This window comes from Providencia sp. Je.9.19, assembly GCF_051129765.1.
GTDB lineage: Bacteria > Pseudomonadota > Gammaproteobacteria > Enterobacterales > Enterobacteriaceae > Providencia.
Window position 1 is genome coordinate 1 of record NZ_JBCPSS010000005.1, and the last position, 230686, is coordinate 230686.

The following is a 230686-nucleotide window of genomic DNA, read 5'->3' on the forward strand; positions in this document are numbered from 1 at the left end:
TTTCCTCATGGAGAGTCAAGCTTTTTTTTCGCTTATCTTTTCAGATTCTCTCGCTGCCGTTTCAGTGTTCATCGCGCTTTGCGTTGTCTTGTTCCCGGTCAGTGGATGCGCATTATAGGGAGTCAGAAAATTCTGGCAACCCTTTTTTTAAACTTTTTATTTGTTTGCTCAGCTTTCCATCAGATTTAACTTAGATAGCTAGTTTTTTCAGCGAAATAAAGCCTTCAGCCTCAAGAACAGGTCGCAATCCCTGTACGCTTTCATTCATTAGCATGCAATATGCAAAATCCTCTTCATCAGATTCAATAATTTCGGCTTGATTATTAATCAGCCAAACTGTTCTTCTGGCAATCGCTGAGCCCGAATCAATAAACCTTGTGCCATCTGGCAGCACTTTTTCTAGCTCTTCTATTAAGAGTGGAAAATGAGTGCAACCTAAAATAACCGTATCTGGCGGTTCTGACATTCTTAGCCATGGCCTGACAGTTTGTGCAACTTCGTCTAATGGTAAGGTTTCACCATGTAGTTTTCTTTCTGCTAATTGCACTAATTCAGCCGAACCTAAAGAAACCACTTTGCAATCTGTGGCAAATCGTTCGATAAGCTCTTTGGTGTATTCACGATTTACCGTGCCTTTTGTTGCCAATAATCCAACCACTCCATTGCGGGTGAGTTTGGTCGCAGGCTTTATTGCAGGGACAACACCAACTACAGGAAATTTAAAATTGGCTCTAAGATTGGGAAGGCTGACGGTACTTGCCGTATTACAAGCAATAATTGTGATGGTTAAAGGGTGCTTTGCTGCAATAGCTTTAACGATTTGATAAACCCTATCAATAATGAAAGCTTCACTTTTTTCACCATAGGGGAAAGCTTCGTTATCGAATGCATATATATAGTGCGCATTGGGGATCAATTTTTTGACTTCACGATAGACAGATAACCCGCCCACTCCAGAGTCAAATACTAGAATGGTCGGGCGAACAGATTGGTTGTTATCAGAAGTTGTAGCTTCCGGTAAGGAAATATTCTCTTCCTGCGGTGCGGTAACCATACGCGGTCTCATAGTCTTTATCGAACATATTAGCTATTTTACCACGAATTGTGAGATGTGAAGTGATTGGATATGCGGCAGTGATATCCCAAATACTTACGCCACCAACTTTAGTACGTTGATAAGTTTCATTGATATCATAACGTTGGCCTATGTATTGGTATGTCAGCCCCATATCAACTTTATCTATATTCCAATCCAGCTGATACTTAACTTGTTGTTTTGCGCGACGATTAAGCACTTTATTAGTTTTTTCATTTCTTGGATCTAGATACTGTAAAGTGAGTTGATGACTAAAAATACCCGTCTGAAATTCACCATTCCACTCAACACCTTTAATTTTTGCCTTACCAATATTGTTATAAGAACTTGCATACGTTACTGAATCGGTAGTGAAATCAATAAGATTTGTTATATCATTTTGATAACCCGTTAGTTGCCAAAACAATAATCCTGTTTCACCTTCTAGGCCAATTTCCCACTGCTTACTTTCTTCAGGTTTTAAATTTGGGTTTCCTTTTATATTCCACATAGCATTATCTGTATATAGCTGCCCTAAATTAGGTGCTTTATATGCTGTAGCATAAGAACCAATTAATTTATAACCGTCATAGAATTCCCAGCTTAATCCAGATTGCCATGTTGTATGCCAATCGAACTCTGAATAATGATCGGAACGAATTGCACCTTCACCAATAACAGAATCAACTATTGCGTATTGTCCTGTAAGATAAATACCCGTGCTATTTACTGTTTCTTTTTTACTCGTCATCGTATAGCCGCCAGGCTCTATACTTTGGCGTTGATAATCAATTCCTGTGCTGATATTCCCTTTTTCTAATCTATAATTATTACCCCATTGAAGGTTATACTGATCTGATTCATCAAGTGCAGAACCGTTGCCATAACGCCCATTGTGATAGTTATAGTTGTAATCTTTCACATGACCATAACTTCCTAACAAGCTTGAAGAGTATTTACCATTGACATACTTCAACCCAGACTCATACGTTCTACTATATAACTTACGAGTATCAGCTGGTGTGCCATCATAGCTAGTCCGATTATCATAGCCATAACTACGTACATAAGCTGAAGTGTTAGTCGTAAATTGGTGCTCAACACCTAACCATAACGTCTTATTAAGGAAACCGTCTTTATCAGGCTGTGGATGCCCCCCTGTATTTCCTCTTGCCTCTACATCAAAGCCAGTCGTATGCGTATAAGCCGCAGCAGCAGTTACTGTTGTATTTTCACCAATTTTTTGCTGCGTTGAACCGTTATAATTTTGGTATCCATGTGAGCCAATGCCCGCATTCAAGGTTGTACCATCATTATCACGGCGCGTAATAATATTGACCACACCACCTACTGCATCCGAACCGTATACTGCCGATCTTGCCCCACGAATGTATTCAATTTTTTGAACCAAAGAGATAGGAATTTGGCTCATATCAGAAGAACCAGAAATACCGGCTTGGTTTAGACGAACACCATCAATTAATACAAGCACATGACGTGATTCAGTACCGCGAATAAAAAGAGAGCTTTGTTGCCCCATTCCACCATTTTGAGCAACATCCACACCCGGTAAACGTCTCAGAACATCAATAACGGTATTGGACTGCCAGCGATCTATTTCTTCACGAGTCACAACAGTGACAGGTGCTAATATAGAAGAAATGGGTTGTTCAAAACGATTTGCAGACACAACGAGCTCGTCAGACTTATTGTTTGCACTTGCGCTTGCCAAAGAAGAAATCCCACACAACACTGCTATAGCAGCGACCGATAAAGGCAGCAACTTATTATTATTCATTATGATTACACTCGGAAAATCAATTTAATTAAAATTTCCGCGAGGTCGAATATAAGGTTCGCGCTAATATTCAACGAAGCGATTAAAGCCGTGGTAGGTATCGGACTAAAAGAGTTATAAATTAAATGCTCATGCAAAACACAACCATGTTTTATATCTGCATTTATTCCCTAAATAACTCAAATTGCATGTAAGCGACAAACGAAATCCCAATAAGCATATATAAGTATACAGTTTGGGTAGCTTTGCGAAGTCAACAACCATGCGGCTTGAAGTATGACGGGTATAATCTTAATTACCGTTGCGCGTCAGTTCTGGATTCCCACCAGATTCCCTATTCATTCATAAAACCACAGCGCTATTATCCTAAGTCGATTCGCGACTAGAGTCTATGGATGCATAATGAAAACTGGACATCTTCGCTGCTTTCCCTACAATTTCGCCCCTGATAAGAATTTTGACTGTTTTATGGAGCCATATGATGCAAAACACGTTGCACACCGAACATTATGAACTGCAACTTGCAGAAAAAGTGAACCGATTGAAGGGGATAATGGCTCCTTATGCAGCACCCGAACCTGAAATTTTTTCATCTCCAAAATCCCATTATCGGATGCGTGCGGAGTTCAGACTCTGGCATGAAGGTGATGACCTGTTCCATATTATGTTTGATAAAGAGACAAAGGAACGCATTCACATTGAACAATTTCCTGTCGCTAGCCAATTAATTAATCAATTAATGGCTGAGTTATTGCCATTAATTAAGCAGAGTGAATTACTTCGCCACAAGCTATTTCAAGTCGATTACCTTTCAACACTGAGCAATAAGTTAATTGTTTCTTTGCTTTACCATAAAAAGCTAGGTGATGAGTGGACTTGTGAAGCAAAAAAACTAAAAGCGGCATTAGTTGCGAAAGGTTTTGATGTTCAAGTTATTGGCCGTGCATCAAAAACAAAAATCATGCTAGATAATGATTATGTTGATGAAGTCTTGCCTGTTAATGGCAGAGAAATGATTTATCGCCAAGTTGAAAATAGCTTCACTCAGCCAAATGCACAGGTCAATATTAAGATGTTAGAGTGGGCCATTGCCGCAACAAAAGGCGCTACTGGTGACTTATTAGAATTGTATTGCGGGAATGGTAATTTTTCGTTAGCGCTAGCGCAAAATTTCAACCGTGTATTAGCGACTGAGATTGCGAAGCCGTCAGTTTCTGCTGCTCAATATAATATAGAAGCCAATAACATTAAAAATGTGCAGATTATCCGAATGTCTGCTGAAGATTTTACACAAGCAATGAATGGAGCTCGTGAATTTCGTCGCTTAGAAGGGATCAACCTTGCAGATTATCAATGCAACACCATTTTTGTTGATCCGCCTCGTAGTGGCTTAGATGATAAAACAGTGCAGTTAGTCCAAGAGTACGACAATATTCTTTATATCTCCTGTAATCCTGAGACGCTCAGCGATAATTTATCAGTACTAAATAAAACACATAAAATAGAAAAACTTGCCCTATTTGATCAGTTCCCTTATACCCATCATATGGAAAGCGGTGTGCTATTGACTCGCCGTTAGTCTTTATAACGAAAAACGCCGTTATTTGAATAATCAATAACGGCGCTTTAATCTTATTCGTCCAAGCAATACTAAACTTCAGCTTCTTCGCGTTCCGCGGCTAATTCTAATTGTTCTTGTTTGCGCGTTTTCCAGCTTTTATATAGCCACAAAGCGAGAATCACAATAATGGTTGCTGGAATAAAGTTAGAGCCAATTTCAGGATGTTGAACACGTAAAATAGCGGCATAACCAAAAACACCAATAAAGAAATTACCAACTACGAACTTGGGTAACCCTATAGGCATCGCATGATGTAAATAACGCTGGTGTAAACAATAAACAGCAAGTACTAAGGTAATGACTGGGAAGATAGAAAACTCAACTAAAGAGTTAAACATCGCAGAGAAAGTCCCATGCGTTGACAAACCAATCACTAAGGCCAATAGCAATGTGCTTCTTTCATAACTTTTGTGATCCTTCATTGATTCTCCTTAATTATTTCGTTAGGTCCGGGGCAGTTTGATTTTGTTTTTCTTGTTCACGGCGATACCAGTAATACGCACCTTTGGCGATCATTCGTAACTGTAGTACCAACCGTTCTTCGAGGTACTGTCGCTTTTCTTCATCAACATCAAGCGCTTCAGCACCTGCACTGAATACAATCGTAACCATTGCTTCTGCTTGCATCTCAGTAAAATGACGAGGCATATGGTTTTCTAACTCAAGGTAATCTGCTAGTTCGGCAATAAAGTGCTGAATTTCTCTGGCGACTGCGGCACGAAATTCTGCGGAGGTTCCTGAACGTTCACGCAATAGTAACCTAAAGGCATTGGGGTTATTACCAATAAATTCCATAAAGGTCGAGATTGATGTACGGATCACACTCCCGCCTTTAGCAATGCGCTGGCGAGCTTGTCTCATCAGTTGACGCAACATAAGACCGCTTTCATCAACCATTGTTAGCCCAAGTTCATCAACATCTTTAAAATGTCGATAAAATGAGGTCGGTGCGATACCTGCTTCACGGGCAACTTCACGCAAGCTAAGGCTTGTAAAACTCCGTTCGGCGCTTAATTGGCTAAATGCAGCTTCGACGAGTGAACGACGAGTTTTTTCTTTTTGTTTTGCTCTAACGCCAATAGTGTTGCTCACGGTGATCCTAATCTCTATTTCATTAAACGCGATTCATATATCAAAGATATAAATCGTAAATGTAGCTTAACATCTAGCATACCTGAAAATAATTAAACTGTTTTGGAGAAAAATTGATTCTTACTATAAATTCGTTATTTTCAGAATTTCGCCTAACCAGTTTCCTGATTTATTTTTTATACAACCGCCACCCTATTCCTTGTAACCATAGCCTCAAAAAATACATTTGGTATTTTTACTTTCTCACTTTTTCACTAAAAGTTATTTCCTCTAAGAATTTCGAATTAAAAAACCCTAACAAATCTTTTTCTCTTGAATTTCGTTTCGTCGCGAGGCGGCAAAAGAGTGAATCTCTGGGAACGTAGATAACTACGTGACTAGAGTGAACGAATGTAACCAACAAAGTGACGGAGCGAAAGGCAATAAGAAAAAAGGGATATTAGGTTAAATATGCGACTAATGATAACATATTGTTGTCATTTTGTTTTTAGAGCAGGTCTTATCTCATGCAACACACCCATTTTGATGCAATTGTCATTGGCTCTGGTCCTGGTGGTGAAGGCGCCGCCATGGGGCTCGTGAAACAAGGAAAAAACGTTGCTGTTATAGAACGTTACAATAATGTCGGCGGCGGCTGCACCCACTGGGGAACTATCCCCTCGAAATCACTCCGTCACGCCGTTAGTCGAATTATCGAATTTAATCAAAACCCGCTTTATAGCGATAACTCTCGTAGCTTGCGCTCTTCTTTTGCTGAAATTCTAAAACATGCTGAAACGGTCATTAGCCAACAAACACGCATGCGCCAAGGGTTTTATGAACGCAATGGTTGCCATATGTTCTCTGGTGAAGCGACTTTCATTGATGATCAACATGTTAGTGTTCGCTATACCGATGGCAGTTGTGATGTCCTAAATGCAGATAAAATTATTATTGCGACTGGATCTCGCCCTTATTGCCCTTCAGATGTCGATTTCAACCATTCCCGAATCTATAATAGCGATACTATTCTCAACCTGACACATGAGCCACGCCACGTCATTATTTATGGTGCAGGCGTCATTGGTTGTGAGTATGCATCTATTTTTCGTGGATTAGGCGTTAAAGTTGACTTAATTAATACTCGCGATAATTTGCTGGCATTCCTTGATCAAGAAATGTCAGACGCCTTGTCTTATCATTTTTGGAATAGTGGCGTTGTTATACGCCATAATGAAGAATATGAAAAAATTGAAGGCGTAGAAGATGGCGTTATTGTGCATCTGAAGTCAGGTAAAAAAGTAAAAGCGGATTGTTTACTTTATGCCAACGGACGCACTGGTAATACTGATGGTTTAGGCCTAGCGAATGTTGGAATTGATGCAGATAGTCGCGGTTTAGTCAAAGTAGATCACGCTTATCGCACGACTAATGAACATATCTATGCTGTTGGCGATGTTATTGGTTATCCAAGTTTAGCATCCGCAGCTTACGATCAAGGCAGAATTGCAGCCCGAGCGATTACTTGTGGTTTAGGTAATGCGCATTTGGTTGAAGATATTCCAACCGGTATTTACACCATTCCTGAAATTAGCTCCGTAGGTAAAACAGAGCAGCAACTGACTGCAATGAAAATACCTTATGAAGTTGGCCGCGCTCAATTTAAACATTTAGCACGTGCTCAAATTGCAGGTATGAATGTTGGCAGCTTAAAAATTCTATTTCATAGAGAAACATTGCAGATTCTAGGTATTCATTGCTTTGGTGAACGGGCGGCTGAGATTATTCATATCGGCCAAGCGATTATGGAACAAAAAGGTGAAGGAAATACCATCGAATACTTTGTGAATACTACATTCAACTATCCAACTATGGCTGAAGCTTTTCGTGTTGCAGCGCTTAATGGTTTGAATCGATTATTCTAGGCTTTGCTGATTAATGTAAATAACACCATAAATTTAGCCGGATATTCTCCGGCTATAATTGTTATTACGCTGATATTTATCATTTTCCATTTATTTTATAAATAGATTTTATTTTTATAGTATTCATCCATTGATTTATAAATAGTTTCAGCGAGTTGATCATAACGTCCACGCAATGGTGAACCTGGTCGATAAACTAAAACGATAGTGCGTTTAGGTTCTGGCTCAACACAATTTAAATAGCAAACACCATCACGACAAGCTTCATTAGGTACGGCTAAATCAGGTAATAGTGTTATACCACTGCCTGCTGCAACCATATTCCTTAAAGTTTCTAAACTCGTTGCTCTGAAATGAGTATCTTCCTTTGCCCCTGCCTGAAAACAAAAACCCATCGCTTGATCACGCAGACAATGGCCATCTTCTAACATAAGTAATTTTTCACCCGCGAGCTCGCTCATTTCAATCGTATTGCGATCATGCCATGGATGGCTTTCATATATAGCGAGTTTCATTGGTTCCTCAAATAAAGGAACGACAATAAAAGGATCTGTTTCTTTCACTTGAGCTAAAATCACACAATCTAATTTACCACTATCAAGCTGAGCAAGCAGTTGCTGCGTCTGTGCTTCATGTAAATAAATTTCAAGTTTTGGATGAGCTTGGTGTAATTGCGGAATAATATGAGGTAAAAGGTAAGGAGCAACGGTTGGAATCAAACCTATATGCAGAGGACCAGACATACTTTCCCCCTGCAATGCAGCCATTTCCTGCAAAACTTTTATCTCTCGCAAAATCGTTCTAGCTTGTTCGACAAGAAGTAATCCTTGCTGGGTGAAAAGAACTTTACGACTGGTTCTTTCTAAGAGCATCACACCAAGCTCATCTTCTAGCTTACGGATTTGGCCACTTAATGTAGGTTGGCTTACATGGCAAGAGTCCGCGGCACGTCTAAAATGTTTGTGTTCGGCGAGTGCTACTAAGTATTCCAAATCTCGAATATTCATATCTTTTTTCTTCTCGTCCTTTCGTTTATTCTTAGGCAAATCTAAATAAAGATAGATAGATAATACCAATCACTATAACGATATTGTTTTGTTTTATCTATTAATATATCGATGAATATACCTAAATTACCTCTTTAAACACAATTAAACACCTTATTAAGAAACAATTTGTAATAATTGGAAACAAAATGCGTCATCTAACTTTCATACGTTCGTTTAACATCTCACCTCAAATCATAAAGACTACTTAACATATATCAGCAGGTATAAAAGACCTAAATATGATCTTTTAAAGACTGAATTCAGATTAAAAAACCAACGCTATATATTTCAATAGAATGCGAACTAGTCTGATAGTACATCAAGTTATTCATTTAATGATATATAAGACTAGCATTGAAATCATCAAGGCTAACTAAATATTACACACTGGTTAATATAACTATCAAAGCTAATTTTTAAGAATTTTATACACATTTTTAAACTATTTTACAGTTGAATAAGTTTAAAATAACGTAAATAATAAATATAATATAACAAGAGCAGAAATGAGATAACCATCAGTTTTAATACTTATAAATACCATTTAACAACTTCTTTAAGAGCTTATTCATCAGTAATAATACAGCTAAGGAGAAAATGTTATGACAACCGCTAAAAAATCATCAATCCTCTCTTCATCACTATTATCAATAAGTATATTACAGAATATTCAAATTCGACTTGTGAAAAATACAGCAACATTGAATTTCGTTACTTAGATAATCAGCCATATGTGACACCTCAACGTAGTATAACAACAAAAATGCGTAATAAATTTGAACTATGACCACATTGTAATATTGAGTAACTCAAATATTCGTCTAAAAATCTAACTTGAAATGAACTCGGAGAAATGGGGATAAGATAATCACACTAAAAATACAATGGACAATTAATAAATCATAAAAAATGAAAAAATAAATAGTTATTTGCAATGATACTGACACACTTTCCTTTAATTCTTATTATAGAAGATAATATTATTATCTTGTGAGGACAGATATATCTATCAATATAACCAATATACGTTTAAATACTAGAACACCAGAAACATCTTGTTATATTTGCTTTCATTCTTGATTAAACTTTGTAAGTTTTTATATAAAAATAAATTAAAAATCTTAACTTAACCTAAAGGCTTCACATTTTGACAGTCATTAAATGGCCATAGCCAAAAAAAATCAGTCAGCAGATTAAACCAACAAAAACCAGATTAAAATAGAGATACAAGAATATTTAATACCAAAAAGGCCAGTTATTTAGGGTTTCATAAAATTTACATCATAATTACGATCTATGGAAATAGTAGATTAATAATAGATTATGATTATATTTACACACATTTTACCTTTACAGCTTACACCTTTAGAGGGTTTTTTAATTTATAATTCATCCCATACACGACATTATGAGAACTTAATTAAAAACAGTATTTATTAATAGAATATTTCGTTTCATTCATTCAAACATACAGCAAGTTGATTATCTATAAATCAGCCAAAGGATACTATTATGAAAAATTTACTATCAATGACTAAAAAAACATTTGTTGGTGCATTAGCAGCCCTATTGTTAGTACCTACATTTATGTCTATTAATGCACACGCATCTAATGATGAGCACACTGGCGTTATTCATTTCAGTGGTGCTATTGTTCAACCGCCGTGCCTTAATGAAATTAATAACAAACAAATTACACTTAATTGCCTTGATGATAATGCAGATATGACTAGCAACCATTTAGATATTAAAAAAGTGACACAAACTAAAGGCTGGCAAGTAATCAATAGTGGCAGAGGTGAATATTCTTATAACTGGATAAATGAACAAAAACAATTAGGTATGTTAACCATTAAATATATTTAATAACAACCACGTTATGGGAATTGGGGTAGCCATGCTACCCCCCATTTTTTACTCAATAATACGCGCTACAAACCCAAGCGAATTTTCGCATCTGCAATTGCATTCGCAACTTGTTTCTGAGATACCCCACCTTTAGCAAGCCTTTTATCTAAACACGATTGTAGCGATAGAACTTCATACACATCTAACTGAATTGTATCACTGAATTTTTGCAAATCACTCAGCGCCATCTCTTCTAGAGCCTTCCCTTGGGTTATTGCGGTTACCACTGCTTCACCTACAATATGGTGCGCTTCACGAAATGGAATCCCCTTCGCAACTAAGTAATCAGCAAGCTCTGTTGCATTCGCATAACCTTGTTTTGCCGCATCTTCACAGCGTCCACGACGAATTTGAATACCGTCTAAAACTAATGCCGCCATGTGCATGCAATCTAACCAGGTATCAAGGGCATCAAATAGCCCTTCTTTGTCTTCTTGCATGTCTTTATTATAAGCCAGCGGTAAACCTTTCAAGGTCATCATCATACCGGTAAGCGCACCTTGTACACGGCCACATTTACCACGAATAAGCTCTAATGCATCTGGATTTTTCTTTTGAGGCATTAGTGATGAACCAGAGGTCACTTTATCCGAAAGCTCGACAAACCCAGCTTCACCACTATTAAAGAAGATTAGATCTTCAGCGAAACGCGATAAGTGGACCATACCAATGCTGGCATCTGATAATAATTCAAGTACATGGTCTCTATCAGAGACCGTATCAAGGCTATTACGTGTTGCAGATGAAAAGCCTAACCACTGTGCAAGTTGTTCACGGTCAATATCATAAGCCGTTCCTGCTAAAGCACCACAACCGAGAGGACTTACATCTAAACGTTTTAGTGTATCTTGCAAGCGGCTTTCATCACGTGCCAACATTTCACTATAGGCCATGCACCAATGCGCAAATGTCACCGGTTGTGCGCGCTGTAAATGTGTGTACCCAGGCATAACGGCATCTTGATTATTTTCAGCAGTGATCACCAATGCTTGCTGTAACTCATTCACAGCTTCGAGGAGTAACACCACTTGATCTTTACACCACAATTTTAAATCAGTGGCAACTTGGTCATTACGGCTACGACCCGTATGTAATTTTTTACCTAAATCGCCAACTTTATCAATCAGTTTGCCTTCTACCCAACTGTGGATATCTTCTGCATCACTTTGCAGCACAATTTCAGGATTATCTTGAACTTCTTTCAATAATGCATTGAGCGCTTGCTCTAAAGATTGTTGTTCACTATTAGACAGAACACCTACTGTGACTAACGCTTTTGACCATGCCACTGAGCCGATAATGTCTTGTTGCGCTAAGCGATAATCAAAACGCAATGAATCATTAAATTGTTTAAACCGCTGATCGGCTTCCTGACTAAAACGCCCACCCCAAAGTGCCATAACTAATCCCTACCTGATTGATAAAATAAGTTTTGCCCCCGACCGCAAAACCGCAGTCGGGGTATTACATTAACGCGATTTTTTATGCTTTGTTTTGTTCTTTCAATGCACGGATACGTGACGATAATGAATATAAACGAATAAAACCGCCAGCATGGCTGTGATCGTAAACATCATCCTCACCAAAAGTTGCAAACTCTTCAGAATATAAGCTTTTATCTGCTTTCTTCTGGATTGCAGTCACTTGACCTTTGTACAATTTCAGAACAACTTCACCTGTCACATCTTGCGCTAATGATTCTGCAGCAGCTTGTAATGAATGACGCAATGGTGCGAACCAACGTCCATCATAAACAACATATGACATTTCAAGACCTAACTGTTCACGCCATTTGAAGCTATCACGGTCTAAAACAAGTTGCTCAATACCACGTAATGCCGCCATCATGATAGTGCCACCAGGGGTTTCATAACACCCACGTGATTTCATCCCCACTAAACGGTTTTCAACGATATCAATACGGCCAACACCATGTTTCGCACCTAAGCTATTTAGTGTTTCTAAACAACCTAATGGAGAAAGCGTTTTACCATTAACTGAAACCACTTCACCTTGTTTAACACCAACAGTCACTAATTCAGCTTCATCTGGTGCATCTTCTGGGGATACGGTCCATACCCAACAATCTTGGTTCGCGGCATTCCAAGTACTTTCTAATACACCGCCTTCTGTTGAAATATGCCATGCATTTTCATCACGGCTATAAATTTTTTCAAGGCTCGCCGTGGTTGGAATATTACGCACTTTTAAATAATCCAGCAGTGCTTCACGGGAACGTAAATCCCACTCACGCCATGGTGCAACTACCTGTAGCTGTGGCGCTAATGCAGTATACGTACTTTCAAAACGGACTTGGTCATTACCTTTACCTGTGGCGCCATGAGCAACGGCATCCGCACCGACTTTTAATGCAATTTCAACCTGTGCTTTAGCAATGATAGGACGAGCCATTGAAGTACCGAGTAGGTAGCTGCCTTCATACAGCGCACCTGTTTTCAGCACTGGATAAATGTACCCTTTAATAAATTCTTCACGTAAATCAACGATATAGCACTCAGATGCGCCTGACTGCAATGCTTTTTGCTCTACGCCGACTAACTCTTCTCTGTCTTGGCCAACATCTGCAACAAAAGCAATAACTTCACATTCATCATAATTTTCTTTCAACCATGGAATGATTGCTGATGTATCGAGTCCACCGGAGTATGCCAAAACGATTTTTTTAATGCCCTTTTTCATAACTTACCTATCCCAATTCCGCTTAATTAATTATTTAATTCATCAGTTAACGTACTAATACGTCAATTTATGATGCCAAAATTCGTGTTCCGATCGCTGTTCCATTAAACAACGCAGGAAGTTGCTCCGCATGACGCCAGCTTGCAATATCGACAGGACGCTGCAATGTTGCCGCAGCATCAAGTGCAGCATTCACTTTTACGATCATTCCATCAGTAATAATGCCTTGGTCAATTAACTTCTGCGCTTTACTCGTCGTCATTTCATCAATTTTTTGACCTTTACCATCAAGAATGCCACTAACATCCGAGAGTAAAACAAGATCCGCATTCAAGACTTGTGCAATCGCGGTTGCAGCTTGATCCGCATTAACATTCATCAATAAACCTTCTTTGGTCACGCCGATAGAGCTAATGATCGGCATATACCCTGCAGAAAGAAGCAGTTTTAATAATGTTGCATCGCCAGGTTTTGCGCTACCTACATGGCCTAACTCATCATTTATTTGGGTAACCACGGCACTTTGGCCATCACCTAACGATAAGCCCACGGCTTGTAACTGATACTTTATCGCCCATGCCAATAGTGTTTTATTAGCGGTACCCGCAAGTGCACCCGTAATAATGTCAATTTGGTCAGCAGGCGTCACACGTAACCCTTGCTTTTTCATCACAGGTAATTGCAGTTTTTGCATTAACTCGTCAACTAGGCAGCCACCACCATGCACAATCACCAGTTCCCGCTGATGAGCCTGACGATAGGTTTGAATAGCAGTAAATAATCTTTCAAGCGCTTCCTCACTATCGAGTAGCACACCGCCCAATTTAATCACTAATGGTTGCATGGGGTTTTATCCTTAATTAATTCTTGCCCATAAGAGCATTAAAGTAATGACTGAGTTTCATTAAAACCGAAACGAATATTCATGCACTGAACAGCTTGCGCAGCAGCACCTTTTAATAGGTTATCTTCTGTTCCAACTAAGATTAGATGTTCACCTTTCAAAGCAAAGCCAATATCACAAAATGGTGTCCCAACAACCGATTTTAGGGCTGGAACACCCTTATCATATAAACGCACAAGAGGTTTATCTTGATAAGCAGTTTTAAACGTTTGGCTAATTTGCTCAGCAGTTACACCGGGCTTCACTTTACAAGTAATCGTTGCCAGTATGCCACGGGCAAAATTACCTAAATGTGGCGTAAAAATAACCTCTCTGCCCAAATGTGTCGCAATTTCAGGTTGATGACGATGCGTGAAAATACCATAAGGCTGTAAGCTAACTTCACAAAAGCTATTCGCCATCGATGCTTTACGCCCTGCGCCCGATACACCGCTTGTCGCATTAATAACTGGCCACATATCGTCATCAAGCAAATTAGCCTCAATCAGCGGTTTAAGCGCTAATTGAGACACTGTTGGGTAGCATCCAGGTACAGCAATAAGCTGTGCTTGGCTGATTTTTTCAGCTTGCCACTCAGCTAAACCGTAAACTGCTTGCATTAGCCACTCAGTATTTGTATGTTCAAAACCGTAATACTCAGGATAGAAAGCGGCATCTTGCACACGATAAGCACCCGAGAGGTCGAATACAACACAACCCGCCTCAAGAAATTGAGGGGCAATGTCATGGCTAACTTCATGAGCTGTTGCGAGGAAAACAACATCAATGCCCTGTGCCGCTGCGGCGACGTCTGTTAATGGCTGTACTGGAAGCTCAATAATGCCTTTATATTGAGGATATAACTCAGAAAAGCATTTACCTGCATCTGTACTTTGTGCGGAAACCATCAATCCTTGAAGATTAATTTCAGGATGACGTTGCAAATAAGCGGCTAATTCTGCGCCAGTATAGCCACTAGCCCCGATAATGAGTGCGTTCAACATAAGTATTCTACCTTGTACTCGTGACCCAAACAGTTTAATGTGTATTTTTATTCAAATAAAGTGCATGAATATTGATACTATTATGGATAAAGGCTGTCAACAGTGAATATTAAATTACCTGCATTTATTGAGATTTATCGTCAATTAATTGCCATTCCGTCGATTAGTGCGACTGATTCTCATCTTGATCAGAGCAATAAAGCCCTTATTGAGTTACTCGGCGGTTGGTTCGAAACACTCGGATTTTCTGTAAATATCCAATCCGTTCCCGATACACGAGATAAATATAATCTTCTCGCCTCAATTGGTGAGGGAAATGGTGGGCTAATGTTATGTGGCCATACCGATACCGTTCCATTTGATGATGGGCGTTGGACAAGAAATCCATTTGAGTTAACTGAATACGATGGCAAGCTATATGGTTTAGGGACTGCGGATATGAAAGGCTTTTTTGCCTTTATTCTTGATGCATTACGTGATGTTGATTTAACTCAACTCAAACGCCCTCTTCATATATTAGCGACCGCAGATGAAGAAACCTCTATGGCTGGCGCTCGCTATTTTGCGGCAAGCACTGCGCTGCGCCCAGACTTTGCTATTATTGGTGAACCCACATCGCTACAACCAATACGTGCACATAAAGGCCATCTTTCCAATGCTATCCGTATTACGGGGCAATCGGGTCACTCAAGTGATCCTGACCGTGGTGTGAATGCTATCGACTTAATGCATGAATCTATTTCGCATCTCATGACACTGAGAACAACGTTAAGAGAGCGTTTTAATAATCCAGCGTTTGTCATTCCTTATCCTACGATGAACTTTGGTCATATTCATGGCGGTGATGCGGCAAACCGAATTTGTGGTTGCTGTGAATTACATATGGATATCCGCCCACTACCAGGTTTAACACTCCAAGATATTGATGACCTGCTAAATGAGACATTAGAACCCGTTAAAGCTAGATGGCCAGGGCGTTTAGCGATTGAACCTATGCATCCGCCAATCCCCGGCTATGAATGTCCAACAGATCACAAAATGGTTGTGGTGATTGAGCAGTTGCTGGGGCAAAGAGCCGATACCGTTAATTACTGTACCGAAGCACCTTTTATTCAAGAATTGTGCCCAACGCTCGTTTTGGGGCCAGGCTCAATAGAGCAAGCCCATCAGCCAGATGAATTTATCGATATGCAATTTATCGAGCCCACTCGCCAATTGATAAGTCAGATGGTCGAACACTTTTGTTTAACAGAACTACAAGCTGATTCATCTAAATAACAACAACTTACTCTATTTATTTTTTCCAAGCGTAGTCCTTTATCAAGGGTTACGCTTTTTTATCATGAATTTTTTTCGTGTTGTGACTGAAAAAACATCAGTTATGTATTTAATTTAAGTGTTGACTCTCGATTAATATTCGGTAATCTCTATTTAGACGTCTAAACGTATAGATGCATAAATGGATTTAGTCATAAATAAATATAAAGTCACGAGGGTCAGGGTATGAGTTTCTTTCACGCAAATCAGCGCGAAGCGTTGAATCAAAATTTAGCTGAATTAGATGGACAAATTAATGTCTCTTTTGAGTTCTTCCCCCCTCGTTCTGAAGAGATGGAACAGACTTTATGGAAATCTATCGACAGGCTAAAAAATCTTAAACCAAAATTTGTCTCTGTCACTTACGGTGCGAACTCAGGTGAACGTGATCGAACCCATAGCATCATTAAAGATATTAAAGATAAAACAGGACTCATTGCCGCACCTCACCTCACTTGTATTGATGCCAGCCGTGATGAGTTAAGAGGAATTGCTCGCGATTATTGGAATAGCGGTATCCGCCATATTGTCGCATTGCGGGGTGATCTACCCGACAACAGCCGTAAACCTGACATGTATGCCACAGATTTAGTCGAATTACTCAAAGCTGAAGCTGATTTTGATATCTCAGTTGCCGCTTACCCAGAAGTCCATCCTGAAGCGAAAAGTGCTCAGGCTGACTTAATTAGCTTAAAAAAGAAAATTGAAGCCGGTGCTAACCGTGCAATTACCCAATTTTTCTTCGATGTAGAAAGCTATCTGCGTTTTCGTGACCGCTGTGTTTCAACCGGTATTGATGTTGAGATTGTCCCAGGCATTTTACCTGTATCCAATTTCCGTCAACTGGATCGATTTGCCAAAATGACTAACGTGCGTATTCCATCATGGATGAGCAGAATGTATGAAGGGTTAGATGACGACCCAGAAAGTCGTAACTTAGTCGGTGCTTCCATCGCAATGGACATGGTGAAAATTTTAAGTCGCGAAGGAGTGAAAGATTTCCACTTCTATACGCTGAATCGTTCAGAACTCACTTATGCGATTTGCCATACTTTAGGTGTAAGACCTTAATCGTTTTAAGAGGCTGCTATAGCGCAGCCTCTACGCTTCCACTTTCAACGACCTATCTATATCCCATTCGTATTAGGAAGGTTAACTTGAATAAAAACAGGTTCTTTTTCATTTTTAAATTCTTCAAGTGTAAATTTTTGATAATTAAGATTGTTGTATCCTCTAAAATACAAAAGACCTCTTTGCAGATCCGTCAGTACTGTCCATACCGAGTATTCAGTAAGATATAATTTAAAAATGTCATCTTCCCCTAACATCGGATCAACTGAAGCATTTTTAGGTCGATCAAATTTATTCATGACATGCGCTAGTTCAACAATCTGAACGTCAGGATCTACAACCTGATGATAATAAGTAGAATAATAAACTGCTCGGACAAACCGCCCCACTGAAGTATCCGCATTTGGCACTGCGGCAAGTGCAATTCCACTATCCGGTTGACTGACTTTGATATTACCGAGGGTACTTGAAGAAACATCGATATTTGATAATTGTGTATAATTATTTAAGTTGGTTAAATGCCATGGAAATTCAGGGCCATTCGTCATACAACGTGTTGGATTATCGTAAACCTTTAATTTGCCCTCAGAGACCTCGACCACAATACAGTCACCTGTTTTATCATAAAAAGCATAATGAAACGGACTTGGCATATTTCGCAGTAAGAGTAATTTCTGTGACCAAAAAGCCGTTTTGGGAATAACTAATTTCAGTTCCGCAACCGTCGCATACAAAGATAATGCCCATTCACCAATTGACGCGATAGGTACTGCTTTTGCATATTTTGTCGGACTCAAAGGAGCGAGCTCAGAGTCAGTGATCATATTTAGACTGAATGAAAGCCCAGCCGAATTAACCCCTTGCAATACATCTTTAGCCCCTGTAAAGCTAACTGCTGCCGTGATTGCTAAAAAGGGGTATTTAACTTTATATTTTAATCCCTGCGTACCATTAGGTGCTTGCCGCTGGAAAGTATGATTTTTGGGATAATAGGATAAGAGTGAGGCAGGTTCGTCAGATGAAAACTCAAGAGTTCTGCCGTGATAGATATTATTTCCTTTATCGGTGATAGCTAAAGTTGTGCAGGCAAAAGCATGATTACCCATGTTATTTTCCATTATGTAATTCAAAAGATATAATAATATAAATTCATCATTACTACCGAATAGTAACAATACCCTTAGATATTTAAAGAATAGTAATCTAATAACTATATTCCTATTTATAATACATAATTTAAATCAAATCCAACGTCTATATAAATGAATTAAAATTTATCATCATAAAACGAACTAAAACATATATGAAACCACCCGAAAATGATAAATTAAATTCTGTAACAATTAGGAAAAATATTGTTTGCAAATAAGCACGAAACCAAACAGTTAAGACTTAATAAATGACTTATTTTGATTTATCAATCACAATAAGTCATTAGCATAACCATATGAATAACATGGAAAATTAAAATTAATAATATAGCAGTTATTTAATGCAATGATTTATAAATAAAAAATAACATCAATATTCGACTAATAGTACATTACTATATTAGAATTATAGCGTTAAAGACCACAGTCAAATTAAGACATTAAAAATAAAATTTAATATTTACTTTGTTAATATAAGATTTCTGTCTTATATTAATTATGGAACTTAATATTCAAACGCAGTAATTAACATTTAGTTATTAAGGAAATTACAGATATGAGTAAAAAGTCATTAACACCGACCTATAGTGAGCTCGATGATGTATATTCATCATTTGACCTATCTCAATCATTACCCAAAACTCAATTTCCAGCGAAAGAAAGAGATCCACGCAATGTATTTAGCGCTGTACGCGATGAGCTAATGCTTGATGGAAATTCAAGACAAAATTTAGCGACATTTTGTCAAACTTGGGTTGATGATGAAATTCGCGAATTAATGGACTTATCTATCGATAAAAACATGATCGATAAAGATGAGTATCCGCAAACAGCCGAAATCGAAAATCGCTGTGTCCACATGTTAGCTGACCTTTGGCATTCACCAGATGCAGAAAATACTCTCGGTTGCTCAACCATAGGGTCATCAGAAGCTGCAATGTTAGGTGGGTTAGCCCTAAAATGGCAATGGCGTAAAAAACGCGCGGCACAAGGAAAACCTACCGATAAACCGAACTTAATTTGTGGACCCGTTCAGGTTTGTTGGCATAAATTTGCTCGCTATTTTGATGTCGAGCTCAGAGAGATCCCTCTTGAAGGCGAACGTCTCATCATGAACCCGGAAGAAGTTCTAAAGCGTGTTGATGAGAACACCATTGGCGTCGTACCCACTTTAGGTGTGACATTCACTTGCCAATATGAACCCGTTAAAGCCGTTCATGATGCCTTAGATAAACTGCAAAAAGACACTGGATTAGATATCCCTATCCACGTAGATGGTGCAAGTGGTGGTTTTCTTGCCCCGTTCTGTGCCCCTGACCTTGAATGGGATTTCCGCTTACCACGCGTCAAATCAATTAACTCTTCAGGCCACAAATTCGGTTTAGCTCCTCTTGGTGCGGGTTGGGTCATTTGGCGTGAAGCAACGGATTTACCCGAAGAACTGATATTCAATGTGAACTATTTAGGCGGTAACATGCCGACATTTGCCTTGAACTTCTCTCGCCCGGGTGGCCAAATTATCGCGCAATACTATAACTTCTTGCGTCTTGGCCGTGAAGGCTATGCAAAAATTCATAATGCGTGTTACGCAACTGCACAATATCTTGCACGTGAAATCGAAAAATTAGGTCCTTTTGAAATGATTTTCGATGGCGATAGCCAAAAAGGTATCCCTGCTATTGCATGGAAACTCAAAAAAGGCGCCAAAGCCACAAACTATTCTTTATATGATATCGCAGATAAACTGCGCAGCCGTGGTTGGCAAGTGCCGGCCTATTCTATGCCTGCCAACCGTGAAGATCTCGTAGTTCAACGTATTTTAGTCCGTCACGGTGTCAGTTTAGATCTTGCCGCTTTGTTAATCGAAGATTTCAAACGTACTCTAGATTATTTCGATAAACACCCTGTTAGTAAACCGCTCTCTGAACAAGAAGGCGGCGGCTTCAATCATAGCTAATCAAATTGTCGATAATTAGGCCAAAGAGTCTTCATTGTTCTTTGGTCTAATTAAGTCTTAGTGTTGTACCGATTGATTTTGCTAAATACATTACAGGAGAACGTCTATGACGACGGCAACCACAGCTCCAGCAGCAAAACAGCTGAGTTTACTGGGCTTTTTTGCGATCACGGCCTCCATGGTTATGGCAGTGTATGAGTACCCAACATTTGCCACATCCGGTTTCAGTTTAGTTTTTTTCTTATTATTAGGTGGTTTGTTGTGGTTTATTCCAGTAGCGCTATGTGCTGCCGAAATGGCAACCGTAGAAGGCTGGGAAGAAGGGGGGATTTTCGCTTGGGTTTCCAATACATTAGGTGAACGATGGGGATTTGCAGCCATTTCTTTTGGCTATCTGCAAATCGCGGTCGGTTTTATTCCTATGCTTTATTTCGTACTCGGTGCACTCTCTTATATTCTTAATTGGCCCGAGCTCAACACTGATCCCATCATTAAAACTATTGCTGCTTTAGTGATTTTATGGGCTTTAGCCTTTACCCAATTTGGTGGTACTAAATACACCGCGACGATCGCCAAAGTTGGCTTCTTTGCTGGTATCCTTTTACCTGCTCTCATTTTAGTTGGCTTAGCGATTAGCTATTTAGTTAGTGGTGCCCCACTTGCGATTGAAATAAGTGCAGCGACATTTATTCCTGACTTTACACAAATTGGGACATTAGTCGTTTTTGTTGCTTTTATCTTAAGTTATATGGGTGTAGAAGCCTCAGCAACACACGTTAATGAGATGAAAAATCCAGGTAGAGATTATCCTGCGGCGATGTTCTTGTTAATGATTGCAGCAATATGCCTTAGCTCGATTGGTGGTCTATCGGTTGCAGCGGTCATCCCTAATAGCGAAATAAATCTTTCTGCGGGTGTAGTCCAAACCTTTAATGTGCTCGTAACCCACTTCAATTCAACGCTTGAGTGGGCTGTTCGCATTATCGCAGCATTATTACTTTTAGGTGTGTTAGCCGAAATTGCATCATGGATTGTCGGTCCATCTCGCGGAATGTATGTCGCTGCACAAAAAGGTATTTTGCCGCAAAGTTTTGCGAAGGTGAATAAAAATGGCGTGCCTGTTACATTGGTAGTTTCTCAACTACTGATTACTACAATAGCTATTATTGTGCTGACCAATACTGGCGGCGGCGGTAATATGTCGTTCCTAATTGCCTTAGCCCTAACAGTAGTCATTTATCTTTGTAGCTACTTCATGTTATTCATCGGATATATGCATTTAGTTTGCAAACAATCTGAGAAAAAACGTGCGTTCAATATTCCTGGAGGTAAAGGCGTTAAGTTAGCGCTTGCATCTGCCGGTTTAATTATCTCGATTCTTGCATTTGTGGTTTCCTTCTTCCCACCAAGCTCTTTACCCGGTGCAGGAAGCGATAATACCTATGTCACATTACTCGCTGTCAGTTTTGTTATTATTTTCTTAGTTCCGTTTATCATCTATGCATTCCATGATAAACGCGGTAAAAAAACAGGCGTCTCAATGGTACATATCAAAACACATAATGCACCAGCCAATCATTTCTTTATTCACCCACGGGCGCGCTCTACCTATCATTTAGTTCATGATGATAAGCCAGCAGACGAGCCATCGAATAAAAAATAATTCGAGTCATAATGTGAAAAAGGCTGCCAATTGGCAGCCTTTTTTTAGACTCGTCATCTCATTAATAACTAACCTGTATTACGCATACCTGCGGCAACACCAGCAATCGTCACCATAAGCGCTTGCTCAACTCGTGGATCGGCGTGCTCTTGCTGACGAGAACGATGCAATAGCTCGGCTTGTAATACGTTAAGTGGATCAGTATAGACATTACGTAGTGCAATAGACTCGGCAATCCAAGGTAAATCAGCCATCAAAGCTTCATCTTTAGAAACCGCCAGCACACTTTTAATATCTTCAGAAAGCTGATTACGCAACTTCAATCCTAAAGGCCACAAACGCTCATCAACCAAACGGTGATCATAATATTCCGCTAGCCATAAATCCGCTTTAGCGTATACCATTTCTAGCATTGCAATACGGGTATTAAAGAATGGCCACTGTTTCCACATTTCATCCAGAACCGCTTGTTTGCCTTCTTTTTCAATAACATGCTTCAACGCAGCTCCTGCGCCTAGCCATGCAGGTAACATAAGACGGTTTTGTGTCCATGCAAAAATCCATGGAATAGCACGTAACGTTTCAACACCACCGGTTGGGCGACGTTTTGCGGGCCTCGAACCCAATGGTAATTTCGCGAGTTCCAATTCAGGCGTTGCAGAACGGAAATAGGGAACAAAATCAGGTTGCTCACGAACATAGTCACGATACATATCACAAGATACATCAGACAAGGAATCCATCACCGATTTCCACTCATTCTTAGGCTCTGGTGGTGGTAATAAATTCGCTTCTAAAATCGCACTCGCATACATAGCAAGACTACTGATGGTAACTTGCGGTAGACCAAACTTAAAGCGGATCATCTCGCCCTGCTCAGTCACGCGTAAACCACCTTTGAGGCTTCCTGGCGGTTGAGATAGTAACGCTGAATGCGCAGGAGCACCACCACGACCAATGGTGCCACCACGTCCGTGGAATAAGGTTAATGTAACCCCTTCTTTTTCGCATAATTTAATCAATGCATCTTGTGCACGATACTGCGCCCAAGAAGCGGCCATCACGCCTGCATCTTTTGCAGAATCTGAATAACCAATCATCACCATTTGGCGATCGTCAATTAAGTCACGATACCAGTCGATGCTCAGCAATTTTTTCATCACACTTTCAGCATTATTTAAGTCATCCAGTGTTTCAAATAATGGCGCAACCGGTAATCTCACTGACGCGCCATTTTCTTTCAATAATAATTTTACGGCTAATACATCTGACGGGACTTTTGCCATTGAAATAACATAAGCGGCGACAGAGTCATTTTTTGATTTTGCAATAACACGACAGGTATCGAATACTTCTTGCGTTTCTTGGCTTGGCTGCCAATCTTGCGGTATTAATGGGCGAAGAGACTGTAGCTCAGCCAGTAGGAATTGTTGTTTTTCCTCTTCTGACCATTGTGCGTAATCGCCAAGTTCCAAATATTGTGTCAACTCTGAAAGTGCATCGGTGTGACGAGTGCTTTCTTGGCGTACATCAATGCGGACTAACTGTAACCCAAAGCTACGAATACGACGTAAGGTATCCAGCAATTGACCATTAGCAATGATCTTCATATTGCAGGCAATCAATGATTGATAGCATGCATATAGTGGGTCCCATAACTGTGCGTTATCCGTCAGTAAATCTACCGGTGGAAGTACTTGCTCGCCTTTGACTCGACGTTCTAAATATTCCAATGTTGAGAATAATTGACTACGCAAATTTTTGGCAATTTGACGATAAGGTTCATCGACATCATCGCCGCCAGCTAACGCACGCAGTTCTGGTGTGGCCTCTATCATCGATAGCTCAGAAACCAAAACTTGAATATCTTTCAAGAATAAATCAGCAGCTTTCCAGCGACTTAATAACAGAACTTCGCGGGTAACATCTGCCGTAACGTTTGGGTTACCATCACGGTCACCGCCCATCCACGAAGTAAAACGAATTGGGTTAGCTTCTACAGGTAAAACACGGCCAACGGATTCTTCTAGCTGTTCATTGAATTCACGTAAAAAGGCAGGAACGCCTTCCCACAATGAATTTTCGACCACAGCAAAACCCCATTTTGCTTCATCAATCGGGGTTGGACGAATTTTACGAATTTCATCGGTATGCCATGACTGGGCCACCAGTTGGCGCAAACGTCGCATAATGTTGTTGCGTTCATAATCGGCAATATCATCGTGATCGAGCTGAGCTAAGCAAGTATTTACTTCAACCAGTTTATGGATCAAGGTACGACGTGCAATTTCAGTTGGATGCGCCGTCAGCACTAATTCGATGGACAGCTGTTCAACCGCTTTATGAATATCGGCATCAGTAAAGTTTTTATCTTTTAATCGACTAAACAGTTTTTTTAGCGCCACAGGGTTACTTGCTGCTTCACCATGAGGTGAAATGCTATGATATTGCTCAGCAACGTTAGTCAAATTTAAAAACTGATTAAATGCCCTTGCGACTGGTAATAATTCATCGTTAGAGAGATTCTGCAAGGTGATAAGTAGTTGTTCTCGTTGAGCTTCATTACCTGCACGAGATGACTTAGACAGTTTACGAATAGATTCGACTTTATCGAGTATATCCTCACCTAAGGCTTCTTTAATTGTTTCGCCGAGTAGCTTACCCAGCATACTGACATTACTGCGCATTGCGGAATATTGCTGATTCATGGGACTCCTGACTTTGTGCTTCTGGCAGAATGCGATACCGAGTTATGTCACGGCTAACAAACTGCAACCAATTTCCTGTAACAAAATTTCAGCCGGCAGTGCTGGAGTTGTAGTTTTGTGATGCATGCCGCTAAATTTACCCTTAACACTATATTCATATCAGAAAAAAAACATTTTGGGGGATTTTTATGAAATTTAATTACAGTCTTATTTTTATTAATTTTTCTTATCTAAGTATTGTTTCAGCGCAATATATTGTCGATTCAGCACTTTTAAGACATGAATGTGGCTTAAGAATTAAATCATCAGAATAAAAAAATGGAAAAAAGAAAAATTCACTAAGAAATATAATCAGCATATTAATGCTGATGCAATGAATAAATATTAAATTACGCCTAAAATAATTCAAGATGCAAGTTAGTGGCAAATACTTGCTACAACCTGACATCTTGAAATATGTTAAATTTAATTTATAGCAATTGAGAAAGACGGTTTAGATCAGATTGAATAGCCCCTGCCGTAACGTCACGCCCTGCTCCTGGTCCGCGAATAACGAGTGGATTATCACGATACCAACGACTTTCAATCGCAAAAACATTATCGCCCGGTAATAAAGAAGCTAATGGATGCTCAGGTCTAACCGCTTCCACACCAACTTTAGCTTTACCTTTGACTGCATCAAAACGAGCGACATAACGCAATACCAGCCCCATTTCTTGAGCCGCTTCTAAGCGTTGCAACATCTGCTCGTTAATCACTGCGCTGTTTTCAAAAAAAGCATCTAACGAACCCGTGGCGGCTTGAGTAGGTACTAATGATTCAACACGAACTTCATCAGGTTCAATATCATAACCCGCTTCTCGCGCTAAAATAATCAGTTTACGCATGACATCTTGCCCAGATAAATCAATACGAGGATCTGGTTCTGTCAGCCCTTGCTGCCATGCTTGTTCGACGAGTTCACTAAAGGGTACCGAACCATCAAACTGTAAAAATAACCATGAAAGCGTACCTGAAAAAATACCGCTAATGGACAGTATCGCGTCACCACTTTCTTTTAGATCTCGCACAGCATAGTTTATAGGTAGACCAGCACCAACGGTGGCATTGTATAACCAATGGCTCGATGTTTTGGTAAAGGCATCACGAATTTGACGATACTGCTGAGTAGGCGCCGCCCCAGCAATTTTATTTGCGCTAATAACATGAAAACCATAGCTTGCAAAATCAACATAGCTATCAGCTAACGCATTGCTTGCCGTGACATCTAATACAATTAAATCGTCGTAAGGATGTGCACGCATCCATAAAAAAAGATTGTCATCTTCATGTTCAATGGCTTCATCATCAAAAAATGCGAGCGCTCGGCTTGGATCAATACCTTGATAATTCAATAAACTACGACGGCTATCAACGACACCCGCTAAAACAAAATCAAAATCACTACGAGCCGAAATATTGTGTTGCTCAGTCGTAAAGAGTTCTAACCAGCGAGCACCAATATTTCCTTTACCAAACAAAACTAACCCAATACGCTTTTCTGCACGAAATAAGCTTTGATGCATTCCTTGAATAAGATGCTCAGTCTGATTAGTACGCAAAACGGCAACTAAGCTAATACCTTCTTCCGAGTGCCAGATAAATTCAACTGGCTGACCTTTTAATTCTTCATAGAAACGATGACTATGTAGCGGTTTTTTACAGACACCAGCACCGACTAACGCCACTAATGAAAAACCTTCACGTAAAGAAAGTGTACCCGGTAATGCGGCTTCTTCGAGTACATTCAAGGCGCTTTCGACAATTTCAGAGGTATAGCACAATTGCAGAATTGATCTATCATGGTGAATACCCCGTGCAAGAGGACGCAATTGTACACGTTTTAATAATAAGTCGATGTCCTTACAAATTTGATTAAAATCGCGCCCAGTTGCAATACGTAATTCAATTAAACAGACATCATCATGGCTAGTCACAATTTTAGCACCAGCCCCTGAGGCTAAAACACGCTCAATCTTAGTTGAGCCCTGTTCTGGCTGATAGCTGCATCTAAGTTGTAAATCAATTTGACTCACAGAGACAGGTTGCAACGTGCGAGTGTGAAGCACTGGCGCTGCAAGGCGTGCTAGCTCGCTCGCTTCATCAAGGCGTAACAGCGGTAATAGACACGCATCCTTAACTTTTCGCGGATCTGCACTGTAAACCCCTGCCACATCACTCCAAATAGTGACTTTAGCAACATCAGCCAAAGCACCCACCTGAGTTGCAGAGTAATCACTTCCGTTACGCCCAAGCAATACCGTTTCACCTTTCTGGTTACGTGAAATAAAGCCCGTTACGACGATACGATGATTAGGATATTGCACTAATTGCTGCTGCAATAGGGGTCTTGATTGTAATTCATCAACTTGAGGTTGAGCAGCTCTCTCTGCACGTAAAAATGTACGTGCATCCAACCATGAGCTTGCTATATCTTGATGTTCTAACACGGCTGACATTAAGCGTGCAGACCAAATTTCACCATGCCCAACCACCTCTGCATAGGATGCGTCATTAATGGGTTTATCGAGCAAGGCACTTAAATGTTCTAAATCTTCAATGAATAATTTATTCAGCTGGGTCGCTTTTATCTCAGGTAATAATTCACTAATCAAATCTTGTTGATAACGACGCAACGATTGTTGAACCTGATGAGCCGATATGCGGTCACTTTGACTTAATTTCAGCCAGTTAATCAGCTGATTTGTTGTACTTCCTGCAGCGGAGACAACCATTAAATCACCGGGCTGACTATAGTTAGCCATAATAGCGGCAACTCGCTGATAACACTTAGCATCAGCTAAACTACTTCCCCCAAATTTATGTAACTGCCGGTGACAAGGTGTCACCTCAACCGCTGTTAGTACACTCATCAAAAAAACTCCGCTAACGTTGTGCTGCAACCTTAAATGCATGATTTAAATCTGCAATTAAATCCTGAGGATCTTCTAAGCCGACAGAAATACGCAGTAAACTATCAGTAATACCTGCGGCAAAGCGCGCTTCAGGTGACATGCCGGCATGTGTCATGGTTGCCGTATGCGATATCAATGTTTCGACACCACCTAATGATTCAGCCAATGTGAACAAGGTTAATGCACCAAGAAAACGGCGCAATTGTGGTTCATCGCCATCAAATTCAAAACTTAGCATTGCACCAAAACCTTTTTGCTGTTTAACCGCAATATCATGGCCTGCGTGATCTTCTAATTCAGGATAATACAATTTACGCACTAAAGGCTGAGCTTTAAGATATTTTACGATTTCATGGGCATTTTGTTGCTGTTGTAAAATACGAGGAGAAAGGGTACGAATTCCTCTTAACAACAAGTAACTATCAAATGCGCCACCCGTTACACCAATATTATTAGCCCACCACGCTAATTCTATTGCCCATTTCTCTTCTTTTGCAATCACTGCACCTGCAATAATATCTGAATGACCATTGAGATATTTTGTACAAGAATGCACAACAAAATCAGCCCCTAGCGCAATAGGTTGTTGTAAAATCGGACTAAGAAAGGTGTTATCCACGACCACTAACGCACCAGCCTCATGCGCTAACTGTGCAATATGTTGTATATCAAAAATACGCAATAATGGATTACTTGGCGTTTCGATGAGCACTAATTTAGGTTTTTTATCCAGTGCAGCCTGTAGTTCAACATCATTACTCTGATCCACAAATTGAACTTGATAAGCACCTTTTTGACTTTGGCTATTAAACAAACGATAGCTACCGCCATAGCAATCGTGGGGCGCGACAAGCAGATCCCCCGGCTGTAAAAAGACAGTACATAAAAGATGAATAGCAGACATTCCACTGTTCGTCATTACCGCTCCACTACCACCTTCCAGCTGCGCTAATGTTTTTTGTACAATATCACGTCCCGGATTACCTCTTCGTGAGTAATCATGAGCTCTCGGTTCATTAAAATCAGTAAAATTATAGGTACTGGATAAATAAATTGGCGGGACAACGCAGCCAAATTGCTGATCTTCATTTAATCCATTATGAATTGCGATAGTCGACGGTTGGTGTGCCATAAACGCTTCTCCTGATTGACGATAGCTCAAATCATACCCACTAGATGTTTGGACGTCAATATATCTAGACGTCTAAACCTCTTTACGTTTATATCAACTAATGAAATAATCAGCCCTAATTATTATGTGTAAATTGATTATCAATCACACAAAAAAACCTAGCTCATTCATTTCACAAATAAAATTGTGTTAAACTGAGTAAAGTGAATTCTAGCTTATGTGCTGAATTTGTACTGATTAGAGACTTATAACAAGTTTATCTGAAAAGTAATGCGCATATTATTTTTTATTATTAATGAATATATCCAAGGTAACTCATGGCTGAATGGAACGGTGAATATGTCAGTCCGTATGCTGAACATGGCAAAAAGAGTGAGCAGGTAAAAAAAATTACAGTATCAATCCCTTTAAAGGTACTGAAAATTTTAACCGATGAGCGCACTCGCCGTCAGATTAATAATCTACGTCATGCCACTAACAGTGAATTACTGTGTGAGGCGTTTTTGCATGCGTTCACCGGACAACCACTGCCAAATGATGAAGATTTACGCAAAGAGCGTAGTGATGAGATCCCAGAAGCGGCGAAAGATATCATGCGTGAGCTCGGTATTGACCCAGATACTTGGGAATACTAATCAGCTTCGTTATTTCGGTTGATCCCACTGATTTCGTGCCATCCCTTTATTTGCAAAGTCTTAAAACTGCGCGATTAAAGAGGTGGCATTAATCTTTAATACCCACGTATAGATTACTCCTATTTATTCCTCTTTCAGAATTCCCCTCAGGTTTTATCGCTTGTATTTATCTACACTCTGCGACATCAGTTGATAACCTCTGTTAGCAACAAAAACAATGAAGGATTATGCAATGAATAAATACAATGTGGCTTTTGTAAGCTTACTTGGTGGTGCTTTACTGATAACAGCAGGATGCGCATCCTCTCCTCGATATAGTCAGATCCAAGATCAAGATGTAGCCCAAGAATTATCAGAACCCGCGTCATCAGCAAAAAAACTAGGCACTAAATGGGGTGAAGATGTTGATTCGGCGGTCGTTACCGTTGCCGCAAGCCGCCTAACTGATAAACCTTATGACACTGCGGCCATTTACTATCGCGGTGAACGAGTACCAAGCAATGTCAGCACGTTATCCAAAGTTTCGTTATCGCCCGTCAATGTAAAAGTCGTAAATGAAAATGGAAGAACAATGCCTATGTATCGTAATAAACAAGGGCAATATATTCTGCCAGCTCAAGAAGGCCAACGTTATCAACTGATTATTGCGAATGCAGATAAAAATCGTACTTACGAAGTGGTTACAACAGTAGATGGTATTGATGTACTCAATGGCCGCGCAGGGTCTTATCAAAATAGTGGCTACTTAGTTCGCCCAAATAGTGAACTAACTATTGAAGGCTTTCGCAAAAATAGCGATCAAGTTGCCGCCTTCCGTTTTGCAGCGCCAGAAGAGTCTTATGTGAATCAAAATGTACAAGGTGATGAACGCAACATTGGTGTTATTGGTGTGGCAATCTTTGAAGTCCGTGAAGAGTTACCTGATTGTGAAGCTAACCCATTCCCTGCGGATAACGGCTATGCACCAGCCCCTTGTCGTAAACGCTAACTAAAATAATCGGTTACCGTATCAAAATCTAAACAAATTGAAATAAAAAAAACCTGCTCAACATTAAATTGAACAGGTTTTCTTAACCGCATTATTTGAACTTTATTGAGGAACATATTTATTACTAAGTGCAATATGTTGTTCGCGCAATACCGTTCAATGCATCAAAAAAGGGAAACCAAGTTCCCCTTTTTTTACAGGCTAAATTACTTCTTAGCGCCTGGGATGCTGAAACGCTGGTTGAAGCGATCAACACGACCACCTGAAGCTACATCACGTTGCTTACCAGTATAGAACGGGTGGCAGTTACCACAAACGTCTAGGTTCAGCGAGTGACCTGCTGTTGAATTAACTTTCATAACGTTACCGCAAGAACAAGTTGCAGTAATTTCTTCGTATTTAGGGTGAATACCTTTTTTCATGGGAAAACCTCTTTAAGGCCGTGCCGCCATTCCAGCCCTAACGCCGGACACCACACGTCGTGTTGATTGAATTTAATGTATTGGTAAGTTTAATATGCTTAAACAAATAAATCATACCAAAGGCGGCGGATCATACAGAAAATCTGTTTACCGCGCAATGAAAAACAAATACTTTTTGTGTTATTCTAATCAACTAATTGATATATCATCGTATAAAAAACAGACGGAAATCCAGTTATGATCGTCGTTCAGGTGGCTTTACCTGTTCCTTTGAATCGCACATTTGATTATCGCTTGCCCGATAATATGCCACTTCCTGTTATTGGAAGCCGCGTAATGGTGCCCTTTGGCAAACGCCAAGCACTGGGCATTGTTGTAAATCACAATGACAAAAGTGAATTTTCTGAGGATCAATTAAAAACCATCGACTCTACACTCGATTCACAAACACTGTTTCCCGATGACCTATGGCAACTGTTATTATGGTCTTCCCAATATTATCATTACCCTATTGGAGAAGTGCTCTTTCACGCATTACCAACACTCTTACGCCAAGGTAAAGCGGCCGAATTCACACCGATTTGGCAATGGCAAGTTACCCCGCAGGGTCTATCCGTTGATCTCAATGAGCTCAAACGATCGCCCAAACAACAGCAAGCACTCGCCATATTGCGTCGTCACCCTGTGTATCGCCACCAAATTAGCGAACTCGATATCAGTGACAGTGCCTTGCCGGCATTAAAGAAAAAAGAGTATGTCGAACTTCATCCCGTACAGCCAGTCACAGAAAGATGGCAACCGCAATTTGCGGTTTGCGGTGAACGACTTCGTTTGAATAGTGAACAAGCTACCGCCGTGGGAGCAATTCGTTCACAAGATAATGAATTTTCCCCTTGGCTATTAGCGGGTATTACGGGGTCAGGTAAAACAGAAATTTATCTGAGCGTATTAGAAAATGTGTTAGCTCAGGGCAAACAAGCCCTTGTCCTTGTGCCTGAAATTGGATTAACGCCACAAACCATTAGCCGTTTTCGTGAACGCTTTAATGCACCAGTTGATGTCTTACACTCGGCGCTAAATGACAGTGAACGTTTAGCCGTTTGGCTACGGGCTAAGCAAGGAACAAATGCCATTATTATCGGAACGCGTTCTGCATTGTTCACACCATTTGCTGATTTGGGCATTATTATTATCGATGAAGAGCACGATAGCTCTTATAAACAACAAGATGGCTGGCGCTACCATGCACGAGATCTGGCTGTTTTTCGTGCCAAAAAAGACAATATCCCCATTATTATGGGCACAGCAACACCCTCTTTAGAAACCTTATGTAATGTGCAACAAAACAAATATCGCCAATTAGACTTAACTATCCGAGCCGGAAATGCACGCCCTGCAACACAACATTTAATTGATTTAAAAGGACAACCCCTTAAACACGGTCTATCACATCTGCTAATTCAGCACATCAAAGCGCATTTAGCGAATAATAACCAAGTTATTTTATTTTTAAATCGACGAGGTTATTCTCCCGCCTTGATTTGTCACGAATGTGGATGGATAGCCGAATGTCAGCGTTGCGATCACTATTATACGCTCCATCAAAACTTTCATCAGTTGCGTTGCCACCATTGCGATAGCCAACGACCTGTTCCTCGACAGTGTCCAGAGTGCGGTTCCACGCACCTTGTGCCTGTGGGTATGGGAACAGAGCAACTTGAAGAGGGTATTTCAGAGCTGTTCCCTGATACGCCAGTAACCCGTATCGACCGTGACACCACCAGCCGTAAAGGTGAGCTCGAGCAGCATTTAAATGAAGTCCATGCAGGTGGCGCTCGAATTTTAATTGGCACCCAGATGCTTGCTAAAGGCCACCACTTTCCCGATGTGACATTAGTTGCATTATTAGATGTTGATGGTGCACTCTTTTCCAGTGACTTCAGAGCTGCGGAACGGTTTGCTCAATTATATGTGCAAGTTTCAGGTCGTGCTGGACGAGCAGGCAAACAAGGTGAAGTTTTTCTACAAACTCATCACCCTGAGCACCCATTATTGCTGACTTTACTTGAAAATGGCTATAACGCGTTTACGCATGAAGCCATGGAAGAGCGCCGCATTGCGATGTTGCCACCTTATACCAGTCATATATTAATCCGTTCAGAAGATCATAATAATCAGGATTCACGTAACTTTTTACAAAATGTTAGGCAATATATTTCTCAGCATCCACAAAGTGACTCGCGACTATGGATTTTAGGTCCTACGCCTTCGATTCAAGCCAAACGAGGGGGACGTTTTCGTTGGCAGCTATTATTACAGCACCCATCACGCGGATACCTTCAACAATTTATGGCTCAGCTTTTACCTGAATTACTCAAACAGCCTGAAAGTCGTAAAGTAAAATGGAATATTGATGTGGACCCAACTGATGGTTAATCATAATGTATTTAATATCAGTAATGTATAAAGTACTTAAGTGGTATCGACATATTGAGCGGGTATTATTGATAAATTAACGTATTTAGTTATTTTTTAAATTTGCTAAATTGATTAAATTTCACCCCACATAAATTTACCTTAAGTTTTTTCGCGTCAATTATTTTCAAAATTTGCGAAGCAGCTCTAAAAAATGACGTAAGTCACAAAATTTATGTAAACTAGGTAACAGATATTGTTGTGAAACCGATTAGAATGACCTCTAATCAGAAATAATGACGTGTTCGCGCCATTCATAAAAGCAATCGATTAAATAACCCTAAGGAAGGCGTTGTGGAAAATCAAACACACAATAACACAGCAACGATGAAAGATGTTGCAAGTGCAGCGGGTGTATCAACAGCAACAGTATCCAGAACATTAATGAACCCTGAAAAAGTTTCTCTGCAAACGCGTCAAAAAGTTGAGCAAGCTGTTATTGATGTTGGTTATTATCCACATAATCTGACCCGAAGCTTCAAACGCAATGAATCCAAAACAATTCTCGTGATCGTCCCCAATATTCGCGATCCTTTCTTTAGCGATGTGATCTGTGGGATTGAAGAGCTTGCGGCACAAGAAGGTTACTTTGTCTTAATTGGTGATTGCAAACATCAACAAAAACAAGAAAATGCTTTCATCAACTTGATTATCACTAAGCAAATCGATGGCATGATATTGTTAGGCTCTAATTTGCCATTTGATGTATCAACTGAAGAACAAAAAAATCTACCCCCTATCATTATGGCCAATGAGTTTGCGCCTGAGCTAAAACTTCCAACTGTACATATTGATAATTTAACAGCGGCATTTAATGCCACTCATTACCTTCAAAAACAAGGTCATAAACTCATTGCCTGTATTGCTGGGCCAGAAAATATGCCGCTGAGTCAATATCGTCTAGAAGGTTATAAAAAAGCCATGCTACGGACAGGTGAAAGACTGAGAGAGAATTATATTCTCAGAGCTGATTTCACCCACGAAGGTGGCGCTGAAGCGGTGAAAACGTTACTCTCACTTCCTCAACCACCAACGGCTATTTTTTGTCATAGTGACATCATGGCGATAGGGGCAATGTGGCAAGCAAAAAAAATGGGTTTAACCTTGCCAGATGACCTCTCCTTTGTAGGTTTCGATAATTTAGATCAAGCTAAATATACATTGCCTGCACTCACAACCATTAATCAGCCACGTACTGAAATTGGTCTTCAAGCAATGCAATTACTGCTTGAACAGATAAAAGGAAACGCTGTAATCGCAGGTTCACGCCTCCTAGATTCTGATTTAATCATCAGAGAGAGTACAAAAGCGCCTAAAAGCTAGGCAAAATCGTTCAGGTTAAGTAACATGTGAATCTAAATGACGACTAACGATTGATAAACTAGCGAATTAATAGCGTGGCACAAAAAGATTATGTAGCGCGAGGCCGAACATCTGCCCGCAAAAAAAGCAAAGGTAAATCGAAAAAAGCACAAGGACTGCCAATCACCACGTTGGTTGTTGCTGTTGCTATTGTCGGGCTATTTGTCGGCGGTTTATTTTATATCACCCACAATAAAAAAGACGCACCACAAACTAACAGTGCTGTGACTCCGCCACCAGCAGGTAGCACGCTACCACCAAAACCAGAAGAACGCTGGCGCTATATTAAAGAATTAGAGCGTCGTGGCGTTGATTCACCTAATATAGAACAGCCTAATACAAGTGGTGCGGGCAATATCATTCGCCAATCTGATTTAACACCAGAACAGCGCCAATTGCTTGAGCAGATAGATTCAGATAGACGTCAGCCGGTCACTAATCTGCAAGAGGTTCCATTTAATGGCAAGCCTGTACCGCGTTCTCAGGTCATTATCAATGAGCCGACTAAGCCTATTGAACCACCCGTTCAAAGAAAACCCCTGATTCCGAGTGAACCAAAACCAGAAACACGACCCGTTGCCCCTATTTCGCAAGCTGAACCTGAAAAAAAATCAGAACCAAAACCAATTAATAATATGCAAAATATGATGGTGCAATGTGGTTCATTCCGCACCGCTGATCAGGCTGAGTCTGTTCGGGCGACACTCGCTTTTGCAGGTATTGAAAGCCGTGTAGCCGCTGGTGGCGGTTGGCATCGTATCGTACTGGGCCCGTATTCTAAGTCAACCGCAGAAAAAATGCGTGACCGTGCAGCCGGTGTCGGTGTTTCTGGTTGTATTCTTCGCGCGTCAGGGGGTTGAAAAACTTCCTCCCCCACCCCATCTAATGATCTAACGTACTCATGTGTGGGTGTTTTTGTTCTCAATAAATTTCAAGTGATAGTTAATCAACAACTATCACTTGAAATCTCTCTCTTGAAAATCAAAACCAACCGTACTCTTTTGTCATAAAATCAGGGGCTAACTCATGACAACAATCGTAAGTGTTCGCCGTAATGGCCAGGTCGTTATTGGTGGTGATGGACAGGCGACGATGGGTAATACCGTCATGAAAGGCAATGTCCGCAAAGTCCGTCGCTTGTATAATGATAAAGTTATTGCAGGATTTGCCGGCGGCACCGCAGACGCATTTACGCTTTTTGAGCTATTCGAACGTAAACTCGAATTGCATCAAGGGCATTTAACAAAAGCAGCCGTTGAATTAGCCAAAGATTGGCGTACAGACCGTATGTTACGCAAACTTGAAGCGCTACTCGCTGTTGCTGATGAACATACATCGCTCATCATCACAGGTAATGGGGATGTCGTTCAGCCAGAGAATGACTTAATTGCCATAGGCTCGGGTGGTCCATATGCACAATCCGCAGCTCGTGCACTATTAGAAAATACAGATTTAAGTGCCAAAGAAATCGCTGAAAAAGCACTCGCCATTGCGGGTGATATCTGTATTTACACCAACCATAATGTCAACTTTGAAGAAATCACTTCAAAATCATAAGGATTGCTAGCATGTCCGAAATGACTCCACGCGAAATTGTCAGCGAACTCGACAATTATATTATTGGTCAAAACAAGGCCAAACGTTCTGTTGCTATCGCGCTACGTAACCGCTGGCGCCGTATGCAGTTGAATGAAGCATTACGCCATGAAGTGACACCAAAAAATATTTTGATGATTGGTCCTACTGGTGTAGGTAAAACAGAAATTGCACGTCGCCTTGCAAAACTTGCCAATGCACCGTTCATCAAAGTTGAAGCCACTAAATTTACTGAAGTAGGCTATGTCGGTAAAGAAGTTGATTCTATCATTCGTGATTTGACCGATTCCGCGATAAAAATGGTACGTCATCAATCTATCGAAAAAAATCGCTACCGTGCTGAAGAAATGGCAGAAGAGCGCATTCTTGATGTACTGATCCCGCCTGCAAAAAATAACTGGGGACAATCTGAGTCTGTTGATGAGCAATCACCAACTCGCCAAACTTTCCGTAAAAAATTACGTGAAGGTCAGTTAGACGACAAAGAAATTGAAATCGAAGTTTCAGCAAGCCCAATGGGTGTTGAAATCATGGCGCCTCCAGGCATGGAAGAGATGACCAACCAACTTCAATCAATGTTCCAAAATCTTGCAGGGCAAAAACAAAAACCACGCAAGATGAAAATCAAAGAAGCCTTCAAATTACTGATTGAAGAAGAAGCAGCGAAATTAGTCAATCCAGAAGAGCTAAAAGAGCAAGCCATCGAAGCGGTTGAGCAAAATGGTATCGTGTTTATCGATGAATTCGATAAAATCTGTAAACGTGGTGGTCAAAGCTCAGGACCTGATGTGTCTCGTGAAGGCGTACAACGTGACTTACTACCATTAATTGAAGGCTGCACAGTTTCAACGAAACATGGCATGGTAAAAACTGACCATATCCTGTTTATTGCGTCTGGCGCTTTCCAAGTTTCTAGCCCATCAGATTTGATCCCTGAATTACAAGGTCGTTTACCGATTCGTGTTGAGCTACAAGCACTCACGACTGAAGACTTTGTTCGCATTCTAACTGAACCGAGCGCTTCTTTGACCGAGCAATATAAAGCGCTGATGGCTACTGAAGGTGTGAATATTGAGTTCACTGAAGATGGAATTCGTAAAATTGCAGAATCCGCATGGCAAGTAAATGAATCCACTGAAAACATTGGTGCTCGCCGTCTTCACACTGTGTTAGAACGTTTAATGGAAGATATCTCTTTCGATGCAAGTGAAAGTAGTGGCCAGTCAATTCAAATTGACGCTAACTATGTGAAACAACACTTAGACGAATTAGTTGCAGACGAAGATCTGAGTAGATTTATTTTATAATCTTATTAATTATCCGGTTTTCATGTATCCTTAATAGACGTCATATAAAGTGCAGCAATAATTGCTGCACTTTTAACACTCTATATTCAATCCATCACACGAAAAACACCGATGTATTTCTCAGATGATGGGTTATTAAAATTATTAAGAACATTACCCTGAATAATTTAAGTTATCGCTAGACTGCAAATTAACGCAGCCAACAAAGCTGTAACTTGAACGATAAAGGGCATAAACCTGTGAAATGATTAAATGAGCTCATCACCAATTCCTATTAGCCGTAAACAGGCCTGGCTAGAAAGCTTGCGTCCCAAGACCCTTCCTCTCGGGGTTATTGCTATCATTACTGGCTCTGCACTGACCTATTTAACTGGCAACTTCAAATGGCCAGTCGCCCTTCTATCGATTATTACTGCTGGTTTGCTTCAAATTTTATCTAACCTTGCAAACGATTATGGGGATGCCATTAAAGGTTCCGATACGGCCGAACGCATCGGTCCTCTACGGGGTATGCAAAAAGGGGTAATTACCCAAGCAGATATGAAAAAAGCGCTAAAAATTAATATTATTGCCGCTTGTATCTCTGGCTTATTATTGATTTTTGTCGCTTGTGAAAAACCTGAAGATGCTATTGGCTTTTTAACGCTCGGTCTCATCGCTATCCTGGCAGCAATTACCTATACCGTTGGTAAAAAACCTTATGGTTATCTAGGTCTTGGAGACATCTCAGTCTTGGTTTTCTTTGGCTGGCTGAGTGTTATCGGCACTTTTTATCTGCAAGCTAATAGCTTCAATGTGATTACTATTTTACCCGCTACTGCTTGTGGACTACTTTCTGTCGCTGTTTTGAATATTAATAATATGCGCGATATCGAAAATGATATCAAAGCAGGAAAGAACACATTAGCGGTTCGCTTGGGTCCTCAAGGCGCAAGAATTTATCATACCATCATCATCCTTGCGGCCATTCTGTGCTTAGCCTTCTTCAATTTATTATATTTACAAGGTTGGAGTGGCTGGCTGTTTTTACTTGCCGTCCCGATGCTGATGAATCATATACGCCGAGTCCTGATGGACCCAACGCCTGAAGGTATGCGTCCAATGTTGGTCAATATGGTCAAAGCGGCATTATTGACTAACGTGCTTTTTTCTATTGGCGTTGTAATGAGTAAATAGTGATTCACAGATAGTCGTGAGCAAGTTGTACAATTATTTGCTGTTTTTTTGACTTTCCCACCTGTTTAGGGTGGGGAACTTTGCCAATCACTATTAAAAAGGGATATACTTAATTTCTCTTGCAGCAAAAAAAGATCTGAATCCTATGAAATATGATACTTCCGAACTCTGCGACATCTACCAAGAAAGCGTTAACGTGGTAGAACCTCTTTTTTCCAACTTTGGTGGACGTACTTCATTTGGCGGTCAAATTATTACAGTTAAATGCTTTGAAGATAATGGCATTCTGTATGATTTGCTGGAAGAAGACGGTAATGGTCGCATATTACTGGTTGATGGTGGCGGATCAGTCCGTAAGGCACTGATTGATGCTGAACTTGCAGAACTAGCGTTTAATAATAACTGGGAAGGTATTGTCGTCTACGGTGCAGTGCGTCAAGTCGATGCATTGATGGAACTAGACCTTGGTATCCAAGCTGTTGCTGCTGTCCCTGCTGGCTGCCCTGACGAAGGCGTCGGCGAAAGTGATATTCGTGTCAATTTTGGTAGTGTGACTTTCTTCTCTGGCGATTATCTGTACGCAGATAACACCGGTATGATTTTATCCGAAGAGCCACTTACTGCTCCCAACAGTGAAATTGACGAATTCGAAGATCCTATCAACGCATAATACGCATAGTCTCCTCAATAAATTCAATAAATAAGGGCAGATAGAATTCACTATCTGCCCTTATTTTTACAATTCAAAATACAAGCAGCCGGTAAACAAAGATAGCGAGCGGAACAGACAAAAGTCTGTAACTCAGGTTGCTGAACGCAGCCAACACTCCTGTAAATCAAAGTATGACGAGTAAATTAAACTTCTTCCATCTTACCTAACAAAGTGCGCAGGCGTTCTTGCCACACTTGTTGTTCTTGTTTGTACTGCTCATTTTCACGCACCAGTAACTCAGTACCTGATTTTGCATTCTCTAATTCTTGGTTCAATGAACCATTTTTACTTTTCAATTCATCGATTTCCATCTGCAATAGTGTGATGGTGTCGATCGCTTGTTGAACTTTTGACTCTAGTTTTTCAAATACTTCAAATGACATATTTTTAATCTCCCATATAAGCTTTTAACAGATTGTAAGTAGCATGATCCCCTGTGTCCAGTTCCTTACGTCTGATTCTATAGATTAGTGATTTAAAAACACTGGTCGGATCACATTGCAAAGGTCGATTACATCACTATTTATGGTTGTTTTCTTTCGCTTTAGTGATGTAACACACATTTTTCAATTTCGATATTTCTCGTTTATGTTCATTAACGATAAATTTACAGTATGGGTTTTCAATTAGAAAATCTTAACTCAGAAAAACATTACAATAATTTTAATTTCATTTTCAATTTTCGTAGGATAGAACATATGAGCCAAATGACCACGACTACCCTCACAGGTCAGTGCATTTCGGAATTCTTAGGTACTGCACTGCTAGTATTTTTCGGATTAGGCTGCGTTGCCGCAGTTAGAATTGCAGGGGCGCAGCTCGGCCTCTGGGAAATTAGTGTTATTTGGGGCTTTGGAGTTGCCCTAGCCGTTTACCTTACCGCCGCGACTTCCGGGGCTCACTTAAATCCGGCTGTCACACTTGCTTTATGGCTATTTGCCTGCTTTGATAAACGCAAGGTTATTCCTTACATTATTGCACAAATGCTAGGTGGTTTCTGCGCCGCAGCACTGGTTTATGCGATGTACTCACCTGTGTTCTTTGATTATGATCAGGTACACCATATTATTCGTGGTACACAAGAAAGCTTATTTACAGCAGGGGTATTCTCAACCTATCCAGCAGCACAAATTAGTGAGCTCCACGCATTCTTCATTGAGGTTGTCATTGCTGCTATTTTAGTTTGTCTGATTTTAGGTCTGACCGATGATGGTAATGGTGTTCCTCGTGGCCCATTAGCACCTTTATTAATTGGTATTTTAATCGCTGTTATTGGCGGTTCATTTGGCCCACTAACCGGATTCGCACTTAACCCTGCTCGTGACTTTGGTCCTAAAGTTGTCGCTTACCTTGCAGGATGGGGTGATATTGCACTAACTGGTGGACGAGAAATTCCTTACTTCCTGATACCGCTGACCGCTCCAATTGTTGGTGGACTGTTAGGCGCATTTGGATACCGCAAATTAATTGGCCGTCACTTACCTTGCATGGTTTGTGAATCAGAGATTGAAGAAAAAAAGCCATTAACTAAAAACGTATAATTATTACGGGAACAGGTTTAAATTATGACAACAGAAACTAATATCGTTAAAAAATATATTGTCGCTCTTGATCAAGGTACAACCAGTTCACGAGCTGTAGTGCTTGATCACGACGCAAATATTATTAGTATCTCTCAACGTGAGTTTACTCAAATTTATCCTAAGCCAGGCTGGGTCGAACATGACCCAATGGAAATTTGGGCATCACAAAGCTCAACACTCGTTGAAGTGCTTGCTAAAGCAGATATTCGTACTGATGAAGTCGCAAGTATCGGTATCACCAACCAACGTGAAACCACCATCGTATGGGAAAAAGAAACAGGTAAACCTGTTTATAATGCCATTGTATGGCAATGCCGTCGTACCGCTGATTTTTGTACTCATTTAAAACAAAATGATAAAGATTTAGAAGAGTATATTCGCCAAAATACAGGATTGGTTGTTGACCCTTATTTCTCTGGCACCAAAATTAAGTGGATTCTCGACAACGTAGAAGGCGCAAGAGAGCGTGCAGAGAAAGGCGAACTACTGTTTGGTACAGTTGACACTTGGTTAGTCTGGAAAATGACGCAAGGACGTGTTCACGTTACCGATTTCACTAACGCATCTCGTACTATGTTATTCAATATCCGCAATTTGGAATGGGATGACAAGATCTTAAAAGCACTGAATATTCCACGCGCTATGTTGCCAGAAGTTCGTCCATCATCTGAAGTTTATGGACAAACAAATATCGGAGGTAAAGGCGGCACACGTATCCCAATATCAGGTATTGCTGGTGACCAACAAGCCGCATTGTATGGTCAGCTCTGTGTGAAACCAGGGATGGCTAAAAATACCTATGGTACTGGCTGTTTCTTACTGATGAACACAGGAGAAACCGCTGTACGCTCTAATCATGGCCTTCTCACCACAATAGCTTGCGGTCCTCGAGGCGAAGTAAATTATGCCCTTGAAGGTGCTGTATTCGTGGGCGGTGCATCAATTCAATGGTTGCGTGATGAGCTCAAACTTATCGATGAAGCCACCGACTCTGAATATTTTGCAACTAAAGTAAAAGATAGTAATGGTGTTTATGTCGTACCTGCATTCACAGGTTTAGGTGCACCTTATTGGGACCCATATGCCCGTGGCGCAATTTTCGGATTAAGTCGTGGGGCTAACCGCAATCATATTATTCGTGCCACTCTTGAATCTATCGCTTATCAAACTCGCGATGTGCTAGATGCCATGCAAGCAGATGCAGGTGAACGATTAAAAGCATTGCGTGTTGATGGTGGTGCAGTTGCTAATAACTTCTTAATGCAATTCCAAGCTGATATTTTAGGTACAACGGTAGAACGTCCTGAAGTCCGCGAAAGTACGGCCTTAGGCGCAGCTTATCTTGCAGGTTTAGCTGTTGGTTTTTGGAGCAGCTTAGATGAGCTGCAAAGCAAGGCAACTATTGAGCGTGAATTTAAGCCAGGCATTGAAACTATAGAGCGCAATGTGAAGTATGAAGGTTGGAAAAAAGCCGTTGCTCGAGCGCAAGAATGGGAAGATCGCGCTTAAATATATTTTAAGCTAATCACTCTAAGGTCATATAATTTATATGGCCTTTTATTATTCACGATAGGATTAATTGTTTCTCCTAGTAAATTACCTTACAACTAATTATTTAATAAATGTAATCATAGCTATTAGTATAATAATAAATTAGACGTTTCATTATAAGTAATTAAAATATCCATACAGTTCTATCTCATGTCACTCATATTAATAAACACAAAGAGAAATAGGTTATGGATAACCCAAGCTCCCCCTCATCTGTTCAATGGAATAAAGAACAAAAATTTGGTTTACAGGTTCAAGTTTATGATATGACAAGCCTTGACCAAAAGACTCCCGTTATTAGACAAGTCATCGCTGTTTCTAACTTAACCGATAATGCCGCATTATTAAAAACAAGGACAACACAAAGTAAATGGGTATATGAAGGAATAATTACCATTCCGAAGAATGGAAAGTATTCCTTTATGGTTGATAAACACAGCAGTGATTTATCTATTGAGATCAATCATAAAAAAATAAAATTAAGCACAGAGGAAATCACTAATGGCCTCTATTTTAATAATCTTAATGCCGGTGAACAGTATCCCATTAAATTTACAACAATTACCGATGGCTCAGTACCTCAATTTCGCTTTTATTGGGATACGGAGAATGGTTATGAGTATATTCCTGAGAACTTAATTCACCCTCCTACTCGGCATTCACATAATACCAAGATACAAGAAATCATTACTAATGAAGTGAAACAGAATAACTTGCAGCTTGGTTACTACAAAAAAGGAAGGGGTCGTATCGCCGTACTCCGTCATAACTCCACACTCATAAACGCTTTAATTAAAGAGGACCCAACAAAATCAGAAACAGGTAATACCGCTTTTCACCTACTCAGTTGGTTAGCAGATAAACAGCGTATACCCGGTGGAAACCAAAAAATTCATCTACTCAGTGCTGTCAGTATTGACGAGCTTTCAGGATTTCAATTCAAATCTAAACATGGACTTTTTGTCGACAGCTTTAATTCACCACATGATTGGCTAGAAGGTGACTCTAGAGCCGCTAATCAAATGGCTGACCCATTGCTACCTAGCGGACAGTGGCATCGACACTATGAAATTGTCATCCTACCTTCAAATGCAAATGACAAACAAGTTAAGCTCGCGCGTCATTATATGGCGCTCACGGGTGGAGGTGTTTTGATTCATCATAATGACGATATATCATCTAGCGAAGCTATACAGGAACTTATCCAAGAAATTCAACCAACGCAATATGAGCAAGAACAAGTCACTAGCCCAACTGCCGCTCACAGTAAACATGGATTACACTTAACAGTTAATGAATTAGACCCACTGACTAACACAACAACACCTGTTTTTAAAACGGTTATTCCTGCAAACTCATTACAAAATAACGCTCACCTTTTATTATCTCCACGTAAAACACCTACTCAATGGGTTTATGATGGGACTATAACTGCACCACGTGATGGTTTCCTAACACTTGCATTAGAAAAATACAGCCCCGGTTTACTACAGTCATATAAAGTTAATCATCAAGACGCATCTATTGATAAAAACCAACAATTAAATACTCTCAAGTTAGATAATCTTGAGGCTAATAAAAAATACCCTATTCAAATAATCATTACCAATAACGGAGACATTCCCAAATTCCAACTTATGTGGGATATTAACGGTAATACAGAGCAACTATCCAGCCAAGCACTTCACCACCATTTAACAGAAGTACCGTATCAAAAAGAGCGCATTCCTATTATTACTGAGCCTTCTATTTCTGAGGTTAGCTATCAGAAAGTTATTTCATTACCCTCACCTGCAATTAGCTCTCTCCATTTAACTGAAGACATGGTAACTCAAGCCGAATATTTTTCATTATCTCTAAAAATAGATAGCCATTCGGAACCATTTACATTAAATGATATTAGACTTTCGCCTCACAATTCATGGCAATCATTAGTCAGTGAAATAGAAAATAAAGTTAATCAAGAAATTGAGCCTTTATTCAACACGCATATTTCAGCTAAATTTAAAGATAATAACATCACGATTCAAGGAGATAATTTATCTATACTTCAACTGCAACTCAAAAAAAACAAAGTAATAAATTATGTACAAATAAAATCAGAATATTATAAAAAACATAAGTTCAAATCAATAAAAGAACATGGATATACCAAACATATTATTCATCTAAAACCTGAAAACTTAAATGAAATTACTCATTTTTCACTGGTATTAAAAGGCCAAGAAGCAGAACAAGTACAATTTATCAAAACAGAATTTAGAACACCTCACCTACGTGAAACACTCCCTGAGCAATTTGTCGAACGCTTACAAAATTATCTACAGTCACATGCACAAAGTAGTTCATTAGTAGTGAGTTATAATCATGGAAAGAAAGAGGAAGAGCAAAAATTATACATTACTGATCCCCTAAATAGGACTATCGAAGATCTTAATTTTGGCATTCAGCATCAAACCCTGCCATTTGTCATAGCAAATAATACAGAATCAGAGACAAATAAGCTCACCGTAGGCGCTGTCACCGATAAGTTACCATCGCATAAGGATATTATTGAATATCGGCTACTCGAAGCGCCGAAATTTGGTATTGTTACACTCAATAACCGAACAGGAGAGTGGCAATATCAACCCAAAAGTGATGAGCCATTTTCTGGCTCTGACCAATTCGACTTTGTTGCGATAACAGAAAATGGTCAAGAGTCTGCGCCAATGTCAATTCACATTCAATCTGACAGCCCGCCAATTGTAAGCTACCCCGGTAAACGAGTATTTACCATTCCAGATCCAATTTATCATGAACCAGCAAAGCGAAATTACAGTGTTCCTGATGATATGAAAATTCAAACAATTCAACTTGCTCAAACTCATTTACAAAGCCCTGATACACCTTATTTTGTACTAACCGCTAACCGATGGGCCTTATTAAAGGTAGACATTACTAGCCAATCCTCTGCAAGCGCACCTAATTTAACCGCTATTGTAATTGACAAAAATGATATGGAACTTGGCCGAATTCGCTTAACAGGTCCAGACAAACTGCCACAGAAATTACCTTCCATACCAAATATACCCTCAGTGGAAAGTAAAGAGGTTCATAAACATAGTTATACTGCACCATTGAAAGGTCACTGGGTACAACCCGATATTCGCATTCAACTAATAGCTGGTGATACACCAATAACTATGCCTTATACTGATAGGAATGGTTTTTTTGCTCCTAAAATTAGTGTCAGTAATGAAATGACTTCTCGTATTACTCACCATAGCCTTTACCAGCAAGGTCACGGTGTTTACGCCTATTCCCCACTCAGTTGGGGCATAGAAGCCGCAGCAAAATTACCAACAACTAAATTCACGCTGTATAGTTACCCAACAATTTCGCAAACAATGCCACTTGACCCTGCTATCACTCATCATTCAGCCCTGTTCATGCCAGCCTATGATAGAGTTAATGGATTTTATAATAATAGTACTGAACAGATCTCTTGGGGTTTTCACCGAAGCCATAAGAGCATCAGTGTCAATGGCCTTGATAGTGACTTTAATTACTATGCACTGACTCCGACAAATACCATTAACTTACTTGGCCTAGCTTGGGAGAATCAAGGTGCTGGTATTGCCCGTTCAGATGTAATGTGGCATGAGTTGTACGGACACGGGTTTGGTTTATACCATACCACTGACCCTAAAGCTTTTTATCCATTTGATGGTAAAACAAATGGCCAAAATATTGGCTATGATCAGCAAACTCAATCCTATATTACCTATCGATATACTGAGCTGCACAGTAAAGAAAGCAAGGAGGTCATGCCAGCTTTATATCCTTTCTTACAGAATCAAGGATATGACCATTTTAATGCCTTTACTCCACACTCTGATTTTTTTACTCAGCGCATTCAACAATTTTTAAGAAAAAAACTACGTTGGCAGCCTAACAACATTATCGATCACGATATTGAAGATAATAATTTTGCTGGAGAAGGTTATTATCAAAACTGGTCAGAAAAAAAACAAAAGTGGGTTACCCTTACTCATGATAATTTTTCTAGCATTTATCCTAATACACGGCATTATGAGCTCGCTCATCAACGAGATGTCCCTGTTTATTGGATACAAGCATTGATTATAACAACTCCTGATAATCAACCTCACCCTTACAGTACAATCAAGCCATTACGCACAATTGGCAACCTACCTGCTGAATATCACAACCTGAAAACAGGCGAAGGTCGCCCATATCATCACCATACACCCTATGCCTTGACCGTCACATACGCCACAAAGCAAGGTTTACTGACAGAAAGTTTGCAAGCGATCCCATATATAGAAACGATTAATTTAAATATTCCAGATAAAGGAGAACTCGTAAAAATCGAAATTGCCAAAATTGGTAAAAATAAACAAATTGGTGAATCAATTTATACTTATAAGAATTCAAATTCCCTAGCAAACCGCCTCTTTAGCAAATGGAAGAACAATTCGCCTCTAGAACAATTAGTTCTCGATAAGTATTGGAGTGGCAGTCAGTTATTTTGGTCTGCTACCGCCCCTGATTTAATTGATTTGAAAACAGGAAAAATAAACCTACACCGGCTCACTGAAAATAGTGCAATCTGTGCTGCTTGGATTGAAAATGGGCAACGACATCAACAATATTTTTCATTACACGACCCGTTAGGTGAATCTACCCAAGTCCGAACTACTCAGATATTTTCACCAATCAATCATACGAAATTACTGGAAAACAATAATATAGTACCTCAGGATTACTATACTGAATCAAATGTTCCATTACTTTCGGATGTACACATTAATCAAACTGTTGATATCACAGCATTACAATTACCTGAAAATATCTGTAATTATTGGGTCACTCTTACAGTGAAAGATAAACAAGGAAAACAACAAGAACAGAACCCTTTAGAACAATGGCAGATCACACGAAAAGGCAATAAGCTATCCATTATTGGTACTATCGACAGTACACCTGCACTAAAAATAAATAAAATAAAGATTTATATTGATGGGCACTTACAAGATAGAGTTGAACCATTCTCCATCACACTCTCTCAAAATTATACGTCAATAATCAGTGAAAACATGGAATTCTTAGACTATAACCATCCCGTCGTTTTCAACAAAATTGAAAATCAGCCGGAGTTATTTAGCACAATGGATAAAACCGATAGTCAAACGATAATGGGCAATAAAGCGTATATGCCAATAGTGTCATCAGCGGTCTCTTCTCCACTTCTAATAGTATAAAAGTCATCAGGCGGTAACCATACCGCCTGTATTTAAAAGCTAAACTGTACTTTCGGTTTGGTTCATTTTATGAGCCAAAGGCAACCAACACAGTAACACCATGATTGACATCAAAAACATTAATAAGCCTAAGCTAAATTGGCCATTTTGTGGCATATGGGATGAAATCCATGTTGCTATACCTGAGCCCACATTTTGCAAACCACCGACTAAAGCACCTGCCGCCCCAGCAAGATAAGGGAAAGGCTCCATTGCGCCAGTAGTCGCAAGCGGAAATAGCATACCCGCACCAAAGAAAAAGATGGCGGCAGGTATTAGCAATGTCCAAGTGTTCATCACACCGAACCAGCTTGGTATCCACATTAATATGCCAGCTAATAAGCAAATAATAACGGAATGCCACATTAGTGAATAAAAGCTTTTACCTTCACGTCCTGCATACCAAGCACCAAAAAAGGCAGCTGGAATTGGTAAAATAAATAAAATACTCACAGTAATACTGCTAAGCCCTAAAACGCCGCCCATTAAAACACCGCTACTGGCTTCAAAGACCGCAATTCCGGCTAATGCACCAATTAACATCGCTAAATAGGACAAAAATGGACCATTAGAAAGCAACTGAACATATGACGCGACCATTTTACGTTTTTCAGGGGAAACTGGGCGCGTTTCTGGTAACCAGTGATACATACTTAATAGCACTGATGCACCTAAGATAAACAGGAAGATATAGCAAGCATGCCATCCCCAAAAATGCGCCAATATTCCACCAAACATAGGGGCTAATAACGGGCTGACCAGTATGCCCATATTTAATAAGCTATTGGCATAACGCAATGCAGTACCTTTATACAGATCACGAGGCATGGTTCTTGCCATAACGCCAGCCACTCCCGTACCTAGCCCTTGTAAGCCACTGGCAATAGTCAACACCTCAAGTGTTGGTGAGAAAACTGCGATAACTGTTGATAACAGAAAAATGGTCAATCCTGCTAAAATTACGGGTTTGCGACCAATCTGATCTGAAAGTGGTCCATATAATAGCTGTGAAAAGCCATAAGAAAATAAATACGCAGCCATAACTTGCTGCACAGCACCCGAAGGTTCATTAAAATAAACTGCTATCTCAGCTATAACAGGGACATAAATAGTTTGAGTCATCTGCCCGACAGCAGCTAAAGCAATTAGCATCAACAACAGATTAAAATGTTCCAGTTTTCTCATTTTCTTCTCAAAAAAATAGTCAATTCTATGCACACACAAGCTCTGCATTATTAAAATTTAATAACACAGGGCGGAGTTTAAAAATTAAATACTGAATAATAAATTCTTGTTTCAAAGTTGGCATAAAAAGCAATGAAACATAAACCTTGTTCTAATGTGACTAAGATAACAAAAAATAATATTTTTTCGAGCCAGTACATCATTTTAGTTTATCTATGAATGGCAGCCACATTCGCCGCTTATGTCAACATAAGTGTACATTGACATTGCCAACTCTCTATTTCTAAGAATAAATCACTGAACCACATTATCGATAAGAACAAATAATGATCTGTTCTAGTATTAAATCCTAATAAGCACATCGCTATAGAAATAACAAAAGGTACATATTTATGGCTAATTGGGTTACTGGGAATGTTGTAGAAGCAAAGTTTTGGACAGAATCATTATTTAGTTTGGTGATCAATGCACCAATTAAACCGTTTACTGCAGGACAATATGCCAAGCTCGCACTTGAAATTGATGGAGAACGTATTCAGCGTGCATATTCTTACGTCAATGCACCGAGTGATAATCAACTCGAGTTCTATTTTGTTATTGTTCCCAATGGAAAATTGAGTCCAAAACTTGCACAACTACAACCTGGTGACGAATTACAAATAACCGATGAAGCAACAGGATTTTTTGTCTTAGATGAAATACCTGAATGTCAAAACCTCTGGATGCTATCTACAGGGACGGCAATCGGGCCATTTCTTTCGATATTACAAGAAGGCAAAGGACTAGAACGTTTTAAAAACATAGTGTTACTTCATGCAGTTCGCTACCACAGAGATCTTAGCTATTTGCCACTGATGAAGAAGCTAGAACAGCAATATCAAGGGAAACTGCAAATCGTCACCGTTGTCAGTCGTGAACATGCCGAAGGCTCATTACAGGGTCGAGTACCTACATTAATCGAAAATCATGCGCTTGAAGAGGCTGTCGGTATACCACTAAGTCCTGATACCTGCCATGTGATGTTGTGTGGTAATCCTGAAATGGTACGAGATACGCGCGATATGCTGAAAAATAGCCATGGAATGGTTAAACATTTACGCCGCAAACCAGGTCATATTTCTAGCGAGCAATATTGGTAAACTTTAAAACTCAAAATAATAATATGATTTTACCGCTTCTTTACCTGTTTTAAATACTTCAAACTGAGGAAGCGGATATTTTATCTAAAATATGGGCAATAACTCGTATAACCTTAAAATGAAAAAAACCAATAATGATGTCATTGCACCTAATCCTGATACAATAAGAGCATCCAAAGAATGAGTGAAGAAAAATGACGCAACCGATATTTCGTTCAATTCAAATTATCATCGCTATTTATGCACTTAGTTTGTCCCAAACGGCATTAGCCCAAAAAGTTCCCACCTTACCGGACACTGACTTTGAAGTGGCTTATTTAGCACCTGATGCGCCTTCATTTGATCTCACAATCCCTCAGCTGCGTACTCAGTTTAATCAACATAATCCAGATTTGTATCTACATGAATATAAAGTAATTGCGAGTCAGGATATTTCAGCACCCTATATTCGTGCAGCATCCCGTATTAACCAACAAATATATTCATCTGCTGTTTTAGAGCGGGGTAGTGAAAAAATAAAGAGCCTACAAATCACCCTGCTCCCAAGCTCTAACGAAAAAGAATCCCAAGAAAGCCAGCAGCTGATGGAACGCTATATTATTGCCTTTATTAATCAATTTGATCCTAATGCTTCTTTGGATAAAGCACCTGAATTAACCGCTGCACTCACTAAATTCATGACCGATAAAAACCCAAATCGAGCTGAAGAAGCCAGATTGGGCACTTTGCGCTATATTTTAGTAAAAAGTGATAATAATGTGCTTACTTTTGCTGTTGAACCGATTAAGCTAGAGCAACAAGCACCCTAAACTGATAATGATCACAATGCTTAGGACATGCATGATGAAAAGCAAAGCTATTCCTAAGTATTGTTTTTATAATGCCTATAATTATCTTACTTAGAAATATCTGATTACTATCATTATCTAACAATCAGATATCTTAAATAAGTTAGGATATGCAGTGATGGTGAAAAAATTTGTCTTATTATGCGAAAAACAACAACTGCATAATATATAACTTACTGATTAATCATTTAAATCTCAGGTTGGAGGAAACAACATGCGACATCCTTTAGTAATGGGTAACTGGAAACTAAACGGCAGCACCCAAATGGTCATTGATCTAATCGCAGGCCTGCGCAAAGAACTTAGCAGTGTTGATGGTTGTGATGTAGCAATTGCACCACCAACTATCTACTTAAACCAAGCAAAACACGCCGTTGCTGGTAGCCGTATTGTATTAGGTGCACAAAACGTAGATGTGAACTTATCAGGTGCATTTACTGGCGAAACGTCAGCTGAAATGCTTAAAGATATTGGTGCTAAATATATCATTATTGGTCACTCCGAACGTCGTACCTACCATAATGAAAGCGATGAATTCGTTGCTAAAAAATTCGCGGTATTAAAAGAACAAGGTTTGATTCCTGTGCTGTGTATCGGTGAAACTGAAGCTGAAAACGAAGCAGGCAAAACTGAAGAAGTTTGTTCTCGCCAAATCGATGCTGTCCTAAATTTATTAGGTGCTGAAGCATTCCAAGGTGCAGTTATCGCTTATGAACCAATCTGGGCTATCGGTACAGGTAAATCAGCAACCCCAGCACAAGCTCAAGCTATCCATAAATTTATTCGTACTCATATTGCGAAAAAAGATGCGGCAGTTGCAGAACAAGTCATCATTCAATATGGTGGTTCAGTTAATGCAAGTAACGCTGCTGAGCTATTCACTCAGCCTGATATCGATGGCGCTTTAGTCGGTGGCGCATCATTGAAAGCAGATGCTTTCGCCGTGATTGTCAAAGCAGCCGCTGAAGCAAAAAAAGCAAAATAATTGCTTAGATAACACGCATCAACAATTAGCCGTCAGTCATGGCGGTTAATTGTTTAATTAATACCATTAAAAACCAACCTAATTATTATCTATTTCAATCTAATATTAAGTAAAATCAAATAATTAAAATAAAAAACAGTCAAAGATACTCATAAATAAAATACCAATCCTTATCACAAAAATGAAAATAATTAGATGTAAATTATTCTCTATTCTTATCCTCTATTCCTAGCAAAATTTAATTTTAATTCACCAATATAGTTGTTTTTAATTTCTATTATTTCCTAAATTATTCCTGTTCTACCTATAGACAAGAATTGTGGACATCATTTAAGGCTTAACATTAAATCGATGTTGAAAACATTCAACACAGACAACCTTTAATAACAATCAATGATGATTAACTCAGTATTTTAACAAGGATGATTATGAAATATATAAAGAGTCTCATTTTAGCTATCATTACCCTCTTTCCCCCCATCACTATCTCTCAATTGAATAACGATTTTTGGCGAATAAACACCGATACCTATATCGAGATTGAAGAATACCAAGGACAACGAGACGCCTTTAAGAATAAAGTTTTCGATAAAGTCAGTATGATTGGTGAGTTAAACCTTAGAAATCCTGAATCTAATTGGCGATTCGCACTTGAACACCGAGAGTCCCTTAGAAATTACGGCCGCAATTTTTCAATGTCTCGAGGATCTTATATTCGTAACCGCACACAATTCGGTAGCACATATCAATTAGTCCAAAATGAGACGTCACAACTTAGCCTCAATTTCACTTATCGAAAAGAATCTAATGATTCCTCCCCAAATACCTTAGCTCATTACTCTCATAGCTTATATTGGTTGATGCCAGCAGCAAGTTATCAATTTAATGAAAAATGGTCTTTGGATTTTTGGACTGCTTTTTATTATTACAGTAATTATCACCGTTCAAATAATCACGAATGGGAAGCCCAATATAGTATTGTTTATCAATACGCTCCTAAAATAAGGGGAATACTCTCGTTATACCATGACAGAGTTTGGGCGAGCGGTTTCACAAATACTTTTTCACAAGACCAAATTCGCGGCGAACTTCCAATTACCATTAATCAAAATTGGCGTATTTTTCCTTATTTTCGCTACTACTTAAGCGAGCATGCCTATAACAGTACGCAAGTTCTCACTCAAAAAATCAAAAAGGGTTATCGATTAGGTGCAAAAATCGAATACAACATCACACCTAAATTAATACTATGGAGTGGTTTTGCCATTGAACCCACAAATTGGCAATATGCGAAATATAATAAAATAACCTCAGGAAATAATAATAAACAAACCTATTACCTCAGCCAACTCGGTGTGCAATATCAATGGCAATAAATAAATGATTTATCATTTTCTTAATTTAAGATAAAAAACAAGTCACATGGCCACTAAATGTGACTTTCGTATTTATCACTATTTTCATCTGTTTTATATGACACAAAAATCACTCTTAGTTATTTCAGCAGTATAAAAACAAAAGTTTAATCCTTTAATTAGACGAATAATTTATTCAACTATTTATTCAGCGGAGATCACATAATAAGATAATTCCAAAGTGAAATTATTCCATATATAAATCAATTATTCACTTATATAATTATCATATAAATCAATCAAATAATTAAGTCATCATAATTCATCAGACTAGGTTCTATTCTTATAAATCTCAATTTGAGAATAACTTTAACTGTGATTTATCTCACATCATAAATAATAGCGGCTACTTATTATCCATCGAAAAATAACTAAGGAATAATAAAATGAAAAAACTCGCCTTACTTTCTGCCTGTATTTTTAGTGCGATGTCGATAGCAGAACCGATGACGCAAGCACAGTTGGATGATTTATGGAAAGATAAACAAAAATCAGCTGAAGAAATTGTGAAAAACATGTCTGAGGCTGAAAAAATTGGCCAACTATTCATGTTAGATTTCAGATATTGGAATAAAGATAAGAATGGTGAACCCGTACCATTCCTAGCAATGAATGATGAAGTATCTAATGTTATCAATCAGTACCATTTAGGATCAGTAATCCTATTTCGTGAAAATCTCATTGATACGCCACAGACGGTCGATTTAATCAATAAGCTCCAATCTTCTCGTAGTAACCTTCCGTTATTCATTGGTACTGACCAAGAAGGGGGCTATGTCACACGCCTTCGCGTTGGAACTGAAATGCCCGGTAATATGGCGCTAGGCGCAACACGTAACCCCGCACTGGCAGAGTTAACCGGTATGATCCACGGATACGAGCTGTCAAGTCTAGGCTTCAATATCAACTTCGGCCCAGTTGTTGATGTAAATAACAACCAAAATAATCCTGTTATTGGCGTACGTTCATATTCCGATAACAAATCTTTAGTGGAACAGCTATCAGTCAATTACATCAAAGGTATTCATAAATACAATTTATTGACGTCATTAAAACATTTCCCAGGACATGGAAATGTCTCTTCCGACTCACATGTTGACTTACCGGTTGTCAACTCTGATGCAAAAACCTGGCGTTCAACCGAGTTACCACCATTTAAATATGCTTTGGCCCATGGTGCTGATGCGGTCATGACTGCGCATATTATTGTTCCAGCCCTTGATAACCATAAAATCAAAACACTTACCGGTAAAGAAGTCGGCACGCCCGCCACGCTTTCAAAACCTATTTTGCATGATATTTTACGCGAAGAACTCAAATACGATGGTTTGATTGTTACCGATGCCATGGATATGGGTGCCATTGCCGATAATTTTGATATGAACTGGGCTGTCGAAACCTCTTTGCTTGCTGGCTCTGATATTGTCCTTATGCCAATAAAAATGTGGGATAGCGCAGCGGTAACACGCCTTGATAACATGTATCGCCACCTAGAAGAACAAGCTGAAAAAAATCCTGAGCTGAAAAAACGCATTGATGAATCGGCAAAACGAGTGGTATTGAAAAAACTTCAGCAAGAAATTACGGCTCAGCCTATTGATTTAAATACCGCACAACAAGTTGTTGCCTCAAAAAGTCATAAAGATCTCGAAAATATGGTTTCGGAGCAAGCGGTTACACTGATTAAAAATGAAAAAGTACTGCCTTACCAATTGAAATCACAAAATAATATTTTAGTTATTTCAGATGAAAGCCCACGTAATACATTAATTCAGAAACATCTAAACGATATTGCTAACGAAACTAACGTCAATATTCAAAGTAGTGAACTCGTTGTAAAACTGAACGAAAACACGCTGACTAAAAGTGATGTAAAAAAATTAGTCAAAGGCCAAGATTTAATCCTACTGACGACTTATAACCTCAAAGATACACCCGCAAATGCGCAACTCATTATTGACGAAGCGAATGCGAGTAAAACACCATTAGTGGTTATTTCATCACGCAATCCGTATGACATTGCTTATTTGAACGACGTAAAAGCCAATATTGCCATCTATGGTATTACAGGTTTTGATGTCACGAATAACAATCGTAACTCACTGGAAACTAATATTCGCAGCGGCTTACGCACTTTATTTGCTGATAACAACGCACAACCACTCAATCCACCAAAAGGATTGCTTCCGGTTAATATCAAAAACCCTAAAAGCGACAAAATATTGTTCCCTTATGGCCACGGTGAAACATACAACACCGCCCAGTAATTCTTCAACGCTCTACATTAATAATACGTACTCATAAAAATAAGCATTAATCAGCCTTTATACCTCAACCGGTATAAAGGACTGGTTCTGACATCCTTAAAAAAGATGTCTCATAAAAATAAATGTATATAAGTAATTAAAATTAAAGGGTTATTATGAAAACTTCACTGAATGGTTTACTTTTCCTCACTGCTACTGGGCTTGCGACATCTGCTTTTGCTGCGGACCAAGTCAATAATGACTACTGGCGTATTTCGTCTAACGTCTATATGGAATTAGAAAAATTCGAAGGCCACCACAACTCTAAAGATCGTAAGGTTTATGATAAAACCACCATGATTGGACAACTATTTTTATCCAATCCTGAATCTAAATGGAGTTTCTTCCTTGAACATAAAGAATCATTGAGAAGCTACAACCATAATTTTTCAACGTCGAAAGATTCATTTATTCGTAACCGTACCCAAATTGGGGCAACACGCAAAATGTATTCAAGTGACCTTGGGCAATTTAATCTTAACGTGACTTACCGTAAAGAATCCAATGACTCTGCACCTGGAACTCAAGCGCGTCCATCAAATACACTCTTTTGGCTAATGCCTAGCGGTACTTATAATTTTAATGATAAATGGGCCTTTAACTTCTGGGATGCATTCTATCATTATGACAATTTTCATGCCGCAAACAGCTACGAATGGGAATCTGAGCACGGTATAGTGTATAAAGTAAATGATTCAGCAACAGCTAAATTATATATGTATACCGACTGGACTTGGGATAAAGACTTTAATAAGACATGGGAACAAAACCAAATTCGTGGTTACTTTCCAATTACCCTCAATCAAGATTGGAGTGTAATGCCTTATTTCCGCTACTACTTAAATGAGCACAACTACGACAGTAACCAACGCACAACACAAAAAGTAAAAGACGGTTACCGCGTAGGAACTCAAGTATTCTATAACCTAACACCAAAACTCACACTGTGGGGCGGATTTGCGGTTGAGCCAAGTACTTGGGAAAATCCAAAAAATGCAGGTATCACGTCTGGTAGCAATAACCGTCAAACTTTCTATCTCGGACAGTTAGGTGTGAAATACACTTGGCAATAAAAAATAATTATGCCACGGCCTAATTTAAAGTAATCACGAAGTCACACTACAGTCTGTATATTCTGGTGTGACTTTTATATTTATTAGATTTTAAAAATAACATGACTAAATTGTAATAGAGCTGTCAGGCTATTTTATAAATCCTTTTATAGAATAAATGCAAATCGAATGCATTATCAAACAGTTATTATAAAAGGACATATCAACATGAATTTTAAAAAACATCTACTCTCTGCCATTATATTATCAGCCGTCACTGTTCCCGCTCTCGCCCTAGCAGCAGATAGCTTAAGCGTTCACATATTAAACCAACAAACAGGGAAACCAGCCCCCGGTGTTGAAGTTACGTTAGAACAGAAACAAGCTAATAATTGGAAAATTCTAAATTCTGAAAAAACAGATCAAGATGGCCGAGTAAAAAAATTATGGCCTGATAATGTAAAAACTGAAATCGGCGATTATAGAGTCACGTTCAAAACAGGAAAATATTTTGCTGACAATAATCAAAGTAGCTTTTTCCCAGAAATTCCAGTTGAATTTAATATTAGCGATCCTGAGCAGCACTACCATATTCCATTATTACTAAGCCAATATGGATATTCGACTTATCGAGGTAGTTAATCTCATTAACAGGCAATAAATTCGTAAAACAGCGCCCAACCGATCCCTCTCCGGTGAGGCGCTATCCAACCAACAAATACTCTAAACAAAACTCAGTAATACTCTAAATAATTCGAATTACAGCTAGGCGGCTAGTGAGCTAACCTTTAGGAGCATACATAAGTATGTGACTAAAGTTAGCGAATGAAGCCAACAACGCTGTAACTCGAAGTATGACGAGTATTCGAGATTAACGACGAATAATATCGTCAAACACTCCCCCATTCGCAAAATGCGTTTTCTGGGCTTCTGTCCAACCACCAAAGTTTTTATCAATAGTCAGCAATGCTAGCTGTGGGAATTGATGTTGATACTTTGCCGCAATGGCTGGATTACGCGGTCGATAAAAGTTTTTAGCCGCAATTTCTTGCCCGTCTGCTGAATATAAGTATTTAAGATAGGCTTTTGCGACCTCTCGGTGATCACGTTTATCGACCGTTTTATCCACTATTGCTACTGATGGCTCCGCTAAAATTGAAATACTTGGAGTCACAATTTCAAATTCATCTTTCGTATCTAACTGACTCGTTGCTAACAACGCTTCATTTTCCCAAGCAATTAAAACATCGCCGATACCACGCTCAACAAAGCTATTCGTCGCACCACGAGCTCCTGAGTCGAGAACTTCCACATTTTGATAAAGCTCTTTCACAAACTGTTTTGTTTTTTCAGTGTCTTGGTTATTTTTATCTAATGCATAACCCCAAGCGGCTAAATAATTCCAACGTGCACCCCCTGATGTTTTCGGATTTGGCGTCACGACAGAAACATCTTTACGAATTAAATCATCCCAATCGCGGATATTTTTAGGGTTACCTTTACGTACTAGAAATACAATTGTTGAAGTGTAAGGTGCTGAATTATCGCTTAACTTACTTCTCCAATCTCGTTCTATTCGGCCACTCTTAGCGATAGCATCTACGTCATAAGCTAATGCTAATGTGACCACATCAGCTTCTAACCCATTAATCACTGAAGTTGCTTGTTTACCGGAACCACCATGAGATTGGCGCACAGTAACTGTATCGCCAGTTTTTGCTTTCCAGTATTCACTAAAGGCTTGATTATATTGCTGATAAAACTCTCGCGTCGGATCATATGACACATTTAATAACTGAATATCCTTCGCCCATGCACTTGTTGCCAAAACCATTGCGGTGAGTATGAATAGTAATGCGGTGGTTAATTGAAATTTTTTCATCTGCCATAAATGTACCATTGTGCCATCCCTCATCGAATTAATTACAAGGTCAGGCTGACAGATAGTATCGATAACGGGAAATAATTAAAAAGTTAAACTTATGCATTTGGGGAATATATGAACACATAAAGGAGGCAAATAAGTTTGAACCGAAGAGCGATATGAATATAAAAATGATTTGAAGATAGACTAAAACATTCGAACTACAGCAAGGCGGCGTATGAAGCCAACAATGCTATAGCTCGAAGTACATAAAACTGATTTGCAATAACAGAGGCAAAAATTAGTACAGTTTTTTCGCTGTATCGAACCAATCTTTCTTAAAGACGCGTTTCATGTTCATAACGGCATCAATAATATCATGGTGAATTAATTTTTCATTTTGGATACCGACACAACGGCCACCATAGCCTTCAAGTAGCAATTGGATTGAATAAGCCCCCATACGCGAAGCCAATATACGGTCATAAGCAACCGGCGAACCACCGCGTTGAATGTGGCCTAACACGGTAGCACGGGTTTCATGGCGGGTTTGCTCTTCAATATATCTTGCCAATTCTGCAACATCACAAACATGCTCAGTAATCGCAACAATGGCGTGGCGTTTACCTTTTTCAATACCGCGTTTAATTTCTGACAGCAGCTCTTCACGATCAAACGCCATTTCTTGCTCTGGCAAAACTAAGAACTCACAGCCACCCGCAATTGCCGCAGATAGGGTCAAATCACCACAATAACGCCCCATCACTTCAACGATTGAAATACGTTTGTGAGAAGTTGAGGTATCACGCAAACGGTCAATCGCTTCAACAACCGTTTCTAATGCCGTGAAATAACCAATGGTATAGTCTGTTCCCGCCACATCGTTATCAATAGTGCCCGGCAAACCTACACATGGAAAACCTGCTTCTGTTAGTGCTTTAGCTCCTAAATAAGAACCATCACCACCAATAACCACCAGCGCATCAATATGATTTTTCTTCAAGTTATCAACGGCAATGGCGCGAACTTTTTCATCACGGAATTGCGGGAAACGAGCAGATCCTAAGAAAGTACCACCGCGGTTAATCATATCCGACACACTGTATCGGTCTAATTGCTTCATACGGTTTTCATATAAGCCTAGGTATCCATCGTAAATACCCATGACTTCTAAGCCTTCACCTAGTGCAGCACGTACAACACCACGAATTGCAGCGTTCATACCTGGTGCATCACCACCACTCGTTAAAACCCCGATTCTTTTAATCTGTTTGACCATGATGACCTCTGATTAATGAATATAAATTGCAAATCTATAAAAAGGATACGACTTACTCAGTTATTCTAAACTTAATCCTATTGTAAATCGCCAAAGCTGAATTGATTCACCTACTGACATAATACGGTAAAGACAGGATTATGCATCTGCTTTCAATCAAGATTTTCAGCTTTATACTCAAAATAATTCAAAGTACATATAAACAGCAAGCGAAGATATCCCGACAAACAGACAAAATTATGTATTCAATAACATAATACTAGCTCATGAACCCATGACTTGGAAAATAATGCGTTAAAACAATCCCCTTAAAACGCGGGTTCAATATACCGATTGTCGCCTTAGTTCGAAACAAAAATTAAGTGACAATGATAACATCGAACTTAATCTAGCGCTGTATCCATCAAACAAAAAAGCACCTTAACGGTGCTTTTCAAATAAAATCATCATCATGATGAATTAAGTATAAAAGTAACGAGTCAAATGGAAAAATACCGGCGCAGCAAAACACAGAGAATCAATTCTATCTAACATTCCGCCATGCCCTTCAATAATTGCGCCAAAATCTTTAATACCACTATCACGCTTAATTGCTGACATACATAACCCGCCAACAAATCCCATCAATGTAATCGCTAAAGACATCAGCCCGGCAACCCACCAACTAAATGGGGTCACCCAATATAAACAAATACCAATAGCAACCGAGGACAGTATCCCACCCAAGAAACCTTCTATCGTCTTATTTGGACTCAGTTTTGGCACGATAGGATGTTTGCCAAACAATTTGCCAAAGACATACTGTAGTACATCTGAAATTTGAGTTACGACAATAAGAAAGAGTAATAATTTAACCGTCTCACCTTCGTAGCCTTGAATATTCAGCATCAATAATGCAGGCACATGACTTAAACAGAAAACTGTTACCAACATTCCCCACTGGATCTTTGCAGTACGCTCAAGAAAATGAAAAGTATCCCCAGCCAATGCAATTCGGGTCGGTAAAAATAAGAATACGAAGACCGGAATGAAAATAGAAAATAATCCGTACCATTCAATCCCAACTAATACATATTGCAGAGGAATAAAGACAAAGAAACACCAAAATAGTGCTTCATGGTCACTACGTCTGGTAGGAGTTAAGGTAATAAATTCACGTAATGCAAAAAATGAAATCAACGCAAATAAAACCACAACGCCAATATTACCGAGCACAACGGCGAGAACACAAATAATACACATCACCCACCATGCTCGAATTCGTGCATTTAAATTATCGATGGTTGGGTTGCTTCTCTCCCCCGAATAGCGGTAAGCCAATATTCCACCAATGATACTCGCCACAATCAGTACGCCAAATACGCCTGATAATAATAATGATAATTCGCTATCCCACAGGCTCATGGCATTAATTCCTCAAGGGCTTTTTTGGCACGCAGCAAAAAATCTGATTTACTTTCATCTTCCATTAATGGTGCCAATGGTTGACCCACTGTCGCAGAGCAAATAACGGGCACAACGAGTTTAGACCCTTTAGGCAATACTCGATTTAAATTTTCTAAATACACAGGTACCACCTCAACATGAGGGTATTTTTTAGCTAGATGATAAATGCCACTTTTAAATTCGCTTAACGCGTCGCCATCACCGCGAGTTCCCTCTGGAAATAAAATTAACGAATGTTGCGATTCTAATACAGCTTCCAATGGCTCTAGCACATTCCCTGTTGCGGGTTTGTCCCCTTTTCTATCAATCAAAACAGCACGAAAAACCTTATTCACCAGATAACGACGAAACGGAGTTTTATCCCAATAATCTTTAGCAGCAACGGGATGAACAAAGTGACGCATAAGTGGCGGTAATCCTGACCAAATAACCAATCCGTCAAGGTGACTTGAGTGATTTGCATAATAAATTCGAGAAGCCATTGTAGGCTGACACCCAACCCAACGGGTACGTACCCCAGTCAATAGACGGCAGGTCCCCGACAACAGCATTCCCATTGTTTTAGCTAATAGAGAAACTCGCTGTACTTTTTTCATCATTTTTCCTTGCGATCGCTTTCGCATAGTGACGTCCTAAAAATTAATGGTCAGTCACGAAGGCGCAATATCGATGCTAAATCAGCAATTCAGAGTCATCATTTTAAATAAGATAGATAGCTGCCCGGCAGAGTACAACTGGGTAAGTTCTGATTTATTCATTTAGAGGAAAAATAGGAGGGAGCCAATCAGATAATATGTATAAAAAATCTATTCCTTCGATAAATAGACACTAAATAATTCAAGGCGCATGTCACTGATATAGAATCAGCAGCTATGCACCTTGAGGTATAACTGAATAATTAAATACTATTTTTTATCAGCAGCGATACGGTCACGGATATTTTGTGCACGTTCTGTTGATGGTGGGTGAGAATCAAACATACTTGTTTCATTGCTACCCATTTTTGCTAATTTCTCAAAACCCGTCACTAAACCGTTAGTGCTAACACCACGCTTTTTCAACAAATCATAAGAGAAATCATCTGCTTGGCTTTCTTGGTGTTGAGAGAACTGAGAATTAACCAGTTTCTCACCTAAAGCAGCAACTTGAGATGCGCTCAGTTGTTCAACTACGCCACCCGCTGAAGCAGCTGCGGTACGTGCAGCAACAGTTGCATAAGCTACTTGCATCGCTTTACGTGTGTGACCTAATGCTACGTGGCCCATTTCATGGCCCAGAACGCCTTCAACTTCGTTATCGTTCATCACATCCATCAGACCACTGTAAACACGCACACAGCCGTTAGCCATTGCCCATGCATTCACATCTTCAGTTTGATAAACTTTATAATTTACTGGAACGCCATCAACTTCATTACCTAATGCTTTAGCAATTTTATCTAAACGCTTAGCGTACTTACTTGAAGCTGGTGCAATTTTGTTTTGTGCATCCATTTCTTTACATGACTGATCACTAAGTTGTTTAACATCAGAATCTGACAATGTAGCTGCTTGAAATAATTGCATGCCTGAGTTAGTTAACATCCCTTGGTCTAAATTTTTACAGCCAGTTAAAACGACAGCAGAAACCGCTATCGCAACAAGTGCTTTCATTCTCATGTTTCATATTTCCTATAGAATATATACAACAACTATTATTATTAGTAATGCTAAAGACTATGAATTCTGTTAAAAATAACAATAGGAATAAAGCCATAATTAGTCATAATATGATTTTGTTATCATATTTACGCCAATAGCAGAATTTACCAGATAAATACCTCTCCAATCACACATAATTAGAGTAAGTTGCTACTAATAAAAACGCCAAATTCGTGTAATTAATCAAGTCACTTAATAAACAATTCAATAATACAAAAATCACGATTCAATTGTTGTGACGTCGTAAATTGCAACGGCTGACAATTATTTGTCACCAATAAGGTTTCAAACCCTTTTAATGAGTATTGCTCCATATTAATGACTATATCGAGCAATTTTGTATGATTAAAAATTAAAACATGGCTGGCATCGCTAATCCAAGACATGACAGATTGTGCATTCAACCACTGTAAGCGAGCCCTATATTTTTGCGGATTATAGATCAGATTAAAATCGCGAATAGCGCCATCAACAAGCTCCGCATACACCTCGCTTTCACCATGGAATGCAAAAAATTGTTTTTGCTGTAAGGTAATTGGTGCCTTTTTATCTACCTGTAACGTCAAACCAACTCCCTCTAATACGCCAATAATACGCTGCCTATCAGGGAAAAAAGAAAATGCACCCGCCGCCTTAACATCTGCAATAGAAATACGCCAATCAAAATCATCTAAACCTTCACCATGACTACGCGCAACTTCTAAAGTAAACCCTTGACCATTTTTCCATGGCATTTTTTTATAATCTTGTTCTGTTAAAACTTGGATCATGACGTTTACCTATTTTTCGATAAGAAGGCTTAGATGGATAAGAATAATACTGTCGATAACCTAGTCTATTTACAGGCAAAAAAAAAGCCCCTAAAAGGGGCTTAAAAGACAGGGATGGTGTCTATGGCAAGGAAAAACTTCATTTGTTGCTACTTCACTACTTACATTTTGAAACTCACTTCACGACTTAAATCTCACTTATTTCACTGCTATATTCTTTTACTATTGCATCATTCTTTTACTATTGCATCGCTTGATATTCAGCCATTTTGTGCTGATGAATTTGTTCAAGTTGAACTTTCTGTTCAGGCGTTAATAACTGGTATAATTCATGGTGAATACGTGCCATTTCCACACGTTGTTCCAGTTCTTTTTGCAATCGCTTTTCGATTTGTTCACGGACAGCTTTATCATCAAAGCTATCTGCGATAATTAATTTGTGTAGTGCTTCACGTTCTTGCACTAAACCCGAGTTATCAACGCGATAATGCCGCTGTGTAGCCATTAAATCTCGTAATTGCTGGCGCTGTTTTTCATTTAACGTGATACCATTAAACAGGAAAGTACTTGCGCGCTCTTCATTACTAAACATTTCATGATTTTGAAATGGAACTACAACTTGAGCATTTGCTGAGGCAGATTGTTCAGGTTGCATTTGTAACATTAAAGGGGCTTCCCCTTCACGGACACTAGCATCGTTTGCTGGGATTTCCCCAAAAGCGACTGCGGGTCCGAAAACAAATGCAGAGGCTAAAACTAATACTGCTGTTTTATGTGCTGTTCTATGCATTTTAGACACCTTGTTTCCGAACTGTGCTCGTGATTCAATGTGGACAACTATACGCTGGTGGCTGCAAACTAGCGTCAGAGCTTGTAAAAGAACGTAAAGTCATGGAATCGTGAAGATTGTTATCGTATTTTGGTAGCCGGAGGACTTAAACAATGCATAAAATCCTATTAGTTGATGACGACCGTGAACTCACGTCGCTATTAAAAGAATTGCTGGAAATGGAAGGCTTCAATGTTGTCATCGCTTATGATGGTGAACAGGCATTACAGCAAATAGACTCATCAATTGACCTACTATTACTTGATGTCATGATGCCAAAGAAAAATGGTATCGAGACATTAAAAGAGCTGCGTCAATTACACCAAACCCCAGTGATCATGTTGACTGCCCGTGGCAGTGAACTCGATAAAGTATTGGGATTAGAATTAGGGGCGGATGATTATCTTCCTAAACCTTTCAATGACCGTGAACTTGTCGCTCGTATTCGCGCCTTACTACGCCGCTCAACTTGGAGCGAGCAGAACCAAGGTGACAATAGCAACACGCCTGTGCTGCAAGTTGATAAACTGCAACTTAACCCAGGCCGCCAAGAAGCGAGCTTCGATACCGAGATTCTCGATTTAACCGGTACTGAATTCACGCTACTGTATTTATTAGCACAACATTTAGGACAAGTCGTTTCGAGAGAACACCTCAGCCAAGAAGTGCTTGGAAAACGCTTAACACCGTTTGACCGTGCCATTGATATGCACATCTCAAACTTACGTCGAAAACTCCCAGAGCGTACAGACGGTCAGCCGTGGTTTAAAACCCTACGTGGCCGCGGATACCTGATGGTTTCAGCAACATGATCAACAGTTTAACCGCAAGAATATTTGCGATTTTCTGGTTCACCCTCGCACTAGTGCTCATGCTAGTGTTGATGGTGCCCAAGCTAGACTCACGGCAGCTCACCGTTTTGATGGAAAGTGAGCAGCGCCAAGGAGAAATGCTTGAACAGCATATAGAAGCAGAACTCGCACAAGCGCCGATGAATGACCTCCTTTGGTGGCGTCGTATCTCAAACTCCATCAAAAAATGGGCACCACCCGGCCAACGCCTCATTATTGTGACCAGTGAAGGTCGCGTAATTGGTGCGATGCCGAGTGAAATGCAAGTCATTCGTAACTTTATTGGTCAATCGGATAACGCCGACCACCCGAAAAAGAAAAAATATGGCCGAGCAGAAATTATTGGCCCATTCTCGATTCGTGATGGTGAAGATCACTATCAACTCTATTTAGTTCGTCCAGCCAGTAGCCCACAATCTGATTTTATCAACCTACTGTTTGACCGACCGTTTTTACTACTGATTGCCACAATGTTAATCAGTGCGCCATTATTGCTCTGGCTATCATGGAGCTTGGCACGACCTGCGCGAAAACTGAAAATGGCGGCAGATGACGTCGCGAAAGGTAACTTACGGCCTCATCCAGAACTTGAATCCGGCCCACAAGAATTCCTCTCAGCAGGTAACAGTTTTAACCAAATGATCAGCGCCTTGGATGGCATGGTCAGCGCCCAACAACGTTTAATTTCTGATATTTCTCACGAATTACGAACTCCACTCACCCGTTTGCAACTGGCAACTGCCCTATTACGTCGTCGCCATGGGGAAAGTAAAGAACTTGAACGAATTGAAACCGAAACACACCGTTTAGATAGCATGATCAACGATTTACTCGTGCTATCGCGTAGCCAACACAAAAATGAAATTCTTCGAGAAAATATTAAAGCCGATGAACTTTGGGGCGACATTCTAGACGATGCCAGCTTTGAAGCGGAACAGATGAACAAAACCTTGGACGTCACCTCGCCTCCGGGGCCTTGGTCGCTGTACTGTAATCCATCCGCTGTTGGTAGTGCTTTTGAAAATATCGTCCGAAATGCTTTACGCTATTCTCATTCACATATTGCAGTTGATTTTAAAGAAGAAAATAACGGTGTCTTAATCACCGTTGATGATGACGGCCCAGGAGTTAGCCCAGCCGACCGCGAGCACATTTTCCGTCCATTCTACCGAACGGATGAAGCGCGAGCGCGAGAAACCGGTGGAACAGGCTTAGGCCTCGCCATCGTCGAGACCGCAATCACTCAGCATAAAGGTTGGGTAAAAGCCGATAATAGCCCATTAGGGGGATTACGCTTACAAATTTGGTTACCCGAACACGGTCGCTAGCCCTTATTTTAAATCGTTACCAAGCCTTCAATTTTTAATACAATAGTTATTAAAAGTTGGAGGCTTTTTTTATTTCATTATTTAATATAACTACAAACCATATTATTAATACGCTTATTCATCAGAATATTCTTATAATCGCCTATTTCATCAACCACCAAAATAACTCATCAATATATAACCCTATTTTACTCTAATTAATAATGACGCGATCGAACAAAAACGCATTAAAGGCGTTCAATTCAAAATATAAAGCAATAGCTAATAAGTATTACTTTAATTATTAACTAGTTAACTCATATAGTGAGTAATGTATTAATCTGATACTCTTAAAGAGAAAAAATTATTAAATGTAGATTTCAGGATTAATTAAAATCAAATGGCACGCACTCCCAAGCCAACTTAAATTTCATACGTATATAATAAAAAAAAACAATTAGATACTCCTAATAGGAGTTTAAAATAAATACAATTTTATTTTTTATAACCCATTTAAATATTAGCCGAACTTAACTTCAAATGGACTTATCAATGAAAAAAAACAAGCTCACTCAGCTGATCATGTTAGCAGTACTAGGCGCATTCAGTAGCAGCAGTCTCGCTGGCGGCCTAGTTGTACCCGATAACAACTTGCGCAGCGACCTCGCTTGGCTTTCAGAACGTAATGTAATTCAAATCAGCCTTTCAACATGGCCTCTTTCTCAGGAAGAAATTACGCGTTCGTTGAATAATGCCAACATCACCAATGATGAACAGCAAGCAATTATTCAACGCATCAAGAAAAAACTCGGGAACAGCAAAAATAGTGTTCAACTAGAAACCCATTTAGCCTCTGGCAAACCGTCAATGCCACAAGGGTTTGGACAAAGTGAATACAGCGATTTTCGCTATACTGTTTCTGGTAACTACAGTACCGACGACGTTGATTTAAACCTCAAAGCCAATGCAGAGCGTGCTTTGCGCGTTGAAAATGGCTCTGACTACAACCTTAACGGCTCTTATGGTGGCGTTAAAGTTTGGAACCAATGGATAAGCTTTGGTGAAATCCCGCAATGGTGGGGACCGGGCCATGATGGTAGCTTAATCCGCACCGATGCCGCGCGCCCTGTCACCGGTTTCTTAATGCAACGTGCCGACCAAAGCCCATTTGAAACTCCATGGCTTTCATGGATTGGTTCATGGCAATACCAACTTACCGCAGGCCAAATCAAACAGTATTCATCCCAACCTAATACTAAATTGATTGGTCTACGCATGACTATGAACCCAACTGACTTCTTTGAACTTGGTGGTTCTCGTGTGGTGATGTGGGGAGGCGATGGCCGCCCAAATAACTGGAACTCGTTCTGGAATGCCATGGGTGGAAAAGATAATACCGGTGACTACAATGACGACCCCGGCAACCAACTCGCTGGCCTTGATTTTAAACTAAAACTTTATCCGCTTATTGATTTGCCAGTGAGTGTTTACGGGCAAATGGTCGGTGAAGATGAAGCCAATCTGTTCCCATCGAAAAATGCCTTTATGGGCGGTATCGAGGGATATCATACCGCTTGGGGCCAACCATTGAACTGGTATATTGAAGGCGCCAATACCCATACGGAATGGGATAAAAATGGCGTGATGTACCGTCACTTTATCTACAAAGACGGTTATTACCAACAAGGCGCGCCATTAGGCCATGCGATGGGCGGCGATGGTCGCATGTTATCAGCAAAAGTTGAATACACACTTGATGATGATAACCGCGTCAGTACCCGTTTAGTCTATGCGAAAGTAAATAAAGAGAGCTATCCACAAAATAGAATCTTCCCAGAATCTGAAACCATCAAAGGGGTCGATTTAGGTTGGTGGCATAATTTTGATAGAGACATTAGTACAGACGCCAAAGTGTGGATTTCGAAAACTGACTATGACACTCGCGACGATCTCGGTGCGTCAGTAACAGTGAACGTGCCGTTTAAGTGGTAATACTTATTTAAAGCTCGTATTATAAATAGTCTCTCATCACGGACAGCGATACTCGCCGTCCGTGTTTTTGATTAAATATTAATTTTCGTTCCACTATTCCTGATTAAAGTAATTAAATCTAACAATTATTAAGTTAATTAAAATCATCAATTCCAGCTGTTATCAATCCTATTTTACGCCGAACCAGTGTATTGCCAGCATATTAAATAATATGAATAAAATGTATCCATATTAAGTGTAATGATATTAGTGGTTTAACTTAAGTTAAACTCAAGTTAATGTTTGGCGTCATTTTAAGAGTTATAACCTAATAATTTAAAATAATTTATCCAATTAATACTCACCTCTAAGACTATTCTCTAACGTTATTTAAGATATAGTCTCTATGTATATTTAATGGTATTATTAACCGCTTTTTGCTTGACCCTGCTAGCTAGCAGGATTAACCTTCATCGGTTAAAAACAATAAGAAATGCTTATCAATTGAGCGATTCAGCCAAAAGTGCAACAATTTCAATTGATAAGCGTTGATTTACAATTCAAATGGTGCTCTGGGACCCGACAACCCAGTGCGGTAGCTATGTGTGATGGCAACTAAAAGCAGACCCTAAATAATAAAGTTAATAAAGTATTTACGGCTTTATCTTATAGCATAATAAATATATATAGGTTTATAGTGAAAATATTCGTTACAGGTGGTGCTGGGTTTATTGGTTCAGCTGTTATACGCCATATTATTAATAATACTAACGATAGTGTTATTAATATTGATAAGTTAACCTACGCAGGTAATTTAGAATCATTAATCTCTATTTCTGAAAGTCCTAATTATACTTTTATTCAAGCTGATATTTGTGATTCAGAAAAAATTAACCAATTATTTGCAGAATATCAGCCTGATGCAGTAATGCACTTAGCTGCTGAATCTCATGTTGACCGTTCTATTGATGGCCCAAGCGAATTTATTCAAACCAATATCATTGGCACCTATACTTTACTTGAAGCTGCTCGGCACTATTGGAATCAGTTATCAACAGATAAAAAATCAGCGTTTCGTTTTCATCATATATCTACCGATGAAGTTTATGGCGATCTTGAATCAACGACTGACTTATTCACTGAAACCACACCTTACGCCCCAAGTAGCCCTTATTCTGCATCCAAAGCATCGAGCGATCATCTAGTTCGAGCTTGGCAACGCACTTATGATTTACCTACAATAGTTACCAATTGCTCCAATAACTATGGTCCATTCCATTACCCCGAAAAACTTATTCCTTTAATCATTTTGAATGCTTTAGAAGGTAAACCATTACCTGTTTATGGTAATGGACAACAAATTCGGGATTGGCTCTATGTGGAAGATCATGCAAGAGCACTTTATAAAGTAGTCACTGAAGGTAAGATTAGTGAGACCTACAATATTGGCGGCCATAATGAAAAAGCCAATATTGATGTGGTTAAGACAATTTGCAGTATTCTTGAAGAACTCGCTCCCAATAAACCAAATGGCATTAATAACTATAGTGATTTAATTACCTATGTTACCGATAGACCTGGTCATGACCTACGTTATGCCATTGACGCCACAAAAATAAAAAATGAGCTCAATTGGGTACCAGAAGAAACATTTGAAACAGGCTTACGTAAGACGGTTGAATGGTATTTAAATAATACTGAGTGGGTTGAGTCAGTACAGAATAATAAATATAACAGAGAAAGATTAGGGGTTTAAACGTGAAAGGCATTATTTTAGCGGGCGGTTCAGGCACAAGGTTATATCCAATAACTATGGGCGTTTCAAAACAGTTACTCCCTATTTATGATAAGCCCATGATTTACTATCCGCTTTCAGTATTGATGTTAGCAGGTATTCGCGAAGTATTAATTATTACTACTCCAGAAGACCAAAGCAGCTTTGAACGTTTATTGAGTAATGGTTCACAATTTGGTATTTCCATTCAATATGCTATTCAACCTAAGCCTGAAGGCCTAGCCCAAGCATTTATTATTGGCGAAGAATTTATAGGTACTGATAGCGTTTGCTTAGTATTAGGCGATAATATTTTTTGGGGGCAAGGATTTTCACCGAAACTTTTAAATGCAACTAATACCAAAAATGGAGCAACTGTATTTGGATATGAAGTCCAAGACCCTGAACGTTTTGGTGTTGTTGAATTTGATGAAAACTATAATGCAATCTCTATTGAAGAAAAACCTTTAAAACCAAAATCAAAATATGCGGTTACTGGCTTATATTTCTATGATAATGACGTCATTAATATTGCAAAAAATATACAACCATCCGATCGTGGTGAGCTAGAAATTACAACAATAAACCAAATTTATCTTAAAAATAAAAAACTAAAAGTTGAACTACTAGGCCGTGGCTTTGCTTGGTTAGATACAGGTACACACGATAGTCTTTTAGATGCGTCAAGTTTTGTCGAAACAATTGAAAAGAGGCAAGGCTTCAAAATTGCATGCTTAGAAGAAATTGCATTTAGACAAAAATGGCTTAGTGCTGAACAAGTTTTAACAACTGCCGAGAAATGTCGAAAAAACAGTTATGGCGAATATCTTATTAACTTAATTGAGAAAAAGAAATGAAATTAGTTAACACAATTGAATTCCAAAAACTTGGTGATGAAAGAGGTTCGCTAGTTTCATTAGAACAAAATAAAAATATTCCATTTGAAATTAAGCGTATTTATTATATTTTTGGAACCAAGAATGGTGTTTCTCGTGGATTTCATGCACATAAAGAATTAAGACAGCTCGCTGTATGTGTCCGTGGAAGCTGCCGTTTTGTTATGGACGATGGCAGAAATAAAGAAGAAATCATTTTAAATTGCCCTCATGCAGGTTTATTGATTGAACCAATGCAATGGCATGAAATGTATGATTTTTCAGAAGACTGCATTATTGTAGTTTTAGCAAGCAATCACTATGATGAAAGTGATTATATCCGTAGCTATGATAATTTTTTAGAAGAATCTAAAAATGTTTATTCATAAACTAAGCGATGTCCAAAGTAAAAAGATAGGTGAAAACACTCGGGTTTGGCAATTTAGCGTTATCTTGGAAAATGCAGAATTAGGAGCTAACTGTAACGTTTGCGCACATACTTTGATCGAGAATGATGTTCTTATTGGAAATAACGTAACAATAAAGTCTGGTGTTTACTTATGGGACGGTCTGCGTATCGAGGATGATGTTTTTATTGGTCCGTGTGTTACATTTGCAAATGATAAATACCCACGCTCTAAACAATACCCTGATAATTTCCCTCTAACAGTTATAAGAAAAGGGGCATCAATTGGTGCAAATGCCACTATCTTACCGGGTATAACTATCGGTGAGAACTCAATGATTGGTGCAGGAAGCGTAGTTACAAAAGATGTACCAGCCAATGCTCTTGTCGTCGGTAATCCCGCAAGAATAACTCGATATTTAAAATAATTGTAGGCCTCATAATGATTAATTTTCTTGATTTAAAAAAAATAAACAATCAATACCAACAAGAATTAAAAGATGCATGTTCACGAGTTATCGATTCTGGCTGGTATATCATGGGAAAAGAATTAGAGAATTTTGAAAATGAATTTTCTAATTATTGCGGCACCAAATATACCCTTGGTGTAGCTAATGGCTTAGATGCTCTAACCTTAGTATTAAGAGCATGGAAAGAACTTGGTAAACTAAAATCAGGTGATGAGGTTATTGTTCAAGCTAATACCTATATAGCGTCTGTATTAGCTATAACTGAAAATAATTTAGTCCCTGTACTCGTAGAGCCAGACGCTGATACATATAATTTATCTATTGAAAATATCAAAGCAGCAATTACAAATAAAACAAAAGTAATACTCCCTGTCCACTTATATGGTCAGATTTCGCCAATGCCAGAGATTATGGCATTAGCAAAACAACATAAATTATTAGTCTTAGAAGATTGTGCCCAGTCTCATGGCGCTATGATAAATGGAAAAAAATGTGGGAGCTGGGGTGATGCTGCTGGGTTCAGCTTTTATCCTGGAAAAAACTTAGGTGCTTTAGGTGACGCAGGAGCTATTACTACTAATAACGATCAACTTGCTGATACAATAAAAGCATTACGCAATTATGGTTCGCATAAAAAATATGAAAATCTTTATCAAGGTGTGAACAGTCGTTTAGATGAAATTCAAGCTGCAATGTTGAATGTAAAATTAAAATATCTTGATGCTGAAACTCTAATCCGCCAAAAGATAGCACTAACTTACTTAGAAAATATTAATAACCCATTAATTAAGCTTCCTCTAAGCGCTGATGAATATAAGAACAACCAACAAAACCATGTATGGCATCTGTTTGTTATTGCGACAAAGCATAGAGATTTACTACAAAAATATCTAATAGAACAGGGAATTCAAATATTAATTCATTATCCAACCCCACCACATAGACAAAGTGCATATAGAAAATTTAATAAAATATCCCTACCAATAACAGAAGCTATTCATGAAAAAGTATTAAGCATCCCCTTATTTCCAACCCTAGAAAATAAGGATATAAAGAAAATAATAAGGGTTATAAATGAATTCAATATTTAAACGAGTGATAATAAAGCTGTTAAAAATCTTGAGATTATCATTATATAATTTCCTATCTGATAGAAAAATTATTTGTACAAAAATACAACCTCTACTAGTTAAAGGTAATGGTAATATAGAAATTGAAAGTAATGTAACCTTTGGCGTTGAAAATTCCAACTACTATTATTCTTCTTATGCTTATATTGAAGCTAGGGGTGAAGAAAGTTTAATTAAAATTGGAAAGTCTTGTGTTTTTAACAATTCAACAACAATCATCGCAGATCATGATAACATTGTTATTGGAGAAAACTGTGTTTTTGGTACTAATGTTGAAATATTGAACTCTAACTTTCATAAGCTATATAAACAGGACAAAATAAAAAGAGATAAAGTTATTATTGGAAATAATGTATTCATTGGTAATAATGTTAAAATATTAAAAGGAACAATAATTGAGGATAATGTAACAATTGCTAATGGTTCTATAGTGTGTTCACAGATTCCCATGGGAACGATTGCAGCAGGAGTTCCTGCAAAAGTACTAACTTATGAAAATGATTAAAACATCTTTATTAACAGGCGGTTACACCCTGCTTAAATTTCTAGCTTCTTTTATTTCAAATAAAGTTATAGCTATATATATAGGACCATCCGGAGTTGCAATATTAGGAAATATTCAAAATTATATTACATTAATTTATTTATTTTGTGGAGATATGTTTAAATCGGCTATAATTAAATACATTGCTGAAGATAAAACCGAAAACATTAAAATTATCAAAAGTGCAATAATATCATCAGCTATTTTAAATGGTATAACATTTACTTTAGTTTTTATCTTTTCGAAGAATATTAGTGTTCTATTAACTGGTTCAGAAAACTATTCTCAACATTTTATAATAGCGTCATTATTAACACCATTTACGATACTCTCAATAATAATAATATCGTATTTAAATGGAATACGGAATATAAAAAAATTCATTATTTTGAATATAGTATCAAGTCTAATAGCTTTAATTTTCACTGTAGTTCTAACTATAAAAAATGGCTTAAGTGGAGCTATTCTCGCAATTCTAACAAATCAATTTTTAATATTCATATATATCCTAGCGTTCAATAGGGAATATATATATGTTATAGTAAATTCGATTAAAAAAAATGTCACAAAACAGAATTATATAACGCTTTTTCAATTTAGCTCTATCACATTGATTGCAATATCATGTTCAGCATTAAGCTTATTCTTAATTCGCGCATTAGCAATAGAATATAGCTCCATAAGAGAAGCAGGGGAATGGCAAGCAGCATGGACGATCAGTCAACTCATTTTGACATTATTGACTATATCATTAAATACATATTTCCTACCTAAAATATCATCTATAAAGAATAGAGTCGACTTAAATAAAGAAATTAACACTGGAATAATTATATTTATACCTTTCGTGATTTTTTCTTGCATTTTATTATATATATTCAAAGAATACATTGTTATAATCCTATATTCAAAGGATTTTGTTAGCACAGATTCATTCTTTCTTTTTTTACTAGTCGGCGTTATATTTAAATCAATTAGCTGGTTTTATGGAATAACTTTTGTTGCTAAAGCAAAAATAAAAATAACAATTTTAACTGAGTTTATATTTGCGTTATTCTGGTACTTAACCTCCTGGTTATTCATTTTTAAATATAACTTAATTGGATTAACATATTCATATGCTACAACATCATTTATACATATGGTGATTATGTTTTTCTTGTATAAGCAAGAAAATAATAAAACAAGAGGAAAAAATGACTAATATGATTGCAAGAAGTACATGTCCCAGTATTTCTGTCATAATTCTTTCTTATAATGGTGAAAAATATATTGAAGAGACCATAATTTCTGTATTGAATCAAGATTATAAAAATATAGCTCTTATCATTGTTGATGATAACTCTAAAGATTTAACTTTAGATATACTCCATAAATATAATAATTATCCTAATATAAAAGTTATATTTAATACCGAAAACAGAGGTATAGCAAAAAATTTAAATGATACCATAGCATTAATAGACAGTGATTATTTTATTTTACTGGGTCACGATGATTTAATTCCTCCTGAGCATTTATCTATAATGGTTAATGAATTTAAAGATGATGTAGTATCTATACATTGCAACTCTTATATTATTGATTCAGAAGGAAACAAAAATAAAATTTTAAAATTTGATTCTGTCCAAAAAATAAAAAGTGATTTTTCAAATATTCGACAAGAGTTAGCATTGGATAATTTTATCTCTAGTTGTGGTATGCTTCATAAAACTAAAGTCTTTAAATTAATTAATGGTTGGGATGAAAAACACAGAAACTATGGTGAATGGCTATATTATATAAAATCTTTAGATTACGGTATAATAAAATACACTACAAAAACTAAAGCATTTTATCGTAGACATGAAACAAATATAACCAATAGCTTCAAAGATAAAAAAGTAAAATATGGGGTCTATTTATACAAAAAAACATGTAGACAATTAGGTTTTAAGAAAGCAAATAAAAATCTTACTTTCTTACTACAATATTTATATATAAATTTTAAGAGTTATTTATATGTGTTTAAAAAATAATATATTGATAATCAATGAAGGAAATTCAGATAATCTGGGTGATAAAGCAATAAAAAAATCAGTTTCAGAATTTTATACTGCCCATAATACAGAACTATATTTTTCTGATTATACAAAGAAAAATGAAATTAATATTACAGAAAATAAAAATAAAAATAAAAATAAAAATAAAAATTTATTTCATTTTTTGAAATTTGTTATCCCTTACAAGTTGCGTTGGCTTCTTCTTAACTATAGCCGCATAAAAAAAACTGTAGCCCAAAAGTATGATTTAGTTTCTATTGGTGGTGGTCAATTAATACTTTCAAATGAAACTTTCGCTATTGCATTATTTACTTGGGTATGGTCACTTCATTTTACAGGAAGCAAGAATATAATATTATTATCCATAGGGGTTGGCGATAAGTTTTCATTTTTAGATAGAATACTATTTAAATTAGCACTTAATAAGGTTAAACACGTTTATGCAAGAGATTTAAAATCTATTAGAAATTTAAAATCTATATTTAAAGTAAATGGAATGCGAACTTTCGATATTGCATTTTTTCACGCTAAAAATAATAACACAACTGTTGGAAATAGCATTTTCTTAGGCGTAACAGACTATAAAGTGTATATAAAATATAATCCTATAATTACTCGTAATGAATACTATGATAGTTGGGTGGAAATCATAAATAGATTACAAAAAAACAACACTATAAAACTATTTTACACTACTCAATCAGATTTGGATGAATGCGTGAAATTTAAAGAGTATTGCAGAGCCCAATATAATCTAAATTTTGATATTGTTAAAACTAGAAATTTAGACGAGCTCAATATAGCTTTATCAAATGCTACTACTGTTATTTCAGGTAGAATGCATGCATTAATATTGGCTTATAACCTAAATAGAAATATTATTGCCTATCCTATATCAAATAAACTCATTACATTTAATGAAGAAATTATATCAAAAAAATTAGATAATAATTTGATCCAAAATAAGTTAGAGTCTATGAGGCATACTATCTTTAGTCAGTATATAAAAAATGAAAATATTAATAATTAGCCATGAATTCCCTCCAGTAGGAGGTGGAGCTGGTATAGTTGCAAAGCAATATTGTGACTACTTAACAGCAATGAATCACGATGTAACGCTAATGTCGGCCAATATTACTGATAATAATACATGGAATGAAACAGTATATAAAATTAGACCAAGTAACTATAAGTTTTTTTGGCCTATGAGTTATTACAAGACTTTAAATAAAATTTCATTAGATGGATATGATAGAATTATTCTAAATGACGTTGGGGCAACTTTAATAGCTGGATTATTTTTAACTAAATCACAATTGAAAAAATCCATCATCGTACTCCATGGTCAAGAACCAGAGCAAATATATACTCAAGCAACAAAAATATATAAGCTATTTAGGTTAAAAGCATATTATCACCGTTCAATAACGAATGCTAAAAAAATAATTGCTGTTAGCAAATATATGAAAGAAAAATTTATATCGCTAGCACTATCTGATGCAGAAAAGGAAACTATCGGTAATAAAATTTTAGTTTCATACACTGCTATAAATAAAAATTTGTTTACCTTGCCAACTAAAAAAGAAAAAACTCTAGATAACAAACTTAAGCTAATTACGGTAAGTAGAATAGAACAAGACAAAGGACTTGACGATTGTATAACGCTCGCTCTAAAACTTAAAGCTGCCTATATAGATTTTGAATGGCTCATTATTGGTGAAGGTACATATCTAAAGCATCTAAAGTTTATAATAGCTCAGCACAAATTAGAAGAGCAAATTAAGCTACTTGGCCGTATGCCACAGGAAAAACTTCCCTATTATTATAAAAATTCAGATTTATTTTTGTTATTTTCACATATGACAGAATCCTTTGGTTTAGTATACTTGGAAGCTCAATTATGTGGTTGTCCTGCGATAGGATTTAATAAATTTGGCGTCAAAGAAAGTATTTTTCATAAAAAAACAGGTTTTTTAGTTAATAGCATTGAAGATGCTTTTATAATTATAAAAAATAAAGAATATAGAGAAGTAAATATCACCCCAACTTATTTTGAAAACTTTTCTTTTGAACAAGCATCAAAGCGACTTGACAGGGTGATCAATGAATAAATTAACACTTAATTCTATTTTAAAAAATAATAAAATTACGTATATTATACTCTTCTTATTCGTATTTGGCATTCCTTTTTCATTTATACCAGTAAATACGTCTAAGTTAATTTTTGCTATATTTATTATTGTTTTTTTCCTCAACGGAAATATTAAAAACCTTCACAAGAAAAATTTTTATTTAATCTTGCTGTTAAATTTAGCTTTATTAGCTACGAGTATATTGCCATTAATAATTAATAATAGTTCTGACATTAACAATATCTATGCAAATTTAGTATTATTTACTGAAGCTTTCATTGGCTCTCTACTGGTAGTATATTTTCTATTTCATGAAAAAAATTTATATTCCTTCCTATATTCAATTATTGTTATTGCATTAGCACAATCTATAATCATACTTCTAATGTTATTTATTGCTCCATTACGTGATTTTATTTTTAGCATAACATTAACTACTGGCGCAGCTCTTTTTGAAAGATATGATGGTTTCAGAGGATTAGGGCTAGCAGCAAGTCTTACATATGACCTTGCTGTTTTCTTATCGATTAGTTTAATTATTCTTTCATATTTATTCGTTAAATCATACATTAATATAAAAAAAACAATTCTATTTTGGATGATTATTTTCTTTGCTATTTGTATTACTGGTCGAACAGGTTTATTTGGGGCCTTTCTTTCAATACTATTTATATTAGCATCTAACTTAACATCTAAAAACCATCAAAAAAAGATATTTTCTTTAAGCTTCTCTACTATACTTATACTCTTATTTTTATTTTTACTCATAAGCCTATTTTCCCCGAAAACTTTTGATTTAATTAATTCAATTTTCACTAAATATACATTTGAATTTTTATCTAACTATTCTCAAACAGGTAAGATAGAAACTGAGTCAAGTAATATTCTTAAAGATATGTATTTTCCAATATCATCCCATACTTTTTTTTGGGGCGATGGCTACTGGTTAGACCCTAACGGTAATGGGTATTATATGCATACTGATGCTGGTTATATGCGCTCAATTTTATACGGCGGATTTATAAATATATTATTTTTATCTCTAATTTATTTTATAGGATTTATTGGAATATCGCGTTTTTCTAAAGAAAGAATTTTTCGCTTAATGATTATACTAATTTCAATTATATACTTTTCATCTCAAATAAAAGGTGACTTTTTCTTAGGTTCGTCCATTAATATAAAGTTATTCTTCTTACTTTTGGCTTATTTTTTCTTATTAAAAAAGCCAGTTACCTATTAGTAATATTTAATTAGGCTATTTAAAATGAAGCTAGTTTATATAGTTCCTTCGCTTGATAATGTTGGGCCAACAAATGTTGTTTTAGCATTAGTAAAACAGTTGTCAAACAATAATGAAATTACTATAATTTCATTTCGTAGTGGAATACTTGAAAATAAATTCAACGAATATTGCAATATTTATATTACTAAAAACATTTTCAAAATTTTCGGAATAATATCTGATAAAAAAGCCATAGTACATTCTCATGGCTTTTTCCCAGATTTATTAAATGCTATTATAAGAATCTCAAGAATTTCTAATAATAACTTTTCTACTATACATAACTTTATTAAACTCGATTATATTTTATTGAAGGGAAAGTATCTAGGTTCCTTTTATGCAATTATTCATAAAATAATATTGAAAATGATAAAATATCCTATTAATTGTTCAAAATCAGCAATGATGTTTAATAAAATAAGTAATTACTATATTTATAATGGTGTTGATGACCATTATGATTTGGCAAAAAATAAGCCTGATGACAACAAAATAAATTTAGTTTACCTTGGGGTTCTAAATAAAAGAAAAAATCCTCATGTGTTTTTAGAGGCATTTAAAAAAAGAGAAAGAAAAAATTTAATCTTATATGTAGTTGGTAATGGAGAAGAATATTCAACATTAAAATCTAATTATGAAAGCGATAACATTAGGTTTACCGGAAAAATTGAGAACCCTTTTTCTATTATTAATAAATGCGATTTTGTGATATCATCATCATTAGCTGAAGGCTTTCCATTAGCAATACTTGAAGGCTTATCTTGCGGATTAAGTTACATATTATCTAATATTCCTCCTCATATTGAAATTCATGAGCTAGCCAACCATAATGGTTTTCTCATTGAGAATAACCCATCATGTTTTGATGATGTTTTCACCTTATTAGAAAAATATAATCCCTATGAATTTAAAAAAAACTGTAGGGTTTTATATCTAGAAAAATTCACAACAGAAAAAATGGTAGAAGAGTATACAAATCTTTATATATCTTCATTTCAGTAGTATTATTCATGGATATAGTTATGACATCCAAACCAAAAGTTGCCGTTATCATGAGTGTATATGGGAATGATAATGAAGATGACTTTGTTCGTGCAATTGAAAGTATACTTTCACAACACTATTCTTGTGATTTATTGATTTATCAGGATGGACCAGTAAATCATCTGGTAGATAGTGTTATTAATAAATATAGTTCTAACCCTTCAGTTATAATTTTCAACTCGCCAATTAATAAAGGCCTCGCTCATGCTTTAAATACCATGATCGAATATTGTCTTAAATCTCATTATAAATATATTGCTAGAATGGATAGTGATGATATTTCTAGAGTATCAAGAATTGAGCGACAAGTTAACTTTCTAGAAATAAACTCTCATATACATGTGGTAGGTACTTTTTGTAAAGAATTTGGTTCATCTTTTTGCCTTGAAAGAAAAACATTACCAACTGAGCATGAGGATTTACTCAATTTTAGCATAACACGTTGTCCTTTTATTCATCCAACAGTTATGTTCAGAGTATCTGTTTTTAGTTCTGGTCATCGATATCCCGAAAATACTGTACTAACTGAAGATATGGCCCTATGGTTTGAATTATTAAAAGCCGGATATATTTTCCATAATATAAATGAAGTTCTTTTAGATTTTCAGATAACTGAAAAAACCATTATTCGTAGAACTAGTTTTAAAAAGTCTATCGGTGAATTTAAAATAAGAATGAAGAATATGATATTATTAAAAAAAATCAACTTAAAAAATTTTTTTCTAATCACTGCTAAGTTAGCTCTTTCATTTACACCATCTTTTATTATAAAAACTGCCTACAAAAACTTAAGGTAACAAAATTTTATTTTAAAATCTGAAAAGTTAAATAATATTACTCTGTTTTCATTAATTAAATGAGTATCAAAAGCTAAGGGCTAATTTACTATATGAATTATTTATCCACAATACCCCTGCTATTTTCTTTATTAATAGTAGGCTGTAGTGTTACCCCAGGTGTCTATATGTCTACCTCAGGTAAAAATGTCGTCGACACTGGCGATCGTGATATTTCTAAATTTGTCGATATCTACCCGATCTCACCAAAATTGTTAGATGAGATGTATACTCCTCAAGTTATCGCCAAACCAAATCCATTACTCGATAAACAGCTTTCAACCTATGAATATCGTGTTGGTGTGGGTGACGTATTAACTATCACTGTATGGGATCACCCTGAGCTAACTATTCCAGCCGGTTCATATCGTAGTGCACAAGACTCCGGTAACTGGGTACACTCAGATGGCACCATCTATTACCCTTACATTGGTAAAGTGAAAGTTATTGGTAAAACCGTTACTGAAATCCGTACTCTAATCAGTAACCGCCTTGCCACTTATATTGAGTCCCCACAAGTAGATGTTAGTATTGCCGCATTCCGCTCACAAAAAATGTATGTGTCTGGTGAAGTGGCTAAACCGGGAACCCTACCAATTACTAACGTGCCTCTAACTATTTTAGAAGCCTTTAATAATGCAGGTGGTTTAACTGAAAAGGCTGATTGGGATAACGTAGTACTCACTCGTAACGGTAAAGAAATTAAAGTCTCTTTACAATCTTTGGTGCAATTTGGCGATTTAACACAAAACTACCTGATGCAACCAAGTGATGTACTTTATGTACCGCGCAATGATGGGCAAAAAGTATTTGTGATGGGTGAAGTCGGTCAACCAACTACGCTCACCATTGACCGCGCAGGTATGAGCATTACTGAAGCATTAAGTAAAGCCAGTGGTATTGACCAAACAACGGCTAATGCAACAGGTGTATTTGTTATCCGTCCTGTTAAAAACCAACCAGCAGCAGATAAAGAGCTAGAAGCATTGCTACCGAAAAAAGTGGCAGCGGTTTACCAACTAGATTTATCTGACGCCACCTCTTTGGTTATGGGTACCGAATTCAAATTGCAACCTTATGACTTGGTCTATGTAACTGCGGCACCAGTTGTACGTTGGAATCGTCTCATCACACAACTATTACCAACTATCGCTAGTTATAATCAGTTAACTGAAGGTGTTAAACGAATTCATGACTGGTAATAGCTATGTTTCATAATATCCTAGTTGTTTGTATGGGTAATATCTGTCGCTCTCCTACGGGGGAGCGTTTAATGCAGGTTCACTTCCCTGATAAAACTATTCACTCCGCGGGTATCATTGCTAAAAATGATATGCCAGCCTATGAAAGTGCCATTCGTATTGCCGAGCAACATAATCTTTCTTTGCAAAATCATCAGTCTCGCCGTTTAAGTCATGAATTGTGTAAAAAAGCAGACTTAATCCTAGTGATGGAACACGCACATATTGATAAAATCCATCAACAGTTTCCTGAAACTCGCGGCAAGGTAATGTTATTTGGTCAATGGCTAAATAAAACCGAAATTCCAGACCCCCATAAGCGCAGTGATGAAATGTTTGAACATGTCTATCAGCTTATGGAAAAAGCAGCTATTGCGTGGCAAGGAAAAATTTAATTTTATTATTGGATGACTTAACGTTTAATCTATTATGAATACAACAAAAAATAGCGCGCCCGCGGCAGACGAAATCGACCTGCTCGCCTTGTTTAAAGTTTTGAAATCTAACTTTATTAAAATTGGATTTTTCACAGTTATTTTTGCCGCACTTGCAGTAGTTTACAGCCTTTTAGCTACTCCAATTTATCAAGCAAATGCCACGCTGCAATATGATAAATTAGGCCAAGTGTCGTTATTAGACCAAATGAGCGATGTGATGCCATTTTCTAATAGCAACAATCAAGTCGACTCCGAAATTGAAGTCATCAAATCCCGTATGGTATTAGGTAAAACGGTATCTAACCTCAACTTAGATGTTCAAACTGCGCCAACCGGATTCATTGATAAACTGCTAGGCGAAACTGCGCCTATCAGCGTTGCACTATACCAATTGCCTGACAATCTGCTCGGTCAACCAGTTACCTTAACTTATCTAGGTGACGACAAGTATTCACTGAATATTGATGGACAAGTTTTTGAAGCTAAAGTGGGTGAAGTATTTAAGCAGGGTGAAATTAACTTATTAATCTCATCTTTTACCGCTAAAGCGGGCGAGGAATTTACTTTAGTTAAAAATGCACGTTATTCAACGATTGAAAATTTACGTAATACCTTAACTATTGCAGAAGTAGGTAAAGGTACGGGTATTATCAGCATGGCAATTAAAGGTGCCGATAAAGTTGAAAATGTCACGATCCTTAATAGTATTATCCAAAACTATGTTGACCAAAATACAGAACGCAAAAAAGAGGTCACCAATAATACATTGACGTTCTTAGATGACTATCTACCGACCATCAAAACTAAGCTAGATAATTATGAAAATCAGTTAAATGATTTTCGTAAAAAGAATGAATCTATTGACCTGTCTTTAGAAGCTAAAGCCGCATTAGATACTGCGTTACAAGTTGAAGAAAAACTTAATGAGCTGACCTTTAAAGAAGTTGAAATTCAGCAGCTTTATACTCGTAACCACCCTGCTTATCAGTCATTACTCGATAAACGCCAGCAGCTATTACGTGAAAAAGATAAAATCAGTAAAAATATTCAAAAATTACCGAATACGCAGCAACAAATTGTTCGTTTAACGCGTGATGTTGAGTCTGAACAAGCTATTTATAACCAACTAGTCGTTAAGCAACAAGAACTCAGCGTTCTCAACTCAGGTATTACTGCGGATGTGCGTATTATTGACTCAGCTGAATCACAGCCTAATGCCGTTGCACCGAAAAAATCACTTATTGTTGTTCTTGCAACTATCCTTGGCTTTATTGTTGGCTGTGCCTATGCCATTGCCCGCGAGTTCTTTAATAATAAGATTAAAGGCACCGAAGATATTGATGCACTTGGTATTAATGTTTATGCCACTATTCCATATTCAGCCTATGAGAAAAAACTTATTGCTGAAGGTAATAAGCGCCCTCTTGCCCTTGAAAATCCAGCAGATACCGCAGTAGAAGCTATACGTTCATTGCGTACCAGTGTTTACTTCTCGGTGATGAACCAAGGTAATAACTTAGTGATGGTCACCAGCGCATCCCCTGGGGTAGGTAAAAGTTTTGTTACCTCAAATATGGCAGTGGTATTAGCCAATGCAGGTAAAAAAGTCTTATTAATCGATACTGACTTACGTAAAGGTCGTATTCACAAAGCCTTTAGCTTAAATAATAAAATAGGGCTGTCTGAATATCTATCTCAAAAGGATATGACTTCTCCGACAATTCATGAAAACGTGATTGAAAACCTTGATGTGATTTGTCGTGGTAAAAACGTTTCCCACTCCTCTGAATTACTAATGGGCGAGCGTTTTAAACAACTGCTCGACAAAGTGAAAAGTCAGTATGACATTGTAGTGATTGATACTGCTCCTATCTTAGCCATTACTGACTCAGCCATTATCGGTAAATACGTCGGTACTTCATTACTGATTGCTTTCTATGGTGTGAATACAGTTAAAGATGTTGAGCTATCAATCAAACGCTTCAAACAAAATGATATTGAAATCACAGGTGTGATTCTCAATGGTATCGATGCGCGTTCAGATGACTATAACTATGTTTATGAATATTAATCAGATAAGGACGTTATGATGGGTAACCCTCAAGTTTTAGTGACTGGCGGTCTTGGCTACATTGGCAGCCATACCTGTGTACAAATGATTGAGCAAGGTATGCAACCAATTATCTTAGATAATTTACATAACGCGAACCTTGAAGTACTCAACCGAATTGAAGCTATCACGGGTACTCGACCAACCTTTTATCAGGGAGATGTACGCGATAGCCACATTCTTGATACTATTTTTGCTCAGCATCAAATCAGTTCAGTAATCCACTTTGCAGGGCTAAAAGCGGTCGGTGAGTCAGTACAAAAACCGATTGAGTATTATGACGTTAATGTTAACGGTACTTTGGTATTAGTCGAAAGTATGAAAAAAGCGGGTGTGAAGAGCTTAATTTTTAGCTCTTCGGCGACGGTTTATGGTGAACCGGAGTTTATTCCATTAACAGAAGAAGCATCTGTAGGTAATACCAATAGCCCTTATGGCACAAGTAAATATATGGTAGAGCGTATTTTAACTGACCTCCACATTGCTGATAATACATGGTCTATTTCGCTGCTACGCTATTTTAATCCAGTAGGTGCCCATAACTCTGGTTTAATGGGTGAAGACCCTAATGGTATTCCAAATAACTTAACGCCATTCATTGCTCAGGTCGCTATTGGTCGTCGCGATGAGTTAACTATTTTTGGTGGTGACTATCCAACGATAGATGGTACTGGCGTTCGCGATTATATTCACGTAATGGATTTAGCTGATGGCCATGTTGCTGCACTGAATCATATGAGCAAAAAATCAGATTTGTATATTTATAATCTGGGAACAGGTACAGGAACTAGTGTTTTAGAAGTGGTTGCTGCATTTGAAAAAGCAGTTGGCAAACCAATACCTTATAGAATAGCAGAGCGCCGTGCGGGTGATATTGCTGAATATTGGTCAACACCTGCAAAAGCAGGACGAGAACTTGGTTGGCATGCCAAATATTCGATTCAAGATATGGCAAATGATGTTTGGCGCTGGCAGTCCCAAAATCCAAATGGATATAAAGCTTAAAGTAAGTTAAGTATCCCAAAGTACAGTCATCTAAAAGCGAGCTCAATTTATATTAGCTCGCTTTTTTATTTGTCTCTGATAATGCAACTTGCAAAATTTGCGCGTAAACTCTGCGTTATCATTTATTCACTTTCTAGCTAAAAGTTTATCTAACGTTATGCCACATATTGTTTTGTTCGAACCAGAAATACCGCCAAATACAGGCAATATTATTCGTCTATGTGCCAATACAGGCTTTAGTTTGCATCTTATTCACCCATTGGGTTTTACATGGGATGATAAACGCCTACGCCGCGCAGGCTTGGATTACAGTGAGTTCGCTGATATCAAACATCATCATGATTACTTTGCTTTTTTAGAAAGTGAAGGTTTGAATCCTGATAATAATCAGTCCGCTACTGGTGCTCGTGTGTTTGCGTTAACCACTAAAGGTAAGCCTAGCCACAGTAATGTCAGTTACCAACAAGATGATTATTTAATGTTTGGTCCAGAGACACGCGGCTTGCCGCCCTATGTGCTTGATAATATGCCAATGGAGCAAAAGATCCGCATCCCGATGCTGGCTGATAGCCGTAGTATGAATTTATCGAACTCTGTGGCGGTTGTGGTATTTGAAGCGTGGCGGCAGTTGGGGTATGCAGGGGCTTTGTTAAAGGACTAGAATCCCTCGTCATACTTCAAGCGGTATGGGTGTTGACTTCACTCCGCTACCCAAGTCACATACTCGTGTATGCCCCTTGGAATAGCCTCGTTTGTCGCCTACATACCGCTCAAATTATTTAGAGGGATAGGAGACTGTCTGTGCCGAACATTTAAATAAATCGATTACTCAGTTTAAATTGGGGAATGTATTCAGAAGACACACTTTTAAAAAATAACATTGATAGTGAATACCCCATCTACCTTTTATTCCTTCCCACAACTCAAATCCCATCGCCATTTTCAAAACCATAAATACTGCCATTAAAGTTTTGATCCATTTCGAAAGAAGGTTTGTCGCTGGTTGGTTTACCGACAATACGCGCTGGAACACCGGCAACAGTGGTATGAGGTGGAACGGGGTGAAGTACGACTGAGCCTGCGCCAATTTTTGCGCCGCGGCCAATTTCAATGTTACCGAGAATTTTAGCCCCTGCACCAATCATCACCCCTTCTCTAACTTTTGGATGACGATCGCCACAAGTCTTTCCGGTACCGCCTAATGTCACTGATTGCAAAATCGACACATCGTTTTCAACAATTGCGGTTTCGCCGATAACAATACCCGTTGCGTGGTCAAGCATGATGCCACAACCAATTTTAGCTGCGGGATGAATATCTACCGCAAAAGTCACTGAAATCTGATTTTGTAAATAAACCGCTAACGCTTGGCGACCTTCATTCCAGAGCCAATGTCCTATACGATAAGCTTGTAGTGCATGGAAGCCTTTAAGATATAAAAGCGGTGTCGAATACTTATCAACAGCTGGGTCACGCAAACGGACTGCCGCTAAGTCCATGGCAGCAGAAAAAATCATTTGTTCATCGTTGCGATAAGCTTCTTCAACAATTTCACGAACTTCCATTGCAGGCATGATGGGTGAGCTTAATTTATTCGCCAACATATAACTCAGGGCACTGCCTAAGTTATCGTGCTTGAGTAATGTCGCATTGAAAAAACTGGCTAGCAAAGGTTCACAATCCGCGAGCGACTTCGCTTCATCTTTAATGAACCCCCAAATTCTATCTAGTTCTTCACGCGACATAATCACTCACTCACAGTTATATTTATTTTGGTACATCCGCAATTTCATCTTTGGTTGCTCGGCCAAGTAGCGCCTGCGCAGCTTCAAGTACATTCTTATGGCAGTAGAGGATTTGATAAATCTGCTCAGTGATTGGCATTTCAACACCCGCACGCTCAGCAAGCGCTTTCACTTCCTTAGTGTTGCGGTAACCTTCAACCACTTGACCAATTTCTTTTTCGGCATCGGCCACACTAATACCATCCCCAAGCATCATACCAAATCGACGATTACGAGATTGGTTGTCGGTACAAGTTAACACTAAATCACCCAACCCAGCCATTCCCATAAAAGTAGACGGGTCTGCGCCGAGGGCAGCGCCAAGACGACTCATTTCAGCTAATCCTCGGGTAATCAAAGCAGTACGTGCATTGGCACCAAATCCCATACCATCTGAAATACCGGCACCAATGGCAATGACGTTCTTCACGGCACCACCAAGCTGAACACCAACCATATCGGGATTTTTGTAAACACGAAAACTTTTACCACAATGGAATAACTGCTGTAGCTCGTCGCCAAATTGGCTGTTACTCGCCGCGACTGAAATCGCCGTCGGTAAACCTGCCGCAAGCTCTTTAGCAAAAGTCGGTCCAGATAATACAGCTAACGGAATTTCATTGCCTAATACCTCACGTGCCACATCCTGCAACAAACGCCCGGTATCTCTTTCTAAACCTTTGGTCGCCCAAATAATACGCGCGCCGGTTCGAAGATAAGGTTGGATTTGTTTGAGTACATCACCGAAAACATGGCTAGGTACGACTATCAAGATATTCAGACTCGCCTCAACAGCCTGTTTTAAGTCCGTTTCGAGGGATAAACTATCAGGGAAAGAAACGCCCGGCAAAAATGCCTGATTGCTGCGATCTTGTTCTAATTTGCGGATATGAGCGGGATCATGTCCCCATAGCACCACTTGGTGCGCATTACGCGCAAGAGTGATGGCTAAAGCGGTGCCGTACGAGCCGGCACCGATTACTGTCATTGAAGCAGTCTTCATTAAGCGTCCTGCTTTGCTTCTGAGTTCTGCGCTTGTTCGCCTTGTTGCTGTTGCAAATAGTTCATGAACAATGCATCAAAGTTTACTGGCGCTAAGTTCAATTGTGGGAATGTACCACGGCCCACTAAGCTAGTGATTGCTTCACGTGCATATGGGAACAGGATGTTCGGGCAGTACGCACCTAAGCAATGTGCCATTTGAGTGCCATCAATACCTTCGATAGAGAAAACGCCTGCTTGTTGAACTTCACATAGAAAAGCGGTTTCTTCACCCAATGTTGCCGTAGTTGTCACACGCAAAACAACTTCATAAACACCTTCTGACAGTTGGTTTGAAGAAGTGTCTAAATCTAATTTAATTTCTGGCTGCCATTCGTGTTGAAAAATATGTGGTGCGCCAGGTGCTTCAAATGAAACGTCTTTTGCATAGATGCGTTGAATTTGAAATACCATTTCTGAGTTGTTTTGTTCTGACATAGTTATAGTACCTTTTAACTTCCATATGATTTTTCCCTGTTATTCTTTGAGCTACAGGGGTGTTCGCTGCATTGCGCTACCCAAGTCACATACTAGTGTATGCTCCTTGGATATCTTAATTTGCTGCCTACCTGTAACTCAAATAATTTAAGGGAAAGCCTATCATTTTGAGCTACAGAGGAATTCGCTGCATTGCGCCACTCACGTTGTGCATACAACTTGAGAACCACTATGCGCAGTAGCTACTTCTTGCCACGAGCTAGTGGGAGGTTATCACCTGCCCAACCAGCGATCCCTTCTTTCAGGACAAAAACTTTTTCAAAACCGTATTGTGCTAATTGTTCCGCAGGTTTTGCTGATTCCATACCACTACCTGAAACAATAATAATAGGTTTTTGTTTATGTTTTTCCAACTCACCTAAATTATTATCTTTAATTTCAGACGGCGTTAAATTGATAGAATCAATAATGTGTCCTTTGCGGAAATCTTCACGAGTCCGTAAATCTACAATAACTGCCTCTTCTTTATTAATAAGTGTGATCGCCTGAGAGCGAGCAATCACTTTAGATTTTGAGAAAAGGCCTTTAAAGGTCATTACGACCACGGCAACTAATAGCGCTATCCAAACCAGACTCAATAACATGTTCCGGCTTACAAATTGCATGATTTCTTGGATCATGGGGGGCAATTACTCCCGTTAGTTAAAAACGAATATCAAAGGGTTCAGAGTATACCTTTGTGTTGAGCTAATTACAGCCAGTTCGCGCAAACTACACGTTTTTTTTTATAATAAAGTATGCAAAATTAGCTTTGTTTTCTAAAAAATAGGCTTTTTCTTTTAAAATTCAGCGCTGGTATTTTAACATAAGTTAAACGGTAAGCTAAATGACCGCTCTGTAATAAAAAGCACATCAACACTGGCTATACCTGTAAAATCGTTGATAATGAAAGGATATTATTTAACTTAATGATGATCTGTCAAAATAGCAATAATCCTAATTAGCCCATGTTTTCAGCCCTTTTTACAAGAGAACACTGGAAACCAAAACTTGCAGATGAAATAATCTGTTATTGCATTTAATTGAGGTGTTCTATCACAATGGCCAACACACATTATCGAATGAAAATATTATTTATTCGTCAGGCTATTACTTCTACCCTACTTTGCGTGGGTTTATTGGCTATCGCGCCTATCCCGACAGCAATGGCAAATCAGATCACTGAAAATAAAGGTCAACTAAATGACCTACTCAAGAGTATTGCGGATAAAGAAAAAAGTGTTCAAGAACAAAAAGCTAAACGATCAGCTCTTCTCGAACAGCTTAAGCTACAAGAAAAAAATATTTCTGCTGCAAGCCGTGGGTTACATGAAACTCAAACTCAATTAAAGCAGCTTGGTAGTGAAATTACCTCTCTCAATAACAATATTAGTCGATTACAAAAAAAGAAAACTGAACAAGAAAAATTGTTGTCTGAACAACTGGATGCCGCCTTTCGCTTAGGTAAACATCAAGGCCTCACCCTATTATTAAAAGGGGAAGAAGGCCAACGAGAGGAACGCATACTGGCTTATTACAGCTATTTAAATCAAGCTCGTGAAAAGAATATTATTGAACTTGAAGAAACCACTTTAGAACTCAACCAACAAAAACAACTTGAACAGAAAAAATTAGTAGAGCAAAAAACGACGCTTACACGGCAGCAACAAGAAAAAAATAAATTAGATACTGCAAAAGTTGATCGCCAAAAAACACTGACTGTCCTTGAAAGTACCTTAAAAGAAGACCAAAAGAATCTTGCTGTTTTGAAACAAAATGAAGCAAGGTTACGAGATAAAATTGTACGCGCTGAACGTGAAGCCAAAGCACGAGCAGAACGTGAAGCCAAAGAAGCAGCCCGTATCCGCGCTGAAGTCGCTCAAAAAGAACGTCAGGCTAAACAAAAAGGCGCGACGTATAAGCCGTCCGAAAGTGAACGTTCACTAATGTCGAGAACAGGTGGATTAGGTCGCCCTGCGGGCCAAGCTTTTTGGCCTGTTCGTGGCTCTACTTTACATAATTATGGCGATGTCATTTCCAGCGAACTACGTTGGAAAGGCATGGTAATTGCCGCCAATGAAGGAACACAAGTTAAAGCAATCGCAGATGGCCGCGTCTTACTTGCTGACTGGCTACAGGGTTACGGATTAGTAGTAGTCGTTGAGCATGGTAAAGGCGATATGAGCCTGTACGGTTATAACCAAAGTGCCTTGGTTAATGTTGGCCAAGAAGTACGAGCAGGACAGCCAATTGCATTAGTAGGAAGTAGCGGAGGCCAAGAACGGCCTTCACTATACTTCGAAATTCGCCGGCAGGGTAAAACTGTTAACCCACGCCCTTGGTTAGGAAAATAACCTAGCCAACTATAAAAAGTTAGGAAAATAATTATGTTAAAACACTCGCCACTGAGATTATTTGTTGGTCTATCACTATTAATCATATGTTTACAGGCGAGTGCAGCAAAATTAGCTATTGTTATCGATGATTTTGGTTATCGAGTCAAAGAAGATAACCAAATATTAGCGCTGCCAACCGCAGTCACAATTGCAATTTTACCGAGCTCTCCCCATGGTCGTGAAGTGGCTGAAAAAGCACATCAACAGGGGCGTGAAATTTTGATCCACATGCCCATGAAGCCATTAAGCAAGCAACCGCTTGAAAAAGATACATTAGCGCCATCAATGAGTGCTGACGAAATTGATCGCATCATTAAAAACGCTATCAGCCGAGTGCCTTATGCCAAAGGAATGAATAACCATATGGGCAGTGAGATGACATCGAGCTTAGCAGGGATGAAAAATGTGATGCGTTCATTATCTCATTCTAATCTATTCTTCTTAGATAGCGTGACTATTGGCAATACCCAAGCCGTCAATGCGGCAAAAGAGTTTGGTGTACCAACCGCCAGACGCAATATTTTTATTGATAATAATCAGTCAGAAGAAGAAACGCGAACTCAGTTGAATAAAGCGGTTGCCTATGCACGTAAACACGGCAGTGCGGTGGCGATTGGTCACCCACACCCTTCAACTGTAAGAGCCTTACAAAAATATCTTCCTCAGCTACCTGCGGACATTGAGTTAGTTGCTGTCAGCGCATTAGTTGGACAACAATCTACGGGTAACCCATCAAGTAACAACCAGTCAGGTAATAATCAGCCCGATAAACCATTAAAAATGCTACCTGAAAAAAATATTAATAATAAACCTACCCATAAACCAGAGCAGTCACAGAAACCGATTGCCCCTGCGCCGAATAAATCTGAAGTGGTGACAACTCCATTAGTACCAATAGAAATCGGCGTTTGTGAATTTGAACAAACACCCGAACGCTTGCAAGGGATCAATTTTTTGATGTTTGTGGTTGAGGCAATTTGTCACGATAAAACATTGCAGCCGTTATTAGCCGAAAAGGTAACGGAAAAATTAGGGAAGAAAAAACCGCCCCTATTCACACAAAAATAAATATAAAACATTTCCAGTTACCACCGAGGTAACTGGAAACTAACTGCTAAGTTAAATTAAGATAAAAATTAATCCCAATTCAATATCACTTTACCCGACTGGCCTGAACGCATCAGGTCAAAACCTTGTTGGAAGTCATCAATAGAAAATTGATGAGTGATAATCGGTGATAAATCGAGACCTGATTGAACCAAAGTCGCCATCTTATACCAAGTCTCAAACATCTCTCGGCCATAAATTCCTTTGATAAATAAGCCCTTAAAGATAACTTGGTTCCAATCAGTCACCATTGATGCAGGTGGAATACCTAACAATGCAATGCGGCCACCATGGTTCATGGTTTCTAACATAGTCTGAAAAGCGGCAGGGGAACCTGAAACCTCAAGAGCCACATCAAAACCTTCTTTCATACCTAGCTCGTTCATCACATCTTTGAGATTTTCACGACTAACATTCACTGCGCGTGAAACACCCATTTTCTTAGCTAATTCAAGCCGATAATCATTAACATCAGTGATAACAACGTGACGGGCGCCCACGTGGCGACACACGGCTGCCGCCATAATACCAATTGGGCCGGCCCCTGAAACAAGAACATCTTCCCCAACTAAATCAAAGGAAAGTGCCGTATGAACCGCATTACCAAACGGGTCAAAAATCGCAGCAATCTCATCAGGAATATTGTCTGGTATTTTAAATGCATTGAAGGCAGGAATAACTAAATACTCGGCAAAGCATCCTTGACGGTTAACCCCAACACCGATGGTATTGCGGCAAAGATGGGTTCTCCCACCCCGGCAATTACGGCAGTGACCACAAGTTATGTGCCCTTCCCCAGAGACTCTATCACCAATAGAAAATCCTTTGACTTCCTGTCCAATAGCAACAATTTCCCCAATATATTCATGACCGACCACCATCGGCACTGGGATCGTTTTTTGTGACCATTCATCCCAGTTATAGATATGTACATCCGTTCCACATATAGCCGTTTTACGAATTTTAATCATCACATCATTGTGTCCAAGTTCCGGTTTAGGAACTTCCGTCATCCATATACCTGGTTCTGCTTTTAATTTGGACAGTGCTTTCATAGGCGACCTTATTCTCTCTTTATTTAATTATGTTGAGTTTTTTGCCAATACGGGTGAATGCATCAACAGCGCGTAAAATATCTTCCTCAGAGTGTGCTGCGGACATTTGCGTGCGAATACGCGCTTGTCCTTGAGGAACAACTGGATAGAAAAATCCTGTCACATAAATATTTTCATTAAGTAACTCAGTAGCAAATGTTTGAGCAACTTTGGCATCCCCTAACATGACAGGGATAATGGCGTGATCGGCACCTGCAAGAGTAAAGCCCGCAACCGTCATTTTTTCTCTAAATAACACAGCATTGCGCCATAATTTTTCACGTAAAGCCTGACCTTCACCCATCATATCAATGACTTTAATGGATGCAGCGACAATAGCGGGCGCAAGTGAATTAGAAAATAAATAAGGACGAGAGCGTTGACGTAGCCATTCAACCACCTCTTTTTTAGCTGCCGTATAACCGCCAGAAGCGCCGCCAAGTGCTTTACCTAAGGTACCGGTGATAATATCGACTCGTCCCATCACTTCACAATATTCATGACTCCCGCGACCATTTTGACCAACAAAACCCACCGCGTGAGAATCATCAACCATCACCAATGCTTGGTATTCATCTGCAAGATCACAAATTGATTTTAAATCTGCAATCACCCCATCCATCGAAAAAACACCATCGGTGGCGATCATGATATGGCGAGCACCTGCGGCTTTCGCCTCTTCCAGACGCTGTTTGAGTTCAATCATGTCATTATTGCTGTAGCGATACCGCTTAGCTTTGCAAAGCCGAACACCATCAATAATTGAAGCATGATTAAGCGCATCTGAAATAATAGCGTCTTCAGGCCCCATTAAGGTTTCAAATAAGCCACCGTTGGCATCAAAACAGGATGAATAAAGAATGGCATCTTCAAAGCCTAAAAAATCAGCAAGTTTTTTTTCAAGAATTTTATGATTATCCTGTGTACCGCAGATAAATCGAACAGAAGCCATACCAAAGCCGTGGCTATCCATACCCTGCTTTGCAGCTTCAATCAACGCTGGATGATTAGCCAAACCAAGGTAGTTGTTAGCACAAAAATTAACGACCCGCTTCCCCCCTGCAATTCCAATATCCGCATCTTGTGAGGTGGTAATAATTCGCTCATTTTTAAATAACCCGTCCGCCTGAATTTGCACTAACTGGTCTTTAATCTGCTGATAAAATTGATCCGACATAATTTATTCCTATAGAGTGACTATTTGCAGAGTTTAATAATAGTCTCTACAACTGGCGACAATCTGTGAGCAAATAAGTTAAGTTTGTAGCCAAGATCACGATAATTGACTGCATTGAAATTGTTTTACCCTAAATTATTCGAATTGTTAGTCATTGAATGGGAACTCAAAGTATGGCGGGTTAATACTGTCGTCAATGCAAAGAGGTGTTATTATACGCGCCAAGACATTATTCAATTTATTCTTAACTCATTAGAGGTATACCCAATGATCATAGTCACTGGTGGAGCAGGTTTTATTGGCAGCAATATTGTTAGAGCCCTAAATAATATAGGCCGTACTGATATCCTCGTTGTAGATAACCTGAAAGACGGCACTAAGTTTGCCAACCTTGTTGACCTTGATATTGCAGACTACGCAGATAAAGAAGATTTTCTCGTCAGTATTCTTTCTGGCGATGATTTTGGTGATATCGATGCAGTCTTCCATGAAGGTGCTTGCTCATCAACCACAGAGTGGGATGGCAAGTATATGATGGATAATAATTATCAATACTCTAAAGAGTTACTACACTACTGCTTAGAACGTGAAGTACCATTCCTCTATGCTTCATCTGCTGCCACCTATGGCGGCCGTAGTGATAATTTTATTGAAGAACGTGAATTTGAAAAACCACTCAATGTTTATGGTTACTCGAAATTCCAATTTGACCAATATGTTCGTGAAATTTTACCTGAAGCAAATTCACCTATTTGTGGCTTCCGTTACTTCAATGTATATGGTCCTAATGAAGAACATAAAGGTAGCATGGCAAGCGTGGCTTACCACTTAAACAAACAGATTAATGAAGGCCAAAGCCCAAAACTATTTACAGGTAGCGATACTTTCCGCCGTGACTTTATCTATGTCGGTGATGTAGCCGCAATGAACCTGTGGTTCTGGCAAAACAATGTTTCGGGGATTTTTAACTGTGGTACCGGCCGCGCCGAATCTTTCCAAGCAGTTGCTGATGCCGTGACAAGCTTCCATAAAGACAAAAATGTCGCTATTGAATACATTGAATTCCCTGAAAAACTAAAAGGTCGCTACCAAAGCTTTACGCAAGCAGATCTCACTAAGTTACGTGCAGCAGGTTATACCGCGCCGTTTAAAACTGTTGCCGAAGGTGTCACCGAATATATGCATTGGCTAAATAAAGAAGATTAATTCTCATTGATAAATGCATTAGTTTTATCAAACTAGCGATTTTATAACGATAGTGGTTTTATGAAAATATTAGTGGTCGGCCCCTCATGGGTAGGGGATATGATGATGTCGCAAAGTCTATATCGCACGATAAAAGCACTGCATCCCCATGCTCAAATTGATGTGATGGCGCCTGAGTGGTGCCGTCCACTATTAGCTAAAATGCCAGAAGTCAGCCAAGCAATCCCAATGCCTCTAGGTCATGGCAAGCTTGATATTGGTGAACGTCGCCGATTAGGCGTCAATTTGCGAAAAAATGGCTACGACCAAGGGATTGTTTTACCTAATTCATTCAAATCTGCCTTGGTGCCTTTCTTTGCCAAAATAGCCAAAAGAACCGGCTGGCGAGGCGAAATGCGTTATGGTTTACTCAATGATATTCGCCCATTAAATAAAGTCGCTTTTCCGCTGATGGTGCAACGCTATGTTGCATTAGCTTATGATAAGCAAATCATTAAATCTGCAACTGATATCCCAACACCAATACTCTGGCCGAAATTAGTGACAAATAAACAAGATGTCACTCATGTAATGGATACGTTTAATATTGAACATTCACGCCCAATTATTGGTTTTTGTCCGGGTGCTGAGTTTGGTCCCGCTAAACGTTGGCCACACTATCATTATGCGGCCTTAGCGGAAAAAATGATTAGTGAGAAAGGTTATCAAGTCTTGCTCTTTGGTTCCCAAAAAGACAATGATACAGGGGAAGACATTCGCCGCAGTTTAACTAAAAATGCACAGCAGCACTGCCACAATTTCGCTGGAAAAACATCATTAGATCAAGCTGTAAACCTGATTGATGCCTGCCAAGCAATTGTGAGTAATGACTCTGGTCTTATGCATGTCGCTGCCGCACTCGATAAACCATTAGTTGCGCTTTATGGGCCAAGTAGCCCTGACTTTACGCCTCCACTGTCCGATAAAGCAGAAGTTATTCGCTTAATTAGTGGCTATCATAAAGTTCGCAAAGGCGATGGGGATAGCGGCTATCATCAAAGCTTGATTGATATTCAGCCTCAATTAGTTATCGATGCCTTGGCACGTTTAAATATAGGTATTGAATAATATGCGCGTGCTTTTAGTCAAAACATCCTCTATGGGCGACGTTTTACATTCCTTACCCGCTTTAACTGACGCGCAGCAAGCCATACCGAATATTCAATTCGATTGGGTAGTTGAAGAAGGTTTTGCTCAAATTCCAACATGGCATAGCGCGGTTAACCAAGTGATCCCTGTGGCTATTCGTCGCTGGCGGAAAAACTGGTTTTCTGCACCGATTAGAGCCGAACGTGCCAAATTTCGCAATCAAATCCAGGCTAATCAATATGATGCAATCATCGATGCACAAGGATTATTAAAAAGCGCCTTTTTGGTCACTCGGTTAGCTCATGGTCCAAAACATGGTTATGACCGCCATAGTATTCGCGAGCCTCTCGCTAGCTTTTTTTATAATTATCGCTATGCAATTAGTAAGCAGCAACATGCGGTAGAGCGTATTCGCCAATTATTTGCCGCAAGCCTTGGCTATTCATGTCCCACGACCCAAGGGGACTATGCTATTGCTCATCAATTTTTACAGTCCTCCCCTGAAGCAATGACCCCCTATGTTATTTTTCTACACTCCACCACGCGTGATGATAAACATTGGCCAGAAGAAAACTGGCGCGAGTTAATAGCATTGATGGCAAATACCGGAGTACAGGTCAGATTACCGTGGGGAACGGAGCATGAGCAGCAAAGGGCATTACGCCTAGCCGAAGGATTTGATTTTGTAGAAGTATTACCGAAACTAACTCTCGCGCAAGTTGCTCAGCAAATTGCGAATGCAAAGGCGGTTGTCTCTGTCGATACAGGCCTGAGCCATTTAACCGCCGCTTTGGATAAAACCAACTTTACCCTTTTTGGCCCCACAGATCCCGGTTTGATTGGTGGTTATGGACAAGCACAGCACAGTATTAAGTCTGCAAATAATACAATGGGAAGTATTAGTGCTGATGACATTTATAGGCAATTAACTCACTTAATTTGATATTTCAATTGAAGTAAAGCCAAATAATGTTTGTAGCTAATCGAGCTCAACATTTAAATACTCTTTCGTCATACCTAAAAATTTTAAAAAATAAAGGCCATTCTCTAAAGTAATAGCCTTTATTTGCTCTATTTTCGACACTTATTTGTTTTTAAATATCTCTAGGCCTTCTCCGGCGCAATAAATCCAAAACACATAGTTTCAGGTTTAGCATCTGGCTCAGAACGATATATCACATCTTCTTTTTCGATAGTGAATTGCGGCCAATACCGACGTACTTTGTTAAAGTTTTCATGGGCACAATCATCATATTTACGACCTAGTAATATAGCGCCATGTTTACGAATTTCACTTTCGGTAATATAACGATTATACACATTCGGAGGCATATGATTTTCCAACGTCCATGGTTGAATCACATGGGGCTTATCTTTCGCATAAATAATAAACCATTGATGCAGATTATCTTCACCGCCAACGTATTTCACTGGAGTACCATAACGCTGATACCAGCGCTGCTCACCTTCTGCAATCAATGTTTTCACACCAATAAATTTCTGCCCAGCACCTTGAATATTGGCCCATTGCACGGTCATATAACCCAATAAAACCAGAACACCGAAAATAGCCAATCCAATCAATGATTTTCTTAATGGCTTTTTCGGCATCACACTAATAGAACCAACAAATAAAGGCGCACAAACGGCCATAAAAGGCTGTAGCCATTCCGTAATTCGGCCGCCATCATGGAAGGAAAACCAGCCATAGATAACAATCAAAGGAAATAAAACAATAAAATTAGCCATTCGGTTAGCTAATGCTTTTGGCCAACCTAATTTACCACCACAACAATATAAAATAATCGTGGCAATCACTAAGGGATAAAATACACTCAATGCGGCTTCTGTCGTATGAAGGTTAAAACCAGGAGCAATCTGTGAGTCTACCCACTTAAAAGCAGAAAAATCACTGGCCATCAACCAAAAGAAATTTGGTAATACCAAAGCAAACCATAGTGCTATAGCAAGATAAAAGACTGGATATCGATAGCTTTGACGAGCTTGTTTCACCAATAGGGTTAATAAAAAAACTGAACCTACCAAAGCAAGCGTGGAATATTTCCCCATGGTAGCCAGCCCAGAAAATAAGGCAAAAAGTAGCCACCATGCCGGGTTTTCATACACAGCACGTAAAAAGAAATAAATTATCCATGCCCAAAAAGTCACTAAAATATAATTATCATTATAGGGAATAATATCGAAATTAATAATACCGGATAGGTTCAACATTAGCATCGCAAACCAAGCAAGGTCTCGACGTTCAGTTAAACGGTACGCTAATTTCCAAACACCCAATAACCCAAAAGCAATGCCAACAAAATGAATAAAATACCAATAAAAACTGTAAGAGATACCTAAATGAATAGCGGGCCACATCATCACCCCAACAAACCACGGGTTTTTAGGCGATCCCCACTCTCCATTCATTCCCCAGTTAACGGCTTCAACCGTGTCATAAGGAACCGTTGGATCAAAATAGAAGCTAGCGAATATCCACGCAATGGCATACCCGATGATCCATAAGTAAACATATTTGTTTGATATTGGTTGATTGATTGCTGGCATACTCGGCATCTAAAGGTTGTTTTTTAAAATAGTTAAAAAATCTAACGTAAAATATCCACAGCTCTATTCGAGTATCAATAACCCATAATAAAATACTCAATAGAATGAAAGGAAAATTAGCTGTGAAGTCTACTATAGTTTATCTGGAATAATAAGGATTAGTCTGAAATAGTCAGCATTCATTGTTGTCTTGTTCAAGTTCAGTTAACTAAAAAAAACAATCCAACAATATTATTGCTCTTTTGGCGGTAAATAAGGCTGTAATAATGTTAACAACCGTTGCAAAGCACCTTGGTTCTCATGCAGAACTTCAGCAGCATGTCGCCCATAATATAAGCGATAATCTTCATCTGATAATAAACTAGTAACGGCTTGAGCCATCGATTCACTATCAGTGACGGTGATCAAACCATCAGCTTGTAATAGCTTGCCGCAAATATCTTTAAAGTTAAAGGTATGTGGCCCCATTAATACAGGTAAAGCATGAGCCGCAGCCTCTAGCGGATTATGCCCACCAGTTTCAACTAAGCTACCACCAACAAACGCAATATCAGCAATTCCGTACAATAACATCAGTTCACCCATGGTATCGCCGATTACAACCTGAACATCAGCAGAAGGGATCATATTGCTACTACGACGGATAAAGCGTAATCCAGCTTTTTGTGTCAGCTCTTCCGCCTTGGCAAAACGCTCTGGATGGCGAGGCACTAAAATCAACAATAGATTCGGAAAACGTTTAAGTAATTTCTGATGACTTTCCAACACAATCGCTTCCTCACCTTCGTGAGTACTCGTCGCAATCCACACAGGACGATGTGCGGCCCACTGCCTGCGTAAAGTTATTGCCCTTACCGCAAGCTCTGGCGTGACTGAAATATCAAACTTCAAGCTACCAGTGACATTCAGTTGCATACGTCTTAAACCTAACTGAACAAACCGCTCACCATCTTCTTGATGCTGTGCTGCGACCATAGTGACATTTCGCAGCATTCGCTTGACAAAATTTCCGAGTTTTTGATAACCAGCAGCTGAACGCGCCGACAAACGTGCATTTGCAATCACTAAAGGAATATTACGTTTATGCAACTGGTTGATCATGTTCGGCCATAGTTCGGTTTCCATAATAATCACTAGTTTTGGATCAACTTGTTTAAGGAAACGACGCATAGAGCCCGGTAAATCATAAGGAAGGTAAACATGATAAACATCATCGCCAAAAGCAGAAAGAACCCGTTCAGACCCAGTTGGAGTCATAGTTGTCACGGTGATCGGCAATGAAGGATAGTGATGACGAAGTGCTCGAACTAATGGTACCGCTGCCAGCGTTTCACCTACAGAGACTGAATGCAGTAAAATACCTTGAGGTACGACTTTTCCAGCGCAAAAACCATAGCGTTCACCCCAACGTTTGCGATACGCAGGCGCTTTACGGCCACGCAGCAATAAGCGAACCCAAATAAATGGCTGGATGAGATAAAGGAGTACTTGATATAAACGCAGTAACATTCGTTCTAATTCACTTACCAAAATTGGCGCTATCTTACCATAAACCTTTGATGAAAGTGTGCAGAATATGCAGCTAAAATAGGGCTTAAAATTTATTGAAGGGTATCATCTCATGTTGCAACAATACGTAATAGCCGATAATGTTGATGATAAATATCGCTTATTCATACTAAATTTTCGAATAAGTAATAATAAACAATGAGATAATATGAACATGAAACATAAAGCTATCTACCCCGGAACATTCGATCCCATTACTTCAGGGCATGTTGATATTGTCACTCGCGCTGCGGCCATGTTTGATCATGTGCTATTAGCCATTGCCAATAGCCAACGAAAAAGCCCAATGTTTACCCTTGATGAGCGTGTTGAGCTGGCAAAACAAGTCACTTCTCACCTAGATAACGTTGAAGTTGTTGGATTTTCGGAGCTTATGGCAACGTTTGCTCAAAAACACAACGCAAATATTTTAATTCGAGGCGTTCGCTCAGTTGCTGATTTTGAATATGAATGGCAACTGGCTAATATGAATCGCCATTTTGTGCCTGATCTTGAAACGGTCTTTTTATTACCATCACAAAGCTTATCGTTTGTTTCTTCATCTTTAATCAAAGATGTTGCACTACATGATGGCGATGTCTCTTCATTTTTGCCGCCTATCGTCTCAGAGGCAATGCTGAAAAAACTCAATAAAGCATAAAATTTTACGATACTAAATTGTTACTTTTGGCACTGCCGACAAAAAAATGTACTGCGTTGCCCCTGCTTGATAGTTTCGATGGGTGTCCCACATATTGAGCAGGGCTCACCTTTCTTACCGTAAACAAAAAGTTCTTGCGCAAAATAACCCGGCTTACCATCAGACTGAAGAAAATCTTTTAATGTGGTACCACCTTGCTCTATTGAACGTTGTAATACTTTTTTTATCTGAGTGACGAGTTCCGTTGCATCGACTAAAGTCAATGTATTGGTAATTTTCTCAGGCGAAATTTTAGCCGCAAACAGTGCCTCGTTCGCGTAAATATTGCCGACACCAACCACAATTTTATTGTCCATCAGCCACGGTTTTATCGCTGTTTTTCTTTTGGCGGCAAGCTCAAACAAATACTCGGCATTAAACTCATCAGATAAAGGTTCAGGTCCTAGATGAGCAAGTACCGAACTCGTTTCTAAATCGTCACACCATAGCCAAGCACCAAAACGTCGAGGATCAGTATATCGCAGGACTTTTCCATCTTTCATTATCAAGTCGACATGGTCATGTTTTTCTTCAGGTAGTTCTTCAGCCAATATTCGAATACTGCCCGACATTCCCAAATGAACAATAATCCAACCTTTGGTAAGCTCAATGAGTAGATATTTTGCACGTCGCTGTACGCTGAGCACAAGTTCATCCGATAGACGCTCAATTTGCTCACTCACAGGCCAACGCAAACGGCCATTACGCACAATCGCATATGAAATGATGTTACCGACTAAATGAGGTTCTATTCCCCTGCGGCTGGTTTCAACTTCAGGTAGTTCTGGCATGTTAAAACTCTTCTTTCAGATTATGAATACCATTTATGGATCACACTTTGAAGCTCGTCTTTCACAATCTCCCACGTGAAATTATGATAAGCATACTCTTTAGCATTTTTTGCTATATCAAAGGCATTTGGATGATTTAAAACATGATGAATGTCTTCTGCCATCATTATAGGTGAAAGTGGTTCCCTAAAAATAAAACCTGTTTCATTATGAGTAACAAATTCAATCATCGCGCCTCGCTGACTTGCAATAACAGGGCGACCAGAGGCCATTGCTTCGAGAGCAACCATACAAAATGGCTCATTAGTTATCGAAGGTACGGCAATAACATCAGCAATAGAGTAATAATGTCTAACTTTATCGGGATGAACACCGCCCAAAAAAATACATTGATCTCCTAAGTTTTTAGCATAGCTTTTTACTTCATCTTGATATTTTGCTAATTCACCTTTCGATGCTGCATTAGGATCGCCAACAATCACTAGTTTATAATGCTTATCATCACTAAAAAAGGTATTACAAGCTTGCATTAGCTCAAGCAATCCTTTATCTCTAGTAATTCTTCCAGCAAATAATACGATTTTATCTTTTGCATTTAAGCCAAAATTTTCGCGCTGAACTTCAGGAGGTAAAGCATAAATTTCGCCATCAAAGCCATTACGAACAACTTCAATTAGCGCATGAGGTAAACGTTCACGAAACCAATTTTGCATGAAACGACTAGGTACGATTAACTTTATGTCTTCAGGAAGATTTTCAGGTTCAAAGCAGTTGTGCATATGTAATACAACATTGCTATGCCATTCTTTTTTAATTATTTTTTTGAATAACTTAATATTATTATGAACAAATATAACGCTTTCATCAGTATTTTGGGCAAATTGTCTTTTTATTTTAACAATCCTATCCGCGTATGAATAAGGGTCTAATCGTGTCCATTTTTTAAAAAGTCGCGTATAAATTTTACCGAATTTAATACGCTCAATCGCGCAGTTGTCATTTACATCACTATGGCTTGTATAGCCTTCATTTTGTATACAAATAATCCGATTTTCTATATCTAATCTTTTAGCGACGTTATACATCCAGGACTCAACAGCGGCAGCACTTTTAGGTGGTATAGAAAAAATAGGAGTAACAGTAAATATAGCTTTTTTAATCATGATATTATCTTTTTTTACCATTAAGTTTTTCAAAAAGGTATTTTATACCTGAAATACAACCTGCAACTAAAGCACCCTGCTTAAATAAATGCTTATATTCTTTCTTCCTTTCCACAAACTTTGTTGCTGGTTTTAAATCTGTAATTGCCCATGGAGATTGTTCTAGTGCACGATAAAAAGATTGTGAAGCAGGATAATTCGCCCATGTATGCCAAGGTTTTGTTACCCCAGTGTAATGAATTAGCACTGTATCTATTGTGATTATGTCGCTATATTTTTGATGTGTAGAGTCATAAAGCTCATTTTTTAAGGTATAAATCGTATTAAATCGCTTATCAAGTAACACGAGTTTATCTTTCAAAAGAAGATTTAATACATCCTGATCTGGATATTTATATAACACTTTCGCATTATCAGCAGATAACAGTTCAAAACATTTCGTTGTTATTTGCTCTTCATGCCATTTTTTTAAATTAACAAACATGACGCCTGAGTTAAAATAAGTGTCAACTAATTCAGGTGTACGTAAACGAGATCCACTTTTAGTTCTCACCCCTAAATCATCAGCAATAACACCACAAACACTATTTTCGATTAGACTTGTTGCTAAACCTAACGAACCATTACATATAACATCAGCATCTAAATATAATGCATAGTCATAATCGCTTGATAAATAATCGAAAGCTATTAAACGAAAATACATTGCAGATGACCAAACATCTGAAGATGGTAATTTCTTTAATAACGCATTATCTAATTCATACACAATAATTTCAGCTGAAAATTGTTCCGTTATTTGTCTGAGCTTATCTAAAAATTGAGTGTCAACTGTATTAAAGAAAAAATGAAATCTAAAAAAAACGTGTGGATTATTAATCAGCAAAGATACTGCTGAAACACCTGCGCCGAATTGATAGTTCTCATCAGAACCATAAATAATATCTATACAATTAACTTGAGAGCTATTGCTTTTAGCTTTTAACACTTGTTTATGTGTAACAATACTATTCATGGCTAGTCTTTTCCTTTTGCTCATTAGGGTTATGCCCCATCATTGCAATTAAAAACCCGAGCAAAATTCCTAATGGCTTTAGATCAATTTGTTCAAACATTCCTCTCACAAGGTAGAAGCTAACTAAACTGATCAACAACGCCATAAAAGAAAAGTAAATTTTTGATTGAGAGGTACTATGGCATATTCCCTTTAAGGAGGAATAACACATTGCGAAAAATACCAATCCAAAGGATATAAGTCCCATAATGCCGGCACCAAACCAAGTATATAACCAAATATTGTGCGGGCCTATAGACGTTCTGAATGTCCATGTTGGATTATTTTTAACAACACTATTATATTTTTCATGATATATCTTATCGCCAAATCCATAACCTACAATAGGCTTATCCATGATAAGTTCAAAAGCAGTGCCTTGAGTTCCATTTTGATATCGATGTGTACTATCCGTTTGCTCTAGTTTATAAAATAATTTTTTGGTCACATCTGGATAAGTGGTTTTTAATACCACCAAGGAAATCACCATTATCCCCAACCCAATCCCGATGAGTTTCCAAGGACGTTTAAAACATAAAAAAATAATTGCAGCGGCAGCAACAGCCACCCAAGCGCCTCGAGATAAAGTGCCTAGTAAAACAAATAAAAAAACAACGCTTAGCGAGTAAAAATAAACTAACTTTGATTTAGGAAGTAAATACCAGAGAATAGGAATAATGGGAAAGAAGAAGACTAAAGCATCAGAAACATGTCTAAAATCATACGTCGTAAACGGAAGAACTCCATTATGATACGCGACATAATATCGATATAATTCAATTAGTAAAATCACGACTAATGATACTGTAAAACTAATAAGCAATAAGCTAGATATACTTTTCTGATTTTCTTTATACAACAAAATAGGAAATAATATCGATAACGATAATATTCCATAATTCAATAAGTTATTATTGATTGCCTTTATCGATACACTAGGTATTGAAGAGTAACTTATGGTTATATACAAAATAGCAGAGAACAACAAAACTAAGTACAAAACTTTATTATTAAGCGTTTTTAAAACATTTTTAGTGTCAATACATAGATAAATGAGTGCAGTCGCTATCATCAAATAAAACAAAATATGCTTATATCTTGTCACATTTTCTACAAAAAAAAGAGCGACAAATAAAAAAATTAAAAATCTATTATACTTCGAAAGAAGTATTTTATTTTTTTCTAAAAAAGACATAGTCAGCCCAATTATTTATTCAGTTTAGCTAAAAAATATTGAAAGTGTGTTTTTATGCCTTGGCAATATAGTCCTTGATTAGTTTGATGCTTAGCGCAATACCTTAAATGATTACTACTCTTTGCTTTTAATAAAGGAATATTTTTCCACGGAGATGCATTTTTAGCATCAATAAAAGGCTGAGATGTCGCATAATTAGCCCATTCATGCCATGGTTTTGTCGGTCCAATATAATGAATAAGAATAGTATTCTCGGTGATTGGATTCTCTTTTTTACCCTTTTGAAGCTCATAATTTAAGCTATATTGCGTATTGTATTTTTGATCAAGATAAATCACTTTCTCAGTTAAAAGCATATTTAAAATATCTTGATCAAGATAAGAAAGCTTTGCTTTCACTTCCTCTTGAGATAATAGCGCCATTGCTTTTGTTGATATATTATCTTTAGCCCAATTGACTAAATTAATAACTAAGAAGCCTGCATTAAAATACCCTGTTGCAATACTTGGAATACTTAACGCATCAGCTCTTTTTTTCCACCATACACTGTCTCTTTCGGGTACAACTGCTGCAATTTCATTTTGATCAAATTTGATATCTAATAACTCTTTCAGCGACCCTTGACACATGATATCTGCATCCATATAAATCAGACGCTCTAAGTGGTCAGAAAAGTAATCAGCAATAATAAAACGAAAATACGTAGCATATGACCAGTTTTTAGTACTTGGTAATGATTTTAATTGTTCACAGTCAACTACATAAATTTGAATGCTTGTTTTATATTGTAATGCAAGGTCATGAAAAAGCTGAGATTGTTCTTCATCAAAATAATCAGTAAACACATGGAAAGAAAAAGAAATATTCGAATTATTTTTAAGTATTGAAGCAATTGATATACCACAGCCATATAGAAAATTACGATCGATACCGTAAGAAATATGTAAGCTATCACTACTATCAATAACGTCAGATGATGATAAATCAATCTGTTTAATTACCGCATTTTGCTTATCAAAAAACATTTCTTTTTTCTCTCTTCTTTCTATTTAATTTATAATGATTTTCTAGCTGTTCGTTCTTCAATCCGCTCGGCTTTACTTTCAGCCTTTGCTATCAACCGCTTTTCTTGAAGTAAAATTTCTTTTAAAGATAAACCAAAATAAATTTTTATAAAACGAAAAATATCCCGTTGGGTTAAACCAATGTTCAATGATGAATAATATAAACCAATTAAGTCTTTATCACGCCAGCGAGTAGGAACTACCGTTCTTAATTGTGCACGATGTAAGTCAATGACCGATATTTTTAATTCACTTTGATTACCCGTGAAAGGTAAATGAAGTAAAAAATGACAGATATAACAATCACGATGGTTAATACCAGTGGCGTGCATTTTGCGTACCATCTCTGCCACTCGATGAATAATCATCCGCTTAACGTTAAATTCAGGCGGCTCCGTTAACCAATTTGCGCAGTAATCTTCTAAACTTATTGTTGGCGTTAAGTCTTCAGTGACAATAAAAGAATGACGGCGTAAAGGATTCATACCTCTTTGACCAAATGCTCGGCCATTCATTGTATCAACACCCACTTTAGATAATTGATGAATCGCATTCCATTCTCTATCGGCACCTAAAACAGGCAAGCGAAATGAAATCAAATTCTTAAAAACTTCTTTCAATGAGGTGCCATAATGAATTTTAATAAAATAGCTTCGACCTTCAAGCTCAAAACGTAATGTTCTGCGGCTTTCTAATGCACGAAAAACTTCACCATGCAATTTATCGGCTTCGACAAAAGGGTCTTTATTTTTCCATAATTCACTAAAAGGCGTTTTTAATTCAATCATTTTGGCATCCTAAAATAATATCAGCCGCCTTCTCCGGTAAACTATATAAGTCTTCCGTATCTGCAAAATATTGCGCATTATTCATCCACTGAGTTAGCTGTTGTTTATTTTGCAAACTCTCCGATAACGCTCTATTCAATTTAACTTGCTCAAAAGGCTCTTTAATTACAATACCGCATTGGGCTTGGTCAATAAATGACGCGTAACCACACACTTCAGTCACAATAACAGGTAAACCCGCCGTTATCGCTTCCAATAAGACAATTCCAGCAGCTTCTTGATATGCGGGATGCATTAAAATATCTGCTGCTGCCATCAATTGTGCAATATCATCACGCCCACTGAAAAAAGAAACTTGTTCAGCAATACCGAGTGTTTTAGCGAGACGCTGATACTTAGCGGGTTTATCTTGTCCCACGACCATCAATAACGTATTTTTTCTGATATTTTCAGGTAAAGATGCCATCGCATGAAGCGTTCTATCAACCCCTTTACGTTTAAAATCAGAGCCAACTTGCAGTAATAAAAACGCCGATTGGGGAATTTGATTTTTTTCACGGTAAACGCGTTTTGCCTCTGCAATCTGCTTATCATATTTTCTATCCTGTGCAATGCCAGGCGGTAACATATGAAAGCGCTCAGATTCAGTAGAATAATGTTTTTTGAAATGTGTAATTTGATGTGGAGTAAGCATCAATAATTGAGTCGATTTACCTTGCTCAAAAACAGCCTTTTCAAAAGCTATATAATGCTTATAACGTGGTGTTAACTTATAAAAAAAACCTTTTTCATTAGCTACTTTTTCTGCGTAACAAACATCAGCGGCATAATAAATGTCTAAACCTGGCATTTTATTAAAACCGACAACTCGGCTAACCGGATGTTGTTTAAGGTGTGTTAGTACCCACTCACAGTATTGGGTATTTCGCCCATGATTGGTGCTTGAAGTCACGGGGACAATAATCACTTCAAGCCCTTCAGGTATTTCACCTTCCCAAGATTGGGTATAGACGCGAATATGATAGCCGCGATTTTGGCAAGCCATCGCAATACGTAAAAAATCACGCTGTAAACCGCCAAAAGGGAAATATTTATACAGACAAAATGCCACTGTCATTTAATACCCCACATATTAATATCTTTTCATCATTGAGCGGATATTCATCGGTAACAATTTTTCTGTCGCTTTAATCACATCAGATGCAGGGATGATAGACAAATATTTTTTACTTCTATCTAGCTCATCTCTTGGTGGCATTGGCTCATAATCACCGGCCCAAAATAGCTCTGCATTATCACTCCATGGACGCCAAAACACATAATTTGTTGCACCAAAGAGGCAAACAATCGGTGTTTTTACCGCTGCGGCAATGTGCATTGGGGCAGAATCGACTCCAATAAATAATGCCGCATGAGCAATAAGTGCACCAAGTTCAGGAAATGAGGTCTTACCCGCTAACTCGGTTATTGGCTTAACTTTGCAGCCAGAGGCAATATTATTGATACATTCAATATCTTCTTTACTCGGGCCAGAAGTGAGCACCACTTGGTAGCCGCGAGATTGTAACGCATCAATCACTTCTGAAAATTTTTCATCATCCCAGCATTTAAACATTTGGCGAGCGGTCGGCTGGATAACAACATAACTACTGTGTACACCTAGTTCTAATAACTTTTGGTCAATATTTTTCCAATCTTGCTCTGTATATGACATCGTTAAATGTGTTTTGAGTTCTTTGATTTCTAACGGTTCAAGCACAGAGAGATTATTCATGACCACATGTTCACCTTCGGGAACACTAAGGTGCGTAAAGCTATTACGCCAATATTGGGTATTTCGATGGTTAAATTGATGAGAAATTTTCATTTCAGCAGGGATGGCTCGCACAAGTAGAGATACCATCCACTGATCAGCTAAATTTACCACTAAATCATATTTATTTTTGCGTAGCTTCAGCAGCAATTTGATAAAATTACATGCTTTATTAATCGCACCACTTTTTCTGCCTGCTATTCCATATAAGGCATTTATCTCGCTATTTTCCGATAAAATGGGGATCGTATCCTGATAAAGCAGAACATCAATTTCGGCATCTGGATATTGGTGTTTCAATGAGCTGATAACGGGCGTCGTCAGCAACATGTCCCCATGAAACCTCATCTTGATAATAAGAATTTTTTTAAACTGTTTTTTCACCAGGCACTCTTAATCAATTTTATAGGTAAAATGAAAAATTACTTAACAATAATGTTATTTGACAATAAATAATATTATTAATTCAATGAATACTTAGTATGTTACTACTTTCAGGATAACGGTTATAGCTTTTAATCACTATCACATTGAGTGCTTATAGCGCTTATTAATAATAATTTAAGAAATAAAAAAACCCAGCCGAGGCTGGGTTTTTTACGCAGAAAGCAAAACTACTTGATTTTTGCTTCTTTGTAGATCACATGCTTACGAACAACTGGATCAAATTTTTTCAATTCCAGTTTTTCAGGCATAGTGCGCTTGTTCTTCGTAGTGGTATAGAAATGACCTGTACCTTCTGAAGAGACTAGCTTAATTTTCTCGCGAATACCTTTAGCCATTTTTTAGCTCCTTAGTACTTCTCACCACGGGCACGCAGTTCAGCAAGAACAGCATCAATACCCTTTTTATCGATAACACGCATACCGTTAGCAGATACACGCAGTGTTACGAAACGTTTCTCAGACTCAATCCAGAAACGGTGAGAGTGCAGGTTTGGCAAAAAACGACGTTTAGTCGCGTTTAATGCGTGTGAACGATTGTTACCGCTCATTGGACGCTTGCCGGTAACTTGGCAGACTCGTGACATGTCTATTCTCCAAAAATCTAATCAGCTCGAGCTTTATGTTCTGGGTATGGCCGCCTCGTCAGGCTTTGGAGCCCATCTCAGCAAACTTTAAGTGACTAAAAAAACCGTCATTACCTAAGTAAAAATTTACTGAGATAGGCTCTTCTCGCCAAACCCGAGATCCTTAAAGGTGCCGTAGTATACGCTTTCAATCGTTTCCACTCAAGCCCAACACAACGAAAGTTGTCATTTTTTAGTCAAAAAAATGAATTTATAGCCATCCTCGCTCAGTAAATGATACGCAACTTTTGTGTCCGACCACAAAATGGTCGAGTAATTTAATCCCCATTATTGAACAAGCACTGTGAATGCGCTCAGTAACCTGCCTATCTGCAACACTAGGTTCGGGATTACCTGAAGGATGGTTATGGGCTAAAATAATAGCGCTAGCATTCATTTTAATAGCAAAGCGAATAATTTCACGTGGATGAACTTCAACTCGATTCAAAGTTCCTTTAAACATTTCTTCCTGACAAATAATCTGATGCTGATTATTTAAAAATAGCACCATAAAGACCTCTCGCTCTTGTCCTGCAAACAACTCTAAAAGCCGAGTTTTTAATAATTCAGGTCCCGACATTACATCTTCATGTAGGAATTGTTCAGAAAAAAAACGACGAGCTAACTCACTAACCGCTTGTAATTGCGTAAATTTACATGCCCCCATCCCTTTACATTGCGCCAACTTAGTATAATCCGCTTGTAGTAATAGATATAGCGAACCGAATTCCTTAAGTAAGCGCTCTGCCAATTGCAAAACAGGTTCTCCTTGACTGCCTGTTCTTAGGAAAATAGCGAGTAATTCTGCATTTGATAGCGCAGCAGCACCATACGCCAATATTTTTTCTCGTGGCAACAATGCCAAATGTTCATTCATTACTGCGTCCTTTCATGCCCCACTTTCTTTCTCACTTTTCTACATAGTTAAATACGTAACAACAATAAAGTAGGCAAGGCTTTGCGTAACGCTTCGCAAAAATAACACCATGATGCGAAATCAAGCGCTCTCACCTAATCTGTTGATGTGATAATATGCCAGCCATATTGGTCAATCGGATAAAAACAATGACTCAACTATCAGGTAAACACGTTGTTCTTGGCATTAGTGGTGGTATTGCCGCTTATAAAATTCCTGAATTAACCCGTCGTTTACGGGATGAAGGCGCTCTTGTTCGTGTCGTCATGACATCTGCGGCCAAAGCGTTTATTACCCCTTTAACATTACAAGCAGTTTCAGGATACCCTGTCGCTGATGATTTACTTGATCCCGCGGCAGAAGCTGCAATGGGGCATATTGAATTAGCAAAATGGGCTGATATCATTATTTTAACACCAGCAACAGCTGACTTACTTGCACGATTAAACGCAGGAATGGCCAATGATTTGCTCACCACGGTTTGTCTTGCCTCAGCCGCGCCTATTGCAATAGTCCCTGCAATGAACCAACAAATGTATCGTGCCGCTGCAACACAAGATAATTTAATCAAACTGAAACAACGGCAATATAAAATCTGGGGGCCTGATGATGGCAGCCAAGCTTGTGGTGATATTGGTCCCGGCCGCATGATTGACCCATTAGAAATTGTTCGCCTAACTCGTGAACACTTCAATTCCAAAATAGATTTACAAGGCATTAAGCTGATGATTACTGCGGGCCCAACCCGTGAAGACTTAGATCCTGTCCGCTTTATCAGTAATCATAGTTCAGGAAAAATGGGATTTGCTATCGCACAAGCCGCAAGCGAGCGGGGTGCTCAAGTGACATTAATTTCTGGCCCTGTAAATATTGAAACGCCTATTGGTGTTAATCGCATGAATGTTACCAGTGGTTTAGAAATGTATGAAAAAGTACATCAAACCATTGAACAACAAGATATTTTTATCGGTTGTGCCGCAGTAGCAGATTATCGAGCAAAAACTGTCGCCGAAAATAAAATCAAGAAACAAGGTGATGAAGTAACAATTATACTGGTTAAAAACCCAGATATTGTTGCCAGTGTCGGAAAAATGAAGCAAAATCGACCATACGTCGTTGGCTTTGCAGCAGAAACTCAAAATATTGAGGATTATGCACGCCAAAAACGACAACAAAAACAACTAGACTTAATTTGTGCCAATGACGTATCTCTTGCAGATAACGGATTTAATAGTGATAACAACGCATTACATCTATTTGATGCATCAGGTGATGTCAGATTGCCACATTGTAGTAAAATTGAATTAAGCCACTATTTACTTGACGAGATACTCCAACGTTATGAAAAAAATTGATCTGAAAATTCTTGATCCGCGCATCGGTAATGAATTTCCACTACCCACTTATGCAACTACGGGTTCTGCAGGTTTAGATTTACGTGCATGCCTTGACGCATCGATTGATTTGGCTCCTGGCCAAACAGTCCTTATTCCTACTGGCTTAGCTATCCATATCGCTGATGAGCAACTCGCTGCGGTGATATTACCGCGTTCAGGCCTTGGTCATAAACATGGTGTCGTACTCGGTAACTTAGTCGGTTTGATTGACTCTGACTATCAAGGCCCCCTGATGGTATCAGCTTGGAATCGTGGTGATAAAACATTTACCATTGAACCTGGCGAACGTCTGGCTCAAATGGTTTTTGTCCCTGTTGTCCAAGCTGAATTTAATATTGTAGATAGTTTTGATGCAACAGAGCGTGGCGAAGGTGGTTTTGGTCACTCAGGTCGCCAATAAGCCTATTTATCTTTCGTTAAAGTGCGTAATAGTGCCTATCAGAGGGATATATCTTTTGTATAAAAATAATCATTACGCACTTATTAAAGAAAAATAACTTAGATTTAATCAACGTATCTATAATTTTTAATACTCTTTTGCTCTGTATAGCTATTTACTCAGCGCAAAATTTTGGATAGTTTGTTTTGCTGTTTTAGCAGGGGTCTTATCAGACATGGCAGAAAAAGCGATAACAAAAAAGCGTAACAGACGTGAAGAAATTTTACAGGCTCTCGCGTTGATGTTAGAAAGTAGTGATGGTAGCCAGCGTATTACAACCGCAAAACTGGCTGCTACAGTCGGCGTATCCGAAGCCGCACTCTATCGTCATTTTCCTAGCAAAATGAAAATGTTCGATAGCTTGATTGAGTTTATTGAAGACTCATTGGTTTCACGTATTAATCTCATTTTAACTGATGAAAAAGATACTATTATCAGAGTAAAATTAATTTTAGCGTTGGTTTTAGGTTTTTCAGAGAAAAACCCTGGCTTAACGCGTATAATGACAGGCCATGCGCTCATGTTCGAGCAAGATAGGCTCCAAGGACGCATTAATCAATTATTTGAACGTATTGAATCGCAACTGCGACAAGTACTGAAAGAGAAAAAAATACGTGATGGTCATGGTTTTCTGCATGATGAATCACTACTTGCTTCTCAACTATTAGCCTATTGTGAAGGTATGCTTTCGCGCTTTGTACGATCTGAATTTCGTTACCGACCAACCGTCGAATTCGAAGCTCGCTGGCCTTTAATTTTAGCTCAGCTACAATAATCAATTATTCCAGCAAACGATTATTTATACTACTCACCCCGCCCGTTATTGGGCGAGGGCTTTTTTTATCTGCTTTTAACTAGATCCCATATTGTTCACGATATGCTTTCATTGCAGCTAAGTGTTCGTGCATATCATCTTGTTCAGTAAGATAAGTAATTAAATCACTCATAGTAATAATCGAATAAACCTTACAGCCATAGTCACGTTCTATTTCTTGTACCGCTGAAATTTCACCTTTACCTTTCTCTTGACGATCTAAAGACAAAAGCACGCCACTCAATATGGCTTTTTGCTGTTTAATGATTTCCATTGATTCACGAATAGCCGTACCTGCCGTAATAACATCATCAACGACCACAACGCGACCTTGTAAAGGACTGCCAACCAAAACGCCACCTTCCCCATGATCTTTTGCTTCTTTACGGTTAAAGCAATATGGCATATCGATATCATGATGCTCAGCTAATGCAACCGCCATTGTCGTTGCGATTGGGATGCCTTTATAAGCAGGGCCAAAGATAACATCACACTCAATCGTACTTTCTTGTAGTGCCTGCGCGTAGAAACGACCGATAAGAGCCAGGTCACGCCCCGTATTAAATAGCCCCGCATTAAAAAAGTATGGGCTTTTACGGCCTGATTTCAGTGTGAACTCACCAAATTTAAGTACCTGTTTTTTCATGGCTAGTTCAATAAAATCGCGCTGATAGGCTTTCATTAGTCATTCTCCTCATTGATTAATATTTATATAATTTCAGAATATATAATTCATATTCAGTTATTCATGTTCGACAAACCGTTAGACATAAAAAAGGCGACTAATCAGTCGCCTATTCAATAATACGTTTATTTCAGCGCTTCTCGCTGAGCTTCGAAAATGGTGTCTAGCCCCGTTTTCGCCAGAGCAAGTAAAGCAAGCAACTCTTCATGACTGAAAGGCTCGCCTTCTGCTGTGCCTTGAACTTCAATCATACGTCCATCGTCCATCATCACCACATTCATATCGGTTTCAGCGGCTGAATCTTCAACATATTCAAGGTCACACAAAGCTTCTTGCTTAACAATTCCCACAGAAACTGCGGCAACCATTGATTTTAATGGGCTTTTCTTTAATTTTCCTTGCTCAACCATATTATTCAGCGCATCAACCAATGCAACGCAAGCACCAGAAATTGCAGCAGTACGCGTACCACCATCTGCCTGAATAACATCACAGTCTAATGTAATGGTATATTCACCCAGTTTTTTCAGATCAACGGCAGCGCGCAATGAGCGAGCAATCAGTCGTTGAATCTCCATTGTACGGCCAGTTTGTTTTCCACGAGCGGCTTCACGTTGATTACGCGAGTTAGTTGCACGAGGCAACATACCATATTCTGCGGTAACCCAACCTTGGCCTTGACCTTTTAGAAAACGTGGAACGCCTTCTTCCACTGTTGCATTACATAACACCTTGGTGTCGCCAAACTCAATAAGAACAGAGCCTTCCGCATGCTTTGTATAGTTACGCGTAATTTTTATCGGACGCATTTGGTCTGCTAATCTATCTGATGGGCGCATGGTGTTATCTCCATTATCAACTCAAATTGGAACGCATTATACGTCGTTAAATAGATAATGCCTATCCTGTCATTCTCCATAGCGCTATAATATCTTCATCTTGATGATGATAGGAACGAATTATGATCCGTAGTATGACTGCTTTTGCCCGTCGTGATATCAAGGGTGAATGGGGGAATGCGGCTTGGGAGCTGCGTTCCGTAAACCAACGTTATTTAGAAACGTATATCCGTTTACCTGAACAATTTAGAAGCCTTGAACCCGTGATCCGTGAGCGTCTTCGTTCACGTCTGACGCGTGGAAAAGTAGAATGTAACTTACGTATTGAGTTAGATGATGCTAATCGTGGTGAGTTAATCCTTAATGAAAAACTCGCTCGTCAGCTGATTACCGCTGCCAATTGGGTTAAAAATTACAGCCACGAAGGAGAAATCAATCCTCTGGAAATTTTGCGTTGGCCGGGTGTAATGTCTGCTGGTGAGCAAGATTTAGATACGATTAGTGAGCAACTCATGGCAGGACTTGATGAAGCTATCAATGCCTTTATCCAAAGTCGCGAATCTGAAGGTGCTTCATTACAGACATTAATTGAACAGCGCCTCGATGGTGTATTAGTTGAAGTTGCAAAAGTACGTCAGCACATGCCTGAAATTTTAAAATGGCAACGTGAACGTTTGCAGTCTAAATTAGAAGAGGCTGACATCCAAGTTGATAATAACCGCCTTGAACAAGAGCTAATTTTACTGGCTCAGCGTGTCGATGTGGCTGAAGAATTGGACAGATTAGAATCTCACGTTAAAGAAACGCGCAATATTCTTAAGAAGAAAGAGGCTAATGGCCGCCGTCTTGATTTTATGATGCAAGAATTTAACCGTGAATCAAATACCTTAGCCTCTAAATCGATTAATAGTGAAGTCACTAACTCTGCCGTTGAGTTAAAAGTATTGATTGAACAAATGCGAGAACAAATTCAGAACATCGAATAACCTTTCTCAACATTTTAGAGTCACTCATTAAGTCAGCCGATACGTTGTATTAGCTGGCTTTTTTACTTTTAGTGAATAATCAAAAGTCCAAATTTGAATATTCCTCTAAAAATAAACTCTATCTCTATATTTGAAAGAATCACCTATTAAATGTACAATACAAATGTACATTTAAGGAGGCATATTATGCGTACATATACTTCAACTCAAGCTCGTGCCAATATTTCTGAAGTGCTAGATGCAGCAGTCCATGGCGAGCCCATTGAAATTACTCGTAGAGATGGTAGTTCAGCAATAGTTATCAGTAAAACTGAATTCGAGGCGTATCAAAACGCTAAACTAGATGCAGAGTTTGATACCATAATGCAACGTCACGGACACACTGTAGAGGCGCTAACGAATCGATGATATGGATTAGTGCACAAGAAGTTATTGCTTTCCATGACCGCATATTACAACGTTTTCCCGGCGTTAGCGGTATGGCAGATGTCGGCAGAGCTGAAGCACTAATTTATCGAGTACAAAATCGTACTCACTATGAAAATATCACAGATATTATTGAATTAGCAGCAACCTATTGGGTTGCCATTGCCCGTGGTCATATTTTTCATGACGGCAATAAACGTACTGCATTTTTTGTGACAATGACTTTTCTTTATCGCAATGGTATTAAAATCCGCGATAATGACTGTACACTTGAAAATCTAACCGTAGAAGCGGCAACAGGCGAAAAAACTGTTGATCAATTAGCACAGTGCCTACGTGAATTAATTGATAAAAATAGCTGACCTACAATACAAACTAGTCACACCATGCTTAGAATACCTTCGCGATCACTCAGGTTGATGACGAAACCCAACGATATCATTTTAGCTATAAAGCAAAATTTATTTTCAATCAAACCAACCTTTTCATAATTCATTGTTTATTAAGCAATAAACAAAGCTAGCCTTCGTTAGATCTCAAAGTTTGATGTTGTTCATAAAATCATCAGATATTTTGAGTCAAATCACAAATAGCAAAACATATCTTTGACATGGCAATAACTCGTCATTAACATCCATCTTGTATACAAGTTGAATTCAATATAAATACAATAAAATATAACTCAGTTTATTACCTCTACAGACCAATAAAAAAGGTAAGGCTATGTCAAATAAAGACTCTATTACAGCTCCAGTGGCGAAAAATCCACCGGGACGTTTACGTTGGGGATTAGCGGCAATATTTTTTGCTATCGGCTTAGTTGCTTATATGGATCGCGCCAATATTTCTATTGTGGCGGAGTCTATGATGACCGATTTAGGGATGAGTAAGGTCCAATTTGGTTTTCTTGGTGCGCTATTTTCTCTTGGTTATGCTCTCGCACAAATTCCAAGTGGCATACTTGCAGAACGTTTTGGTAGTCGCCTAATTGCCACAATCAGTCTGTATGTTTGGTCTGCTTTCACGATCCTAACAGTAGTCGCGCCAACTTATGTTTGGCTGTGTATTGTGCGTTTCTTATTTGGTGTCGGTGAAGCACCGTTATATCCCTCTAATGCGGTATTCAATACTTGGTGGTTTCGTCAAAACGAAAAAGCACGCGCAGCAAGCTTCTTACTCGCAGGTTCCTATTTTGGCCCCGTTATTGCGCCAACACTAACAGTATTCATTATGATTTCATTCGGTTGGCACGCCGTATTTTGGATTTTTGGCGTTGTCGGCATCGTCATGGGTGCAATTTGGTATTTCTTTGCACGCAATCGACCTGAAGAACATCCCAATATTACCCCAGAAGAAATTGAATTTATCAAAGATGGACGGAGCATTGGCGAACAAGGCGCTGAAAATGTAAAAGCCCCTTGGCGACTCTTTATGAAGGAACGCTCTTTTTGGGCAGTCGGTTTCCAATATTTCTTTGTTGCCTACATGACTACTCTTTTCATGATTTGGTTACCCACCTATCTGCAAGAAGCACGTGGTTTCTCACTCACCCAAATGGGTGTTGCAGCCAGTTTTCCTTGGCTCGCTATCTGTATTGCTGTACTTAGCGCCGGTTCAATTTCAGATTGGCTCTTAAATAAAGGTTATTCTCAACTCGTCGCTCGCGGCTATATCGCCATCTTCGGTTTCATCTTATTTATTATTGGTATCTGTGGGGCAGCCCAAACAGAAAGTGCGGTTACAAGTGTAGCGTGGCTGACTTTAGCACTTGGTTCTTTAGGGCTTCCGGTTGTGACCTCATGGGCAATTGCCGCAGATAAAGGCCGTCAATTTGCAGGTTCAGTCAGTGGTTGGATGAATTTATGGGGAAATCTTGGAGGGGTTATCTCGCCAATCCTTTGCGGTTGGTTAGCTCAACATTTTGGATGGACTGTAGCATTACTTTTTAATGTTATTCCAATCAGTTTAGCCATCATCTGCTGGTTTTTTATTCAACCGGATAAACCATTAATCAGTGCAACTAATAATAGCTAGTTATCACTCATCTTCATAATTTTAAAAACGATTAACTAAAAGGTGCCTTTATGTTTACTCTCAATCCTCGCATTGCTCATTTTACTCAAGAAACTATTGAAAGCTGCCGTCATGTTTGTCCTTCAACCATCGGCCATATGACAGATTTTGGTTTTATTAAAACATTACGTCCACAAATTGAAAAATGCCAATTTATTGGCCATGCCGTCACCGTTCGTATTCCGCACATGGATTCCAGTGCAGTACATAAAGTATTTGATATTGTGCAAGAAGGTGATGTTATTTGTATTGATATGTCAGGCGATTTCGATCGAGCTTGCTGGGGAGAAATGGTTTCCTATATGGCACGAGAGAAAAAAATTGCAGGTGCGATTATTGATGGCTGCGTTACCGATATCAAAGCACTACGTGAAATTGGCATACCTATTTTCGCACGTAAAGTTAGCCCACTTACCACTCGCATTTTAGGTATAGAGGGAGCCATCAACGTACCAATTAGCGTTGATGGCGTCACAATTTATCCTGGCAATCTCATTATTGCAGATGGTGACGGCGTGCTAGTTGCAGATGAAGCCTTCATTAAAGAATACAGCCAACGAGCACTTAACGCGCAACATGCTGAAATTGACGTTAAAAAGCGTATAGATGCAGGGGAAACCTTGGCGGCTATCTCTGGCGCAGCAAAATTCTTTGAATAAGGAGCTCCCATGAAAATCGCAATTGCTCAACTTGCTAGCAGTCCTAATAAACAACAAAATTTAAACAAAGCCTGTGAAGCCATACAAAAAGCCGCGCAAGGTGGCGCAGATATGGTGTTATTACCTGAAATGTTTATGGCTTTTGTTCCGGCTGATACAGGTATTTCTTATGCTGATATTGCCGAGCCAATCAATGGGCCTTTTGTTTCCCAACTCGCAAAAACCGCAAAGGAAAATGGTATCTATGTCACTTGTGGTATTTATGAAAGTGCACTGAATGAGCCTAAACGCGCATTTAATACGACAATTATGTTAAACCGACAAGGCGAGTTGGTTTATCACTATCAAAAAACGCATCTCTACGACGCATTTTCTTATCAAGAATCACTCAATATTATTCAAAGTAATAATAAACTTGAACCCGTAGAAACTGAATTTGGCAAAATAGGTATCTTAGTTTGCTACGAATTACGTTTCCCTGAAGTTGCTCGAAAACTCGCATTAGCGGGTGCAGATTTACTACTGGTACCGACAGCATGGGTCAGTGGCCCATTAAAAGAAGAGCACTACCAAGGGTTGGTTAAAATAAGAGCGTTGGAAAATACAATACCAGTATGTGCCTGCGACCAAACAGGTAATATCTTTATTGGCCGTAGCCTCATTTGTGATGCGATGGGCGTCACGATTGCCTCCGCAGGTTATGATGAAACTGTCTTTTTCGCAGAGATATCAACACAACATACCGCAGAAACTCGTCAAAAATTACCTTGTATACAAAATAGGCGCCCTGAATTGTACTAATTTACCGCCAAAATCAGCATGGATGCTGATTTTTCATATTAACGACATCATCATAACCAATAGATATAAAGTTGGTGTATAGCTTGTATACCAGTAGGTTCCTTTCTATACTCACTAAAAACCCTACTTCTGTATGATATTCACATGAAAGATAAACCATTAAGCCAACAAGCTTACACCGCGATTAAAACAAAAATCCTCACCAAACAATTTGGTGAAGAAAGTTATACCTCAGAGAATAGTTTAGTTGATGAACTCGGTATGAGTCGCACGCCGATACGTGAGGCGCTTTACCAATTACAAAATGAAGGTTTAGTCAAAATAATTCCACGCAAGGGAGTTTTCATCCAAAAGCTCTCTTTAAAGGAAACTCGAGATAACTATGACTTGAGATTAGCCATTGAATCTCATGCCATTAAACTAGTGAGAGATTATTTAACCACAGAGCATTTTGTTATTTTAGAGAAAATAGTAGAACGCCAATATAGCTTGCTAGAAAACAATGATTATTATGAATGGATTAAAGAAGATGAACGCTTTCACCGTTTCTTTCTCGAATTACTCGATAACACGGTGTTTTTAGATTTAGCTGATAACATTCGCCAACGTGTCTATTTCCAACCAGACCCTATTTACCGTAATGAATATTATGCGGAATCAACCAAGCAGCACAGCCAGCTAATTGAACAATTGAAAACGAAGCAATATAGTCAGGCTGAAGAAACCTTAACTGAACATATTTTACGTGGAAAACGTAATTTTGTTTAATCGTGGTTTGCAAAAAAAAGAGAAAACCTTTATATCAGTTTTCTCTCTTAATTTAGCTTTAATTTAACGTTGCTTTCGTTTTAACTCGCTTTCACTTTTTTCAAAGCCGCGTTTTTATCGTGGTGATAATGGAAAGTGAATTGGAAAATAATGGCTAAGATAACGGTATATGATGCAAAGACTAACCAAATCATTTGCCAATCTTTAATACCATCAAATGTAAAGTAATCGACAACTTGACCACTAAGAATTGCTCCAAAGTAAGCACCAACGCCATTAACCATCGTCATAAATAAGCCTTGAGCACTGGCCCGCATTCTTGTATCCACTTCTTTTTCAATGAAAATTGAACCTGAGATATTAAAGAAGTCAAACGCGCAACCATACACAATCATTGACATAATTAAGAACATCAAACCAATTGCGGTGGGGTCACCGAAGGCAAAGAAACCAAATCTTAATGTCCATGCGAACATACTCAATAGCATGACAGTCTTAATACCGTAGCGCTTTAACACAAATGGAATTGCAAGAATAAAACACACTTCTGCCATTTGAGAAATCGATAATAGAATCGATGGATATTGCACAATAAAACTATCTTGGTACAAAGGATTAAGACCAAAATCATGAATGAACGGATTACCAAAGGTATTAGTAATTTGTAGCACCGCACCAAGTAGCATCGCGAATAAAAAGAAAACTGCCATGATAGGTTTTTTAAATAATACCAGTGCATCCAACCCTAGCTTGCTCATCCAACTCGTTGAAATCGCGGTTTTATTCACAGGGATTTTCGGTAATGTCACCGAATATGCAGCCAATACGAGGGAACAACCCGCCGCAATATAAAGCTGCATACTGCTTAGCTCAAATTTCAGTAAGCTAATACTCCACATCGCAATGATAAAACCCACAGTACCAAACACACGGATCGATGGGAAATTAACAACTGAATCAAGCTGATATTGGCTCAATGATGAATAACTAATAGAGTTAGATAATGCAATCGTAGGCATAAATGCCATCGCATTAATTAACATAATCCAAAACATAGTTGTCGAGTCAGTCACTGTCGTTGCATAAAACAATGAAGCCGCGCCAATTAAATGACAAATCATGTATAAACGATTTGCTGGGATATACTTATCGGCAATAATACCGATAATTCCCGGCATTAAAATGGCTGCAATACCTTTCGAACTATATACCATCCCTACTTCAGCATCTGAAAAACTTAGTGTTTTGATCATGTAGGAACCGAGCGTAACTAACCAACTTCCCCAGACAAAATATTGCAGAAAAAGCATTACTTTTAAGCGAGATTTTATATTCATACTAAGCTCCGTTTGGAGTTATATTTATTTGTTTTTATCTTCAACTCAGCAATAGCGACACCCATTAGAATAACGACAACGCCAACTAACTGAATGAATTCGAGAGGTAAATGTAATACGGTAACTGAAAGTAATATGGTTACAGGAAGCTGCATGGAGCTGACGATAGTTGCCAAACTTGTTCCGATAAGCGGAGTGCCTTTTGCAAACATCCACATTCCAAAGAAAGAACCAAAAAAAGCCAGCGGTAACCCATAAGATAAAAAGAGCGATTGAAACGTTGATAAATCGAGTAAAAATGTAGGAGGAACGACAATAGAGGTTAAAATTGCTCCACCGGTCACCATAATCGCAGAGCGCATCATTGGATCAGTTTTTACCGCCAATGCACCACTCACATAAACACGTATCGCGTTCGATAATGCGGCGCACAACCCTAAAGCGACTCCGCTCCAATGAAACGAGATACTGCCATTATTCAATAACCCTGTCGCCAACACCGTCCCCACTAAAATTACGAAAACAGAAATTAGCGTCATAACTGGCGGCATACGTCGAGTAACAACAGCATTAATCGCCACTCCCATCCACGTAAATTGTAAAAATAAAACAACACCTAGTGCAGGGGATAAATGCTGTAATGAGGCATAATACAATAACCCCGTCAGACCGGTTGTTGTTCCTGTTAATAACATCATTAACGTCTGCTTACGTGACGGCCAGGCTAAGAGTTTCTTTCTCATGGCCGCGCCAAGAACCACAAACAGCCACAATAAAAAAGCACCTAAGACTGTTTGGCTGCCGATGACGTCGCTTAAAGAAAAACCAGCTCGATATGCTAAAACAACAAGCGTAGAAAGAATGCCATAGCTGCAAGCCCCTAAAGAAACTAAAATCAGACCTTTAAATTTCATTTCAATAATTACCTACTGTATGCCTATGACATTCTTTATATTATTTTGAGAAAAAGCTAGAAACGCTGGATCACACCGGTCACTAAGTTTAAGAAAGTCGCCTTGACTCTTTCAGCGGTTTCGATCACTTCGTCATGGCTTAATGGCTGTTCTAAAATTCCGCAAGCCATATTGGTCAAGCAGGAGATACCCACTGTTTTGATTTGTGAATGATGAGCCACAAGCGCTTCTGGTACTGTAGACATACCCACTGCATCTGCGCCTAGTGTTCTGATCATACGAATTTCTGCTGGTGTTTCATAAGTTGGACCCGTCCACCATGCATACACACCTTCGCGTACACTAACGCCTTGTTCTTTCGCTACATCTTTAATAGTTTGACGTAATTCTTTATTATAAACTTCACTCACATCAAGGAAGCGAACACCCAATTCAGGGTTATTTGGTCCCATTAATGGGTTGTTAGCCGTCAAATTGATGTGGTCAGTGATGATCATCAAATCACCTGGATTAAAATCGGTATTCACAGCGCCACATGCGTTCGTGATAATCAATTTTTCAACGCCAAGCGCCTTCATTAAACGTACAGGGAAAGTGACTTGATCCAGAGAAAAACCTTCGTAATAGTGGAAGCGACCTTTCATCGCAACGACGCTCTTACCCGCTATAGTTCCGATGACGAGCTCATTAGCGTGACCGACGGCTTCAGATTTAGCAAAATGAGGAATTTCGCTGTAAGGAATATGAACCGCATTTTCTAATGTATCCGCGAAAGGGCCCAAACCAGAACCTAAAATGATACCAACTGTTGGTTTAAGGTCAGTGCGTGACTGAATAAAATTCAAGCATTCTAAAATATCTTTCGTGTTATGCATGGCTATCTCCGAATTAACACCGAATAAGGATTGTTAAAAGCCATCATAAAGCAATTTAAAAACCGAACCGCGATCTTAATCTCATTTTAAGAAAAAGATTCTCGGTATGATGTGTGAATCATGGTGCAGTACTCAATGCGTAAATCTGCTAATCTTTGATGCAGTGGCAGAAACACAAAGGGAGAGGTTGCTTGTTACACACACTATTAAATGAATTTCGCACCTCAAAAAATTCAAAAACTCAGAAACTTAAAATGCTCTATCGGCTCATCCTTAACCATGGGCCAATAAGGGCAGAAACGTTAGCGTCCCTTGCAAGTATGAAATCTGCAACCTGCGCGCGATTACTCGATGAACTCAGCAAATGTCAGCTAATTTCAACTTCTGAGCTAGGGGAATCAACCGGTGGGCGAAAACCTATTCTATATAGCATCAACCCTGATGATGGTTATCTTATTGGAATAGAAATGAGTGATATTTACTCAACTATCGTCTTACAGAACCTAAAACTCGATATTTTAGGTCGAGTAAAAATCAAATATGAGCATCTTGAAACTGCCGAAAATATGCTCGACCATTTATTAGTCAAAGTAGATGAGCTTCTCGCAGAGCACCAATTAACAACAAAAGAAATTCTGGGGATGGGGATTGCAATCGACCATATCTTAGAACGAGACAAACTATCTTATCACCTCTATAGCACAAGAATAAAAGCGCTATATAACTATATCACCCAAAAAGTTCCCTGCTTCGTCTTACTCGGCAGTGGCATTAATTTTGCCGCCTTTGCTGAATACCGGTTGCGATATATCTCTGATAGCCAACGTTTTTTATTTACCACTTGCGACACCGATATTCGTAGTAGCACCATCATCAATAACCAACTAGCCCCTGCGCCAATCAGTACCGCACAAGCGTTTGGTCATACTACCATCGATATTAATGGCCAGCGCTGTGACTGTGGCTCTTTTGGTTGCTTGAAACAATATAGTTCGCTTTCTGCGATTAAATCCCGAGTCATCCAACAATTAAGACTCGGTAAAACTTCAATTATTAATGATCTCGTTCAATCAGAATCAGAAATTAATTACCATACTATTTTCCAAGCACTCACCCAAAATGACTCTTTGTGTTTAGAGGCGCTAGAGGAAGCTGCGTATTACTATGGTATCGCTATCGCCAATGCCATACTCACAACACAAGCTGATGTTGTTGTTTGTGGTGGAACACTAACGCCAAAGAACCACTTTTTTGCAGTCACAAAAAAATCGATAGAAAATAAATTAGCCGCTTTTCCCCATATCAAAACAAAAGTTTATGCCGCCAATGACTCTTACGAGATAGTAGCTCAAGGAGCGGGAGGTATGGTCATGGAAAATTATTTATCTGATTAGCTAATTAACATTAACAGTCTCAATAAAATGCGTAGAATGGAATTTGTTATTCTACGCATAGCTGCGGTTAATGAGAGGAAACATGTCAGAATTTGAAACTATTAATGCCATCATAAATACAAAAACTATTCAGCAGTTACATGCAAAATCCCCTCTCATACACTGCATGACTAATGATGTCGTTCAAACATTTACTGCCAATGTATTATTAGCACTAGGTTGTTCGCCTGCCATGGTGATTGAGCCAGAAGAAGCAGAACAATTTGCCGCTATGGCGAGTGGGCTATTAATTAATGTCGGTACCTTAACCACTGACAGACAACATGCCATGCGCTTAGCTGTAAATAGTGCTAATAAAGCAGGTAAACCCTGGGTACTTGATCCTGTGGCTGCTGGCGCATTAACTTTTCGTACTCGTTTCTGCCACGAATTACTCATGTTGAAACCGACCGCAATTCGCGGTAATGCTTCAGAAATTATGGCACTCGTGGGAGTCGGCCGAGGTGGAAAAGGAGTTGATTCACTCAATACAACTCATGATGCACTACCTGCTGCCCAACATTTAGCTCAAGAAACCAATACCATTGTCGCGATTAGTGGTGAAATCGATTATGTCACTGATGGTGAGCGCACTTTTGCGGTTACTGGTGGAGATCCTCTGATGACTCGAGTTGTCGGGACGGGATGTGCACTATCTGCAGTTGTCACTGCAAGTTGTGCATTATCAGGTGATAAATTAATCAATATCGCGAGTGTTTGCGCCATAATGAAACAAGCTGGAGAAATTGCGACCCAAAGATGTCGAGGAACTGGAAGTTTTACTCCTGAATTTTTAGATGCTTTATGCCAATTAAAGCAATAATTCGTCGCTAACGAACTAAAAATTAAATAATAAGCTAATTATAATCGTGTTTTCTTACCTCTCATTTTTCGTGACCAATGGCGAAAATTATCTCTGAACATAATAAGACGATAGATTAGGCTTTTTTTCGTAGGTTCAATACCATAGAAGCGTTTTAACGCAATCAAATCATTCACTTTACAGATAGTTAAATTGCCATAGTCAGACAGGTCGATAACTTTTAAGCCATTATCAGTTAAGACAAAATTACCTGCATGGATATCATTTGAAGATAAGCCATAAGCATGCAATTGATTAATAATGGTTTCTATTTCAAAATAATAAGGCGTGATATCCTCAAGCTCTGTTAATACTCTGCCCTCTACAAATTCAGCAATGATCCATGTTTCGACAGATTCTCGGCATTTTACTTTTTCTGCAATAAAATAAATATCATTCGTGATCATACAGCCTTGATTTTGTGCTTTAACTAATCGATGGAGCAAACGCGAATAATAAGGTCCTGAAATCATTCTCATGAGACGTTTTTCTAATCGTTTATCGCGCTCTTTTTCACACTTAATAATCAAATGTCGGCCATCAATATTTAACATAGCAACACTACGGTCAATGTTTCCGCTACCTAAATCTTTGCTAACGATCCGCCCGTGAATATAATCATCAATAACCTGCCAGTAATCAATATCCTGATCTTTTTGATAAAAATTAAATCCACCTTTTTGTGTTTTTATTATTTTCTGCATAATTTTTAAGCCGATTATTGCGCATAATTTTAAATGCTAACAAATGAGTAAGCGTATTTCTTAGCGATTCTTGCAGAATGAGACTTAAGAGCCGATGGAGAGGAATAAATAACACAAAGAGGTAAATTTTAGGGAATTAAATAAAAATAAAAAGATAAAACAGCGATAATTGGTCAGCAATTATTCACTGACCAAGCCGATTATTAAGCATTACGACGCCTAATAATTATCAATTTAATAATAACTAATTAGTCACTACCAAACAAATCACGGGTGTAGACTTTATCCGCCACATCTTCTAGCTCAGGCACCATCCGGTTAGCCAAGATAATGTCGCTTTGTGCTTTAAAGGCTTCTAAGTCACGGATGACTTTGGAGCGGAAAAACTCGTCTTCAGTAAGCACTGGCTCATACACCACCACTTCAATGCCTTTGGCTTTAATGCGTTTCATGATGCCCTGCACTGCTGAGGCACGGAAATTATCAGAGCCCGCTTTCATCACTAAGCGATAAACGCCCACTTTACGCGGCGCTTTAGCAATAATGGCATCAGAAATAAAGTCTTTACGAGTCCGGTTAGATTCCACGATGGCATTAATCAGATTGTTCGGCACATCATCATAATTCGCTAGCAATTGCTTGGTATCTTTCGGTAAACAATAACCCCCGTAACCGAATGACGGATTATTATAATGGCCGCCAATACGTGGGTCTAACGAAACACCTTCAATAATTTGACGTGCATTTAAACCGCGGCTTTCGGCATAGGTATCGAGCTCATTAAAATAAGCCACACGCATTGCTAAATAAGTATTAGCAAATAATTTAACCGCTTCCGCTTCCGTACCATCAGTGAACAATACCGGGACATCTTTTTTTATCGCCCCTTCGAGCAATAAATTCGCAAAAACTTGTGCACGTTCTGAACGCTCACCGACCACAATCCGTGATGGATAAAGGTTATCCCACAACGCACGGCCTTCACGTAAAAACTCAGGGGAGAAAATTACATTGGTATAACCGAACTCTTCACGTAAACGCTCAGTAAAACCAACCGGAATAGTCGACTTCACAATAATTGTCGCATTCGGATTGATTTTATTAGCGTCGTGAATAACCGATTCGACCGAATTAGTATTGAAATAGTTGGTTTTTGGGTCATAGTCAGTCGGCGTCGCAACGATGACATAATCAGCACCAGTATAGGCTTCGACTTTATCTTGTGTCGCACGGAAATTCAGTTTTTTCTCAGCCAAAAACTGTTCAATTTCAGTATCGATAATCGGTGATTGCTTATTATTCAACATCGCCACTTTTTCAGGGATGATATCGATAGCCACCACTTCATGATTTTGTGACAGTAACATGGCGTTAGATAAACCCACGTAGCCTGTACCTGCAATTGCTATTTTCAAACTTGCCTCTCAAATCTTTCAACGGAGATGACCATGATGGGGATATTATTGATGATAATATTCACGATACCAATCAACAAATGCCTGCACACCTTGTTCAATCGAAACTTGTGGACGATAGCCGGTAGCTTTAAATAAGTCTTCCGTGTCAGCCCAAGTGGTATAAACATCCCCTGCTTGCATCGGTAAAAAGTTTTTAATCGCTTCTTTGCCTAACGATTTTTCCAATGCCGAAATAAACTCAATTAATTTAACGGGTTTCCCATTACCAATATTGTATATACGGTAAGGCGCGCTACTTTGCGCAGGGGAGCTTGAGTCATTTTGTGGGTCTGCTTGTGGAATTATATCCGAAATACGAATAACCCCTTCGACAATATCATCAATGAAAGTGAAATCACGACTGAGATCGCCGTTATTATAGACATCTATCGGTTCACCCGCCAAAATCGCTTTGGTAAATTTAAAGAGCGCCATATCTGGGCGACCCCAAGGGCCATACACCGTGAAAAAACGCAAACCGGTTGTTGGTAACTGATAAAGATGTGAATAAGAGTGAGCCATCAATTCATTGGCTTTCTTAGTTGCTGCGTACAGTGAAATTGGATGATCTGTTGGCATATCAGTGGTAAATGGCGTTTTATCATTGATGCCATACACCGAACTGGAAGAAGCATAAACTAAATGTTTTACTTTTGCCTGACGGCACCCTTCTAAAATGGCAAGATGGCCATTAAGATTACTATCTGCATAAGCAAAAGGGTTTTGCAGTGAATAACGCACGCCAGCTTGTGCCGCAAGGTGAATCACACGGTCGAAACCTTCTTGAGTACACAAGACTAAGACCTTTTCTCGGTCAGTGATATCAAGAGGAATAAAACGAAATTGAGGATGCTGCTCAAGAAGATGCAATCGAGACTGTTTAAGCCCCTGATCGTAATAAGCATTCATGTTGTCTATTCCAACAACCTCATGCCCACTTTCTAACAAACGCTGGCACAGCCTAAAACCAATAAAACCGGCACTTCCAGTGACTAAATATTTCATATTAATTGTCTTTCTAGTGTTAAACCGTTCTCAAAGCTCTATTTTGAGCCTGCGATGATGTCATATAGAATAATTGACTTGAACTTAAGACAGAGATTTTACTCATTGGTTTTATTATTAATAAAAATAAAGTAAAAAATTTAAATAATTACACACAATTTTATCCATTTTCGTCGATTAAACAGAATAATAATCATAAGTTCAAACCCTATTATTACGTGATCACGCCCACGAACCTAATGTTTAATTGCGTTAAAATAGCAATTTACATTTATTCTATTTTTAATTCTTTATTCTATGAAGCTCAATGAGGTAAATCATGCAAATTTCAGCACGTAATCAACTCACAGGTACAGTTAGCCAAATCAAAGAAGGAGCTGTCAATAATGAGATTATTTTATCTTTAGGAAATGGTGAGGAATTAACAACTGTTATTACACGTGAAAGTTGCCACTCTCTTGGCCTCAAAATCGGTAAAGAAGCTATCGCAATTATCAAAGCACCATGGGTTGTTTTAATCAAACCTGAATGTAACTTACAGTTTTCAGCGAGAAATCAATTTAGCGGTAAAATTAGTCAAATTGTTGAGGGTGCGGTCAACAGCACTATTCATTTAGTGACAAGTAAAGGTATTGAGCTGACTGCCATTATTACTAATGAAAGTCTTAAAGAAATGAATCTCGTGAAGGGTGCCGGTATTACCGCATTAATTAAGGCATCAAGCGTTATTTTAGCCACTAGAAAATAGCCAACTATACCAAAATCGAATAATTATCAAAATCGAATAATTGCGGGGTCTCCCCCGCGATTATTTATTCGGCTACAGCTTTATCTGCCACTTGAAGTGTCTGATAAATATAATGGCGATAACTATCAAGTAACTGCTTATCTTCGCAATCATTTAGCTTTCCATCACATAAGTGACGCATTTTAATGTTCGCCTCATAAAATGGCGATATTTTCAGATTTGCACGCTCGAGTAGCAACCCCCCTAAAAATGAAATATCCGTCAACTCACCTGTTTTGACACTCGTGCCTGATTTCAAATTATCACGCAATGTAAATTGGGTTATATAAGATGGTGATGAAAACGATGAGTTATATTTATTTAAGCTAATACCTGGCTGATGATCACCAAAATACAAGAACATCAGCGGACGATCGCGTTTTTCAATAAAATCAGCAAAATCACGCATTGCATTATCTGATGCTACTATTTTTTCCATATAGTGACTAAATTCGCCTGCCGCATCTTTATTACTGATTTTATCTTTTATACCGTAATCATCACTGTGACTTTCTTTATATGGGCCGTGCTCATACATGGTTAAAGAGAAAATAAATACTGGTTTATCTGTCTCCGTTGCCAATATTTCCTTTGCATACTTGAGCATATCTTCAGTGCTTATTGTCCATAAGTTATCTTGTAATTTCCCTGGATAACCTAGCTCTTGCGGTTGAATAATTCTATCAACACCGAGTGTTTCATAAGCGTGTCCTGAATGGTATGCCCCTTTATTAAATGGCGTCAGCACAACGGTATAATAGCCATTGGCTTTCATTTCTTTAAATAAGCTATTATTGAGATGATCAACAATGAAATAAAATACACCGCTTTTTTGAGAACCAAAATCATCACTATTCAGGCCTGTTAACGCAGAAAACTCAGACAACCATGTCCCACCACCAAAGGTTTGCACGCGCATCGGGCTATAAGCAACCACATTTTTATCTTGCTGAAACATAAACAGTTCAGGCAGTTTTGTTTCAGCCGGTAAATCATAAATATTAGGGTTAACGGTAGACTCTTGTAATAATAGGACAATATCAGGTTTTTCTGTTACTTCGGTTTTATTATTTGCGAGGGATACTGCCGCTGCTTGTTGTATAAAATAATCAGAAGAGCTGGCAAATTGCGGGGATTTATACGTCGAATTTTTCGCGGACATGACTAAATTTGTAACTGTACCACGCCCTTTTGGCAGCGTTTGTGTCCATTCATCATAATAATGTGTACTTGACCAATTTGCGCCATAATATCCGCCTACTACGAGCAACAAACTCACAATACGCAGAGCAAAGGATTTACAAGGACGAAGTAAGCGCCAACTAATGATTGCATTGACAACCAGTAAAATGAGAAGCCCAATCAGTGCTACTCCTGCTAACCAATAGTGACCTAATGTCCCCATATTCGAGGTATCTGTCATAAGATTAATATCAGAAAAAAAGAGCTGTTCTTTATAATAATGTACTTTTAACTGATTAAAAAATTTAATAACAATGAACAGAGTACTAGTAACAATTGCAGAAAATAGCCAACGGGTGGTGAGTGCAAATAACGCGCCAAAGAAAATGGCATAGACACTAATAGAAATCAGCGCTGGATAAATCACCTCACTTTTTTCAAAAACTAAAAAAAGCGATCCAATAAAAATTAGCGCCAGATAGACGCCTGCAAATATTTTTTTCTTCATTAGCGTGACCACAAATCCAATATAGATATAAGGGTTGATGCAAAGTTGTATTGTAATGGATCTAATCTATCTGTTTATTCAATAAAAATGCCTTTATCACGTAAATGATGACCATCACCTTTACGACGGGTAAATCCACTTTTATCAAAAAACTCAAGGATTTGAATGGCTAATTTACGGCCAATTCCAAGTTCATTACGAAAATCCGCAGCAAAGATAACATCTTTTTCAATGCAGTAACGAAGTATTAACTCAGCAAATTGATGCATTTGTTCACTACTATAATACCTATCTCGTACAATGGCTGTGACTAGCCCCATCTGAGCGGCTTTTTTTAACACACGTCTTACAACATCTTCACTGTGTCCAATTTCTGCGGCAAGGTCGCGCACCCACCAGGCTTCTAAACGAGGAAAGAGTGACTGAATTTGCAACCATATCTGCTGTTGTTGAGTATCAAACACCAACCCATGTTGTGGCATATGCAACCAGCCACGGGTTTGCTTGATAGACTCATCATTAATAAGATCGTTAATAAATTTAAATACCAAATCTTCACTCATGGTTGGTAGCGCCATACGTTTTAACCGCGCTTTACCTACCCCAATTTGGTCGCTGTGAATTTCATTAAAGTTTTCAAGAACATCCACTAAGCGCGTTTTGGCAACTTGCGCTTTAAATAGAGATAAAACGCTATCACCAACACGTTCAATATCAATTTGCGCTAATAATGTTTCTAATTGGAGGTGGGTGAATTGTCGAGCCCAACTATAGTTATGCAGATTCAACTCACCCTGAGGTAATTGCAGCTTAAATTGCGCTAATTCATCATCTGCAGCACAAAGACGAGATAACCAATCTAGAAATTCAGGAAGTCTTTTACCTCGACGAGGTGAAACTAAGCGAATGACTCTAGCGCCTCCCAACGTTTGCCTTGCACTGATATCACGAATAATCACGCGGTCATTATCAGCCAGCCAAAGTGGCGTATCCAAAATCAATTCAGCTAAAACAGGCGTTTCACCATGATCCACCAGCAAAGAAACTCGCCCAGTAATATGACTAGCGCCATGATATAAATGCACTGGCTGCCAATGTTTAATTGGCAAATCGCAAGTAAGCTCCACAATAACACGTGTAGCCTCAAAAGCAGGCTGTTCTGCGAGCAGCCAATCACCTCGAGTAATATCTTCTTTATCAATGTCACCCGTGAGATTTAATGCAACACGATCCCCTGCTTGCGCAAACTGCGCGGCTTGATTTTGGCGATGAATGCCTCTTACCCTCACCGGCTTCTGCGCGCCAGTCACCCACAAGGTTTCACCCACATCTATCTTGCCAGCCAATGCAGTTCCGGTCACCACAATGCCTGCGCCTTTAACGTGAAAAACACGGTCGATCGCTAAGCGAAAGCGACGTTGCCTATTTTCATTAGTTTCACTTTGTTGATGAAGCTGTTGAAGGTAAAGCCGTAACGATTCGATACCACGTTCATCACTCACCGATGTGACAAACAAGGCTGTATCAGTCCAGCCTTGTTGGCGTAATTCTAATTTAACCTGCTCAGTAACAAATGAGATTTGCTCAGCATCCACACGATCCGCTTTAGTTAAAATAGCAGTAATGTTTCGACAACCAGCAAGTCTTAATATGGCAAGATGTTCGCGTGTTTGGGCCATAACACCATCATCACATGCCACAACTAGCAGGGCATGATTAATACCACCAATCCCCGCAAGCATATTGGCTAAAAACTTTTCGTGACCAGGCACATCAATAAAACCAATTGCACTACCATCTTGCTGTGGCCAGTAAGCATAGCCAAGGTCAATGGTCATTCCTCGTTTTTTTTCTTCTGGAAGGTGCGCGGTATTTATCCCTGAAATTGCTTGAATTAGGGATGTTTTACCATGATCTACATGGCCTGCGGTCGCAAAAATCATGAAAGTAAAACCTGTAATAATGCGTGTTCATCATCAAGACAACGTAAGTCTAACCAGAGTTTTCCCTCTTTAAAGCGCCCAATAACAGGTTGTGGTAATTGTCGCCAATTTGCCGCCAGACGCTCTAATGAGCCCCCTTTTCCATCTAAAGGCGCAAAGGTAATTGCAAAACTCGGTAACCTATCAATCGGTAATGACCCACTCCCAATTTGAGAAAGACACGGCTCTATTTCAACAATAAACTTATCCCCATAAAATGCCTGCAATGTCACTAATACATTATCAGCACTATTTTTGATGGTTTCAGGGGAACGAGTTAACCAACGCAATGTTGGTAAATCAGTCGTGAGTTTTTCTGGTGTGAGATACATTTTTAACGTAGCTTCTAACGCCGCTAATACCATTTTATCAACACGTAAAGCGCGTTTAAGGGGATGTTTTTGAATTGCATCAATCCACTTTTTCTTACCTAAAATAATACCCGCTTGCGGACCACCAAGCAGCTTATCCCCAGAAATTGAAACCAAATCAATACCTTGAGATAAATACATCTGGGGCATTGGTTCAGCAGGCAAACCATAAGCGGTCATATCAATCATTGAACCGCTGCCTAAATCAATCGCAGTGGGCAATTGGTATTTTTTACCTAGCGCAGCGAGTTCGTCACCTTCAACCTCAGCGGTAAAACCTTCAATACTGTAGTTACTGGTATGAACTTTCATCAATAATGCAGTTTGCTCATTAATGGCATTTTCATAATCACGTAAATGAGTACGATTTGTTGTACCCACTTCAACTAACTGACAACCCGCTTGCGCCATAACATCAGGAACCCGAAAAGCGCCGCCAATTTCAACGAGCTCTCCACGGGAAACGATCACTTGCTGATTTGGTGCGACTGTTGCTAATAATAATAAAACAGCGGCGGCGTTATTATTTACAATGCAAGCATCTTCCGCCCCAGTTAATGCACAAAGTAAGTCAGCAATAGCACGATCACGATGACCTCGCATCGCACCATCGAGAGAATATTCTAATGTAACTGGCGATCCCATGACCTGACCTACTGCATCAATCGCAGCTTTCGACATAACAGCTCGCCCAAGATTGGTGTGCAAAACAGTCCCCGTGAGATTAAACACATTCTTTAAGGCACTTTGTTTTAATGCATCATGGCGCACTGATAGCTCATTTAACCAATCGTCATGCCATGAAGGCAGTCGTTCTTCTTGAGCAATACAAGTTCGAGCTTGTTCCTGCATTTCACGTAAACATTCCGTTACCCAATGCAGCCCCGATTGTTCAACCAAAATTTGAGCTTCATCGAACTGTAGCAATTTATCAATAGCCGGAAGTTGACGATACAAAGCAAGATGCGATTGTGCCATAGTCACTATTCTCTCTTATCTACTGCTTTTTATTTTTCACCCGGAAATAAGAATGGATTAATACTACTACGTGCAAATCCTTCTTCTTCCATCCGTGCATCTAGTATAATTGAGGCTAAATCATCTGCGACAGCTTCAACCTTAGACTCTTTTTCTTGATATAAGATTTTCAGATAGCTACCACAGTCACCACAACTTTCAGCTTTCACTGCCGCATTTTTATCATCGAGAGACCAGTAATTTAAGTCTCGAGTTTGCTCGCAGTTACTGCATTTCACACGCACCATATGCCATTCGGTTTCACATAAATTACAGTGTAAATAGCGTAAACCTTGAGATGTTCCGATTTGTACAATGCTTGAAACCGGCATACTGTTACAAACAGGGCAAAAATGACGATGATCACCATGTTCTGCACGAGCTTTACCTGGAATATTGGCGGCCATTTGAGCCCAATACACAGACAATGCAGCCCAAATAAACATAGATTTATCGGCAGGAACCTTCTCAAACTGTTGGTTTAATAATGCTGTTGCCATTTCTTCAAGTTCAGTCTCTGACGCTTTTTCGATATTTTCTAATGCAGGGCGAACAGACTCGGGGACTACTGGCATTAACTCAGCAATAATTGATCTCAACAATTTATGCCAATGTGCTGTACGTGGAAACGTTTTGATATCTAACGGTGGATTGTTTGAATTAATTGCACGCTCAAGCACTTCCGTCATATCGACATCTAACGGATTATCATGTTGCGCATTATTTTGTGCGGTTGCGACTTCAGCGGCAAAATTAAGATAATCTGCAAAAGGATGTTCTCCGATACCCAGTTCTTTGAGTCTTTCAGCTCGTCGTTGATACAGACTTTTTAGGTTAGGAAATAGAACAGGAGGAATAAAACCTATTCCTTTTTCTTTCAATCTTTCTTGTCCTAACTCTTCTTTAGGAACGATACGAATACCCATTGCGTTCTCTCTTTTATATTTTTCATAACAACTCGCCCGAGTAAATCACTTTTTATACTCTATTGAGGTGTCTAAGTTCATAATTTTTAATCAGCGAAAAAGCGTCTTATCTAGCACTTAGGATAAAACAAAAGCAGCAGATAGGCTACTGTAACCCTTGCGTAGGTACGGGTAATAAAGCTAACCAGATCAAATTTTTCTCGATTCCAAGTATTACAAAATAAATTTGTAATAAAATATAACGATAAATTAAAAAAAGTAATAAGAATGGCCGAAAGTGCTAAATCAAAATTAAATATCAGTTAAGTTGATTTTAAATAAATTAAATGAATAGAAACCAAAGCTATTTCATATGTAATGAAAATCAAGCTTAAAAAATTCCAAGTCATAACTAAAGTATAAATAATTATAAGTTTAACATGGCATTCAGTCAGTTATAGTAGGAATGACATTTAAGCCATAGTATGGCTCTATTTTATTTATATTATTTTGTATTAAAAATTTAATATTTTAAATTTAAGAGAAAATCTAATTACGAGCATTGTAACCCTATGTATTAATATAATAAATAAAAACAAATCGAAAAGAGATAATCACATTAATATTTATTATAAATAAAAATAAAAATTCACCGAATTAACACTTGTCTATTTCCATATATTTAATCTACACTGAATTAGATGGCTAACATTATTATATTTTTCAGATATATTTGAGGTTAAAATTCATGCCCAACGCTAATACAGATTCTAAATTGTATACTCTAAATACAAACATCAAAATTGGTATTAATGAAAAAGGATCTCGAGAAGAATTTGATAGTATGGGTAAAGTGGATGTCCCTGCCCAATATTATTGGGGAGCACAAACACAACGCTCATTACAACATTTTAATATTGGCAATGATTTAATGCCAAAAGAAATATATCATGCCTACGGTTATATTAAAAAGTCCTGCGCTTTAGTGAATTTTAATGCAAATAGACTTCCCGATTGGAAAAAAGAGGCAATTATTTTTGCCACTGATGAAGTCATTAGTGGAAAACTTGACGAACATTTCCCTCTTTACGTTTGGCAAACGGGCTCAGGCACACAATCAAATATGAATGTGAATGAGGTTATATCGAATCGGGCTATCCAATTATTAGGTGGTCAATTAGGTTCTCAAATACCCGTGGGGCCTAATGATGATGTTAATATGGGGCAGTCTTCGAACGATACATTCCCTACTGCAATGCATATCGCAGCTATTTTTGCACTTGATGAGCAATTAATTCCAAGCATTGAAAAACTTATTCAAGTAATTGAAAAAAAAGCAGACTCATGGATGAGTGTCGTTAAAATTGGTCGTACTCACTTAGAAGATGCCGTACCGCTCACCGTAGGCCAAGAATGGCATGGTTGGGCAGGTCAACTCCGCGATTCTTTAGATGACATTATCCGTAGTAAAACTGATCTTTATAAACTTGCCGTCGGGGGCACTGCCGTAGGAACAGGCTTAAATGCGCCAAAAGGCTTTTCAAAAGATGTTGCAGATAAAATAGCGGAATTAACACAAAAACCTTTTATTACTGCCCCTAATAAATTTACTGCTCAAGGGTCACTTGATGCATTAGTACGTGGGCATGCAGCTATTCGTGGTCTTGCTGTCGCATTAATAAAAATAGCCAATGATATGCGTTGGTTAGCATCCGGACCTCGTTGTGGCTTCAGTGAACTGATACTGCCTTCGAATGAACCTGGTTCTTCAATTATGCCCGGTAAAGTCAATCCAACACAATGTGAAGCTATTGTTATGATTGGCATTCAAGTAATGGGCAATGACTCCACAATTGCGATAGCAGGTAGCCAAGGTAATTTTGAATTAAATGCGATGCGCCCTATTATTATTAATAATTTACTTCACTCTATTCGTATCTTAGCTGATGGTTGCCATAAGTTTAGAGAGTTTTCTGTTGAAGGAACTGAATTAAATAATGAAAAAATAAAACAATACGTTGATAACAGCGTAATGTTAGTCACCGCATTATCGCCTATTATTGGCTATCAAAATTCAGCGCATATTGCAGAAAACGCAATTGCCAAAAATATCACATTAAAAGAGTCTGCAATTTCTTCAGGAAAAATATCTGAAGAAGATTTTAATAAATATGTTAATCCTATTGATATGACCGGAAATGGATTATCGGGAGCTTAATTAATCCAATTCAGATTAATTAAAGTATATATCTTAAATTGAACATCTTAAATTGAATAGGTGAAGTTTATGTATAGTCGCCAAGCTAAAGTTATTGTTGAAAATAATATTCGAAAAATAAAAACAACTGCAAGAGGGTATCAAGTATTAAGAGATCCTTCTCTAAATAAAGGTACTGCATTTACCGCAGAAGAAAGAAAAGCATTAGATTTAAATGGTATTTTACCTCCCGTTGTCACAGAGGATATGGAAACACAATTAAATCGCGCTTACCGTGCCTATAGTTCATGCCGAACAGATCTTGATAAACATATTTATATGTGGCGTCTACATGATAATAATGTGACTTTATTTTATGCCTTATTACAACGTCATATGTTAGAAATGCTGCCTGTCGTTTATGACCCAGTAGTGGGTGATGCCATTGAAAACTACAGTGAAATCATTACTCGACCACGTGGAATATTCTTAAGTATTAATGAACCTGAATTGATAGAAGAAAAACTACGCGCGTTTGGCGCTGAAGGCGGAGATATTCGCTTAATCGTCACGACAGATGCAGAAGAAATACTAGGTATCGGTGACTGGGGTTCTAACGGCATTGATATTTCTGTGGGTAAACTGGCGGTTTATACTGCGGCAGCTGGTGTTGATCCGCACAGTGTCATTCCTGTTGTGTTAGATGTTGGTACCAATAATGAGAAATTGTTAAATGACCCATCGTATGTCGGAAATCGCCATGAACGCATTCAAGGTAAAGTCTACGATGATTTTGTTGACGCTTATGTTAAAGCTGCAAGAAAACTCTTTCCTAACGCCGTGTTGCACTGGGAAGATTTTGGCTCAACTAATGCACGCCGTATTCTCGATAAATATCGTAAAAACTTTGCAACCTTTAACGATGATGTTCAAGGTACAGGCGCCATTGTACTTGCAGGCTTACTCAACGCGGTTAAATTAAGTAAAACCCCTTGGACGGAACAACGCGTAGTCATATTTGGTTCAGGTACAGCAGGTTGTGGTATTGCAGACCAAATTCGTGACCAAATGATCCGCAGCGGTCTTTCTCGCGAAGAAGCGATATCCCGTATCTGGTTAATTGATTTACCGGGCTTGCTGACCGCAGATATGACTGATAATTTACTTTATTTCCAAAAAGATTACGCAAGAAGCAGCCAAGAAGTTGCAAACTACAAAAGAACGAAAGTGGATGTCTCTGTAGAAGCACAAACACGCTGGCCAGATATGGCTAACATACTAGCGAATCTTAATAAAGATAAAGGAATTATTGACTTAGCATCAGTCGTTGATCAAGTTAAACCAACCATTTTAATTGGCACATCAACAACACCTGGCGCATTTACAGAAGATGTTGTGCGTAATATGGCCAGCCATGTTGAACGCCCAATTATTTTCCCATTATCAAACCCAACTTTGCTACATGAGGCTACTCCACAACACCTCATTGAGTGGACTGATGGTCGTGTTTTCGTCGCAACAGGTGCACCATTTGCTGACGTGCTGTATAAAAATGTGAATTACAAAATTGGCCAAGCTAATAATGCCGCATTATATCCAGGACTTGGTTTTGGCGCGATTGTGGCAAAAGCAGAGCAAATTACAGATGAAATGATTTTTGCGGCAGTACAAGCTGTTGCTAGCCAAGCAACCTTAGGCTCTGAAGGGGCATCTTTGTTACCGTCTAACGAAGATTTACGTATTACCTCAAGTATTGTTGCGTTAGAAGTCATGAGAGTTGCAAAATCACAAGGTGTTGCAAAAGTAGATCCTAAAGCATCTGAAATTGAAATTGTTAGAACATCAGCATGGTGGCCAGTTTATGTCCCTGTTGAAGCAATCTAATTAATTTTTATTCCAAATAAAACGCAATAAATAAAAGGCGGGTTCTGTGATGGGATATTTTAAAAAAATACCCATCACAAATAACCCGCCATAATCATTACATTATTCTTAAAAATACAACCGTACCTTTGGCATAACAGTGAATACCAAATAAAATATTGTTTATATACCTATTTAAACTTTCAAAAGGTCAGGATAATAAATACGCTTAATAGCGAGTTCTAAGCCTCTAACCTCAGCTAAACCTTTAAGACGACCAATAGCAGAATAACCTGGATTGGTTACTTTTTTCAGGTCATCAAGTATTTGATGTCCATGATCAGGTCTCATCGGTATCGGTGGCAACCCTGCTGAATAACGTTTTTGTTCAATTCCTAAAATAGCTTTAACCACGGCAAACATATCAACATCACCCGCAATATGATTTCCTTCATGGAAAGTATTTGGGTTATCTTCTCTTACTGTTGAACGTAAATGGGTAAAGTGAATGCGATCACCAAATGTTTCTATCATTTTCACGAGGTCGTTATCTGCTCTTACCCCATAAGACCCTGTGCACATAGTAAAACCATTATGAATGCTATCGCAGCTCTCTTTAATAAACTGCATATCCTCGATAGTGGATACAATACGTGGCAAGCCGAGTATTGGACGAGGTGGATCATCTGGATGAATAGCCAAGACGACATTTTCTTCTTCACAAACAGGTACGATTTTCTGCAAGAAATAACGTAGATTTTCGCGTAGCTGATTTTTATCAACATTATTATATATGGCTAAACGCTGGCGAAATTGTTCTAACGTATATCCTTCTTCTGCGCCTGGTAAGCCAGCAATAATATTTTTAATCAGTTTATCAATATCGTCCGATGACATCTGTGCATAATATGCATCGGCTTGTTTAACTTCATCAGTAGAATAACTTGCTTGGGCATTAGTACGTTTTAATATGTGGATCTCAAATGCTGCAAAAGCAATATTATCAAAACGTAGTGCTTTGGAACCATCCGCTAACGTATAAGCTAAGTCAGTACGTGTCCAATCCAGAATAGGCATAAAATTGTAGCAAATCGTTCTAATACCACATGATGCCAAATTACGAATACTTTGCTGATAGTTTTGAATATATTGCTCAAAATTACCTTGCTGAGTTTTAATATCTTCGTGAACCGGAATACTTTCTACAACAGACCAAACTAAGCCCGCTTCTTCAATAATAGCTTTGCGTTTAAGAATCTCATCAACACTCCAAATTACACCGTTTGGAATGTGATGAAGTGCAGAGACAATGCCTGTCGCCTCTGCTTGTCTTGCATCGCTCAAAGAAACTGGGTCATTAGGTCCATACCAACGCCACGTATGCTCCATGGGTACTTCTCCTTCGATTATTCAAAAATAGTCTGATAAGGAATTGTTTCAAATAAGTAACCATCAAAATTGGGATCATCAAAATCAGAAAGCTCCATTAAAGTATTTTTAACATTCTCTAAATGTTGCCACATCTCTTTTTTGGCCAATTCTGGATCACGTTTTTGTAGTGCATTTAAAATATTTTCATGATCAATCAACCACTTCTTTCGGTAAGTTGTGTTATCGATGTGCTCATGCAATTTGTCCCACATCGGGCTATTTCGTCGAACAGCCCAAATATCATCAATGATCTTTGCCATCATGTCGTTTTTGCTTGCGCGAGCAATTAACACATGGAATTTATGATCATTTGCATCGTCACTTTCATTGTTAGCGACTTTAATTCGTTCATCTTCTAATAGCGCTCGGATCTCTTGTATATCGGCTTTTGTCGCATATTGTGCTGCACATGCCGCAATTGCACTTTCAATAACCTGACGAGCTTGCAGGATTTCAAAAGGACCATGATCCAAGTTTTTGACTTCATCAATCAATAAGTCAGGGTGATTAATAACATAAACACCTGAGCCTTTTTTGATAGAAACCAGCTTTTCAATTTCAAGCATGATGAGCGCTTCACGTACCAATGAGCGACTAACATCATATTTTTTAGCGATCTCACGCTCAGGCATTAACCGACTTCCTATCGGATATTCACCAGAGGCGATGAGCTCTTTTAACTGCTGACCTAGGTACTGGTACGAGCGGTATTGAGTTTTCATATATATGTACAACGCGTTGTCGAATTAAATTTATTTCTTCCACTCTAGACTATCTCCCTAAATCACAATGGTCAACCAATTTATTGAATATTCTCCGCTAACAAGTTAACCAATTTGTGATCACCTTCACTTATTGCCGGCTTTTTAGCCATTGTCTTTTATTTTTTTGATTGGTAGAGTGAAAAAAAGCAAATCTGGTTAACCAATAAATAAACCAATTAAGCTAAATGTGTCGGTTTTGGTTGATCAGTTGAGTATCCAAACATTGGAGTAAACAATGAAAATAATAAAAGCGGAAGTCTTCGTCTGTAGTCCCGGTCGTAATTTTGTCACACTGAAAATTACAACAGATGAAGGTGTTTATGGGCTAGGCGATGCCACTCTAAACGGTAGAGAATGCGCGGTAGCCTCATATCTGCAAGATCATCTTTGCCCACAATTAATAGGTAGAGATCCGCATAAAATTGAAGATATTCATCAATTTTTTTACAAAGGAGCTTATTGGCGAAGAGGCCCCGTGACGATGTCGGCTATCTCAGCGATTGATATGGCGCTATGGGACATCAAAGGGAAAATTGCCAATCTTCCGGTCTACCAGTTGCTCGGTGGTGCCTCTCGCGAAGGCGTGATGGTCTACTGTCATACCACGGGTAAAGATATTCCTGAAGCGCTTGATAACTACGCGAAGTACAAAGAAAAGGGCTTCAAAGCAATTCGTGTTCAATGTGGTATTCCAGGAATGGCGACCACTTATGGCCAAAGCAAAGGACAGAACCTCGCTTATGAGCCAGCGACTAAAGGTCATCACCCTGAAGAACAACTTTGGTCAACCGAAAAATACCTCGATTTTATGCCAAAACTGTTTGACGCTGTGCGAGACAAATATGGTTTCAATGAACATCTTCTACATGATGTTCATCATCGCTTAACCCCCATTGAAGCTGCGCGCTTTGGTAAAAGTATTGAAGATGCTCGTCTATTTTGGATGGAAGACCCGACGCCCGCAGAAAACCAAGCTTGCTTTAGATTAATACGCCAACACACAGTCACCCCTATTGCGGTTGGCGAAGTTTTTAATAGCATTTGGGACTGTAAGCAACTCATCGAAGAACAACTTATCGATTATATCCGCACAACGATTACTCATGCTGGCGGTATTACAGGTATGCGTCGTATCGCTGATTTCGCCTCACTTTATCAAGTCAGAACAGGTTCACATGGCCCTTCTGACCTCTCGCCTATTTGCCATGCTGCGGCGCTGCATTTTGACCTCTGGGTACCTAACTTTGGAGTACAAGAGTTTATGGGCTACTCAGAAGAGATGCTCTCGGTGTTCTCAATTAACTGGACATTTAAAGATGGCTACATGCATCCAGGAAATAAGCCGGGTCTTGGTATCGATTTTGATGAAAAGCTCGCAGCAAAATATCCCTACAAACCTGCATACCTGCCTGTCGCTCGTTTAGAAGACGGGACTTTGTGGAATTGGTAAATATTATTTAATTTTTGGAGTTCAACATGAAAGCTGTCGTAATTAAAGAACCAAATACATTACTCATTGAAGAACGTGCTATCCCAGAACCGCAAGCGCATCAAGTTAGAATCAAAGTACGTCTAGCGGGTATTTGTGGCTCAGATAGCCATATTTACCGTGGACACAACCCTTTTGCCAAATATCCACGGATCATTGGACACGAGTTTTTCGGTATTATCGATAAAGTTGGCAATGCTGTAGATAGTAAACGCATTGGTGAACGCGTATCGATTGACCCAGTACTGAGCTGTGGCCATTGTTATCCATGTTCAATTGGTAAACCCAATGTGTGTGAAACGCTAGAAGTGTTAGGCGTTCATACGGATGGTGGCTTTACTGAATATGTGACTGTTCCTGCTGATAATGCCTATACCATCCCAGATAATATCCCTGATGAACATGCGGTGACTGTTGAACCTTACTCAATCGCAGCAAATGTCACTTCTCACGTTAAACCAAATAATGCGGATATTGCACTTGTCTATGGAGCAGGAACCATTGGTTTGACCTGTGCTCAAGTATTAAAAGGTGTTTATCAAGTTAAGACTTTGATTGTCGTTGACCGTGTTGCTGAACGCTTAGCAAGAGCAACAGCTTGCGGCGCTGATATCGTCATTGATAATTCACAAATTCCACTTCCAGAACAGCTCAAAGCATTAAATATTCGACCAACACTCGTGTTAGATGCTGCTTGTCATCCTTCTATCATGCAAGAGGCAATTCTTATTGCATCTCCTGCTGCAAGAGTCTCTATTATGGGATTCTCGAGTGAGGCAAGTTCAGTAACACAACAAAGCATTACCAGCAAAGAAATCTCCTTATTTTCTTCGCGCTTGAATGCTAAAAAATTCCCAGAGGTTATTGATTGGATTGCCAATAAAAAAATCGATCCAAGCAAAATACTAACACATCAGTTTGCATTTACTGATACACAAGACGCCATTTTAACCTTTGAGAAAGACCAAAAAACCTGCTGTAAAATTCTTTTAACATTTTGATTTAATTAAAAATATAACAACACCTTACACAGTACCCTACGCGATTAATAGGATAATAATATGAACACTCAGTCGATAGACCCTACAGGGAAGGTTGAACGCAGCTCTGGTGATTTAACCAAAGCTGCGGTTTCAGGTTGGCTTGGAACCGCTCTAGAATTTATGGATTTTCAGCTCTATTCATTAGGCGCAGCACTTGTTTTTCATCAGGTATTTTTTCCAGAACAGTCCGCATCGATGGCTTTAATTTTAGCGATGGGAACCTACGGTGCAGGCTATGTCGCGCGTATCGTTGGTGCCGTCTTCTTTGGCCAAATGGGTGACAGGATTGGCCGTAAAAAAGTTTTGTTTATTACCATCACCATGATGGGAATTTGTACCACGCTAATCGGTTTCCTCCCAACCTATGCCCAAGTTGGGATACTCGCACCACTACTCTTAGTATTGTTGCGAATTATTCAAGGGCTAGGCGCTGGTGCTGAGATTTCAGGCGCAGGTACTATGCTTGCCGAATACGCACCAAAAGGTCGCAGAGGTATCGTGGCATCCTTAGTTGGTCTAGGAACTAACTGTGGAACACTCAGTGCAACTGCAATTTGGGCTGTCATGTTCTTTTGGTTAGATAAAGAAGAGTTACTCGCTTGGGGATGGCGTGTGCCTTTCTTAGCAAGCTTTGTCGTCATGCTTTTTGCTGTATGGTTACGACTGAACTTAAAAGAAAGCCCAGTATTTGAAAAAGTACAAAATATTGAAGAGCAAGAAAGTAAGGCCTCTACTCAAACACCAGCAAAAGAAAGCTTTTTCGCGATGTTTAAAACCAAAGCTTTCTGGTTAGCCACGGGTATTCGTTTTGGTCAAGCTGGTAACTCAGGGTTAATTCAAACATTCTTAGCAGGTTATTTAGTACAAAGCTTATTATTTGATAAAAGCATTCCAACAGATGCCATCATGATAAGTTCTGCAGTTGGCTTCTTAACCATCCCATTAATTGGCTTACTCTCGGATAAATTTGGTCGCCGTATTCCTTATATTATCCTCAGTCTATCAGCCATGTTACTTGCCTACCCGATGCTGTCCGTAATTGTTAATGGCGCGAACAGTGTCCACATGATCACCATTTGTATCATTGTCATTCATAATAGTGCGGTACTTGGATTATTTGCCTTAGAAAATATTACGATGGCTGAGATGTTTAATTCACGTAATCGCTTTACAGGTATGGCTGTCGCAAAAGAGATTGGTGGATTAATTGCTTCTGGATTAGGCCCGGTATTAGCAGGTATTTTCTGTAGTATTACAGGCAGTTGGTGGCCAATTGCCATCATGATTATTGTCTACTCTGCAATCTCTTTAATTACTGCAATCATTATGCCTGAAGTCAAAGATCGTGATTTAACTAGCCCATTAGATGCCGTTGAAGAACTTGAGCAACAAAAAGGTAAAGTCAAATATGCAACTGTCAACGAATAACCTAAATCAATTACCAAAATCTATCAAAGTACCGAGCTATGATAGAAATCAGGTTAAGACAAAAATGCTGCACCTTGGATTCGGCGCGTTTCATCGCGCCCACCAAGCCATCTTTGCAGAAATATTAGCATCGGAGCATCAAAGTGATTGGGGATTTTGTGAAGTTAATTTAGTCGGTGGTGAGCAGCAAATTAATGACTTAATTGCACAAGATTATTTATACAATGTCTGTGAGATGCAAGGTGATAACTGGCAAACTCGGACTGTTGGCGTCGTAAAAGAAGCCTTACATCCTGAAATTCATGGGATAGATGCTGTGATTAATCGTATGTTAGACCCAAATATCGCGATTGTTTCAATGACAGTGACTGAAAAAGGCTATTGCTATGTACCAGCAACCGGTTCTATTGACTTTGAGAATGCAGCCATTGCCCATGATTTACAATCACCAGAAATACCCAAGTCACTGCCCGGTTTGATTGTTGAAACGCTCAAACGTCGCAAAGAACAAGGTATTGCGCCCTTTACGGTGATGTCTTGCGATAATATGCCTGAAAATGGCCATATTACTAAAAATGTTATCCTCGCGATGGCAAATAAGCGTGATCCCGAACTAGCGAAATGGATAGCAGACAACGTGACTTTTCCATCAACGATGGTGGATAGAATTGTACCTGCTATGACGCCTGAGACCGCAGTTAAAATTCAGTCACAACTAGGCCAAATCGTCGATAACGTCGCAATAGCCTGTGAACCCTTCAAACAATGGGTGATTGAAGATAATTTTGTTGCAGGTCGCCCTGAATGGGAAAAAGCGGGAGCTCAACTTGTTAGCAATGTTATCCCATTTGAAGAAATGAAACTGCGCATGTTAAATGGTAGCCATTCATTTCTGGCTTACTTAGGGTATCTCGCTGGCTATCAATACATTAATGAATGTATGCAAGATAGCGCTTATGAAAAAGCCGCTTATTATCTAATGGTGAATGAGCAAGCACCGACTTTATCAATCAAAAATGTCGATTTACCTCAATACGCCAATGCATTGATTGAACGCTTTAAAAATACCGGTCTCAAACATCGTACATGGCAAATCGCTATGGATGGCACATTAAAGCTTTCCCAGCGATTACTTGATTCCATTCAAATCCATCTCAATAATGGAAGCTCATTTGATTATTTAGCCTTAGCTGTTGCAGGCTGGATGAGGTATGTCAGCGGTAAAGATGATAATCAAGCTCAAATTCAAATTAGTGACCCACTAGCAACTAAACTCGCTGAGCTTGTAGCACAAAGTGAAGATGATGAAAGCCGAGTAACTTCATTGCTATCATTAGACTCACTCTTCTGTGCAGAGCTTGTTAACAATGCATTATTTACTGAAAAAGTGACAAATTTCTATCTGTCACTCAGAGATAATGGTGCTAAAAAGACGATTGAAACACTCAACAATCTTCATTCCTTATAACGGTTCAATTTTTACCCGATTCATTTAATCACAAAACCTGATACTGTAACTCTGGTATCAGGTTTTTTGTTATTATCTATATTGATTAAAAGAATTATCTCCAATAAAGGCTAAAAAATGACATCATTATTTAAGTTTGAACCTAATTCGCATACTCCTTTCTTTCTCTTATTAGCCTTTATTGGTGGCTTCGTTGATGCGAGCTCATTTGTTATTTTTGAAGTTTTTACGGGGCACCTCACCGGAAACAGTATTTTAAGCATGGTCTATCTGGCACAGATGGACTTCTCCATGTTGCTTTTATCCGCAATTTCAATTGCCGGATTTTTCACGGGTACCCTCTCTGGGTCATGGTTTAGGATAAAAAACAATCAGTTATCATGCTATCGTTTAGTTATTGGCTTAGTTTTTCTTTTATTTAGTAGTGTTTTCATACTTTATTTCCTGCTACATGCTCTCTATTCCCCTAATCTTGTTATTTTTATTATTAGTTTATCAATGGGAATTCAGAATGGATTTTTTAATAAAGTGGGAAGCGTAGGTATTCACTCAACCTATGTAACAGGAATGACAACATCTTGTATTAATGCATTTCTTAAAAATGTTAAAGGTGATAACAGCAAAAAAGTATTATTTCTTGCTGTACTCTTTTTTATTCTAGGTGGTCTTACAGGCAGTATTTTATCCGTTAAATACCACTTTGCTGGGTTCTCATTTGTATTAATTTTGCTGTTTATTGCTTTCATTTATAGCTTAAAAATACGTAATTAGGTACTAAAAATAAAAAAGCCCACCACCAATATTTATTGATGATGGGCTCGATTTCAGCAACCCAAAAAACTAACTTTTATCTTGTTTCTGTTGTTGCTGCTGCTTCTCTTTTTCGACAAGCTCACGGTACCACAGTGGGTGATGCTTTTTCGCCCAACCACGTGTTACCCATCCTTCAACCATCGCACGCACAGAACCTTTCACCCACATTGCCGCATAAGCATGTACAATAATCATAATGATCAGCGCAATAGCAGAAAGTGAATGCACCAAAATAGCGGCGCGGTATAGCGGAATTGGGAAATAATCGGCAAAGAATGGGCGCCACATTATCACGCCGCTAACAACCAATAGCAGTAAGCAGATAGAGACTACCCAATACACCCCTTTCTGACCGAGGTTATATTGACCAACATCGCCAGCTTCTTCATTTTTAAGTACTTTACCGATATTTTTTGCCCACTTGATATCTTCTTTATTGACGAAGTTATGGTGGAAATAACGGAAGAACATAAACACGAACAGCAAAAACATTGCCGTACCCACGAATGGATGTAAAATCCGAGACAGTTGTGGCGTGCCTAAAATATTCATAAACCAATTTAGCGACGGGAAAAAGAAGCCCAATCCGCTGATTGCAGTGAACAAAAAGCAAATCACAACCGCCCAATGATTAATCCTTTCTATTGGCTTGTGGCGAATAATTTTGTCATTATCATCTGGTATCATTTCTGATCCTCCCCTTCTTTTGATTTCGAAGTGTCAGATGACATTGCGTTATGCAAATCTTCCAGAGCCTCTTCTTCATCTTTTTTGGAGACGCGGTTCGGACCAATACCCACATAGTGGAAGATGGCCGCCGCAAATGTTGCAGCAAAACCTACCGCTGCTAACGGCTTCCAGATACCTTTCCAGAAAGTAACTGTTGGGCTGATAGTCGGATTTTCTGGCAACCCATGGTACAACTGAGGTTTATCTGCGTGATGTAAAACATACATCACGTGCGTACCACCCACACCTTCTGGGTCATATAAACCCGCATTGTCATAACCACGCGTTTTCAACTCATCAACACGCTCACCCGCCAAGTTAATCATGTCTTCCTTGCTACCAAAATGGATAGCGCCCGTTGGACATGTTTTTACACAGGCAGGCTCTTGACCCACTTCAACGCGGTCAACACAAAGCGTACATTTGTATGCGCGATTATCGTCTTTATTGATACGTGGCACATCAAATGGGCAACCTGCAATACAGTAACCACAACCAATACAATGCTCTGATTGGAAATCCACGATACCATTTTTGTACTGCACGATTGCGCCTTCAGAAGGGCAAGCCTTCAAGCAACCGGGGTCAGCGCAGTGCATGCAGCCATCTTTACGGATCAACCATTCGAATTTATCGTTCTCTTCAACTTCAGAGAAACGCATCACCGTCCATGACTTAGCGGTTAAATCCGTTGGGTTATCATATACCCCAACGTTAGTACCGATTTTGTCACGAATATCGTTCCATTCTGAACACGCGACCTGACAGGCTTTACAGCCAATACAGGTCGTCACATCAATAAGCTTTGCAACCTCTTCCTTATAATCCCGCACCTGAGGTGCGGGGGTCAGGGAATTGGTGGCAGAGCGACGAATAATGTCCTGTGATTGCATTGACATAATTTATCTCCTTACACCTTTTCCACATTGACAAGGAATGACTTAAATTCCGGCGTCTGAGTATTCGCATCACCCACATATGGCGTTAGCGTATTTGCAATAAAGCCTTTCACTGCCAAACCTTCAAAGCCCCAGTGAATAGGAATACCGATAGTATCGACATCTTTTCCAGCCACTTTCAGGGTTCTAATACGCTTGGTTACCACGGCTTTCGCTTTGATATAACCTCGTTTCGAACTGACTTTTACCGTATCACCTTGCTCAATACCTTTCTCTTTCGCCAAGCGATCACCAATTTCGATAAATTGCTGTGGCTGAATGATGGCATTTAACAATGCGTGTTTTGTCCAATAGTGGAAATGCTCTGTCAGGCGATAAGTCGTTCCCACATAAGGGAATTCTGTCGCTTTACCCATTTGAGCCCAATCATCTTTAAAGACGCGAGCAGCAGGGTTAGACACCACGTTTGGATGCAGTGGGTTAGTATCAAGCGGCGTTTCGATTGGCTCGTAGTGCTCAGGGAATGGGCCTTCGGCCATTTTATCCAAAGCAAACAAACGCCCCATACCTTCTGGCTGCATGATAAACGGCCCTACGCCACTTCCTGGTGCGGCATTGCTGTAGTCTGGTATATCCATACCAATCCACTTGCTGCCATTCCACTCAAGAATTTGACGCTTCGGATCCCATGGTTTACCCATTGGGTCAGCTGATGCACGGTTATAAATAACGCGGCGATTCAGCGGCCATGCCCATGCCCAACCAAGTGTATTACCAAGACCTGTTGGGTCAGAGTTATCACGGTTAGCCATCTGGTTACCTTTCGGCGTCCAGCTACCAGCAAAAATCCAGCAACCACTTGAAGTTGTACCGTCATCACGTAGTTGTGCAAACGAACTAAGCAGCTCACCTTTTTTCGCGATAATGTTGCCATCAGCGTCTTTCAGATCAACCAGCGCATAGCCATTGTTTTCTTGAGCCACTTCTTCCGGAGTTGGATTATCACGGTCAAAGTAGTTCCAAGTCATACTCAGAACCTGCTCAGGTACTGCACCGCCTTCGGTTTCATACATTTGGCGTAGACGATGATAAATACCCGATAAGATTTCACCATCACTGATAGCTTCACCCGGGGCATCCGCACCTTTCCAGTGCCACTGTAACCAACGTGCAGAGTTTACAATCGAACCATTTTCTTCAGCAAAACAGCAAGATGGCAGACGGAACACAGTAGTTTGGATATCTTCCGGTTTCACATCATTCATTTCACCGTGGTTTTGCCAGAAATTTGCAGTTTCTGTATTCAGCGGGTCAATCGTTACTAAGAATTTAAGCTTAGAGAGCGATTTAGAAACTTTATTTTTATTCGGGAATGAGGCTAATGGGTTGAAGCCTTGGCAGATATAGCCATTCACTTCTCCTTTATCCATCATTTCGAAATAGCGCAGTACGTCGTAGCCCTGATCCCATTTAGGTAATAAATCAAAGCCCCAATCATTTTCTTTTTGCGCTTTATCACCAAAGAAAGTCTTCATCATACTGACAAAGAATTTCGGGTAATTACCCCAATAGTTCACCTGGCCTTCGACGGTGGCTTTTGGCGTATTAGCCGCTAAATAACTTTCAAGTGTGGTTTGCTTTTCTGATGGCAAAGTCATATAACCCGGCAGACTTTGTGACAACAAACCTAAGTCAGTCAAACCTTGGATATTTGAGTGACCACGAAGTGCGTTAACCCCACCACCTAGCATTCCCATGTTACCTAGCAATAGCTGGATCATTGCCATAGTACGAATATTTTGTGCACCGACGGTATGTTGTGTCCAACCGAGCGCATACAGGAATGTTGCTGTTTTATCTTTAACACTGGTTTCTGCTAGCAGCTCACAGACTTGTAAAAAGTCTTCAATTGGCGTACCACAGATGTTATTAACCACTTCTGGTGTATAACGACTAACGTGCTCTTTCAATAAATTCATGACACAACGCGGGTTTTTCAGCGTAGGATCGCGCAGCGCAAGGCCGTTTTCATCCAACTCATAGTTCCACGTGGTTTTATCATATTGACGTTTTTCAGCATCGTAGCCCGTAAATAAACCATCATCAAACCCATAGTCTTCACGGATAACCAAACTTGCATTGGTATAAGCTTCAACATATTCACGTTGAATTTTTTCGTTATCCAGTAAATATTTAATGACGCCAGATAAAAATGCGATATCAGTACCAGAACGAATAGGCGTGTAAAAATCCGCCACTGCCGCTGTACGGGTAAAGCGTGGGTCAATCACAATTAGTTTGGCTTTATTATGGATTTTAGCTTCCATCGCCCAGCGGAAACCGACTGGATGCGCTTCTGCTGCATTACCACCCATAACGACGACTAGGTTTGCATTTTTAATGTCAACCCAGTGGTTGGTCATCGCACCGCGACCAAATGTTGGAGCAAGACTTGCTACCGTTGGTCCGTGTCAGACACGCGCTTGGTTATCAACGGCAAGCATGCCGAGGGCGCGAGTAAATTTTTGAGTAACAAAACCTGATTCATTACTACCCGCGGATGCACAAAGCATACCGGTAGTTAGCCAACGATTGACTGTCACACCATCTTTATTTTTTGGAATAAAGTTAGCATCACGGTCTTCTTTCATTAGCTTAGCAATACGGTCAAACGCGTTATCCCAAGAAATACGTTTCCACTCATTGGTACCGGGTTCGCGTACTTCAGGATATTTTAGGCGACTTTCACTGTGAATGAAGTCGATAAGGCCTGCACCTTTAGGACAAAGTGCACCACGGTTTACCGGATGATCCGGGTCCCCTTCAATGTGAAAAATACTCTCTTTTGCATTTTTCGCGCCATCGCCAAGACTGTACATTAACAGCCCACAGCCGACAGAACAGTAGGTACAGGTATTTCTGGTTTCCTTAGCACGCAGTAACTTATACTGACGTGTTGACGCTAACGCGATGGAAGGTGCAAAACCTAACGCCGCTACCGTCGTACCTGCCATACCGCCAGCGCAGATCTTAAAGAACCGCCTTCTGCTGACTTGCATGGGGATCTCCTCATTTACATTGCTCATGTTTACCTAACTTCAATATTGATAATCAGGTAAACTGTTTTTATTTAACGTCTTCCCTATCGTATCCAGGTTCATTGCCCGGCAAATGGTGTAAATTCTTTTTACCCATAATCAATATTATGTATCATTAGCGCTAGGAATTCATCTAATGTATGAAACAAATGCTACAAATGAAGCGAGATTAGTCAAAATGATCGGCGCAAATCACACAAGCGTGCAACAAAAAAGTAACCTTAGTGTGACCATTGATGACTGGGTTGCAGAAGAAATACCTGTCGCTTTGGTTTTTAACGGTATATCCCATGTAGTAATGATGGCTACACCGAAAGATTTAGAGGATTTTGCCCTTGGATTTTCTTTATCTGAAGGAATAATACAATCGGGTGATGAAATTCGTGGAATTGATATTGTCCAAGGTTGCCACCGAGGCATTGAAGTTCATGTTGAATTATCTAGCCGCCGTTTTAGTGGATTAAAAGAACGCAGACGTAATTTAGCCGGTCGCACAGGTTGTGGTATTTGTGGCACTGAGCAACTTGATGAAATCTTTAAACCCATCGCACCACTGCCGTTTACCCAGACTTTTTCTCTGTCATATCTCGATAATGCCTTGCATGAACTCAAAAAAGTACAAGAAATCGGTGCATTAACTGGCTGTACCCATGCGGCTGCATGGATTTCCCCTGAGGGCATATTAGTCGGCGGTTGTGAAGATGTCGGTCGTCACGTAGCGCTAGATAAACTGTTAGGAATGAAACACCGCAACCATTGGCAGCAAGGTGCAGTATTGGTTTCGAGTCGTGCAAGTTATGAAATGGTTCAAAAAGCCGCGAGCTGCGGAGCAGAAATTTTATTTGCCGTTTCAGCAGCCACCTCTTTAGCTATCGAAGTCGCCGAGAAAGCTAACTTAACGCTAGTCGGATTCTGCCGACAAGGAAAAGCGACCGTGTTTACCCATGCGAGTAGAGTAAAGGATTAGAGGCACTGCTAATATTTTTTTACTGAGCCCCTTCATCAAGGAGATGAAAATGATAAAACGGATCTTAATAGTGTTTCTATTGTCAGTGTGTTCTTCGGCATTTGCTAAGCCTTCCCTTGATGAAGTGATGACCAAAGCTAACCAAGGTGATGCAGAATATCAATTTTACCTTGCCGAGAAATACCGATCAGGTGATGAGGTTGAAAAGAGTTTAGATAAAACCATCGAGTGGCATAAAAAGGCAGTAAAAAATGGCAATAATAACAGTGATTATCTTTTAGGAATTATCTACCTCACCTCCGATCTAAAACACCGTGACCTCGCTAAATCTATTACACATTTGAAAGCGGCTAATGCCAAATCCCCCCAAATTGCCAATCAGTGGTTAAAGTGGTTTACCATCTTTGATCTTAAAGCTAAAGAAGACCTTATCTTATCCAAAGCAGACTATGAAAAAGCAGCTGAGAAAGCTGACCAGCAAGCCTTATTTTCACTCGGCGTCATGAGCTATTTGAGTATTGAGGGCACGCAGGATATTGATAAATCGATAAAATATTTTAGCCAGATGGATGCAACTTCATCCCCAAAAGTGGATCGCGCGCTAGGATATATGTATCTGGAAAAAGCCTCTGAGATTATGTTTAATGACCCTGACCGAGCTCAATGGCAGACAAAAGCAAAAAATGCGTTTATTAAAGCATCAAATAAAGGAGATACACTTTCTCAAACTGCTGTGGCAGAACTTTATTTACGTGACGAGTCAGGTGAATCAGTATCGATGGCAAAATCTTTTGATAAGGGTATCGAGTGGTTAGAAAAAGCGGCGAATAATGGTTCGGTGATAGCGCAACTACGACTGGGTATGCTCTATTTTAATGGCGACCAAATTTCAGCAGATAAACAGAAAGCCAAATATTGGTTAGAAAAGGCAGCATTACAGGGAGACCCCAATGCTCAGCAAGCGATGGGCGTGATTTACTTTTTAGGGCAGGGTGTCCCTATAGATTATACTCAAGCCGCAAAATGGTATGAAAAAGCCGCCATACAAGGAGGTGATAACTCTATGGTTGCACTAGGACGAATGTATAAAGCCGGTTTAGGTGTTTCTCATGATCTCAATAAAGCGAATTTTCTATTCAATAAGGCCTGTGATATGGGCAATAGAGAAGGTTGCATGTTAGTGGGTCGTAATCGTGTAGGACAAGCTTATTAAATATTAATTTGGGTTACATGGTTCATATGTAACCCAAATTGAACATCCACCCCGCCCTCTGACTATACCAGCCGCTGCTCGGTAACGACTGGGCATTTATTGCACGACGAGAGGAACTTCAGCAAACCTCATCAATTTTTTAACGAAGAGCAGCGATAACATTATCACCATAGAGTGATAAAAATACTCAATACCTTTATCAGTTTGTTTTACATACCCTTCAAACATTGACGTTGAGTATAGAACACCATCGCAATACTCAGTAGATGAAGTTTATTTATTTCCCAATACAAAAGCTCGAGAAAATTCTGCCTAACAAATCATCGGATGTAAATTCGCCGGTGATTTCACTCAGTGCTTGCTGAGCTAAGCGTAACTCTTCAGCCAATAGCTCACCGGAGCGAGCACCTACTAACTGCTCATGGCCTTGTGCTAAATGTATTGCTGCTGCATTCAAGGCTTGTAAGTGACGACGACGAGCAAGAAAACCGCCTTCGGTATTACCACTAAAACCCATCGCTTCTTTCAGGTGATCGCGCAGCAAATCAATCCCTTTTTCTTCACGAGCTGAAATACGAATAACCGGATGACGAGTATCTTCAACAAGCTCGATTTGCTCGCCAGTCATATCTGCTTTATTACGGATCACCGTAACTGGCAGCGTTTCAGGTAAACGCGCCATAAATTCGGGCCATATTGCTTGTGGCTCGGTCGCATCTGTTGTCGTGCTATCCACCATAAATAGCACGCGGTCTGCCTGCTCAATCTCTTTCCAAGCACGTTCAATACCAATACGTTCAACTTCATCACTAGCTTCACGCAGGCCTGCGGTATCAATAATATGCAATGGCATACCATCAATGTGGATGTGTTCACGTAAAACATCACGGGTTGTGCCCGCAATATCCGTTACAATCGCAGCTTCTCGACCTGCTAATGCATTTAATAGGCTTGATTTGCCCGCATTTGGTCGACCCGCGATAACCACTTTCATGCCTTCGCGTAACAGACTTCCTTGACGAGCCTGTGAGCGAACTTGTTCTAAATCCGCAACCACTTCATCTAATTTGGCTTCAATTTTTCCGTCAGAAAGGAAATCAATTTCTTCATCTGGAAAATCAATCGCAGCTTCCACATAGATCCGTAAGTGAGTGAGTGCTTCCACTAATTGATTGATATGCGCAGAAAACGCCCCTTGCAATGAGTTCATCGCTGAGCGAGCTGCTTGTTCGGAACTGGCATCAATTAAATCAGCAATGGCTTCAGCTTGAGCTAAATCCAATTTATCATTTAAAAATGCACGCTCAGAAAACTCACCCGGATTGGCGATACGAATACCATCAACGGTTAAAATTCTTCTCAGTAATAGATCGAGGATCACCGGACCGCCATGCCCTTGAAGTTCAAGAACATCTTCACCCGTAAAAGAATTTGGTCCCGGAAAGTAAATCGCAATACCCTGATCAATAACAGAGCCATCTACATCACGAAACGGCAGATAATCGGCATAACGTGGCTTTGGCTGTTTACCAAGCACCGTTTCTGCAATCAAAGCAGCTTTCGGGCCTGATACACGTAAAATACCGACACCACCACGTCCGGGAGGTGTTGCCTGTGCGACTATCGTATCGTTAATTTGCATGATGTTTCTCTGTCTTTGACTGGAACACTTTTTTGAAAAGAATAAGGCGACCTAATTGGTCGCCTTAATATTATGCATATCCCCATCATACTTCAAGTTACCCGTGCTAGCTTCGCCTAGCAACTCGACTTATTTTGGGGATATCCTCTTAGGTTACCCTAAGACTTTATTATTTTTTTTCTTTCTTATCGCGACTATGTAGACCACGTTTTTCCAATCCACGGTAAATAACCTGTTGTTGGATGATGGTCACTAAGTTACTCACGATATAATACAGAACCAGACCTGATGGGAACCACAGGAAGAAGATAGTGAACACGACTGGCATGTAAGTCATAATCTTCTGCTGCATTGGGTCTGTCACCGCCGTTGGCGACATCTTCTGAATAACAAACATGGTCACACCCATTAATACTGGCAGGATGTAGTACGGGTCTTGTGCTGACAAGTCCTGAATCCAACCAATAAACGGCGCATGACGTAGTTCAACAGAACCCATCAACATATAATAAAGTGCAAGGAAGATTGGCATTTGGATAACCAGAGGTAAACAACCACCGAGTGGGTTTACTTTCTCTGCTTTATACATTGCCATCATTTCTTGGCTCATGCGTTGTTTATCATCACCAATACGCTCACGCATTGCAGCCAGTTTAGGTTGCAGTAAACGCATTTTCGCCATCGAGGTATACTGCGCTTTAGTCAGCGGGTACATGATACCACGAACGATAAAGGTGATAACGATGATGGAGAAGCCCCAGTTGCCAACATAATCATGAATAAATTTCAGTAATTTAAACAGTGGCTGAGAGATAAACCATAACCAACCGTAATCAACGGTTAAATCTAAATGAGGTGCAACTTCAACCATTTCAGATTGGATTTCAGGCCCAATCCAGAGAGTTGATGAATACGTGCCCACACCATTAGCAGCGATAGTCATTGGTTCACTCTTATAACCAATGATAGCGGAGTTTTTATCTAAATCGATGGAATAGAACGTACTTTTCTCAGAACTTGCAGGCACCCATGCTGTTGCAAAATATTGCTGCAACATTGCAATCCAGCCGCCTTTAGTGGTCAAGCTAAGATTTTTGTCTTCAATGTCACCAAAACTATATTTTTTATAGTTAGTTTCATCAGAAGAGTATGCTGCACCACGATAAGTGTGCAATGCAAAGTTGCTGCTACCAGTATCACGATCGCTTGGTAATTGGATAGTCTGTTTCAACTGGCCAAAGAAAGCGAGGCTTAACGGCTGAGCGGTTGAGTTTTGAATACTGTATTCAACATCAACAGTATAGCGGCCACGTTTCATGATATACGTTTTTTGGTACACAACGCCGTTGCTATCTGTAAACGTCATTGGTACGCGTAATTCATCTTGCCCTTGTGCTAACGTAAAGCTTGTCGCTTCAGTAGTATAAAGAGGACGCACGCCATTGTTATTTGCTGGATTGTCTGGACCGTGAGGACCAATCAGACCACTTTGAGCCTGATAAACAAAACCTGGTGTAGTTTCCAGTAAACGGAAAGGGTCTTCCGAATGAAGGGTCGCAGGGTAGGCTAACAGGTCAGCCTCATCGATATCACCACCACGTGTATTAATACGAATATCTAATACATCAGTTTTTACCGAAATGAGCTTACCTTGCCCTGAGCTGGTTACAGCTTGAGCATCACTGCTTGGCATATCCGCTTGTTGCGTAGTCTGAACAGTTTTTACTTCCTGAGCAACTTTATCGCTCTCCCAGGCCTGCCAAACTAAGAACGATACGAACAACAAAGCGATGAGTAGAAGATTGCGTTGCGAATCCATCGTTATAATTCTCTATTATCATCAGTTTTTTTAGGCGGAACAGGATCGTCTCCACCAGCGTGTAAAGGGTGGCATTTTAATATGCGTTTCGCTGTTAACCAACTACCTTTTAACATACCAAACCTGCGCAATGCCTCAATTCCGTAATTAGAGCATGTTGGATTGAAGCGACAACGAGGTCCTAACAACGGACTAATCGCCAGTTGATAGCCTCTGATCAGCATAATCAGGAGTTTTGAGCCAAGCGACGATGACGACGCCATAACTTATCCAACGCTTCCGTGATTTGTCGATTGTCGAGATTAGCGACCCCTCTCCTTACCAATAACACAAAATCCATTGGGGGCAAGTCGTGTTGATGCAAACGAAAGTATTCACGCGCTAATCGTTTAATACGATTTCGCTCATGAGCTCGTTTAACATTTTTTTTAGCGATGGTAAGACCGATGCGGGGATGCCCCAGCTCGTTTAGGCGACCAAGGATTGTTATCTCTGGGGAACTCGCCCTCTGCGGCTGCTTAAAGACATTGTCGAAATGCCTGGGAGTTAACAAACGTAACTCCCGGGTAAAAGCGAGCGTAACCACTTTAATAGAGGGCTAGCTTTATTACTTAGATGAAACGGTCAGACTAGAGCGGCCTTTCGCACGACGGCGAGCCAGAACTTGACGACCATTTTTAGTAGCCATACGAGCGCGGAAACCGTGTGAACGGTTGCGCTTCAGTAAGGACGGTTGAAAAGTGCGTTTCATAACGATTTCTACCTAACTTTTAAATTTATTACTGATTCAGTAAACGCGTTGGCAACCAGTGAAAACTGATTTACACCTGTGCCTCTATCGCAACAATATAGAAAGAAGCAGGATTGTAATAAAACATAGGGGGTCACGTCAATAAGATGACGCAATCAAACCACTTTTATTTATTGCCTGGCTGACAGGTTCGCTGACATATACCGTGACAATCTGCTAATGACACGATTTTCAAACTGACTGTGGGCTGACCTAGATTGAGATTATTGCTAACTTTAGCCCTGAACATTGAGCCGTAAAAAACGCGAACTCTACGTCATTCACTAGAGCATAGGCAAAAATCACAATGCAAGGCTAACGGATCGCAGCTTGTTAAAAAACCACATTAGCACTGTACACAGGGAGGAAGATTATACGGACTCCACCCTAAAGCGCAAGGATCTTAACTCGATCTAAATATATTTTTTATGGGTGCAGAATTTTTTCAAGAAATCGTCTAAAGTTATCCCCAGCCATGTGGAAAAAACAGAGCTAATCGGGATCAACCAGAGGACTTCACCCCTCAAAGAGCATCCTTAACACAATTGCCTGTGGATAAAAAGCATAAAAACTGTGTAAAAGAGTGAGATCTCTTATTAATTTTACGGTATGATCCTAGGTCGTGTTGCTGATCCGACGATCGCCACTATTTCGTTGGCTTTGTTGGTATTAAGTCAGTAATAGCGAATTAGAGATAAATAATAAAGAAATAATAAAGTTAACCAAAATACTTCTCTGGCTTTCTTTGTAAAACAAAGCAGCCAGTAAAAAATTCTGAGCTAAATCCGTAATTCTTGTTTCATTGACCTTGTTTAGGGGAGCCCAACGTGTCACTTTCGCTTTGGCAGCAATGTCTTGCCCGATTGCAGGATGAACTGCCTACCACCGAATTCAGTATGTGGATACGCCCCCTTCAAGCTGAATTGAACGGTAACACTCTGGCACTTTATGCCCCAAATCGTTTTGTCCTTGACTGGGTGAGGGACAAGTACATCAATAATATCAACGAATTATTGAATGATTTTTGTGGCTCTAATGCACCCGCACTGCATTTTGAAGTCGGTAATAAGCCTATGTCAGCGGCACCGACTAGCACTCAGACACGTAATCCCACACACGAAAAACCAGCTTTTGTCATGCCATCCGCACCCATTAGGCCAAGTTGGGACAACTCAAACAAAGTACTACCAGACGTTGTTTATCGTTCAAATGTGAACCCTAAGCATACTTTTGATAACTTTGTTGAAGGTAAATCAAACCAATTAGCCCGTGCAGCGGCAAGACAAGTCGCAGAAAATCCAGGTAGCGCCTATAATCCATTATTCCTTTATGGTGGTACGGGTTTAGGTAAAACGCATTTACTGCATGCGGTTGGTAACAGCATTATGCAACACAAAGCAAATGCCCGTGTGGTTTACATGCATTCTGAACGATTTGTTCAAGATATGGTCAAAGCTTTACAGAATAATGCGATTGAAGAGTTCAAGCGCTATTACCGTTCTGTTGATGCTTTACTAATAGATGACATTCAATTTTTTGCTAACAAAGAACGCTCACAAGAAGAGTTTTTTCATACATTCAATGCATTACTTGAAGGCAATCAACAAATTATTTTGACCTCAGACCGCTACCCTAAAGAAATCAATGGGGTGGAAGATCGCTTAAAATCGCGTTTTGGTTGGGGTTTGACTGTCGCGATAGAACCGCCCGAGCTAGAAACACGTGTTGCCATTTTGATGAAAAAAGCAGATGAAAATGAAATTCAGCTGCCGGGTGAAGTTGCCTTTTTCATCGCTAAACGTTTACGCTCTAATGTGCGTGAACTTGAAGGTGCATTAAACCGTGTTATTGCCAATGCTAATTTTACCGGTCGTGCTATTACTATCGACTTTGTTCGAGAAGCACTGCGTGATCTACTGGCACTACAAGAAAAATTAGTCACTATTGATAACATTCAGAAAACAGTGGCTGAATATTATAAAATTAAGGTAGCTGATTTGCTTTCCAAGCGTCGTTCTCGTTCTGTCGCCCGTCCGCGTCAGATGGCAATGGCACTCGCAAAAGAACTGACAAATCACAGTTTACCTGAAATCGGGGATGCCTTTGGCGGTCGCGACCATACAACGGTCCTTCATGCTTGTCGTAAAATTGAACAATTACGAGAAGAGAGCCATGACATCAAAGAAGATTTTTCTAATCTAATCAGAACATTATCATCTTAATTGCTATGAAATTTACTATAGAACGCGAGCAGTTATTAAAACCATTACAGCAGGTTAGTGGCCCTTTAGGTGGTCGTCCAACTCTGCCTATTTTAGGTAATCTTTTATTACAGGTAAAAGAAGGCGCACTCCAACTTACCGGAACCGACCTAGAAATGGAGATGATGGCCAATGTCCCTCTGACTCAAGAACATGAAGTTGGCGCAACAACGGTTCCCGCACGCAAATTTTTTGATATCTGGCGTGGTTTGCCCGAAGGTTCTGAAATTAGAGTAGAACTTGATGATGATCGGTTACTCGTTCGTTCGGGTCGCAGCCGTTTTTCATTATCGACTTTACCGGCGACTGATTTCCCAAATTTAGATGATTGGCAAAGTGAAGTTGAATTCTCACTTCCACAGTCAATACTGAAACGCTTAATTGAAGCAACCCAGTTTTCAATGGCACATCAAGATGTCCGTTATTACCTCAACGGAATGCTGTTTGAAACTGAGGGGCAACTACTAAGAACCATTTCGACTGATGGCCATCGACTGGCTGTTTGCGCAATGGATATCGGTCAAGAACTCCCATCGCATTCTGTGATTGTCCCGCGTAAAGGGGTCATGGAACTCATGCGTTTGTTAGATGGCGGCGATGCGCCTTTGCAATTACAAATCGGTAGCAATAATATTCGAGCACACGTTGGCGATTTTATTTTCACCTCTAAACTGGTTGATGGCCGTTTCCCCGATTACCGTCGAGTGCTACCGAAAAGCCCAGATAAAACCTTAGAAGCGCGCTGCGATTTATTAAAACAAGCATTTTCACGCGCAGCGATTTTATCCAATGAAAAATTCCGTGGTGTTCGTTTATATTTTAGCGAAAATCAATTGCGTATTACCGCCAATAACCCGGAACAAGAAGAAGCAGAAGAAATTGTTGATGTCAGTTACCAAGGTACCGAAATGGAAATTGGCTTTAATGTCAGTTATATCTTAGATGTCTTAAACACACTCAAAAGCGAAAATGTTAAATTGCTTTTAACTGACGCCGTTTCCAGTGTACAAATTGAAGACTCTGCGAGCAGCGCCGCTGTTTATGTTGTCATGCCAATGCGTTTGTAATCACTTTATATGATCCTTTCGCGTTTATTGATCCGCGACTTTCGTAACATTGAAGACGCCGATCTCTCCCTTGCTATTGGGTTCAATTTTTTAATTGGCCCAAATGGGAGCGGCAAAACCAGTATACTGGAAGCAATATATACTTTAGGTCATGGTCGTGCATTTCGCAGTATTCAAGCGAATCGCGTTATCCGCCATGAGCAAGAACAGTTTATTCTGCATGGAAAACTCAGTCATGCCGATGAGCAACGTAAAGACCTTTCTCTTGGATTAAGTAAAAATAGAGAAGGTGAAAGTAAAGTCAGGATTGATGGCACCGATGGTCATAAAATTGCAGAGCTTGCAAAATTATTACCTATGCAGCTAATAACCCCTGAAGGGTTTACACTGTTAAACGGTGGTCCAAAATATCGACGCGCGTTTATTGACTGGGGCTGTTTTCATAGTGAGCCATTATTTTTTTCAGTTTGGTCTGACTTAAAACGCTTACTAAAACAACGAAATGCTGCATTACGACAAGTTACCCGTTATGACCAAATTCGTCATTGGGATAAGCAATTAGCGCCACTTTCAGAGCAAATAAGCCAATGGCGTCATGAATATATTGCAGGTATTGCTGAAAATATAGAGCAAACTTGCCAACAGTTTTTACCTGAATTTTCATTATCCGTATCCTTTCAACGTGGTTGGGATAAAGAAATTGATTATTCAGAGCAACTAGAACGCCAATTTGAGCGTGATAGAGCACTAACCTATACCGCCTCCGGGCCACATAAAGCTGATTTGCGAATTAGGGCAAATGGCACCCCTGTTGAAGATATGCTTTCACGCGGTCAACTGAAACTTTTAATGTGTGCATTAAGGTTAGCGCAGGGTGAGTTTTTCACTCAACAGAGCGGGCAACGATGCCTGTATCTACTGGATGATTTTGCCTCAGAACTTGATGCAGGTCGCCGCCAACTATTGGCGACTCGTCTCAAGGCTACGCAAGCTCAGGTGTTTGTTAGTGCCATAACATCCGAGCAAGTAAATGACATGATTGATGTAAACAGCAAGATGTTTAGCGTAGAACATGGCAAAATACAAGTTCAACCTCAGGAATAGAAAGAGCAGGAAACGTTGATGACGAATACATATGACTCCTCAAGTATCAAGGTATTAAAAGGACTGGATGCGGTGCGTAAGCGCCCGGGCATGTATATCGGTGATACCGACGATGGAACAGGTCTTCATCACATGGTCTTCGAGGTTGTCGACAACGCTATCGACGAAGCCCTCGCAGGTTTTTGTGATGACGTCGTTATCACTATCCATGCTGATAATTCTGTCTCCGTTCAGGATGATGGACGTGGTATCCCAACGGGTATCCATGAAGAAGAAGGCGTATCTGCGGCAGAAGTTATCATGACTGTTCTGCACGCCGGCGGTAAATTCGATGATAACTCCTACAAAGTCTCCGGTGGTTTGCACGGAGTTGGTGTTTCAGTCGTTAACGCCCTATCTGAAAAACTTGAATTAGTTATCCGTCGTGACGGTAAAGTTCACGAACAAATCTACAAACATGGTGAGCCTCAAGCGCCTTTAGTTGTCGTGGGTGAAACTGACCTGACAGGTACACGCGTACGTTTTTGGCCAAGCATGGATACCTTTAAAGGTGTCACTGAATTCGAATATGATATTTTGGCAAAACGTTTACGTGAACTGTCATTCCTGAACTCTGGCGTTTCAATTCGATTGATTGATAAACGCACAGGTAAAGAAGACCACTTCCATTATGAAGGCGGTATCAAAGCCTTTGTTGAATATCTGAGCCAAAATAAAACTCCGATTCATCCAAATGTATTTTATTTCTCAACTGAGAAAGACGGTATTGGTGTTGAAGTTGCAATGCAGTGGAATGACGGTTTCCAAGAAAACGTTTACTGTTTCACCAACAATATCCCTCAGCGTGATGGTGGTGCCCACCTTGCCGGCTTCCGTGCGGCAATGACTCGTACCTTGAATAACTACATGGAAAAAGAAGGCTACCAGAAAAAAACCAAAGTCAGTGCAACTGGTGACGATGCACGTGAAGGTTTGATTGCTGTTATCTCAGTTAAAGTACCAGATCCTAAATTCTCCTCTCAAACCAAAGAAAAACTCGTTTCATCTGAAGTTAAAACCGCAGTTGAAACCATGATGAATGAAAAATTGGTTGAGTATTTATTAGAAAATCCGGGCGATGCAAAAATCGTTGTGGGTAAAATTATTGATGCCGCACGCGCTCGTGAAGCTGCACGTAAAGCACGTGAAATGACCCGCCGTAAAGGTGCCTTAGACTTAGCTGGTCTGCCTGGTAAACTTGCCGACTGCCAAGAACGCGACCCTGCATTATCCGAATTATACCTCGTGGAAGGGGACTCTGCGGGCGGCTCAGCAAAACAAGGCCGTAACCGTAAAAATCAGGCTATCTTGCCACTTAAAGGTAAAATCTTAAACGTCGAGAAAGCCCGTTTTGATAAAATGCTTTCTTCACAAGAAGTTGCCACGCTGATCACCGCTTTAGGCTGTGGTATCGGTCGCGATGAGTACAATCCTGACAAACTGCGTTATCACAGCATCATTATCATGACGGATGCTGACGTCGATGGTTCACACATTCGTACCTTACTATTGACCTTCTTCTATCGTCAAATGCCTGAAATTGTTGAACGTGGTCATATCTTTATTGCTCAACCACCACTGTATAAAGTGAAAAGAGGTAAGCAAGAGCAATATATTAAAGATGACGATGCAATGGATGATTACCTCATCTCAATCGCACTTGATGGCGCTGAGCTGCATTTAAATGCAGATGCACCGGCCATGAGAGGCGAAGAGTTAGAAAAACTCGTTGTTGAGTATAATGCTGCGCACCGTATTATCCGTCGTCTTGAGCGTCTTTACCCACAAGCACTACTGAATAGCTTAGTTTATCAACCTACTTTAGTAGAAGATAATCTAAAAAGTAACGAGCAAGTTGAAGAGTGGGCAAAATCATTAGTCCAACGCTTAACGGATAACGAACAAGCGGGCAGTACTTATAGCTATATCATCACAGAAAATCGTGAACGTCAGCTATTTGAGCCAACTATCCGTATTCGTACTCATGGTGTTGATTCCGACTACAACCTTGATTTTGACTTTGTTCATGGTAGTGAATATCGCCGTATCACTCACTTAGGTGATTTAATCGGGGGTCTTATCGAAGAAGGTGCTTATATTCAACGTGGTGAGCGCCGTCAAAATATCGAAAACTTCGAAGATGCGCTCACTTGGTTAACCCGTGAATCACGTCGTGGCCTATACGTACAGCGTTATAAAGGTCTTGGTGAGATGAACCCAGATCAACTTTGGGAAACCACCATGAACCCAGATACGCGTCGTATGCTACGCGTCACAGTAAAAGATGCGATCGCAACAGATTTACTCTTCACCACACTAATGGGTGATGCAGTTGAACCTCGCCGTGCATTTATCGAAGAGAACGCATTGAAAGCCGCTAATATCGATATTTAATCGCTAGTTGCTTCTTAGTAGAAATAGCCTCATGTGAAAGCATGAGGCTATTTTTTTAACGGTTGTCATCACGCGTATCATTATGAATATCTCTCACCTTTTTATTTAATCACCTACATTACGCTTAAATTAAAACATCTGATTATTTTTTTATTTAAAAAATAACATCTATTATTTACTACCCGATTTTTTATTAGTTCAGGTTACTAAAAATAATTAAATTTATTATTAACAGTAATGAGTACGCATTTAACAATAATGAATCTGAATTTAAAAATAAACCTATAAATACAATCAATAACAAAACAAATAAAAATCATAAAGTTAACAATATTAAGACTACATTTTTCATAAAAACGTCACATTGCGTAATTAACATCTCATAAATTCAAGATTAATTAACGCAACCTATAGGCCTGTCATGAAATCAGTCATATTACCTACTACAATAAGCTTATTAGTTTTATTAAATTCAAATATTTCATCTGCAAAAATAGATATTGAAGCGGTTGAAAATCGTATTTTAGATAAACGAAATAGTTGGCTTGATGATATTAAAAACAATGTAATTAATCATTCACCAATAGAGAACTCAAAAATAGCATTATGGGATAAGCTAATTAGTCATGAATATACCCAAATAACCGATGAGCGACTAGAAAGAGCAAAAGCCGATAAATCACAAAATTCAAACTATGTTTTTAGCACATTCAACACAATACTCTTTGGTGACCATCAAATCGATTTAACCGCTAACGATCAGTATCATACGATTAAAGATTTGTATGATATCAGTACCCGAGCTTATGACGAAAATCGCCGACGAGTTAGATCAATCGACTTTATTCTTAAAGAGCATTTTCAACGAGGGCGGCCCTATCAGGTACTCGATAAAGATGGTAACTATATTGCTAATTATACAGCCATACGGGGTTCGTCCTTTCCAAGTGGACATACTTGGAATGGTTTCAAACAAGCAGCGGTTTTAGCCACCCTATTTCCTGAAAAAGGAGATGAAATCTTTGCAAGAGCGATTGAGTATGGTGAAAGTCGAGTGATTGTTGGTGCCCATTTCCCAACAGATACTATCGCTTCTCGCATTGGCAACTATTACCTATTATCTCAATTACTTGCTGATGATAAAATTGCTAAATCATTTGTGACATTAGCCAGAAATGTTCGTGAAGAAACAGCCATAACTTGCCAAAAAAACATAAAGGATTGCCTCACGACTTCGAGCCATCATATCAATGATGAAGTTGGATACTACGGCAAAAAAGAACCTGAAGAAAAACCTATGATTACCCCTAATGAGCTACCTAATACTGCGGCTCATTTACTGCGTTTACGTTTTTCTTATTTAGATAAAGAACAGCGGCAAAGTATTTTAGCCAGTACCGCTTATCCGATTAATTCTCTCGCCGGTTGGGATGTTAAAAAAGATAAACCAGAGACCTATTGGGGACTCATTAACTTACCTAGAGCCTATCAAGGCCCTACCCATTTATATGATAATTTTATTGTTAATCAAGTAACTAATGAGTTTGATTTTGCAAACTTCACCGAACTAGATGAATGGAAAAATGCGATTAATGGTCCAGGGCAATTAATCAAAAAAGGCAATGGCACGCTCATTTTATCAGGCGAAAATACCTTTGCTGGCATAGAAGTTAATCAGGGTAATTTAGTACTGAATGCAAAAAATCATTATTCAAAACCGTCATCAATAAACGGTGGTTCACTATTCATAAAAGGTCAGTTAAATTCGCCATTGGATGTCAATAAAGGCGCATTAATTTTAGATAATGGAAAAATCAACTCACAAGTCACTCTTAATCAATCAGGACTATTAACAGGTAATGGTCAGATTAATCATTTAACCGTCAATCAGGAAGCCATGGTGTCGCCGGGGCATTCAATTGGTACAATCAATATCACAGATTCTGTTATTTTTAAGCCTGATAGTCATTATTTAGTAGAGATTAATGCACAGGGGAAACACGATACCATCAAGAGCCAAGGTACGGCTGTTCTAAATGGTGGTACTGTCACTGTTTCATTTGAAAATAACAAAAATAAGTTATCTAAACAACAAGTTAACAGTTTATTCGATACTCAATATACGATATTAAGCGCCGAAAAAGGTATCAGAGGTAAATTCGAGGCCGTACAACCTAATTATCTCTTTATAGGAACGACGTTAAACTACTCACCAAATGCGGTCACACTAAATATTGGTCGCAATAACACCTCTTTTGACAGCGTTGCGACGACTCAGAATCAAAAGTCAGTCGCTCAAGCACTCGATAAACTCCCCACAGAAAATTCGCTCTATAAAAGTATCTTAAAAAATGATTCAAAAGACGAGGCGATTTCTATTTTTAATACACTCACAGGACAGGTTCATGCCGATATACTCTCAAATCAAATTAATAGCAGCCGACATACGAGAGAAACTATTTTTAAACAGCTTCGCCTTTCAGAATCACTGAACAAGACCAAAGAACAGAACGACAATAAAGGTAATATTTGGGCGAAAGCTCTCCATGATTGGGATAATACGACCAACGATGGTAATGCTGAGGGTTATGATACCTCTAGCTATGGTGTATTTTTAGGCGCAGATCAACGTTTTTATCGTGATAAAGCAACCTTCGGACTTGCAACGGGTTTTACTAAAAACAGTTTATCCGGTCATCATAATAGTGGTAACAGTGAAAACTACCATTTAGCGCTTTATGGTGGTATTCAATTAAACCCAATTACACTTAGAGCTGGAGCGGAGCACACTTGGCATCATATCAATACCCATAGATCCGTTAGCCAATCGATGGGGAATTATCAAACACAAACTCACCAAGCTTTTATCGAAGCCGCCTATCCATTGAAAGCAGCAATGTTTGATATTGAACCATTTGCAAACCTAACTTATGTGAAGGCAACGAATGGCACAATAAAAGAGACGGGTAATTATGGGGTACTGAAAGCAGATAAACAGCATATCAATGGGATACTATCAACTATTGGCGTTCGACTCGATAACCAATGGATGTTAAATTCACGATCTAGTCTTAATTTATATGGTGAACTCGGTTGGCAACATCAATATGGTGATTTAGCGCGGGGACTAAAATTTAAATTTCTAGACACTGACTCATCTTTCGTTTCGCAAAGCTCATCAGCCTCTAGAAATGGGGCTATTATCAAAGCAGGCGTAGATCTTAATATCAACAATAATTCCAAGTTATCGATAAATTATAGCAAACTGGCATCCAGCAATTACGCTGATAATAATATTGATGCAAAAATTTCACTTATATTTTAATTAAATAATAGCCCTCATATTTAATGGGGGTTATTTTTTGTTTACTTTATAAATTAATGAGTTAATCCATTTTCGACTAGATATAAAATTATCTTTTTTGTTCTTCATGACTTAACCTCACGCTAGTTTACAGTTTTTTACCCTACCGAATTGATTATCCTACCTTTTTTCATGTTATAAACACTTTATGATAGTTTTAAATTTTATGATAACCAATCGAAAACTGCGCTTATTTAAAAGCAAAACCAACAAAGTCGTTATCACCATGCTCAAAGCATCTAAATTAAAAAGTGAAAAACAATAATGCAAATATTCATTATTTTATTTTATTTTTTATTGATATCAATGATACCCACTTTATTCAGTGGTGATGTCAGTTTAATCACTAATATCGTGATTATATTCTCTGGCACACTAATTATGGTTCTCTGTGCCGGAACCTATCGAACTCTATTGGGTAAATTCCTGACTATTATTGTCACAATACTGTGGGCGCTAAACTTATCCGTTTCATTTTTCTTTTATCAGAAACACGATATCCGCTTTTCGTCCTCTATTGCGGAAACATTTATTAATACCAACAGCAGCGAAACTGTAGGAATGCTGTCTTACAACATTGGCTATGTGATCTTTTATATCATTGCCTTTGCTATTTATTTTTTAAGCATTCATAAGTGTGCCAAATATATTAGTCGTCGAACAACCTTAGTCAGTTCGGTGCTATTATGTGGTTACTTGCTCGCAATCCCACTGTATTACACATCATTATTAAAAAAAACAGACAGTCATTTTCTGATCGGGGAAAAATATCTTCTCAATACACCATTTTATAACGCTGGCGCACTAGTGAAGATTTTTTATGAGAATCGTGGGATCAAGAAAATTTCCTCAGAAGTGGTTTCATTTAATTATGATAAAAAAGATGTTGGCACTGAAATTTATGTCTTAGTGATCGGTGAATCGCTCCGCCGCGATCATATGAGTTTGTATGGCTATCAATACGATACGACCCCAAATCTTAATAACCGTAAATCACAAATGCTGGTTTTTGATAATGCCTATTCACCTGCACCTGTTACCATTTTGTCGGTGCCTATTTCGTTAGCAAATATTCGCTTTGACCAAATGCAGGACAAAAAACACTATGCCGATAACATTATTTCTTTAGCAAATGATGCAGGGTTTAAAACCTATTGGCTCAGTAATCAAGGTAAAACCAACAAAAGAACCAGTGTGATTTCAGCTATCGCCAATATGGCGAACAATAAAAAATGGAACGAGTTTGTTGGTTATGATGAAGAGTTATTCGATTATTTTACTGAAGCAATTAACGATAAAACAAACCAGAAAAAACTTATCGTCTTACATACTTATGGTAGCCATGAGCCTGCCTGTAACCGTTTCCCAGAAGAACAATTTAAAAAATTCAGCGGACAAGAAGATGATGATTGTTATGACAGTTCTATCGCCTACACAGATAAGTTTCTAGAAAGCCTATTACGACAACTCGACAATAAACCTGCGACTCTTTTGTATTTCTCAGACCATGCACTACAACGATTAGATGCCGATAACAATGTCCATTATCATCATGGCGTTAATAGTCCAAAAAAAGAAGCTTATGAAATTCCACTGTTTATTTGGTACAGCTCAACAACATCCAAGCCCGTATTCAGTGAAAAAAATCTCAGAGAACCTTATTCAACGGTAAACAATTATTGGTTAATGAGTGATTGGCTAGGTATACAACAACGTACATCAGCGGCTTGTCAGTCCCCTTTGCGTAGCTGCTATCAAGCTCAGTCGAACATTAAAGTCATTGATGGTAATAGAGCCCTACTATCAGTTAAACAGCTTCCATCAGAGAAAACAGCGCCTCAAAAAAGCAATAAAAAACCTGTGCACCAGACGGTAACACAGGTTCAATAAACCGTAATTTAAGGGTTTACAATAAAATTCTTAACATCCGGCGCAAAGGTTCAGCCGCGCCCCACAGGAGTTGGTCACCAACCGTAAAGGCGGATAGGAAATCAGGACCCATATTTAACTTACGTAAACGACCAACTGGTGTACTCAATGTGCCAGTTACTGCTGCTGGCGTTAGCTCACGCATGGTGATTTCACGGTCATTTGGTACAACTTTAACCCATTCATTATGAGAGGCTAATAGCTGCTCAATATCCTTCATTGGGATATCTTTTTTCAGCTTCAAGGTGAACGCTTGGCTATGGCAACGCAATGCGCCAATACGGACACATAAGCCATCAACAGGAATGATATTACTTCCCGTTGCTAAAATTTTGTTGCTCTCTGCTTGCCCTTTCCACTCTTCACGACTTTGACCATTTTCAAGTGCTTTATCAATCCATGGGATCAGGCTACCCGCTAATGGAACACCAAAAGCATCTGTTGGCATCGCACCACTTCGAGTGAAATCAGTGACTTTTTTCTCAATTTCTAAAATTGCAGAAGCTGGATTTTGTAGCTCTTTTACCACTTGGGTATGTAACGATCCCATTTGTGATAATAACTCGCGCATATTGCGTGCACCAGCACCAGAAGCCGCTTGATAAGTCGCAACCGATGCCCACTCAACTAGATTGTTAGTAAACAAACCACCTAAAGACATCAACATCAGGCTTACTGTGCAGTTACCACCAACAAAGGTTTTAATACCTTTATTTAATCCATCTTGAATATGTTGATAGTTAACAGGATCAAGAATGATAATCGCATCATCTTTCATACGCAGTGAAGATGCAGCATCAATCCAATAGCCATTCCAACCTGACTCTCTCAATTTAGGATAAACTTCATTAGTATAATCGCCACCTTGGCAACTAATAATGATATCCAGAGCTTTTAGTGCATCAATATCAAATGCATCTTGCAATGTACTACGATGCCCACCAAAAACAGGGGCTTCAGAACCGTGTTGCGACGTAGAAAAAAAGACCGGATGGATTACATTAAAATCACCTTCTTCAACCATCCTTTGCATTAATACGGAGCCAACCATTCCACGCCAGCCAATCAAACCTACATTTTTCATTCTATTCACCCTGTCTGATTAAATTTTTTACCCAAAAAATCTCAAAACTCAATTTTATGCCCTTCTTCGGGACAATTGTCACTGACCTTTTAGACAACCGTTAAAATTGACACTGGAGATTTCTCAACTGTATTAAAACTGACAAAATATCAACCAGTGTGCAAGTGAATTTCATCACTAATAGTAAGAAGATTAGTAATAAAGCTAATAATGATAGAAAAACAGTTCTATGCTGTTTTCCAAATTGGAAAAATGCCTTTCGGGATTATTCAATATATTGATGTACTAATAGTGATTAAAATTAACATCTTCTCTTCTTAGGATGCAATTTCCCCATGACCAAGTATGTCCTTTTTAGCTTTTGGATAGTGCTAATTTACCCTCTAGGGGTTGATTTGCATTTAACAGGTATCCCCCTGATTGCTGCCGAATTACATGCCAGTGAAAGTCAGCTTCATATGGCATTTTCTATCTATTTAGCGGGTATGGCCTCCACCATGTTGATTGCTGGTTGGTGTGCCGATCACATTGGCCGCAAACCCGTCGCTTTAGTCGGTGCAGCGATATTTGCATTGTCATCGGTTATGGCAGGCTCATCCTCAACCACCACGATATTTTTAGCGACTCGTTTCTTACAGGGGATTGGGGCTGGATTCTGCTATGTAGTCACATTCGCATTATTACGTGATGTTTTATCAGCCAATACGCGAACCAAAGTATTATCTGCAATGAATGGAATTACCTGCATTGCTCCCGTCTTAGCTCCAGTCATTGGCTTTATCATTTTGCTTTTTTATCATTGGTCCGTCATGTTCTACTTTATGGCGGCTTATGCTGTACTGAGTATTATTTTTTGTTTAGCGGCAATTAAAGAAACCAAACCACTTATTAATAAAACGACAATTAATGAAGAAATAAATATTGATGAACCAAATGAAAGCTTATTGAGTCATTTCTTTATCTCTCGCTTAGTTATTTCTTGTTTTGGGATGGCCGTGATTCTGACCTATGTGAACGTGTCGCCGATTATTCTAATGACTAATCTCAATTTTACGACCGGCCAATACTCTACAGCAATGACCTTGCTTGCGATGGTCAGTATGACAACGTCGTTCTTAATGCCAAAATTAATTTCGCTGTTTAACAGTCAATCTATTCTCTATTTCGCGCTTAGCCTTTTTTTGCTTAATGCCTTTATTTTATTTCTTTTTCTTTTTTACTTTAGCCATATTGGATTGCTATTTATCGTATTTGCATTCTGTGGTGTTGGCTTTTCGATGCAATTTGGCATCATTATGAGCCAAGCTCTATCCCCTTTTGCAAGAAGAGCGGGGATCGCCAGCTCGGTGCTCGCCATTTCACAACTAAGCTTCGCGTCATTTTATATTTGGTTGATGGGCTGGGTCGGGGTACAGTCTGTAAATATGCTGTTCATTATCTTACTTGCGACAGGTATTATCGGTATCACATTATTAAAATTACCGTCTCGAGCCAGTGAAAAGGTAGCCGTCTGTGAATAAGTCATTGCATCGATTAGATTTAAATTTACTGGTTATTTTGCAATATCTGGTTGAAGAAAAGAGTGTCAGTTTAGCGGCAAAACGCCTCTCAATTACCCCGTCTTCAGTCAGTAAATCTTTGGCAAAATTACGCCATTGGTTTGATGACCCGTTATTTATTCGAAGCCCGCAAGGACTTGTTCCAACACCACTCATGAGCCGTATTGAAAAATCATTGCCTGAATTTTTAAATTTATCGAATTATATTGCTGACATTCGTGATACCGAGAAACCGAGGGGGATCAAGTTTCGCTTGATGATGGAAGCGCCGCTCAATCTCATTATGCTACATGATTTATCATTGAAGATTTTGAATCAATACCCTGAATCATCGGTCAGTGTACGGGATTGGGAATATAATTCTCTCGCCAGTATTATGGCAGGGGATGCCGATATCGGTGTTTTAGGGCGAGAAAGCTACCATAAATCGAAAGAATCCATCAATGCTATCCCTGATATTCTCAACTTTGAAGTGCTATTTATCGATAGACCTTTGGCGTTTATTCGAAAAGATCATCCCATTTTAGATGAAGAGTGGAATTTAACTAATCTATTGAAATACCCGCATATTAGTACCGAATATGGTAATCGCATTCCGTGGGCTCTAGATGATTTACTACACAGTATGGGCTTAACTCGCCATGTGCATTTATCTTATTCATCCTTTGAGCAATCATTGCTAATGGCATCCCATTCAGGGCATTCATTAATTGCTTGTTCTCCAGGTTATTGCCAACATTATGTTAATGAATTCCACTTGGATTTAGTCTGTCGCCCACTACCTATCGATGAAATTTTATACAAACAATTAGAAATTCCATTTTTAATGCTTTGGCACAAACGGAATTCTTATAACTCGAAAACACAATGGTTAAGAGAACAAATTAAGAATGGCATCACCGCTTTTATTAATCCGCAACAAATTATTGACTGACAAAAAAAAGCCACTACAGAACCAATAACCTGTAATGGCTGAACAGGACAAATATAAAGGTAGGGTATATTCAATTGAAAAAACAAAAACTAACGTTTTTTCTTGCTGCCTTGCACTGCTTTAAAACGCGGATTCGTTTTGCAAATAACATACACGCGACCACGACGGCGAACGACTTTGCAATCAGGATGGCGTTGCTTTGCTGTTTTCAATGAGCTCAATACTTTCACGTTTATTTATCCCCTTTTGATAGAAAGCGAGCAAAACGCTTCTGGAACTGAGCCGTCTTACCTTCTTGAGAAAACATCTTTTGTTTTCCGGTATAAAACGGATGTGACTGTGAAGAGACATCTAGTGTCACATAGGGAAAAGTTTCCCCTTCATACTCAATTGTTCTTTGCGTTTGAATCGTTGAACCGACTTTAAAATAAGCATCAACACTGGTGTCGTGAAAAACAACAGTGCGATATTGTGGATGTATTCCTTGTTTCATAATGACCACCAAATGTAATGTTATAATATAACAATATCTAATTTAAAATGATGGCGCAATCTTTTTATGTCAAAGATAATGAAATAATATTGGGTGAGTTCAAAACAGAAAATAAAAAAGGCTAGTTTTTCAATTAACTAGCCTTTTGTGCTAATGAGTTTCATGACTAACGTTTAAATTATCTATAACTCTGTGATAGTGATACTTCAGGATCTGGCTGATGAGTAATACGATTTCTTAAATCTCTTCGAATAATCTCAATCGACCAAAACCAGACAACGTGTCCAAATATCTCAGAAAAATATTCATCGAATGGCAATTCAGATAACGGTGGCGTTAAATTTAATAATGGGAAGCTCACACCGTGAACCGCGACGGTTGCCAGCAACCCCGCCATCGCCCCTTGCCACATTTTCACCTTTGGAAAAATCTCAGCCACTAAACAATATCCAATGGCAAATACCAATGAAAATAAAATATGCGTTATCATCACAGGGTTAATAATGTGTTCTGAAAAAGTATAAACCGTTGCAGTTGGATCAATACCAAGGTAGTCACGCAAAAAAAGGAACGGGGGATTAAATTCATCCCTTCCTCCGGTAAAAGTTCTTGGTGGGAAAGGAACCTCTGCTCCCCATTTCACAAAAGCGGAAACAATCCCCCCGATAATGCCGACAAAAAAAGCCACACCATATCGACGACGATACTTTTCAGTCGTATAAAAAAAACCATTTGACATAAATCACCACTATTTAACTTAAGTTAATTGTTATTTATTTAACATCGTTTTTAAATGATTGGCAAATGACGAACATCAATAAAAAGATAATCACTGAAAATAAATAAAAAGAGGTGTTTTAAAGCGTGGTCTTGTCATATAACTAAAATAAATATCAAAACGATAATTTAACCCACGGAAAACTTTTGTATAATTGAAGGATTGCACACCATCATTTATTATTTATCAAATAGATAGACAACTATCCATGATAAATATAACCATAAAGGGAAGATGACAATGTATTACGGCTTTGACATGGGTGGAACAAAAATCGAGCTTGCTGTATTCGATCAAGCACTAAATCAAGTATGGCAAAAACGCGTACCAACACCCAAAGAGGACTATCATGCTCTTCTTAATACTTTTCGTGATTTAACCGCGGAAGCAGATGAGAAATTCAATTGCCAAGGGAAAATTGGCATTGGCGTTCCTGGCATCGTAAACCAAGCGGAAGGTACGGTATTTACAACCAATGTTCCCGCCGCTCAATACAAACCCTTGATTCATGATTTAGCCAATATATTGCAGCGTCCTGTTAAAGTTGAAAATGATGCTAACTGCTTTGCGTTATCTGAAGCTTGGGATCCCGAATTTAAACGTTACCCAACCGTGCTTGGCCTGATTTTAGGGACTGGTGTAGGCGGTGGTTTTGTCATCAATGGCAAAGTGTTATCAGGTAAAAATGGCATTGCTGGTGAAATCGGTCATATGAACCTCAGTGTTCGCGCCTCAAAGCTGTTAGGCGATACTGTACCCGAAATCACTTGTGGTTGTGGTCAAACTGCCTGCTTTGAAACCTATCTATCAGGCCCAGGCTTTGAACGTATTTATGCTGCATTTACAGGTGAAAAACGCTCTGCCATCGACATAATTCAGCTTTATAAGCAAGGCGAGACCCAAGCAAAACAGCATGTTGAACGTTACATGTCAGTACTAGGCATGTTTATGGGACAAGTTGTTACCGTCTTTGACCCTGATTTAGTGGTTATTGGTGGTGGATTATCTCAATTTGAAGCTATCTATCAACTGCTCCCTGAAGTCCTGCCACAATATCTTTATGGCATTGCGACATTACCAGCCATTGAAAAAGCGCGCTATGGTGACTCTGGTGGTGCTAGAGGAGCGGCTTTTTTAAATTTAATTGATTAATCAATAAATAAGTATGCACTCTGTTTTATTCTTTAATGCCAGAGTGCAATTTTTTATAACGAAATTTCGTCTGAAAATAAAATAAAGCGCCCCTCTTTATTGATAGTGATTATCATTTGCGCTAAATCAGTGTTAACATCACGCCAATCAATCACGTTAAATCATAACATTTAACTCAAAATCGCAGCTTTTAATTATTGATTAAAATCATCGAGATAACATTAGAGATTTGTCCGATACAGCAAATTATTAGAAACGATATTATTAAGTTATATGATTAAATTAACGGTGCCCTAATAAAATAAAGTCCACGTTAAATTAAGAGAAAAATTCTATGAGTTTGTTTTTTCAAAACAGCCTAGCTTTTCCCACTATTATTTTTAGCGGCCTGCTAATTATTGTCCTATTTTACTGGCTTTGTGCGGCCTTTGGCTTATTAGATATTGACCTATTTAACGTCGATACCGCAGTCGATGGCGGACTAGATGGTAATAGCATAGACGCCACAGGCTTCGCTGGTTGGTTAACTAAATTGGGGCTAGCCGGTATCCCGGTGACCATTATTTTAACGCTATTCACGCTTTTTGGCTGGGCTATCACCTACTTCTGTGTGCATTTATTTATTCGATTTATTGATACAAATTTGCTGCGCTATCTCGTCGGTTTCGCCGTCTTTGCCATCACGCTATTTATCGCTCTTCATCTGACTGCACTTTGCCTCAGACCTGTCCGTAACAAATTGATGAGCCTAAACAAACCTAAAACCGTCCATCAATTAATCGGTCAACTCGCCACAGTTCGCTCAGGAGAAGTCACTGAACACAAAGGTGAAGCAATTTTAGAAGATGGAGGCGCAGGTTTGATTTTACAGATCCGCGCTTCATCAATAGACAATATTAAACGAGGTGATCGCGTCGTTATCATTAGCTATGACGCGCAATCTCACAGTTATCAAGTTGTGACCGAAGATGAATTTCGTCATTGATAAAACACGAAATAACGTCTCACTCATAAATAATATTAAAAATGACGATCTCGTCAGAACCTACGGAGAATTAACATGGATTTGGCTGCTTTAATGCCTTTTTTAACCATTATTGGAGGGATAATCCTAGTTATTTTAGGGTTCTTTGGTCTATTCAAAGCCTTCTATATTAAAGTACCACAAGGCACGGCGCTGATAGTTAACGATATGTCATCGCAACCCAAAGTTCACTTCACAGGGGCTCTGGTTTATCCGGTTATCTATAAAAAAGAGTTCATGCGCATTTCTCTTTTAACTTTAGAAGTTGACCGCCGCGGCAAAGATGGCCTGATTTGTCATGATAACTTACGTGCCGATATCACTGTCGCCTTCTATTTGCGCGTGAATGAAACCACAGAAGATGTCCTTAAGGTCGCCAAAGCAATTGGTGTCGAACGTGCATCAGACCACAATGCCGTTAGCGCGCTATTTAGTGCGAAATTCTCCGAGGCATTAAAAACGGTTGGTAAACAACTTGATTTATCGACCTTATTTGAAAATAGGCAAGACTTTCGTGACCGCATTGTCGATGTCATCGGTAAAGATTTAAACGGTTATGCACTCGAAGATGTGGCGATTGATTATTTAGAACAAACGCCAAAGTCAGCGCTTGATCCAAACAATATTTTTGACTCTGAAGGTATTCGTAAGATTACTGAAATTACCGCTATTCATAACATTGAAACCAACCAAAAAGAACGTGACCAAGAACTGGCTATTCAAAAGAAAAATGTTGAGACCCGTGAAGCTAGCTTGGCATTAGAACGTCAACAAGCAGACGCAGAAGCGCGTCAAAAACGTGAAATTGACAATATTCGTTCTCGTGAAACCGCAGAAACGTTACGAGTACAAGAAGAAGAACGTTTAAAATCTGAGCAAGCTAGAATTCAAACCCAACAAGAAATTGATATTCGTGAAGAAAATCGGATGCGTGAGGTTGAAGTCGCTCAACAAAACCGGACTCGTGCTGTCGCTATCGAAGAAGAACGCGTCACTCGTGCTCGTGATCTTGAAATTGTCGCACGTGAGCGTGAAGTCGAATTACAACGCATTGAAAAAGAAAAAGCACTGGAAGAAGAGCGTAAAAATATTTCCAGTGTAATTCGTGAGCGCGTTGTAGTTGAAAAAAGTGTCGCACAAGAAGAAGAACGTATTAAAGAAGTTCGTGAAATTTCAGAAGCTGACCGTTTAAGACAAGTCACTGTTATTAATGCCCAAGCTGAAGCAGAAGAGTTGATGGTTCGCCAAGTGAAAAAAGCTGAGGCAGACGAAGCTAGTGCTAAACACAGAGCCGAAGAAATCAGCACCATGGCTCAAGCTGAACTTGAAGCTTCAGCTAAACAAGCCGAAGCCAAAAAACGCTTAGCAGAAGGTATTGAAGCTGAACATGCCGCAATAGGCCTTGCAGAAGCTCGCGTTCGCCAAGTCACTGCCGAAGCTGAAGAAAAAGAAGGTTTAGTTCAAGCCAATATCACCGCTGAAAAATTGCTTGCCGAAGCGCGTGGATTTAAAGAAAAAGGTTTATCCGAAGCGCAAGTCATGGAAGCCAAAGCGCAAGCCGAGCAGCAACAAGGTCTTGCGGAAGCGAAAATTTTAGAAGAAAAACTGATCGCCCAAGCTCGAGGGGACGAACAACAAGCCAATGCGAAAGAAAAATTGGGTCTTGCTGACGCTAAAGTACTAGAAGAGAAACTTGCAGCACAAGCACGCGGTGAAGGCCAGTTAGGTTCAGCGCAAGCCGAAGTTATCCGCCAGCGCTTGAAAGCTGAGGCAGATGGTTTAACCGATAAATTCAAATCAATGGATCACCTCAGTGATACCGCACGCGCTCACGAAGAGTTCCGCATGCGCCTTGAGAAAGAATTTGAACAATCTATGGCTTCAATTGAAGCTAATAAAGAAATTGCTCGCGAGCAAGCGGATGTATTGGCGGCAGCACTGACCAAAACCAATATTGAAATTGTGGGTGGCGATGGCAGCTTCTTCAATACCTTCTCTAAAGCTCTGAGCTTAGGAAAAGCGGTAGATGGCTTTATGGATAAAAGCAGCTTTGCCAAAGAAAATTTTGAAAAACTGGTCAATCGCAGCACCGAAGGTAAAAAAATTGATGTTGCAGAATTACTGAAAAATCCAGAGGTTCAAGATTTAATCAACGGATTTATGGCGGCAAAAGGTGTGGATCAGCTAGCAAAAACGGTGGCAGCAAAACCAATTCCACCGGCAGATGATCAACTCTAATTAATGCATATTTAAAGGCATATCCCGTTAGGGAATGCCTTGTATTAATGTTTAGTTATACCTAAAACAATCCAAACTACATAACTAAATACATGTAGCTTGCAACTAACGGGTATGACTCGTTCAAAGCCAAGGAAATTCGTTATACCATGCCAGATATTCAGGATACTAACCGCGAACAAGAAATACTCGATAGTGCTGTAGCTGAAGGAGGCGCTTATGAAATCTTACGTAAGCGTCTTACCGAGCAAGGACAACAGCTCCATCAAAAAGCCGCGCAATTAAATCAAAGCCGGTTAGATGAATTTGGTCAAAGCCAAATGGACATCATTGGCCGCATCCGTATTCGTACTGAAAATAATTGCCAAGCAAGAGATATTGTTCGTGTCGGTGAATGGCTGTTATTTGGTTATAATGTTTTTCTTGGCCTCAAAAAAGAGACCCATCTTGAAGATGTCTTTTCACTTTATCGTTTAATTGAAAACGAGGGTGAATTCGACGTTGAAGCCATGCCTTATGAAGATACTTTTCTCAACGACAACCGCTTTATTCAAGATTTCACTGAACTCTATACTTACTATAAAAATACACAATTACTTCAACTTGTAGAACGTGATGGCAAACTTCTTGCCAGTTTCCAAATTGGCGACCGTATCACCGATGTGCGTGTTTTCCGTTGGTCAATTTCTAGCGATAAAAACAAAATCGACTATATTGATAATCGTGGCGAGCGAGATATTGAACTTCCCCCCGCCTATGATTTTGATTGGACCAGAACCACTCGAGAAGATACCGTTAACGGTCGTTTTCCTCATATCAATATACTCGACACTGTATTTGTTGAGACTATTGGTGGTGACCTAACCATCAAGTGTGAAAATAATACCGAAGATGGATTAGGCATCTATCGTGAAGCAGTACTGGATAAAAACCAATCTCTCGATGATGCACAAATAGAATACGCCCATACAGGCAGTTTGATTCTGTTAAAAATCCTTCCTTATCGTGAAGAGAGCTGGCGTTACTTGGTTTACAACACGCTAACCGAGTCAGTTCAACGTATCGACGCCATCGGCCAAGCCTGTGTGCAGTTACCTGAAGATCACGGTATTATTTTTCCGGGTGGCTACTATCTACAAAACGGCGAATACAAAACCTTTGAACAACCTATGGATGGGATGCGTTTTCGCCGCCTGCGCCGTTCACCTAATGGTGAAGATGTCCTGTATGTATTCTATTCCCCTAATCATGGTCGACTCGCGCTTTTCAATTATAATTTAATTGAACGAAAACTCGCTATCCCATTGATTGGTCACGGCTATGCCATGTTAGAAGATGGTAAAATGGTCTTGTTTGAAGGGGAAGGCGACGAAGCAACTCGTGTGCATCCGATGCAGGTTTGGCAAACACCATTTTACTCTGAAGAGTTTGCGGATAAACAACCTCCCCGTGGCGGCTTTTTTGGTCGTATCGGTAATGCAGATTTAGTTCGTGGTATTTCTGAAATATTACATATTGCCAAAGAAATCGAAGGTAATCAGGTTTCTGTTTCCCGTTATGAACAGCTTAGTCAGCAACCTAAAAGTCTGTTAGATATTTATTACTGGTTTAATGATGAACAGTGTCTGAATATTGGGAAATTACTCAAAGAAATTACCCAAACTAGCGAACTTGTACTCGACGAATATGAAAAAGTAGAGAGTATTCGCCAGCAATCAGCCAAATCAATGAATGAGGCGATTAGTCGCCAAAAATCATTACTTGCCATCACACTGCCTGAAAGTTGGATCGATATTCAACAATTTGTCGATGGGCTCAATGCCCTAAGTGCGCAGCGTGGGCACTTAATTTCACTGCGTGAATTCCGTTATATGGATTTAACCAAACTCAGTGAAATGGAAACAGAGATTACGGATGCTCAGCAACAAGTTTCTCAAGCTACCGCCGTTTTCCTTGCTAGTGATAAAGCATTACAGCCTTTTAAAGCTCAACTAGTCACCTTCGAAGAACAAACTGAAAACGCACAAAATAGTGCCCAGTTAGATGTGCCAATGAATGACATGGAAAAAATGTCAGCCGATTTGGATATGCTGTCTAACTTAATGGCTTCCCTATCGTTCAACGATGTGACACAACAAACTCATATCATTGATTCAATTTCGCAGATCTATGCGCAGCTCAACCAATCTCGTGCCCGCTTACAGCAAAAACGAAAATCACAAAGTAGCGTTGAGTCAGTGGCACAATTTGGCGCACAGTTTCGCTTATTCAGCCAAGGGATCACCAACGCGCTGTCTCTTGCCACGTCACCGGAACGTTGCGATGATCAGTTATCTCGATTATTAGTTCAATTAGAAGAGCTTGAAAGCCAATTTAGCAATCACGATGAATTTCTTGATGACATACTGGCAAAGCGAGATGAATTATTCGAAACCTTTGAGTCTCATAAACAAATATTAATTGATGAGCGCCAACGCCGTTCACAGAATCTATTAACTGCCGCTGATCGCCTATTAGAAAGCCTACAACGCAGAACGCTTCGTTTACAGTCTCAAGATGAGCTGAATGCCTTTTTCGCATCCGATCCGTTAGCCTTAAAAACCCGTGAAATCATTGAAAAATTACGGGAAATTAATGATAACGTTAAGGCTGATGATATTGATGCACGGCTAAAATCATCTCGTGACCAAGCTATTCGTACTTTACGTGATAAAACTGATATTTTTGAAGATGGCGGTAATATCATTAAATTGGGGCCTCGCCACCGCTTTAGTGTAAATACCCAAGAACTTGACCTGACTATCTTACCTAAAAATAACCAACTTTGGTTGTATTTGACTGGTACAGACTACCAAGAACCAATCGAAAACGCAGAACTTACAGCGCTACAACCTTATTGGTCTGCAACCCTAGAATCTGAATCAGATAGTGTTTATCGTGCTGAATACCTTGCTTATTCCATTATCTATGCCGCGGCAAAACGCCAAGACGGCCTTGATTATGATTCATTAAAAAGTGCGTTATCTGCACCGGATAAATTAGACAAATTAGTCAGAGACTTTGCCGCACCGCGTTATAAAGAAGGCTACGAGAAAGGTATTCATGACCATGATGCCATCGCCATATTAAAAAAATTAATTCCTATTGGTGAAAGTGCCGATTTGCTACGTTATAACCCAAAATCACGCGCAATTGCAGCGATTTTCTGGGATCAAGTACAAAATGCAACCTATCCTGCATTATGGCCTGAACGCGCTAGAACGGCGATGAACATTCAACAGCTATTTCACAATGATGATGCCTTGCTCGACCTACAAGCAGAAATTGAAGCAGATATCAGCTTGTTTTTACAAGATAATCCAATTGAATGTCAAAGCTATGAACAAACTCAAGCGGCTGAATATTTAAGTTTTGCCTTAGCAAGGCCATCTATTGAGTTGGTTTATAGTAAGTATGCAAGAGACCTTGTGGCAGCATTACAAAACCGCCTAGAAGCTGCCCATATGTGGGTTGATTTTAATCGTTCACAACAAAACCTTGGCGAACGCTATGCACAGCGCTGGGCATTGATTCAAAACTGGCTACAAGGATTATGCTCTGTGCCTGAATTTGCACATCTCATGCCTTATGTACCGGGGGCAATAGCTATTATTATCTTAGATAAAGTCGCATCAGCTCGCTACAGTGAGGTTGATCTCTACTTTAAAGTCAGTGGATTATTAGGTGAACACCCGACCATTGAAAACCAAACACTTTCATTAAGTTTAGATAGCTACTTTGGTCGTATGCGCAAGCAAAGAAAGCAGTTCATTCCTGCATTTCGTCAATATCAAGGACTACGCCAACGCATCGTAACCGAAGAACGTGATCGACTAAAACTACATGAATTTAAAGCTCATCCATTAAGCTCATTTGTCCGTAACAAACTTATCAATGATGTTTATCTGCCTATTATTGGTGACAATATGGCGAAGCAAATTGGTGCGCTTGGTGAAAATAAACGTACTGATTTAATGGGATTATTACTAATGATCTCCCCGCCAGGTTACGGTAAAACCACCTTAATGGAATATGTGGCCGACCGTTTAGGTCTTATTTTTATGAAAATCAATGGCCCAGCACTTGGCCATGATGTTTTATCCCTTGATCCTGAACAAGCCCCTAACGCGACAGCAAGGCAAGAGCTTGAAAAACTCAACCTAGCTTTAGAAATGGGGAATAATGTCATGCTGTATGTGGATGATATCCAACATACTCACCCTGAATTCTTACAAAAATTCATTTCGTTATGTGATGGAACAAGACGAATTGAGGGTATCTGGAAAGGCAAAACTAAGACCTATGACATGCGTGGTAAGAAATTCTGTGTTGTTATGGCGGGTAACCCATATACCGAATCAGGGGAAGTGTTCCGTATTCCTGATATGCTAGCTAACCGTGCCGATATTTATAACTTAGGTGAAGTACTCGGGGGAATGGATGAAGCGTTTGCACTAAGCTATATCGAAAATAGTTTAACATCCAACGCTGTACTGGCCCCTCTTGCACTACGTGATTTAAACGACCTTTATCTTTTAGTGGATAAAGCAATGGGCAAATCAGTCTCAACAAATACCCTAAGTTACCCTTATTCCGATGCGGAAATTAATGAAATAACTGCGGTAATCAGCCACTTAATAACCTTGCGTAATATTGTATTAAAAGTGAATCAGCAATATATTGCCAGTGCTGCACAATCTGATAAATACCGTACTGAGCCTGCATTCCGCTTGCAAGGTAGCTACCGAAATATGAATAAACTGAGCGAAAAAGTCTCTTCAGTGATGAATGATGAAGAACTTGAAAGATTGTTAGATGACCACTATTTAGGTGAAGCGCAACTGCTCACAACAGGCGCGGAAGAGAATTTATTGAAACTCGCCGAATTAAGGGGAACGTTAACAGCAAAAGATGCCGCTCGTTGGCAGCAAATCAAAAAAGATTTTCTGCGTAATAAAGCCCTCGGTGGCGATAATGCAGATATTGGCGATCGAGTCGTGGCACAACTGGCAAATTTAGTGGAAAGTGTTCAGACTTTAGGACAAAACTAATTCAGGGCAATAATATGAAACTTTGGCTAAACCCACGGATTAAGTTACTAATCATATTAGTGGGTTTACTCATGGTTATTCAGTTAGTTAATAGTCTTACGGGAGGTGGATTAATTCACTTAGGTATTATTCCTCGTACCGTCAATGGATTGATAGGTATTCCCTTAGCCCCTTTTATTCATGGTAGTTGGGGGCATTTACTCAGTAATCTCCCCCCTTTAATCATACTAAGTGCATTGCTACTTCATCGTGCTATCAAAGAGTACATCCAAGCCTCATTATTTATCATTATCACTTGTGGTCTTGCTGTTTGGCTTATCGGTCGGGATGCCATACACGTTGGTGCTAGTGGTTGGATTTTTGGCTTATGGGGATTATTAATCGCCCAAGGTTTTTTCCGCCGCCGTTTATCCGATATCATCATCGCCTTATTAGTGCTTTTTTATTTTGGCGCGATGGCGACTGGATTATTACCCGTTCATCAATATATTTCGACAGAATCCCACATTACTGGCGCGCTATCTGGTGTGCTATACGCCTGGCTACTGAAAAAACGTCAGAAAATTAATTCTTCAATTTAACCCGATAAACACAGCGCCCTGCGCCATCAAGTAAATATTGCTCACGCTCGACAGTTGCATCATGACCTAAAACATCACGAAATAATGCCAATTCTGAACGACAAAAATTTTGACAAGCTGTTGCCGCTGCACAAATCGGGCAATGGTTCTCAATAAATAACCAGCTATCGTCTTCTTTTTCAACTCTGACCATATAGCCTTCTTCACTACGAACATCCGCTAATGCATTCAATCGCTCAATAAAAGGCAAATTATCACAACGCGCTAAATACTTAGTTCGGCTTTCCTCTTCCCGTTGGCTAATGAGTTTCTCCAACCCTTCGTCACCAAAAATAGTACGAACAGAATCAATAAGCTGTAGAGCTAATTGTGCATGTGTATCTGGAAAACGTTGGTGCCCTTGCTCAGTCAACACCCAATTTTGTCTTGGCCTACCCGCTCCACTTTGTGATGCGCATTGAACACCCTCAACCAAACCCAATGAAGTCAGCTTTTGAATATGTTGTCTTGCCGCCTCACCCGTCATGTCTAAATCTTTCGCAATCACTGCCGTTGATATCGGTCCTTTTGTCTTTATGCAAAAAAGTACCTTATCAACAGCCTGAGTTAGATTTAGATTATCAAAGTAATTACTTGCATTAATCATTATGTCACTCTAATATCCAAGTCGATACTTGGATATTACCTTTTTTCTAACCACATAGTCCAGCAGGTCTTCTATGAGCAATGATCCTTCTACCCAACCACAAGCTAGATGGGCTGATTTACTTAGCGGCACCAATGCGCTACTAACAATCGCTCTCACCGGTGGTGTTGCACTACATGCAATTAATATTTACATCGTCACCACAATCTTACCCAGTGTTGTCAATGATATTGGTGGACTCGAATATTATGCGTGGAATACCACCGTATTTGTTGCTACCTCGATTGTTGGGTCGGCACTTTCGAGTAAAGTGCTTGATAGCCTAGGACCTAAGTTTGCGTATTTAACCGCATTAATTCTATTTTCACTTGGCTCAATTTGGTGCGCAGCATCACCTTCAATGCTAACTTTACTCGGTGGACGAGCACTTCAAGGATTTGGTGGCGGTATTCTATTCGCACTAAGTTATGCGCTGATCCGTGTGGTTTTCACACCTAATTTATGGTCGCGAGCAATGGGAGTTGTTTCCGGTATGTGGGGTATTGCCACCTTATGTGGTCCTGCTATTGGTGGCATTTTCGCTCAAGGTGGTCATTGGCGCTGGGCTTTTTGGGCACTATTACCAGTCGCGGTTTTACTGGCTATTATCGTACTCGGTCAATTACCGGGAAAAAAATCACAGCAGCAACAAAACAACAAAATTCCATTTCTGGCTATCTCATTGCTAGTGGCTTCTGTTTTAGCGATTTCTATTGGTAGTTTGTCCGAAAATCTTATCAATAACCTTGTTGGTTTATTGATCGGTATTGCCATTCTAATCACCATTATTTTTATTGATGGTAAAAACGGAAAACGTCTACTTCCGACAGGATCTTACTCTCTAAAAAGCACTCTCGGTGTGTTATTCCTAACAATGACACTACTCGTTGGTGGAATGACAACCGAAATTTATGTACCTTATTTCTTACAAACTATTCATCAATTTTCACCGCTTATCGCAGGCTACCTCACCGCAGTCATGGCAGCCGGTTGGACAATTGGGGCACTATTTAGCGCCAATAAAACAGGTGATATTGTTTTACGTATTCTACGAGCAGGACCGGTCATCATATTTATTTCGCTAATTATTCTTGCGATTTTAACGCCAAATTTAGCACTCGTTAGTTCAATCCCATTATTCATTATTTACTTAATTGCGATGACCGGAGTGGGTTTTGGTATCGGGATTTGTTGGCCTCACCTTGTGCTGCGTGTATTCAATGCAGCCCCAAAAGGTGAAGAAAATCTGGCTTCTTCATCAGTCATTACCATTCAACTGTATGCCACTGCGTTATCGGCCGCACTGGTCGGTGTCGTTGTAAACAACAGTGGATTAATTAGTCCCGGTGGAATTGAAGGTGCGCAACAAGCCTCGATTTGGCTGTTCGCCTTATTTGCAATTTTCCCATTATTTGGTGCAATATTAATCCGAAAAGTAAAATAATGCCCTTGGGCAAGGATGCCCAATAGTATATAAAACCACTTTCCATCCACTTCATAGCTATAGTGAGGCTTATTTTTAATAAGTGACACTCATCACGAAAAAAAAGCCTACTTTAAAAGCTTGCTTGATACAAATCAAAGATGCAGATGATTTACAACTTTAATGATTGACCATTAACCAGCCTTTAATTATAAATCGGAATGATACGAATTATCATTCTCATAAAGGATAGTTATGCAAACGGTCATTAGAGGAAAATGGTTACTCTCAACATTAGCGCTATTTGTCAGCCAAACGGTTATTGCCGCACAGGCACCACCAGCAAAAATTAATAGTGATGCTAATGACACAATTGTGGTTACCTCTAATCGTGGTGAAACCAGTTTATGGAATAGCCCTGCAACTATCCAAGTGATTGATAAACAAGCCCTTGATAACTCCACCAGCCCTTCTTTAGCTGATGATTTACAGGATATTCCCGGTGTCGAAATTACAGATTCTGCATTAGCAGGACGCAAACAAATTCGTATTCGAGGGGAAGCCTCTTCTCGTGTATTAATCTTGATTGATGGACAAGAAGTAACTTATCAGCGCGCAGGACAAGATTACGGTGCAGGTTTACTAATTGATGAGTCTTCTTTAGAACGAATCGAAGTGGTCAAAGGCCCTTATTCGGTACTTTATGGTTCGCAAGCGATTGGTGGTATTGTCAATTTCATAACCAAAAAAGGGGGAGATAAGCCCTTTGGTGGTACAGTCAAAGCAGTATATAACTCAGCAACTGCCGGATGGCAGGAGTCAGCCGCGGCTTGGGGAAGTGTAGAAAATTTTGATTATCGCCTCAATGGTAGCTATTCAGACCAAGGCAATCGTGATACCCCTGATGGCCGTCTTAATAACACTAATTACCGCAATAACAGCCAAGGTATGTGGCTGGGTTATACTTTGGATAAACACAAATTCGGTTTATCACTAGACAGATATAAATTATCAACCCAAACTTGGCACAATGACCCGTCTTACGAACACTTTAGCGTTAAAATTCCTGATCTAACTCGTGAAAAAGTCGGGGTGTTTTATGATTACAATCTTGATGGGCAATATCTAAAGAATTTTCATTTCGATGCCTACGAGCAAACTATCGAACGTGAATTTGCCAACAAAGTCGCAGTAAATACCCCATCAGGCAGTCCAATGATTGGTAATTTACGAGTTGCTAACCAAACAAAATCTAACGATAAGCAATATACCCAAGGGATTATCTTACAATCAAACTTAACACTTCTCGCCAATAATCAGTTAGTTGTCGGAGCACAATATCAGCGTGATCGTGTTAAACAAACCTCTAATAGTAATACAGCATCAAACAGCACAACGGGTTTTCCATCGGCTGTTAACTATACCAAAGAGACTCAAAGCCATAACCGTACCGAGCAATCAAACTGGTCGTTATTTGCCCAAAATGAATTTACCTTTGCCGATAACTGGACTTGGAGCCTAGGCGCTCGCCAATATTGGCTAACATCTGAACTCAAAAGTGGCTCTGAAAATACCCATCACTCAAAAACCGGCGATACTTATCGTGATTTAGGCCAAGCCAAAACCCATGATAATCAATTTATCACCTCCAGTAGCTTGCGCTATTCAGGTTTTGAAAACACAGAGTTACGCCTAGCTTTTGCTCAAGGCTATGTATTCCCAACACTTAGCCAGCAATTTATGCAAACCTCAGCAGGTGGTGGCGTCAATTATGGCAATGTAGACCTAAAGGCTGAACGTTCAAATAACTACGAAATTGGCGCCCGCTACCAAGGCAACCAATGGTACGTCGACAGCGCTGTTTATTATTCCGAAGCGAAAGATTATATAGCCTCCGTCGCATGTGCTGGGCAATCCATTTGTAACGGAAATAGCAATTCCTCTCGCACCGGTTATTACTACTATGACAATGTTGACCGCGCTAAAACCTATGGCCTTGAGCTATCAGGGGAGTATCAAGGTTGGGAAATCAGACCATATGTCATCGGTAACTATATTCGCCGTCAATACGATGGTGCGACGATTAAAACATGGGATACCGGCGAACCGACCTTAAACGGACGTATCGGTGCGAAAAACACCTTATTATTCAATCAAATGAACCTAACATCTGATCTCTTTGTACGTGCAGCATCTCAGGCAAAAGACAACACTGGCGATAAACCACTAAATTCAGCGGGATGGGCGACACTCAATCTGGCTTTCAATGCGGAATTTGGTCAAGAAGACCAATATCAAGTCAATTTATCACTCAATAATTTGACCAATAAAAAGTATCAAACAGCCCATGAATCCATTCCTGCTGCGGGCTTTAATGCTGCAACTGGCTTTGTATGGAAATTTTAATGATGAAAAAAATCGTAATCGGCCTGTTAGCATTAAGCTGCTCATTCTTCATTCAAGCTAAAGAACGTATCGTTATCGCAGGAGGTTCAATTAGCGAACTAGTCTATGCGCTCGGTGCTGGTGAGCAAGTTATTGCGGTTGATGAAACTACAACATGGCCCCCTGAAACAAAAGATTTACCGCACATTGGCTATTGGAAACAACTGAGCGCAGAAGGCATTTTATCTCTAAAACCAACGCTGTTTATCACTTGGCAGGATGCTGGCCCACAGATTATTTTTGAGCAATTAAAGCCACAAAAGCTTCAAGTTCTGACATTACCGCGAATTCCTGCAACGGTTGAACAGATGTACAGCAATATAGAATCACTCGCACAAACACTGCAACGCCCTGATAACGGTAAAAAACTAGTTAATAACCTGCGTGATCGCTTAGCTGCCATCGCACAAAAAAACGCAACCAAGGCTAAGCCTGTCGAGGTGTTATTCATCTTATCCGCAGGAAGTAGCGCACCTCAAGTCGCAGGGCAAGGTAGCGTTGCCGATACTATTTTAACCTTAGCAGGAGCAAATAACCTCGCGAAGCATCAACAGTACAAAAGTTATAGTGCCGAAGCAATTATTGCAGCAAATCCTGACGTCATAATTGTTACCACACAAATGGTTGATGGGGATATCGAGAAACTTAGCCATATTCCGGGGATCACTCGAACAGCGGCATGGAAAAACAAACGCATTATCGCCATTGATCAAGCCCTTATCTTAGGCATGGGGCCACGTATTGCCGATGCAGTGGAACAATTACATCAACAAATGTGGCCTAATACTGACCAATAGTGAGCAATTATTATGAAACCTGAACTCAATTTAGCCCCTCATTATGCACTAGACGGTCATCAACCTTTTAAAGACCGACACGCAACTATGCCATGGCGCAGCGCGATGCCGATTAGTCCCGATAAACGTGAACAAACATGGCAAAAATTAATCACCTCAACGACAGCGGCTCGTAAGCGATTAGTCTATTTACATATCCCTTTTTGTGCCACCCACTGTACTTTTTGTGGGTTTTATCAAAACCGTGATGACGCAGACCAAAGCCATCATTATACCGATATGCTATTACGTGAAATTGAAGCCGAGGCCGATAGCCAGTTACATCAATCGGCACCCATTCATGCAGTTTACTTTGGTGGTGGTACGCCATCAGCACTGAGCGCCTATGATCTCTCGCGTATTATTACAACGCTTAGACGCCGCTTACCCCTTGCTCCTGACTGCGAAATTACTATCGAGGGACGTGTTTTAAATTTTGACGACCAGCGCATCGACGCATGTTTAGATGCTGGAGCCAATCGTTTTTCAATTGGAATTCAATCTTTTAACAGTAAAATTCGTAAAAAAATGGCACGTACCTCAACAGGTGAAGAAGCCAGAATCTTTATGGAAAAATTGTGCCTCCGTGACAATGCCGCCGTTGTATGCGATTTATTATTTGGTTTACCAGCACAAGATGCCAAACTTTGGGGGGAAGATCTGGAAATTGCTCGAGATATCGGTCTAGATGGTGTCGATTTATATGCATTAAACCTTATTCCCAATACACCACTGGGTAAAGCCGTTGAAAATGGCCGAACAACCATTCCATCCCCCGCAGAACGTCGCGACCTCTATCTACAAGGTTGTGATTTTATGGATAAAGAAGGTTGGCATTGCATCAGCAATAGCCATTGGGCGCGCACAACTCGAGAACGAAATCTGTATAACTTATTAATTAAACAAGGGGCTGATTGTCTGGCTTTTGGCTCAGGTGCTGGCGGCTCAGTCGACGGCTATTCATGGATGGGGGAACGCAGCTTAGAAGCTTACTATAACGCCATTGATGCAGGCAAAAAGCCGTTAATGATGATGATGCAAACGACAGACCCACAATATCAATGGCGTCATCAGTTGCAGGCCGGAATTGAAACGGCGCGTGTCACTCTTGATAAATTTACCCCCCATGCACAACAACTCGCCCCGTTATTACAACAATGGCACCAAGCAGGGCTGACCTTAGATGCCTCTAGCTGCCTTCGACTAACCAATGAAGGGCGTTTCTGGGCGAGTAATATTTTACAGTCTCTTCAAGAACTGATTACCGAACTTAATTTACCGCAACCTACTGCTGAGAAAATAATTTAAAGGAGCCTTTAATGAGCAATGTTTCTTTGTCTGACTTTTTGAAAACTGAACCGGATGGTACGTTAGAAGCTATCGCAAAACAGTATGATACAACGTTATTTGAAGTCGTTAAAAACCTTCCGACCCATGCATTAACCGAGGGTGAGTCTTTTGATTTGGTTTGGGATAGTGTACAAGAATGGGGAAATGTCACGACCTTAGTGCATACTAATGATGTGATTTTAGAGTTCTCAGGTGAACTCCCTTCTGGTTTCCATCGCCATGGCTACTTTAACTTACGCGGTAAAAAGGGCATGACAGGTCATATCAAAGCTGAAAATTGCACACATATCGCGCTGGTTGAACGTAAGTTTATGGGGATGGATACTGCCTCAATTTTGTTTTTTAACCAATCAGGCAACGCTATGTTCAAAATATTTTTAGGTCGTGATGATCATCGCCAATTACTCCCAGAGCAACTAAATGCTTTTCGCTCTCTAGCACAAAGATTTATTGAAAAAACACAACTCACTGAGGCAACGCAATGAACCCGTGGCTTATTTTTGGCGCGGGAGGAAAAGGTATTGGCGCGATGACCGCCAATCTGGCCTTATCGCAACAACGCCCTGTTATTACCCTAGTCCGAAATCAACAAGCCGCAGATAGACTCACAGCTCTGGGGGCTACAGTATTTATCGGTGACGCTTGCGATGCTTCAATTGTCGCAGCCGCTTGTGAAGCAGCAGGAACAAATGCCACCATTATTTCCACCATGGGAGGCTCACAAGATTACTTAGCTCATCGCACGGTAATTGACTGCGCTCAACAGGCTAATATATCGCGTATGATCTTAGTCACTTCATTAGGATGCGGTGATTCATGGCAATATTTATCACCTCGCGCTCGCGCTGCATTTGGTCAAGCCGTTCGAGAAAAATCATTAGCAGAATCATGGCTACAAACCAGTTTACTTGATTTCGCCATTTTGCGTCCAGGTGGACTGCTCAACGGCAAAGCCACAGGTCAAGCAATACGCGAACAAGACAAGGAAGCGCACGGCTTTGTGATGCGAGAAGATGTTGCTGCACATATTAATCAATTAGATTTAGAACCATCCCTTAAACAACAAATTTACAGCCTGATCCAGCCGGGGTTAACTCCAGCTTAAAAACATTGCGGTCACCCTAAAAAGTGCCCGCATTATTTTGATTGAGATAATGGAATATGCGCGATTTACGATCGTCACCACATGTACTAATAACCCTTCTTGTTGCTTTGGCTATTTTAACATTTTTTGCTTCAGGACAAGGCGCTATCAAGCTTACCTTTTCATCATTACAAGATGAGCAATATCTTGATATATGGTTAAATATTCGACTGCCCCGCGTATTACTCGCGGTTTTAGTGGGTGGCGCACTCGCAACGTCTGGTGTCATCATGCAGGGTTTATTTAGAAACCCAATGGCCGACCCTGCGCTACTTGGAGTCAGTAGTGGTTCCGCTTTAATGGTTGGCATTGCAATCGTATTTCCGTTTTCTTTTCCTGCTATTTTGCTGCTATATGAACAAATGATTTATGCCATCGCAGGTAGCTTAGTCATTTGTACTATTATTTATCTCATCAGTCGTCGCCATTCATCAGGCGGAGTGATGCAATTATTACTTGCAGGTATCGCCATCAATGCACTATGTGGCGCAGCGATTGGCGTACTCAGTTATATTGGTGATGAACAACAATTGCGTCAGCTCACTCTTTGGATGATGGGCAATTTGGGGCAAGCCCAATGGCCAACATTACTCGTTTGTGCCTCATTTATTTTTCCTGCCATTATTGCAGCAAACTATCTGAGCAAATCTCTTAATTTACTGCAATTGGGCGATGAGGAAGCGCATTACCTTGGCGTAAACGTCCGTCGAACTCGTCAGCAATTATTATTAATAAGCTCACTACTTGTTGGCGCTTCAGTTGCCGTGAGTGGAGTGATTGGCTTTGTTGGTTTAGTGATTCCTCATCTAGTGCGTATGACCATCGGCTCCGATCATCGCTGGCTACTGCCTTGTTCTACCCTCGCAGGCGCTTGTTTATTATTAGGTGCGGATACTCTCGCAAGAACACTAGTGCAACCCGCAGAAATGCCTGTTGGCTTACTCACCAGCCTAATTGGCGGGCCCTATTTTCTGTGGTTAATTTTACGCATACGGAAAAAATAATGATTGAGGCAAAAAACTTAAACTACCGTGCAGGCGGCCGGTTAATCACCAATAATGTCTCGCTCACGTTACCGGGAAATGAAATTGTCGCAATACTGGGTCCTAATGGTGCGGGGAAATCCACGTTACTGCGTCAGCTAACGGGTTATCTACCTTCGGATTCAGGGAGTTGTTCTTTATTAGGAAAACAACTCGCAGAATGGAAACCCGATGCACTCGCTCGTGTTCGAGCCGTCATGCGGCAAAATAGCCATATGGCTTTTTCATTTCGGGTTCATGAAATTGTGCGAATGGGGTGCCATCCTTATGCATCATCAAGTCATCTATCGTTAAACAATGCTGACGATACACAACATATTATGGCACTTTGTGATTGCGAAGACTTAGCCCAACGAGATTATATGAGTCTGTCAGGTGGGGAGCAGCAACGAGTACAGCTAGCGCGTTTACTGGCACAGCTCTGGGAGCCAGTCCCTTCACCAAAATGGCTATTTCTTGATGAGCCGACTTCTGCCCTTGATATTCATCACCAACAACATCTTTTTAGACTATTGCGACATCTAGTCGAGACCCGTGAATTAAATGTTTGTTGTGTATTACATGATTTGAATCTTGCTGCACGTTTTGCCAATAGAATAATACTCATGGAAAAAGGGGCAATTGTGGCAAATGGATTACCCTGCGACATCCTAACAAAACCCATGCTAAGCGACCTTTATCAAGCCGATATATCAGTGTTACCTGATCCTAACCATGCAGTTCCTCTTATCACACTTAATCCGTAATTTTTAAATAGGGGGGAGCTAAATTACCCCCCAAATAAATTAACGGACTGTAGAGGCTGATTTTTGACGAAAAAGTGTCGGAATAAAAATTAAACTGACAATAATCACAATCGCAGTTGCCACCATAACGCCCCCAAAGGCCTGATCAAATGCAATATTAGCCTGATTAATCAATATGCTAGAACTATCATTAGGTAATTTCTCTGCAACAATTAAAGCTTCGTCAATACTGTCATAAACTTTATCAGAAACATTTAGGCTTTCGGGTAGCGAAAGTTTTAGTGTGTAAATCGCGCTCATTACGCCGCCCATAAAGGTCACTCCGAGCACACTACCTAATTCATAGGCAACGCCTTCAATCGATGCAGCCATACCTGTTTTTTCATCGGGCGCACTTAACATCACTGTCGTTGATGCTGTTGTAAAAATCATGCCTAATCCAAAACCAATGAAAAACAAGAATATTATTAACAAAATACCGGTGGTGTTTTGATAAACAAAAGCTAAGCCAATCACACCCAGTAGGGTTAAAGAGAAGCCTAAAATAGTCAGCCAACGTTCGCCGATTTTATGTAAAAACACGCCAGCCAAGGGTGATGCGAGTACGGATGCAATTGGAATTGGAATAATATATAAGGCAGCTTCAAGCGGTGAATAACCTAAAACCAGTTGTAACCTTTGACTTAATAATAATTCAACACCAACAATTATCACCACAGACAATATCGCCATGATAATCCCCGCACTAAATCTTGGATTTCCCAAAAGTGCAAAATCAATCATGGGTGATTCAGACATTATTTGCCGACGACTAAAAATAGCCAAAAAGAAGACACCGACAACACCAGAAACTATCACCGTTAACCAATCTGTATAAGGTTTACCTAGCTCTTTTAATGCATAGATAGAGCTGATTAAACCGATCAGTACAAGTATCGAGCCAATATAGTCAACTTTTTTCTGGCTAGCTTCTCCACACTTAGGGATTAAGTAATAAGCAAATGGTAGCACCAGCAAAACCACGGGAACATTAATTAAAAATACCGAACCCCACCAAAAATGACTCAGTAATGCACCGCCCACTAACGGCCCGATTGCAGCGCCACCCGATGCTACCGCAGACCAAATACCTATCGCCAATGCTCTTTCTTTCGGATCTAAAAAAACGTGGCGAACAATCGCCAATGTTGCCGGCATACTGACTGCCGCACCGACAGCCAAAAATCCTCTAGATAAAATTAGGCTCATCGCTGTTGGTGAAAATGCCGCGCACAGTGAAGCCAGTGCAAAAAGAGGCAATCCCATTAAAAACATTCGCTTATGGCCAATTTTATCGCTTAACATACCCGCAGCAGGTAATAGCCCTGCTACCACCAGCGGATAAGCATTCATGATCCATAATTTTTCTGATGAGGTTGCGCCTAAATCATGCGTTAATTTAGGTAGCGCGGTGTATAGCACCGTGACATCAATAACAATAAGAAATAGGACACTTGAAATTAAAAGTAAAACAATCCAACGTTTATAATCTGCTAACATACAATCATCTCAGTAAGTTTTTTCGACCGCCATTTAGTGGTGATCGTGCTACAATATAAATCCATACGAACGTATTGAAAAGAGGTTTTTCTAAATGGGACGTCAACGAACTATCGACAGAGAAAAGTTATTAGATGCGGCAGAGGAGATAGTTATCACTCAAGGCGCAGCCGCACTGACTATCGATGCCGTTGCTAAAGCGATGGAAATATCTAAAGGTGGCGTCCAATATTGTTTTGGCAACAAAGAAGCTTTGATTGATGCCATGTTCGAACGTTGGGGGCAGTCTTATGATGAAATATTTAACCGTGAAACCTCGCAAGATAACTCGCCAGAAAATAGAGTGAATGCCCATCGATTAGCCATTTATCAACATGATCAAATTGCCATAGCCAAAGGTGCCGCCTTGATGGCAGGCTTACTACAAATCCCTGAATACCTTGAAAGTACCCGCCAATGGTATCGTGAACGCATTGCTAATTTAGACACCTCCACAGAAAAAGGTAAGCGAGCAAGACTAATGTTTCTTGCCACCGAAGGTGCCTTTATGCTGCGTTATTTTGGTTTAATGGACATTAATGAAAGTGAATGGCAATCAATGTTTAATGATATGGCCAATTTACTGAGTCCCCACCGCACATAAATTATTCTTTAGCGTTTATCTTTCGAATATGTTTATAAATTGTAGCTGCACTTATTCCTAATTCTGTAGAAATAATTTTATGTGCGGCTGGAAATTCAAACATCCCAATTTCATGCAATTCCTTGATGATTTCAAAGTTTTTGTTTTTACTCGGGATGTTTTTATTGGCATAAATTGTATTTTTTATTGGCTCTAAATGATCCAAAATCAACTTATTAATATCTTGTGAGAAATTTTCATTTTTCGAATTATTATTCCCACTAATAAGTTCTGACATCGCATTTAAAGGCATATCAAGAGCTAAATTCATACAAACCATACCAATTGGCTGGTTTTCTAAATTAACAATTAGTGTCGAAGATGAGCGAAAAGGTCGAATACTTTTCATATTAAAATAAACATCCCAAGAGGAATGATTTTTTTTAAAACCGGCCAATTTTTCTAGTGCAATATTTGTCACAGGGGCACCGAGTGCTCTTCCAGTTATATGACCATTCGCAATATGTATTACTGAACTGTGTAAATCCTCAAAACTGTGTAAAACCACCTCACAATACTTGCCGAAGAACTCACCGAGGCAATCAATCATTGGAATGTAAGACTGTAATAACTTACGGTCATTATCAGTAAACACATAATTTATATTCATATCCATTCAAATTGCCCCTCTATTTTTTAATCAATTCTAGTTATTTAAGTGAATTTTTACAACACTTTGACTCAAAAAACATCACTAAGTAAATTATTTTTTGACTTAGTCAATTAATTGACGCCAATCACAGCTTATCTATTCTTCATATGATTAAATGCCCTCATCAAAAACACTCAAATAGGCAAAACGATAATGATTATTTCAACAAAAAATGCACCACAAGCTATTGGCCCTTACTCACAAGCAAGAAAAGTCGGGAATTCAATTTATATTTCAGGCTGCTGCCCTTTTCATCATATTGATGGCTCAATTGTTGGAAATGACATCAAAGAACAGGCTCATCAAGTCATGAAAAACCTGAAAGCGATTGTGGATGCATCAGAATTAACGATGGATGATGTTGTCAAAACCACTTGTTTTATCAGCGATATGAATAACTTCATTGCATTTAATGACGTGTATAAATCCTATTTCAATGACGGTATTTATCCAGCGCGTTCTTGTGTCGAAGTTTCACGTCTACCGAAAGATGTTTTGATTGAAGTAGAAGCTGTCGTTGTAAAACAATAAGGCGGAAATATGAATAAGTGGATAAGACTTAGCTTTTTAATTCTTGGTGCTGGGACAATTTTTAAATTATCCAGCATGAAAGATGTTTTCTATGTCCCTATGCAGCAAGATTGGGGGCTAACAAATGCTCAAATTGGATTTGGCTTTACTGTTTACACTATTGTCCAAACTATCGGTCTATTTTCATCTTTATATATTGCAGATAGATTTTCGAAAAAAATTCTATTACCCGTAGGCTTAATCGGCGTTGGTATTTGTGGTGCATACTTATCCACTCTTCCCCCATTTACTGGCTATCTAATTTCATTTGCGGTCATGGCACTATTTGCTGATGTTATTTATTGGCCAGTATTGTTAAAAGCAGTTCGTTTATTAGGTGATAAACAAGAGCAAGGACGCCTGTTTGGTTTTCTTGAAGCTGGTCGCGGTATTGTTGATGTGATAATTGCTTCTGGTGCACTTTATATCTTCATTCTGTTTGGTGAAGGTAAAGTAGGGATGCAAGCTGGATTAATGTTCTACACCATAGTCACGGTGCTCATTGGCGTAATCACTTATTTTATTGTCAGCGATGATGATAAAAAAGTGGCAGAAAATTCTTCTGAGGCAAATAAACAAGTTATTGAAGGCATAAAAAGCGTCATAAAATGTCCGAATCTCTGGTTAGCGTCGATGACAATATTTTTTATCTATGCTTCTTACTGTGGATTAACTTATTTTATTCCATTCTTAAAAGACATTTATGCCCTACCAATCGCCCTCATTGGTGCTTATGGAATAATTAATCAATACGCTTTAAAAATGGTAGGTGGCCCAATAGGCGGTTATTTGTCAGATAAAGTATTTAAATCACCCATTAAATTTCTACAATTTACGTGCCTATTATCCGCTGTCGCAATGGGACTCTTTATGTTACTCCCACATGAAAATATGAATGTGTATTTAGGAATGGCGGCAACACTCGGGTTCGGAACCATTATTTTTTGCCAACGAGCTATCTTCTTCGCACCAATGGAAGAAATTGGTACCAAAAGAGAATATGCCGGATCAGCAATGGCTTTCGCCTGTATTTTAGGTTATATGCCAGCCATGTTTGCATACGCGATATACGGTTCGTTCTTAGATAATTATCCCGGTATTAAAGGCTATAATCTTGTTTTTGGTATGATGATTATGTTCAGTTTATTTGGTTTTATCACAGCGAAAATTTTAACTAAACGCATAAAACAACGTGAAGCTATGGAAATAGTGGCGAATTAATAAACTTGAAAATGACAGGTGAAAAAAATGAATTTAATAGACGCAAAAAAAATTATTGAACGAATTGATTCAATTCCATTATATCTACACGCTTATGCATTCCATTTAAATATGAGAAAAGAGCGCATTTTACCTGATGACTTATTAGAAATAGCCAAGCAAGAAAAATTAGCAGGCGCTAAAATTCATGTTGAAGATGGTGAAACAAAAGCGTTAAAGACCATGAGTGATGAACAACTCGACGCATTTGGTCAAAAAGCAAAAGCATATAATTTAGACCTAAAAATTGAAACTAGCTCATCAGCAGCGCAAGCCATTGATGAAGCGGTTCATATCGCCTTAAAAACGGGGGCAAGTTCAATCCGCTTTTATCCTCGTTACGAAGGGCATTTAAACGATGTCTTACGAAAAGTAAAAACAGATATCGAGTATATTAAAAACACCTATGAACACACAGGGCTTAAATTTGTTATTGAGCAGCATGAAGATTTAAAAAGTCATGAATTAAATAGCTTAGTGGAAGAAGCAAACTTCCCAAATTTTTCATTACTATTTGATTTTGGAAACATGTTCAATGCCAATGAGCTACCGCTCGAGGCATTTGATAAAATGAAAGATAATCTGACTCAGGTCCATATGAAAGATGCTGTACGCATTCCTGAAGGTAAAGGATTTGGTCATGAAGCAAGCCTGTCAGGTAACGGAGAAGTTCCCTTCAAAACATTACTAAAACAACTTATTTGTTTAGGTGATGATAAACCACAAGTTGTCTCTTTTGGTCTCGAAGAAGAAGTTGATTATTATGCTCCAGCGTTTCGTTTTGATGATGAAGGGGATAATCCATGGATCCCTTATCGCGGCGCAAGTGAAACCCCAATGCCTGTTGAAGGCTTAGAAGAAAGACTTGAAAAAGAAATCAACGACGCAATGAATCAAATTTTATTTGTAAGAAACCTTGCCAGCGAGCTAAAACAAGAAGCGCAGGCCGTTTTAACCCAGTAACATTTTAATTAAAATCGGTTATAGCTCGATAAATTGCACCCCAAAGGTTGGAAAAACTGATTAAGGTGCATTTTTAATTCTAAAATTCAAAAGAGTAAAACAGACTATTTTAATTTACTTATAATGATAATGATTATCAGTTAATATAAATCATTCACTAAAGGAGAAAAGGCGACATCTAATGCATAACGGCCAAATGACAACTCTCTTACCTGATATGGGTTCTTTCTTTTTAAGGGGGAAAATGACACCGGAAGCAGGAAAGTGGAGTAGTGAACCCTTATGGAAAGGTGTAAAACTTATTCTAATGATGAATGGAGAACTGGAATGCCAACCTGACAATAAAAAAACAGTTTCGCTTTCAGGAGCATCATTATGTGTGATTGCCAATAAACATGATCAAGAAAGTCAGCAACGATTTTTACATGCTGAGGATATTCGCTATGTTTCCGTTTGCTTATCAGAAAATTTACTCGATTCCTTTAATATCAATCAACCCGAACTTTTAGCAACGGCGAGTATAAAAGGCCCACAACTACTGGCAAAAAATGCAGGGACAGTTTTAACAGCCCTTGGTAATCAAATTCTAAATTGTCCCCTCAGTGGAGCTCTCGGTGATATGTACCTAACAGGTAAGGTACTTGAACTGTGCGCTTATTCTTTCGAACATATTCAACAAAATAGCCAATTAACTCATCACCCTAAGTTAACAAGCCACGATATTAATCGCCTAAATGAAATCAAAGCATTTATTTTAACTAATTTAGCGCAGCCGCCGAGCTTATATCAGCTCAGCCGTGAATCTGGCTTGAATATCCGCAAACTCAATTTTGGTTTTAAACAACTATTTGGCACATCAATTACCCCTTTTATCCAAGAGCAACGACTGCAACTTGCTTATCGACTGCTATCTACAGGTGCAGAACAAGTTTCCACCATCGCATGGAAAGTCGGTTACTCCCCTGCTCACCTCTCAACCGCATTTCGTAAGCGCTTTGGTTTTTCGCCTAAGACACTTTGCTAATCGCTACCTTTATTAATTATTAAATAGAATCAATGAGATATACATTTCAATAAATAAATAGTCATGATGTAAAAAGTAACGCTTATAAAGTAAAAATGTAAATGAGATACATTCTCGTTTTATATTTATTGCCTATAGGTTTGCACAACGATGAAAAAACCCTCTTACTCACCTATTTATATTGCGATTATTCCATTAATTTTCTCGCCTTTTGCCTATTCAAACCAAAATATAGAGGCAAAAACTGAAAAAATGATTGTGACCGCTAAACCCACGCAATCACCAACCGGAAAAGTAGACGGATACATAGCAACACGTAGTACCAGTGCAACAAAAACTGATACAGCTCTTATTGAAACGCCTCAAGCAATTAGTGTTATCACGCGAGATGAAATAGCCGCCCATAATGCCCAATCCGTTGGTGAAGCGCTGCGTTATACCTCCGGTGTTTTACAGACAAGCGGCGCAGCTTCATCACGTTTTGATAGTTTAAGTATTCGTGGTTTCAATGTTTCTAGCACAGGGATGTTGCGAGATGGATTACGTAGTACAACCGCTCAAGCATGGCCTAAAGTCGAACCTTATGGCCTTGAGCGCGTTGACGTTATACGTGGTCCTTCATCTGTGTTATATGGGCAAAATTCACCCGGTGGTATTGTTAATCAAGTCACCAAACGACCGCTATATCAACCTTTCCATGAAATAGAAGTTCAGGGGGGGAATTTTGATAGAAAACAACTACAAGGCGATTTCAGTGGTCCAATTGATGGCAGTGAAAAATATTTTTATCGCCTAACAGGGCTTGTTCGTAAAAGTGATACTCAAATCAAGCATATTAAAGACGATAAAGTCTATATAGCCCCCGCATTCACTTGGTTACCCAATGATAGCACCACATTTACGTTACTCGCTGACTATAGCCACGATGAATTCGGCGCTCCGCGACCATTCTTACCGTTAAATGGCACACTATTACCTAATCCGAATGGCAAAGTTGACCCTAATGTGTTCCTTGATGAACCCGGATTAACCAACGATAGAACTCAAGCATCCTTAGGTTATCAATTAGATACTGACTTTAATGATGTACTATCAGGGCATTCAGGCGCACGTTTTAGCCATACCGATTTAAATACCAATATTGCCCAAGGTCTTTACCTTTCCCCCGATATGAAAACGCTAAATCGAGCCGCTTATTATTTTCGAATAAAAGGCGATGTTTTAAGCTTAGATAACAATTTGCAAGCAAATTGGTGGGTAGATAGTATCGAAATGACCTCCCTTGCAGGGTTGGATTATCGCCATACTCGCGAAGATTATATTTTGATGTCCGGTAAAGCCAGTTCTATTGATATTTTTAACCCAAGCTATGGTGGCTCCTACGGTCCGGTTAATAATATGATGTCAAACACCCTGCAAACCAGTGATCAGTTTGGTGCCTACGTACAGCAACAAGCAAAACTGGATAATGGGCTGATTTTTGTTGTGAGCGGTCGTGAAGATTGGTCAAACAGTAAGACCAATAATCGTAAAAATGAAACATCAAGTGAGCAACGAGATAGTAAATTTACTTATCGTACTGCTGCAATGTATTTAACCGATTTCGGCTTAGCGCCTTATCTCAGTTATTCAACTTCATTTAACCCGCAGCTTGGCGTCAATTTTTATGGTAATTCTTATAAACCTATCACTGCCAAACAAATAGAAGCAGGCGTTAAATATCAGCCTGAAGATGGCAAAACCAATCTCACCTTAACAGTGTTTGAGTTGAAACAGCAAAACATGTTAACAACCGATCCCAATAATAATTTAAATAGCTTACAAATTGGTGAGGTACGTTCGCGAGGTGTTGAATTACAAGGTATTTATTCTCCTATTGATGAGCTTAATCTTACCGCCGCCTACACCTATAATAAACTTGAAAATACCAAGACCAATAACCCTGAAGAAAAAGGTCAGCGTCCAACAGGGCTACCAGAGCATACCGCTTCTGCATGGGCCGATTATACATTTTTAAATGGTCAGCTACAGGGATTGGGTTTTGCGGCAGGGGTACGCTATACCGGTTCGTCGCCTGTCAATAATGATAATAGTATTTCTAATCCATCCAATACACTTTTTGATGCTGCGGCACATTATGATCTTGGTGGATTAAATTCAAATTTGAATAACTGGCGCTTAGGGATCAACGTTAATAATGTGACGAATAAACAGTACTATACCAGTTGTTCAATGGGCGGTTGTTCTGTTGGCTATGATAGAAGCGTCATTGCCTCGCTGCGTTATCGCTGGTAATCAAAATGGCGTTATTTTTAGCACGTCAATACTGGCTGAAGCTGCATTTATGGTTAGGTTTAGTGGTCGGTTTCTTTATTGCCATTTTGGGTATTTCAGGATCGTTGTTATTACTGAAAAAGCCCATTTTAGAATGGGAAATTGGCACTTCGGTTCTGTATGCCGAGCACCACCAGCAAAATACCCCTTTGTCGCCAGATAATTGGCGACAAAGTGCCAAAAGCGCTTACCCTGAACTGACTCAAATCATGGGGGTAGCGCCTCCAAGCACTGGTTTTATCCCTGCAACAAATGCCATGGTATTTGGTCATGTCTCACATTCAGAAAAACTCGGCATTGCATTTATTGACCCTATTGATGCAAGCGCCAAAGGCTTTGTTGTTTTTGATGATTTGATTTTTTCTAATCTTGTTTCTTTACATCGATTACTGTTGCTGCCACCGAATATAGGCAGTTGGCTAGTCTTCGGTTGCGGCGTGGTATTGGCTCTATCTATCATCACGGGCGTTGTTTTATGGTGGCCTAAAAAAGGGTTTAAACAGCTCTTCTTTGCTCTTACTAATTGGCGTCGAGGATTAAAAAATGGGGCAAAATGGCGTCAATGGCACTACTTTTTAGCTATTTATTTTACCCTCCCGCTGCTATTAATCACCCTAAGCGGAATGATGCTTTCTCGCCCTGATTTATTCACCTCAATAATTCCACCTCAAGAAATAAAACGATTTATTTCCCAACTTCACAGTGAATTAGGTCTTGGGCTGAGCGGAGTAATTGTCGCATTTTTGTCTGGTATTATTTTGCCGCTCCTCTACGTGAGTGGTGTCGTAATTTGGTGGAAAAAAAGACCATCTCAACGCTCAAAAACAATCTCATCAGTAAATAGGAACGCATAATGATGCAATTTAATAACCTAAAATGTCTTTTTTTAGCCGTTATGGCATTTATTTCTTTTACGTCTCAAGCCGTTACTGTCACTGACATAACCGGTCGACAAGTTGAAGTGCCTGAACATGTAAAACGTATCTTATTGGGCGAAGGTCGAATGATTTACCCGTTATCTATTTTAGAAAAAGACGCGCCTTTCGACCGTATTGTTGGCTGGCAGGGCGATTTTCGTGATTTAGATGTCCAAGGTTATGCCGCCTATAAAGCGATTTTTAAACAAATAGATGCAATCCCAGCCGTTGGCGGTGGGTCAGAGGATACTTTTAGTATCGAAAAAGCATTAGCACTACAACCTGATTTAGTTATTCTGCCATTAACAGGTGGCCATGGACCGGGAGCGGGGAGCGAAGCGGCTCGCTTGTTAGAGTCAGCGGGTATTGCGGTTATTCATGTCGATTTTAGCCAACATCCCATCAAAAATACTCAAAAAAGTATGACAATCTTAGGGCAAGCGATTGGAAAAGAGCAACAAGCTAAACAATTTAACGATTATTATCAGCAAAAAATGGATGACGTCATATCACGTATTCCCACCAATATACCAATGAATGAAAAACCAACAATTTTTGTTGATTATCTACCTGGATTGCAAGAGTGCTGTGGCTCTCCTGGGAAAGGCAGTATGACAGATATGATTAATCTTGCGGGCGGCATTGGTATTGGCGAAAAAATCCTACCCGGTGCAATAGGGAAATTAAATCCTGAATATATTTTAGGTAGCGAACCCGATGTTTATGTTGCAACGGGTGTTTTTCCTGAAGGAAAACCCGGTGTTACCGTTGGTTATTCAGCGACCAAACAAGCTGCACAATCAAGCTTAAAAATAATTTCAGAACGTAATCCTATTGGTCAGCTAAATGCCGTTAAACAAGGCCGAGTGCATGGTTTATGGCATATTTTCTATGATTCACCTGAAAATATTATTGCATTGCAATCTTTAGCGAAGTGGCTTCATCCTGATTTATTTACAGATCTAGACCCTGAAGCAACCAGAAAAGAGATGTATGAACGATTTATGCCAATTCCGGCAACTGGAGTATTTTCTTTAACTTTAGAAAAATAGTAAATTTATCAATATCTACCACGGTGTAATCAGTTTTACGCTGTGGTAGTCATTACCACTATTAGTAAATAGTTAATCATGGTAACTAATTAAATTATCAATCATTTTAGCATCGATACATCACGTATTTAGTTTAATAGCTAAATTGATGATGCTCAGGAACAGTGATATTATATATTTTATTTAATTTCGTAGAGGCAACCTATGTTGCAGCATGAAAGTATCAGTTTTAAAGTGTATGAATTACTCAAACAAGAGATAGTTTCTAATCAATTAGAGCCTGGAGCCCGCCTAATTGTAAGCAATATAAGCAAACGTTTTGGTGTTAGTGGAATACCAGTACGCGAAGCGCTATTTCGTTTAGAAGCAGAAAAATTAATCATTTTAGAACACAATAAAGGATTTAGAGTTGCCGAAAAACCTGACGCACAAGATATCTATAAATGGCAGCAAGCACGCTTATTAATAGAACCCGCGATTGCCGATATTGTCTTAGAAAATATCACAGCATCTGAAATTGCATATCTCCGACAATTAAATATCGATATGCGTACTCACGAATATGGGCCTCACTACGAGCAGTATGTCTATTTTATTAATCTAAATGCTGAATTTCATAAGCAAATTGTAATGGCATCTCGTAATGAGCTAATTATCGAAATGTATAACACTCTCAATTATGGTCCACAAGTTGGAAGATTTCATGAAAACCGTGGAGTACCAGATTTGCAATTATTGTGTAATGAACATGATGAAATTATTGATGCCATAGAAGCAAGAAATGCTGATATATACCGAGAAAAAACAACAGAACATATTATTCTAGGTTTTGATCGACAAATATCATTTGGTAGCGCAGGCTAGCTGCGCATATTCCTTTTTTTATTTTGTTATAACGAAAATACTTGTTCTATTTTTGCGAAAATAACTTCAGGATGACTTCCTAGCTTTAATCCCTCACGAATCACTTTTGAACCTGCATCCTGACGATGAATATAGCCTTGATATTTAGGCCGAACATATGCCGAAGAAACTGTATTGAATGTTGAACTTAAAAAGTTTCCCGTCTGTTTATTAGTACACTCATCACGCCAAGCAGCAATATTCGCAGGCTGTCCTCCATTATCCACAACTAAGTTTTTTTGTACTGATTCAGAAACATAACCCATGATATGCTGAATAAGTTCAGGGGTTGGAGTACACCTTGATGATAATGCTAAGCCTGTCCCCCCCAAAATAGAGCCTCTCAATATAGATTGGCCTACATGTGGAATATCACAAAAAGTAATCGGCAACGAATGTGATGGATTGGCATAATTAATATAGCCAAATATAGCAGGACAAATATCAATTTTTCCTTTAGCCATCGCATCTAATAAGCCAATAGGATTTAAATCAATTAATGATTTATCTTGCTGTTGATAAATGTTTTGCATTATAGAAAGTGCATGAATAGCTATTTCTTGCTTAATAATCAATCGATTATCTTTAAATAATAAATCACCAAAAGATAAACATATTGAATAAAAAGTTAAAAGGGCATGAGGCCCCCCCAACGATAGAACAATTCGTTGATTACTTTTCTTGCTAAGTAAAATAACATCATCCCATGTAATCGGTGGTGTTTTTGCTATATCCCCCGCTAATGCACAAACTTGAGATGCTGCATCAATAGGTATCGCCCAATGTTGCCCACCATATCGATAACTTTCGTAACTATTCCCAATACTATTTTTTTTCAAAAAATCTAATTGTTCCAATGACAAAAAGCTTTCCAAAGGTAATAAACAATTTTTCTCTACCGCTTCTCCAATACCTGGATTATCAACAATCAAAAGATCATATTTTTCAGCCAGCTCATCAATAGGATGCGATTCAAACCCTTCTAGTTTTTGAATATCCCATTGCACATTAACTAAGTCATCAAGTTGTGCCCAAGCTTGCAACGGTTTATACCCTCTAGGATGATCCCACGTCAACCCTTTGAAAAAATTCATATATTTCCTCTTCTATTTTATCTTTATCATCATTTACCTAGCCAATCATAACGATCAACAAGAACATAAATCGTGATCAATCTCACGCAACATTAAATATTATATATAATATTGAGAATTTGCAGTTTATGGTAATAGCACGAATAACATCAAACCAAAAATAACTGAGTTAACGAAATGGAGTGGAAATATGTCAATTCTTAAGGGATATCGAGTTTTAGACTGTTCTATTGCAATGGCTGGCCCTTTTGCCGCATTACGAATGGGCGATATGGGGGCTGATGTAATTAAAGTTGAACCAACAACAGGGGAATGGCAGCGGCATACATCTGCTGGTGGTGCTTATGGTAATGTTATTAATACGTCATTTTTATCACTTAACCGTAATAAACGCAGTTTTGCCGTTAATTTAAAAGACGAGGAAGGTAAAGCATTACTGTATAAACTTGTTGAAACTGCGGATGTTTTTTTACAAAACTATCGTCCAGGCGTTGCTGAACGACTCGGTGTTGATTATGAAACACTGAAAAAAATCAAACCTGATTTAATTTATATTTCAATGTCTGGATATGGAGAAAGCGGGCCTTATGCAAAACGTCCAGGGCAAGATTTACTATTACAATCAATGAGTGGTGCAATGCTGAGTACAGGAGCAGAAGGCACACCACCTCAGCCAGCAGGACAATACTTGGTAGATGCAATTACCGCTTATACCGCATTTGAAGGCGCTCTTGCTGCATTGCTACATCGCGAACGCACAGGTGAAGGGCAACTAGTCCAAATCAACATGCTCGACGCAATTATTGCTAATCAAATGCAAGAAATGACCGTATTTACTCAAGGGCTAAAACCTCAACGCCGCAGTGAAGAGGCACATGGTCACTGCTATATCCGTGCTCCTTATGGTGTTTTTCGTACTAAAGATAGTTTTATTACTTTAGTTACTCCACACCTGCCCACTCTTGGCGAAATTTTCGATGTACCTGAACTCAAAGCAATGGATGATGAAATCGCAGGACATTCATTACCTGAGCGTGATTTTATTTTTCGTATTACAAAGGAGAAATTGTTAGAACGCACCACTCAAGAGTGGCGAGATATTTTTGATGAACACCAACTCTGGAGCAGTGATGTATATGGTTATGAAGATGTCATTGCTGACCCTCAGGTCATTCATAATCAAACATTTATTGAATATGAGCATCCAAGTGAAGGCTTGGTAAAAACGCCTGGTTTTGCTATTAAATTTTCAAAAACACCTTCTTCTATTCGATTACCTACACCTTTTATTGGGCAACACACCGACGATATATTACAAGAACTTGGTTGCTCCTCTGAGCAAATTAGCGCTTTAAAAAGTAGCGGCACAGTTGCGACAACACAGGGGGAAAAATAGCCATGGTGAAATTAAATTTCGAAATTGACCCAAATATTCAATTTTCATTAGATGGCTCAATCGCAACTATTGCATTGAATAGACCCGAAAAATTAAATGCAATAACACCATCAATGTCAGTTTCTATCATTAATTTGGCGAATTTTTGTAATGAATCTAATGATGTCAGAGTTGTTATTCTTACAGGATTAGGACCTAAAGCTTTTTGCTGCGGAAGCGACATTAAAGAGCTAGATACTTATCAATCACCATGGGCACATAGAATGAAACATGACCATTGTGATGCTATCGCTCAAATACATAAACCAACCTTATGCGCTATCAATGGTTATGCACTCGGTGGAGGGCTTGAGCTAGCACTATGTTGTGATATCCGTGTGAGTACTCAAAATGCATTGTTCGGTGCACCAGAAATAAAATTGGGCTGGGTTGGCGGCGGCGGAATGGCTGTCTACTTAAATAAAACTGTTGGGGCCTCTAGAGCTTCTCGTCTGCTTTATACAGGAGATTCTATTGATGCAAATACAGGTTTATCTTGGGGTATTGTAGATGAGGTTTTTGACTCACAAGAGGCCATGATGATATCCGTTTTACATCTTGCCAAAACGATAGAAGAACGTCCCCCTATCGCTATCCAAACTGCTAAATTAAATATGCATGCTGCGGTCAATATGCCATTAGACCAAGCTGTTCGCTATGAGCGTGATTTACGAACAATTTGTTTTTATACCGATGATGCGAGAGAAGGGAAAGCAGCTTTTAAAGAAAAAAGAGCGCCTTATTTTCGCGGTGAATAATTTAAAAAAACAGTAATGGAAATTACGTACGAAATAAAAATAACATAATTTCATATCAAAACATGAATTTTAAATAATGTTAACTCACTAATAAATAGTTAATTAAAAGATAGAACATAACAACTTTGTATTTATTTAACGCCAGAATTCTGTTATTGAATTTATAAAAGGCGTCCCTACAATTCTAATAACGGGGGAGACCCTATGAGTACGAAAAAAAAATCAATGAAAGGTGTTGCAGCAGCATCACTGGTTGGTTCTGCACTAGAATGGTTTGACTATTTTCTCTATGGCACAGCGGCCGCATTAGTATTTAATGAAATAATGTTTCCAAAAGGAGACCCTTTTATTTCAACACTTCTAGCGTTTTCAACGCTTGCACTTGGTTTTGTTGTACGTCCATTTGGCGCCGTATATTTTGGACAACTCGGCGATAAAATAGGTCGTAAAAAAGTATTAGTTATTACCTTATTATTAATGGGCACAGCAACAACTCTAATTGGTGTCGTGCCAACCTATGAAACAATTGGTGTTTGGGCTCCTATTTCATTAGTTTGTTTACGTCTTCTTCAAGGATTTGGTGCTGGTGCCGAATTTGGCGGGGCCGCTATCCTAACAGCAGAAAGTGCGCCAGCAAATAAACGGGGATTTTATTCATCATTCCCAGGAGTTGGTGTTTATATTGGATTATTACTATCATCAGCAACATTTGCCATTTTAACGCAATTACCAAAAGAAGTTTTTCTCGGATGGGCTTGGAGAATTCCATTCTTATTTAGTATGTTGCTTGTTGCTGTCGCACTAATAATTCGAATGAAACTATCAGAAACTGAAGCCTTTGAAAAATTAGCAGAATCGAATGAAATTAGTAAAAGTCCACTAAAAGAATTAATTAAAACAGAACGAAAAAATCTATATGTTGTTGCCGGCTCTCAAGTAGCACAAAGTGGTGTAAGTTATGTCTACCAAACCTTTGTTATTGCTTATGTGGTAGGGACATTACATATGGCGCCATCAATCGGTCCAGTAGCTGTTGCGATTGCCGCTGCTGTTGCCATGTTTACGACACCAATGTTTGGAGCATTATCAGATAAATTTGGTCGTAAAAAAATCTATATGTTTGGTGCTTCGTTCTCCGCCGCATTTGCTTTCCCATTCTTTTTACTCGTAAATACAGGGACTGCATGGGGGGTTATCACTGCAATGACATTAGGTGTTGGTGTTGGCGTTGCTGCAATGTTAGGAACCCAAGGTGCATTTTTCTCAGAAATATTTCCTTCAAAAGTTCGCTTTAGTGGCTTAGCTCTTGGGCGAGAAATCAGTGCTGCTGCATCCGGTGGTATTGCACCTCTTCTAGCAGTACTGCTATCTGGTTTAGCTGGTGGAGCATCATGGCCAGTAGCTTGTCTTGCGATGGGTATGAGCTTAATTACTATGTATGCGATTTGGCACGCACCAGAAACACACAAAAATAACCTCACCGATTTAATTAAAAATAAAGCTGATCATTCATAATATTTTTAGCTACTTAATTAACCGCAGCGCCCATTCAATGGGCGCTTTAATGCAACTGATTATTTCCAAAAACGATCTATCTGCGTGCGTAATGCTTCTGCGGTTAATTTTCCTTTGTCACCCACCAGCGCACGGCCTGCAATAAAGGCTTTGGCTTTAATTCCTTCAAACAGATGAATGTCTTCTGGCACAATACCACCCGTAATAGATAGCGCTAAGCCTAAATCAGAAAGTTGACGCATTTTAATTAAATCATCATCAGCCCAGCCGATACCGGCTAATTCCGCATCTCTTGAACGGTGATAAATCGCTTGTTTTATGCCTAAATCAACCCATTTTTGGGCATCATCTAAAGTCCAATTACCATATAACTCGATTTGAATCTCTCGGTTAAATTCATCAGCCACTTTCTTACAGGCGGCAATAGTCGCAATATGCGCTGCTGCTGACACCGTAATCCAATCTGCACCTGCTTCAAATGCCATACGAGACAAAATTGCCCCACCATCTGTCGTTTTCATATCACAGACAATAATATGTGAAGGATGACTTTTACGCAGTGTAGAAACTGCGCTCATCCCTTCAGCAAAAGCTAAAATCGTACCGATTTCAATAATATCGACAAAAGAACAGACATTATTGGCGACAGTAATTGCATCGTTGAGATTAGTTTGGTCTAAAGCAATTTGAATCAGTGGCTTTGTCATGATGATTATCCTAATATTTTTTCACGGATAAGATAGGCGAGCCCATCTTGATTGTTATTAGTTGAACAAGTGATATCCGCATTCGCTTTAACAGTGTCATCAGCATTTCCCATCGCAATGCCCAAACCTGCGTATGTAAGCATTGAAATATCATTATGATTATCACCCACCGCTATAACTTGCTCTGGCTGATAACCTAATTCAGCAACATACTCCGCCAACCGTTTACCTTTATTATTGCCTTTTGCAGCAAAATCAATTCGGTTTGACCACGATATCTCACCGTTAAAATTGTCTTGCACCCAAGGAAGATTCGACATTTTAGCGATATCGCTTGGCTCACCTTCCACAACAAATTTCCAGATAAATTCGGCGTTTTTCACTTGTTCATTAAAAGAGTCGATTCGATAAATTTTTGGTTTATGTGGGGTATTCAAATTTTTTGCCCACATTTCCATCGCAGTCATGTAATCAATAGGATTGCTATTGGAATAAACCATGGCATCGGTGATATACATCACCAATTTAAATTGGTACTGGCTGGCTAAATCAATAAAAGTCAGCGCATTCTCTTTAGAGAGTGCATTGTGCTTAAGCACTTTTTCATTTTTAAAATCATAAAGATAAGTTCCATTGCAACAAATAATTGGGGTGTCTAAACCAAGTTCATCATAATAAGGACGGGCGGCGGTATGATGACGACCAGTGACTATCATGACATGGCACTTATCTTTTGCTTCTTGTATCGCTTGTTTAACCGCTGGGTTAATTTCATGATCGCTATTTAATACAGTTCCATCGAGATCTAAAGCCAATATCTTATACATTTTTTCACCTTTGCTCGTAGTAAGCGCTATTACCCCATTTATAACTAAATACTAATGGAGTAGCCCTTCCTCTAATTAAATTTCGCTGTTAAACGGGTACCATAGCAGAGACTAATAAAAATACAGCAGCAAACTGCAATTCTAACATTTGGTACACCTCACCGTACGAGCTAGCGCAAAGCAACTCATTTTAAAATCACGAACTCAATGGAATTTCATACTTTTAGCGATTATCATTTGCTAAGTATTATTGAGATAACGCCTCATCAATCACTTTATAGACCTCTTCAATACTGCGACAACGCCGTATCTTATGGAGATCAATCCCCGTTTCACTATTTTCATCATCCAATACTTGGGTAACTTCCATTAAACCTTCCATATGTTCATCAGAAGAACTTCCCGCTAAAGTTATCAATACATCAACAGGTTCATCTTCTCCTTCAAATAAAATAGGTTCTTTTAATGTGACTAAAGCAAAAGCTGTTTTTAGAACGCCATTTTCTGGTCTGGCGTGAGGTAATGCGAGGCTAGGTGCGATACAAATATAAGGCCCTAGTTCATTGATACTACTAATAATAGCTTCGTGATAGGTTGGTAATATCGCCCCTGAGGCAATTAACATATCAGTACCAATCTTAATAGCTTCTTGCCAGTTTTTGGCAGAAGCTTGTAACTTAATAGAATTGTTATCAATTAACGATTGCTTAAAACCCATGACACGCTCTCCTATTGAAATAGATACTAACTAATTAGTATCTATAAATATTTTTATATTATTTATTGAGATTCACTAAAATTAGTCTTAATAATATCGAGAAGTTCATCACCAAATGAATTTGGATTCAGCATATTTTGCACCCCTAAAACAAATTTACCTTCACCTGGGTCCATCTCTGCTGAAAGGTGTTTTGACGAAACAATGATATCTGTGGCGCTAAGTTTTGATTTGTAATCTGAAACTGCACAAGAGTCCATAACATGAGGAATGCCTTTCGCTTCGAGATACTTAGCAATTTTCATTTTCATCATCATGGATGAACCTTGACCATTACCGCACACAGCAAGAATACTAACAGGCCTAACTCGACTTAATTGTTCAGAGACTTGTTCGGCTATTTCAGCAACTTCAATTTCTTCAATCTCATTAACCAAAGCAGCTGCATCTTCTTCTGCACGTAATTTTTTTGATGCAAAATACATATAAACCAATGCGAGTGCGATTAAGATAAAGAAGAAATATTTAGAAATTGAGAGGCCTTGCATAATAGGTGGGAACACCAGTGCCCAGTCAGCCATACCCATCCAACCACTAAATTGTGTTCCTTGCTGGCTAATCAAATCAATTGCCCAAGCCGAACCAACAACTTCAATAATTCCCATGATGAAACAAATTTTCATCACAGCTTTCCAACCACCAAAGTGATTAGCGAATACCCCAATTGTGGCATTTGAGAAAAACATAGGAATAAAACCGGGAATAATCATGATGGGAGAGCTGAACGCTAACATGATCAATACTGCTGTAAATTGTCCTAATGCACCCCACATAAAACCAAATACCATCGCATTTGGCGAAAATGCATAAATAGCCGCACAGTCGATAGCTAATACCGCATTTGGAATAACGCGTTCTGAAATTCCTTTAAAAGCCTCGGAAAGTTCAGCAACAAACATCCGTACACCCGTGACGATAATTTGAATCGCTACAGCAAATTTAAGGCCAGTTTCAAGAATATAGATAGTCCAATGGGTTTTTCCTGCCATCTCTTGCAGATTAGTTAAACCGAAAGAAAGCAAAATAATGCCAAAGAAAACTGTCATCACAATAGCTGTCGCGGCGATACTATCATGAAAAATATGTAACCATTTAGGGAGTTTTAGATTATCAACACTATCATTTTTATCCCCTAATTTTGGTGCAACTTTCACTGCAATCCATGATGCAGCCTGCTGTTGATGACCAATTGAAAATCCAGCGCCACCTGTAACCGCTTCTGTGGGTTTAAACATGATATTAGAGAATATACCCCAATATAATGCGATGATTATTGCCGAGTAAATAATGGTCTCCCACATACTCGAGCCCATAACAAAATAAAATACCGCTACTAATCCAGCTTGCTGGAACATAATATGTCCGGTAAGCATAATGGTTCGTATACCTGTAACGCGACGAAATAACACCAGTAAAATGTTAATCGCCAATGCGAGTAAAACGATATACCCAACCCATGAATAATCATCACCCATGGTTTCCATAGTGGCCATCATCGAAGTATAAGGGTCAATCACAGAACCAGTAAGATGGTGGTACTCAGCCATTTTCGCAATAACGGGCTTAAAACTGGAAACAAGCGAATCAGCGCCGACTTGTACTAACATAAAGCCAACGATTGTTTTAATTGTACCTTTGAGAATGGTAGTACCATCTCTTCTGAGCAACCAATAACCAATAAGAGTTACTAAGCCCAGCAAAAGCGGGGCTTTAGTCATTACTTGGCTATAAAAAATATAGAAAGAATTGTACAAAAAATCCATATTTTTACCCTTAAATCAAATTGTATTTGAATTATTATCTAGATTAAAAACACATTACCCTGATCACAGACAGCATTCTCACGTTATAATCAAATAATTAACCAATCCAGTCACTCAAGAACACATAACAATCAAAAGTAATCACCATTTGTGCATTTATGATTATTTAGTTTAGGCTTGTTTGACTAGTAGAAAACCACACAATTGTAGAGCTGATCACAGTTAATATATAAAAACCAATAAAATACAAATAGTTAAAATAATTAATATCTAATATGTATTTTTATTGTTTGAGTTATTGACATTCTCACCCATGATAAATAGAATCAAACACAATCATTTTGAATCATTAAGTTATCATGGCTAAGCAAGAATATGATTTATACACATAAGGCTATGGACATGAATGAAACACAAAGACACTTTGAAATACTGTCTTTACTTAAAGAAAATCAAGTAATTAGCATATCACTAATTACTAAACATTTTAATATATCACCAGCAACCGCACGTCGTGATGTAGCTAAATTGGATGAGCAAGGCAAACTGAAAAAAGTACGTAATGGTGCGGAGCGATTAGAAAATAAAAAAAATAAATGGTCACCACTAAATATAAATAGAACTGACCACTATGAAGAAAAATCGCAAATAGCAATCAAAGCAGCAGAGCTTTGCCAACCTGGCGATAGCGTTGTTATTAACTGCGGCTCTACCGCTTTTCTTCTTGGGCAAAAATTATGTAGGAAAGATGTACAAATCGTCACTAACTACTTTCCTCTTGCCAGTTATTTAATTGAGCAAGAACACGATGATGTCGTATTAATTGGCGGCCAATATAACAAAGAGCAGAACATATTTCTTAATCCAGCACTCCATACACTAATGGGATACGCAGGTAACTGGATGTTCACCTCAGGAAAAGGTTTAACCGAAGCTGGGTTGTACAAGTCAGACATGCTAACTGCTGTTGCTGAGCAACAGATGTTAGACCAAATTGATAAATTAGTTGTTGCTGTTGATAGTTCAAAAGTGGGAAGCCGAACGGGTATGTTATTTTGCCCAACCAATAAAATTGATTATTTAATTACTGGAAAAAATGCCGATCCAAAAATTATTAAAGCAATCAAAGCGCAAGGCACTCACGTTATACTGGTTTAATTAGTTTTTGCCAGCTTATTCAACTAATTAAAAATTTATTTTGCATATCGCCTTATTATTTTAAATAAGGCGCTAATCCCTTACATTTTAAATTCATGAAAGAGAAGGTATTACTATGAGTAAAGTAAATGAAATCACCCGTGAATCTTGGATATTAAGCACTTTCCCAGAATGGGGAACCTGGCTCAATGAAGAGATTGAAAAAACGGTCGTCGAACCAAATACCTTCTCTATGTGGTGGTTGGGATGTACGGGTATTTGGTTGAAAAGCGCCGGCAATACGAATATTTCAATCGATTTTTGGTGTGGAACAGGTAAAAAAACCCAGAAAAATGCCTTTATGAATCAACAACATCAAATGATGAGAATGGGCGGAGTCGAAGCTCTGCAACCTAATCTACGTACTGCAATTTTCCCATTAGACCCTTTTGCCATCAAAGATGTCGATGCCATTTTAGCGTCCCATGACCACGCTGATCATATAGACGTTAACGTCGCGGCGGCTGTACTACAAAATTGCGGTGACCATGTGAAATTCATCGGACCACAAGCCTGTGTTAATCTTTGGCTAGGTTGGGGCGTACCTGCTGAGCGCTGTATTGTTGCTAAAGTCGGTGATGTGATTGAAATTGGTGACATGAAAATCCGCGTTTTAGACTCTTTCGACCGCACAGCATTAGTCACGCTACCAAAAGGCGTATCTTCTTATGACAAAGACATCCTTGATGCAATGGATGAACGCGCGGTTAACTACCTAATTGAAACCACCGGCGGCTCTATCTATCATTCAGGTGACTCACATTATTCAAATTACTATGCCGCTCACGGTAATCGCTATGATATCGATGTTGCACTACTTTCATTTGGTGAAAACCCACGCGGTGTCACCGATAAAATGACCTCCTCTGATATCCTGCGCGCAGCTGAATCATTAGATTGCACCACCGTCATTCCATTCCACCATGATATTTGGGCTAATTTCCAAAACGACCCGAGAGAAATTGAAGTTCTATGGAATATGAAAAAAGAGCGTTTACAATATAATTTTGCACCATTCTTCTGGCAAGTTGGCGGCAAATATACTTATCCAACAGATAAAGGCCGCATACATTACCAGCATTTCAGAGGCTTCCAGGATATCTTTAAAAATGAGCCTGAATTGCCATATAAAGCATTCCTTTAATTTCTAAGAATTTAACTATAAAAAAATCCGGTATGATTTTTAAAGTCATACCGGATTTATTTTATACGATAAATTCAATATATCGCTTAATCCATTACTCTACAGTTACAGACTTCGCCAAATTACGAGGTTGGTCGACATCTGTACCTTTAATTAAAGCCACGTGATATGACAATAATTGCAGTGGAACAGTATAGAAAATAGGCGCGATCAGCTCTTCAACATGTGGCAGTGAAATAATTTTCATATTTTCACTTGCCTCAAAACCTGCATCTTGATCAGCGAAAACATATAATAAGCCGCCACGAGCACGCACTTCTTCAATGTTTGATTTCAACTTTTCTAACAATTCATTATTCGGCGCGATAATAATCACAGGCATATCAGCATCAATCAGTGCTAATGGGCCATGTTTTAGCTCACCAGCGGCGTATGCTTCCGCATGAATGTAGGAAATCTCTTTTAATTTCAAAGCCCCTTCAACCGCGATAGGGAACTGTTCACCACGACCTAAGAATAGTGCATGACTTTTATCAGAGAAATCTTCCGCCAGCGCTTCAATCACTTTATCTTGAGACAACATACTTTCAATACGCGCAGGTAAAGCATGTAGCGCGTTCGAAATATTTTGCTCTAATTCAGGATTAGCACCTTTTAAACGGCCCATATATGCCACTAACATCAACAATACTGTCAGCTGAGTGGTAAAGGCTTTAGTTGATGCAACACCGATTTCAGCGCCCGCTTTCGTCATCAAGGCAAATTCAGACTCACGGACTAATGAAGAACCAGCAACATTACAGATAGCTAAAGATGTCAAATAACCCAATTCTTTAGACAGACGCAAAGCTGCGAGCGTATCCGCAGTTTCGCCTGACTGAGACAGTGTTATCATCAAACTACCTTTACGAAAAGCAGGTTTACGATAACGATATTCAGAGGCTATTTCGACATCACAAGGAATTCCCGCTAGAGACTCAAACCAATAACGTGCGACCATCCCTGCATTGAAAGATGTACCACAAGCAACGATTTGAATATGCTCTACATTAGAAAGAATTTCGCTCGCTTTAGGTCCTAGCTCGCTAAGATTAATGCCATTATCTTGACTAAAACGCCCTTCTAAGGTGTTTTTAATCGCCATTGGCTGCTCATAAATCTCTTTTTGCATATAGTGGCGATAAATACCTTTATCACCTGCATCATATTGAACGCTAGATTCGATTTGTTCACGTTCAACCGCAGCACCTTGGTTATCAAAAATACGTACAGAACGGCGTGTCACTTCAGCAATATCCCCTTCTTCAAGGTAGATAAAACGACGAGTAACAGGTAAAAGCGCTAGTTGATCTGATGCTAAGAAATTTTCGCCCACACCCAGCCCAATAACTAACGGGCTACCAGAACGAGCTGCAACTAATAATTCTGGAATACGGCTATCCATAACCACTGTGCCATACGCGCCTCGTAATTGCGGGATAACACGCTGGACAACTTCGAGTAATGAACCGCCTTTTTCTTGCTCGTGATGAACAAGATGAGCAATAACTTCGGTGTCTGTCTCAGAACTAAATACATAGCCGAGTTGCTTTAGATGCTCTTTAAGCTCTAAATAATTTTCAATGATACCGTTGTGTACAACAGCAATATAACCAGATGTATGCGGGTGAGCATTTCGCTCACTTGGCGCACCATGAGTAGCCCAACGCGTATGTGCTATACCCATTCCACCAGATACTGGGTTCTTTTCAACTTCATCCGCCAGCATTTTAACTTTACCGACTTCACGTAAGCGTTGAAGATGACCTTCATGGTCAACAACCGCCATACCGGCTGAGTCATAACCACGATATTCAAGGCGACGAAGACCTTCTAATAGAATTTCTGCGATATCACGTTGTGCGACTGCACCTACAATTCCACACATAATTGATTAATTCCTAAATAATATTTTGTCGCAACCTGATTATTTTACAGTTTTCACTGTTCCCCAGCCTTGTAGAAAATGGGGTATTTTTTATCTAACTATTTTTATATTGCTACCTTAGGTAGCTATTTTATATGTAACTATTTTAAATATTTTCTAGTACTGCATTTTAAAATAGGGGAAATAAATTATTTCCCCTTAAGATTTATTTATTTTTTTTTACTGGTCGTTGCCAGTTTTTAATATGTATTTGTTTAACACGACTCACGACTAATTCGTCTTCATTTACATCTCGAGTTACCGTGGTTCCAGCACCAATGGTTGCACCGTTAGCAATCGAAACAGGGGCAATTAATTGAGTATCTGAACCAACAAAAACATCATTACCAATCACAGTCTTATATTTATTCGCGCCGTCATAATTACAGGTGATAGTTCCTGCACCAATATTCACGTTATCGCCAATTTGAGCATCACCTAAATAAGATAAGTGACCTGCTTTGGAACCAAGTCCCAGTGAGGCATTTTTTATTTCAACAAAATTGCCTACATGTGCTTTAGCTGCCAATTTAGCACCTGGACGTAAACGAGCAAAAGGTCCAACTGTACAATCAGCAGATAATTCAGAATTTTCTATGACTGAATAAGGACTAATTATTGAGTTATCGCCTATCACACAGTCTTTTAAAATACAGCCAGATTGAATTTGGACGTTATTACCGAGAGTCACATGACCTTCAATAATCACATTGGTATCAATAACAATGTCGCGCCCGTGCGTTAAAGTTCCGCGAATATCAAAACGGTCAGGATCAATTAACATCACGCCTGCTAATAATAACTTTTCGGCTTGCTCTTTTTGGTAAATACGTTCAAGAGCAGCAAGTTGCAGTCTATTATTCACGCCTTCCATTTCACTAAGACGGCTTGGATGAACAGTCGCAACCTTATTTCCTTCTTTATGAGCAAGTGCAATAATATCAGTAATATAATATTCGCCTTGCGCATTATCATTATTCAGTTGAGCCAACCAACGTTTGAAGTCTTTACCGCTTGCAACCATAATTCCTGTATTAATTTCTTGGATTTTACGTTGCGCTTCAGTGGCATCTTTTTGCTCTATAATGCCAATGACTTCATTATTTTCACGAATGATACGGCCATAACCTGTTGGGTTATCTAAAATAACAGTCAGTAAACCAATACCGCCTTCAGGTTTCACTTCAATAAGACGCTGTAAGGTGTCCTGCGCAATTAAAGGCACATCACCATATAACATAATGATATCTTCATCGTCTTGAAAGTTAGGCGCAGCTTGCTGCATTGCATGACCCGTTCCAAGCTGCTCAGCTTGTAAAACCCAATTTAAATTTTGGTCACCCAATTTATTTTTCAGTAAATCACCGCCATGCCCGTATACCAGATGGATATCTGATGCACCGATAGATTTTGCTGTATCAATAACATGCTGAACCATTGGTTTACCTGCAAGTAAATGCAAAACCTTAGGCAGCTCTGAATACATCCGTGTGCCTTTACCGGCAGCTAAAATCACGACACTTTTTCTTTGCACAGTCATATTTTCCTGAAACTCCAACTTTGGGGTGAAAGTAAACCTATTTCCTGTCTAAATTACTACATATTTCGCATAAATAAAAAAGCCAGTTAGCATAAACCAACTGGCTTCTCACTATATACCCTTTGTTTTTCAAGCTACAACCATATTGACTGTAGCTCAAATTATTTTGGGTATAGCTATAATTACATAAGCTTTTTAGTCAATTCGATTACTCGAAGTTTGGCTATTGCTTTTGCAAGTTCTGCCGATGCCTGAGCATAATCAACATCACCGTGTGCTTTGCGAATATGTTCTTCCGCTTTGCGTTTAGATTCCACTGCGCGAGCTTCATCTAAGTCTTTACCACGGATAGCTGTATCAGCAAGTACGATAACACCTGTTGGCTGTACTTCTAAAATACCGCCTGAGAGGTAAATTAGCTCTTCTTCACCAAACTGCTTAGTAATACGTACCATGCCCGGTTTTATGGCAGTCAGCAGCGGGGTATGCTGTGGATAAATCCCTAGCTCACCTTCACTACCTGTTACCTGAATTTTCTGTACTAGGCCTTCAAACAAACGTTTTTCGGCACTAACCACATTCAGGTAGTATGTCATTGCAGATACCATATCAACCTCCTGTCAGTCGGATTAAAGCTTTTTGGCTTTTTCCACTGCTTCGTCAATGGTACCAACCATATAGAACGCCTGCTCTGGCAAATGGTCGTAATCACCGTTCAGAATGCCACTGAAGCCACGAATAGTGTCTTTCAGGGAAACGAACTTACCAGGTGAACCCGTAAAGACTTCAGCAACGAAGAATGGCTGAGACAGGAAGCGCTGGATCTTACGAGCACGAGCAACAACCAGTTTGTCTTCTTCAGACAATTCATCCATACCCAAGATTGCAATAATGTCTTTCAATTCTTGGTAACGTTGCAGGATAGACTGAACGCCACGAGCGACATCATAATGCTCTTGACCAACAACTAATGGGTCAAGTTGACGACTTGTTGAGTCCAGAGGGTCAACCGCAGGGTAAATACCCAAAGATGCGATTTGACGGCTCAGAACGACAGTTGCGTCTAAGTGAGCAAATGTTGTTGCTGGTGATGGGTCAGTCAAGTCATCCGCAGGAACGTAAACCGCTTGTACGGAAGTGATTGAACCTGTTTGGGTTGAAGTAATACGTTCTTGTAGAACACCCATCTCTTCCGCCAGCGTTGGTTGGTAACCTACCGCTGATGGCATACGACCTAACAGTGCTGATACTTCAGTACCTGCTAGTGTATAACGATAAATGTTGTCAACGAACAGCAGTACGTCACGACCTTCGTCACGGAATTTTTCAGCCATAGTCAGACCCGTTAACGCTACGCGCAGACGGTTTCCTGGTGGCTCGTTCATCTGGCCATAAACCAGTGATACTTTATCCAGAACGTTAGAGTCATTCATTTCATGATAGAAGTCGTTCCCTTCACGAGTACGCTCACCAACACCGGCAAACACTGAGTAACCTGAGTGTTCAATCGCGATGTTACGGATAAGTTCCATCATATTTACTGTTTTACCAACACCCGCACCACCAAACAGACCTACTTTACCACCTTTCGCGAATGGACAGATTAAGTCCATTACTTTGATACCGGTTTCAAGCAATTCTGTTGAGTTAGCTAATTCTTCATAGCTTGGTGCTGCACGGTGAATTGACCAGCGTTCTTCTTCGCCGATATCACCTTTCATATCAATAGGGTCACCCAGAACGTTCATGATACGTCCTAGAGTTGCTTTACCTACTGGTACTTCAATTGGGTGTTCTAGGTTTAGAACTTCTAAACCACGGCTTAGGCCATCTGATGTACCCATTGCGATACAACGAACAACACCACCGCCTAGCTGTTGCTGAACTTCCAGCACCAGTTTATCTTTACCGTTCATTACCTCAAGAGCATCGTACACTTTCGGTACGTTATCTTGAGGGAACTCGACGTCCACAACGGCGCCGATTACCTGGATAATCTTTCCAGTAGCCATCTTGAATCCTCTACGTAATTCGTAAACCTAGCTGTTAAACCGCGGAAGCACCCGAAACAATTTCGGTAAGCTCCTGAGTAATGCTGGCCTGACGAGCTTTGTTGTAAACCAACTGCAACTCTTTGATCAGGTTTCCACCATTATCAGTAGCGGCTTTCATCGCTACCATTCGTGCGGCCTGCTCACTAGCCAGGTTTTCAACGACGCCCTGATAAACCTGAGACTCGATATAACGACGTAGCAGGGTATCCAGCAACGCCTTAGGATCGGGTTCATATATATAATCCCAAGACTTCTTCTTCAAAGTTTCATCATTGCTTGGAGGCAATGGCAATACTTGAAGAATAGTTGGCTCCTGAGACATTGTATTGATGAACTTATTAGTCACCACATACAGTTTATCTAAACGCCCTTCATCATAGGCTTGTAGCATAGAGTTAACTGGACCAATCAAATCTGAAAGCGTAGGGTTATCCCCCATTCCTGTAACCTGTGTAACGACATTGCCGCCAACAGACCCAAAGAATGAAACTGCTTTAGAACCGATTAAAGCCAAATCAACCTGAACATTTTTCTCAGACCATAGCTTCATGTCTGTTAACAGTTTTTTGAACAAGTTAATATTCAAACCACCGCACAGACCACGGTCTGTTGAAACAACCAAATACCCAACGCGTTTAACTTCACGCTCTTCGAGATATGGATGTTTATATTCCAGATTACCTAAAGCTAGGTGACCAATCACACTGCGCATAGTCTCCGCATAAGGACGGCTAGCCGCCATGCGTTCCTGCGATTTACGCATTTTGGACGCAGCGACCATTTCCATCGCTTTAGTGATCTTCTGCGTGTTTTGCACGCTGGCAATCTTGGAACGTATCTCTTTTGCGCCGGCCATTACTGCTTCTCCTTATTAACCAGACGGCCCATAAAAATTCACGGGCCGAATAGTATTACCAGGACTGAGTTGCTTTAAATGATTCGAGAAGTTTTTTCAACTTACCTTCGATATCATCGTTATAGTTACCCGCCTGGCCGATTTCGTTCATAAGGTCAGCATGCTCGCGCAGTGCAAAAGAAACTAATGCAGCTTCAAATGCACCAATTTTCGCTAACTCAACATCATCCAAATATCCACGTTCCGCAGCAAACAGAGACAGAGACTGTTCTGCTACTGACATCGGTGCATATTGTTTCTGTTTCAGCAATTCAGTTACTTTCTGACCATGGCTCAACTGTTTACGAGTTGCGTCATCGAGGTCGGAAGCAAACTGAGCAAACGCCGCCAGTTCACGATATTGAGCAAGTGCAGTACGGATACCACCAGACAATTTCTTGATAATTTTAGTCTGAGCAGCACCACCAACACGAGATACGGAAATACCTGGGTTAACCGCTGGACGAATACCAGAGTTAAACAGGTTAGATTCCAGGAAGATCTGACCATCTGTAATCGAAATTACGTTAGTCGGTACGAATGCAGAAACGTCACCGCCTTGAGTTTCAATGATAGGCAGAGCCGTCAATGAACCTGTTTTGCCTTTAACTTCACCTTTAGTAAAGTTTTCAACGTATTCAGCATTAACACGAGCAGCACGCTCAAGTAAACGTGAATGCAAATAGAAAACATCACCTGGGTAAGCTTCACGTCCTGGTGGACGACGCAGTAGCAGTGAAATCTGACGGTATGCAACAGCCTGTTTAGACAGGTCATCATAAACAATCAGAGCATCTTCACCACGGTCACGGAAATATTCACCCATTGCGCAACCGGAGTATGCGGACAGGTATTGCAGTGCAGCTGATTCAGATGCCGTTGCAACAACAACAATGGTATTTTCCAGAGCGCCGTGTTCTTCGAGTTTACGTACTACGTTAGAAATTGTTGAAGCTTTCTGACCGATAGCAACGTAAACACATTTGATGCCAGAATCACGTTGATTAATAATCGCATCGATCGCTAGCGCAGTTTTACCTGTCTGGCGGTCACCGATGACAAGCTCACGCTGGCCACGGCCGATTGGGATCATTGCATCAACTGATTTATAACCAGTTTGTACAGGTTGATCAACCGATTGACGTTCGATAACACCTGGAGCGATAACTTCAATTGGAGAGAAGCCATCATGCTCAACAGGGCCTTTACCATCAATTGGTTGGCCCAGTGTATTCACGATACGTCCAAGTAGACCACGGCCTACTGGAACTTCAAGAATACGACCAGTACATTTTACTTTCATGCCTTCAGCCAAATCGGCATAAGGACCCATTACAACCGCACCAACAGAGTCACGCTCTAAGTTCAATGCAATTGCATAACGGCTGCCAGGCAGTGCGATCATCTCACCCTGCATGACTTCGGCTAAACCGTGAATACGAATGATACCGTCATTAACGGACACAATCGTACCTTCATTGTGAGCTTCACTCACAACATCAAACTGAGCAATACGCTGTTTGATCAGTTCGCTGATTTCGGTGGAATTCAGTTGCATATGCTCCAGTCCCCTTAAGACTGCAAGACGTCAGTTAAACGCTCTAAGCGACCGCGGACACTTCCGTCTATGACGAGGTCTCCAGCACGAATGATCACTCCAGCAATAACAGACTTGTCAATTTTGCAATTCAGCTTAACTTTGCGTGACAGACGTTTTTCCATCGCTGCAGAAATTTTAGCTGACTGCTGTTCATTCAGTTCGGTAGCAGAAATCACATCAACTTCAATCGTTGACTCCAGCGAATCGCGCAATTGAATAAATTGTACGAGAACTTCTGGAAGCGTGGTTAAACGCCCGTTTTCAGCCATGATACGAATCAGATTTTGAACATGCTCGTCAATTTCATCTCCGCAAACAGAGATAAACGTTTTGGCTAATGTTTCTGGTGCAATAGAACCAGAAAGTAGCTCACCAACCTGTTCATTTTGCGACACCAAAGAGGTGAAGCTCAGCATATTCTGCCATTTATCAACGGATTGATTATCTACAGCAAAGTCAAAAGCTGCTTTGGCGTAGGGGCGAGCTACAGTAGCAATTTCAGACATGCCCCTCCCTCCTACAGTTCAGCGACTAGTTTATCAACGATGTCGCTGTTAGCAGCTTCATCCACGGAACGTTCTATGATCTTCTCGGCACCTGCGATAGCAAGCATCGCAACCTGTTTACGTAACTCTTCACGTGCACGTTTACGCTCAGCATCAATTTCCGCTTGCGCTTGTGCTACGATTTTTGCACGTTCTGTTTCAGCTTCTGCTTTTGCTTCTTCAATCATCATACTGCGTTGTTTATTCGCTTGTTCGATGATCACTTGCGCTTCTGCTTTTGCTTTCTTCAGTCGGTCGGTTGCGTCGGTTTGCGCTAGTTCCAGGTTCTTTTTAGCACGTTCTGCGGAAGATAAACCGTCAGCAATTTCTTTTTGACGTTTTTCTATGGCCGCCATAATCGGTGGCCATACATACTTCATACAGAACAAAACAAACAGGACAAACGCGATAGCCTGGCCGAGGATTGTTGCATTCAGATTCACAGACAATACCTCTTATTTATTAGTGAGTTAATGTTCTTAATGTGTTCCGTAATGCTAATTAGGCAACAGCGAACATTACATACAAGCCCAGACCAACAGCAATCATCGGAATAGCATCTACTAGACCCATTACGATAAAAAACTGTGTACGCAGTAGAGGTATTAAATCTGGCTGACGAGCAGCGCCTTCTAAAAATTTACCACCTAGGATGCCGATACCGATCGCAGCACCGATCGCCGCTAAACCCATCATTATAGCGGCAGCCATGTACAGCAGATCCATATTCAGGTTTTCCATGACAGTCTCCAGTTTGTTTCAGTTAATTCAATTATTGATAGAAAAATTAGTGCTCTTCAGATGCCATCGAGAGATAGACAACAGTCAGAACCATAAAAATAAAGGCTTGTAGCGTAATAATCAATATGTGGA

At 39.3% G+C, this 230686-nt stretch carries 196 protein-coding genes and 1 riboswitch (1 of these 197 cut by a window edge); of the genes, 110 read left to right on the forward strand and 86 right to left on the reverse strand.

Annotation, left to right across the window (positions count from 1 at the left end):
* Window positions 1–190: 190 nt before the first annotated feature.
* Together murI and btuB are read right to left on the reverse strand one after the other, a co-directional pair.
* Window positions 191–1054 carry a glutamate racemase gene (murI, locus tag AAZR93_RS16345; protein WP_434720431.1) on the reverse strand — a complete coding sequence of 288 codons (864 nt, stop codon included), beginning with the start codon at window positions 1052–1054 and terminating at the stop codon, window positions 191–193.
* Window positions 999–2873, reverse strand: coding sequence for a TonB-dependent vitamin B12 receptor BtuB (gene btuB, locus AAZR93_RS16350; protein ID WP_434720432.1), 1875 nt, complete (start codon window positions 2871–2873; stop codon window positions 999–1001). The genes murI and btuB overlap by 56 nt, the downstream gene beginning before the upstream one ends.
* A 75-nt stretch (window positions 2874–2948) precedes the next feature.
* A riboswitch (cobalamin riboswitch) is annotated at window positions 2949–3243 on the reverse strand.
* A gap of 111 nt (window positions 3244–3354) precedes the next feature.
* Between btuB and trmA the strand changes: the two genes are divergently transcribed.
* Entirely contained in the window at window positions 3355–4452 is a 1098-nt protein-coding gene (gene trmA, locus AAZR93_RS16355; protein WP_434720544.1) for a tRNA (uridine(54)-C5)-methyltransferase TrmA, read from the forward strand.
* Window positions 4453–4523: 71 nt separating this feature from the next.
* Here the strand turns inward: trmA and AAZR93_RS16360 are convergent, their stop codons facing one another.
* Both AAZR93_RS16360 and fabR read right to left on the reverse strand, forming a co-directional pair.
* Window positions 4524–4916: a YijD family membrane protein gene (locus AAZR93_RS16360; protein WP_294105222.1), complete on the reverse strand. Its 393-nt coding sequence runs from the start codon at window positions 4914–4916 to the stop codon at window positions 4524–4526.
* 13 nt (window positions 4917–4929) lie between these two features.
* Entirely contained in the window at window positions 4930–5586 is a 657-nt protein-coding gene (fabR, locus tag AAZR93_RS16365; protein WP_434720433.1) for an HTH-type transcriptional repressor FabR, read from the reverse strand.
* A gap of 506 nt (window positions 5587–6092) precedes the next feature.
* On the opposite strand from fabR, the gene sthA reads away from it, so the two are divergent.
* The gene (gene sthA, locus AAZR93_RS16370) at window positions 6093–7490 is read left to right on the forward strand and encodes a Si-specific NAD(P)(+) transhydrogenase (RefSeq protein ID WP_294105219.1); all 1398 of its coding nucleotides are present in this window, start codon (window positions 6093–6095) and stop codon (window positions 7488–7490) included.
* A gap of 95 nt (window positions 7491–7585) precedes the next feature.
* Here the strand turns inward: sthA and oxyR are convergent, their stop codons facing one another.
* Window positions 7586–8497: a DNA-binding transcriptional regulator OxyR gene (gene oxyR / locus AAZR93_RS16375; RefSeq protein WP_294105217.1), complete on the reverse strand. Its 912-nt coding sequence runs from the start codon at window positions 8495–8497 to the stop codon at window positions 7586–7588.
* Window positions 8498–10051: 1554 nt separating this feature from the next.
* On the opposite strand from oxyR, the gene AAZR93_RS16380 reads away from it, so the two are divergent.
* The gene (locus tag AAZR93_RS16380) at window positions 10052–10405 is read left to right on the forward strand and encodes a hypothetical protein (RefSeq protein WP_434720434.1); all 354 of its coding nucleotides are present in this window, start codon (window positions 10052–10054) and stop codon (window positions 10403–10405) included.
* A gap of 65 nt (window positions 10406–10470) precedes the next feature.
* Here the strand turns inward: AAZR93_RS16380 and argH are convergent, their stop codons facing one another.
* The 4 genes from argH to argC all read right to left on the reverse strand — a co-directional run bounded on the left by argH (window position 10471) and on the right by argC (window position 15034).
* Window positions 10471–11847, reverse strand: coding sequence for an argininosuccinate lyase (argH, locus tag AAZR93_RS16385; protein WP_434720435.1), 1377 nt, complete (start codon window positions 11845–11847; stop codon window positions 10471–10473).
* An 82-nt stretch (window positions 11848–11929) separates the two neighbouring features.
* Window positions 11930–13147, reverse strand: coding sequence for an argininosuccinate synthase (locus tag AAZR93_RS16390; RefSeq protein WP_434720436.1), 1218 nt, complete (start codon window positions 13145–13147; stop codon window positions 11930–11932).
* 67 nt (window positions 13148–13214) lie between these two features.
* Window positions 13215–13991, reverse strand: a complete 777-nt coding sequence (argB, locus tag AAZR93_RS16395) for an acetylglutamate kinase (protein ID WP_294105206.1) — start codon at window positions 13989–13991, stop codon at window positions 13215–13217.
* Window positions 13992–14029: 38 nt separating this feature from the next.
* Window positions 14030–15034, reverse strand: a complete 1005-nt coding sequence (gene argC, locus AAZR93_RS16400) for an N-acetyl-gamma-glutamyl-phosphate reductase (protein ID WP_294105203.1) — start codon at window positions 15032–15034, stop codon at window positions 14030–14032.
* A gap of 102 nt (window positions 15035–15136) precedes the next feature.
* Here argC and argE point away from each other — a divergent pair, with 102 nt between their 5' ends.
* Together argE and metF are read left to right on the forward strand one after the other, a co-directional pair.
* Window positions 15137–16312, forward strand: coding sequence for an acetylornithine deacetylase (argE, locus tag AAZR93_RS16405; RefSeq protein WP_434720437.1), 1176 nt, complete (start codon window positions 15137–15139; stop codon window positions 16310–16312).
* A 225-nt stretch (window positions 16313–16537) separates the two neighbouring features.
* A complete protein-coding gene (metF, locus tag AAZR93_RS16410; RefSeq protein ID WP_294105198.1) occupies window positions 16538–17422 on the forward strand; it encodes a methylenetetrahydrofolate reductase in 885 nt (294 codons plus the stop codon).
* Window positions 17423–17478: 56 nt separating this feature from the next.
* Here metF and AAZR93_RS16415 read toward each other — a convergent pair whose 3' ends face one another.
* Window positions 17479–18528, reverse strand: coding sequence for a linear amide C-N hydrolase (locus AAZR93_RS16415; RefSeq protein ID WP_434720438.1), 1050 nt, complete (start codon window positions 18526–18528; stop codon window positions 17479–17481).
* A 601-nt stretch (window positions 18529–19129) separates the two neighbouring features.
* Here AAZR93_RS16415 and AAZR93_RS16420 point away from each other — a divergent pair.
* On the forward strand, window positions 19130–20530 hold the full coding sequence (locus AAZR93_RS16420; protein ID WP_294105192.1) for a glutamate decarboxylase: 1401 nt from the start codon (window positions 19130–19132) through the stop codon (window positions 20528–20530).
* Between the two features lie 106 nt (window positions 20531–20636).
* Window positions 20637–22193, forward strand: coding sequence for a glutamate:gamma-aminobutyrate antiporter (gene gadC, locus AAZR93_RS16425; RefSeq protein ID WP_434720439.1), 1557 nt, complete (start codon window positions 20637–20639; stop codon window positions 22191–22193).
* Between the two features lie 68 nt (window positions 22194–22261).
* Here the strand turns inward: gadC and ppc are convergent, their stop codons facing one another.
* The 3 genes from ppc to metB all read right to left on the reverse strand — a co-directional run bounded on the left by ppc (window position 22262) and on the right by metB (window position 28987).
* Complete coding sequence (gene ppc / locus AAZR93_RS16430) at window positions 22262–24901, reverse strand: phosphoenolpyruvate carboxylase (RefSeq protein ID WP_434720440.1); 2640 nt, start codon at window positions 24899–24901, stop codon at window positions 22262–22264.
* A 470-nt stretch (window positions 24902–25371) separates the two neighbouring features.
* Window positions 25372–27813 (reverse strand): bifunctional aspartate kinase/homoserine dehydrogenase II, encoded by a 2442-nt coding sequence (locus AAZR93_RS16435; protein WP_294105186.1) that lies wholly within the window; start codon window positions 27811–27813, stop codon window positions 25372–25374.
* Window positions 27814–27826: 13 nt separating this feature from the next.
* Complete coding sequence (gene metB / locus AAZR93_RS16440; protein ID WP_294105185.1) at window positions 27827–28987, reverse strand: cystathionine gamma-synthase; 1161 nt, start codon at window positions 28985–28987, stop codon at window positions 27827–27829.
* 317 nt (window positions 28988–29304) lie between these two features.
* Here metB and metJ point away from each other — a divergent pair, with 317 nt between their 5' ends.
* Both metJ and AAZR93_RS16450 read left to right on the forward strand, forming a co-directional pair.
* On the forward strand, window positions 29305–29622 hold the full coding sequence (gene metJ / locus AAZR93_RS16445) for a met regulon transcriptional regulator MetJ (RefSeq protein ID WP_294105183.1): 318 nt from the start codon (window positions 29305–29307) through the stop codon (window positions 29620–29622).
* 232 nt (window positions 29623–29854) lie between these two features.
* Window positions 29855–30610, forward strand: a complete 756-nt coding sequence (locus tag AAZR93_RS16450; protein WP_434720441.1) for a hypothetical protein — start codon at window positions 29855–29857, stop codon at window positions 30608–30610.
* Window positions 30611–30816: 206 nt separating this feature from the next.
* Here AAZR93_RS16450 and rpmE read toward each other — a convergent pair whose 3' ends face one another.
* Complete coding sequence (gene rpmE / locus AAZR93_RS16455; RefSeq protein ID WP_068438214.1) at window positions 30817–31032, reverse strand: 50S ribosomal protein L31; 216 nt, start codon at window positions 31030–31032, stop codon at window positions 30817–30819.
* A 237-nt stretch (window positions 31033–31269) separates the two neighbouring features.
* On the opposite strand from rpmE, the gene priA reads away from it, so the two are divergent.
* From priA to rraA, 7 genes are all read left to right on the forward strand, one after another.
* The gene (priA, locus tag AAZR93_RS16460) at window positions 31270–33468 is read left to right on the forward strand and encodes a primosomal protein N' (RefSeq protein WP_434720442.1); all 2199 of its coding nucleotides are present in this window, start codon (window positions 31270–31272) and stop codon (window positions 33466–33468) included.
* A gap of 333 nt (window positions 33469–33801) precedes the next feature.
* A complete protein-coding gene (cytR, locus tag AAZR93_RS16465; RefSeq protein WP_294105176.1) occupies window positions 33802–34830 on the forward strand; it encodes a DNA-binding transcriptional regulator CytR in 1029 nt (342 codons plus the stop codon).
* Between the two features lie 74 nt (window positions 34831–34904).
* Window positions 34905–35729, forward strand: a complete 825-nt coding sequence (gene ftsN, locus AAZR93_RS16470; RefSeq protein ID WP_434720443.1) for a cell division protein FtsN — start codon at window positions 34905–34907, stop codon at window positions 35727–35729.
* 166 nt (window positions 35730–35895) lie between these two features.
* A complete protein-coding gene (gene hslV / locus AAZR93_RS16475) occupies window positions 35896–36426 on the forward strand; it encodes an ATP-dependent protease subunit HslV (protein WP_294105173.1) in 531 nt (176 codons plus the stop codon).
* 11 nt (window positions 36427–36437) lie between these two features.
* A complete protein-coding gene (gene hslU / locus AAZR93_RS16480; protein WP_294105171.1) occupies window positions 36438–37772 on the forward strand; it encodes an HslU--HslV peptidase ATPase subunit in 1335 nt (444 codons plus the stop codon).
* A 252-nt stretch (window positions 37773–38024) separates the two neighbouring features.
* Window positions 38025–38948, forward strand: a complete 924-nt coding sequence (locus AAZR93_RS16485; RefSeq protein WP_294105170.1) for a 1,4-dihydroxy-2-naphthoate polyprenyltransferase — start codon at window positions 38025–38027, stop codon at window positions 38946–38948.
* Window positions 38949–39093: 145 nt separating this feature from the next.
* Window positions 39094–39618 carry a ribonuclease E activity regulator RraA gene (rraA, locus tag AAZR93_RS16490; protein ID WP_294105169.1) on the forward strand — a complete coding sequence of 175 codons (525 nt, stop codon included), beginning with the start codon at window positions 39094–39096 and terminating at the stop codon, window positions 39616–39618.
* Window positions 39619–39803: 185 nt separating this feature from the next.
* Here the strand turns inward: rraA and zapB are convergent, their stop codons facing one another.
* Window positions 39804–40043 carry a cell division protein ZapB gene (gene zapB, locus AAZR93_RS16495; RefSeq protein ID WP_294105166.1) on the reverse strand — a complete coding sequence of 80 codons (240 nt, stop codon included), beginning with the start codon at window positions 40041–40043 and terminating at the stop codon, window positions 39804–39806.
* A gap of 315 nt (window positions 40044–40358) precedes the next feature.
* Here zapB and AAZR93_RS16500 point away from each other — a divergent pair, with 315 nt between their 5' ends.
* From AAZR93_RS16500 to AAZR93_RS16510, 3 genes are all read left to right on the forward strand, one after another.
* Window positions 40359–41201 (forward strand): MIP/aquaporin family protein, encoded by an 843-nt coding sequence (locus AAZR93_RS16500; protein ID WP_294105164.1) that lies wholly within the window; start codon window positions 40359–40361, stop codon window positions 41199–41201.
* Between the two features lie 24 nt (window positions 41202–41225).
* Window positions 41226–42752 (forward strand): glycerol kinase GlpK, encoded by a 1527-nt coding sequence (glpK, locus tag AAZR93_RS16505; RefSeq protein ID WP_434720444.1) that lies wholly within the window; start codon window positions 41226–41228, stop codon window positions 42750–42752.
* A gap of 230 nt (window positions 42753–42982) precedes the next feature.
* On the forward strand, window positions 42983–48061 hold the full coding sequence (locus AAZR93_RS16510; protein ID WP_434720445.1) for a hypothetical protein: 5079 nt from the start codon (window positions 42983–42985) through the stop codon (window positions 48059–48061).
* A 39-nt stretch (window positions 48062–48100) separates the two neighbouring features.
* Here AAZR93_RS16510 and emrD read toward each other — a convergent pair whose 3' ends face one another.
* Complete coding sequence (gene emrD, locus AAZR93_RS16515; protein WP_294105156.1) at window positions 48101–49285, reverse strand: multidrug efflux MFS transporter EmrD; 1185 nt, start codon at window positions 49283–49285, stop codon at window positions 48101–48103.
* A gap of 392 nt (window positions 49286–49677) precedes the next feature.
* Here emrD and fpr point away from each other — a divergent pair, with 392 nt between their 5' ends.
* The 7 genes from fpr to uraH all read left to right on the forward strand — a co-directional run bounded on the left by fpr (window position 49678) and on the right by uraH (window position 57672).
* Complete coding sequence (fpr, locus tag AAZR93_RS16520; RefSeq protein WP_434720446.1) at window positions 49678–50424, forward strand: ferredoxin--NADP(+) reductase; 747 nt, start codon at window positions 49678–49680, stop codon at window positions 50422–50424.
* A 194-nt stretch (window positions 50425–50618) separates the two neighbouring features.
* Complete coding sequence (locus AAZR93_RS16525) at window positions 50619–51233, forward strand: DUF1454 family protein (RefSeq protein ID WP_434720447.1); 615 nt, start codon at window positions 50619–50621, stop codon at window positions 51231–51233.
* 253 nt (window positions 51234–51486) lie between these two features.
* Window positions 51487–52257: a triose-phosphate isomerase gene (gene tpiA / locus AAZR93_RS16530; protein ID WP_434720448.1), complete on the forward strand. Its 771-nt coding sequence runs from the start codon at window positions 51487–51489 to the stop codon at window positions 52255–52257.
* A gap of 428 nt (window positions 52258–52685) precedes the next feature.
* Window positions 52686–53633 (forward strand): OmpG family monomeric porin, encoded by a 948-nt coding sequence (locus AAZR93_RS16535; protein WP_434720449.1) that lies wholly within the window; start codon window positions 52686–52688, stop codon window positions 53631–53633.
* A 425-nt stretch (window positions 53634–54058) separates the two neighbouring features.
* Window positions 54059–55939, forward strand: a complete 1881-nt coding sequence (locus AAZR93_RS16540) for a glycoside hydrolase family 3 protein (RefSeq protein WP_434720450.1) — start codon at window positions 54059–54061, stop codon at window positions 55937–55939.
* Window positions 55940–56094: 155 nt separating this feature from the next.
* Window positions 56095–57051 carry a hypothetical protein gene (locus AAZR93_RS16545; RefSeq protein ID WP_294105135.1) on the forward strand — a complete coding sequence of 319 codons (957 nt, stop codon included), beginning with the start codon at window positions 56095–56097 and terminating at the stop codon, window positions 57049–57051.
* 207 nt (window positions 57052–57258) lie between these two features.
* Window positions 57259–57672, forward strand: a complete 414-nt coding sequence (uraH, locus tag AAZR93_RS16550) for a hydroxyisourate hydrolase (RefSeq protein WP_434720451.1) — start codon at window positions 57259–57261, stop codon at window positions 57670–57672.
* Window positions 57673–57901: 229 nt separating this feature from the next.
* On the opposite strand, the gene AAZR93_RS16555 is transcribed toward uraH, so the two are convergent.
* The 7 genes from AAZR93_RS16555 to AAZR93_RS16585 form a co-directional block, all read right to left on the reverse strand.
* A complete protein-coding gene (locus AAZR93_RS16555) occupies window positions 57902–58912 on the reverse strand; it encodes a sulfate ABC transporter substrate-binding protein (RefSeq protein ID WP_294105130.1) in 1011 nt (336 codons plus the stop codon).
* A 283-nt stretch (window positions 58913–59195) separates the two neighbouring features.
* Complete coding sequence (gene pfkA, locus AAZR93_RS16560; RefSeq protein ID WP_294105128.1) at window positions 59196–60173, reverse strand: 6-phosphofructokinase; 978 nt, start codon at window positions 60171–60173, stop codon at window positions 59196–59198.
* A 459-nt stretch (window positions 60174–60632) separates the two neighbouring features.
* Window positions 60633–61577 carry a phosphatidate cytidylyltransferase gene (locus AAZR93_RS16565; protein WP_434720452.1) on the reverse strand — a complete coding sequence of 315 codons (945 nt, stop codon included), beginning with the start codon at window positions 61575–61577 and terminating at the stop codon, window positions 60633–60635.
* Entirely contained in the window at window positions 61574–62215 is a 642-nt protein-coding gene (locus tag AAZR93_RS16570) for a lysophospholipid acyltransferase family protein (protein WP_434720545.1), read from the reverse strand. Before AAZR93_RS16570 ends, AAZR93_RS16565 begins: the two co-directional genes overlap by 4 nt.
* Before the next feature lie 309 nt (window positions 62216–62524).
* Entirely contained in the window at window positions 62525–63277 is a 753-nt protein-coding gene (locus AAZR93_RS16575; RefSeq protein WP_294105123.1) for a M48 family metallopeptidase, read from the reverse strand.
* A 230-nt stretch (window positions 63278–63507) separates the two neighbouring features.
* Window positions 63508–64089: a HutD/Ves family protein gene (locus tag AAZR93_RS16580; protein WP_336429730.1), complete on the reverse strand. Its 582-nt coding sequence runs from the start codon at window positions 64087–64089 to the stop codon at window positions 63508–63510.
* 241 nt (window positions 64090–64330) lie between these two features.
* Entirely contained in the window at window positions 64331–64879 is a 549-nt protein-coding gene (locus tag AAZR93_RS16585) for a Spy/CpxP family protein refolding chaperone (protein WP_434720453.1), read from the reverse strand.
* Window positions 64880–65031: 152 nt separating this feature from the next.
* Between AAZR93_RS16585 and cpxR the strand changes: the two genes are divergently transcribed.
* From cpxR to trmL, 21 genes are all read left to right on the forward strand, one after another.
* The gene (gene cpxR, locus AAZR93_RS16590) at window positions 65032–65730 is read left to right on the forward strand and encodes an envelope stress response regulator transcription factor CpxR (protein ID WP_336429724.1); all 699 of its coding nucleotides are present in this window, start codon (window positions 65032–65034) and stop codon (window positions 65728–65730) included.
* The gene (cpxA, locus tag AAZR93_RS16595) at window positions 65727–67097 is read left to right on the forward strand and encodes an envelope stress sensor histidine kinase CpxA (RefSeq protein WP_294105108.1); all 1371 of its coding nucleotides are present in this window, start codon (window positions 65727–65729) and stop codon (window positions 67095–67097) included. The genes cpxR and cpxA overlap by 4 nt, the downstream gene beginning before the upstream one ends.
* Window positions 67098–67628: 531 nt before the next feature.
* Window positions 67629–69068 carry a capsule assembly Wzi family protein gene (locus tag AAZR93_RS16600; protein WP_434720454.1) on the forward strand — a complete coding sequence of 480 codons (1440 nt, stop codon included), beginning with the start codon at window positions 67629–67631 and terminating at the stop codon, window positions 69066–69068.
* Between the two features lie 673 nt (window positions 69069–69741).
* The gene (rfbB, locus tag AAZR93_RS16605) at window positions 69742–70803 is read left to right on the forward strand and encodes a dTDP-glucose 4,6-dehydratase (RefSeq protein ID WP_434720546.1); all 1062 of its coding nucleotides are present in this window, start codon (window positions 69742–69744) and stop codon (window positions 70801–70803) included.
* A gap of 2 nt (window positions 70804–70805) precedes the next feature.
* Window positions 70806–71678: a glucose-1-phosphate thymidylyltransferase RfbA gene (gene rfbA / locus AAZR93_RS16610; RefSeq protein ID WP_434720455.1), complete on the forward strand. Its 873-nt coding sequence runs from the start codon at window positions 70806–70808 to the stop codon at window positions 71676–71678.
* Entirely contained in the window at window positions 71675–72085 is a 411-nt protein-coding gene (locus tag AAZR93_RS16615) for a sugar 3,4-ketoisomerase (RefSeq protein WP_434720456.1), read from the forward strand. Before rfbA ends, AAZR93_RS16615 begins: the two co-directional genes overlap by 4 nt.
* Complete coding sequence (locus tag AAZR93_RS16620) at window positions 72072–72530, forward strand: acyltransferase (protein WP_434720457.1); 459 nt, start codon at window positions 72072–72074, stop codon at window positions 72528–72530. The genes AAZR93_RS16615 and AAZR93_RS16620 overlap by 14 nt, the downstream gene beginning before the upstream one ends.
* 14 nt (window positions 72531–72544) lie before the next feature.
* A complete protein-coding gene (locus AAZR93_RS16625) occupies window positions 72545–73663 on the forward strand; it encodes a DegT/DnrJ/EryC1/StrS family aminotransferase (protein ID WP_434720458.1) in 1119 nt (372 codons plus the stop codon).
* Window positions 73647–74207: an acyltransferase gene (locus tag AAZR93_RS16630; protein WP_434720459.1), complete on the forward strand. Its 561-nt coding sequence runs from the start codon at window positions 73647–73649 to the stop codon at window positions 74205–74207. Before AAZR93_RS16625 ends, AAZR93_RS16630 begins: the two co-directional genes overlap by 17 nt.
* Window positions 74194–75450, forward strand: a complete 1257-nt coding sequence (locus tag AAZR93_RS16635; RefSeq protein WP_434720460.1) for an O-antigen translocase — start codon at window positions 74194–74196, stop codon at window positions 75448–75450. The genes AAZR93_RS16630 and AAZR93_RS16635 overlap by 14 nt, the downstream gene beginning before the upstream one ends.
* Window positions 75443–76264: a glycosyltransferase family 2 protein gene (locus AAZR93_RS16640; protein WP_434720461.1), complete on the forward strand. Its 822-nt coding sequence runs from the start codon at window positions 75443–75445 to the stop codon at window positions 76262–76264. Before AAZR93_RS16635 ends, AAZR93_RS16640 begins: the two co-directional genes overlap by 8 nt.
* The gene (locus AAZR93_RS16645) at window positions 76248–77318 is read left to right on the forward strand and encodes a polysaccharide pyruvyl transferase family protein (protein WP_434720462.1); all 1071 of its coding nucleotides are present in this window, start codon (window positions 76248–76250) and stop codon (window positions 77316–77318) included. The genes AAZR93_RS16640 and AAZR93_RS16645 overlap by 17 nt, the downstream gene beginning before the upstream one ends.
* Window positions 77299–78399, forward strand: a complete 1101-nt coding sequence (locus AAZR93_RS16650) for a glycosyltransferase family 4 protein (protein WP_434720463.1) — start codon at window positions 77299–77301, stop codon at window positions 78397–78399. The genes AAZR93_RS16645 and AAZR93_RS16650 overlap by 20 nt, the downstream gene beginning before the upstream one ends.
* A complete protein-coding gene (locus tag AAZR93_RS16655) occupies window positions 78392–79663 on the forward strand; it encodes a hypothetical protein (RefSeq protein ID WP_434720464.1) in 1272 nt (423 codons plus the stop codon). The genes AAZR93_RS16650 and AAZR93_RS16655 overlap by 8 nt, the downstream gene beginning before the upstream one ends.
* A 24-nt stretch (window positions 79664–79687) precedes the next feature.
* Complete coding sequence (locus AAZR93_RS16660) at window positions 79688–80707, forward strand: glycosyltransferase family 4 protein (protein ID WP_434720465.1); 1020 nt, start codon at window positions 79688–79690, stop codon at window positions 80705–80707.
* Window positions 80708–80727: 20 nt separating this feature from the next.
* A complete protein-coding gene (locus tag AAZR93_RS16665; protein ID WP_434720466.1) occupies window positions 80728–81546 on the forward strand; it encodes a glycosyltransferase in 819 nt (272 codons plus the stop codon).
* A gap of 92 nt (window positions 81547–81638) precedes the next feature.
* Complete coding sequence (locus AAZR93_RS16670) at window positions 81639–82787, forward strand: polysaccharide export protein (protein WP_434720467.1); 1149 nt, start codon at window positions 81639–81641, stop codon at window positions 82785–82787.
* Window positions 82788–82792: 5 nt separating this feature from the next.
* Window positions 82793–83221 carry a protein tyrosine phosphatase gene (locus tag AAZR93_RS16675; protein WP_068440549.1) on the forward strand — a complete coding sequence of 143 codons (429 nt, stop codon included), beginning with the start codon at window positions 82793–82795 and terminating at the stop codon, window positions 83219–83221.
* Between the two features lie 34 nt (window positions 83222–83255).
* Entirely contained in the window at window positions 83256–85334 is a 2079-nt protein-coding gene (locus AAZR93_RS16680) for a polysaccharide biosynthesis tyrosine autokinase (protein WP_434720468.1), read from the forward strand.
* Between the two features lie 18 nt (window positions 85335–85352).
* A complete protein-coding gene (gene galE, locus AAZR93_RS16685) occupies window positions 85353–86378 on the forward strand; it encodes a UDP-glucose 4-epimerase GalE (RefSeq protein ID WP_434720547.1) in 1026 nt (341 codons plus the stop codon).
* Window positions 86379–86535: 157 nt separating this feature from the next.
* Entirely contained in the window at window positions 86536–87039 is a 504-nt protein-coding gene (gene trmL, locus AAZR93_RS16690; protein ID WP_294110151.1) for a tRNA (uridine(34)/cytosine(34)/5-carboxymethylaminomethyluridine(34)-2'-O)-methyltransferase TrmL, read from the forward strand.
* Window positions 87040–87301: 262 nt separating this feature from the next.
* Here trmL and cysE read toward each other — a convergent pair whose 3' ends face one another.
* The 4 genes from cysE to AAZR93_RS16710 form a co-directional block, all read right to left on the reverse strand.
* Window positions 87302–88123, reverse strand: coding sequence for a serine O-acetyltransferase (cysE, locus tag AAZR93_RS16695; RefSeq protein ID WP_336431013.1), 822 nt, complete (start codon window positions 88121–88123; stop codon window positions 87302–87304).
* A 22-nt stretch (window positions 88124–88145) separates the two neighbouring features.
* Entirely contained in the window at window positions 88146–89165 is a 1020-nt protein-coding gene (gene gpsA / locus AAZR93_RS16700) for an NAD(P)H-dependent glycerol-3-phosphate dehydrogenase (RefSeq protein WP_294110147.1), read from the reverse strand.
* Window positions 89165–89641, reverse strand: coding sequence for a protein-export chaperone SecB (secB, locus tag AAZR93_RS16705; protein ID WP_434720469.1), 477 nt, complete (start codon window positions 89639–89641; stop codon window positions 89165–89167). The genes gpsA and secB overlap by 1 nt, the downstream gene beginning before the upstream one ends.
* Before the next feature lie 242 nt (window positions 89642–89883).
* On the reverse strand, window positions 89884–90321 hold the full coding sequence (locus tag AAZR93_RS16710) for a rhodanese-like domain-containing protein (protein WP_294110140.1): 438 nt from the start codon (window positions 90319–90321) through the stop codon (window positions 89884–89886).
* A 420-nt stretch (window positions 90322–90741) separates the two neighbouring features.
* On the opposite strand from AAZR93_RS16710, the gene envC reads away from it, so the two are divergent.
* Both envC and AAZR93_RS16720 read left to right on the forward strand, forming a co-directional pair.
* Window positions 90742–92034: a murein hydrolase activator EnvC gene (gene envC, locus AAZR93_RS16715; protein WP_434720470.1), complete on the forward strand. Its 1293-nt coding sequence runs from the start codon at window positions 90742–90744 to the stop codon at window positions 92032–92034.
* 33 nt (window positions 92035–92067) lie between these two features.
* Complete coding sequence (locus AAZR93_RS16720; RefSeq protein ID WP_434720471.1) at window positions 92068–93144, forward strand: divergent polysaccharide deacetylase family protein; 1077 nt, start codon at window positions 92068–92070, stop codon at window positions 93142–93144.
* A 68-nt stretch (window positions 93145–93212) separates the two neighbouring features.
* Here the strand turns inward: AAZR93_RS16720 and tdh are convergent, their stop codons facing one another.
* Together tdh and AAZR93_RS16730 are read right to left on the reverse strand one after the other, a co-directional pair.
* Complete coding sequence (gene tdh, locus AAZR93_RS16725; RefSeq protein WP_294110135.1) at window positions 93213–94238, reverse strand: L-threonine 3-dehydrogenase; 1026 nt, start codon at window positions 94236–94238, stop codon at window positions 93213–93215.
* A gap of 19 nt (window positions 94239–94257) precedes the next feature.
* Window positions 94258–95454, reverse strand: coding sequence for a glycine C-acetyltransferase (locus tag AAZR93_RS16730; protein WP_434720472.1), 1197 nt, complete (start codon window positions 95452–95454; stop codon window positions 94258–94260).
* Window positions 95455–95721: 267 nt separating this feature from the next.
* On the opposite strand from AAZR93_RS16730, the gene rfaD reads away from it, so the two are divergent.
* Genes rfaD through rfaC form a run of 3 tightly spaced genes read left to right on the forward strand, consistent with a single transcriptional unit; the run spans window position 95722 to window position 98731 of the window.
* Entirely contained in the window at window positions 95722–96660 is a 939-nt protein-coding gene (gene rfaD, locus AAZR93_RS16735; protein ID WP_434720473.1) for an ADP-glyceromanno-heptose 6-epimerase, read from the forward strand.
* 60 nt (window positions 96661–96720) lie between these two features.
* Entirely contained in the window at window positions 96721–97767 is a 1047-nt protein-coding gene (gene rfaF, locus AAZR93_RS16740; RefSeq protein WP_434720474.1) for an ADP-heptose--LPS heptosyltransferase RfaF, read from the forward strand.
* Between the two features lies 1 nt (window position 97768).
* The gene (gene rfaC, locus AAZR93_RS16745; RefSeq protein WP_434720475.1) at window positions 97769–98731 is read left to right on the forward strand and encodes a lipopolysaccharide heptosyltransferase RfaC; all 963 of its coding nucleotides are present in this window, start codon (window positions 97769–97771) and stop codon (window positions 98729–98731) included.
* A 161-nt stretch (window positions 98732–98892) separates the two neighbouring features.
* On the opposite strand, the gene AAZR93_RS16750 is transcribed toward rfaC, so the two are convergent.
* Together AAZR93_RS16750 and waaA are read right to left on the reverse strand one after the other, a co-directional pair.
* Window positions 98893–100356: an ArnT family glycosyltransferase gene (locus AAZR93_RS16750; RefSeq protein ID WP_434720476.1), complete on the reverse strand. Its 1464-nt coding sequence runs from the start codon at window positions 100354–100356 to the stop codon at window positions 98893–98895.
* 231 nt (window positions 100357–100587) lie between these two features.
* A complete protein-coding gene (gene waaA / locus AAZR93_RS16755) occupies window positions 100588–101865 on the reverse strand; it encodes a lipid IV(A) 3-deoxy-D-manno-octulosonic acid transferase (protein WP_294110122.1) in 1278 nt (425 codons plus the stop codon).
* A gap of 214 nt (window positions 101866–102079) precedes the next feature.
* On the opposite strand from waaA, the gene coaD reads away from it, so the two are divergent.
* Window positions 102080–102565, forward strand: coding sequence for a pantetheine-phosphate adenylyltransferase (gene coaD / locus AAZR93_RS16760; RefSeq protein ID WP_294110165.1), 486 nt, complete (start codon window positions 102080–102082; stop codon window positions 102563–102565).
* A gap of 20 nt (window positions 102566–102585) precedes the next feature.
* Here the strand turns inward: coaD and mutM are convergent, their stop codons facing one another.
* The 11 genes from mutM to radC form a co-directional block, all read right to left on the reverse strand.
* The gene (mutM, locus tag AAZR93_RS16765) at window positions 102586–103395 is read right to left on the reverse strand and encodes a bifunctional DNA-formamidopyrimidine glycosylase/DNA-(apurinic or apyrimidinic site) lyase (protein ID WP_434720477.1); all 810 of its coding nucleotides are present in this window, start codon (window positions 103393–103395) and stop codon (window positions 102586–102588) included.
* A gap of 20 nt (window positions 103396–103415) precedes the next feature.
* On the reverse strand, window positions 103416–104579 hold the full coding sequence (locus tag AAZR93_RS16770) for a glycosyltransferase (protein ID WP_434720478.1): 1164 nt from the start codon (window positions 104577–104579) through the stop codon (window positions 103416–103418).
* A complete protein-coding gene (locus tag AAZR93_RS16775; RefSeq protein ID WP_434720479.1) occupies window positions 104563–105573 on the reverse strand; it encodes a glycosyltransferase family 8 protein in 1011 nt (336 codons plus the stop codon). Before AAZR93_RS16775 ends, AAZR93_RS16770 begins: the two co-directional genes overlap by 17 nt.
* Window positions 105566–106807: an O-antigen ligase RfaL gene (gene rfaL, locus AAZR93_RS16780; protein ID WP_434720480.1), complete on the reverse strand. Its 1242-nt coding sequence runs from the start codon at window positions 106805–106807 to the stop codon at window positions 105566–105568. The genes AAZR93_RS16775 and rfaL overlap by 8 nt, the downstream gene beginning before the upstream one ends.
* Before the next feature lie 11 nt (window positions 106808–106818).
* On the reverse strand, window positions 106819–107832 hold the full coding sequence (gene waaO, locus AAZR93_RS16785) for a lipopolysaccharide 3-alpha-galactosyltransferase (protein WP_434720481.1): 1014 nt from the start codon (window positions 107830–107832) through the stop codon (window positions 106819–106821).
* 29 nt (window positions 107833–107861) lie between these two features.
* Window positions 107862–108659, reverse strand: coding sequence for a lipopolysaccharide core heptose(I) kinase RfaP (gene rfaP, locus AAZR93_RS16790; protein WP_434720482.1), 798 nt, complete (start codon window positions 108657–108659; stop codon window positions 107862–107864).
* Complete coding sequence (locus AAZR93_RS16795; protein ID WP_434720483.1) at window positions 108652–109776, reverse strand: glycosyltransferase family 4 protein; 1125 nt, start codon at window positions 109774–109776, stop codon at window positions 108652–108654. The genes rfaP and AAZR93_RS16795 overlap by 8 nt, the downstream gene beginning before the upstream one ends.
* 15 nt (window positions 109777–109791) lie before the next feature.
* Complete coding sequence (rfaQ, locus tag AAZR93_RS16800; protein WP_294110105.1) at window positions 109792–110856, reverse strand: lipopolysaccharide core heptosyltransferase RfaQ; 1065 nt, start codon at window positions 110854–110856, stop codon at window positions 109792–109794.
* Window positions 110857–111086: 230 nt separating this feature from the next.
* Complete coding sequence (gene rpmG / locus AAZR93_RS16805; RefSeq protein ID WP_004265124.1) at window positions 111087–111254, reverse strand: 50S ribosomal protein L33; 168 nt, start codon at window positions 111252–111254, stop codon at window positions 111087–111089.
* Between the two features lie 11 nt (window positions 111255–111265).
* Window positions 111266–111502 (reverse strand): 50S ribosomal protein L28, encoded by a 237-nt coding sequence (gene rpmB, locus AAZR93_RS16810; RefSeq protein ID WP_294110040.1) that lies wholly within the window; start codon window positions 111500–111502, stop codon window positions 111266–111268.
* 250 nt (window positions 111503–111752) lie between these two features.
* On the reverse strand, window positions 111753–112418 hold the full coding sequence (gene radC, locus AAZR93_RS16815; protein WP_294110038.1) for a RadC family protein: 666 nt from the start codon (window positions 112416–112418) through the stop codon (window positions 111753–111755).
* A 188-nt stretch (window positions 112419–112606) separates the two neighbouring features.
* Between radC and coaBC the strand changes: the two genes are divergently transcribed.
* The 3 genes from coaBC (at window position 112607) to slmA (ending at window position 115068) form a co-directional block, all read left to right on the forward strand.
* Window positions 112607–113812 carry a bifunctional phosphopantothenoylcysteine decarboxylase/phosphopantothenate--cysteine ligase CoaBC gene (coaBC, locus tag AAZR93_RS16820; RefSeq protein ID WP_434720484.1) on the forward strand — a complete coding sequence of 402 codons (1206 nt, stop codon included), beginning with the start codon at window positions 112607–112609 and terminating at the stop codon, window positions 113810–113812.
* Window positions 113799–114254, forward strand: coding sequence for a dUTP diphosphatase (dut, locus tag AAZR93_RS16825; RefSeq protein ID WP_294110032.1), 456 nt, complete (start codon window positions 113799–113801; stop codon window positions 114252–114254). Before coaBC ends, dut begins: the two co-directional genes overlap by 14 nt.
* A 214-nt stretch (window positions 114255–114468) precedes the next feature.
* The gene (gene slmA / locus AAZR93_RS16830) at window positions 114469–115068 is read left to right on the forward strand and encodes a nucleoid occlusion factor SlmA (protein ID WP_294110030.1); all 600 of its coding nucleotides are present in this window, start codon (window positions 114469–114471) and stop codon (window positions 115066–115068) included.
* Window positions 115069–115147: 79 nt separating this feature from the next.
* Here the strand turns inward: slmA and pyrE are convergent, their stop codons facing one another.
* Both pyrE and rph read right to left on the reverse strand, forming a co-directional pair.
* On the reverse strand, window positions 115148–115789 hold the full coding sequence (pyrE, locus tag AAZR93_RS16835; RefSeq protein ID WP_294110028.1) for an orotate phosphoribosyltransferase: 642 nt from the start codon (window positions 115787–115789) through the stop codon (window positions 115148–115150).
* Window positions 115790–115917: 128 nt separating this feature from the next.
* Entirely contained in the window at window positions 115918–116631 is a 714-nt protein-coding gene (gene rph / locus AAZR93_RS16840; protein ID WP_294110026.1) for a ribonuclease PH, read from the reverse strand.
* Window positions 116632–116753: 122 nt separating this feature from the next.
* Between rph and AAZR93_RS16845 the strand changes: the two genes are divergently transcribed.
* The 7 genes from AAZR93_RS16845 to AAZR93_RS16875 all read left to right on the forward strand — a co-directional run bounded on the left by AAZR93_RS16845 (window position 116754) and on the right by AAZR93_RS16875 (window position 122344).
* Entirely contained in the window at window positions 116754–117617 is an 864-nt protein-coding gene (locus AAZR93_RS16845; RefSeq protein ID WP_294110024.1) for a YicC/YloC family endoribonuclease, read from the forward strand.
* Between the two features lie 186 nt (window positions 117618–117803).
* Window positions 117804–118025: a type II toxin-antitoxin system Phd/YefM family antitoxin gene (locus AAZR93_RS16850; RefSeq protein WP_336431009.1), complete on the forward strand. Its 222-nt coding sequence runs from the start codon at window positions 117804–117806 to the stop codon at window positions 118023–118025.
* Window positions 118022–118405: a type II toxin-antitoxin system death-on-curing family toxin gene (locus tag AAZR93_RS16855; RefSeq protein ID WP_434720485.1), complete on the forward strand. Its 384-nt coding sequence runs from the start codon at window positions 118022–118024 to the stop codon at window positions 118403–118405. The genes AAZR93_RS16850 and AAZR93_RS16855 overlap by 4 nt, the downstream gene beginning before the upstream one ends.
* Before the next feature lie 361 nt (window positions 118406–118766).
* Entirely contained in the window at window positions 118767–120077 is a 1311-nt protein-coding gene (locus AAZR93_RS16860) for an MFS transporter (RefSeq protein ID WP_434720486.1), read from the forward strand.
* A gap of 50 nt (window positions 120078–120127) precedes the next feature.
* Window positions 120128–120775 (forward strand): RraA family protein, encoded by a 648-nt coding sequence (locus AAZR93_RS16865; RefSeq protein WP_434720487.1) that lies wholly within the window; start codon window positions 120128–120130, stop codon window positions 120773–120775.
* Between the two features lie 9 nt (window positions 120776–120784).
* Entirely contained in the window at window positions 120785–121576 is a 792-nt protein-coding gene (locus tag AAZR93_RS16870) for a carbon-nitrogen hydrolase family protein (protein ID WP_434720488.1), read from the forward strand.
* 144 nt (window positions 121577–121720) lie between these two features.
* On the forward strand, window positions 121721–122344 hold the full coding sequence (locus tag AAZR93_RS16875; RefSeq protein ID WP_294350948.1) for a GntR family transcriptional regulator: 624 nt from the start codon (window positions 121721–121723) through the stop codon (window positions 122342–122344).
* Between the two features lie 80 nt (window positions 122345–122424).
* On the opposite strand, the gene AAZR93_RS16880 is transcribed toward AAZR93_RS16875, so the two are convergent.
* Genes AAZR93_RS16880 through AAZR93_RS16890 form a run of 3 tightly spaced genes read right to left on the reverse strand, consistent with a single transcriptional unit; the run spans window position 122425 to window position 125470 of the window.
* Window positions 122425–123681, reverse strand: a complete 1257-nt coding sequence (locus tag AAZR93_RS16880; RefSeq protein ID WP_434720489.1) for a nucleoside permease — start codon at window positions 123679–123681, stop codon at window positions 122425–122427.
* Complete coding sequence (locus AAZR93_RS16885; RefSeq protein WP_434720490.1) at window positions 123678–124595, reverse strand: EamA family transporter; 918 nt, start codon at window positions 124593–124595, stop codon at window positions 123678–123680. Before AAZR93_RS16885 ends, AAZR93_RS16880 begins: the two co-directional genes overlap by 4 nt.
* 56 nt (window positions 124596–124651) lie before the next feature.
* Complete coding sequence (locus AAZR93_RS16890) at window positions 124652–125470, reverse strand: purine-nucleoside phosphorylase (RefSeq protein ID WP_294110011.1); 819 nt, start codon at window positions 125468–125470, stop codon at window positions 124652–124654.
* A 254-nt stretch (window positions 125471–125724) separates the two neighbouring features.
* Here AAZR93_RS16890 and AAZR93_RS16895 point away from each other — a divergent pair, with 254 nt between their 5' ends.
* Entirely contained in the window at window positions 125725–126864 is a 1140-nt protein-coding gene (locus AAZR93_RS16895) for an ROK family protein (RefSeq protein ID WP_294110009.1), read from the forward strand.
* Between the two features lie 82 nt (window positions 126865–126946).
* A complete protein-coding gene (gene thiM / locus AAZR93_RS16900) occupies window positions 126947–127726 on the forward strand; it encodes a hydroxyethylthiazole kinase (RefSeq protein ID WP_434720491.1) in 780 nt (259 codons plus the stop codon).
* A gap of 38 nt (window positions 127727–127764) precedes the next feature.
* Here the strand turns inward: thiM and AAZR93_RS16905 are convergent, their stop codons facing one another.
* From AAZR93_RS16905 to AAZR93_RS16915, 3 genes are all read right to left on the reverse strand, one after another.
* A complete protein-coding gene (locus AAZR93_RS16905; protein ID WP_294110006.1) occupies window positions 127765–128469 on the reverse strand; it encodes a lipopolysaccharide core heptose(II) kinase RfaY in 705 nt (234 codons plus the stop codon).
* A gap of 248 nt (window positions 128470–128717) precedes the next feature.
* Complete coding sequence (locus AAZR93_RS16910) at window positions 128718–129884, reverse strand: nucleotide sugar dehydrogenase (RefSeq protein WP_434720492.1); 1167 nt, start codon at window positions 129882–129884, stop codon at window positions 128718–128720.
* Between the two features lie 45 nt (window positions 129885–129929).
* On the reverse strand, window positions 129930–130931 hold the full coding sequence (locus tag AAZR93_RS16915) for an NAD-dependent epimerase (RefSeq protein WP_294101458.1): 1002 nt from the start codon (window positions 130929–130931) through the stop codon (window positions 129930–129932).
* 319 nt (window positions 130932–131250) lie between these two features.
* Here AAZR93_RS16915 and AAZR93_RS16920 point away from each other — a divergent pair, with 319 nt between their 5' ends.
* Window positions 131251–131679: a TOBE domain-containing protein gene (locus AAZR93_RS16920; RefSeq protein WP_434720493.1), complete on the forward strand. Its 429-nt coding sequence runs from the start codon at window positions 131251–131253 to the stop codon at window positions 131677–131679.
* Between the two features lie 64 nt (window positions 131680–131743).
* On the opposite strand, the gene AAZR93_RS16925 is transcribed toward AAZR93_RS16920, so the two are convergent.
* The 4 genes from AAZR93_RS16925 to fdhE form a co-directional block, all read right to left on the reverse strand.
* Window positions 131744–133408, reverse strand: coding sequence for an LTA synthase family protein (locus AAZR93_RS16925; RefSeq protein WP_434720494.1), 1665 nt, complete (start codon window positions 133406–133408; stop codon window positions 131744–131746).
* Window positions 133409–133482: 74 nt separating this feature from the next.
* Entirely contained in the window at window positions 133483–135351 is a 1869-nt protein-coding gene (selB, locus tag AAZR93_RS16930; RefSeq protein ID WP_434720495.1) for a selenocysteine-specific translation elongation factor, read from the reverse strand.
* Window positions 135348–136739, reverse strand: a complete 1392-nt coding sequence (gene selA, locus AAZR93_RS16935; RefSeq protein WP_336428623.1) for an L-seryl-tRNA(Sec) selenium transferase — start codon at window positions 136737–136739, stop codon at window positions 135348–135350. Before selA ends, selB begins: the two co-directional genes overlap by 4 nt.
* A 29-nt stretch (window positions 136740–136768) precedes the next feature.
* Window positions 136769–137704, reverse strand: coding sequence for a formate dehydrogenase accessory protein FdhE (gene fdhE, locus AAZR93_RS16940; RefSeq protein WP_294101472.1), 936 nt, complete (start codon window positions 137702–137704; stop codon window positions 136769–136771).
* Window positions 137705–138431: 727 nt separating this feature from the next.
* On the opposite strand from fdhE, the gene fumC reads away from it, so the two are divergent.
* Both fumC and AAZR93_RS16950 read left to right on the forward strand, forming a co-directional pair.
* On the forward strand, window positions 138432–139901 hold the full coding sequence (gene fumC / locus AAZR93_RS16945; protein ID WP_294101477.1) for a class II fumarate hydratase: 1470 nt from the start codon (window positions 138432–138434) through the stop codon (window positions 139899–139901).
* Window positions 139902–139970: 69 nt separating this feature from the next.
* Complete coding sequence (locus AAZR93_RS16950; RefSeq protein WP_434720496.1) at window positions 139971–141764, forward strand: NAD-dependent malic enzyme; 1794 nt, start codon at window positions 139971–139973, stop codon at window positions 141762–141764.
* Between the two features lie 174 nt (window positions 141765–141938).
* Here AAZR93_RS16950 and uxuA read toward each other — a convergent pair whose 3' ends face one another.
* A complete protein-coding gene (gene uxuA, locus AAZR93_RS16955; RefSeq protein WP_434720497.1) occupies window positions 141939–143132 on the reverse strand; it encodes a mannonate dehydratase in 1194 nt (397 codons plus the stop codon).
* Between the two features lie 17 nt (window positions 143133–143149).
* Window positions 143150–143896: an FCD domain-containing protein gene (locus AAZR93_RS16960; RefSeq protein WP_294101486.1), complete on the reverse strand. Its 747-nt coding sequence runs from the start codon at window positions 143894–143896 to the stop codon at window positions 143150–143152.
* 277 nt (window positions 143897–144173) lie between these two features.
* On the opposite strand from AAZR93_RS16960, the gene manD reads away from it, so the two are divergent.
* The 5 genes from manD to AAZR93_RS16985 all read left to right on the forward strand — a co-directional run bounded on the left by manD (window position 144174) and on the right by AAZR93_RS16985 (window position 150137).
* Window positions 144174–145388: a D-mannonate dehydratase ManD gene (gene manD, locus AAZR93_RS16965; protein ID WP_434720498.1), complete on the forward strand. Its 1215-nt coding sequence runs from the start codon at window positions 144174–144176 to the stop codon at window positions 145386–145388.
* Window positions 145389–145414: 26 nt separating this feature from the next.
* Entirely contained in the window at window positions 145415–146428 is a 1014-nt protein-coding gene (locus AAZR93_RS16970; RefSeq protein WP_434720499.1) for a Zn-dependent oxidoreductase, read from the forward strand.
* A 60-nt stretch (window positions 146429–146488) separates the two neighbouring features.
* Window positions 146489–147898 (forward strand): MFS transporter, encoded by a 1410-nt coding sequence (locus AAZR93_RS16975; RefSeq protein ID WP_434720500.1) that lies wholly within the window; start codon window positions 146489–146491, stop codon window positions 147896–147898.
* A complete protein-coding gene (locus AAZR93_RS16980) occupies window positions 147879–149366 on the forward strand; it encodes a mannitol dehydrogenase family protein (RefSeq protein WP_434720501.1) in 1488 nt (495 codons plus the stop codon). Before AAZR93_RS16975 ends, AAZR93_RS16980 begins: the two co-directional genes overlap by 20 nt.
* A 117-nt stretch (window positions 149367–149483) precedes the next feature.
* A complete protein-coding gene (locus tag AAZR93_RS16985; protein ID WP_434720502.1) occupies window positions 149484–150137 on the forward strand; it encodes a YoaK family protein in 654 nt (217 codons plus the stop codon).
* A 69-nt stretch (window positions 150138–150206) separates the two neighbouring features.
* On the opposite strand, the gene fdoI is transcribed toward AAZR93_RS16985, so the two are convergent.
* Genes fdoI through fdnG form a run of 3 tightly spaced genes read right to left on the reverse strand, consistent with a single transcriptional unit; the run spans window position 150207 to window position 154866 of the window.
* Window positions 150207–150866, reverse strand: a complete 660-nt coding sequence (fdoI, locus tag AAZR93_RS16990) for a formate dehydrogenase cytochrome b556 subunit (RefSeq protein ID WP_434720503.1) — start codon at window positions 150864–150866, stop codon at window positions 150207–150209.
* A complete protein-coding gene (fdxH, locus tag AAZR93_RS16995) occupies window positions 150863–151807 on the reverse strand; it encodes a formate dehydrogenase subunit beta (RefSeq protein WP_336428634.1) in 945 nt (314 codons plus the stop codon). Before fdxH ends, fdoI begins: the two co-directional genes overlap by 4 nt.
* 11 nt (window positions 151808–151818) lie before the next feature.
* Window positions 151819–154866, reverse strand: a complete 3048-nt coding sequence (fdnG, locus tag AAZR93_RS17000) for a formate dehydrogenase-N subunit alpha (protein ID WP_434720504.1) — start codon at window positions 154864–154866, stop codon at window positions 151819–151821.
* Window positions 154867–155041: 175 nt separating this feature from the next.
* On the opposite strand from fdnG, the gene fdhD reads away from it, so the two are divergent.
* Window positions 155042–155872 (forward strand): formate dehydrogenase accessory sulfurtransferase FdhD, encoded by an 831-nt coding sequence (fdhD, locus tag AAZR93_RS17005; protein WP_434720505.1) that lies wholly within the window; start codon window positions 155042–155044, stop codon window positions 155870–155872.
* Between the two features lie 49 nt (window positions 155873–155921).
* Window positions 155922–157085: a tetratricopeptide repeat protein gene (locus tag AAZR93_RS17010; RefSeq protein WP_434720506.1), complete on the forward strand. Its 1164-nt coding sequence runs from the start codon at window positions 155922–155924 to the stop codon at window positions 157083–157085.
* 277 nt (window positions 157086–157362) lie between these two features.
* On the opposite strand, the gene mnmE is transcribed toward AAZR93_RS17010, so the two are convergent.
* The 5 genes from mnmE to rpmH form a co-directional block, all read right to left on the reverse strand.
* Complete coding sequence (mnmE, locus tag AAZR93_RS17015) at window positions 157363–158727, reverse strand: tRNA uridine-5-carboxymethylaminomethyl(34) synthesis GTPase MnmE (protein WP_294101517.1); 1365 nt, start codon at window positions 158725–158727, stop codon at window positions 157363–157365.
* A 169-nt stretch (window positions 158728–158896) separates the two neighbouring features.
* The gene (yidC, locus tag AAZR93_RS17020) at window positions 158897–160546 is read right to left on the reverse strand and encodes a membrane protein insertase YidC (protein ID WP_294101520.1); all 1650 of its coding nucleotides are present in this window, start codon (window positions 160544–160546) and stop codon (window positions 158897–158899) included.
* Window positions 160547–160548: 2 nt separating this feature from the next.
* Entirely contained in the window at window positions 160549–160809 is a 261-nt protein-coding gene (yidD, locus tag AAZR93_RS17025) for a membrane protein insertion efficiency factor YidD (RefSeq protein WP_294101523.1), read from the reverse strand.
* Window positions 160773–161132: a ribonuclease P protein component gene (gene rnpA, locus AAZR93_RS17030; RefSeq protein WP_336428639.1), complete on the reverse strand. Its 360-nt coding sequence runs from the start codon at window positions 161130–161132 to the stop codon at window positions 160773–160775. The genes yidD and rnpA overlap by 37 nt, the downstream gene beginning before the upstream one ends.
* 21 nt (window positions 161133–161153) lie before the next feature.
* Window positions 161154–161297, reverse strand: a complete 144-nt coding sequence (rpmH, locus tag AAZR93_RS17035; protein WP_068437925.1) for a 50S ribosomal protein L34 — start codon at window positions 161295–161297, stop codon at window positions 161154–161156.
* 866 nt (window positions 161298–162163) lie between these two features.
* Here rpmH and dnaA point away from each other — a divergent pair.
* The 6 genes from dnaA (at window position 162164) to AAZR93_RS17065 (ending at window position 173455) form a co-directional block, all read left to right on the forward strand.
* Complete coding sequence (gene dnaA / locus AAZR93_RS17040; RefSeq protein WP_294101540.1) at window positions 162164–163558, forward strand: chromosomal replication initiator protein DnaA; 1395 nt, start codon at window positions 162164–162166, stop codon at window positions 163556–163558.
* A 5-nt stretch (window positions 163559–163563) separates the two neighbouring features.
* Window positions 163564–164664 carry a DNA polymerase III subunit beta gene (gene dnaN / locus AAZR93_RS17045; protein WP_294101543.1) on the forward strand — a complete coding sequence of 367 codons (1101 nt, stop codon included), beginning with the start codon at window positions 163564–163566 and terminating at the stop codon, window positions 164662–164664.
* A 9-nt stretch (window positions 164665–164673) separates the two neighbouring features.
* Window positions 164674–165768, forward strand: coding sequence for a DNA replication/repair protein RecF (recF, locus tag AAZR93_RS17050; RefSeq protein ID WP_294101545.1), 1095 nt, complete (start codon window positions 164674–164676; stop codon window positions 165766–165768).
* 18 nt (window positions 165769–165786) lie between these two features.
* Complete coding sequence (gyrB, locus tag AAZR93_RS17055) at window positions 165787–168201, forward strand: DNA topoisomerase (ATP-hydrolyzing) subunit B (RefSeq protein WP_434720507.1); 2415 nt, start codon at window positions 165787–165789, stop codon at window positions 168199–168201.
* A 421-nt stretch (window positions 168202–168622) separates the two neighbouring features.
* Window positions 168623–171526, forward strand: a complete 2904-nt coding sequence (locus AAZR93_RS17060; RefSeq protein ID WP_434720508.1) for an autotransporter domain-containing protein — start codon at window positions 168623–168625, stop codon at window positions 171524–171526.
* A gap of 303 nt (window positions 171527–171829) precedes the next feature.
* Window positions 171830–173455 (forward strand): phosphoethanolamine transferase, encoded by a 1626-nt coding sequence (locus AAZR93_RS17065; RefSeq protein ID WP_434720509.1) that lies wholly within the window; start codon window positions 171830–171832, stop codon window positions 173453–173455.
* A 16-nt stretch (window positions 173456–173471) separates the two neighbouring features.
* On the opposite strand, the gene asd is transcribed toward AAZR93_RS17065, so the two are convergent.
* Window positions 173472–174578, reverse strand: coding sequence for an aspartate-semialdehyde dehydrogenase (gene asd, locus AAZR93_RS17070; RefSeq protein WP_434720510.1), 1107 nt, complete (start codon window positions 174576–174578; stop codon window positions 173472–173474).
* Window positions 174579–174913: 335 nt separating this feature from the next.
* Between asd and AAZR93_RS17075 the strand changes: the two genes are divergently transcribed.
* Together AAZR93_RS17075 and yidZ are read left to right on the forward strand one after the other, a co-directional pair.
* A complete protein-coding gene (locus AAZR93_RS17075) occupies window positions 174914–176098 on the forward strand; it encodes an MdtL family multidrug efflux MFS transporter (RefSeq protein ID WP_434720511.1) in 1185 nt (394 codons plus the stop codon).
* Window positions 176091–177071 carry an HTH-type transcriptional regulator YidZ gene (gene yidZ / locus AAZR93_RS17080; protein ID WP_336428645.1) on the forward strand — a complete coding sequence of 327 codons (981 nt, stop codon included), beginning with the start codon at window positions 176091–176093 and terminating at the stop codon, window positions 177069–177071. Before AAZR93_RS17075 ends, yidZ begins: the two co-directional genes overlap by 8 nt.
* An 89-nt stretch (window positions 177072–177160) precedes the next feature.
* Here yidZ and ykgO read toward each other — a convergent pair whose 3' ends face one another.
* The 3 genes from ykgO to AAZR93_RS17095 all read right to left on the reverse strand — a co-directional run bounded on the left by ykgO (window position 177161) and on the right by AAZR93_RS17095 (window position 178303).
* Entirely contained in the window at window positions 177161–177301 is a 141-nt protein-coding gene (gene ykgO, locus AAZR93_RS17085; protein ID WP_294101561.1) for a type B 50S ribosomal protein L36, read from the reverse strand.
* Between the two features lie 2 nt (window positions 177302–177303).
* Window positions 177304–177564: a type B 50S ribosomal protein L31 gene (locus AAZR93_RS17090; protein ID WP_294351437.1), complete on the reverse strand. Its 261-nt coding sequence runs from the start codon at window positions 177562–177564 to the stop codon at window positions 177304–177306.
* Between the two features lie 178 nt (window positions 177565–177742).
* On the reverse strand, window positions 177743–178303 hold the full coding sequence (locus tag AAZR93_RS17095; protein ID WP_294101566.1) for a YagU family protein: 561 nt from the start codon (window positions 178301–178303) through the stop codon (window positions 177743–177745).
* Window positions 178304–178582: 279 nt separating this feature from the next.
* On the opposite strand from AAZR93_RS17095, the gene nagK reads away from it, so the two are divergent.
* The 5 genes from nagK to AAZR93_RS17120 all read left to right on the forward strand — a co-directional run bounded on the left by nagK (window position 178583) and on the right by AAZR93_RS17120 (window position 188427).
* On the forward strand, window positions 178583–179494 hold the full coding sequence (gene nagK / locus AAZR93_RS17100) for an N-acetylglucosamine kinase (RefSeq protein WP_434720512.1): 912 nt from the start codon (window positions 178583–178585) through the stop codon (window positions 179492–179494).
* Window positions 179495–179828: 334 nt separating this feature from the next.
* Window positions 179829–180479 (forward strand): NfeD family protein, encoded by a 651-nt coding sequence (locus AAZR93_RS17105; RefSeq protein WP_434720513.1) that lies wholly within the window; start codon window positions 179829–179831, stop codon window positions 180477–180479.
* A 75-nt stretch (window positions 180480–180554) separates the two neighbouring features.
* Window positions 180555–182756: a hypothetical protein gene (locus AAZR93_RS17110; RefSeq protein ID WP_434720514.1), complete on the forward strand. Its 2202-nt coding sequence runs from the start codon at window positions 180555–180557 to the stop codon at window positions 182754–182756.
* A 149-nt stretch (window positions 182757–182905) separates the two neighbouring features.
* Entirely contained in the window at window positions 182906–187846 is a 4941-nt protein-coding gene (locus tag AAZR93_RS17115) for a DNA repair ATPase (protein ID WP_434720515.1), read from the forward strand.
* A gap of 14 nt (window positions 187847–187860) precedes the next feature.
* A complete protein-coding gene (locus AAZR93_RS17120) occupies window positions 187861–188427 on the forward strand; it encodes a rhomboid family intramembrane serine protease (protein ID WP_434720516.1) in 567 nt (188 codons plus the stop codon).
* Here the strand turns inward: AAZR93_RS17120 and AAZR93_RS17125 are convergent.
* Entirely contained in the window at window positions 188411–189073 is a 663-nt protein-coding gene (locus AAZR93_RS17125) for a helix-turn-helix transcriptional regulator (RefSeq protein ID WP_294101581.1), read from the reverse strand. The two genes, AAZR93_RS17120 and AAZR93_RS17125, sit on opposite strands and share 17 nt — an antisense overlap.
* A 73-nt stretch (window positions 189074–189146) precedes the next feature.
* On the opposite strand from AAZR93_RS17125, the gene AAZR93_RS17130 reads away from it, so the two are divergent.
* From AAZR93_RS17130 to AAZR93_RS17165, 8 genes are all read left to right on the forward strand, one after another.
* Window positions 189147–190556, forward strand: a complete 1410-nt coding sequence (locus tag AAZR93_RS17130) for an MFS transporter (RefSeq protein WP_434720517.1) — start codon at window positions 189147–189149, stop codon at window positions 190554–190556.
* A gap of 234 nt (window positions 190557–190790) precedes the next feature.
* A complete protein-coding gene (locus AAZR93_RS17135) occupies window positions 190791–192941 on the forward strand; it encodes a TonB-dependent receptor plug domain-containing protein (RefSeq protein ID WP_434720518.1) in 2151 nt (716 codons plus the stop codon).
* 2 nt (window positions 192942–192943) lie between these two features.
* On the forward strand, window positions 192944–193777 hold the full coding sequence (locus AAZR93_RS17140) for a heme/hemin ABC transporter substrate-binding protein (RefSeq protein WP_434720548.1): 834 nt from the start codon (window positions 192944–192946) through the stop codon (window positions 193775–193777).
* Window positions 193778–193789: 12 nt separating this feature from the next.
* Window positions 193790–195124 carry a heme anaerobic degradation radical SAM methyltransferase ChuW/HutW gene (gene hutW / locus AAZR93_RS17145; RefSeq protein WP_434720519.1) on the forward strand — a complete coding sequence of 445 codons (1335 nt, stop codon included), beginning with the start codon at window positions 193790–193792 and terminating at the stop codon, window positions 195122–195124.
* A gap of 11 nt (window positions 195125–195135) precedes the next feature.
* A complete protein-coding gene (hutX, locus tag AAZR93_RS17150) occupies window positions 195136–195651 on the forward strand; it encodes a heme utilization cystosolic carrier protein HutX (RefSeq protein ID WP_434720520.1) in 516 nt (171 codons plus the stop codon).
* Window positions 195648–196271: an SDR family oxidoreductase gene (locus AAZR93_RS17155; RefSeq protein WP_434720521.1), complete on the forward strand. Its 624-nt coding sequence runs from the start codon at window positions 195648–195650 to the stop codon at window positions 196269–196271. The genes hutX and AAZR93_RS17155 overlap by 4 nt, the downstream gene beginning before the upstream one ends.
* Before the next feature lie 56 nt (window positions 196272–196327).
* Complete coding sequence (locus AAZR93_RS17160; RefSeq protein ID WP_434720522.1) at window positions 196328–197314, forward strand: FecCD family ABC transporter permease; 987 nt, start codon at window positions 196328–196330, stop codon at window positions 197312–197314.
* Window positions 197314–198099 carry a heme ABC transporter ATP-binding protein gene (locus AAZR93_RS17165; RefSeq protein ID WP_434720523.1) on the forward strand — a complete coding sequence of 262 codons (786 nt, stop codon included), beginning with the start codon at window positions 197314–197316 and terminating at the stop codon, window positions 198097–198099. Before AAZR93_RS17160 ends, AAZR93_RS17165 begins: the two co-directional genes overlap by 1 nt.
* Window positions 198100–198138: 39 nt before the next feature.
* On the opposite strand, the gene AAZR93_RS17170 is transcribed toward AAZR93_RS17165, so the two are convergent.
* Window positions 198139–199638 (reverse strand): MFS transporter, encoded by a 1500-nt coding sequence (locus AAZR93_RS17170; protein ID WP_434720524.1) that lies wholly within the window; start codon window positions 199636–199638, stop codon window positions 198139–198141.
* Window positions 199639–199732: 94 nt separating this feature from the next.
* Here AAZR93_RS17170 and AAZR93_RS17175 point away from each other — a divergent pair, with 94 nt between their 5' ends.
* Window positions 199733–200281, forward strand: coding sequence for a TetR/AcrR family transcriptional regulator (locus tag AAZR93_RS17175; RefSeq protein ID WP_434720525.1), 549 nt, complete (start codon window positions 199733–199735; stop codon window positions 200279–200281).
* Between the two features lies 1 nt (window position 200282).
* On the opposite strand, the gene AAZR93_RS17180 is transcribed toward AAZR93_RS17175, so the two are convergent.
* Window positions 200283–200936, reverse strand: coding sequence for a helix-turn-helix transcriptional regulator (locus AAZR93_RS17180; RefSeq protein WP_434720526.1), 654 nt, complete (start codon window positions 200934–200936; stop codon window positions 200283–200285).
* 189 nt (window positions 200937–201125) lie between these two features.
* On the opposite strand from AAZR93_RS17180, the gene AAZR93_RS17185 reads away from it, so the two are divergent.
* The 8 genes from AAZR93_RS17185 to AAZR93_RS17220 all read left to right on the forward strand — a co-directional run bounded on the left by AAZR93_RS17185 (window position 201126) and on the right by AAZR93_RS17220 (window position 209956).
* Entirely contained in the window at window positions 201126–201503 is a 378-nt protein-coding gene (locus AAZR93_RS17185) for a RidA family protein (RefSeq protein WP_434720527.1), read from the forward strand.
* A 9-nt stretch (window positions 201504–201512) separates the two neighbouring features.
* Window positions 201513–202763, forward strand: a complete 1251-nt coding sequence (locus AAZR93_RS17190) for an MFS transporter (protein WP_434720528.1) — start codon at window positions 201513–201515, stop codon at window positions 202761–202763.
* 27 nt (window positions 202764–202790) lie between these two features.
* Window positions 202791–203765 carry a sugar phosphate isomerase/epimerase family protein gene (locus AAZR93_RS17195; RefSeq protein WP_434720529.1) on the forward strand — a complete coding sequence of 325 codons (975 nt, stop codon included), beginning with the start codon at window positions 202791–202793 and terminating at the stop codon, window positions 203763–203765.
* Window positions 203766–203946: 181 nt separating this feature from the next.
* The gene (locus AAZR93_RS17200) at window positions 203947–204789 is read left to right on the forward strand and encodes a helix-turn-helix domain-containing protein (protein ID WP_294101614.1); all 843 of its coding nucleotides are present in this window, start codon (window positions 203947–203949) and stop codon (window positions 204787–204789) included.
* Between the two features lie 150 nt (window positions 204790–204939).
* A complete protein-coding gene (locus tag AAZR93_RS17205) occupies window positions 204940–207084 on the forward strand; it encodes a TonB-dependent siderophore receptor (RefSeq protein WP_434720530.1) in 2145 nt (714 codons plus the stop codon).
* A 5-nt stretch (window positions 207085–207089) separates the two neighbouring features.
* Window positions 207090–207977 carry a PepSY domain-containing protein gene (locus tag AAZR93_RS17210; protein ID WP_434720531.1) on the forward strand — a complete coding sequence of 296 codons (888 nt, stop codon included), beginning with the start codon at window positions 207090–207092 and terminating at the stop codon, window positions 207975–207977.
* Window positions 207977–209092, forward strand: a complete 1116-nt coding sequence (locus AAZR93_RS17215; RefSeq protein WP_434720532.1) for an ABC transporter substrate-binding protein — start codon at window positions 207977–207979, stop codon at window positions 209090–209092. The genes AAZR93_RS17210 and AAZR93_RS17215 overlap by 1 nt, the downstream gene beginning before the upstream one ends.
* A gap of 204 nt (window positions 209093–209296) precedes the next feature.
* Window positions 209297–209956 (forward strand): GntR family transcriptional regulator, encoded by a 660-nt coding sequence (locus AAZR93_RS17220; protein ID WP_294101627.1) that lies wholly within the window; start codon window positions 209297–209299, stop codon window positions 209954–209956.
* Between the two features lie 26 nt (window positions 209957–209982).
* On the opposite strand, the gene AAZR93_RS17225 is transcribed toward AAZR93_RS17220, so the two are convergent.
* On the reverse strand, window positions 209983–211089 hold the full coding sequence (locus tag AAZR93_RS17225) for a hypothetical protein (RefSeq protein ID WP_434720533.1): 1107 nt from the start codon (window positions 211087–211089) through the stop codon (window positions 209983–209985).
* A 190-nt stretch (window positions 211090–211279) separates the two neighbouring features.
* On the opposite strand from AAZR93_RS17225, the gene AAZR93_RS17230 reads away from it, so the two are divergent.
* The 3 genes from AAZR93_RS17230 (at window position 211280) to AAZR93_RS17240 (ending at window position 214797) form a co-directional block, all read left to right on the forward strand.
* Entirely contained in the window at window positions 211280–212485 is a 1206-nt protein-coding gene (locus AAZR93_RS17230; protein ID WP_294101633.1) for a CaiB/BaiF CoA transferase family protein, read from the forward strand.
* Window positions 212486–212487: 2 nt separating this feature from the next.
* Window positions 212488–213282: an enoyl-CoA hydratase/isomerase family protein gene (locus AAZR93_RS17235; RefSeq protein WP_294101637.1), complete on the forward strand. Its 795-nt coding sequence runs from the start codon at window positions 212488–212490 to the stop codon at window positions 213280–213282.
* Between the two features lie 204 nt (window positions 213283–213486).
* The gene (locus AAZR93_RS17240; RefSeq protein ID WP_294101640.1) at window positions 213487–214797 is read left to right on the forward strand and encodes an MFS transporter; all 1311 of its coding nucleotides are present in this window, start codon (window positions 213487–213489) and stop codon (window positions 214795–214797) included.
* 59 nt (window positions 214798–214856) lie between these two features.
* Here the strand turns inward: AAZR93_RS17240 and AAZR93_RS17245 are convergent, their stop codons facing one another.
* The 4 genes from AAZR93_RS17245 to AAZR93_RS17260 form a co-directional block, all read right to left on the reverse strand.
* The gene (locus AAZR93_RS17245) at window positions 214857–215504 is read right to left on the reverse strand and encodes a 3-keto-L-gulonate-6-phosphate decarboxylase UlaD (RefSeq protein ID WP_294101643.1); all 648 of its coding nucleotides are present in this window, start codon (window positions 215502–215504) and stop codon (window positions 214857–214859) included.
* 5 nt (window positions 215505–215509) lie between these two features.
* Window positions 215510–216331 (reverse strand): Cof-type HAD-IIB family hydrolase, encoded by an 822-nt coding sequence (locus AAZR93_RS17250; protein WP_294101646.1) that lies wholly within the window; start codon window positions 216329–216331, stop codon window positions 215510–215512.
* Window positions 216332–216578: 247 nt separating this feature from the next.
* On the reverse strand, window positions 216579–217049 hold the full coding sequence (locus tag AAZR93_RS17255; protein ID WP_294101648.1) for a PTS sugar transporter subunit IIA: 471 nt from the start codon (window positions 217047–217049) through the stop codon (window positions 216579–216581).
* A 62-nt stretch (window positions 217050–217111) separates the two neighbouring features.
* Complete coding sequence (locus AAZR93_RS17260) at window positions 217112–218872, reverse strand: PTS ascorbate-specific subunit IIBC (protein ID WP_434720534.1); 1761 nt, start codon at window positions 218870–218872, stop codon at window positions 217112–217114.
* 402 nt (window positions 218873–219274) lie between these two features.
* Between AAZR93_RS17260 and ulaR the strand changes: the two genes are divergently transcribed.
* Entirely contained in the window at window positions 219275–220030 is a 756-nt protein-coding gene (ulaR, locus tag AAZR93_RS17265; RefSeq protein WP_294101654.1) for an HTH-type transcriptional regulator UlaR, read from the forward strand.
* Window positions 220031–220145: 115 nt separating this feature from the next.
* The gene (gene ulaG / locus AAZR93_RS17270) at window positions 220146–221213 is read left to right on the forward strand and encodes an L-ascorbate 6-phosphate lactonase (protein ID WP_434720535.1); all 1068 of its coding nucleotides are present in this window, start codon (window positions 220146–220148) and stop codon (window positions 221211–221213) included.
* Window positions 221214–221307: 94 nt separating this feature from the next.
* Here ulaG and glmS read toward each other — a convergent pair whose 3' ends face one another.
* From glmS to atpB, 10 genes are all read right to left on the reverse strand, one after another.
* Complete coding sequence (gene glmS / locus AAZR93_RS17275) at window positions 221308–223140, reverse strand: glutamine--fructose-6-phosphate transaminase (isomerizing) (protein WP_294101660.1); 1833 nt, start codon at window positions 223138–223140, stop codon at window positions 221308–221310.
* A gap of 205 nt (window positions 223141–223345) precedes the next feature.
* On the reverse strand, window positions 223346–224719 hold the full coding sequence (gene glmU, locus AAZR93_RS17280) for a bifunctional UDP-N-acetylglucosamine diphosphorylase/glucosamine-1-phosphate N-acetyltransferase GlmU (protein WP_434720536.1): 1374 nt from the start codon (window positions 224717–224719) through the stop codon (window positions 223346–223348).
* A gap of 182 nt (window positions 224720–224901) precedes the next feature.
* On the reverse strand, window positions 224902–225327 hold the full coding sequence (locus AAZR93_RS17285) for a F0F1 ATP synthase subunit epsilon (protein WP_294101666.1): 426 nt from the start codon (window positions 225325–225327) through the stop codon (window positions 224902–224904).
* A gap of 21 nt (window positions 225328–225348) precedes the next feature.
* Window positions 225349–226731 (reverse strand): F0F1 ATP synthase subunit beta, encoded by a 1383-nt coding sequence (atpD, locus tag AAZR93_RS17290; protein ID WP_294101669.1) that lies wholly within the window; start codon window positions 226729–226731, stop codon window positions 225349–225351.
* A gap of 34 nt (window positions 226732–226765) precedes the next feature.
* Window positions 226766–227629, reverse strand: coding sequence for a F0F1 ATP synthase subunit gamma (gene atpG / locus AAZR93_RS17295; protein ID WP_294101672.1), 864 nt, complete (start codon window positions 227627–227629; stop codon window positions 226766–226768).
* A 55-nt stretch (window positions 227630–227684) separates the two neighbouring features.
* Entirely contained in the window at window positions 227685–229226 is a 1542-nt protein-coding gene (atpA, locus tag AAZR93_RS17300; RefSeq protein ID WP_294101675.1) for a F0F1 ATP synthase subunit alpha, read from the reverse strand.
* Window positions 229227–229240: 14 nt separating this feature from the next.
* Window positions 229241–229774, reverse strand: a complete 534-nt coding sequence (gene atpH / locus AAZR93_RS17305; RefSeq protein ID WP_294101678.1) for a F0F1 ATP synthase subunit delta — start codon at window positions 229772–229774, stop codon at window positions 229241–229243.
* Window positions 229775–229785: 11 nt separating this feature from the next.
* Window positions 229786–230256, reverse strand: coding sequence for a F0F1 ATP synthase subunit B (gene atpF, locus AAZR93_RS17310; protein WP_294102575.1), 471 nt, complete (start codon window positions 230254–230256; stop codon window positions 229786–229788).
* Between the two features lie 58 nt (window positions 230257–230314).
* Window positions 230315–230554 carry a F0F1 ATP synthase subunit C gene (gene atpE / locus AAZR93_RS17315; RefSeq protein WP_004393045.1) on the reverse strand — a complete coding sequence of 80 codons (240 nt, stop codon included), beginning with the start codon at window positions 230552–230554 and terminating at the stop codon, window positions 230315–230317.
* 46 nt (window positions 230555–230600) lie between these two features.
* A protein-coding gene (gene atpB, locus AAZR93_RS17320; protein ID WP_294102558.1) for a F0F1 ATP synthase subunit A crosses the window boundary here: on the reverse strand, window positions 230601–230686 show its final stretch. Its footprint extends 733 nt past the window's final position; 86 of the gene's 819 nt are visible here — the last part of the coding sequence; the start codon falls outside the window, past its right edge; it ends in the stop codon at window positions 230601–230603.

Coding starts and splice junctions, on each gene's coding strand:
- murI (WP_434720431.1), bottom strand. CDS start 1,054: ATGGTTACCGCACCGCAGGAAGAGAATATTTCCTTACCGGAAGCTACA.
- btuB (WP_434720432.1), bottom strand. CDS start 2,873: ATGAATAATAATAAGTTGCTGCCTTTATCGGTCGCTGCTATAGCAGTG.
- trmA (WP_434720544.1), top strand. CDS start 3,355: ATGCAAAACACGTTGCACACCGAACATTATGAACTGCAACTTGCAGAA.
- AAZR93_RS16360 (WP_294105222.1), bottom strand. CDS start 4,916: ATGAAGGATCACAAAAGTTATGAAAGAAGCACATTGCTATTGGCCTTA.
- sthA (WP_294105219.1), top strand. CDS start 6,093: ATGCAACACACCCATTTTGATGCAATTGTCATTGGCTCTGGTCCTGGT.
- oxyR (WP_294105217.1), bottom strand. CDS start 8,497: ATGAATATTCGAGATTTGGAATACTTAGTAGCACTCGCCGAACACAAA.
- AAZR93_RS16380 (WP_434720434.1), top strand. CDS start 10,052: ATGAAAAATTTACTATCAATGACTAAAAAAACATTTGTTGGTGCATTA.
- argH (WP_434720435.1), bottom strand. CDS start 11,847: ATGGCACTTTGGGGTGGGCGTTTTAGTCAGGAAGCCGATCAGCGGTTT.
- AAZR93_RS16390 (WP_434720436.1), bottom strand. CDS start 13,147: ATGAAAAAGGGCATTAAAAAAATCGTTTTGGCATACTCCGGTGGACTC.
- argB (WP_294105206.1), bottom strand. CDS start 13,991: ATGCAACCATTAGTGATTAAATTGGGCGGTGTGCTACTCGATAGTGAG.
- argC (WP_294105203.1), bottom strand. CDS start 15,034: ATGTTGAACGCACTCATTATCGGGGCTAGTGGCTATACTGGCGCAGAA.
- metF (WP_294105198.1), top strand. CDS start 16,538: ATGAGTTTCTTTCACGCAAATCAGCGCGAAGCGTTGAATCAAAATTTA.
- AAZR93_RS16415 (WP_434720438.1), bottom strand. CDS start 18,528: ATGGGTAATCATGCTTTTGCCTGCACAACTTTAGCTATCACCGATAAA.
- AAZR93_RS16420 (WP_294105192.1), top strand. CDS start 19,130: ATGAGTAAAAAGTCATTAACACCGACCTATAGTGAGCTCGATGATGTA.
- gadC (WP_434720439.1), top strand. CDS start 20,637: ATGACGACGGCAACCACAGCTCCAGCAGCAAAACAGCTGAGTTTACTG.
- ppc (WP_434720440.1), bottom strand. CDS start 24,901: ATGAATCAGCAATATTCCGCAATGCGCAGTAATGTCAGTATGCTGGGT.
- AAZR93_RS16435 (WP_294105186.1), bottom strand. CDS start 27,813: ATGAGTGTACTAACAGCGGTTGAGGTGACACCTTGTCACCGGCAGTTA.
- metB (WP_294105185.1), bottom strand. CDS start 28,987: ATGGCACACCAACCGTCGACTATCGCAATTCATAATGGATTAAATGAA.
- metJ (WP_294105183.1), top strand. CDS start 29,305: ATGGCTGAATGGAACGGTGAATATGTCAGTCCGTATGCTGAACATGGC.
- AAZR93_RS16450 (WP_434720441.1), top strand. CDS start 29,855: ATGAATAAATACAATGTGGCTTTTGTAAGCTTACTTGGTGGTGCTTTA.
- rpmE (WP_068438214.1), bottom strand. CDS start 31,032: ATGAAAAAAGGTATTCACCCTAAATACGAAGAAATTACTGCAACTTGT.
- priA (WP_434720442.1), top strand. CDS start 31,270: ATGATCGTCGTTCAGGTGGCTTTACCTGTTCCTTTGAATCGCACATTT.
- hslV (WP_294105173.1), top strand. CDS start 35,896: ATGACAACAATCGTAAGTGTTCGCCGTAATGGCCAGGTCGTTATTGGT.
- hslU (WP_294105171.1), top strand. CDS start 36,438: ATGTCCGAAATGACTCCACGCGAAATTGTCAGCGAACTCGACAATTAT.
- AAZR93_RS16485 (WP_294105170.1), top strand. CDS start 38,025: ATGAGCTCATCACCAATTCCTATTAGCCGTAAACAGGCCTGGCTAGAA.
- rraA (WP_294105169.1), top strand. CDS start 39,094: ATGAAATATGATACTTCCGAACTCTGCGACATCTACCAAGAAAGCGTT.
- zapB (WP_294105166.1), bottom strand. CDS start 40,043: ATGTCATTTGAAGTATTTGAAAAACTAGAGTCAAAAGTTCAACAAGCG.
- AAZR93_RS16500 (WP_294105164.1), top strand. CDS start 40,359: ATGAGCCAAATGACCACGACTACCCTCACAGGTCAGTGCATTTCGGAA.
- glpK (WP_434720444.1), top strand. CDS start 41,226: ATGACAACAGAAACTAATATCGTTAAAAAATATATTGTCGCTCTTGAT.
- AAZR93_RS16510 (WP_434720445.1), top strand. CDS start 42,983: ATGGATAACCCAAGCTCCCCCTCATCTGTTCAATGGAATAAAGAACAA.
- emrD (WP_294105156.1), bottom strand. CDS start 49,285: ATGAGAAAACTGGAACATTTTAATCTGTTGTTGATGCTAATTGCTTTA.
- fpr (WP_434720446.1), top strand. CDS start 49,678: ATGGCTAATTGGGTTACTGGGAATGTTGTAGAAGCAAAGTTTTGGACA.
- AAZR93_RS16525 (WP_434720447.1), top strand. CDS start 50,619: ATGACGCAACCGATATTTCGTTCAATTCAAATTATCATCGCTATTTAT.
- tpiA (WP_434720448.1), top strand. CDS start 51,487: ATGCGACATCCTTTAGTAATGGGTAACTGGAAACTAAACGGCAGCACC.
- AAZR93_RS16535 (WP_434720449.1), top strand. CDS start 52,686: ATGAAATATATAAAGAGTCTCATTTTAGCTATCATTACCCTCTTTCCC.
- AAZR93_RS16540 (WP_434720450.1), top strand. CDS start 54,059: ATGAAAAAACTCGCCTTACTTTCTGCCTGTATTTTTAGTGCGATGTCG.
- AAZR93_RS16545 (WP_294105135.1), top strand. CDS start 56,095: ATGAAAACTTCACTGAATGGTTTACTTTTCCTCACTGCTACTGGGCTT.
- uraH (WP_434720451.1), top strand. CDS start 57,259: ATGAATTTTAAAAAACATCTACTCTCTGCCATTATATTATCAGCCGTC.
- AAZR93_RS16555 (WP_294105130.1), bottom strand. CDS start 58,912: ATGAAAAAATTTCAATTAACCACCGCATTACTATTCATACTCACCGCA.
- pfkA (WP_294105128.1), bottom strand. CDS start 60,173: ATGGTCAAACAGATTAAAAGAATCGGGGTTTTAACGAGTGGTGGTGAT.
- AAZR93_RS16565 (WP_434720452.1), bottom strand. CDS start 61,577: ATGAGCCTGTGGGATAGCGAATTATCATTATTATTATCAGGCGTATTT.
- AAZR93_RS16570 (WP_434720545.1), bottom strand. CDS start 62,215: ATGAAAAAAGTACAGCGAGTTTCTCTATTAGCTAAAACAATGGGAATG.
- AAZR93_RS16575 (WP_294105123.1), bottom strand. CDS start 63,277: ATGAGAATGAAAGCACTTGTTGCGATAGCGGTTTCTGCTGTCGTTTTA.
- AAZR93_RS16580 (WP_336429730.1), bottom strand. CDS start 64,089: ATGATCCAAGTTTTAACAGAACAAGATTATAAAAAAATGCCATGGAAA.
- AAZR93_RS16585 (WP_434720453.1), bottom strand. CDS start 64,879: ATGCATAGAACAGCACATAAAACAGCAGTATTAGTTTTAGCCTCTGCA.
- cpxR (WP_336429724.1), top strand. CDS start 65,032: ATGCATAAAATCCTATTAGTTGATGACGACCGTGAACTCACGTCGCTA.
- cpxA (WP_294105108.1), top strand. CDS start 65,727: ATGATCAACAGTTTAACCGCAAGAATATTTGCGATTTTCTGGTTCACC.
- AAZR93_RS16600 (WP_434720454.1), top strand. CDS start 67,629: ATGAAAAAAAACAAGCTCACTCAGCTGATCATGTTAGCAGTACTAGGC.
- AAZR93_RS16615 (WP_434720456.1), top strand. CDS start 71,675: ATGAAATTAGTTAACACAATTGAATTCCAAAAACTTGGTGATGAAAGA.
- AAZR93_RS16620 (WP_434720457.1), top strand. CDS start 72,072: ATGTTTATTCATAAACTAAGCGATGTCCAAAGTAAAAAGATAGGTGAA.
- AAZR93_RS16625 (WP_434720458.1), top strand. CDS start 72,545: ATGATTAATTTTCTTGATTTAAAAAAAATAAACAATCAATACCAACAA.
- AAZR93_RS16630 (WP_434720459.1), top strand. CDS start 73,647: ATGAATTCAATATTTAAACGAGTGATAATAAAGCTGTTAAAAATCTTG.
- AAZR93_RS16635 (WP_434720460.1), top strand. CDS start 74,194: ATGAAAATGATTAAAACATCTTTATTAACAGGCGGTTACACCCTGCTT.
- AAZR93_RS16640 (WP_434720461.1), top strand. CDS start 75,443: ATGACTAATATGATTGCAAGAAGTACATGTCCCAGTATTTCTGTCATA.
- AAZR93_RS16645 (WP_434720462.1), top strand. CDS start 76,248: ATGTGTTTAAAAAATAATATATTGATAATCAATGAAGGAAATTCAGAT.
- AAZR93_RS16650 (WP_434720463.1), top strand. CDS start 77,299: ATGAAAATATTAATAATTAGCCATGAATTCCCTCCAGTAGGAGGTGGA.
- AAZR93_RS16655 (WP_434720464.1), top strand. CDS start 78,392: ATGAATAAATTAACACTTAATTCTATTTTAAAAAATAATAAAATTACG.
- AAZR93_RS16660 (WP_434720465.1), top strand. CDS start 79,688: ATGAAGCTAGTTTATATAGTTCCTTCGCTTGATAATGTTGGGCCAACA.
- AAZR93_RS16665 (WP_434720466.1), top strand. CDS start 80,728: ATGACATCCAAACCAAAAGTTGCCGTTATCATGAGTGTATATGGGAAT.
- AAZR93_RS16670 (WP_434720467.1), top strand. CDS start 81,639: ATGAATTATTTATCCACAATACCCCTGCTATTTTCTTTATTAATAGTA.
- AAZR93_RS16675 (WP_068440549.1), top strand. CDS start 82,793: ATGTTTCATAATATCCTAGTTGTTTGTATGGGTAATATCTGTCGCTCT.
- AAZR93_RS16680 (WP_434720468.1), top strand. CDS start 83,256: ATGAATACAACAAAAAATAGCGCGCCCGCGGCAGACGAAATCGACCTG.
- galE (WP_434720547.1), top strand. CDS start 85,353: ATGGGTAACCCTCAAGTTTTAGTGACTGGCGGTCTTGGCTACATTGGC.
- trmL (WP_294110151.1), top strand. CDS start 86,536: ATGCCACATATTGTTTTGTTCGAACCAGAAATACCGCCAAATACAGGC.
- cysE (WP_336431013.1), bottom strand. CDS start 88,123: ATGTCGCGTGAAGAACTAGATAGAATTTGGGGGTTCATTAAAGATGAA.
- gpsA (WP_294110147.1), bottom strand. CDS start 89,165: ATGAAGACTGCTTCAATGACAGTAATCGGTGCCGGCTCGTACGGCACC.
- secB (WP_434720469.1), bottom strand. CDS start 89,641: ATGTCAGAACAAAACAACTCAGAAATGGTATTTCAAATTCAACGCATC.
- AAZR93_RS16710 (WP_294110140.1), bottom strand. CDS start 90,321: ATGATCCAAGAAATCATGCAATTTGTAAGCCGGAACATGTTATTGAGT.
- envC (WP_434720470.1), top strand. CDS start 90,742: ATGGCCAACACACATTATCGAATGAAAATATTATTTATTCGTCAGGCT.
- AAZR93_RS16720 (WP_434720471.1), top strand. CDS start 92,068: ATGTTAAAACACTCGCCACTGAGATTATTTGTTGGTCTATCACTATTA.
- tdh (WP_294110135.1), bottom strand. CDS start 94,238: ATGAAAGCACTGTCCAAATTAAAAGCAGAACCAGGTATATGGATGACG.
- AAZR93_RS16730 (WP_434720472.1), bottom strand. CDS start 95,454: ATGTCGGATCAATTTTATCAGCAGATTAAAGACCAGTTAGTGCAAATT.
- rfaD (WP_434720473.1), top strand. CDS start 95,722: ATGATCATAGTCACTGGTGGAGCAGGTTTTATTGGCAGCAATATTGTT.
- rfaF (WP_434720474.1), top strand. CDS start 96,721: ATGAAAATATTAGTGGTCGGCCCCTCATGGGTAGGGGATATGATGATG.
- rfaC (WP_434720475.1), top strand. CDS start 97,769: ATGCGCGTGCTTTTAGTCAAAACATCCTCTATGGGCGACGTTTTACAT.
- AAZR93_RS16750 (WP_434720476.1), bottom strand. CDS start 100,356: ATGCCAGCAATCAATCAACCAATATCAAACAAATATGTTTACTTATGG.
- waaA (WP_294110122.1), bottom strand. CDS start 101,865: ATGTTACTGCGTTTATATCAAGTACTCCTTTATCTCATCCAGCCATTT.
- coaD (WP_294110165.1), top strand. CDS start 102,080: ATGAAACATAAAGCTATCTACCCCGGAACATTCGATCCCATTACTTCA.
- mutM (WP_434720477.1), bottom strand. CDS start 103,395: ATGCCAGAACTACCTGAAGTTGAAACCAGCCGCAGGGGAATAGAACCT.
- AAZR93_RS16770 (WP_434720478.1), bottom strand. CDS start 104,579: ATGGTAAAAAAAGATAATATCATGATTAAAAAAGCTATATTTACTGTT.
- AAZR93_RS16775 (WP_434720479.1), bottom strand. CDS start 105,573: ATGAATAGTATTGTTACACATAAACAAGTGTTAAAAGCTAAAAGCAAT.
- rfaL (WP_434720480.1), bottom strand. CDS start 106,807: ATGTCTTTTTTAGAAAAAAATAAAATACTTCTTTCGAAGTATAATAGA.
- waaO (WP_434720481.1), bottom strand. CDS start 107,832: ATGTTTTTTGATAAGCAAAATGCGGTAATTAAACAGATTGATTTATCA.
- rfaP (WP_434720482.1), bottom strand. CDS start 108,659: ATGATTGAATTAAAAACGCCTTTTAGTGAATTATGGAAAAATAAAGAC.
- AAZR93_RS16795 (WP_434720483.1), bottom strand. CDS start 109,776: ATGACAGTGGCATTTTGTCTGTATAAATATTTCCCTTTTGGCGGTTTA.
- rpmG (WP_004265124.1), bottom strand. CDS start 111,254: ATGGCTAAAGGTATTCGCGAGAAAATTAAGCTAGTCTCTTCAGAAGGT.
- rpmB (WP_294110040.1), bottom strand. CDS start 111,502: ATGTCACGAGTCTGCCAAGTTACCGGCAAGCGTCCAATGAGCGGTAAC.
- radC (WP_294110038.1), bottom strand. CDS start 112,418: ATGAATGAACATTTGGCATTGTTGCCACGAGAAAAAATATTGGCGTAT.
- coaBC (WP_434720484.1), top strand. CDS start 112,607: ATGACTCAACTATCAGGTAAACACGTTGTTCTTGGCATTAGTGGTGGT.
- dut (WP_294110032.1), top strand. CDS start 113,799: ATGAAAAAAATTGATCTGAAAATTCTTGATCCGCGCATCGGTAATGAA.
- slmA (WP_294110030.1), top strand. CDS start 114,469: ATGGCAGAAAAAGCGATAACAAAAAAGCGTAACAGACGTGAAGAAATT.
- pyrE (WP_294110028.1), bottom strand. CDS start 115,789: ATGAAAGCCTATCAGCGCGATTTTATTGAACTAGCCATGAAAAAACAG.
- rph (WP_294110026.1), bottom strand. CDS start 116,631: ATGCGCCCATCAGATAGATTAGCAGACCAAATGCGTCCGATAAAAATT.
- AAZR93_RS16845 (WP_294110024.1), top strand. CDS start 116,754: ATGATCCGTAGTATGACTGCTTTTGCCCGTCGTGATATCAAGGGTGAA.
- AAZR93_RS16850 (WP_336431009.1), top strand. CDS start 117,804: ATGCGTACATATACTTCAACTCAAGCTCGTGCCAATATTTCTGAAGTG.
- AAZR93_RS16855 (WP_434720485.1), top strand. CDS start 118,022: ATGATATGGATTAGTGCACAAGAAGTTATTGCTTTCCATGACCGCATA.
- AAZR93_RS16860 (WP_434720486.1), top strand. CDS start 118,767: ATGTCAAATAAAGACTCTATTACAGCTCCAGTGGCGAAAAATCCACCG.
- AAZR93_RS16865 (WP_434720487.1), top strand. CDS start 120,128: ATGTTTACTCTCAATCCTCGCATTGCTCATTTTACTCAAGAAACTATT.
- AAZR93_RS16870 (WP_434720488.1), top strand. CDS start 120,785: ATGAAAATCGCAATTGCTCAACTTGCTAGCAGTCCTAATAAACAACAA.
- AAZR93_RS16875 (WP_294350948.1), top strand. CDS start 121,721: ATGAAAGATAAACCATTAAGCCAACAAGCTTACACCGCGATTAAAACA.
- AAZR93_RS16880 (WP_434720489.1), bottom strand. CDS start 123,681: ATGAATATAAAATCTCGCTTAAAAGTAATGCTTTTTCTGCAATATTTT.
- AAZR93_RS16885 (WP_434720490.1), bottom strand. CDS start 124,595: ATGAAATTTAAAGGTCTGATTTTAGTTTCTTTAGGGGCTTGCAGCTAT.
- AAZR93_RS16890 (WP_294110011.1), bottom strand. CDS start 125,470: ATGCATAACACGAAAGATATTTTAGAATGCTTGAATTTTATTCAGTCA.
- AAZR93_RS16895 (WP_294110009.1), top strand. CDS start 125,725: ATGCTCTATCGGCTCATCCTTAACCATGGGCCAATAAGGGCAGAAACG.
- thiM (WP_434720491.1), top strand. CDS start 126,947: ATGTCAGAATTTGAAACTATTAATGCCATCATAAATACAAAAACTATT.
- AAZR93_RS16905 (WP_294110006.1), bottom strand. CDS start 128,469: ATGCAGAAAATAATAAAAACACAAAAAGGTGGATTTAATTTTTATCAA.
- AAZR93_RS16915 (WP_294101458.1), bottom strand. CDS start 130,931: ATGAAATATTTAGTCACTGGAAGTGCCGGTTTTATTGGTTTTAGGCTG.
- AAZR93_RS16920 (WP_434720493.1), top strand. CDS start 131,251: ATGCAAATTTCAGCACGTAATCAACTCACAGGTACAGTTAGCCAAATC.
- AAZR93_RS16925 (WP_434720494.1), bottom strand. CDS start 133,408: ATGAAGAAAAAAATATTTGCAGGCGTCTATCTGGCGCTAATTTTTATT.
- selB (WP_434720495.1), bottom strand. CDS start 135,351: ATGATTTTTGCGACCGCAGGCCATGTAGATCATGGTAAAACATCCCTA.
- selA (WP_336428623.1), bottom strand. CDS start 136,739: ATGGCACAATCGCATCTTGCTTTGTATCGTCAACTTCCGGCTATTGAT.
- fdhE (WP_294101472.1), bottom strand. CDS start 137,704: ATGGGTATTCGTATCGTTCCTAAAGAAGAGTTAGGACAAGAAAGATTG.
- fumC (WP_294101477.1), top strand. CDS start 138,432: ATGCCCAACGCTAATACAGATTCTAAATTGTATACTCTAAATACAAAC.
- AAZR93_RS16950 (WP_434720496.1), top strand. CDS start 139,971: ATGTATAGTCGCCAAGCTAAAGTTATTGTTGAAAATAATATTCGAAAA.
- uxuA (WP_434720497.1), bottom strand. CDS start 143,132: ATGGAGCATACGTGGCGTTGGTATGGACCTAATGACCCAGTTTCTTTG.
- AAZR93_RS16960 (WP_294101486.1), bottom strand. CDS start 143,896: ATGAAAACTCAATACCGCTCGTACCAGTACCTAGGTCAGCAGTTAAAA.
- manD (WP_434720498.1), top strand. CDS start 144,174: ATGAAAATAATAAAAGCGGAAGTCTTCGTCTGTAGTCCCGGTCGTAAT.
- AAZR93_RS16970 (WP_434720499.1), top strand. CDS start 145,415: ATGAAAGCTGTCGTAATTAAAGAACCAAATACATTACTCATTGAAGAA.
- AAZR93_RS16975 (WP_434720500.1), top strand. CDS start 146,489: ATGAACACTCAGTCGATAGACCCTACAGGGAAGGTTGAACGCAGCTCT.
- AAZR93_RS16980 (WP_434720501.1), top strand. CDS start 147,879: ATGCAACTGTCAACGAATAACCTAAATCAATTACCAAAATCTATCAAA.
- AAZR93_RS16985 (WP_434720502.1), top strand. CDS start 149,484: ATGACATCATTATTTAAGTTTGAACCTAATTCGCATACTCCTTTCTTT.
- fdoI (WP_434720503.1), bottom strand. CDS start 150,866: ATGATACCAGATGATAATGACAAAATTATTCGCCACAAGCCAATAGAA.
- fdxH (WP_336428634.1), bottom strand. CDS start 151,807: ATGTCAATGCAATCACAGGACATTATTCGTCGCTCTGCCACCAATTCC.
- fdhD (WP_434720505.1), top strand. CDS start 155,042: ATGTATGAAACAAATGCTACAAATGAAGCGAGATTAGTCAAAATGATC.
- AAZR93_RS17010 (WP_434720506.1), top strand. CDS start 155,922: ATGATAAAACGGATCTTAATAGTGTTTCTATTGTCAGTGTGTTCTTCG.
- mnmE (WP_294101517.1), bottom strand. CDS start 158,727: ATGCAAATTAACGATACGATAGTCGCACAGGCAACACCTCCCGGACGT.
- yidC (WP_294101520.1), bottom strand. CDS start 160,546: ATGGATTCGCAACGCAATCTTCTACTCATCGCTTTGTTGTTCGTATCG.
- yidD (WP_294101523.1), bottom strand. CDS start 160,809: ATGGCGTCGTCATCGTCGCTTGGCTCAAAACTCCTGATTATGCTGATC.
- rpmH (WP_068437925.1), bottom strand. CDS start 161,297: ATGAAACGCACTTTTCAACCGTCCTTACTGAAGCGCAACCGTTCACAC.
- dnaN (WP_294101543.1), top strand. CDS start 163,564: ATGAAATTTACTATAGAACGCGAGCAGTTATTAAAACCATTACAGCAG.
- recF (WP_294101545.1), top strand. CDS start 164,674: ATGATCCTTTCGCGTTTATTGATCCGCGACTTTCGTAACATTGAAGAC.
- gyrB (WP_434720507.1), top strand. CDS start 165,787: ATGACGAATACATATGACTCCTCAAGTATCAAGGTATTAAAAGGACTG.
- AAZR93_RS17060 (WP_434720508.1), top strand. CDS start 168,623: ATGAAATCAGTCATATTACCTACTACAATAAGCTTATTAGTTTTATTA.
- AAZR93_RS17065 (WP_434720509.1), top strand. CDS start 171,830: ATGCAAATATTCATTATTTTATTTTATTTTTTATTGATATCAATGATA.
- asd (WP_434720510.1), bottom strand. CDS start 174,578: ATGAAAAATGTAGGTTTGATTGGCTGGCGTGGAATGGTTGGCTCCGTA.
- AAZR93_RS17075 (WP_434720511.1), top strand. CDS start 174,914: ATGACCAAGTATGTCCTTTTTAGCTTTTGGATAGTGCTAATTTACCCT.
- AAZR93_RS17090 (WP_294351437.1), bottom strand. CDS start 177,564: ATGAAACAAGGAATACATCCACAATATCGCACTGTTGTTTTTCACGAC.
- AAZR93_RS17095 (WP_294101566.1), bottom strand. CDS start 178,303: ATGTCAAATGGTTTTTTTTATACGACTGAAAAGTATCGTCGTCGATAT.
- nagK (WP_434720512.1), top strand. CDS start 178,583: ATGTATTACGGCTTTGACATGGGTGGAACAAAAATCGAGCTTGCTGTA.
- AAZR93_RS17105 (WP_434720513.1), top strand. CDS start 179,829: ATGAGTTTGTTTTTTCAAAACAGCCTAGCTTTTCCCACTATTATTTTT.
- AAZR93_RS17110 (WP_434720514.1), top strand. CDS start 180,555: ATGGATTTGGCTGCTTTAATGCCTTTTTTAACCATTATTGGAGGGATA.
- AAZR93_RS17115 (WP_434720515.1), top strand. CDS start 182,906: ATGCCAGATATTCAGGATACTAACCGCGAACAAGAAATACTCGATAGT.
- AAZR93_RS17120 (WP_434720516.1), top strand. CDS start 187,861: ATGAAACTTTGGCTAAACCCACGGATTAAGTTACTAATCATATTAGTG.
- AAZR93_RS17125 (WP_294101581.1), bottom strand. CDS start 189,073: ATGATTAATGCAAGTAATTACTTTGATAATCTAAATCTAACTCAGGCT.
- AAZR93_RS17130 (WP_434720517.1), top strand. CDS start 189,147: ATGAGCAATGATCCTTCTACCCAACCACAAGCTAGATGGGCTGATTTA.
- AAZR93_RS17135 (WP_434720518.1), top strand. CDS start 190,791: ATGCAAACGGTCATTAGAGGAAAATGGTTACTCTCAACATTAGCGCTA.
- AAZR93_RS17140 (WP_434720548.1), top strand. CDS start 192,944: ATGAAAAAAATCGTAATCGGCCTGTTAGCATTAAGCTGCTCATTCTTC.
- hutW (WP_434720519.1), top strand. CDS start 193,790: ATGAAACCTGAACTCAATTTAGCCCCTCATTATGCACTAGACGGTCAT.
- hutX (WP_434720520.1), top strand. CDS start 195,136: ATGAGCAATGTTTCTTTGTCTGACTTTTTGAAAACTGAACCGGATGGT.
- AAZR93_RS17155 (WP_434720521.1), top strand. CDS start 195,648: ATGAACCCGTGGCTTATTTTTGGCGCGGGAGGAAAAGGTATTGGCGCG.
- AAZR93_RS17160 (WP_434720522.1), top strand. CDS start 196,328: ATGCGCGATTTACGATCGTCACCACATGTACTAATAACCCTTCTTGTT.
- AAZR93_RS17165 (WP_434720523.1), top strand. CDS start 197,314: ATGATTGAGGCAAAAAACTTAAACTACCGTGCAGGCGGCCGGTTAATC.
- AAZR93_RS17170 (WP_434720524.1), bottom strand. CDS start 199,638: ATGTTAGCAGATTATAAACGTTGGATTGTTTTACTTTTAATTTCAAGT.
- AAZR93_RS17175 (WP_434720525.1), top strand. CDS start 199,733: ATGGGACGTCAACGAACTATCGACAGAGAAAAGTTATTAGATGCGGCA.
- AAZR93_RS17180 (WP_434720526.1), bottom strand. CDS start 200,936: ATGGATATGAATATAAATTATGTGTTTACTGATAATGACCGTAAGTTA.
- AAZR93_RS17185 (WP_434720527.1), top strand. CDS start 201,126: ATGATTATTTCAACAAAAAATGCACCACAAGCTATTGGCCCTTACTCA.
- AAZR93_RS17190 (WP_434720528.1), top strand. CDS start 201,513: ATGAATAAGTGGATAAGACTTAGCTTTTTAATTCTTGGTGCTGGGACA.
- AAZR93_RS17195 (WP_434720529.1), top strand. CDS start 202,791: ATGAATTTAATAGACGCAAAAAAAATTATTGAACGAATTGATTCAATT.
- AAZR93_RS17200 (WP_294101614.1), top strand. CDS start 203,947: ATGCATAACGGCCAAATGACAACTCTCTTACCTGATATGGGTTCTTTC.
- AAZR93_RS17205 (WP_434720530.1), top strand. CDS start 204,940: ATGAAAAAACCCTCTTACTCACCTATTTATATTGCGATTATTCCATTA.
- AAZR93_RS17210 (WP_434720531.1), top strand. CDS start 207,090: ATGGCGTTATTTTTAGCACGTCAATACTGGCTGAAGCTGCATTTATGG.
- AAZR93_RS17215 (WP_434720532.1), top strand. CDS start 207,977: ATGATGCAATTTAATAACCTAAAATGTCTTTTTTTAGCCGTTATGGCA.
- AAZR93_RS17220 (WP_294101627.1), top strand. CDS start 209,297: ATGTTGCAGCATGAAAGTATCAGTTTTAAAGTGTATGAATTACTCAAA.
- AAZR93_RS17225 (WP_434720533.1), bottom strand. CDS start 211,089: ATGAATTTTTTCAAAGGGTTGACGTGGGATCATCCTAGAGGGTATAAA.
- AAZR93_RS17230 (WP_294101633.1), top strand. CDS start 211,280: ATGTCAATTCTTAAGGGATATCGAGTTTTAGACTGTTCTATTGCAATG.
- AAZR93_RS17235 (WP_294101637.1), top strand. CDS start 212,488: ATGGTGAAATTAAATTTCGAAATTGACCCAAATATTCAATTTTCATTA.
- AAZR93_RS17240 (WP_294101640.1), top strand. CDS start 213,487: ATGAGTACGAAAAAAAAATCAATGAAAGGTGTTGCAGCAGCATCACTG.
- AAZR93_RS17245 (WP_294101643.1), bottom strand. CDS start 215,504: ATGACAAAGCCACTGATTCAAATTGCTTTAGACCAAACTAATCTCAAC.
- AAZR93_RS17250 (WP_294101646.1), bottom strand. CDS start 216,331: ATGTATAAGATATTGGCTTTAGATCTCGATGGAACTGTATTAAATAGC.
- AAZR93_RS17255 (WP_294101648.1), bottom strand. CDS start 217,049: ATGGGTTTTAAGCAATCGTTAATTGATAACAATTCTATTAAGTTACAA.
- AAZR93_RS17260 (WP_434720534.1), bottom strand. CDS start 218,872: ATGGATTTTTTGTACAATTCTTTCTATATTTTTTATAGCCAAGTAATG.
- ulaR (WP_294101654.1), top strand. CDS start 219,275: ATGAATGAAACACAAAGACACTTTGAAATACTGTCTTTACTTAAAGAA.
- ulaG (WP_434720535.1), top strand. CDS start 220,146: ATGAGTAAAGTAAATGAAATCACCCGTGAATCTTGGATATTAAGCACT.
- glmS (WP_294101660.1), bottom strand. CDS start 223,140: ATGTGTGGAATTGTAGGTGCAGTCGCACAACGTGATATCGCAGAAATT.
- glmU (WP_434720536.1), bottom strand. CDS start 224,719: ATGACTGTGCAAAGAAAAAGTGTCGTGATTTTAGCTGCCGGTAAAGGC.
- AAZR93_RS17285 (WP_294101666.1), bottom strand. CDS start 225,327: ATGGTATCTGCAATGACATACTACCTGAATGTGGTTAGTGCCGAAAAA.
- atpD (WP_294101669.1), bottom strand. CDS start 226,731: ATGGCTACTGGAAAGATTATCCAGGTAATCGGCGCCGTTGTGGACGTC.
- atpG (WP_294101672.1), bottom strand. CDS start 227,629: ATGGCCGGCGCAAAAGAGATACGTTCCAAGATTGCCAGCGTGCAAAAC.
- atpA (WP_294101675.1), bottom strand. CDS start 229,226: ATGCAACTGAATTCCACCGAAATCAGCGAACTGATCAAACAGCGTATT.
- atpH (WP_294101678.1), bottom strand. CDS start 229,774: ATGTCTGAAATTGCTACTGTAGCTCGCCCCTACGCCAAAGCAGCTTTT.
- atpE (WP_004393045.1), bottom strand. CDS start 230,554: ATGGAAAACCTGAATATGGATCTGCTGTACATGGCTGCCGCTATAATG.